Below are 227,127 nucleotides of genomic sequence, written 5' to 3'. Positions count from 1 at the left end.
TTTGCTGCAATGGATCAAGCGGCATGAATCCTGGTTGCATCCCACGTGTTGCAGTCGTCAGCGGTGGCACGACCGGGATCGGTCTTGCCACCGCGTTTCGCCTGCTGAAGGCGGGTCATCGGGTTGCCGTCTTCAGCCATGGTGAGGCAAGCGTCACGGCCGCGGGCGCCGCGCTTGCCGAGGCTTTTGGAACAGAGCGCTCGCTTGCGAGAAAGGTTGATCTCCGCGAACCGGCGGCAGTCGATTCCTTTTTCGGCGAAGTCGCCCGTGTCTTGGGCGCACCTGGGATCCTCGTCTGCAACGCGGGGATCTCGCCGAAAGGTCCCGATGGCCCTCTTCACGTCGCCGACCTTACCCTTGAAGAGTGGAACGAGGTGCTCGCCGTCAACCTGACAGGGACGATGTTGTGCTGCCGGGCCGTTCTGCCTGCCATGAAGGAAAGCGGCTATGGACGCGTCATATTCGTTGGGTCTCTTGCCGGTCGGACGAGACCGCGGATCGCCGGCGCGAGCTATGCGACGTCCAAAGCCGCACTGTCGGGATTATCCCGTGTGATGGTCTCTCAATATGGTCCCTATGGCATAACATCGAATGTCGTGGCGCCAGGTCGCATCCTGACGCCACTGATAGGCTCCCCGCAAAGCAAGACCAACATCGACGCGCTCGCTCGTATTCCGGGCGGTCGGCTCGGTGCTCCGGACGATGTCGCTGCCGTGATCGCGTTCTTGGCATCAGAGGATGCCGGGTTCGTCAATGGAGCCATCATAGATGTCAACGGCGGCGAGTTCACACCGAGTTGAGGCTTGCCGCCTCATCAAGCGACAAAGGGGCGGTCGACATGCCTCCGATCATTCTCATTTGCTCGCAGGACGCGGAGCTTTATCTACTCCTCGCGCACATTCTGCGTAGTGAAGGTTTTGAAGCTCGTCTTGCAGCAAGTGACGACGATGTGGCAGACGCCTGCGCATCAGCAGAGCTGTCTGCCGTGGTCTTGGATTGTGCAGGCTGGCCGAGTGATGTCGCGCCTCTATGCGCGCTCCTGAAGGGCTCAGGGCTTCCCGTGGGTGCACTCATCGGCGGCGATATGCGTGCAGAGCACTTGAAGTTAATCAAGGCGGGCCTCGACGAAGGCATCACGCGTCCTTTGTCGCCTTCAAAGCTTCTGGCCTTTCTCCATGGTATAAGCCCGCGGTCGGAGGTTTCGACTTTGAACTTTCCTGCCCCCACCGAGATTGTCTTCGGGCCGCACACCGTCGTGGTTTCAGGCAAGAGAATAGCGCTTGCGCCTATGGAGATGAGAATCTTCAGATTTCTATTGGAAAGGCAGGGGCAGATCAGTACCCGCGAGCAACTCATTGAGGCCGTTTGGCCCTATCCCCACGCTGTAGAAAGCCGGACGGTTGACGTGCATATCGGGCGGCTGCGCAAAGCGTTTGCAGGACTCCGCAACCTGAGGATTCGCACAGTGTACGGAGCAGGTTACGCTCTCGAATACCATGATCATTGCTGTCCGCATATCCTAGCCTCTAACGGGTTCACGGCGACGTAGGCGCCCGGATCTCCCCGGGCTAAACAGGCGCTCTCCTAAACGGGTCAGCTATAAAGGAAGTGCCGCCGGTGGCGTCCATATGGATGATCGGCATCAATCTCCATACTTGGCAGGTTGTCGTGCAGGAAAAAGCCGATGACAACCGAACGAGCTACACCACCTCTCGGGACATCATCGGCCGTGATGCTTGAGAAGTGGTGGCTCTGACGTGTAGTTCACGTTACCGCCTCGGGGCTGCAAACTCAGGAAAGCTACGAAACAGACGTAGGCTTATCTGTGTTCGGAGATGATTGAATTGAGGCCCTTGTGAATTCATCTGTGGGATCGAAATGCGGCTCGATAGCTCCGGGTCTTCAAATCATGCCCGGACGAGGTTAGATCAGCCTCTGTAAACCTTCGAACCGTGACTGCCATGATGCGCTTTCGCGGAAGCCAGGATATCAGCAAAGAGTTGCACCGACCTTGGAAAGCTTCGAAACCTGCCGGTGAACAGCACCGATATCAATTTCCCTTCCCTATCCTCCCAACCATCAGAAAACTTTCTCATGACCAATCCTATCAGCGTCTATTCGATGCCCGGAACGTGTTTTTTCGATCTCGCTCCTGCTGCGGGCGGCGAGCCCTATCGCATATTCCTTTCCATTCCGGCGGAGAAACCGCCGGCGAAAGGATGGCCGCTTCTCGTCATGACCGACGGCAACGCCACTTTCCCTTTCGCGGTCGCCAGCTTGGTCACGCAGGCACCTTATCCCACGGGAACAAATGTCGGTTGGGGGGTGATCGCGGCGATCGGCTACCCCTCCGACGAGCCCTATGATCCGCTCCGCCGCTCTTGGGACCTGGGGCCTCCGCCGGTCAAATCCTATCCGCCCTTCGTTGAGGGCGGTCCGCCGGTTGTCATCGGAGGGACCGGAAAACTGCTGGATTTCATCGAGAACGAGCTTATACCGCGGATTGCAGAGATGGTGATCCTGGATCCGATGCGCCGATCACTTTTCGGACATTCCTTCGGCGGCCTCTTTACTCTCTATGCCCTGTTCGAGCGCCCAGGTCTGTTTGCCAATTGGATTGCTGCCAGCCCAACCATCTATTGGGAGAACAGTGAAATCCTCAAGAATGAGGCGCAGCGTCAAGACGCATCGGGGAATGCACCTTTCCTGCATTTGTCCGCCGGAGAATACGAAGGCGATGAGTTGGCACCCTTCCAGTACCGGAACGAGGATGCCCCTGCACGCCTGGAGAAGAGGAAGACGGAACGGACCGTCCTCCTGGCGCGGGAGATGGCGGAGCGATTAAACGGCACTGCCGACGGATTGCGTACCGAATTCGAGCTTTATGCCGGTGAGACCCATATGTCCGTTCTTGCGGCGGCCGTGAATCGTGCGGTTGGCATCGCATTCGCCGTCCAGAGTTTGACCGACATGTGACGCTTTCTGCAAGGGCCTCATCGGTGAACAAATCCGGCGGTTAAACGATCGTCCTTGAGACGAACGTCCTCGTGCTTGCACTCGTCAAGGTCGGTGCCAGATGGGGCGTTCAGGATTACATCCTCTCTCCGTGTTGCCGCTAGACCTCATGGTCCCGACTAGGAGCAAATATGGTCACAAAAGCGTGATTATTAAGTTGACTCCAATTCTCCTGTTTTAGTAAACGGACTCGCTGCAGTGGCCGGAGGGGGCGGCCGTCACACTGCTCGATATTGGTCTGACAGGGGATAATATGACAGTAGGACTACAGGGAAAGTTGCGCGTGTTCACAAGCCGATTGATTGCGAGCAGCGCTTTGATGACAGTGTCGTTCGGATCGGTGGGCATCGGCTGGGCACAAGACAATTCGGCGGAAGAGGCGACGCAATTGGCCCCGATCGTCATAACCGGCAAGTCGGATCGTGTGGTTGGCCCTGACCGCACCATCGTTGCCAAGGATACCGCCACAGGCACCAAAACAGATACTCCGGTCGTCGATGTACCGGCGTCCGTGTCGGTGGTGACGCAAAAAGAGTTGGAAGAGCGTCATGTGGACAATCTTCAGCAGGCGGTCGCTTATACCGCCGGCGTCTTTTCGGATGAGTTCGGTAACGACGATCGCTACGATTATATAAGAATTCGCGGCTTTGATCAGACGGCGCTCGGCACCTACCGGGATGGACTGGCGGCGCGTATTCCCGCCTGGTTCACTGCCAGCCGCCTCGAACCCTATGGTCTTCAGCGCGTCGAGGTCCTGAAAGGATCGACGTCGACCCTCTTTGGCCTCAACGGCCCGGGAGGACTCGTCAATGCGATCTCTAAGCGTCCCTTGGACGAGAAGCATGGTGAAGTTTACACGTCTTATGGGGATGGTACCAAGGAAGTGGGTGCGGATTTCGGCGGCCCGATCGATGCCGATGGCGTGTGGACCTACCGGCTTACCGGACTTGCCAAGGACGGTGACCAAGGCTTGGATTATTCGAACGACGACCGCACCTACATTGCGCCGGCACTGACGATCAAGCCGGAAGAGGGCACCTCGCTCACCATTCTGACCGATTATTATAAACGCGATGGAACGGGCGCGCGGGGTGTTCCGACCGGCGCAAATATCGATATCGACACCTTCCTCGGCGAACCGGACTTCAATCGCTTCAATACGGAGCAGGTCGACATCGGATATCAGTTCGAGCACGAGATCAATGAAAACCTGACCCTCCGCTCGAATGCCCGCTATACGCATCTCGAGCTCGACTATGCCGAAGTCTATGGCGCATCGCTGGATCCGACGGCCAATCGAACGGCGTTCTCGGTTGACGGCATGTCCAACCGCTACGCCTTCGACAATCAGCTGCAGTACGATACCGGATGGGACGGGATCGACAGCAAGACGCTGGTCGGCGTCGATTACACCAGTGACAATACGCGCGAAAACATTCTGTTCGGCACGGCGGGGCCGATCGATATTGATAATCCGGTCCATTGCGGTCTTTCCTGCATTAACCTTGGCCCCTACGTAAACTGGCGCGTCAAGCAGCAGGCGCTCGGGATCTATGCTCAGGAGCAACTGACGTTCGACGATCGATGGATCGTTACCTTGGGCGGGCGATGGGACCAGGTTCACACGACTGCGGATTACCTGGATAGCGGGACAAGCGACGACGACACGGCGTCAGCTTTCACCAAGCGGGCCGGACTGACGTATAAATTTACGCCGAATCTCGCAGTCTATGCGAACTATTCGGAAAGCTTCCAGCCGCTCGTCGCGCAGACCGCAAACGGCTATGCTGTGACGGGATCGTTGAAACCACAGCTGGGTGAACAATACGAGGTTGGCCTCAAATATCAGCCGGATGGGTTTGATGGCCTCTTCACCTTGGCGCTGTTTGATCTCACCCAAACCAATGTGCCGAGCTATGTCAGCCCTCTGGTGCAGGAGCAGATCGGCAAGGTCGGTGTGCGCGGCATCGAACTTGAAGGGAAAGCCGCAATCAACGACAGGCTCAATCTGACGCTTGCTTATTCCTATTGGGATGCTGAAATCCGCGAAGACGGGACAGGCGGCAATGTCGGTAACCGGCCTTCCCGCGTGCCGCGACATCTGGCATCGGCCTGGCTCGATTACACGATTCCGGGAGATGGATGGCGCGGTGACCTGACGATCGGGGGAGGTGTCCGATATATCGGTCAAACCTACGGAGACGATGCAAATACGGTGTCGCTTGCCAGCTATACGCTGGTTGATGCCGCGGTCAGCTACAAGGTGACCGAAGACGTGACGCTGGCCGTCAACGCGACGAACCTCTTTGACCATAAGTATCTCGCCACCAGCTATTACGGAACTGAGTTCTACGGCGATCGGCGCAAGGTCGTCGGCACGCTGAAGTATTCCTGGTAAAGGTGGTGGACGCCGCCTTTGTCCGATCAAGGCGGCGTCCGCAATCTGAGCGTCGGAATTATGCAGTAATTCCGACTGTTTCAGCGTCGAGCCTCTGAAAAGACGCGCGGGGCTTTAGCCGGCGTCGTGGATGACCGTTTGTCTGCGGATCTTCGCTGACGGAGCAAAACGCTCCTATTGATGGCGGACTTTCATCGCCGCGATGACACCCACGGCCCTGCGCGCGCAACCCTCAGCTGGCACCGCGCTTTCGCATCATCAGCATCAAGAACGGTGCTCCGATGAGCGCGGAAACGAGACCGGCGGGGATCTGGTAGGGCGATACGATCGTGCGGCCGACGAAATCAGCAGCAACCATAAGCCCCCCTCCGATCAGAGCGGCGCCGACCATTTGCGGCAGCGCGCGCGCCAATCCCGCCTCGCGCGCAAGGTGAGGTCCCATGAGGCCGATGAATGACAATGGGCCAACCGTGAGCGTCGCGGCAGCCGTCAACAATCCTGCGAGGCCAAAAAGCGCAAATCGCGATTTCGCCAAGGGTATGCCGACCGCCGCCGAAGGCGAGGGCCCAAGCGGAAGTATGTCAAGCCAGCGGCGAGCGGCGAGCGAGACGGTAATCAGCACGGCGCCGAGCGCCGCCTCCATTGCGGCGGTCGACCCCTCGATAAGATAGGTGGACCCGCTCATCCACCGCATCAGCAGAACTGCTCTCGGATCTCCCGTCGAGCTCAACACCCCGACGACGGCATCGACCATCGCGCTTAAGGCAATGCCCGCCAGCAGGACTCGTTCAGGCGCGAACGCCGATCGACGGGAGCTGACGAAGATGACAACAAGAACGCTGATCGCACCAGCCACGGCAAATGCAAATTGCCCGGAAAATCCTGGAGCGACGGCAAACAGGGCAATCGCAACACCGAAGGTCGCGCCGGCACTGATTCCCAGAACTTCGGGACTTGCCATTTCGTTTCCGGTCAGCCTCTGAAGGATCGAGCCCGCGACCGCAAGCATCGCGCCCGATGCCAGGGCGGCGAGGATTTTAGGTATTCTGATCGCAAGGACATCGACCGAAAATTCGCCGGAAGCGAGAGCCCAGTCGCCATTGACGTCACGTCCGACAAAAACGCTGACCATCAACAGCACGAGCAGGCCGGCGGCTGCGATGATGACGGGTGCGCTTCCATCCCATCGACGTGACCGGCTGAACGCCGGCGATTGCTGTAGTCTATGACGGATCTTCAGCCGCGGCAGGAGCGCGAGAAGCAGCGGCGAACCGAAGATGGCTGTCACCGCCCCCGTCGGCAAGAAATCACCAAGTCCGCCGGCGACGAGTTGCAGGATGGAGTCGGCGAAGAACAGCAGTCCGGCGCCGATCAGCGGAGACCAGAGAATGAGCTGCGTGGGACGCCGTGCTCCGGACAATCGCGCAATCGTCGGCGCGACCAGCCCAATGAAACCAATGACCCCAACGGCGCTCGTGACAAATGCAGCAAGTGCTACGGCAAGGGCGACGACAACGAAACGCAGGCGGACCAATCTGACGCCGAGTGCCGTGGAACTGCTCTCGCCAAGATCGAGCAGCGAAAGCGGTCTCATCACGAAAGCGCAGCCGATGGCGACGACAGCCAACTTCCAAAGAAGCGACAGGGGAATGACCCAGCTTTGCTGTGCCAGCGAGCCGGCGCCCCAGATGAACAGGCTCGAGAGGTAGCGCTGGTTCAAATAGGTCAGGATGGCGGCGAGGCCGCCGCACCAAAGACTGAGAACCAGCCCCGACAGAACAAGCGAATAAGGCGAAAAACCGCGGCGCGCCCCCAGGCTGACGACGATCGCAGCAGCGGTCGCACTGCCGATCAGAGCGACAAGATCGCGGCCGGCGCCAAGCAAGTCGGGGAGAAACAGCGATGTTACCACCAGCGCCAGGTTTGCTCCGGCCGATACGCCAAGGGTGGTAGGATCGGCGAGCGGGTTTCGCAAAACTTGCTGAAACAGCGCACCGGACAAGGCAAGCGCGGCTCCGGCAATCAGCGCCGTCGCAAGACGGGGAAGCGTCGAATAGGTGAACACCATTCGCGTGACATCGTAATCCGGTCGAGCCATTTCCGACAGCGCAGGAGCGGCAAGAAACCACGATGCCACGCCTCCGCCGCACATCAGGAGGAGGAAGACAATTGCTGGCCCGATATTGTCGCGGCGGGATAACATCAAGCTTCCTTTTCCAGAAGATCTGTCAAAAGGCCCGCGAAGCGCATGGCCTCGTTCACCATCCCGAACATCAGGGCTGGCGGCAGAATCGACAGATGGCCTGGACGCGCAAACGAAAGCCTGTTCCACAGCGGGCTCTGAGCGAGCTTCGGAAGAACGTCCGGAGGAATGGGGTCAAATGCGATCAGACGCGCATCCGGATCGGTGACCTTGGAGAGATCTTCGATCCCGATCGTTTCAAAACCCCAGTAATTCGACTCTCTGGTCCAGGCATTCCGGACACCGATGCGCTCGAGCACATTGTGGAACAGTCCGGGACTCGAGTAGATGCGGGCATGGCGGGCATCCATGAAATTCACCAGGGCGACCGGCGGCAGGTTCTTGCCCACCAGGCGGCTGCGGCATTGCGCAAAGAAGACGTCGGCTCGCGCGAGGAACTGCTCTGCTTCATTCTCACGGCCGAGCTCAACGGCCAATTTGCGCGTCGCCGCGATGGCAGCGGGAAGAATAGGTCCAATGCCCGGCGTAAAGATTTCCAGCCGAACGACTTTCGCCACCGACTGCAGCTTGGGCAACAGCTCATCCAGGTAGGGTGTGGTCAAGATAATGTCGGGCTTCAGCGTGACGAGAATTTCAAAATTGACCTCGAACGAACTGCCGATATCGACGACGGATTTTGGCATCGGCGGCTCGACAACCCATCTGTCCCAATCGGCGAGGTCCGAAATCCCGACCGGAGGCAATCCGAGGGATAAAAGAGTGGACGCAAGACCGTAGTCGAGGCTGACGATCCTTGGGCCCATCGATTGTGCAAACAGCGGAGCTGGAATGAGCGAGGCCGCCGCGAAATGCAAAAAGGAGCGCCGCGAAACCCTCATTGAACGGCGGGCTTCAGCAAACATAGGCGAGCGGATAGGGCAGGTTGGGCGCTGAGATCACATCCATGTCGATCCCATAGATCTCTTGCAGCGTGTTCGGCGCGAGGATCGCGCTCGGTGTTCCGCTGGCAACCACGCGACCACGTTTCAATGCATGGATCCGATCGCAGAAGCGAGCGGCCATGTTGATGTCGTGGAGAACGATGATGACACTCCTTCCACCCTCATGCGCCAAGCGTCGCACAAGTGAGAGCACCTCGACCTGATGAGCAACGTCGAGTGCAGCAGTCGGTTCGTCGAGCAACAGGCAGCGAGCATCCTGAGCGATCAGCATCGCAATCCAGGCACGTTGCCGCTCGCCGCCCGATAGCGTTCCCATGATACGGTCGGCGAACGTCTCGATATGCGTGGCTCGAAGGGCGTCCTCGACTTTCTCTTCATCGTTCTTGGTGAAGCGGCCGAGCGCTCCGTGCCACGGATAACGACCGCATCCCACAAGCTCGCGGACCGTCATTTCCGATCCGGTCGTGACATCCTGGGGCAGATATGCGACCGAACGCGCAAAGGCGCGTTCGCTATACATCCTCAGATCCTGGTTCCCGTAAGAGATCGATCCAGTGCTCGGCGCAAGCTGGCGAGCTAACATTTTGAGAAGACTGGATTTGCCGGAACCGTTGTGGCCGACCAGCGCGACAACTTCTCCTGCCGGAAATTTAAGACTGACGTCGCAGAGAATTTCGTTCCGCTCTATCAGAAGACCGATGTTTTCGGCGACAAAAGTTTCAGCCGTTCGAGGGAGATCTTGCATCGGGAGTATAGCCACGTGACATCCTTTAACCGGGTGATAGGTCGGTACTAAAGATGAGAGCGGCAATCAACTATTTTCGTTATTCCTCCGCCTGGGTCCTCGTCGTCTCGCGCGGCGGCCTCGGCTTTCGGCCAGCAACGCCGGCTTCTGTACCACCTCGCGTTATATCGACCGAGGGAACAAGGAAAGCCTAGAATCCTCTCATGCGTGTATCCTTTTGAAGAAATTTTTGAGATTATCGTTATTTAGCAGTCGTTTGCTGGATTTCTCGCGACGAGCCATGGAAAGGTTAAGCAATTACAGATTGTGTAAAATGGCATAAGCTGAATTATGGAACCTCGGCTGGTTAAAACTAGATGCCGTAGTGCGGGTCGGCGCGAGTAGTGAGATTCCTGCCTACATGACCCCGATGCAACTGTGCTTATTCGTTCGGTTGGCGAGGCCTAAACAGGATCGCTGACCAGTCTTCATGTTGGAACAACAGTTACCAGCGTGAGTATCAATTGCACTGCCTCCAATTCGCAACTTGTCACCAATGATCTCTGGCGTCAGCAAGGTAAAACCGTCGGAACCGCCCGCTTAGGCGACAAAGAAGTCGCCACGATCGCTTCCTTATCCTTTGGGTCGGTCGCAATAGCGACAAATCGCCGTTTCTTGATGGCGGGGTCACAAAGGAACGCCGAGCAGTTCACGCTTGCAAGCGGACCGTTTCTGTTTCCCAGTCAGAGCGCCTTTTCCAATTCCGGCAGGGCGTCGAAGAGATCGGCGACCAGTCCATAGTCGGCGACCTGGAAGATCGGCGCCTCCTCGTCCTTGTTGATGGCGACGATCACCTTCGAATCCTTCATACCGGCCAGATGCTGGATGGCGCCTGAAATGCCGCAGGCAATGTAAAGCTGCGGCGCCACCACCTTGCCGGTCTGGCCGACCTGCCAGTCGTTCGGCGCATAACCGGCATCGACGGCAGCACGGGATGCACCGACGGCAGCCCCGAGCTTGTCGGCAAGCGGCAGGATGACTTCCCTGAACTTCTCGGCAGAGCCGAGTGCCCGGCCGCCGGAGATGATGATCTTCGCCGATGTCAGTTCCGGCCGGTCGGAGGCCGACAGCGCATCGCCGACGAAGGTCGAAAGCCCCGGATCGGAAACCGCCGGAATTGCCTCGATCGCTGCCGAACCGCCCTCCGGTGCGGAGGCAAAGGAAGCGGTGCGCACGGTAATGACCTTCTTGGCATCGCTCGCCTGCACCGTCTGAATGGCATTGCCGGCATAGATCGGCCGCTTGAAGGTGTCGGACGAGATCACCTCGATGATCTCCGAGACCTGGGCGACATCGAGAAGAGCGGCCACGCGCGGCAGCACATTCTTGCCGACCGAGGTGGCGGCAGACAGGATCGTGTCGTAGCTGGCGGAGAGCGAGACGATCAGGTCGGCCAGCGGCTCGGCCAGATTGTTGGCGAGTTCGTCGCTTTCGGCCAGCAGCACCTTGGAGACGCCGGCAAGCTTGGCGGCGGCATCGGCAGCAGGCTTGGCAGCCTTGCCGGCAACGAGCACATGAATATCGCCGCCGATCTTTGCGGCTGCCGTCAGCGCCTTGGCGGTCTGATCGGACAGGCTGGCATTGTCATGGTCAGCCAGAAGAAGAATGGTCATGATGATGGCTCCTGTTCCAGGCTGATTACAGCACGCCGGCTTCGTTTTTGAGCTTGTCGATCAGTTCAGCGACCGACTTGACCTTGACGCCGGCCTTGCGGCCGGACGGCTCCTCGGTCTTCAACACCTTGAGGCGCGGTGTGGTGGACACGCCGAAGTCTGCTGGGCTCTTCTTGTCGAGCGGCTTCTTCTTCGCCTTCATGATATTCGGCAGCGAGGCATAACGCGGCTCGTTCAAGCGCAGGTCGGTGGTCACAACAGCCGGCAGCTTGATCTCGATCGTCTGCAGGCCGCCATCGACTTCGCGGGTCACCTGAGCCTTGCCATCCCCGATCTCGATCTTCGAGGCAAAGGTCGCCTGGGCAATTCCCATCAGTGCTGCCAGCATCTGGCCGGTCTGGTTGCTGTCGTCATCGATCGCCTGCTTGCCGACGATGATCAGCCCCGGCTGTTCGGCGTCAGCCACAGCCCTCAGGATCTTGGCGACGGTGAGCGGCTCGATCTGATCGTCGGTCTCGACCAGGATCGCCCGGTCGGCGCCCATGGCGAGTGCCGTCCTCAGCGTCTCTTCGGCCTTGGCAGGACCGATCGAAACGACCACCACTTCCTCGCACTTGCCGGCTTCCTTCAGCCGTAGCGCCTCTTCCACCGAGATCTCGTCGAACGGGTTCATCGACATCTTCACATTGGCAAGCTCGACACCCGTGCCGTCCGGCTTCACCCGGATCTTCACGTTGTAGTCGACAACCCGTTTGACTGGGACGAGAATTTTCATGCGATTGTTCTCCTTTTCTATCGGGTAAGACCAGGCGTCTCGCCATGATAGTCGTAGACGTCATCAACACCGTGGCCAATGCCGAAGCGGAAACAGGTTCGGAGGGTGTGATGGTCGCAGTTGTGGTTATCCGGTGGCAGCCGGTGTCAGCGGCACACCCTGGCTAAGCAAAACCATGGCCTCCTTTTCGGAGAAGCCGGCGACCGGCCATTGGAAGAGCCGTCCCTGCGCAGCAATCGGTTTATCTGCCAATATCTCATCAAGAAGGCGCCACCCACGAGTCCGGAAGTATAACCTGAGGCGGGGCTGAACAGCGATATTGCCACTCTGGGCATTCGGTGGTAATAATTACTACCAACTGCTGATGGAGGTTACCTATGCCGAATGTTGAAAAGGTCAGCGTTTCGATGACACCCCAACACGCCGAGTTGTTGCGTGATGCCGTGAACAGTGGGGCTTATGCTAGCGGAAGCGAAGTTGTTCGCGAAGCCATGCGTGACTGGTCGGCCAAATGGATGCAGAAGCGCGAGGATATCGCCAAGCTGCGTGCGATGTGGGAAGAAGGCAAAGCTAGTGGTCCTGCTGTTGAAGTGGATTTTGATGCGGTGCTGGATGAAGCACGCCAGGAAATAGCGTCTGCCGCTCCTCATGCCCGTTAAGCTTCTCTGGACGCCGAAGGCGCGCACCGACGTTAAGAACATCTACATTGATATGGGTAAAGAGCAGCCACGCAGCGCGGAGCGGTACTTCGCCAATTTTCGCCGCAAGGCGGAATTGCTCATCGAGCACCCGCGTTTAGGCGAGCGTCACCCGGAAGTATTCGGAACCGCCCGGATGTTGGTCGAAGCGCCCTATGTCATCCTCTATGAGACAAGGCCCGACGCTGATGACGGTCCTATTCATACCGTCGAGATCGTGCGAGTGGTGGACGGACGGCGTGACCTTTCCGCGCTGTTTAAGAGCTGATGGGTTGGAGGTAAGGTATCGAACGCCTTGAACCGATTCGAACCTGAGACACACCAAATCCCGCGGCTCCATCGGAGGTGCGCTAAATTGAATCACTTGCCCAATCTTCATGCGTGGCGAATTCGTATTATAAAAATTGTCTCATCATCTTCGATCCGATAAACGATAGATGCGCTTTGAAGGGATGAATTTTACAGGCGGATCAATCTCATCCCGTTCGCGCGCGATGCGTGGATTGACAGTTATCAGATCAGATAATGCGAAAGTTCATCGTGGTATCGCCTTGCCTGGCCTGCCCCGAACATACGCACACCTTGCTCGACGATCGCAATAATGTCCTCTGCCGCTTCGGCAGAAAGCCTAAAACTCATGACTTGCTGGCACGAGCCATCGCCTCAGCAAAGAGTTCATCCTTGGATCGGATGCCGACACCACTTTGGAGCCCGGCCTCGACGAAGCTTTGCACGGCGGCGATCTTGTCGTATCGCGTCTGGTCGCGTCGGATCAGGTCGCGCACGTAGTCGCTAGCATTAGAATATCGCCCGGTCCTGGCCTGGGCCTCCACCCAATCCTTCATCGGGCCTGGAAGAGATACGTTCATCGTGACCATTGATACCTCCATTTGAAGGCAACATGACCGATTTTGGCAAATTTTGTCAAAGGCTGGAACGCCTTGATGAGATGCGGACCAGTTCATCTCGATAGCGTCAACTTCAATGACTTAGCGACGCCTTGAGGCATATGCCTTTCAGCCGAACTTCGACGGCAGATGGCCAGCTCTACTTAAGCACTGACGACTGCGTCACCACTTTTGCGGCCTTCCCAGAGGTGAAGGGCCCTCCCAGGCCCTTCGGATCAGTTTGAAGGTCGGCCGTTCAGCCCCACTTCATTTCTCCCTTGGCAACCTTGGAGCCGATGTCGAGCGCAACGCCCATGCCCAGGCCAGGGAAGCGGGCTTCCATGGCGGTCTTCAGCGCTGCGGAATCGGCGGCTCTGGCGAGTTCTTCCTCGAAAGCGAGCAGATAGCTCTTCGTGTGTTCGATGGCGGACAGATCGGCCGCCGCTTCCAGCGTCATATGGCCGGGAACGACGATCGTCGGCTTGCGAGCGCTGATATTATCGAGCGTGGCCACCCAAGCGGCGCGCTGTTCCGGAGCCTGGGTGTCGGCCGTCCATACGTGGACGCCGGAGAAAATCATGACGCCCCCGAAAACAGCGTTCAGCGATGGCACGAACAGGTACCGGCGATTGCTTAACCCTGCTTCGGCCGCGACAATCTCGACTGTTTCGCCATCAACTGTGAGACTTGGAGCGTCGAAGGCTTCCGGCATGACGATGTCTGCAAGGGTCTGCGGGCCGTTGTCCTTGAGCTGCGGCCCCCAAACGGCAAGCTTTTTCTCGACGTTGCCCTTGATCGCTGCAATCGTATCGGAAGCTGCCAGGACTTTTGTGCCGGGAAAGGCTTCGAGGACCGGCTTCAGGCTGAAGTAATAGTCCGGATCGGACTGGCTGACATAAATCGCGTTCAGCGTTTTTCCGGTGGCCTTGATGGCTTCCGCCAGCGCACGGCCGTCGGGATAGCTGAACCCGCCATCGATCAGCAACGCTTCGCTGGGGCCGGTCAGCAGCGCCGGAGCGCGAAAGAAGCCATTCTGACCGGCGGGGAAGTGCTTCCACGCCAGCTTTGATCCGGTCGCATTGCCGAGGCCGGCAGGCGCAAAAACGGCAACGGCGCCGGCTGCGAGCGTGGCTTTCATGATTTCTCTCCTTGAGTACATGGTTGTCTCCGATGATCTTCAGTTTCGATTTCTGCTGCGAGTGTTTGTCGGTAGGTTCATGGAATGGTCTGCTGAAAATGAACGATCACGCCGCCTGAAGCTCGGCAGCAAGTCGGTCAAAGCCGCCGAATAGGGCATCGCTGGGCAGCATGCGGCGCCTATCGCCCTCGCCAATAAAAAGTGCCGGGACGCCATCCATCCGGAATGCAGCCATGAGTTGGCGGGACTTCCCGATCCTTTTGCGATAGATATCGAGCAGAGCCTCGTCCGGAGCCCGGACACGAGCGGCGGCATCGGGAAACTCGGCCTGATCGAGAACGTCGGCCACGACAGCGATCTCCGAGGTATTGCGGCCGTCAACGTAGCGAGCGCTTTGAAGTGCCTTCAGGGCATCGCTTTCCCTGTCGAGTTGCGTCACCCCGACGGCTATCATCCCGAGCGTCGCAGGGGCGGAGTCGAACATACTGTCGGTGCCCCCGAGAACCTGATCGCGATAGAACTGGCTGAAGACCTGTCCCGTGAGCCGGTTGATCCGCTGGTCATTATGCCAAGCATAGGCTGCGAAACGTTCATCCAGCGGACGGGCGCCTTCGCCCGTGAAGAGGCCGCTCGGCGCAAGCTCTATGGTGAGATTGTCGAGCATGGCCAGTTTGTCGAGCGCGGGCGCCGCACCATAGCACCAGCCGCAAAGCGGATCGTAGAGATAGGTAAGATGCATGTCGGACCATCCTTGAAGCGATGGACAACAGATAGTGCACTTCTATTGAGTGATAAATATTGTTAAATGTGACAGAATGTATGTCAAAAACTTACAATCAAATGGAAGAAGGCTATGGAGGCTGTCAACCTCAATCGGCTGGCCTATTTTGCAGCCGTCGTCGATACCGGCTCGTTCACCAAAGCTGCCGAGCGCCTCGCGATCACGAAGACGGTCGTCAGCCAGCAGGTTGCGCGGCTGGAAGCTGAGTTGAAAACTAGCTTGCTTCTCCGGACAACACGACGCGTCGAGCCGACTGAGGCCGGCAAGCTTCTCTACGCACGCTGCGTCATGATCTTCCGCGAAGCCGGGGACGCTGTCGATGAAATCACCCGCGCAAATGCCGAGCCGACAGGCATGCTACGCATTGCCGCGCCCAATGATTATGGTGCGAGCACGATTGCTCCCATTGCTGCGGCCTTTATCCGGAAGTACCCCGCTTGCAGGGTCGAGCTTCTGCTCGCTGATACGAAGATGGATCTGCTCGCCAATCAGATCGACCTGTCTATCCGCGTTGGATGGCTCGATGACTCCAGTCACCAAGCGAGACGGATCGGTTCGTTCCGGCAGTTTCTTGTGGCGTCCCCCAGCTTCTTCGCCACGCTCAGTTTGAACAGTCCAGAGGATGCGGCGGGCCAGCCGTTTATCGCCAACCTGGCCCTCAAGGAGCCGGTGGTCTGGAGGTTTATTCAGGGCGATTTCGACCGGCGAACCGTGCGGATGCAACAGAGCCTCATGAGCAATTCGACGCCTGCGGTTCTCGCGGCCACGCTTGCGGGGGCAGGCATATCCGTCCTGCCGGATTTTCTGGCTGGAGAGCATATAGAGGCTGGCCGACTGATAAGATTGTTGCCGGACTGGACCCTGCCTGCCGGAGGAATTTATGTCGTCTATCCGGCAGCTCGGTTTCGTCCGCCCAAGGTCACGGCTTTTGTCGCAATGCTGACTGGTAGTTGCTAGCGTGGCTCAGACTGCGCCAACGCGCAGGTATACGGTGGCAGGAATTGGTATGTTGCCGCAGGGATTTGCAAAGGAAATTCCGACGCCATATTCTCTCTTTGACGATGACCCCTTCCCCAAGTTCCTTCAGGCGCTGTGGTGTAGGAAAGCAAGGGCGAGCATGGGACAAGAGACAAGCCACCTTCTGGAGCGGATGACGATTGTCGGTGATCTGGAGGCTGCCTCCTTTGTCCCCTGGATCCGGCGTCATGCCGCCAAGCTTGGGCTCTCGCACACCATATCTCATACGAGTTCCATGCGGATCGAACTTGAGGTTGCTGGGCCGGAGGAACTGATCGACATGATGGAGATGGGATGCTCTCTCGGGCCTATCGACGTATGGGTCGAGAGGATAGATCGCACGGCGATCAACGGCGAAAGGACCTAGTCCGGGCTCTGGCGTATTTCACCCGTGCATATTATTTACTCAATGTTGCCAATGCGAAATAATTATGCAAACCTGATAAGGTTGAGGCGGAATTGCCGCGACGCCGACGCGGGACTTGATCGGCAAGCATTTGGTTTTGTTTGGGAATTCTAGTCATGCCTTCCGATACGACGGGCTTTTGGACGCCAGTCGCCCTCTCCCGGGATTTGCCGGCCGGAACCGTCATGCCGGTGCGGACGGCAGCCGGATCGATTGCCCTGTGGCGCAGCGCTTCGGGGCGCATATCGGCATCGGCGGATCGCTGTCCGCATCGCGGCATGCGCCTGTCTCACGGCTTCGTGCGCGGTGAGACGCTCTCCTGCATCTATCACGGCTGGAGCTATGGCCAGGCCGGAAACTGTCTCCGCATCCCCGCCCATCCGGGGCTGACGCCACCGGAAACCATCCGCGTCGCCACCCATGATGTCGAGGAAGCGGGCGGCGTGATCTGGGTGGCCGTGGGCACGCCCGCAGCGAAGCCGCCGGGGCTCGAGGGCCTCATTCCCCTGCGCTCGCTGACGGCGTTCGCCGGCATCGCCGCGATCGAGGCGGCGGCCGGCGGCAAGGCGAGCCCTGATGGTCTTGTCGAGTTCGATGCATCCACCGGGACCTTCTGTCTGCTATTATCCGCCCAAGAAAACGGACAGACGCTGATCCATGTGCTGCTGAAGGGTGATACCGGCCTTGCTGCGGGCATCGGCGCTTCACGGGCCGCCGAAAGCCTGCGCCGCCGGGCTGAGGGTCTTCAGAAAAAGGAGATCGCGCAATGACCATGCAGGCGATGATCGATGAATGGTATCCGGTCGGGCTTTTTAGCCAGCTCGACAGCGCCGGCCGTAAGACGGCGCTGATGGGCGAGCCGATCGAAGTGGCACGCGATGCCGATGGCAATGCGCGGGTGACGGGCGGCGATGGGCGTGCTCTGCCGGTGCGCGTCCGTTACGGTCATGTCTGGTCCTCCCTCGGTGAGCCGAAGAAGGAACTTTTCCCCATTCCCGAGGCCGATCAGCCCGGCCGCCGCTTCGTCGATGTCGGCGTAGTGCGCGTGCGCTGCTCGCCGCTCCGCGCCGTCGAGAACTTCCTCGACATCGCTCATTTCCCCTTCGTCCACACCGATATTCTCGGCGCAGAGCCGCATACGGAGGTCCAGAACTACAAGGTCGAGATCCGCGAGGAAGAAGACGAGGTCTGGGCGACGCAGGTGAAATTCTACCAGCCGCAGGCCGCCAAGTCGGCAAGCGGCGGGATCACGACGGAATACATGTATCGCGTGCCGGCGCCTACCTGCTCCGTGCTTTACAAGACCTGCCCGCCGCGCCCGAGCGAATGGGATGTCATCACGCTCTTCGTGCAGCCGCTGGCCGAAGACCTCTGCGACGTCTGGCCATGGATGGCGCTCTTCGACGACGAAACCGCGATGACCGATCTCATCCATTTCCAGCAGACGATCTTTCTGCAGGACCGGTCGATCCTCGAAAACCAAATCCCGCGGCTGTTGCCGCTCGACCCCGGCATGGAAATCCCGACGCGGGCCGATCTGACATCGATCGCCTACCGACGCTGGCTGAAGCGTCATAACTATACCTACGGCGCACAGCTGGTGGCGCAATGAAGCTCTACGACTACATTCTCTCGCCCAGTTGCTACAAGGTGCGTCTGATGGCGGCGCTGACCGGCGTGAAGCTTGACCTGCGCCCGGTGGATTTCCATCCCGGCGCCGAGCATCGCGGCGCCGAGCTGCTTGCACTCAATCCGGCAGGCTCCATTCCGATCCTGGAGGATGGCGACCATATCCTGACGGAATCGTCGGCGATCCTCGTCTATCTCGCCACCAAGGCAGCACCCGAATGGCTCGACAACGGTACGGCCGAGGAAGCGGCGCGGGTGCAGCAATGGCTGTCGTTCTCCGGCCGGCTGACGGCAAGCCTCGGGGCAGCACGGCTCCATGAGATGCTGCTGCGGCCGGGCGATATCGGCGCGCTGCAGGCCCAGGGCATCGCCGCCCTTCGCGAGCTTGAAGCCGGGCTTGTCGAGCAAGGTCTTCGCGGCATGCATTTCCTCGCTGCCGGCCGGCCGACAATTGCCGACATCGCCTGCTTTCCCTATGTGGCGCTGGCGCCCGATGGCGGCGTCACGCTGGATGCTTATCCTGCGATCCGGCTCTGGTCCCGCGCGCTACGCGCCCTCGACAAATTTATCGAAATGCCTGGCATTCACCGACTGCACGAGTTGAAGCCCGAACCCCAGATCGAACCGGGCGAGGCGTGAGATGGCTGGTTATCTCCTGAAGAACTGCGCTGCCGTGATCGTCGACGAGGGCAAAGGGCCGGTCGTCCATCGCAATGTCGATCTCCTGACCAACGGTCCGGCGATTGTGGCGATCGGTGAAAATCTGGGGGCGGACGCGCTGCCTGCCGGCACGACCGTTCAGGATGCTGCCGGCTGGTTCGTCTATCCGGGCCTCGTCAACACCCATCATCACTTCTTCCAGTGCTTCGTGCGCAACCGTGCCGATCTCGACTGGACGAAGCTGTCGGTGATCGAGTGGCTGGACCGCATCTACCCGATCTTTTCGCAGCTCAACGAGGAATGCTTTTACCACGCCTCCGTCACGGCGATGGCCGAGATGATTAAGCATGGCTGCACCACGGCCTTGGATCACCAGTACAATTTCCCCCGGCATGCCGGGAAGCGGCTGATCGACCGCCAGTTCCAAGCAGCCGAACTGCTCGGCATGCGTTTCCATGCCGGCCGCGGCGGCAACACCCTGCCGAAGTCGGAAGGCTCGACCATTCCCGACGAGATGCTGGAAACGACCGACGAATTCATCGCCGACTGCGCCCGGCTGATCGACACCTACCACGATACCAGCCCCTTCAGCATGCGCCAGGTCGTGGTCGCCCCCTGTCAGCCGGTGAACTGCTACCGCGAGACTTTCTTGGAATCGGTGGCACTGGCGCGCGATCGCGGTGTCATGATGCATACCCATGTCGGCGAAGGCGAAAGCCCGGTCATTCAGGCGCGCCACGGCATGCGCACGGTCGACTATCTGGAAGAACTTGGCTTTGCCGGGCCTGATACCTTCTATGCCCATTGCTGGGAGCTCACTCACGACGAACTCAGGAAGATGGCCGCCCGCGGCACCGGCGTCGCGCATTGCCCGGAACCGGTCTATCTGGTCGGCGCTGAGGTCACCGACATTCCCGCCATGGCCGCCTTCGGCCTGCGTGTCGGCCTCGGCTGCGACGGCGCTGCCTCCAACGACAATTCCAACCTGATGCACTGCCTGCACTCCGCCTATATGCTGCAATGTCTCGCCTCCTCCAGCCGTGCCCATCCCGTGCCGCCGCCGGTCGATTTTCTCGGCTACGGCACGACCGGCGGTGCCAGCCTGCTCGGCCGGCGCGATATCGGCCGGCTCGCGCCGGGCATGGCTGCCGACCTGTTTGCGATCGACACGCGGCGCATGGATTATGTCGGCACGCGCCACGATCCGCTGAGCCTGATTGCCCGCGTCGGCATCGGCATGGCGACGGACATGACGATGATCAATGGCCGCATCGTCTGGGAGAAGGGCGAGTTTCCCGGGCTCGACGAAGCCAAGCTGGCTGCCGATGCCGAGGCCGCACTATCCACCGTGGAATTTTAAAAAAACCAAAAGAGGGAACTGAGAACATGACCAAACTGACCCGCAGAAACCTGATGACGGCCGCCGCCGCCACCGGCCTCGCCGGCGCGCTCGGCAGCCGGCTTGCTTTCGCCGCCGACGAGCCGCTTGGCATCACGCTGGTAATCCCCTCGCCCGTCGGCGACGTTGGCTGGGGGCATGCGCTTGCCGCCGGTCTCGAGCCGATCAAGGCCGCTTACGGTGACAAGGTGAAGGTCACCGTGCTCGAGAATATCGCCGAAGGCCCGGACGCCGACCGCATCATGAACAAGACGGTCGCCGACGGAAACAAGTTCCTGATCGCCGGCTCTTTCGGTTATCAGAACGGCGCGCTGCAGATCGCCCGCCGCGATCCGAGTGTGACCGTCCTGCACGCCTCCGGCTTCCAGGTCGCTCCGAACTTTTCGCCCTTCGCCGCCAAATATTTCCAGGGTACCTACCTGCTCGGCATGGCTGCGGCAGCGCTTTCCAAGACTGGCAAGCTCGGCTCTGTCTCCGCCTTTGCCATCCCCGAGCTCATTACCTCGATCAACGCTTTTACGCTCGGCGCCCAGGCCGTCAAACCCGATATCGAAGTCTCGGTCGTCTGGGTGAACTCATGGTTCGATCCGGCCAAGGAGCAAGAAGCTGCCAAGGCCCTGATCGCGCAGAAGTGCGACGTGATCTTCTCCAACGCCCAGGACACGCCGTCCGTCATCTCGGCCTGCGAGGAAGCCGGCGTCTACGCCTTCAACCTCAACTCCTCGATGAAGAAATATGCGCCGAAGACCTATCTCGGCTGCATCGCGACGGACTGGTCGCCGTTCTTCAAGGCATCGGTCGATGCCCATCTCGCCGGCACGTTCAAGGGGGCCAATGCGTTCCTCGGCGTTGCCGACAAGGTCGTCGAAGTGGTCGACTGGAATCCGGATATTCCGGCGGACGTGATGACCAAGATCAAGGAGATCGAGGCAAAGATTGCCGACGGCAGCTTCTCGCCCTTCACCGGGCCGATCGCCAAGGCTGACGGCAGCGAAGCTGTCGCATCGGGCGCGACCATGGCCGACCCCGAGATCATCGCCATGAACTGGCACGTCAAGGGCGTGTCCACGCCGCTGCCGAAATAAGTCATGACCACCCCGCTCCTGTCGCTGCGCGGCATTTCGAAGAGCTACGGCCAGATCCATGCCAATCGGGCCATCGATCTGGACGTGGCGCCGCAATCGATCCATGCGATCCTCGGCGAAAACGGGGCGGGAAAATCGACGCTGATGAAGCTAATCTACGGCGTCGAGCAACCGGACGACGGAGATGTCATCTGGGAAGGAAACCCTTTGCGCCTCGCCTCCCCTGCCGAGGCGAGGCGCAACGGCATCGGCATGGTCTTCCAGCACTTTTCGCTGTTCGAGACCCTGACCGTCCTGGAGAATATCCGGCTGGTTGTGCCGGGCCGCAAGGCTGAGCTCAAGGACCGCATTCGGACGCTTGGACGGGAGTTCGGGCTCGAAGTCGACCCGCTCGCCCATGTGCATGCGCTGTCCGTCGGCGAGCGGCAGCGGGTGGAGATCATCCGAAGCCTGATGACCAATCCGAAGTTGTTGATCCTCGACGAGCCCACCTCCGTCTTGCCGCCGCAACTGGTGGAGAAGCTCTTCGACACGCTACGACGGCTGCGCGACGGCGGCGTTTCCATCCTGCTGATCTCCCACAAGCTCGAGGAAATCCGGGCGATCTGCGATCGGGCGACCATCCTGCGCGGTGGACGCGTGACCGGGGATGTCGATCCGCGTGAGCATGATGCCCATGACCTTGCCCGCATGATGATCGGCCATGACATGCCGGCGCCGATGGCGGCGCTGCCGCTGTCTGGTGGCGAAAAGCGGTTGGAGATCATCGGTTTGGACTATCAGCCCGACGATCCCTTTGCGGTGCCGCTCTCCGGCATCAGCCTCGAGGTTCGTGCCAGCGAAATCCTCGGGATCGCCGGTATTTCGGGCAACGGTCAAAGCGAGCTTGCCGCGTTGATTTCAGGCGAGACGGTGCTGGGGCGCGACCAGCGCGATCGGATCTACATGATGGGGATGGATGTCGGCAGGCTCGATGCCGCCGCACGGCGGACGCTCGGATTTGCCTTCGTTCCGGAAGACCGGCTCGGACGCGGCGCCGTGCCCGAAATGTCGCTCGTCCTCAACAGCCTGCTGACGGCCCATCCGCTCAAGCTTTTGCGGCACGGTCTCGTCGACAGGGCGCGGGCGCTGGCATTCACCGATGATTGCATCCGTCAGTATGATGTGCGCACTCCCGGCCCGGATGCGGAAGCCGGCACCCTGTCCGGCGGCAATCTGCAGAAGTTCATCGTTGGCCGCGAAATCATGCTATCTCCCAAATTGCTTTTCCTGGCGCAGCCGACCTGGGGCGTCGATATCGGCGCCGCGTCCGCCATCCGCAGCCGTCTGGTCGCATTGCGCAATCAGGGCATGGCGATCCTCGTCATTTCCGAGGAGCTGGAAGAGCTGTTCGAGCTCTGCGATTCCATCCAGGTGCTGCATCACGGCCGGCTCAGCCCGCCGCTCGCAACGCGGGACACGAGGCCCGAGGAGATCGGCCGATACATGATCGGGGCACAAGCCTCGCCTGAGAAAGTCCATATATGAGCGGCGCCTGGTCCCTTGCTTTCGTTCCCACCCTGGTCCGCCGGGAGCGCGCCTCGCTTGCCGCGGCCCTGCGCGCACCTGTCATAGCGCTCGGGGGAGCGATCGCACTTAATCTCGGCCTCTATGTTTTGATGGGCCGCGACCCTGTCGCGGTTGTCTACGCGATGCTTTTCGAGCCCTTCCTTTCCTGGGCGTCATTTTCGGAAGTGCTCCTCAAGGCAGGACCGCTCCTTCTGATCGCGCAGGGGCTGGCGATCGGCTTTCGCGCCAAGGTCTTCAACATCGGCGCCGAAGGCCAGTTTATTCTTGGCGCGATCTTCGCCTCTGCCATTCCGGTCTGGTTTCCGCAAGCGACGGGCCAGTGGATCTGGCCGGCGATGCTGTTGCTCGGCGCCATCGGCGGCGCTCTCTGGGCTTCTCTCACCGCCTTCTGGCGCGTGCGCCTCAACGCCAACGAAATTCTCGTTTCTTTGATGCTGAGCCTCGTTGCGGCGCAGCTGCTGAACTATCTGCTGCTCGGCCCCTGGAAGGATCCGAATGGCTTCAACTTCCCCCAGTCGGTGATGTTTCAGTACGATGCGATGGTGCCGACCCTGATTGCCGGTACCCGCGTCAATGTCTCGTTCCTCATCACGCTCGCTTTGTCGGTTGCGGCCTGGGTCTTCATGCAGAGGAGCTTCATCGGCTACAAGCTGCAGGTCGGCGGTCTGGCGCCGCGGGCTGCTGGCTATGCCGGCTTTAAGGAAGGTTGGGCGATCTGGCTTTCGCTGCTGATCGGCGGTTTTGCCGCCGGTCTTGCCGGTGCCGCCGAAGTCGCCGGTCCGCTCGGTCAGCTGCAGCGTTCGGTCGCGAGCGGTTATGGCTATGCGGCCATCATCGTCGCCTATCTCGGCGGCCTGCATCCGATCGGCATCGTGATCTCGGCGCTGGTCATGGCGGTCATCTATATCGGTGGCGACAATGCCATGGTCTCGGCCAACCTGCCGATCGCCGCCGTCCGTGTCTTCCAGGGCAGTCTGCTGCTCGCCTACCTGATTGCCGTCGCCTTCGTGCGCTATCGCCTTGAATGGCGTCGCGCCGCTCACCGGAGCCCATCATGAACGCCATCGAGTTCATTCTTGCCGGCATGCTCGCGGCTGCGACGCCGTTTCTTCTGGCAGCCCTCGGCGAAATGGTGGCGGAGCGCGCCGGCGTCCTCAACCTCGGGGTCGAGGGATTGATGGCCTTCGGTGCCGTGCTCGCCTTCATTATCGTCTACCAGGGCGGCGGACATCTGCTGGGTTTCGTCGTCGCCGGGCTGGGCGGTGCTGTCCTTTCCCTGCTCTTTGCCTTTGTCACGCTGGGATTTCGGGCAAACCAGGTGGCGGCGGGCCTTGCCATCGGCATTCTCGGCCAGGGTCTTTCTGCGCTTTTCGGCAAGACCTATGAAAGCCTCACGGTCAGGGGACTTCCGAAGCTTGCCCTTCCCGGGTTTTCGGACCTGCCGGTTGTCGGTGGCCTTTTCGTCCAGGACATCGTCGTGTGGATTTCACTCGCCGCGACGCTGGCTTTGTGGGCGATATTTGCCTACACCAAGCTTGGCCTCATCGTCCGCGCCGTCGGCGAGAATCCCAAGGCTGCTCACGCCATCGGCTATTCGGTGATATCGGTCCGGATCCTTGCCATCGCCTTCGGCGGCGCGATGGCCGGCTTCGCAGGCGCCTATGCGTCGGTGGTCTACACACCACTTTGGGCCGACGGGATGATCGCCGGGCGCGGCTGGATTGCCATCGCCCTCGTCGTCTTCGGGACGTGGCTCACCGGCCGTATCTTTCTCGGCGCCTGCCTCTTCGGCGCGGTCTCGCTGATGGGCCTTGCAGCCCAGGCAACCGGCCTGGACGTTCCCTCGCAGCTGCTCTCGAGCCTGCCATATCTCGTCACGATCATCGTGCTCGGCATCATCTCCGCTGACCGTCGTCTGCTGAAACTGAACGGCGTGGCTTCGCTCGGCGAACCATTCGAGCGATAAAGACGCACAGCGCTGCAACGCCGACGAAAGAGCCCGTGGTCAGCCGCGATCGCGTTTCTTGCGGCCGTGTGCCTCAAATTGGACGAGCAGCGACTTGAGTTCTATCTCGCGAACGCGTCTTGCCGCTTCATCCGGGCTGACCCATTCGAGAATACGCAGACCCCGCTCCTTGAAATCGCTGCTGATGTCAGTGACTTCAATCTGAAACATGTCGACGATACAGGGCGCCACATCGCCATTGTCGAGTTCTTTCAGATATGTATAGCGGCCAACCGGCTTCTTCTTCACCACCCCGCGCACGCCTGCCTCCTCCCAGGCCTCGATTGCTGCTGCTTCGAAAGGCTTTTTCCCTTTGATCGGCCACCCTTTCGGGATGACCCAGCGCCCGCTCTCGCGCGATGTGATCACCAGGATTTCGACCTCGGATGCGGCATTGCCGTGGCGGAAGCAAAGTGCGCCGTATTGTTGACGGAATGCACCGGCGAACAGCGTTTCAGGAACAGCAGCGAGCTGCCGCAGCAGTGGTTGGGACTTGTCCGGTCGAGGCTTCCTGCTTTTTTTGCTCGGTGTCATAACGAATGAATTACCAAATTTGCTTGTTGCTTCAATTGCCTGGGCGTGTTTATGACAGATTTATGACAATCGGCCGCAGGAGGAAGGTTCCCAGGCATGATGAGCATTTTTCGCAAGCTGATGCCACGGGAAGACAGATTCTTTGAAATGTTTTCCAAGCACTCAAAGACTGTCGTTGCCGCCGCGCACGCCCTCGATCAACTCTTGCAGGGCAATGACGTTGAGAAAAACTGCGAACGTATCGTCACATTGGAAGACGAGGCCGATGACGTCACGCGCGAGGTTCTTCTTGCCGTTCGGCGAAGCTTCATCACGCCTTTCGACCGCGGCGACATCAAGGATCTCATCCAGTCGATGGATGATGCGATCGACATGATGCACAAGACAGTCAAGACGATCCGCTTGTTCGAGCAATCCAGCTTCGATCCGCTTATGCAGCAGATGGGCGGCGAAATCGTCAAGGCAGCAAACCTCATTGCGGAAGCGATACCTCTCCTCGACAGATTGGGAGCCAATGCGCAGCGTCTCACGGCCATCGCGGAGGAAGTCACCCGAGTGGAGGGACGTTCCGATGAGCTCTACGACCAGGGTTTGAAGGATCTGTTCTTGCGTCATGGCGCCAGCGGCAATGCGATGGCCTACATGATCGGAAGCGAAATCTACGGAGAGCTGGAGAAAGTCGTCGACCGCTTCGAGGATGTCGCCAATGAAATCAGCGGCATTCTCATCGAGAACGTCTGATGGATGCCTCCCTCGCTCTGCCGCTGCTGGTCGGCTTGGTCGTTGTCGCCCTGTTCTTCGACTTTCTCAACGGTCTGCATGACGCGGCCAATTCGATCGCCACGATCGTCTCGACCCGCGTTCTGCGGCCACAATATGCGGTCGCCTGGGCGGCGTTCTTCAATTTCATCGCATTCCTGTTCTTCGGTCTGCATGTGGCCGAAACATTGGGGACCGGCATCATCGATCCTGCGATCGTTTCGCCTCAAGTAATCTTCGCCGCACTGATGGGCGCGATCATCTGGAATATCCTTACCTGGATTTTCGGGATTCCATCGAGCTCGTCGCATGCGCTTGTCGGTGGACTGGTGGGGGCCGGTCTGGCAAAGGTGGGCTTCAGCTCGATCGTCTGGAACGGCCTTCTAAAGACGGTCGGCGCCATTTTCCTTTCGCCAGCCATCGGCTTCCTGCTTGCCCTGGTGCTGGTGCTCGCCGTCTCCTGGCTATTCGTCCGGCAAACGCCGTTTGCGGTGGATCGGACATTTCGCGTCATGCAATTCGTGTCCGCTTCGCTCTATTCGCTTGGCCATGGCGGGAACGATGCGCAGAAGACGATGGGCATTATCGCGGTGCTCTTGTTCAGCCAGGGATATCTCGGCCCGACATTCTACGTGCCTTTCTGGGTGGTCATTTCCTGCCAGTCGGCAATGGCTCTCGGTACGCTCTTTGGCGGGTGGCGGATCGTTCATACCATGGGGTCGAAGATCACCCGGCTCAACCCCATGCAAGGTTTCTGCGCCGAGACGGGCGGAGCGTTGACACTCTTCGGAGCGACATGGCTCGGTATTCCCGTTTCGACGACGCACACCATCACCGGAGCAATCGTCGGAGTGGGCGCGGCTCGTCGTGTCTCAGCCGTGCGCTGGGGATTGGCCGGCAACATCGTGATAGCCTGGATCGTCACGATGCCGGCTGCTGCTGCAATATCCGCAGCGTTCTATGGCCTCGTATCCTTACTGCAATGAAATGAGGTGATGGCGAGGCAATCGCCACGCATTGACCTTCCCTCCTCCTGAGCTTTCCCGGTCGCAATACCGACGAATAAGGCGGGCAGAATCCGTCTGCGGTCTGCGCGATCGCGACTTCCATATTGCGTGCACTGCACAAATAGAGCGCTCCCGCGACTGCGATTCCGTTAGCAATCGCACAAAACAGAAGCAGAAAATAGTAAAGCCTAAGAAATAGGCACCCATCAATTCTTCGCATTTCTCCTTTTGCTTCATGCCGTTATCAACGCCTATCGAATTTGGCACGATGCTTGCAGGTTCTGAGAAGCATCGGTCAATGGCGACCGGCGCAGATAGGCGCGGCATAAGCGCCTACAATAGACACCGACGTCGCAAGGTCTTTGCTCCGGGATTCTCCCATCCCCTGGACGCAATTTCCGGCGGCGTTTTTTTGTGTCCAAATTCAGCGAGCAGAGGGAACCTGCGCATGACAAAGAATTTGCAGACTGGGATTTCGACAATCGGCATTACCCGCCGCAGCATGCTCAAGACGACCGCAGCGGCTGCCCTCATCGGTGCCGTCAAGGCTGCCTTTCCGTCCGGCGCCTTCGCAGCCGGAGCAGGCCCTGAGGTGAAAGGCGCCAAGCTCGGCTTTATCGCGCTCACCGATTCCGCACCGCTGATCGTTGCCAAGGAAAAGGGCTTTTTCGACAAATATGGTCTGCCGGAAACGGATGTGGCCAAACAGGCATCCTGGGGTGCGACCCGCGACAATCTGGTGCTGGGCGGCGCAGCTAACGGCATCGACGGTGCCCATATCCTGTCGCCGCTCCCCTATCTCATGCATACCGGCAAGGTGACGCAGAACAATAAACCGGTGCCGATGGCTATCCTCGCCCGGCTCAACCTAGACAGCCAGGGTATTTCCGTCGCCAAGGAATATGCCGATACCGGCGTGCAGCTCGATTCCTCCAAGCTGAAGGCCGCATTCGAGAAAAAGAAGGCGGAGGGCAAGGAGATCAAGGCCGCCATGACCTTCCCGGGCGGCACCCACGACCTCTGGATCCGCTACTGGCTCGCCGCCGGCGGCATCGATCCGAACAAGGACGTTTCGACCATCGTCGTTCCGCCGCCGCAGATGGTTGCCAACATGAAGGTCGGCAACATGGACGTGTTCTGTGTGGGCGAACCGTGGAACGAGCAGCTCGTCAACCAGGGCATCGGCTTTACCGCAGCCACCACCGGCGAGCTCTGGAAGGGTCATCCCGAAAAGGCGCTCGGACTGCGCGCCGACTGGATCGAAAAGAATCCCAATGCTGCCAAGGCCCTGCTGATGGCCGTCATGGAGGCCCAGCAGTGGTGCGAAAGCATGGACAATAAGGCGGAGATGGCTGAGATTCTCGGCAAGCGCCAATGGTTCAACGTTCCGACGAAGGACGTGCTCGGCCGCCTCAAGGGCGACATCAATTATGGCAACGGCCGCGATGTCAAGGCCACCGACCTCTATATGAAGTTCTGGAAACACGGCGCCTCCTACCCGTTCAAGAGCCACGATAGCTGGTTCATGACGGAAAACATCCGCTGGGGGTATCTGCCGGCGAGTACGGACATCAAGGCGCTGGTCAACCAGGTGAATCGCGAAGACATCTGGCGCGAGGCCGCCAAGGATCTCGGCGTCGCGGCGGCCGATATTCCCGCATCGTCTTCGCGCGGCAAGGAGACTTTCTTCGACGGCAAGGTCTTCGACCCTGAAAATCCCTCCGCCTATCTCGACAGCCTTTCGATCAAGGCTGTCTCGTGACCCGCTCCGGCGCGCGACGGCGCGCCGGCCTTTCATTCACGTGAGGAGCACGTTGATGTCCGCCCTGGCAAATAAAGAAAATCCCTCCATGGCCGCCTCTGCCACGCCGGCGGCAAAGGTTCTGCCATTTTCCGGCAAACACGGATCGCGGATCGATTTTCGTCGAGCGGCACTGACCGCCCTTCGTAATGTCGTTCCGCCGGTCGTCGTGCTGGCACTCATCCTGCTCGTCTGGCAGGTGCTCTGTTCGTCGGCGGATGCGTCTTTGCCCTCGCCGCATCGGGTCTGGCAGGATAGTTATGACCTGATCGCCTATCCGTTTTTCAACTATGGCTCCCAGGATATCGGGCTCGGCTGGCGCGTGCTCATTTCGCTGCAGCGCGTTCTCTATGGCTTTGGGCTTGCCGCGGTCACAGGCGTCATCATCGGTGCGATCATCGGTCAGTCGGTCTGGGCGATGCGTGGCCTCGATCCGATCTTCCAGGTACTGCGCACGGTTCCGCCGCTCGCCTGGCTGCCGCTGTCGCTTGCGGCCTTCCAGGATTCCAACCCCTCGGCGATCTTCGTGATCTTCATCACGTCGATCTGGCCTGTCATCATCAACACCGCCGTCGGCGTCCGCAATATCCCGCAGGATTACCGCAACGTCGCGGAGGTGCTGCGCCTCAACCAGTTCGAGTTTTTCTGGAAGATCATGCTGCCTTCGGCAGCTCCTTACATCTTCACAGGCCTCAGGATCGGCGTTGGCCTCTCCTGGCTCGCCATCGTCGCGGCCGAAATGCTGACGGGCGGCGTCGGTATCGGCTTCTTCATCTGGGACGCATGGAACTCGTCGCGCCTTCCAGACATCATCGTCGCGCTCGCCTATATCGGCATCGTCGGCTTCGCCCTCGACAAGCTGGTGGCAGCACTTGGCAAACTCGTGACCCGCGGCGCTATGGCCAACTGAGGAACGCACTTATGAACGCCTATCTGAAGCTTGATCATATCGACAAACATTTCGATCGGGGCGGCGTGCGCGCCGAGGTCCTGAAGGACATCAACCTGACGATTTCCGCGGGCGAATTCGTCTCGATCATCGGCCATTCGGGCTGCGGCAAGTCCACCCTGCTCAACCTCATCGCCGGCCTGACCCCGGTATCCGCCGGCGCCGTGCTGCTTGAAAACCGTGAGGTCAACGGACCCGGCCCGGAGCGCGCCGTCGTCTTCCAGAACCACTCGCTGCTGCCCTGGCTGACGGTCTATGAGAACGTCAATCTCGCCGTCTCCAAACTCTTCAACCGAACGAAGACCAAGGCCGAGCGGCATGAGTGGGTGATGGCCAACCTCGACCTCGTGCAGATGGCGCATGCGAGGGATAAGCGGCCTTCGGAAATTTCAGGCGGCATGAAACAGCGCGTCGGCATTGCCCGTGCGCTGTCAATGGAGCCGAAGATCCTGTTACTCGACGAGCCCTTCGGCGCACTCGATGCATTGACCCGCGCCCATCTTCAGGATGCGGTGATGGATATCCACGCCCGGCTTGGCAACACGATGGTCATGATCACCCACGATGTCGATGAAGCGGTGCTGCTGTCCGATCGCATCGTCATGATGACCAACGGCCCGGCTGCCCGCATCGGCGAAGTGCTCGACGTGACCATGTCCCGTCCTCGCCATCGCATCGAACTCGCCTCCGATCGGACATATCTCAGATGCCGCGAAGCCGTGTTGAAGTTCCTCTACGAACGTCACCGCTTCATCGAAGCGGCGGAGTAGAGACCGGGACATAACCTCGGCGTTTGCCGGCCGTGGTTTTTTCGCCTTCGCAGCGGCGCCTGATTTCAGGCGTCGCGCCCTCTTTACTCCCCGGGCGTTGCAAATACCGCGCTGGCATCGCTGACAATTTCCACATGGGAATATGCCGCCTGCCCCGCGGCGGCTGCGTCCGCGCGCATGATCGCGGTGACGATCCGGCCGTGCTCCTCATAGGATTTTGCCAGACGCCCGGGCAGGCGGAACTGCGCCCGCCGAAAAGGCGCAAGCCGCGCCCGTGTCTGCGTCACCATCTCGAAGACATGATCATTATGCGCGCCGCGATAAAGCCGGGTATGGAATTCGGTATTGTGCGCCGAATATTCTTCTTCTGCGCCGGCATGCACGAGTCTCACCGATCCCCGATGCTCCAACTCCAGCGCGCGCCGCTCATCGACCGTCATACGCTCGGCCGAGAGCCTGGCGCAGATCGCTTCGAGCTCCGCCATCGCCTCGAACATCGAATGCAGATAGGCCTCAGTGACATTGGTCACGACGGCACTGCGGTTCGGCTCGCGCGCAATCAATCCCATGGCACCCAGCTCACGCAGAGCCTCGCGTACCGGCGTGCGCGAAACGTCGAAACGAGCCGCAAGCGACACCTCGTCCAGCTTCGCGCCCGGCAGGAGTTCACCCGTAACGATCATGTCGGCAATCGCCCGCACCATCTGTTCGACGGTGGTTCCGGTACGGATCACTTCTCTGCGCCTGGTCTGCTTCACGATACGAATCTGCTCACGTCAACACTCTGCATACAGATGCAGTTCGAGACTCGATAAGTCAAATCGGGCGGCGAAGATATTGTTAAATTTTCGCTTTCTGATGCCCGAAATACCTCGGGTAACTCGACTTTGTGCCAACTGCGCAGTCACAATGAACAAGAAATATCTATTGATTACTTTTTACGCAAGAATTCGATCAATCTGTATGCACTTTGCAACGTGCAAGTCTTGCGGTAACGAATAAACTATAAAAAACAATAGATTAATTTCTGGCACATGCATTGCATGCACTTTTCTGTACCCGTTCACAACCGGCCCAGCGCCGCAAGGAGCATTCCGATGACCAAACTCCTTTCCATGAACCGCCGCAATTTCCTCCAGGCTTCCGCTGCCGGTGCGCTTGCCGGCGCCATGCCGGGCCTGATCGCCTCCTCCGCCGCAGCCCAAGCCGCGCTGACCGTCGGCTTCATCTATGTCGGCCCCAAGGACGACTATGGTTACAACCAGGCGCATGCCGAAGGTGCCGCCATCATCAAGGCGCTGCCTGGCATCACCGTCGTCGAGGAAGAAAACGTGCCGGAGACCGTCGACGTCCAGAAGACGATGGAATCCATGATCAACCTCGATGGCGCGACCCTGCTCTTTCCGACCTCCTTCGGCTACTTCGACCCACACATGCTGGCCGTGGCCGCCAAACATCCCGACATCCAGTTCCGCCACTGCGGCGGCCTCTGGCAGGAAGGCAAGAACCCGGCCAACACGGGCTCCTACTTCGGCTACATCAACCAGGGCCAGTATCTCAACGGCATCACTGCTGGTTATGCGACGAAGAGCAAGAAGATCGGCTTCGTCGCCGCCAAGCCGATCCCGCAGGTTCTGCAGAATGTCAACGCCTTCCTGCTCGGCGCCCGCAGCGTCGATCCCTCTATCACCTGCCAGGTGATCTTCACCGGCGAATGGTCGCTCGCCGTCAAGGAGGCCGAAGCCACCAATGCGCTGGTCGACCAGGGCGCCGACGTCATCACCTGCCACGTCGACAGCCCCAAAGTGGTCGTTGAGACGGCTGCCGGCCGCGGCGCCTTCGTCTGCGGCTATCACGCCAACCAGAGCCCGCTTGCTCCCGAAAAATACCTCACCGGCGCCGAATGGGCCTGGGGCAACGTCTATAGCGACTTCGTCAAGAAGGCGCAGGCCGGCGAAAAGCTCGGCAACTTCGTGCGCGGCGGCCTGAAGGACGGCTTCGTGAAGATGAGTGCACTCGGCCCCGGTGTGTCCGCCGAGGGCCGCAAGGCCTTTGAAGCCACGCAGGCCGACATGATGAAGGGCGGCTTCTCGGTCTTCAAGGGACCGTTGAAGGACAACAAGGGCGACACCGTCGTCACCGCCGACAAGAGCTACGCCGAAGACGCGATCGAGCTCGAAAGCATGAATTATCTGGTCGAGGGCGTCGTCGGGTCCACGGCGTAAACCGCGAAGGGAGAAGCGCCATGACCATCGAGGCCAATGATCCCGCCATAGCCATCGCGGAAAAACCGGCTTCCCTGCGCCCCGTCCTCGAATGGATCGCGCGGCGGGCCGAGCCTGTTGCGATCGGCCTCGCGGCCATCCTGATCGGTCTTGCGCTCTTCTCCCTCTTCATCCTGGCGGTCGGCAAGTCGCCGGTCACCCTCTTCCAACTGATGTACACCGGTGGCTTCGGCAGCTGGTTTTCGGTGCAGAACAGCTTAAGTCGTGCCGCACCCCTTCTCCTGACGGCACTCTGCGTCGCCCTGCCCGCCCGTCTCGGCCTCGTCATCATCGGGGGGGAAGGAGCGGTCGTGCTGGGCGGCGTTGCCGCCGCAGCCATGGCTTTGCCGCTCGCCGGCACCGCGCCTGTCTTCCTCACCCTCATTCTGATGGCGATCGCTGCCATGGTGGTCGGCGGCATCTGGATCGGCCTTGCCGGTTTCCTGCGCCACTATCGCGGCGTTAACGAAACCATCTCGTCGCTGCTGCTCTCCTATATCGCCATTGCCCTGATGAACCAGTTCGTCGAAGGGCTGTTGCGCGACCCGGCCAGCCTCAACAAGCCGTCGACCAAGCCGCTGCCGGCGGAATATATGCTCGGCAATATTCCAGGCATGGACGTGCATTGGGGCCTGGTCATCGGCATCCTCGCCTGTGTGGTCTCCTGGATCGTCATCGAGGCGACGAGCTATGGTTTTGCCGCCCGCATCGCCGGCGGCAACGTGCGCGCCGCGCAGATCCAGGGGCTGCCGGTCGGCAAGCTGATCGCCGGATTTACCGCGCTTGCCGGCAGCTTTGCCGGTCTGGCGGGCATGATCGAAGTGGCGGCGGTACAGGGAAGTGCCAATGCCTCGCTTGCCGCCGGCTACGGTTATACCGGCATCCTCGTCGCCTTCCTTGCCAGGCACAATCCGCTGGCGATCATCCCGGTGGCGATCCTGCTCGGCGGCATCGACGCCTCGGGCGGCCTCATCCAGCGGCGCATGGGCCTGCCGGATGCGACGGTTCTGGTGCTGCAGGGCACGCTCTTCATCGTCATTCTGTTCTGCGAGACCTTCTACGGCCGCTTCAAGATCTTCAATCCCGACCTCTGGAAAAGGAGCCTCTGATGGAAGAGACAGGCATCGGCATCTGGGGCGTGCCGCTGGCGATCTTCGCAGGCGCCATCCGCGTTTCCACCCCCTTCATCTTCGTCAGCCTCGGCGAGACGATCACCGAACGTTCCGGCCGCATCAATCTCGGCCTGGAAGGCACGCTCGTTTTCGGCGCCATGACGGCCTATGCGGTGGCTGTCATGACCGGCTCGCCGACCCTCGGCGTGCTGGCCGCAATGGTTGCAGGCGCGATCTTCGGCCTCATCCACGGCTGGATCTGCAAATTTCCGAAAGTCAACGACATTGCCATCGGCATCGCCATGATGCAGTTCGGTCTCGGCATGGCGTTCTTCCTCGGCAAATCCTTCATTCAGCCGGTGGCGCCGAAACTGCCCTCGATCGCGCTCGGCGGCTGGTCGAGCACTCCGCAGATCCAGGCGGCGCTCAATATCAACGTGCTGTTCTTCATCGGCGCGGCCCTTGCCCTCTTCCTGTTCTGGGCCTTCAAGAACACCCGCATCGGCCTGATCCTGCGCGTCGTCGGCGACAGCACCGACGCGGCCCGGGCCATGGGCATCAACCCGGACCGGGTTCGCTTGCTGGCGACGGCAGTGGGCGGTTCGCTGGCGGCAATCGGCGGCGCCTATCTCTCGCTCTATTACCCGGGCTCATGGAACGAAGGCATCTCGTCGGGCCAGGGCCTGATGGCCGTGGCCCTCGTCATCTTCGCCCGCTGGAACCCGATCGGCTGCTTCCTCGCTGCCCTGCTTTTCGGCGGCGCCGGCGCGCTCGGCCCGGCGCTGCAATCGGTCGGCGTCACACAAGGCTACTACCTTTTTTACGCCGCGCCTTACGTGCTCACCCTCGTCATCCTGATCGCCACCTCCTCGCCCACCCGCTCGCTCGCCGGTGCGCCGGGCGCGCTGTCGCTCACGAAATAACGGAGCTTTCCGATGAACGGACTTGGTGGTCTCAACAAATCCGAACACGGCGTCGGCATCGGCCTCGTTCAGCTCCAGCTGCCGGTGACCGTCAGCAAAGCTGACTTGGCAAAACAGACGCAGGTGATCGTCGATCTGGTGGCCAAGGCGCGGCGCAACCAGCCGGGCATGGACCTCGTCGTCTTTCCCGAATACGCGCTGCACGGCCTCTCCATGGACATCAATCCGGAGATCATGTGCACGCTCGACGGGCCGGAGGTCGCGGCTTTCAAGCAGGCCTGCAGAGACAACCGGATCTGGGGCTGCTTCTCGATCATGGAGCTCAATCCCGGCGGCATGCCCTATAATTCCGGCATCGTCATCGACGACCAGGGCGAGCTGAAGCTCTATTATCGCAAGATGCATCCCTGGATCCCCGTCGAGCCCTGGGAGCCCGGCGATCTTGGCATCCCTGTTATCGAAGGCCCCCGAGGCGCCAAGCTCGCGCTGATCATCTGCCATGACGGCATGTTCCCGGAGATGGCGCGCGAATGCGCCTATAAGGGCGCCGAAATCATGATCCGCACGGCCGGCTACACGGCGCCGATCCGCGACGCTTGGCGCTTCACCAATCAGGCCAACGCCTTCTGCAACCTGATGGTTACCGCCAATGTCTGCATGTGCGGCTCGGACGGCACGTTCGATTCGATGGGCGAAGGCATGATCTGCAATTTCGACGGCACGATCATCGCCCACGGCACCTCCGGCCGGCCCAACGAGATCATCACCGCCGAGGTGCGTCCTGACCTGGTGCGCGAGGCCCGGCTCGGCTGGGGCGTGGAGAACAACATCTACCAGTTCTGCCATCGCGGCTATGTCGCCGTCGCCGACGGCGCGCAGGATGCGCCCTACACCTACATGCACGATCTTGTTGCCGGCAAATACCGCCTGCCATGGGAAGACGAGATAAAGGTCAAGGATGGCACGTCCTGCGGATTTGACAAGCCGACGCGCCGTTACGGCGAACCCCTCAAACCTGCTGCGGAATAGGAGAGAGAATGATGGACGCGATGGTCGAAACCGAAGGGCACTTTATCGACGCCGATCCGTATCCGTGGCCCTATAACGGGGCTCTGCGGCCTGATAACACCACCCTCATCATCATCGACATGCAGACCGATTTCTGCGGCAAGGGCGGTTATGTCGACCATATGGGCTACGACCTGTCGCTGGTGCAGGCGCCGATCGAACCGATCAAACGCGTGCTGGCCGCCATGCGGGCCAAGGGCTACCACATCATCCATACCCGCGAAGGCCATCGCCCCGACCTCGCCGACCTGCCGGCCAACAAACGCTGGCGCTCGCAGCGCATCGGCGCCGGCATCGGCGATCCCGGCCCCTGCGGCCGTATCCTGACGCGTGGCGAACCCGGCTGGGACATCATCCCCGAACTCTACCCGATCGAAGGCGAGACGATCATCGACAAGCCCGGCAAGGGTTCGTTCTGCGCTACCGACCTCGAACTCATCCTCAGCCAGAAGCGCATCGAAAACATTATCCTTACAGGCATCACCACCGATGTCTGCGTCTCGACGACGATGCGCGAGGCGAACGACCGCGGCTACGAATGCCTGCTTCTGGAGGACTGCTGTGGTGCGACCGACTATGGAAACCACCTCGCCGCCATCAAGATGGTGAAGATGCAGGGCGGCGTCTTCGGCTCGGTCTCCAATTCCGCGGCTCTAGTCGAGGCGCTACCCTGATGCCGTCATTGCGTGCCCATGTCTTTCGCGTGTCAGCCGACGGCCCCGATGACGTTGCCGGCGTCGAGGCGCTCTTTGCCAGCGGCCTTCAGGCGAACAACGTCGTCGCCGTTCTCGGCAAGACGGAAGGCAACGGCTGCGTCAATGATTTTACCCGCGGTTATGCCACCCGCAGCTTCGAGACATTGTTCAGTAGATATGGCGTCGACGGCGTCTCGATCATCATGTCCGGCGGCACCGAGGGTGCGCTCTCGCCGCATTGGACGGTTTTTGCGCGTGAAACCGTAGAAACCCCGGGCGAACGGGCGCTGGCCATTGGTGTGTCGCGTACCCCCGCGCTGCCCCCCGAACATCTTGGGCGCCGGGAACAGATCCTGCTCGTTGCCGAAGGCGTGAAGTCCGCGATGAGGGATGCCGGCATCGATGATCCCGCCGATGCCCATTTCGTGCAGATCAAGTGTCCGCTGCTCACCTCGCGCCGGATTGCCGAGGCCGAGGCAGCAGGCAGGACGGTCGCAACCCACGACACGCTGAAATCTATGGGCCTCTCGCGCGGCGCTTCGGCTCTCGGCGTCGCCGTGGCACTCGGCGAGATAGATGCGACATCGATCAACGATGCCGACATCTGCACACGTTTCGATCTCTTTTCCCGCTGCGCCTCATCCTCGTCAGGGGTCGAACTCACCGATCACGAAATCATCGTCCTCGGCATGAGCGCAAAATGGTCCGGTCCGCTGTCGATCGACCACGCGGTCATGCGGGATGCGATCGACGCGCATTCCGTCAGGAAAGCCCGCGAACGCCTGCCAGAAAACAGCCGGCTGGCGGCGGTTCTCGCCAAGGCCGAGCCGGACCCGTCCGGCAGGATCGGCGGCAGGCGCCACACGATGCTCGATGACTCGGATATTGCAGGCACCCGCCATGCCCGTGCCTTCGTCGGCGGCGTTCTCGCCGGCATCTTCGGCATTACCGATCTCTATGTGTCCGGCGGCGCCGAACACCAGGGTCCGCCCGGCGGCGGTCCCGTCGCCATCATCGTCGAAAAGGAGCAATGAAGTGAGCACAGTCCGCGACACGCCCCTTCCGCAAGCCGGCAAGGCCGTCGGCATCGAGACGCTCGATATGACCATGCGTTTCGGCAGCTTCACCGCGCTCGACAACGTCTCGATCGCCGTTCCGGCCGGGTCTTTTCACGCGCTTCTCGGCGAAAACGGCGCCGGCAAGTCGACACTCGTCAAATGCATCATGGGCTTCTATCACGCAACGTCAGGCTCGTTGTCGGTCGACGGCCGCGAGGTGGCGGTGGCCTCACCCAAGGATGCCGCGGCCTATGGGCTCGGCATGGTCTACCAGCATTTCACACTGGTTCCCTCTCTGACCGGCGCGGAAAACCTGGTCATCAGCCGTACCGAAGTACCCGCGGTGATCAACTGGGCCAGGGAACGCAAAGATCTGGCGGGTTTCATGGAACGCATGCCGTTCAAGATCCCGCTCGACAGGCCGGTCAGCGAACTCGCGGCCGGCGAAAAACAGAAACTCGAAATCGTCAAGCAGCTCTATCTCGGTCGCTCCTTCCTCGTGCTCGACGAGCCGACCTCGGTGCTGACGCCGGCCGAAGCCGATGAGATGCTCGGCATCGTCCGCGGGATGACCGAGCGCGGCGAGCTCACCGTGCTGATGATCTCCCACAAGTTCCACGAGGTGACGAAGTTCGCTGATGCCGTCTCGATCCTGCGGCGCGGCAAGCTGGTCGGTACCGGCAAGGTCGATGAGCTCTCCACCGCCGAGATGGCGGCGATGATGATCGGTGACGTCAAGCTCGCCGAGCTCGACAGCCGTCTGCCGGTGGCGGAAGCGGCCAAATCCGTGCTCACTGTAAGCCAGGTGAAAGCTCCGGATCGCTCCGGCCTGAAGACGATCGAGATCGACGCGCTGACGGTCCGCTCCGGCGAGATCGTCGGCATCGCCGGCATATCGGGTAACGGCCAGAAGGAGCTGACGGAAATTCTGGCCGGCCAACGCCCGACCGATAGCGGCGAGGTCATGGTCAATGGAGAGACTTACGGCGCCACCCGTGACGAGACCCGCAAGAACAGGGTGCGTTTCATCCCTGAAGAGCCGTTGCAGAATGCCTGTGCGCCCAAGATGACCGTGAGCGAGAACCTTGCGTTCCGCACCTTCGACTTGAAGCTGGACGGCAAGGACGCGATCTGGCTGAACAAGAGCAGTATGAAGAAGCGTGCCTCGGCGCTGATCTCCGACTTCAAGGTCAAGACGGCCTCTTCCTCCTCGCCGATCGCAGCGCTCTCGGGCGGCAACGTGCAGCGTGCCGTACTGGCCCGTGAACTGACCGGCGAGGTCGATCTGCTGATCGTCTCGAACCCCTGTTTCGGCCTCGATTTCTCGGCGGTTGCCGAAATCCGCGCCCGGATCATGAAGGCCCGCAATTTAGGTGCCGCGGTGCTGCTGCTCTCCGAAGACCTCGACGAACTGCTCGAGATGTCCGACCGCATCATGGTCATTTCAGAAGGCAAGCTGGTTTACGAGACACCGGCGCGCTCGGCCGATATCGGCGTGATCGGCGCCCACATGGCGGGACATCACTAATGATGGGGATCAAGGCAGAGCCTTTCGCCTTTCCGGTGAAGCACGATGAGCTCGCGCTCATCGTCATCGACATGCAGCGCGATTTCGCCGAGCCCGGCGGCTTCGGCGCCAGCCTCGGCAATGATGTCAGCCGCATCACCAGGATCGTGCCTGACGTCAAGCGCCTCATCCAGGGCTTCCGCAATGCCGGCCTGCCTGTGATCCATACGATGGAGTGCCACCGGCCTGATCTCTCCGACCTGCCGCCGGCCAAACGCGATCGCGGCAATCCTGCGCTCAGGATCGGCGACGAAGGCCCGATGGGCCGCATCCTGATCTCCGGCGAACCCGGCACGGCAATTCTTCCGGAACTCGCTCCGGTGAAGGGCGAAGTCGTCATCGAAAAACCCGGCAAGGGCGCCTTCTACGCGACCGACCTCGGCGCCGTGCTGCAGCAGAAGGGCATTCGTCAGCTCGTCTTTGCCGGTGTCACCACCGAAGTCTGTGTGCAGACGACGATGCGCGAAGCAAACGACCGCGGCTATGAATGCCTGCTCGCCGAGGAGGCGACGGAAAGCTATTTCCCCGAATTCAAATCTGCCGCCATCGCCATGATCCGCGCCCAGGGCGCGATCGTCGGCTGGACCGCCCATGTCGACGACATTCTGGAAAGCATTGCCCATGCCTGAAACGACCCGCGAACGCTTGACGTCAGGCGGCTGGAAGGAGCTGGAATTCGGCCCATTCCGCGATGCTGTCACCATTCACTGGATCCGCCCCTTCGAGGGCGACCAGCCGGGCGTGGCGCTGTTGAAATATGAGCCCGGCGCCTCGGTTCCCCGCCATCGCCATGAGGGGCTCGAAACCATCCTGGTGCTCGATGGCGTTCAATCCGACGAGACGGGCGATTACATCAGCGGCAGTTATATCGTCAATGCGCCGGGCAGCGAACATTCGGTCTGGAGCGAGAACGGCTGTGTCGTGCTCATCCAGTGGGACCGGCCCGTGAAAATATTCGAAGACGAAATTGCCTGAAGCCGACACCGGCCTTGGAGGTCTGCCCGACGATCGGGAAGGACATGAACGTCACAGCAGCATCGAGGCTCCGCGATCGATGTAGGTATCCAGGAATTGCTCGAGCCGGGGGTTTCTCGGTCGTTTGAAGACGTCTTGCGGCGGGCCGGTGAACAGCACCTTGCCGTGATCGAGAAAGACGATCTGCTGGCCGACCGTTGCTGCAAATCCGATCTCGTGGGAGACGACGACCATCGTCATGCCCTCGGTGGCGAGATCGCGCATGACGTTCAGCACTTCGCCGGTCAGCTCGGGATCGAGTGACGAGGTCGGCTCGTCAAAGAGCATGATCTTCGGGTTGAGGGCAAGCGCCCGGGCGATGGCAACGCGCTGCTGCTGCCCTCCCGAGAGCTGCGACGGATAATGCCCTGCCCGGCCTTCGAGGCCGACCTTGACGAGCTGGGCCATTGCCCGCTCTTCAGCATCCCTACGGCTCATCTTGTGAACGGTCTTCAGCGCTTCGCTGACATTGCCGAGCGCCGTCATATGCGGCCAGAGATTGAACTGCTGAAAAACCATGCCGATCTGCGATCGAATTTGTCGGTTCACAGCAGCTGGTACCCGCTCACGGACGCCCTTGGCGTTTCCCGCAAAGCCAAGCACCTCGCCGTTGACGGTAATCGTCCCTTTGGTCGATTCCTCGAGAAAGGCCATACAGCGCAGCAGCGTACTCTTGCCGGAACCCGACGGGCCGATGACGCAGGAAACCTGTCCCTGCACGATATCGAGATCGATGCCGTGCAGCACGGTGGAGCCGCCGAAGGTCTTGACGAGATTTTTGACTGCGATCGCAGGAACGCTCATATGTTGAAAAACCTGAATCTGGTGAGTTTCGTTTCGGCGAGATGACCGAGCCAACCGGTGATTTCGACCAAGGCCCAGTAGAACAGGGCGAGCACGAAGAGCGCCTCGACGAAAGCATATTGCTGCGAGCCGATGGCGCTCAATGTCGCCGTCAATTCCGGCACGGTGATGATCGACAGCACGGCCGTCTCCTTCATCAGGATGACCGTCATGTTGACCGAAGGCGGCAGCACCAGCATGGTCATCTCCGGCAATAATATGCGTCGGATGATCTGCCCTTGTGTCAGGCCAACGCATATCCCGGCCTCGATATGCCCCTTCGGGACGGCGGCAAAGCCCGAGCGGAAGATCTCACTGAAATAGGCCGCGCCATAGATGGAAAGGCCGATGACGCCTGCCGGGATCGGATCGAGAGACAATCCGACGAATGGCCCGCCGTAGTAGACGAGGAATATCTGAATCAGGAAGGGCGTGCCGCGGAGCACCGCGATGACGATGCCGAACGCCTTGTCCAGCATGACGCCGCCAAAACGTCTGGCGACGGCGATAAGGAAGCCGAGCACAGCAGCGGCCGGGGTGGTGATGATCCAGATGACGATGGTGACCCATGCACCGCTGAGGATATCCGGCAAGTTGCTGAAGATCACATTGATGTCGAAGGTCATCGCGGCACTCCCGGCAGGGAGCGTTCGACTAGGCCGCCCGCAAGAGCAACGATCCAATTGATGACGAGATAGATCAGCCCGGCGGAAGCGAAAATTTCGAGCGGCAGGAAGGTACTGCCGGCAAGATCCTGGGCCATGCGCGTCAACTCGATGACCCCGACGACCGAGACCAGCGAAGACGCCTTCAGGATAAGGATCGCTTCGTTGATGAGCGCCGGAAAGGTCAGGCGGAGGGCGATCGGCGCCTTGATACGGCGGAAGATCTGAACGGGTGTCATGCCGACCATTTCAGCCGACTCGACAAGGCCCGAGGGAACGCTGGAAAAACCGCCGCGCAGATTTTCAGCCTGATAGGCTGCCGTACACAGCGAAAGACCAATGATGGCTGCAACGATGCTCGGCACGTTGATGCCGATTGCCGGCAGCAGGTTATAGATCAGCAGCAGTTGCACCAGCAGCGGCACGCCACGAAAGAAACTGATAAAAATCCGCGCCTGCAACGCGAAGAACCGTTGCCGTGAAAGCAGCATGGCGGAAACGACGATGGCGATCGCAAAGCCGATCAGGATAGAAACCACGCTGATCGTCACCGTGTAGATCGCGGCTTGCAGAAGCAGTTCGAAAAGCTTGATGGACATGGGAGGTGTTTGCCTGGACGCTGCGGCCGCGAACTCTGATGCCACGGCAGATTGCGCCCCGACCGATGGCGGGGCGCGTTCGTTTCACCGGCAGCCAATCAGAATGCCGGGTCCTTGACAGCATCCGGCGTATCAAAAGATGCACCGAACCACTTCTTCTGCAGTTCAGCCATGCGCCCGTCTGCCTTGATCTTGAGCATCGCGGCATCGATCGCGTCCATCAGCGGCGCGTGATCGGCATCCTTGAGGCCGATGAAGCCGAAATAGGACTTCTTCCCGAATGGCGGCAGGACGACTTCGAACGTGTCCTTTCGCTGGCTGGCGACGAAGGCGATATTGGGCAGCGAATTGGCAACGCCGGCAATGCGGCCGGCTGCGAGATCGGCGTAGGATTCGGTAAAGGCCGGATATTCGCGCACATCGACCTTGGCCGGCAGCGTCTCGGAGAATTCCTTCAGCTGGTCGAGCTGGGCAGTTGCCTTGCCGACACCGATCGTCTTGCCGGCAATATCTTCCGGCTTGCTGATCGTCGTGTCGCCGGCCTTCTTCAGGATGGCAATCGTCGCTTCGGCGATCGGCGGCGTGAAGCGATAGCGCTCCAAGCGCTTCTTGGTGATCGTTGCAGGACCTGCGACGACATCGAACTTGCCGGCCTCAAGCGCCGGGAAGACGCCATCCCAGGGAAGCGCCACCCACTCGATCTTGACGCCGAGTTCCTTGCCGATTTCGGCAAAAAGGTCGACGTTCAAACCGGTGTGTTCACCGGCATCGATATAGTCGAACGGTGCGAAAGCGGTTTCGGTGCCAACCTTGAGGGTGCCGGCTGCCTTGACGGCTGCCAGCGTGTCGGCTGCATGGGCGGAAACGGCTGCTCCGATGAGGAGCGCAGCGCCGACCAGACCCTTCAGCAGTGAATGTGCCTTCATGATCATCTCTCCAGTTTTTATTCCCCCGGCGGAGGAGTTTTGGTTCCCGACTTCGATTTCCTCTGCGCGGATTTCTGTGTTCCGCTTTTGACTATACAAATAGATATAGGCTGGCCTAGAGTGTCAATGTAAAAGACGAGGAACGCAAAATTTGTGCCGGGTGGCAGCGATCTCGCCGGTATGACCGTTCAGCATTCATGATCGTTGACGCCTAATGAGGTGCGGGCTTGGTGTCGATTTATCAGCGGATTTTCATGGATATCGAGGCGAAGATCATCAGTGGCGCCTGGCGGCCTGGTGACCGTATTCCCGTCGAGCACGAACTGGTAGCGGAATATCGATGCTCGCGGATGACGGTCAGCAAGGCGCTGTCGGCGCTCGCCGAGCGAGGCATGATCGTCAGACGGCGCAAGACCGGTTCGTTCGTCGCATCGCCCCAGATCGACCGCACGGTGATGGATATCCAGGATATCAGCACCGAAGCGAAACTGGCCGGGCACGAGCACCGCTTCGAAATCCTCGCCCGCAAGATCGAGCGCCTTGGAGAGGCGGAGGCGCAGCAGCTGTCGGAGCCTGCCGACGCAGAGGTCCTCAGGCTTCAATGCCTGCATATCGTCGACGGCAGACCGAATGCCATCGAGCGACGGATCATCATGCTCGATGCCGTGCCAGGGGCGAGAGAAGAGAGCTTCGCCTCGATCCCGCCCGGCAAATGGCTGCTTGAGCAAGTGCCCTGGTCCAAGGCCAAACACGTCATTCGTGCCGTCTCGGCCGATACCGTGACGGCCCGGATCCTGCAGACGGAGAGGGGCGAGGCCTGCCTTAGCCTCATCCGCCAGACCTGGCAGAACGGCCGCACGGTGACATATGTCGAGTTTACCCATCCAGGCGACCGGTTCCAGTTTGCAGGGACGTTTCATCCGGCAGCAAATTGAGTTCGACGCCAATCACGAGAGGTTCTGCAAGTGACCGATGAGCGCTTCAAGACGATCCCGCTGAAGGGCTTGCAGGCCTTCGAGGCGGTGGGGCGCTGCGGCGGTGTGACGGCCGCGGCACTGGAACTCAACGTATCGCCGGGAGCCATCAGCCAGCAGGTTCACAAAATCGAAAGCTTCCTTGGCGTTTCGCTTCTGGAGCGTAGCGGACGAACCGTCGAGCTGACTGCCTGGGGTCGGCTCTACCACCAGGAGATATCGAAGGGATTTGAGCAATTTGCGCTCGCCGGGCAACTGCTGGAAAAGGCGCGCAACGAGACAGCATTGGTTCTCAGTGCGCTTTCCTCCGTCGTCAACAAATGGATCGGCAGGCGCATCTTCGACTGGCAGGCGCTTCATCCCGACGTGCAGGTGAGGATCATCGGACGCGACAGAGAGCCCCGCATCGGCTTCGACGATATCGATTTCCGCGTCAGCTACGGATCGGACGTGCTGCAGCACGAACATTATACCGAGCTGTTTCGCGATTGGGTCGTGCCAGCCTGCTCGCCGGCATTGATGCGCGATCGCGCACATGCGGCGCGCGACCTCTTTGAACAACCCCTCCTCCATGTCGAGTGGGAACGGCACTTCACCCCCTATCCCAGCTGGGCGGAGTTTGCCGCCAAGGCCGGCGTCTCCTTCGACGCGTCAACGCCGGGCCTTTCCTTCACCCTGTCGAGCAGTGCGATTGACGCCGCCGTCAACAAGCGCGGCGTCGTGCTCGCACAAATGTCGATGATATCAGATGAGCTCGAGGCGCAAACCCTCGTCATTCCCGTCGACCTGCGCATTGCACTGCGCGAAAGCTATTTTCTCGCCTGGGATCGGGCGGCCTTGCAGAAGCCCCACGGGCGCGAATTCCGCGATTGGCTCGTCGCTATTTCCCGTCAGCAGGCTTTGGCATCGGCTCCCAAGTCAACACTTTAGAAAAACTAAAACGGAACTCAGCTGCGCGATATTGATGAAAATTTGCGCCTGGCGATAATTTACGCAGTCGCCCTCCACCGTTGGCGGCGTGGCCGACATAGCAGGAGAGCTCGATGGCGCGAACTGACAAGATGAAACTCGGGACTTTCGTCTATACGTTCGGCTTTCATCCCGCCTCCTGGCTGCATCCGGCAAGCGACGTCAACGGCGCCAACGACTTCGCTCATCTGCTCGATGTCGCCAAACGATCCGAGGCAGCCAAGTTCGATTTCATGTTCATGGCGGATTCTCCTGCCGCTGCCGTCGGCGATCCCAGTGCGCTTGCCCGCATTCCGACCAAGATGAACCGTTTCGAACCCCTCTCGCTGCTTTCGGCTCTCGCGGTCACCACCAACGATCTCGGTCTTGTGGCGACGGTCTCGACGAGTTACTACGAGCCATACAATGTCGCGCGCCTGTTCGCCTCGATCGACCATCTGAGCAAGGGACGCGTCTGCTGGAACGTCGTCACGTCAGACCACGACGAAACCGGCTACAACTTCAATCGCGAGGGGCTGGACCCACATGCGCTGCGTTACGAGTGCGGCAACGAGTTCGTCGACGTCGTGTTCGGCCTCTGGGACAGCTTCGAGGAAGGCGCACTGCTTCTCGACCGTGAAAACGGTGTCTACTATGACAAGGACAAGCACCACACGCTCAATCACAAAGGCAAGCACTTCCAGGTTCGCGGACCCCTCAACATCGCGCGGACGCCCCAAGGCCGTCCCGTGATCGCCCAGGCGGGCGGCTCGGAACCCGGAATGGACATGGCGGCACGCACGGCCGAGATCGTCTTCAGCCTTGCATCGAATATCGACCGCAACCGGGCCTTCTACGAAAACGTCAAGCGCCGGATGCCGGCCTTTGGGCGCGATCCCGACGACCTGAAAATCATGCCGGGCATCGTGATCAACGTCGGTGAAACCGAAGCCGAGGCAAAGGCGAAGGTCGATTATCTGATCGACAAGATGCATCCCGATGTCGGCCGGCTGATGCTCTCCGAATTCCTCGAGGCGGACCTGCGCGATGTCGCTCTCGACAAGCCCTTCCCCATGGATCGGCTGCCGGCGGCGCCGAAGGGATCACGCGCCTTGTTCGACGAGCTGGTCGATTTCGTCAGAAGCGGCCGCACCGTCGGCGAACTCATCCGGCACTATGCCGAGAAGCATACCGGAAACGGCATCACAGGCACGCCGGCCCAGATCGCCGACTACATGGAGGAATGGTTCGAGACGCGTGCGGCCGACGGCTTCATCCTGATGTTCCCGACCTTGCCGTCCAGCCTCGACGACTTCGTGCGGCTTGTGCTGCCCGAGCTTCGGCGCCGCGGGCTGTTCCGCGAGGAATACGAGGGCAAGACCCTGCGCGAAAACCTCGGTCTTTCAATGCCTGTCAATCGCTTTGCCAAAACACAAGAGCCAGCCCGATGAGTGTCGAGGCTTTGATCAGCGAAGCGGACTTCAAGCTTTCGATGCGTCATCTAGCGGGTGCGGTCAGCGTGATTACGGTCGGCGATGGAAAAGACCGCACCGGCTTCACGGCAACGTCGGTCTCCTCGCTTTCGGCGGAGCTGCCGTCCGTCATCGTCAGCCTCAACCGAGCGTCTTCCTCATGGCCGGCGCTGCAGCGGTACGGCTGCTTCTGTGTCAACGTGCTCGCCGCCGACCAGCAGCAGGTGGCGCAATCCTTTGCCGGCCTTGACGGCCGAAAGGGCGCCGAACGCTACGTCGATGCGGGATGGTATCGCCTCAAGACCGGCGCGGCCGCCCTTGAAAATGCCCTGACGGTCGTGGACTGCAAGCTCGAAACCGCATTCCACTATCATTCCCATGCAATCTTGGTCGGGCATATCCGCGCGATCGAAATCCGGCAGGGCATAGGGCCGCTGCTTTACTGGCGCGGTGGCTACCATGAACTTCCGGCAGACGTCGATCGCCGCAACCTAGCGAAGGCGCTCCGACAATAGCCCGATCGAGGCGATATCCGCATTGGCAAAGGCAAGTCTGAGGTAACGCTCCTGGCCTTCGCCGAAATAGGCGCCGGGCAAACAGACGATGCCGGATTCCTTGGCGAGTTTTTCGGCAACTTGGGAAGACGTTCGATCGGCGTGGGGATGGCGGACAAAGGCGAAATAGGCGCCGATCGCGCCGATTTCCCAATCCGGCAGCCCAGAAAAGACCTGCCTCAACGCATCCGCCCGGCGGGCGATCTCGAGCCGGTTGCCAGCCCGCCAGTCGGCGAGCGCCGGGATCGACGAGGCAACGGCGATCTGAGGCGAGCGCGGTGCGCAGATCTGCATATTGTCCATCACCTTGGCGATCTCGGCGACAAGTTTGGGGCCTGCTGTGATTGCACCCAGCCGATGACCGGGGATGCAGAAGGATTTCGAAAAGCTGTAGAGAAGGACGAGCGTATCCTCCCAGTCCGGCTCCGAGAGAAGAGAGTGCGGCCGTCCGTAATTCTCGCCGAGGAAATCGCGATAGGTTTCATCGAGAACCAGCCAGGCGCCATATTTCCGGCAGAGAACGAAAAGCTCATGCAGTAGGCTCGGCGGATACACCGCCCCGGTGGGATTGTTGGGTGTCACGACGGCAAGCATCTTCGCGCCCGCCGCAAGGGCCGCCTCGGCCGAAGCCGGATCGGGAAGAAATCCATTGGCGGGATCGCAATCGACCAATCGCCGCCCGATTCCCAGCATCGACAGCGTCGTGTCGTAGTTGAAATAGAAGGGATTGGTCAGCGCCACCGTATCGCCCGCGCCCGCAAGCGCGATCGCCGTACACATGAACGCCTGATTGCAGCCGGCGGTAATGTGGATATTGCCGGCGGAAAGGTTGGCACCGTAAAGCTCGGCAAGATGAGCCGCGTAGGCCTTGCGCAACAGAGGTTCGCCTTCGATCGGCCCGTATCCCGTCATCGCCTGCTGCCCGGCCGCTTCGCCCAGAAGTCGAAGCATCTCCGGATGCGCGGGATAGCCGGGCACGGCTTGCGACAGATCGATGAGCGGCCCTTTTTCTCCTTTGTATTCGCGGCTCCAGGCGACGACGGAAGGAATGGGCGGGGCGGAGAGACGGGCAACGAGGGTATTGGGTTTTGCAGCGATCATGTCGATTTCTCTTTGATACCGATTGCTACAACGATACCAATTGCTTTCTCAACCTCTTTGTCTGACGAGACAGACCTGAAGCGGAGACACATGCGCATGGTGTGGGACAAAACGCGGCTCGAACAGCTGCGCGCAGAATTTGCAGACGCCAATGGCGGCGAGATATTCGATGAGAAGTTTCGGAGAGTGGCGGAGAAGATCATCTCCAAGAGCGGCACGAGACTGGCGCCCTATGCCGGAATACCGACTTTCCTCAGCGCACCCTACATGCAGATCGCGGCCGAGGATCCGGACTTCGGCAATCTCCAGGTTGCGATTACCGGGATCCCCATGGATCTTGGCGTCACCAATCGCCCGGGCTCGCGTTTCGGACCGAGAGCACTTCGCGCCATCGAAAGGATCGGCCCCTACAATCACGTTCTCGCCACAGCGCCGGTCTTCGATCTTCGGGTCGCCGATATCGGCGATGTCCAGTTCCAAAGCCGTTACCGGCTGGAACTCAGCCATGACGACATCGAAAAGCGCATCGGCCAGATCGTCGATGCCGGCGTTGCCCCGCTTTCCGTCGGCGGCGATCATTCCATCAGCCACCCGATTTTGAAGGCCATCGGCCGGCAGCAACCGGTCGGCCTCATTCATATTGATGCCCATTGCGATACAAGCGGCGCTTTCGATCAGACGAAGTTTCATCACGGCGGGCCGTTCCGCAATGCGGTGCTGGACGGCGTGCTTGATCCGACAAGGACGATCCAGATTGGCATCCGTGGTTCGGCGGAATATTTGTGGGAATTCTCCTATGCCTCGGGAATGACCGTGATCCACGCAGAGGACATCAGCGGGATGGGGATTCCTGCCGTCATTGCCAAGGCAAAATCCATCGTCGGCGACGGCCCCACCTATCTTTCCTTCGACGTCGACAGCCTCGATCCGAGCTTTGCGCCTGGCACGGGCACGCCCGAGGTCGGTGGATTGACCACGCGTGAAGTCCTTGAACTGATACGCGGGCTGAAAGGGATAAACCTGGTGGGCGGCGATGTCGTCGAAGTTGCCCCGCAATATGACGCAACGACCAACACAGCGCACGCCGCAGCACAAGTGCTCTTTGAGATTCTGAGCCTCATGGTGTTTAGTCCCTCGATCGGCAAACGTTAAGGCCAACCTCTCGGTCATCTCCATGTCATTCGTGGCGATGAGCAGTATTGCTGCGAAGGCTGTATCGCCACACGAGGCTCTAGCCAACCTCGCTCAAAAATTCTTCGGTCTCCATGAGTTCGAGCTGCACGGAAAACCGATCCTGCAGAAGTTCCAGCGACGCGTCATGCGTATCGTCGGCGCCGCTGCACACGGCGTCTCTCAGGACGATGACACGATAGCCGAGATCGATCGCGCCGAGCGTCGTGGCAAGCACGCAGATATCCGTTTCACCGCCCGTTATCACAAGCGTGTCGACCCGCTCCGACTGAAGGATCGGATGTAGGCGGCCGTCGATCCAAGGCGAATAGGTGCGTTTGTCGAAGTGCCTTGCCGGCGGAACCAGCGATGCCAGCGATGAAACGAGATCGATGAGGCCGCGCGGAAGATGTTCGCCCGTCATCATCCACCATTTCCGGTAATAATCCCGCCATTTCCCCGGCATGTCGTCCGCACGCTCGGGTGGCAGGAAGCGGGTAAAGATCGTTCGGGATGGATGCCGCCCGGCCAGCTCTTCGATCTGGGGAGAGACCCGTGCCATCCAGGGAACGTGCCACGGCGTGTCTTCGGCAAACATCCGCTGCATGTCGACGCAAAGGTGCCGCCACTCCCCGACCTCGCCCATCAGATCCTCCATCCGGTCTTCGGGCGTCAACCGCCGCGTGAGGCGAAAGTTCCTGGCGAAAGATCAAAAGCCTCTCAGGCAACGGCGCCTGGAGCGGTCGAAAGTAACCCGGCGCTTTCAGCTTTCTGGAAACTATCAAGGTCGCCAAGAGGAACCGGTTTGGAGAAGAAGTAACCTTGGAGGTCGGTACAGCCGAGGGCGGCCAGAAAGTCGCGTTGATATTCGGTTTCGACCCCTTCGGCCGTCGTCGAGATACCGAGGTTGCGGCTGAGCGCGACGATGGCGCCGATGATTGCCGCCCCGTTGGCTCTGGTGCCGAGCTGCGAGACGAACGAACGATCGATCTTGATGCGGTCGATATCGAAGCGCACCAGATGGCTGAGGCATGAAAAGCCGGTTCCGAAATCGTCGAGCGAAACCTGAACACCCCGGCTGCGCAGCAACTTCAGCACCGTATAGACATCCGAGTTGTCCTCGATGAGCGAGGACTCGGTGAGCTCGAGCTCAAGCCGGGACGGCTGCAGGCCACTCTCCTCAAGCACGGCGAAGACTTCCTCGGCGAAATTTGGTCTTCTCAACTGGGCGGGAGACACGTTGACCGCAACAAACGTGTCTTCCGGCCATTCGCGGGCGGCTCTGCAGGCTTCGCGCAAGACCCAGAAACCGAGAGCGTCGATGAGGCCGCCCTCCTCGGCGACAGGGATGAAGCTGGCCGGCGTCAAGAGGCCGCGCTGGCTGTGACGCCAACGCACCAGAGCCTCCGCGCCCGACGCCGCGTATCCTGCCTCAGCGCGATGTACCGTTTGGTAATAGACCTCAAGCGATCCGAAGTCCGATCTGTTTACAATCGGATCGGATTGCGGACCGTCGGCGGATGAGGCCGTGTCTTTGGCCAGAACTTCCCGCAATTCGTTCTTGAGAATGTCGCGCGCATTCCGCCCGCCGTCCATGGACGGTGAATAGAGACGCCACTGGCCTCTGCCTCCCACTTTTGCCTCGTATAGCGCGACGTCGGCGTAGCGCATGATGTCATCGGCATTCCGGCCGGCATCGGGCACGACGGTCACGCCGATCGAGCCGCCGACGCGCGCGACCGCCTCGCCCCTCAAAAGCGGGAAGGGCTTGCCAAGTTCGGCAACGATCGCTTCGCAGATTGCCGGCAAAACATGGTCATGATCTTTGATGTCCCGGAGAAGCAGGGCGAATTCGTCCCCTCCGAGCCGGGCAAGCGTGTCGCCCGGACGAAGCTGGGAGCGGATCCGCTCCGCAGCCATCCTGATGAGTTCATCGCCGGCGGCATGGCCGAACGTGTCGTTCACCGCTTTGAAGCGGTCGAGGTCGAGAAGCGCGACTGCCGAGCGCTCGGTCGAATTCTGCGTCTCGGCCAGGCACTCGTCGAACCTCATCGCGAACAAAGCGCGGTTGGGAAGATCGGTCAGTACATCATGCAAGGCAAGCTGCCTCGCATGCAGCTCGCTTTTTTTCAACTCGCCGAGACTGCTTCGCAGGCGAACCAGCAGGACCGAGAACAGGATCGCGATCACCAGGGCGGCAATCGAAAGCGCCGGCATCAATCGGCCGATCACCCTCGAACCTGGAAGATCCGGCCGCCATACGATGAAGCCGATCGGTTCGCCGTTTGCCGTGGCATCGATCTGGAACGCAACCTCGTTTTCGTCCGCATCGGCCGTGCGCGCGAATCGGGCGCCATTGAGGCCCTGTTGCCGGCTCAATTCATCCAGCGCCGCACCATCGATAAAGCGCACGACGATCAGGAATTGCCGCATCGGCTGCTGCTGCCTCTGAGTGGCCTCGTTGATGGCGACGACGCCAACGATCGTCGGTCGACCTTCCAGCCGCATCAGATTGGCCAGCGCCCGGTTGGAACGGGCGGCATTCGCAACGCGGCTTTCCATCGAGGACGGCGTTCGTTCGTTGGAAACCGTGCCGTGTCTCACCCCAAGGCGGGCATCCTGAAGGAGAGGCAAGAGGAGAGGCTTCATCCAGCGATAACGCTTTTCCGTTTTCGCATCCGCCAGCATGAGCAGTTGCGCCTTCTCGTCGACGACAAAGGCCTGATCGTAGCCGAAGGCGGACATTGCGGTCTGGCTGATCGCACTCCCGGCCGCCGCCGTCAGAACGGCATCGAGGCTGGAGGATCCTCCGGTCGACCGGGCCGCCGGATAAACACGTGTAAGGTAACCGTTGCCGAACTGGCCGATAACATGGGCGACTTGATCGACCTGTTCCCGCAGGCGGGCGTTCACAAGCTGACGCTGCCGATCAAGGGCGGCGGCGTCGCTCTCGGTTCCTGCCCAGAGCGCCGAAAGCACGACAAGTCCGATCGCTCCAAGCCCGCTGATGGCAATAAGAAACAGAATTCTTCCCGAAGCGATCCAGGATTGCTGAAACGTGTTGGAGCTGGAAGGAAGAACGATGTGCAAGCGTAGACCCCTGAACACCACGACTCGGGCGCATTCGTCGACGCTAACAAAGAAGCGTTCACGTAGAATTAAAAGCTGTGACCCACTATGGCGCGCGATCGACTATGCCCTAAGGAGCTCCCGACGATGTTGCGCATATCCATTCAGACTATATTGCGCGGAGCGCTGATGGCGGGCGGGATCGGCATCTTTTTAGCGGCCTCGCCGCTCGAGGTGGCTGCGCAAGATCGCACGCCGATGAGAATTGCCGTCGAAGGTGCATTTCCGCCCTTCAACTATCTCGATGCAAATAACAAGCTTCAGGGCTTCGATATCGATATTGCCAATGCGCTGTGCGAGGTTGGCAAGTTCGAATGCCAATTCATCATCGAGAAGTGGGACGACATCATTCCCAATCTCGTTGCCGACAAATATGACGTGATCATCTCATCCATGTCGATGAGCCTTGAGCGGCGTCAAAAGGTTGCCTTCACTGAAAAATACTACAACAGCCCGTCGGTGTTCATCGTTCGCAAGGACTCGTCGATCAACGACATCAGCCCCGCCGCCCTCAGCGACAAAAAACTTGGGGTGACGTCGTCGACAGCGCAGGAATCCTTTGCCAACCATCTCTATCCGGAGATGAAAAAGACGGTTTTTCGGTCTTCCCCCGAATTGTACAAGGGTCTGGCGGATGGGAGCGTCGACATTATCCTCGAGGATAAACTCGCCATCTATGACTGGATTGCCAACACCAAGGCAGGAAACTGCTGCGAGTTCAAAGGGCCGGATCTGGTCGACGTAACATACTTCGGTGAGGGTGCCGGTATCGCGCTGCGCCTGGATGATAAGGAGCGTCTGACGCGCCTGGACGAAGCGCTGAAGAGCATCAAGGCGGACGGAACCTACGACATGATCAATGCAAAATATTTCCCGTTCAGCATCCAGTAGTTCGTCAAGCAAATTGTCATGTGGTGAATGCTGAATGGCCGGTTTTCCGCCGGCCATTCCTATAAGGTAAAGTCCTCAGTCGTAATCGCTATGCGGCTTTCGCCACCTCTCCGTGCGGATCGAGGACATATTTCGTCGCCGCTCCCTGGTCGAAGCTCTCATAACCATTGGCGGCATCGTCAAGCGGGATGACCTTGGCGTTGACGATATCGGCAATTGGCAGCCGGTCGTGGAGGATCGCCTGCATGAGTTGACGATTATATTTGATCACTGGAGTCTGGCCGGTGTGGAAGGACTGTGCCTTGGCCCATCCGAGGCCGAAGCGGAGCGAAAGATTGCCGTGTTTGGCGGCGTTGTCGACGGCGCCCGGATCCTCGGTGACGTAGAGGCCGGGAATGCCGATCGAACCCGCGGCACGGGTAATCTCCATCATCTGATTGAGCACGATCGCCGGCTGTTCCCCGCCCGAGTGGCCGCGTGCCTCGAAGCCGACCGCATCGATGGCGCTGTCCACTTCGTTGCTGCCGACGACCTGCGCGATCATGTCGCCAAGACGGTCGCTCTTCGACAGGTCGATCGGCTCGAAACCAACCTTTGCCGCATGCGCCAGACGGTCTTTGTTGAAATCACCGATCATCACGACTGCAGCGCCGAGAATGCGAGCCGAAGCCGCAGCCGCAAGGCCGACCGGGCCGGCGCCGGCGATATAGACGGTCGAGCCGACCCCAACGCCTGCACGCACTGCGCCATGGAAGCCGGTGGGCAGTATGTCGGAGAGCATGGTCAGATCGCGGATCTTCGCCATTGCCTTGTCCCGATCGGGGATTTTCAGCAGGTTGAAATCTGCATAGGGGATAGTGACGTAGCGCGCCTGTCCGCCGATCCAGCCGCCCATGTCGACATAACCGTAAGCACCGCCGGCGCGGGCCGGGTTTACCGTCAAGCAGACACCGGTATCCTGAGACTTGCAGCAGCGGCAACGGCCGCAGGCGACATTGAAAGGCACCGAGACGATATCGCCGATGTCGAGCATCTCGACGTCGATGCCTTTCTCGATGATCTCGCCGGTGATTTCATGACCGAGGACCAGGCCAGGCATCGCCGTCGTGCGGCCGCGGACCATATGCTGATCGGATCCGCAGATATTGGTCGAGATCACCTTCAGGATGACGCCGTGTTCAATGCGGCGGCCGTCGGGCGCTTCCAGCTTCGGATCGTCGATGTCGCGGACTTCGACCTTGCCCGGCCGGAGATAAACGACGCCTCTATTTTTGCTCATGGATTCCTCCCACTTGTTTGAATGCCTCGATCTGCAACCGATGCAGTCGATGGCAACCTTCCCTCCGGCCTGCCTCCTCTGCAGCCCGGTGTCCACAACACAGGATATCGGTTCATTTCGCCAGTTTGCGAGATAGCGCCTTGAACACCACAAACAAACCATGCCTGACGGAAAACAGCGATCAAGAAAGCGACATGGGCGCAACCCAAAGACGACAGTCGGCAAAGTCGCAATAGCGCTGCGTAGCGGAAATAATTGATCCCGCGAATGCGGCGGTTTTCCGGATCGTCCGGGAAGATTTGATCGCCGCCTGAAAGGCTTTAGGCGCGATGCGGCCGGCGGCTGCGGTTGACGTCGATGGCCGTGTGCCAGAGCACGGCGCCGAGGATGATCGCGCCGCCGAAAAAGGTGGCGACGGGCGGTTGCTCGGAAAACAGCAGCCAGACCCAGAAGGGCGTGAGCACGATTTCCATCGTGCCGATCAGCGCCGCTTCCGCCGGCGGCATTCGTTTCGCCCCGGCAAGGAAGAGCACGAGCGCCAGGGAGAAATTGGTCGCACCGAAGGCGGCGAGAACGATCCAGTTGTGCAGGTCGAGCGAGCCGACCGAACCGAACGGGGCAAAGATGGCCAGCGTCAGGAAGGCGCTGACGACGGTCGGAGGCAGGCTCGGCACGCCGGGATTGATGCGCGGAATGATGATGACGAGCGCAAAGGACGCCGTCATGCCGAGCGCCAGCAGGTCGCCCCAACCGGTGCCGCCGCCGATCGACGAGGCGACGATCACCGCAACGCCGAAGAGCGAGATGCCGCCGGCAATCAGCGTCCGCCTGGAGACCCTCTCCCTGAGGATGACCCAGCCGAGCAGGGCTGCGATGAAAGGCGCGGTCGCATAGATCATCGTCACATTGGCGACGGTGGTCATGTAAAGCGCCCCGATGAAGCATACCTGACTGAAGGTCTGGCATGCGATCATGGCAAGTCCGGACGGATGGAAGACGGAACGCCATTGCTGCCGCGAGATGCCCCCTTCGAGGAAAAGGCAGGGGATCAGCAGGAACAAGCCGCCGAACAACGACCGCCAGGCGATCGCCGTCCATACGTCGGTGGTCAGCAGCCGCGAATAAACACCGCTCGCGCTCCAGGCAAGCGTCGCGGCAATGATGAGAAGCACACCCTTCTCGTGCTCGCTGCCTGCGAGGCGTCTGGCCGGATTTTCAATGGTCACGCAGATATTCTCAAAGAAGGAAGTCGAACGCGGCTCATTTGTGCGTGAAGAATTGACATCAGACAAACGAATAGTACAGATGACTGCCATCGATTTTTTCTATGGCTATTCCGATGCACGAGCCGATTGAAAGCGACCTGCTGAGAACCTTCCTGGTCGTTGCCGAAACCTCCAATTTCTCGGCCGCCGCCCAACGCATCGGGCGGACGCAATCGGCCGTCAGCAGCCAGATCAAGAGGCTTGAGGAGACGATCGGCGAAACGCTTTTCGAGCGGGGCGCCCGCGGCGTGCTGCTCACGCGCCCAGGCATACAGCTCGTGCCTTACGCCCGCCGGATCATCGATCTATTGAGCGAGGCCGCAGCGACGATCCGCAGCAAACCGCTGGATGGACCGGTGCGCATCGGAATTCCCGAGGAATACAGCCAGACGGTGCTGCCGGCAGCCCTTGCGGCTTTCGCCGTACGCCACCCGGCCGTCGAGGTTACCGTGTCCTGCGACTACACCGTCCGCAACCTCGCCGCCCTTGAGCGAGACGAACTCGATCTGGCCGTCGTTTTCGACTGGAGCGATGAGACCAAAGGCGAGGTCATCTGCATTGATCCCACAGTCTGGGTGACGTCGATGGTCCACCGGCTGCACGACATCGATCCCCTGCCGATTGCGACCTATCGCAACTCCACCTGGTCGCGCGATTTTGCGCTCCGGTCGCTGGAGCAGATCGGCCGCAACTACCGGATCGCCTTCATCGCCGATACCGGCTCGGGGCTGAAGAATGCCGTGATCGCCGGCCTTGCCGTCACCACGCTTTCCCGCAGTAACATACCGCCCGGCTGCCGGGAGCTGACCGCGGAAGACGGTTTCCCGCCGGTCGATTCCTCCAAGGTCGTGCTCCGCCGAAGCACCTACCGTTCCAGCGAAGCCGTCCGGGAACTTGCTGAAATGATAAGGGACGCGTTCCAGCCTATCCCAGCACCTGCGATGACGTGATGCGGCGGCGCAAGCGGCGCCGGGTCTCGGACGGGCTCTCGGAAAAACTCGCCCTATAGCTTCGCGCAAAGGCTGAGGCGGAGTTGAAGCCGGTTGCCGCCGCGATGTCGGCGAAGGAGGCTGTCGTCTCGATCACCTTGCGGCGCGCCGCATTCAGGCGCAGCGCCAGATAATGCACATGCGGCGGCGCGCCGATGCTCTGCTGGAAGAGATCCTGCAGATGCCGGGCGCTGATGCCCACCCGGCGGGCCAGCCGCGCCAGGACCAGAGGCTGCTCGATATGCTCCTCCATCAGCCGTACTGCCTGCGTCACGCGGGGATCGTGCACGCGCAACCCGGCTGAGGCTGCGGAAAGAGGCTCATCGGCATGGAAGGAAGGCTGCTCGTAACGGAACAGCCGGCTGACCTCGAGCGCCAGTGAATAGCCCTGCCGTTGCCGGATTACCTCCAGCATCAGGTCGACGGTCGGAAGCGAACCCGAAGTCGTCAGCCGCTTGCCGTCGATGACGAAACGATCCTTGACGGCCCGCACCTCGGGATAAGCCAGCGCAAAATCCTCGTAGTCCTCCCAGTGGACAGTCGCCGGCAGTCCGTCGAGCAGGCTGGCTTCGGCCAGCAGCCATGTGCCAGACTCGATGCCGGCAATCACCGTGCGATAGCGGGCGGCCTGGGAGAGCTGCATCTTCAGCGCCGGCGTCGCGCTGCGGCGCCAGTTGTAGCTGGCCAGCACGAACAGCGGTGCATCCTCGGTCGTCGCCTTGAAAGCGCCTTGCGCGGGCACGGCAATATTGCTGGTGGTCAGGACCGGCGCTCCGTCCGGCGTCAGCAGCCGCCAGCGATAGAGTTCGCTGCCGGAAATGCGGTTGGCACCGCGCAGCGGCTCGATGACCGAGGCGATCAGGATCAGGTTCGCATCCGGCAGGACGAGAAGGTCGATATCGAGCCGTTCCGTCGATCGCTGCAGCAAAGCCACCTCCCTCGAGTTCCGATAATGTATCGATTACTTCCGAAATTGCAACGCATCGCCATCCATCCTGTCGCGTAATGCGGACAAGACGAGGGAGAACAAAAACATGCCTCTTGCGATGAACCGCGATGTTTTCATCACCTGCGCCGTTACCGGCGCCGGCGACACGGTTTCCAGATCCAGCCACGTGCCGATCACTCCCAAGCAGATCGCCGATTCCGCCATCGACGCGGCAAAGGCCGGTGCTGCGGTCGTTCACTGCCATGTCCGCGATCCGGAAACGGGTGCTGCCAGCCGCCGCAATGACCTTTACAAGGAAGTCACCGACCGCATCCGCTCGGCCGATGTCGACGTCGTTCTCAATCTCACCGCCGGCATGGGCGGGGATCTGATTTTCGGGAATGTCGAGAGCCCCCTTCCCCTTAACCCCAAGGGGACTGACATGGCCGGCGCCACCGAGCGCGTCGGCCATGTCGCCGAATGTCTGCCCGAAATCTGCACGCTCGACTGCGGCACGATGAACTTCAATCTCGGCGACTATGTCATGACCAACACGCCGGCCATGTTGCGGGCGATGGCGAAGAAGATGACGGATCTCGGCGTGCGGCCGGAGATCGAGGCCTTCGACACCGGCCATCTCTGGTTTGCCAAGCAGCTTGCCGAGGAGGGCCTGATCGAAGACCCGGTGCTGATCCAGCTCTGCATCGGCATTCCATGGGGCGCGCCCGACGATCTCAACACTTTCATGGCGATGGTCAACAACGTGCCGAAGAGTTGGACCTTTTCCGCCTTTTCGATCGGCCGCAACGCCATGGCCTATCCGGCGGCGGCCGTTCTGGCCGGCGGCAACGTGCGCGTCGGCCTGGAGGACAACCTCTTTGTCGGCAAGGGCCAACTCGCCACCAATGCGCAGCTCGTCGAAAAGGCCGTGCAGGTGGTCGAGGGCATGGGTGCCCGGATCATCGGTCCGGAAGACGTTCGCAAGAAACTCAAACTGACGAAGCGCTGAGGACGGCATGACAGGGATCAACAAGGCGGCTTGTATCGGCGGCGGCGTCATTGGCGGCGGATGGATCGCGCGGTTTCTGCTGGCCGGCATTGACGTGAACGTGTTCGATCCGCATCCGGAGGCGAGCCGCATCGTCGGCGAAGTGCTCGCCAACGCCGAAAAAGCCTATGCCATGCTGACCGGAGCACCCCTGCCGCCGCGCGGCAGGCTGAGCTTCTGCACGACGCTGGAAGAGGCTGTTGCCGGCGCCGACTGGATTCAGGAAAGCGTGCCCGAAAGGCTCGACCTTAAGCGCGGTGTGCTAACGCAAATCGACGCCGCAGCACGGCCGGACGCCCTGATCGGCTCTTCCACTTCAGGCCTGCTGCCGACCGATCTGCAGCGCGACATGAAGCATCCCGAACGCCTCTTCGTCGCTCACCCCTATAATCCCGTCTATCTGCTGCCGCTCGTCGAAATCGTCGGCGGCGAAAAAACCTCGGCGGCGACCATCCGGGCGGCGATGGAAAGACTGGCGCCGATCGGCATGAAGGGCGTCCACATCGCCAAGGAGATCGAGGCCTTTGTCGGCGACCGGCTGCTCGAAGCGCTCTGGCGCGAGGCCTTGTGGTTGATCCACGACGATATCTGCACTGTCGAGACGCTTGATGATGTCATCCGCTACTCTTTTGGCCTGCGCTGGGCGCAGATGGGCCTGTTCCAGACCTATCGCATTGCCGGCGGCGAGGCCGGCATGCGCCACTTCCTCGCCCAGTTTGGTCCCTGCCTCGCCTGGCCCTGGACCAAGCTCACCGATGTCGTTGATCTCGACGATGCGCTGATCGAAAAGATCGGCCGGCAATCCGACGAACAGGCGGCCGGCCTGTCGATCCGCGAGCTCGAACGCATCCGCGACGAAAATCTCGTCGGCATCCTGCAGGCCCTCAAGGGCGGCGATGGCGGCAAGGGCTGGGGCGCCGGCAAGCTGCTGAAGGACTTCGAGCAATCGCTCTGGGCGCAAGGCGGAAGGGCGGCCACGTCTTTCGACCCGTCGAAGCCGCTGAGGCTCGTCGAGACGAAAGTCGGCCCTGCCTGGGTCGACTATAACGGCCATATGACCGAGCACCGCTATCTGCAGGTTTTCGGCGATACATCGGACGCATTGCTGCGCCTCATCGGCGTCGATCTCGCCTATGTCGAGGCGGGGCAGAGCTATTACACGGTGGAAACCCATATCCGCCATCTCGGCGAGGCGAAGCTCGGCCAGGCGATCCATTCGACCTGCCAGATCCTCTCCGTCGACGAGAAGCGGCTGCATGTCTTCCACACTCTGTACGACACGGAGACGGGCGAGGCTCTGGCAACCGCCGAGCACATGTTACTGCATGTCGACAGCAAGGCCGGCAAGGCCACACCGGCGCCGGCCGTCATTCTCGACAAGGTCAAGGCGATCGCCGAAGCGCATGCAAATTTGGTCGCGCCTGAAGGCGTCGGCCGTCACGTCGGCCAGAAACGGTAGGAGGATCGGCATGGATTTCGGACTGAGCGAAGAACAGGAAATGATCGTCGAGACGGTCCGCGCCTTCGTCGAAACCGAAATCTATCCGCATGAGAACGAGGTCGAGCGTAGCGGCATCGTCCCGGCGGAACTGGGGGACGAGATCCGGCGCAAATGCATCGATCTCGGCTTCTACGCCTGTAATTTCCCCGAAGAAGTCGGCGGCGCCGGCCTCGACCATCTCACCTTCACGCTGGTCGAGCGGGAGCTCGGGCGCGGTTCCCTGGGGCTGACGGTTTTCTTCGGCCGGCCCTCCGGCATCCTGATGGCCTGCGAGGGCGAGCAGCGAGAGCGCTACCTCCTGCCCGCAGTGCGCGGCGAGAAGATCGATGCGCTTGCCATCACTGAACCGGACGCCGGTTCCGATATGCGCGGCATGAAATGCGCCGCCCGCCGCGACGGCAGCGATTTCGTTCTCAACGGTACGAAACACTTCATTTCGCATGCCGATGTCGCCGATTTCGTCATCGTCTTTGCCGCAACGGGCGAGGAGGAAACGCCGAAGGGCATCAAGAAGAAGATCACCGCCTTCCTGGTTGATCGCGGCACGCCGGGCTTCGAAATCCTCAAGGGCTACGATTCCGTTTCTCATCGCGGCTACCACAACTCAACGCTCAGCTTCACCGATTGCCGGATTCCGGCAAGCCAGGTACTTGGCGAGATGCATCGAGGCTTCGAAATCGCCAATCAATGGCTCTATGGCACGCGGTTGACGGTGGCCGCCACCTGCGTCGGCCGGGCACGGCGCGTCTTCGACATGACGCTGCCTTATGCCGCCGAGCGCAAGCAGTTCGGTAAGCCGATCGGCGCCAATCAGGGCGTGTCGTTCAAGCTCGCCGATATGATCACCGAGATCGACGCGGCCGACTGGCTGACACTCGCCGCCGCCTGGCGGCTCGATGCCGGCCTCTCCGCAGACCGGCAGATCGCTTCGGCCAAGCTTTACTCTTCCGAAATGCTGGCCCGGGTCACCGATGAAGCGATCCAGATCTTTGGCGGCATGGGCCTGATGGACGACCTGCCGCTTGCCCGCTTCTGGCGCGATGCGCGCGTCGAGCGCATCTGGGACGGCACCTCCGAAATCCAGCGGCATATCATCAGCCGCGACCTGCTCAGACCCTTGGGAGCTTGAGCCGATGACGCCTCGCCCGCTCGACCGCCTGCTCAGACCGCAAACGATCGCCGTCTTCGGCGGCCGCGAGGCGCGCAGGGTGATCGAGCAGTGCGACCGCATGGGATTTGCCGGCGAGATCTGGCCGGTCCATCCGAAGCTCGACGAGGTTCTCGGGCGGTCCTGCTATCGTTCCGTCTCCGACCTGCCTTCGGCGCCGGATGCCGCCTTCGTCGGCGTCAACAGGACGCTGACCGTCGAGATCGTCCGCAGCCTTTCTGAGGTCGGTGCCGGCGGCGCGGTCTGTTATGCATCGGGATTCAGCGAGGCGACGGGTGAACTCGGCGACGGCGCCGAGCTGCAGCAGGCCCTTTTGGCGGCGGCTGGCGACATGCCGATCCTCGGGCCGAATTGCTACGGGCTGATCAACGGTCTCGACGGTGCGCTGCTCTGGCCCGATCAGCATGGCATGCAGCGTATCGAACGTGGCGTCGCCATCCTCACGCAGTCCTCCAATATCGCCATCAACCTGACCATGCAGACCCGCGGCGTGCCGATCGCCTATGTGGTCACGGCCGGCAACCAGGCGCAGACATCGCTTGCCGATGTCGCCTGCGCATTGATCGACGACCCGCGTGTGACGGCGCTCGGCCTTCATGTCGAAGGCTTCGGCGATCTCGCCGCACTCGAACGCCTGGCCGCCCTTGCCCGGCGGTCGAGAAAGCCGGTCGTCGTGCTGAAGGTCGGCAGGTCCGAGCAGGCAAAACGCGCGGCGGTGTCGCACACCGCCTCGCTCGCCGGCAGCGATGCCGTCGCCGATGCCGTGCTCGCCCGCCTTGGTCTTGGCCGTGTCCAGACCTTGCCGGCGCTCTTGGAAACCCTGAAGCTGCTGCATGTCGCCGGTCCGCTCGCAAGCCATTCGATCTCGTCGATGAGCTGTTCCGGTGGCGAGGCGTCGCTGATGGCGGATGCTGCCGTCGGTCGCAACGTGGAATTCCCTGCGCTGAAGCCGCAACAATTGCCACGGCTGCGGCGCGTTCTGGGCGAGATGGTGACGTTGTCCAATCCGCTCGATTACCACACCTTCGTATGGGGCGATCTCACACGCCAGACCGAAGCCTTCAGCGCCATGTTCGAGGGCGGCTATGCGCTTAATCTCGTCGTCCTCGATTTTCCGCGCGGTGACCGCTGCGATGCGTCCGAATGGGCGATGACGGCAGACGCGGTGATTGTGGCTGCCGCCGCAAGCGGTGCGCTGGCCGGCCTTCTGGCGACCCTTCCGGAAAACATGCCGGAGCCTATCGCCGATCGGCTGATGGCAAATGGCATTATTGCCTTCTGCGGTATCGACGAAGCCATCACGGCAGCGGAAATCGCCGCCGGCATCGGCCAGGCGTGGGATCGCCCGCCTCCCCTGCCGCTGCTCGATGTGTCCTCTATCGATGGCGAGATCGAGACGTTGACTGAAGCCGATGCGAAGGCTGAGCTTGCCGCCTTCGGCCTTCCAATTCCGCGAGGGCTGTTGGCCCCCACTCCCGGTCAAGCGGCCGAGCAGGCCGAGCGGCTCGGTTTTCCCGTCGTGCTGAAAGCGCTCGGCATTGCGCACAAGACCGAGGCTGGGGCCGTCGTACTCAACCTGAAGGATATTAAGGCCGTGTCGAATGCGGCGGCGACAATGCCGCCGAATGCCGGTTATCTCGTCGAGAAAATGATCGATCCACCGGTCGCCGAGCTCATTGTCGGCGCCATCCGCGACCCTGTCTTCGGATTGTCGCTCACCCTTGGAGCGGGCGGAATCTTCGTTGAATTGCTTGAAGATTCCATCATCTTGCCCCTTCCGGCGACGAAAACCGACATTCACGCGGCAATTTCGCGTCTCAAACTTGCAAAATTGATCTATGGCTATCGCGGGCGGCCAAAAGGCGATCTCGAAGCCGCTGTCGGTGCTGTCTCAGCAACGGCAGATTATGTCGTAAAGAACGCGGCATCCCTGGAGGAACTGGACATTAATCCATTGATGGTTCTTCCCGAAGGGCGTGGCGTTGCCGTAGTCGATGCCCTGATACGGCGGAGGAGGTAGTAAAGGTTGAGCGATCCCATTCGCACACGACATGACGGCGGAGTGCTCGAAGTCGTCATCGATCGGCCGAAGGCGAATGCCATCGACCTTACGACCAGCCGTGCCCTGGGGGTGATCTTCCGAGATTTCCGCGACGATCCGGCATTGCGTGTCGCTATCGTGTCGGGCGCCGGCGAGAAGTTTTTCTGTGCCGGATGGGATCTCAAGGCGGCGGCATCAGGCGATGCGGTCGACGGAGACTACGGTGTGGGCGGCTTCGGCGGGCTGCAGGAACTGCGCGACCTCAACAAGCCTGTCATCTCGGCGGTCAACGGTATCTGTTGCGGTGGCGGGCTGGAGATCGCGCTGTCGACCGACCTGATCCTCGCCGCCGAGCATGCGACCTTTGCTCTGCCGGAAATCCGCTCGGGCACGGTTGCCGACGCGGCTTCCATCAAGCTGCCGAAACGCATCCCATACCACATCGCCATGGACATGCTTTTGACCGGGCGCTGGCTCGACGTTCACGAGGCGCATCGCTGGGGTTTCGTCAACGAGGTCCTGCCGGCCGACAGGCTGATGGAGAGAGCATGGGAGCTTGCCCGGCTGCTCGAGAGCGGGCCGCCGCTCGTCTATGCGGCCATCAAGGAAATCGTGCGCGAAGCGGAGGGGGCGACGTTCCAGACTGCCATGAACAAGATCACCAAGCGGCAGTTTGCGACGGTCGACAGACTCTATTCGAGCGAGGACCAATTGGAAGGCGCACGGGCCTTCGCCGAGAAGCGAAGCCCCATTTGGAAAGGAAAATAACCAGGCGGCAGCAACCGCGCTGTTTTCCCGCATGATGCGGGCACCGGAGGTGGAGAGGAAACCGCCTGCGGACCTGCCCGGAAGTTCTGTCAACGCACCATAAAGAAGGAACTGGGGAATGAACGACTACACGAAATATCTCGCAAGCCGTGTCACCGCCGGCGGGCTCAGCCGCCGCGAATTCATGGGACGCGCCATGGCGGCGGGCATCACACTTGCCGTCGCCGACAAGCTCTTTACCGATAGCGCCGAAGCCGCCGAACCGAAGCGCGGCGGCCACCTGAAGCTCGGCCTTGAAGGCGGTGCGGCCACCGATTCCAAGGACCCGGCGAAATTCCTGTCGCAGGTCATGTTCTGCATTGGCCGCTGCTGGGGCGACATGCTGGTCGAATCCGATCCGCTGACGGGTGCGGCCGTGCCGTCGCTCGCCGAATCCTGGGAGCCGTCGAAGGACGCTGTCACCTGGACCTTCAAGATCCGCAAGGGAGTCAAGTTCCACGATGGCAAGGAACTGACGATCGACGACGTTGTTGCGACGCTGAAGCGCCACACCGATGCGAAGTCGGAATCCGGTGCGCTCGGTGTTCTCGGCTCGATCAAGGAGATCAAGGCCGACGGCGGCAATCTCGTGCTGACGCTCAGCGAAGGCAATGCCGACATGCCGCTGCTGCTGTCGGACTACCACCTGGTCATCCAGCCGAACGGCGGCGTCGATGATCCGCTGGCTTCGATCGGCACCGGCCCCTACAAGATGACGAGCTTCGAGCCCGGCGTCCGCGCCACCTTCGAAAGAAACAAGGACGACTGGCGCACCGACCGGGGTTATGTCGATTCGATTGAAATCATCGGTATGAACGATGCGACCGCCCGCATCGCGGCCCTGTCGTCCGGCCAAGTGCACTACATCAACCGCGTCGACCCGAAGACCGTCAATCTGCTGAAGCGCGCCCCCAACGTCGAGATCCTCTCGACTGCCGGCCGCGGCCACTACGTCTTCATCATGCACTGCGACACGGCGCCGTTCGACAACAACGACCTGCGCCTCGCCCTTAAATACGCCATGGACCGTGAGGCCATGGTGGAGAAGATCCTCGGGGGTTACGGCAAGGTCGGCAACGACTTCCCGATCAACAGCACCTATGCCCTCTTCCCCGAAGGCATCGAGCAGCGCGTTTACGATCCCGACAAGGCCGCCTTCCACTACAAGAAGTCGGGCCATAGTGGTTCGGTGCTCCTGCGTACCTCCGAAGTCGCCTTCCCCGGTGGCGTCGATGCGGCCGTCCTCTATCAGGAAAGCTGCAAGAAGGCCGGCATCGAGATTGAGGTCAAGCGCGAACCGGGTGACGGCTACTGGACCAACGTCTGGAACGTCCAGCCCTTCTCGACTTCCTACTGGGGTGGCCGCCCGACCCAGGACCAGATGTATTCTACCGCCTATCTCTCAACGGCGGTCTGGAATGACACCAAGTTCAAGCGTCCTGACTTCGACAAGCTGCTGCTGGAGGCCCGCTCCGAACTTGACGAAGCCAAGCGCAAGGACATGTATCGCACCATGGCGATGACGGTGCGCGACGAAGGTGGGGTAATCCTGCCGATGTTCAACGATTTCGTGAACGCCTCCACCAAGCAGGTGAAGGGTTATGTCCACGACGTCGGCAACGACATGTCGAACGGTTACGTCGCGACCCGCGTCTGGCTGGACGCCTGAGGACATGGGGGCGTTTGCCCCTCCGATCTCCAACGAAGCCTGGACCGTGGGATGAAAACCCGCGGTCCTCCCGACGTTTTAGCGCGAGGTCCTCGCCATGACCAATCCTGCCCCAAGCATCTTGCCCGGCCTCGGGTTCCGGCAGCGTTTTCCGCTGCTTGCCCTTATCCTCGAGCGCTTCGTGCTCAGTATCGTCCTGCTCTTTGCCGTTTCCATCGTGATCTTCGGCGGTCTGGAAGCCCTGCCCGGCGATTTTGCCACCACCTATCTCGGGCAGTCGGCGACACCGCAGGCCGTTGCCAATATTCGCCAGGATCTCGGGCTGAACCGCCCGATCACGACGCGCTACGTCGAGTGGCTCGGCAACGCCGTCCAGGGTGACTTCGGCACCTCCTGGGCCAGCAAGAATTCGGTGAGCGAACAGATCGGCAAGCGCCTTGGCAATTCGCTCTTCCTGGCGGGTTTCGCGGCCGTGATATCGGTGCCGCTCGCCGTTGGCCTCGGCATGCTGTCGGTGCATTTCCGCAATCGCCTGCCGGATAAGATCATCAACGTCATCTCGCTTGCGGCGATCTCGCTGCCGGAATTCTTCGTCGGCTACCTGCTGATCCTGTTCTTCGCAGTGAAATTCGGCGTGGCGACCTTTCCGGCGACGGTCTATGACAGCATGGGTTTCGTCGAGCGATTGAAAGCAATCGCGCTGCCGACGGCGACCCTCGTGCTCGTCGTACTCGCGCATATGATGCGCATGACGCGGGCGGCAATCCTCTCCGTCATGTCGTCGGCCTATATGGAGACCGCAGAGCTGAAAGGTCTTGGCGCCTTCCGCTCGATCGTCAAGCATGCCGCCCCCAATGCGCTCGCGCCGATCATCAACGTCATCGCATTGACGCTTGCCTATCTCGTGGTCGGCGTCGTCGTCGTCGAAGTGGTCTTCGTCTATCCCGGCATGGGGCAGTATATGGTCGATGCGGTCACCGTGCGCGACATGCCTGTCGTTCAGGCCTGCGGCCTGATCTTCGCGGCTGTCTACATCTTCCTCAACATGACGGCCGATATTCTGGCGATTATCGCCAATCCCAGGCTGAGGCATCCGCGATGAGATTGAGAGACATCCCCATCACCGCCTGGATCGGCATGGCCGGCATCGCCATCGCCTTCATCTTTGCTATCTTCGCCCCCTGGCTCGCCCCCTATGGCGAGACGCAGGTCGTCGGCGACGTCTGGCAGTTGCCGGATAATCAATATATCTTCGGTCTCGACAATCTCGGCCGCGACATCTTCTCGCGGCTGATCTACGGCGCACGCACGACGTTGCTGGTCGCGTCCGCCGCCACCGTCATCTCCTTCTCGCTCGGCATCATCCTCAGCTTCACCGCCGCCGTTTCGCGCGGCGTGGTCGACACCGTCCTCTCACGCTTCAACGATTTGATGATGTCGATCCCGACGCTGATCTTCGCACTCGTGGTCCTGGCGGTGCTGCCGCAAAACATGGTCGTGCTGATCCTTGTCATGGCGATCCTCGATTCCACCCGCGTCTATCGTCTCGGCCGTGCCGTGGCGCTTGATGTCGCGGTGATGGAATTCGTCGAGGCGGCGACGCTGCGCGGCGAAGGCAAGCTCTGGATTATCTTCCGCGAAATCCTGCCGAACACGCTGTCGCCTCTGCTGGCCGAATTCGGGCTGCGCTTCGCCTTCTCGATCCTGTTCCTCTCGACGCTTTCCTTCCTCGGCCTCGGCATTCAGCCGCCTGCGGCCGATTGGGGCGGCATGGTCAAGGACAACAAGGACGGCATCATCTTCGGCATCTCGGCAGCGCTGGTGCCGGGCACGGCGATCGCGACACTTGCCGTCTGCGTCAATCTTGTCGTCGACTGGCTCCTGAAACGCACATCCAGCCTCAAGGGAGGGCGCGGCGATGCCTGAGCTTCTTTCCGTTCGCAATCTGAAGATCGAAGCAACCAGCTATCCGCCGGGCGAACCGCCGAAGCGAGTGACGATCGTCGACGGGGTTTCCTTCGACCTGCAGAAGGGCAAGGTCCTCGGCCTGATCGGGGAATCGGGCGCCGGCAAGTCGACGATCGGCCTTTCCGCGCTCGCCTACGGCCGGGGTGGCGCCGAAATCACCGGCGGCGAGGTCCTGCTCGACGGCGTCGATATCCTGCCGCTCGGCAAGAACGGCATCCGTAAAATTCGCGGCGCGCGGGTCTGCTACGTCGCCCAATCGGCGGCGGCCGCCTTCAATCCGGCCCACAGACTCGGCGATCAGGTGATCGAAGCCTCGATCAAGCATGGTTTGATGAGCAAGGACGAGGCGCGAAAACGGGCGCTTTATCTGTTCGGGGTTCTCGGCCTGCCCAATCCCGAAACCTTCGGCGAGCGCTTTCCCCATCAGGTCTCCGGCGGCCAGCTGCAGCGGGCGATGACGGCGATGGCGCTCTGCTCCAATCCCGAACTGATCGTCTTCGACGAGCCGACGACAGCGCTTGACGTCACCACGCAGATCGACGTGCTGGCGGCGATCAAGCATGCCATCGAGGAAACGCACACGGCCGCCCTCTACATCACCCACGACCTTGCCGTCGTCGCCCAGATTTCGGACGACATCATGGTCCTGCGTTATGGCAAGCAGGTAGAATATGGCAGTGTCCAGCAGATCATCGAGGCGCCGCGGGAGGACTATACCCGCGCCCTCGTCAATGTCAGGCAGGCCTACCGCGAGGAAGCCGCCGACCAGTCCACGGCACTTCTCAAGGTGGAAAATATCAGTGCCGAATATTCCAACGGCTTCAAAGTGCTGCACGATGTCACGCTGCACGTGCCGAAGGGGCAGACACTCGCGGTCGTCGGCGAATCCGGTTCCGGCAAATCCACCCTGGCGCGCGTCATTACCGGCCTGTTGCCGCCGAGCAGCGGGCGCATCGTCTTTGACGGCAAGCCGCTGATGCCGGGCCTGAAGAGCCGGCCGAACGACGATCTGAGGCGCATCCAGTTGATTTACCAGATGGCCGACACGGCGATGAACCCACGCCAGACGGTACGCGACATCATCGGCCGCCCGCTGACCTTCTATTATGGCCTGAGAGGTGCCGAGAAGACCGCCCGGGTGAAGGAACTGCTCGATCAGATCGAGATGGGCAAGGGCTTCGTCGACCGCTACCCGGCCGAACTATCGGGCGGCCAGAAGCAGCGCGTGGCGATAGCAAGAGCGCTTGCCGCCAAGCCTGAACTCATCCTCTGCGACGAGCCGACCTCGGCGCTTGATCCGCTGGTGGCGGAGGGCATCCTCAAGCTGCTCCTGCGCCTGCAGGAAGAAGAGCAGCTGTCTTACGTCTTCATCACCCACGACATCGCGATCGTCCGGGCGATTGCCGACAGCGTGGCGGTGATGCATCGTGGCAAGCTGGTGCGGTTCGGCCCGAAATCGACGGCGCTGTCGCCGCCCTTTGACGACTACACCGATCTGCTGTTGAAATCCGTGCCGGAAATGGAAATCGGCTGGCTGGAACGCGTGCTCGCCACTCGACGCATGGAAAGCGCCGGCAACTGAATGTGCATCAAGGAATGAGCATGACCTCGCGCGGCTTCACCACCATCGAGAATGAATGGATTATACTGAAGGATGGGACGCGGCTTGCCGCGCGCATCTGGATGCCGGATGGCGCTAGCGAAGATCCCGTTCCCGCCGTTTTCGAATTCCTGCCCTATCGCAAGCGGGACGGAACCAGTCTGCGGGACGAGTCGACCTATCCGGTATTCGCGGCATCAGGCATTGCCGGCGTGCGTGTCGATATCCGCGGATCCGGAGAATCCGACGGCGTCATCGACGGCGAATATACCGAAAGCGAGCTTGCCAATGCCTGCGAGCTGATCGCCTGGATTGCCTCGCAGCCATGGTCGAACGGCGCGGTCGGCATGATGGGCATCTCCTGGGGCGGATTCAACAGCCTGCAGGTTGCAGCATTGCGCCCGCCGGCACTGAAGGCCGTCATCTCGATCGCCTCGACCGTCGACCGTTACAATGATGACATCCACTACAAGAACGGCTGCCATCTCTCCGCTCAGCTCTCATGGGCGGCGACGATGCTCGGCTACCAGTCGCGGCCGCCCGATCCCGCGCTTGTCGGCGAGCGCTGGAAGGAAATGTGGCTGGAACGCCTGGCAAGCGAACCCTTCTTCATGGAGGAGTGGCTGGCCCATCAGCGGCGCGACGATTTCTGGCGTCATGGTTCGATCTCAGAGGATTTTTCGAGCGTGGAAATCCCGACGCTGGTGATCGCCGGCTGGGCTGACGGCTACCGCAATACCCCTCTGATGGCGGTCGAAGGCCTGGGCGACAAGGCGAAGGCGCTGATCGGTCCCTGGGTCCATAAATATCCGCATTTCGCCTGGCCGAAGCCGCGGACCGATTTCCATGGCGAGGCGATTGCCTGGTGGAACAAATGGCTGCGGGACGAGCACAATGGGATCGACAGGCTGCCGCAGGCCCGGGCCTATATTCTCGATGCCATCCGCCCTGCCCCGCGCCGCGACAGCGATCCCGGTTTCTGGGTCGCCAAGGACGTCTGGTCGCCGCCGCGGATGCAATGCTTCTATGTCGAGCAGTTCGGCAAGCTGACGGAAGGCATGCCAATCCCGCACGCGCCCGAACATGCCGTCTATCTCCGCTCTCCGCTCGACACCGGGACGGCATCGGGTGAATATTTCACGCTGAAACCCGACGCCGAAATGGCGATCGATCAACGCTTGGACGATGCCGGCTCGCTGGTCTTCGATACGATGCCGCTTGCTGGCGATTACGACTATCTCGGCCGGCCCGTGCTCACGCTTGCGCTGCGCTCCCGGGCGGCAAGCGGAAATCTCTGTGCCCGGCTCGTCGATGTCCATCCGGATGGCACGGCAACGCGTGTCGCCTTCGGCGTCGTCAATCTTACCCACCGGGACGGCAATGCAGATCCCAAGCCGCTGACCCCGGGTGAGACGGTGCCGATCCGGCTGGTGCTCGACGCCTGCGGTTATCGCTTTCGTAAGGGGCACCGCATCCGTCTTTCGTTGTCCACCGCATATTGGCCGATGATCCTGCCGCCGCCTGATGACGAAGGCATCGACATCGATATCGCGGCACTCGGCCTGGGGCTGCCGATGCTCGGCGAGCACGGGAGGATCGACATCAAGGAACCGACCAATCCCGATCCGCTGCCGAAATACATTGAGCACGCGGGTGCCGTAACGAAGCGGCAGGTCGTCCGCGACCTCTCGGCCGCCCGGACGGACTATCACATCCACGAGGATACCGGGCTCACCGAACACCCTGAGACAGGTCTCTCGACCCGGCAATTGCGGGAAGAAGTCTGGTCGATTTCACCCGATAATCCGCTGTCGATGACCGGGGCCTCGACCTGGACCTGCGACATGCGCCGCCCCGGCTGGTTCGCCCGCACGGTGGCGACCGCGCGCATTGCCTGCACCGGGACCGATTGGGTCATCAGCGCTGTCGTCACCGCCTTCGAGGATGACGTGCAGATCTTCGAAAAGGTCTTTGCCGAAAAGCGGATCGCGCGCGACCTGATGTGATCGTTAGCTAAGCCGCTGCGAAACGCCTTATGGCCTCGCTGACGGCGCGGAAGCCGTCGCGTGCGCCATCGCTTATGTGGCGGGCGCGCAGCCAGGCATGCACCATCTGCGGCTCCTCCCGGAACCAGACTTCGACGCCCTCCTCGGCAAGCCGGGCTGCATAGTGCCGGCCGTCGTCTCGGAGGGGATCGAAATAGGCGACCGTGATGAAGGTCGGCGGCAGCCCGGCAAGCGAAGATGCCTGCAGCGGCCTGGCGATCTCATTGCCCGCCGGCGCCTGCAGCATCTCGCGATAATAGGCGACATCCGCCGTCGTCAGTCCTGGCGCCGCGGCCATTTCGACATAGGAGCCCGTATCGAGGTTCCCGCTGAGCGTCGGGTAGATCAGGACTTGGCCGACGACGCCGGACAGGCCCTCGTCGCGCGCGCGCAATGCAAGGCCCGCCGCCAGATTGCCGCCGGCGCTGTCGCCGATCAGCACGACCTTGCTGTTGGCGGAAAGCAGATGCTTCAACACGGTAAAGCCATCATCCGTCTGTGCCGGCCAGCGATATTCCGGGGCCAGCCGGTAATCGACGGAAACGAGTTCCGCACCGGCGAAATCGGCAATCTCGGCGCAGATGGCATGATGGCTCTCGAGCGAACCGACGACGAAGCCGCCGCCGTGAAGATAGAGCAGAATGGTCCGCGTGCTGATTTTGCGCGGACGGTAGCGCCGGATCGGTATGCGCTGGAGCATGCCGTCCGCAAAGATCATCTCCGGGGGCAGCGGGCGGTCGAAGCGCGCGCAAAGGGCGTTGTACCAATCTCGCTGCTGCTCGATCGATGCTTGAACGGCATCTGGCGGATAAAAGGCATCGCAAATCGCGAGAAACTGCAGAATGCCCTTTTCGGTGGGGACAGGCGGTTGAGCGGACATGGAGGTCCTTTCGCGATTTGGGACGATGTAGATCACGTCCTCGGCCGACTCTGTGCTCATCATGCGCCTTTGTGACGGGGACGATCTGTCTGCCCGCGACCCATAAATGTCGCGCCACTCAAAATTCTCGTTAATTTTTTCGCCATCGACCCAAGGAAAACCATCCGAGAAACGTCTCAATCTCGAAATAGCATCTTGCTTGGTAGCATGGGGTAGGTGCGGAATTGGATGAAGAGCTCATAGAACGAGCGCAAGGCGGCGACCGGGAGGCCTTTGGGCAACTGGTCTCGCGCCATTATGATTTCGTCCATGCGACGGCGTGGCGCTGGTCGGGCAGTTCCACCGACGCCGACGACATCGCCCAGGAGGTCTGCGTCAAGCTCGGCGCGGCGATCCGCAGCTTTCGCGGCGCCAGCCGGTTCAGGACATGGCTCTACACTCTGACGCTCAACGCCGCCCGCGACCATAGACGCAAGCTTGCACGAGAGGAGCAGACATTCCGTGCTTACGCCGCCGAACCGCAGCAGGATGCGCCGGCCGGAACTGACGACGAGCTATCGAGCGAATTGTGGGCCGCCGTGCGCGCCTTGCCGGAAAGGCAATGCGACGCGGTGCTGCTCGTTTACGGCGAAGGTCTCAGCCATTCGGCTGCCGCCGATGTCATGGGTTGCTCGGAAGCGACCGTGTCCTGGCAGGTCCATGAGGCGCGCAACAGGCTGAAGACCGTGCTCGGCAAGGAAGAGGTATGACCGTGGACAAGGAACTCGAAAAGCTCTCCCGCCTGACACCGCCGGCAGCGACGCCGGAGGCGCGTGCGCGTGCGCTTACTGCCGCGATGCAGGCCTTCGACACCGCAGAAAATAATGCGCCGGCAGCCCAAGGAAACGCGAGAGGCTGGCGTCAAAGCTCCATCATCAACTGGATATGGAGCCCTGCCATGAACAAGAAATTCCTCGCCGGTTCAGCGCTTGCGACGCTGCTGGTCATTCCGGCCGCCGGTTATCTCGCGATCGAGCTGACCCGCAACGGATTGCCGATCGTCGACCAGACCGAGATCGCCGGCAATCTTTCGAAAAGTGAGGCGCCAAAACCAATCGACGAATCGGCGCGCAGGCCGGCGCAACCCATTACGGTTGTGCCTCAGTTCCGGCCGGCACCCCCCGAAACGAGCGGACTTGCCGAGCAACCCGCTGCTGACAGCGCGCCAGCTTTGCAGAACAAGGAGCAGCAAGCCGCCGCGAAACCTCATGGGACGCGGATATCTGATTTCAATGCTGACGACATCGCCGGCCTCATAAATAAGCCGCGTGGTTCCGCCACGGCGCTTGGAGGCGCCAAACGCTCTGTGCCGGCTGCTCCCGGTATTGCTCCCCAGCAGCAGCTGGCCGAACCGATGGCCGCCATCGCCCCCTCGCCTGCGCCACCTGCGGCGGGGCGTGTCCAGATTCAGCTCGACCCCAATCGCGAGCGGTTTGCGAATGCCGCGGCAAATCCGATCAAGAGCGTCGCGACGGATCCGGTCTCGACCTTCTCCGCCGATGTCGACAGCGCGTCCTATGCCGTCGTCCGCCGGTCGTTGACGGGCGGGGCGATGCCCGATCCGCAATCGGTTCGCGTCGAGGAGATGATCAATTATTTCCCCTATGACTGGCCGGGTCCTGATAGTGCCGACCAGCCTTTCAAGGCGACCGTGACCGTGATGCCGACGCCGTGGAACCACGACACGGAATTGCTGCATGTGGCGATCAAGGGCTATGACATCGCGCCGGCGACCACGCCGCATGCCAATCTGGTCTTCCTCATCGACGTGTCGGGCTCGATGGACGAGCCGGACAAACTGCCGCTGCTGAAGAGCGCCTTCCGGCTTCTAGTCAACAGGCTGAAGGCCGACGATACCGTCTCGATCGTCACCTATGCCGGCAATGCCGGCACGGTGCTGACGCCGACACGCGTGGCGGAGAAATCGAAGATCCTGTCGGCGATCGACAGGCTGGAGGCTGGAGGCTCGACCGGTGGCGCCGAAGGCATCGAGGCGGCCTACGATCTTGCCAAGCAGGCCTTCGTCAAGGACGGCGTCAACCGGGTGATGCTGGCGACCGATGGCGACTTCAATGTCGGTCCGTCGAGCGACGAGGACTTGAAGCGCATCATCGAAGAGAGGCGCAAGGACGGCATCTTCCTCACCGTTCTCGGCTTCGGACGGGGCAATCTCAACGATTCCCTGATGCAGACGCTCGCCCAGAACGGCAATGGCAGCGCCGCCTATATCGATACCTTGGCCGAGGCGCAGAAGACGCTGGTCGAAGAGGCCGGATCGACGCTGTTTCCGATCGCCAGCGACGTCAAGTTCCAGGTCGAGTTCAACCCCGAACGGATCGCCGAATACCGCTTAATCGGCTACGAGACCCGGGCGCTGAACCGCGAAGATTTCAACAATGACCGTGTCGATGCCGGCGATATCGGCTCCGGCCACAGCGTCACGGCGATTTACGAGATTACGCCCAAGGGAAGTCCGGCAGTCATGAATGACGACCTGCGGTACGGCGCAGCCGATAAGGTGCCGGCCGAGGCCTCCGACAGCGCCCATCACGGCGAGCTTGCCTTCGTCAAGATGCGCTACAAGCGGCCGGGCGAGGACAAGAGCGCCCTCATCACCACGCCTGTCAACGACGGCAACGCGGTCGCCACCGTCGATGCAGCGCCGCAGGATGTCCGCTTCTCGGTGGCCGTCGCAGCCTTTGGCCAGAAACTCGGCCATGTCGCGGCCGTCGACGCCTATTCCTACCAGGCGATCGCCGATCTCACCGCGGCATCGCGAGGGGCGGATCCCTTCGGCTACAGGTCGGATTTCCTCGGTCTGGTTCGGCTGGCGGACGGTCTCGGTCAACGATGAGGCAAGAGGCACAGAACCGCGCTCAGCAGAGGCCGTCCCAAAAGGGCGGCCTCTGCTGAGTGATTATCCCAGTCTTGATCCGTTAGCGGTGAGATAAACAGCGTAGAGAGACGTGCTCGCGGTGATGAAGAGACGGTTCAGTTTCTCTCCGCCGAAAGTGACGTTGGAGACGCCCTCAGGAATATGGATCTTGCCGAGCAGTGTTCCATCCGGATCATAGGCGTGCACACCATCGCCGGCGCTCGTCCATATCCTGCCTTTGCGGTCGACGCGAAAACCATCGAACAGACCTGAAGTACATTCTGCGAAAACGCCGAGATCGGTCAGCCGCGCATCACTCGACACGGCGAGCTTTCTGATATGACGCGGACCGCCGGGCAGGTGCGTTGCCCCGGTATCGGCAATGTAGAGCATCGTCTCATCCGGGGAAAAGGCCAGTCCGTTCGGCTTGACGAAATCGGACGTCACCTGATCGGTCGTGCCTGTCGCCGGATCATGCCGGTAGACGTGGCATCCGCTGATTTCCTCTTCGCCATAGTCGCCCTCATAGTCGTGGAGGATGCCGTAGCTCGGGTCGGTGAACCAGACCGTCCCATCGGACTTGACGGTGACGTCGTTTGGAGAATTGAACCGCTTGCCTGCAATTCGATCGGCCAGAACGGCGATCCTGCCGTCGAAATCCGTGCGCGTGACACGGCGCGTCAGATGCTCGCAGGTAATCAGCCGGCCCTGATTGTCGACGGTGTTGCCATTCGAATTGTTGCTGGGCGAGCGGAATACCGATGTATGCCCGCTGGTATCGTCGTAGCGCATCATCCGGTTGTTGGGGATATCCGAAAAAACCAGATATCGCCCGGCGGCAAACCAGGCCGGTCCCTCCAGCCAGCGGCCGCCGGTCCAAAGCCGCTCGACGCGGGCGTGACCGACGAAGCAGCTTTCGAAACGCGGGTCGAGAACCTCAAACCCCGTACCGTCAATTTGCCCGAACATGGTGCTCCTCCATTTCCCTAAAATTGTTATCGATATCATCTAGTCGTGTTCTAATGGCTTCGTACAGATACCGATCTGCCGACCTTTGCGAAAATGCCTCAGGAATCTTGGTTTTTGAACTTCGGAATGGCGCATTCCTGCAATAATATCGATTGTACGATGATAGCGATAACTTTATCCTGTCGTGAACGACCCAACTCGGAAGCTTGTTTGAAAGCGGAGACCAGTGAAAAACGAGGATGAGCCGAAAGACAAGCGTCTCAAGCCGGGAGACGTTCAAAAGCTGACGATGGCGGAGGTCGCCAAATATGTCGGCGTATCTGCCATGACGGTTTCGCGTGCCTTTCGTCAGGATGCGAGCGTTTCCGAGGAGACCCGAAAGCGGATCATGGAGGCCGTCGACGCGCTCGGTTATGTGCTCGATCTGTCGGCCGGCAGTCTTTCGTCAAGGCGGAGCGGCTTCATCGCCGCCCTGGTGCCCTCGATCAACAATTCGAATTTTTCCGACACGGCGCGGGGCATGACCGATGCGCTGCAGAATACCGGCCTTCAGCTCCTTCTCGGCTATACCGACTATTCGGCGGAGAAGGAAGAAGAGCTGATCGAGGCGATGCTGCGCCGCCGCCCTGAAGGCATCATCCTGACCGGTGGCTCGCACACGGCGCGCGCGCGGCGGATGCTCGTAAAAGCCGGCATTCCCGTTGTCGAGACCTGGGAACTTCCGGAAGATCCGATCAATCAGGTCGTCGGCTTTTCCAACAGTGAGGCGATGTCCCTGCTGGTGCGGACACTTGCCGGTCAAGGATATCGGAAGTTCGGTTATATCGGCGGAACGACGGCGCGCGATACGCGCGGCAGCCAGCGGCGAAGCGGTTTCCAGAAAACTGTCGAAGAACTGGGCCTCGGACCGGGACGGATGATTTCCTTCGGCGTCCCGCCCATCACGATGGAACAGGGAGGCCAGGCGATCGTCAGCCTGCTGGAGCGCTGGCCGGACACGGAAGTGGTTCTCTGCGTCTCCGACCTTTCCGCCTTCGGCGCCATCATGGAATGCACGCGCAGGGGAATGAAGGTTCCGCGGGACATCGCCGTTGCCGGTTTCGGCGATTATGAGATCTCGTCCATCTGTCATCCGCGCATTACCACCATCAATGTGGATTGTTATGGCATCGGTCGCCAGGCCGCCGCCCGCCTGCTGGATACCCTCCATACCGGCGAGGCGACCGGCGATGAGATCACATTGACAGGCTATAAGGTCGTCTTGCGCGAAAGCACGGACCGGAACGGCGCGCCGACCGCTTGAGACCAAAGCGCCGCGCGTCTTTTCAGATGCGCGGCGCTGTAACACTTTGAATGGCTGCAGGGATCATACAGTCGGTCAGAAGGCGATCTGCACTTTCATGGACTTGCTGCGGTCGCCCGCCAGCTCGAAGGCGGCAACGGCCTCTTCGATCCCGAAAACACCTGTCAACAGCGGCTTCAGATCGACGCGACGCGCGTTGATCAGTTCGACGGCGAGCGCAAATTCCTCGTGAAAACGGAATGTGCCGCGCATCTCGATTTCCTTCGCCACGATCATGTTCTGCGGGATAGAGACATCGCCGCCAAGGCCGAGCTGCACGAGAACGGCGCGGGGCTTAAGCGTCTCCAGGCCTGCGCGCACGGCCCTCTCATTGCCCGACGCTTCGAACATGACATCGAAATACCCCTTGTCGGCGCTGTAAGCCGCAAGGTCGGCAGAATGCGTGGCAACATTGATCGTTCGATCGCCGCCGCTGGTGCGGGCGATTGCCAGAACGCTGTCCGTCACGTCGGTCGCGACGATCTCACGGGCGCCGAGAACGCGCGCCGCGACGATCGCCAACATCCCAATGGGGCCGCAACCGGTGACCAGCACCCGTTTGCCCAATAGCGACCCGGCGCGGTTTGCCGCATGCAGCGTCACCGCAAAGGGTTCGGCAAAGGCGGCCTCGTGAATGGAAATGCCGTCCGCGACCTTGTGGCACTGCCAACGCTCTGCCACCAGCCGCTGGCGAAAACCGCCCTGAATATGCGGCATCGGCATGGCGCTGCCGTAAAACCGCATGTTGAGGCAGTGGTTCTGCTGCCCTTTCAGGCAATATTGGCAATGGTTGCACGGCCGGCTTGGGGAAACCGCGACACGGTCTCCGACGGCAAGGTCGGTGACGCCGGAGCCAAGCGCCTTGACCGTTCCGGCGATCTCATGGCCGAGGATCATCGGTTCGCGCAGGCGAACGGTGCCGAAACCGCCATGATTGTAATAATGCAGGTCGGAACCGCAGATGCCGCCGGCTTCGATGGCAATCTCCACCTGCCCGGCGCCCGCAACCTCCGGCTCGCGCTCTTCGATCCTCAGATCCTTGGCAGCATGAATGACGATGGCTTTCATATCGGGACCCTCACACGACAGGAGTTGGAAGCGGGCTACCGGCAAAATGCGCAGCGAGATTGTCTCTGACCAGTTGGCCCATGGCCTTGCGGGTTTCGACAGTGCCGGAGCCATGATGCGGCTGCAACACGACGTTTTGCAACGTCAGGAAACGGGCATCGATCTTGGGTTCGTTGAGGAAGACATCAAGGCCCGCAGCCTGGATGGTGCGGTCTTGAAGGGCTGCGATCAGCGCCTCTTCGTCGACGGTCGTCCCGCGGGAGACGTTGATCAAGATGCCGTTAGGGCCGAGCGCTTTAAGCACCTCAGCATTGATGATCTTCATGGTCGCCTCCCCGCCGGGGACGATGACGATCAGAAAATCGGCCCAATCGGCAAGCGCGATCAGGTCGGGCTCGTAGGTATAGGCAACATCCGTGTGGTCATGGCGAGCGAAATAGGAGATGTCGCAGCCGAACGCAGCAGCCCTTCTGGCGATTGCCTTGCCGATCCGCCCCATGCCGGCGATCCCCACTTTCTTGCCCGAGACGCGGGTCACCAGCGGCATGGCGACACTGCCCCACTGGCCGGAGCGGACGAGGACATCGGCCTGAGGGACCTGCCTCGCCGTGGCAAGCAGCAGTCCGATGGCGATATCGGCGACATCTTCGGTCAGCACATCGGGGGTATTCGTGACGCGAATGCCGTTGGCGCGGGCATAGGACAAGTCGATTGCGTCGGTGCCGACGCCGTAACAGGAGACGATTTCCAGTTTCGGCAATTGCGCCATCAGTTCTGCGGACGCTCCGAGTTCGCCGCGGGTCGCTATGGCGCGGATATCCTTGCCGACCCTGGAGATCAGCTCCTGCCGGTCTGTCGCTTCCCAGAGGCGATGGATGCGGTAGTTCGCCTCCAGATCCACCATGTCCCATTCCGGATAAGCTCCGGCCATCAAGATTTCTACCTCAGGCATTCCGTTTCCATCCCGCATTTTGACAGTTGATTATGTTATCGATAACATATAATTCGGAAAAGGGATGTCAAGTGAGTTTCACCGTCAGCGGCAGCGTAAGCCGTTGCCCGCGGAGAGACCGGAGGAGTGATTTGCATGAAGAACTTGTTTGATCTTACCGGACGGCGCGCCCTGATCACCGGCTCGAGCCAGGGGATCGGCTACGCCCTGGCCGAAGGCCTGGCGCAGCATGGCGCCGAGGTGATCATCAATGGCCGCACGCCCGAAAGCGTCAAACGTGCGGTCGAGAGCCTCAAGGATCAAGGCCTGTCTGCCCATGCGGCGATCTTCGATGTGACCAGCAAGGGCGCTGCCAAAGAAGGTATAGACGCGATCGAAACCGATATCGGGCCGCTCGACATCCTGATCAACAATGCCGGCATGCAGTTTCGCACGCCGCTGGAAGATTTTCCGGCGGACAAATGGGAGCTGCTGCTGACCACCAATATTTCGAGCGTATTCTACGTCGGCCAGGCAGCGGCCAAACCCATGATCGCCCGCGGAAAGGGCAAGATCATCAACATCGCCTCCGTTCAAAGCGAACTGGCGCGCCCCGGCATTGCTCCCTACACCGCGACCAAGGGCGCGGTGCGCAATCTGACCCGCGGCATGTGCGCCGACTGGGCCAAGTACGGTCTGCAGATCAACGCGATTGCGCCGGGCTATTTCAAGACGCCGCTCAACCAGGCGCTCGTCGACAACCCCGAGTTCTCGTCCTGGCTCGAGAAGCGGACGCCGGCCGGACGCTGGGGCAATGTCGAGGAACTGGTGGGTGCCGCCGTTTTCCTGTCGGGCCGCGGCTCGTCGTTTATCAACGGGCACACGCTTTATGTCGACGGCGGCATCACGACCTGCCTCTGATAGAGACGAGACCATGGGCTTCGAGCAAAAGGCATCGCCTCTGGCCATTGTCGTCATGGGCGTCAGCGGCTGCGGCAAATCCTCGGTTGGAGAGCGTATCGCCGCTGAAAACGGCATGCCGTTTCTGGAAGGTGACCAACTCCATCCTGCCGGAAATGTCGAGAAGATGGCGCAGGGCATACCGCTGACTGACGACGACCGCCTGCCCTGGCTCGACCGGATCGGCGAGGAAATAAGGACCGTGCAAGAAGCATCGCAAGGGCTGGTGATTTCCTGTTCGGCGCTGAAGAGAAGCTATCGGGACAGGTTGAGGCAGGCGGCGGACGGGCATCTCGCCTTTGTTTTCCTGGAAGGGTCCCGCGATCTGCTGCTGTCGCGCATGCAGGCCCGTCAGGGCCATTTCATGCCCGCGACTTTGCTCGGCAGCCAGCTGCAAACGCTGGAGCCGCCAACCGGTGAAGCGAATGTCGTGACGGTAGCGATCGATAATGCGTTGGATGATATCGTGGCACTGGCTTGCAAGGGACTGAGCGGCATGGCCGTCAAGGGAGGAGATTAACATGCAGGATGACTACAGAGCAGATGTCGCCGTCATCGGTGCCGGCATCATGGGGACGGCGATCGTCACGCGATTGATCGAGACTGGGCAGAAGGTATCGGTCTTCGACCTGGATGCCGAAAAAGTTGCGGCCTTGGAAGCCAAGGGTGCGCGCCCGGCCGGCTCTGTGGAGGAAGCGGTCTCACGGTCGGCGTTTTGTGTGCTCAGCCTCAATCACGCAAATATTGTCCGCGCTGTCGTCTTCGGTGAAAAGGGCGTTGCGGCGGCTGCAAATGCCGACAAGGTGCTGATCGACATGTCCTCGATCGACCCGGCCGAGACGGCTGACATGGCGACGCGGCTCCGTCGGGAAACGGGCATGGCATGGGTGGATTGCCCGCTCTCCGGCGGCGTGCCGGGTGCGCTGAGCGGACGCCTGACAATCATGGCCGGCGGCAGCGTTGAGGATTTCGAACGGGCGCGCGTGGTGATGCGGCATCTTGCCGCCAATTACACGCTGATGGGTGCATCCGGCGCCGGGCAGACGACGAAGCTGATCAATCAGCTATTTTGCGCCGTGCTGTTTCAGGCCGTCGCCGAGGCGGTCAAGCTCGCTGAAGCCGGCGGTGTCGATCCGGCCGCCATTCCGGCAGCCCTTGCCGGCGGCAGGGCAGACAACCGGATAATGCAGGAATTCATGGCAAAATTCGCTGCCCGGGATTTCTCGCCGACAGGCAGAATCGACAACATGTTGAAGGACCTGGATTCGCTTCAGGCCTTCGCGCTGAAAACCAAGACGCCATTGCCGATGACCGGCTCCGTGGTCGAAATTCATCGCCTGCTCTGCGCTGCCGGCCTCGGGCCGAAGGACTCCGCCGAGATGATGCGTCTTCTCGACGGATTTCAGCCCGGCTGACGTCAATTTCCCGGGAAATTCGAGATCGTCATCTTTCCGCTTGACCATCCATAAATGTTATCGATAACATACAGCCAATGACAGCCGCAGCTTTGGGAGGAGCCACAGTGGAAGCCAAGAGACTGCTGGAGTTCCAGTCGATCACCAAGAGCTTCGGCGGCACGCAAGCGCTGCGCGACGTCTCGATCGATCTGCGTGAGGGGGAAATCCTCGCGCTGCTGGGGGAAAACGGCGCCGGCAAATCGACGCTCATCAAGACGCTTGCCGGCATCTACAAGCCCGATACCGGCGACATCCTTTTTCGCGGTCAGAGCTACCATCATCGTCCCCCCAAGCCGAACGAGCGGCAGCCGGTTGCCTTCATCCACCAGGATCTCGGTTTGATCGAGTGGATGACGGTCGGCGAGAACATGGGCCTGTCGCAGGGCTTCTCGATGCGTCGCGGCCTGATCGATTGGAACAGGACGCAGGCGCGTGCCAAGGAAGCCTTGAAATTGGTCGGTTGCGACTTTGATCCCACCACGCGGGTCTCGGCGCTGTCGCGTACCGAGAAATCGCTTGTCGCCATTGCCCGTGCCCTTGCCGTCGAAGCCGACGTTCTGGTGCTAGACGAGCCGACGGCGAGCCTTCCCGCCGATGAAGTCGACCGGCTGTTCAATGCGATCCGCCCCTTAAAGGATCGCGGCGTCGGGATGATCTACGTCTCCCACAGGCTGGACGAGATTTTCCGGATTGCCGATCGGGTCGCCGTTCTGCGCGACGGATGCATGGTGGGACAGAAACCCGTCAGCGAGACCACCCCCGACGAGCTGGTGACAATGATCATCGGCCGCAGCGGCGACAGCCTCTTTTCCAAGACGGCGATTACGCCCGGCAAGGCGATCGTCAAAGTTCGCGATCTCGTTTGCGCCGGCACAGGCGCAATATCGTTCGATATCCGCGAGGGCGAGCTTCTGGGCCTGGCTGGATTGCGTGGCGCCGGTCAGGAACGGATCGGCCGCGCCCTGTTCGGTTGCGAGCCCTTCCACGGCTCGGTTCTGCTGCATGACGAGGCCCCCGACCTTTCCAGCCCGCGGCGCGCCATGGCGTCTGGCATCGGCTTGATCGCCCGTGACCGGACGGAGGAGTCCGTGGCGCTCTCACTTTCCATTCGGGAAAATACCTACCTCAATCCGGGCGCCGTCGGACGTGGGCTCTTGTCCTTCCTGTCGCCGCGCGGCGAAGCTGATCTTGCCCATAAGATCGGTCATTCCGTCGGCCTGCGGCCGAACGACCCGGATCTGCCGGTGGAGGCCTTGTCGGGCGGCAATCAGCAAAAAGTCGTCGTCGGCCGTTGGCTGGCGACCGGCCGCAAGTTGCTGGTCGCGGAAGATCCGACAGCCGGCGTCGATATCGGCGCGCGTGCGGAGATCTACCGTCTGATCACCCAGGCGCTCGAGGCCGGCCTCGCGGTTGTCGTGGTGTCGACGGATTTCGAGGAAATCGCCCATATCTGCCACCGCGCGCTGGTTTTCTCGCGCGGGAAAATCGTCAGCGAACTGACTGGAAGCGCTCTGACGACGGAGGCGGTCATCACGGCCGCCTCCGCATCGGAAGCCGCTTAAGCTATCGGGAGAACAGCCATGCAATCCATTGAATCCACGGCGCTGGAGCCGACCAAGAGCGAAATGGCCGGCCTGTCCACGGGACAGAAGATCGGACGTCTGATCCCGGTTTATGGACTGGTGATCCTGACCGTCGGCCTGATCGTGATCTTCTCGATCCTTCTGCCCGATACTTTCCCGACCGTGTTGAACGTCCGCTCGATCGTGTCCGACAAGGCTATCATCGCGCTTCTATCGCTGGCTGCGATGATCCCGATGGCATCGGGTCGCATCGATCTGACCGTCGGCTATGGCATCGTGCTCTGGCACATTCTCGCCATCAGCCTGCAGACGGCCTACGGCCTGCCCTGGCCGGTCGCGGTCGTCATCGTGCTCGCGCTCGGCATCCTCACCGGCTTCATCAACGGCCTGCTGGTCGAGGTCGCGAAGATCGACAGCTTCATCGCAACGCTCGGCACCGGAACGGTCCTATACGCGCTCGCCCTCTGGCACACCGGCGGGCGGCAGGTGGTCGGCGTCCTGCCTGATGGTTTCTATGCGCTGAACGGCACCATGCTGTTTGGCCTGCCAATCACCGGCTTCTACGTGCTCCTGATCGCCATCTGCATGTGGATCGTGCTCGAATACCTGCCGATCGGCCGCTATCTCTACGCCATCGGCGCCAATCCGAAGGCGGCGGCACTCAATGGCATTCCGGTCCGCAAATTCGTGATCGGCGCATTCGTCACCTCGGGGCTGCTTGCGGCTCTGACCGGGGTCCTTCTCGCCTCGAAGCTGCGCATCGGCCAGGCGAGCGTCGGCCTCGAATATCTCCTGCCGGCGCTTGTCGGCGCGTTCCTCGGATCGACGACGATCAAGCCGGGCCGGGTGAACGTCTGGGGTACCTTGATCGGCGTCATCATCCTGGCGGTCGGAATTTCAGGAATTCAGCAATTCGGCGGGTCGTTCTTCGTCGAACCGCTGTTCAACGGCGTGACGCTGCTGATTGCCATCGGCATAGCAGGCTACGCCCAGCGCAAGCGCGGAGCTGTGAGGAGGATCACACCCGCATCCAAATGAGGATGCCGGCTCATCCCGGCATTTCACAACAAACAAAATGGAGGAGTGAACATGAAGCGCAGAACGTTATTGCAGGCAACGGTCGCAACCGTCGCCGTTATGCTCAGCATGCCGGCATTGGCCGATTCGATGGCCGACGCCAAAGCCATAGTCGAAAAGTATGCTTCCAAGGTGAGCGCCTGGGATGGCCCGACGAGCGGCCCCAAGGGCGCTGCCGGAAAGAACATCGTCATTCTTGCCGGTGATATGAAAAACGGCGGCATCCTCGGCGTGGTCAATGGCGTTCAGGAAGCGGCAGGCGCGCTCGGCTGGACGGTGAAGGCACTTGACGGCGCCGGTTCGATCGGCGGCCGGACCGCGGCGTTCGGCCAGGCCATGGCGCTGAAGCCGGATGGCATCATCATCAACGGCTTTGACGCGGTCGAGCAGAAGCCGGCGATGGAAGCGGCCAAGGCTGCCGGCATTCCGATGGTTTCCTGGCACGCTGCCTCGGCGGTCGGTCCGGTTCCCGAAGTCGGCGTCTTCGCAAACGTGACCACGGACGCGATGGAAGTGTCGAAGTCCGCGGCGGACTGGGCCTTTGCCGATGCCGCCGGCAAGCCGGGCGTCATCATCTTCACCGACTCCACCTATGCGATCGCGATTGCCAAGGCCGATCGCATGAAGAAGGAGATCGAGGATCTCGGCGGTACGGTGCTCGAATATGTCGACACGCCGATCGCCGAAACCTCCCAACGCATGCCGCAGCTCACCACATCGCTTCTGCAGAAGTATGGCGCGAAGTGGACGCATTCGCTGGCGATCAACGACCTCTATTACGACTTCATGGGACCTTCGCTCGCCTCGGCCGGCATTGCAGGCGATGGAAAACCGGTGAACGTTGCAGCCGGTGACGGTTCGGAGAGCGCCTATCAGCGTATCCGCGCCAAACAGTTCCAGGCCGTCACGGTCGCCGAGCCGCTCAACCTCCAGGGCTGGCAGCTTGTCGATGAACTGAACCGCGCCTTTGCGGGTGCTCCGTGGTCGGGCTATGTGTCGCCGCTCCATGTGGTGACCAGTGAGAACGTCGAGTTTGACGGTGGGCCGAAGAACAGCTTCGATCCGGACAACGGCTATCGCGATCAATACAAGAAAATCTGGGGCAAATAGCCCTCCCAATCGGGGCGTATCGACCGATACGCCCTGATCCTACGACAGCCCGCCACCATCGATCCAGCTCCGGCGAGTTTTGGAAAAGAGAACCTATGATCATTCGTTATGCTTTGTTTGAAGGCGAAATCCATCCGGGTAAAGAAGCGGAATTCCGCCAATTCGTGCGGCAGCGGCTCGTCCCTCTCTGGACGAAATTTCCGGGCGCCGAGGAAATCCGGGTGCTGGATGGAATGGAGCGCGACGAAGGCGCCCCGATCTATGCCATGGCGCTCGCCATTCGTTATCCCGATATGGAGGCGGTGAACGCGGCACTTCTCTCCGACGTGCGCTCTGAAAGCCGCGAAGTCACCGGTGAACTTCTGCAGCTCTTTACCGGCAAGGTGCATCATCACGTATTCGCGGCCAACGAATATGCACCGCATATTGCCTGACATCAGGTAAGCCCGACGTTTTCGACGGCCCGGGCGACTGCTCCGGTCCGCTGCCCGGCCATAAACAAAAGTCAAGGCTTGAACAAAACCGGCAAAGCGCCTGCGGACGAGCGTCCCGGGCGGCTTTTCGCGCCTGGATGTTCCGGCCATCTTCGGCAGCCCAGGCAGGGGCTCCCCCTCCTTCCCAAGGTGCCGCTAGGCACGGTGCTGACATCGGCGATCCGGTCACTCAGAAAGCTCTCGAAGTGTCCGGTCTCGGCAAGGTGCTCAGGTTCGAAGTCAAATGGGCCAATATCAGCGGCGGCCCGCAGACTTCAGAAGCTTTCCGCGCCCATGCCCTCGATGTCGGGTCGGTGGCCGAGATCCCCTCCATCTCCGCCAACTGGATATCCTGCCCGTCCGCAACATTGCCTATCGCGAACGCCGTGACCCGATCGCCAATCCCACCTACCGCTCGGCATCGCACCAGGCGCGACCGTCAAGACGCTCGCCGATTTCCGCGGCCGTGATGTTCGCCGCGGTGTTCTCGAACTTCTCCGAGATGCGGAAGAACCGATTCTCGCAGGCGATCTGTCAAAACAGTTTGCCGAACGCGAAGGCTTCGGAGCCGAGATTGACGGGATCGGCACTAACCTGGCTGGAAGGTTTTCTGGCCTGCTCGAACGCATGGAGCAGACAGGGCTGGTTCGCTGCTCAGGTGCTCCCGACGGTCGTCGTAGAATGTGGGAGATCGCCAGCGAATCCCAGGATTAAACCGGGCCGCCCACTCAGGCTAACTGTCTTTGAATGACCAAAATATCGAGAGAGGGAGCGCAAACATGTTTTCGCCGAAACTGAGTACGCGCTCTCCCATATAGATGACGATGCCGACGAAGGGACGGTTCCTACCTGGGCCCTCATGTAGAAACCATCGCAGATGTTGAAAATCTTTTGCTTCAGCCGCAGTCGATGTCTTCATCTCGAAGCCGACTATCGTTCTGTCTGACTCAGCAAGGATGTCTATCTCGCGTCCTCGTTGATGCCTCCAATGATAAAGTCGCCACTGACGCATCTGATGAGGGAGGGATTTCCACATTTCATTGTAAACGAAATTTTCGAACAGGCCGCCAAGCGCTGTGGGATTCGCGCCAATATTGAAGCTCTGGGCGTTCATACTCCTCAAAGCCGCGACGATCCCAGTATCCACAAGATGGATTTTTGGTTGGCGTATGTCGCGACCGGACTCTCCAGAGGTCCACGCAGGCAATCGCCGCAATAGAGAGAGCTTCGTTAGAATATCGAGGTAGGTCTCGGTGGTGTTCCTTTGTAAACTGATGTTTGAACATAGTTCGTTTATATTTAGCTCGTTTCCGACGCGCGTAGCTAGTTGATCGATCATCCGCCTCATGGCGTCAGATTTTCTTATCTTTAAGATGTACGCAACGTCGCGATCCACAACACTGTCAACGTAGTCTGTGTATCTATTTTGCCTCCAGCGCTCTTCCAGAGTTCGTATCTCGGGGAAACCGCCTGCGACTATCAAGTCGATGTATTGTGCCCGGGACAACGTTTCTGCTTTAGGCAGGTCTAGCGGATCGGGACGGTCATTCGTCGATGCCCAGTCGAGTATTTTCGCGGGCCCCATGCGATTTGCTTCGGCGACACTTAACGGAAGCATCGTCATTGTATGGACCCGGCCTGCCAACGAGTCCGCCACGTGCGCGGAAGTGAAAACGTTGGATGAACCTGTCAGGACGAATTGACCCATCGCTCGGTTTTCGTCCACGATTCTCTTCAATGCCAAAGCTAATTTCGTTGATCTTTGGGCTTCGTCGATAATGAGGGGGCCTGCTTTCGTCTCAGCCAGCAGGGCATCCAGCTGTCCTTTTGGATCAGCCTCAATAGCTGCAAGCACACCCTCGTCATCTAAGGTGATGAATTTTCCAACGCTCAATAGATCGCGTACCAGTGTCGTCTTCCCGACCTGGCGCGGTCCAATAATGTTAACCACTCGCGCTGATGTAAGTGCAGCCTTTAGTTGGGGCTGCAGATGGCGCGGGAGGAGACTCTCGTCGATGATGGTCACTTCATTTTCTCAGCAAAGCGATATGGGGAAAGTTGTAATAGAGTGGTGGGGAAAGTGTCAATATGATATCGGTGAAACTGTTAATAGAGTTCCGGTGAAACTGTCAGTAGACGTCGGAGAATTGACGAAGCCCAAATCGGTCACCGCAGGTATCGTTGCTTCTATCACCGCTGTCTTCTCGGTCCAGACCGGGTCCTCGATACGCTCCGCCGCACTCTGCCAATACCCGAAAAGGCTCTTCGACGTCGTTCGGTAAGTGACCGGGCGCGGTACGTCGGCGAGCTGCCAACGCAGCCCCATTTAACGGGTGTCCTCCTTCCACGCGACCATCGCCATGTACCCAGTGAGGTATTTTAACGAGAATCGATGGTGAATGCCGACGTACGAGTGCTCGGCGCGGGCAAAGAAGCTCTCGATCCGGTTCGTGTCGGTCCCGTCCGTATGCCAGGACCAACGAGTTCATGCGGCTGGTCCGAAGATTATGGACCGAAGACAGCGTCACATCCGCGGGCGAGAACTTTCGGGTCGCCGACTCCACCGTCGTGCCGCGCGTCCGTCCGCGACCGAGGCCGATGTCCAGCTCTTCTGGGGCGAGCCGCTCGACGTGTCCGGGAGCAGATCGAACGGCTCAAGGCTGAGCCGGGAACTGGGCCGCGATCTCCCGCCGCTGGAATTCGGCCTGCGGATAATGACGCTGCTCAGGGACACCAGCGCGCTGGCTGTTGGCCAGCAGCGGCTGCTCGAGCTGCATGAGCGCGGCGACGTCCTCGACGACAACCTCTATACCGCTCCGGGCAAGTTCGGCGGCGGCGGAGCCGGCACCACCTGGCTGGTCGGGTCGGCGGAAGACGTCGCCCGCTCGCTGCGCAAATACAAGGATCTCGGCGTCACTCACTTCGTGCTGTCCGACACGCCCTATCTTTCCGAAATCAAGCGACAGGGCGATCAGCTTCTTCCGCTGCTGCGCGTCTGAAGTCGGAGCAGCGGCGCTCCGGTACAGCAGCTGCAATTCATGCCGATTAGCGAGACCGTTCAGAGCGTCGCGCAATTCGCGGGCAAGCCGCAGAACCCTGCTATGCGGGGGAGGTTGCTGATTTCGCAACCATCGGGAGAGCGCTCGTCAAATTGTCCATCCGAAAAGCGCAAATGCTATCCAAATAGAGCGCTATAGCTTGCTCCGTCGGCTCCGTTTACACTCTCTAAAATATATTACTCTAATTTTTTTTAGATATCGGGGCGACGTTCTTTAGGACTGTCACCTCCGCCATGATGGCGGGTCAGGTACCCGAATTTCGCATGAAAATCGGCTTTTATTGCTTTGACGGATGTCCCGTATCTTAAGCGCGATTCCGGGCGCAGGGTGCCCGTCGGATGCACTCGGAGACACACCGAGGCTCTGCATTCGGACGAGATATGACAAGCAATCCTGGCTGCCGAGACATCCTTGCAACAAAGCTCACCGCGGGGGAGAGTGCATATGAAGAATATCATGAGTTTCGGGGTTGTGGCCCGCCTGGCGCTTGGTTTCAGCGTTCTCCTCTTGCTGATGGTCGGCTTGACCATCTATTCGACGCAAGAAGTTGCGCAGATCAACGATAAGCTTGAAACCATCAACGACGTCAACAGCGTGAAGCAGCGGTTTGCCATCAACTATCGCGGCAGCGTGCATGATCGGGCAATCGCCATTCGCGACGTCACGCTGGTGACGTCTCCCGATGAACGGAAGACCGCCGAGGCATTGATCGAAAAGCTGGCGGCCTCCTACGCCGAGAATGAAAAGCGCATGGCGGATATGGTTGCATCTCCGGCCGGTGCGACGGAACAGGAAAAGACCATCCTCAGCGAGATTGCAGACATCCAGGCGAAGACCAATCCATTGGTCGCCCAGATCATTGCGCTGCAGGAGAAGGGCGACGGCGAGGCCGCCCGCAAGATTCTGCTCGAACAGGCGCGGCCGGCTTTCGTTGCCTGGCTCGGCGCCATCAACAAATTCATCGACTATCAGGAAGCGCTGAACAAATCGATCGGCGGCGAGGTTCGCAGCTCGGCAAGCGGCTTCAAGCCATTCGCACTGACCGCGCTTGGCATTGCGGCCGTTCTTTCGCTGGTTGCCGCGGCCGTGACCGCACGCACGATCGTCGGCCCACTGGCAAAACTTCAGCTTTCGCTGAAAGCGATGGCCGATGGCAATCTTGATGGCGATCGCCGCCTCGAAGCGCGCGGCGATGAGATCGGCAAGCTCGCACGGGCGGTGGCCGGGCTGCGCGACGCAATTTCGGCAAAGGCGGAACGGGAAGCTGACGCCGAGGCGAAGCGAGCCGTGTCGGAGCGGCATCGGCTGGAACAGGATGCAGATGAACGCCGCACCCTTGCCGAGCAGACGGACCAGGCTGTCGGTCAGCTTGGCGATGCATTGCAGGCGCTGGCTGACGGCGACCTGACACAGCAGATCGGCACTCCGTTCATTCCGTCCTTGGAAAAGCTGAGAGCCGACTTCAATTCTGCGGTCGAAAAGCTCCGTGCCGCCATGCAGAAGGTTGCGCAGAACGCCAGCGCCATCGCCGCCGGTGCACAGGAGATCCGCTCCGCCTCGGACGATCTCGCCAAGCGGACCGAACAGCAGGCAGCTTCCGTCGAGGAAACTGCCGCTGCTCTGGAAGAGATTACGACCACCGTTGCCGACTCGAGCAACAAGGCTCAGGAAGCCGGCCAGCTCGTTCGCAAGACGAAGGATAGTGCCGAGCGGTCGGGCAGCGTCGTTCGGGATGCGGTCGACGCCATGGGCAAGATCGAATCCTCCGCCACCGAAATCGGCAGCATCATCGGCGTCATCGATGAAATCGCGTTCCAGACCAATCTACTGGCGTTGAATGCCGGCGTCGAAGCTGCCCGTGCCGGTGAGGCAGGTAAGGGCTTTGCCGTCGTCGCTCAGGAAGTGCGCGAGCTGGCGCAACGTTCCGCCAAGGCGGCAAAAGAAATCAAGGAACTGATCAACGCTTCGAACGGCCACGTCAAAAGCGGTGTGGCCCTGGTTGGCGAGACCGGAAAGGCGCTGAAAGAGATTGCCGAGCAGGTGCAGCAGGTCGACGGCAATGTGGGGGCCATCGTAGGCGCTTCGCAAGAGCAGGCGACGGGACTGAAAGAAATCAATACTGCCGTCAACAGGATGGATCAGGGCACGCAGCAGAACGCCGCCATGGTGGAAGAAGCCACAGCGGCCTCTCATAACCTCGCCAAGGAAGCCGACGCGCTGTTCCAGCTTCTGGGCCAGTTCAACATTGGCGGAGCGGTGGCAGCGAAGCGCGCATCGCAGCCCGCAGCCGCAGCGTCGCATGCTCAACCGGCGCCCTCGCCTGCGCGCCAGATGATTGCCAAAGTGGGTAAGTCGTTCCAGACGAATGGGAATGCGGCATTGGCCGGCGATTGGGAAGAGTTTTAAGTCACCCTGATTTTCCTCCAGCTTATGCTGGAACGCCAAAGCGGCATAATTTTGCGAAGGGCAGCGTTTGCTGCCCTTCGCATTTTCGGCTCAAAGAAGGTGAGCATGATGTTGTCCGAAAACCGCTCACACTTTTCGGCATCATGCGCTAGTCCAGGGGCACGAACAGGCCGAGCTTGACGTCCCGCAGCACCACATTCGTGTGCATGCGGCGGATCTGCGGATTGTCAGCCATGATCAGTGCGGCGATATCGTCATAATGCTCGACGTCGCGGGCGGTGACGATCGCGATCAGATCGACCGCACCAGTGACATAATAGACCTGCTGGATATGATCCTGCTTTTCCGCCCAGAGGCGGAACTTCGCCAGCGCGTCGTAATTATCCCGCTCGATCTCCATGCCAACGATGAACACCATCGCTGTGCCCGTCGCCTTGCGGTCGACGACGGCGACCTCCGCCTTGATGATCCCTTCCTCGCGCAGCCGCTTCAACCGCCTCTGCACGGCCGAGACCGACAGTCCGATCCGTTCGGCGATCGTTTCGGCTTTCAGCTGGCAATGGCGCTGAACGATATCGAGAATGTCACGGTCAAAACGATCGAGTTGTTCCATTGTCCAATCCTAGTTCTCGCCGCAGCAACTCGCGCATTCTGCCGTACTTGCCGCGCGAAGAAGATTATTTTGCATAAAATATGCATAATAGATGAAAACTGCGCGAAAAAACCGCGTTATTTTATCATTATCCTTCGCAAGCTCAAATCACCCGGAACCATGCATGCCAGATCAACCCTTTCCTGCTCTTCGCGTCGATGATCTCCATAAAAGCTTCGGCTCGCAACAGGTTCTCAAGGGTATCTCGACGCAGGCCGAGAAGTCCGATGTGATTTCTATCATCGGCTCGTCGGGCTCCGGCAAGAGCACTTTTCTCAGATGCATCAATTTCCTGGAAACGCCTGATCGTGGCCGCATTGCCGTAAACGGCGAGGAGATCGCGCTGAAGATGGGGCGGGGCGGCCGGCTGCAGCCGCGCAGTTGGCGGCAGATCGAACGGATACGGACCGGACTGGGGATGGTCTTCCAGAGTTTCAATCTCTGGGCTCATCGGACGGTCCTGGAAAACGTCATCGAGGCGCCGGTGCACGTCATGGGCATTTCACGGCGCGAGGCCATCGAAAAGGCCGAGGCCCTGCTCCACAAGGTCGGGCTCTTCGATAAACGCGACGCCTACCCCGCTTTCCTCTCCGGCGGCCAGCAGCAACGCGCGGCGATTGCGAGAGCGCTGTGCGTCGATCCTGCCGTCATGCTGTTCGACGAACCGACATCGGCGCTCGATCCGGAGCTGGTCGGCGAGGTCCTGAAGGTCATCCGCGATCTCGCGGAAGAAGGCCGGACCATGCTGATCGTCACGCATGAAATGCGCTTCGCCCGGGATGTCTCGAGCCGTGTTCTCTTCCTGCATCAGGGACGGATCGAGGAAGAAGGCCCGCCGGAGCAGATATTCGGGGCGCCGGTCAGCGCCCGCTGCCGGGAATTCACCGGTCTCAGCGCCCACTGATGCACTTCGAGCTCTCATCGACAACACAAACCAGGAGAATCCTGCGAATGAAACTGCTCCCCACACTGTTCGCCGGCGCGGCACTCGTGCTTTCCGCCGTCACCGCACAGGCCGAAGTTCGCTTCGGTGTCATGAACGAATCCTATCCGCCCTTCTTCGCCAAGGACGCCTCCGGCCAATGGCAGGGATGGGAAATCGACCTGATGAACGCTGTGTGCGAGGAGATGAAGGAGAAATGCTCGATCGTCGAGATTTCCTGGGATGGTCTCATTCCGGCTCTCCAGAGCAAGAAGTTCGACGTGATCTGGTCGTCGATGTCGAACACCGCGGAACGCTCGAAGGTGATCGACTTCACCGACAAATATTACAACACGCCGAGCACCTTGATCGGTCCCAAGGACCAGAAGCCGGGCGCCACCGCCGAGGACGTGAAGGGCAAGACCATCGGCATCCAGGTGTCGACGATCCAGTCGGAATATTACAAGAAGTATTTCGCCGCCGCTGCCGAGGAAAAGACCTACCAGACGCTCGATGAGGCTTTTCAGGATCTCGCCTCCGGCCGTATCGACTATGTCTTCGGCGATTCACTGGCGCTTGACGCGTTCCTCAAAAGCGATGGTGGCAAGGATTGCTGCGCCAAGATGGGCGACGTCGCCGACGACAAGGAAATTCTCGGCGCCGGCGTTTCGGGCGGCCTGCGCAAGGAAGACATTGAGCTGAAGGCCAAGCTGAATACGGCGATCGCCGCTGTCCGCGCCAGTGGCCAGTATGACGCCATCAACAAGAAATACTTCGATTTCGACATCTACGGCGCAAAGTAAGCAGCCGGAACGATGGCGACCACGCAACAAGGTATTCTGGACCTGCTGTCTCCCTATCCTCCGGGATGGGGCGGCGTCCTTCTGGCAGGTGCGGTCTCCACGGTCGCCATCTCGGCTTGCGCCTTCGCGATCGGGCTGCTGCTCGGCACGGGCGGCGCGCTTGGAAAGCTCTCGGGCAATCGCATGCTGCGCCTGCTGCTCGATCTCTATACCACGCTGATCCGCGCCGTCCCCGAGCTGATCCTGATCGTCGGGCTCTATTATGCCGGCACCGATGGCCTCAACCGGCTGCTCGCCGCGTTGGAGCTGCCGCCGGTCAATGTGAACGGCTTCGTCGCGGCCGTTGCGGTGCTGGGTTTCGTCCAGGGTGCCTACATGACGGAGGTGCTGCGCGGCGCGATCCTCGCCATTCCCGTCGGCCAGATCGAGGCCGCCAAGGCCTTCGGCATGGGACCGGTGCTGAGGTTCCGCCGGGTCCTGCTGCCAGCGCTCCTGCCAAACGCGCTGCCGGGTCTTGCCAATCTGTGGATGTCCGTGACCAAGGACAGCGCGCTGGTGGCGGTCGTCGGCTACCAGGAACTGGCGCTCGCCACCCGTCTTGCCGGGGCAAGCACCAAGCATTACTTCGTCTTTTTCCTTGCTTCGGCCCTTCTCTATCTCGCCATCACGCTTGTTTCCAACCTCGTCTTCAAACTGATCGAGGGACGGGTACGGCGGGGACAGCCGCGTCTTGCCTGAAGAAAGCGCCCCATGAATTTCACCTGGATCTCTTCCTATTGGCCGCTGCTTCTGACCGGCGCATGGCAGACCGTTTGCCTGCTGGTGATCTCCGTGGTGTTCGGCTTCGTCATCGCCATAGGCCTCGCCTTTGCGCAGGTCAGCGGCGGCAGGCTGACGCGGCTCCTGGCGCGCAGCTACTGCACCTTCTTTCGCGGCACGCCCCTGCTGATACAGCTATGGCTTCTCTACTACGGGGTGGGCTCGCTGCTGCCCATGGTCCCCGGCATTCGCCAGAGCCTGTTCTGGCCGATCCTGCGCGAGGGCTTCTTCTTCGCCGCCGTCAGTTTTACCCTGAACTATGCAGCCTATGAGGCAGAGGTGTTGCGTGGCGCGCTGCTTGCCGTTCCCAAGGGCGAGCTCGAAGCCGGCCGGGCCTTCGGCCTGTCGCCCTGGATGCTGATCCGCCGCATCTGGCTGCCGCGCGCCATTCGAATCGCCCTGCCGACGATTGCAGGAGAGATCGTCATGCAGCTCAAGGCGACGCCGCTCGCCTTTACGGTGACCGTGATGGATCTCTACGCCGTGGCAAACAAGGTTCGGCAGGACACGCTGCTCGTCTATGAACCGCTGCTGGTCGTCACCTTCTTCTATCTCGCCCTGACCGCTGTGATCGCCCGCGTCTTTCGAGGTCTCGAAGCGCAGGTGCCGGTTCGCCGCTAGGCCGACGGAAAAGGATTGGCCCATGAACTCCCTCGCGCACAAACCACGTGCACCCCGCCCACTTTACGATGAAAAGCCCGCCGCCGCTGACGGCGCGACAGCCTGAATGGAGACCTCTTCATGAGCACGATGCGAATTCTCGATGGCGGCATGAGCCGCGAACTGTTGCGGCTGGGCGCCGAGCTGAAACAACCGGAATGGTCGGCATTGGCGCTGATCAATGCGCCGGATATCGTCCGTAGGGTACACCAGGAATTCATCACCGCCGGCTCTGAGGTCGTTACGACAAACAGCTATGCGCTCGTGCCCTTTCATATCGGTGAGGACCGGTTCTGGAAGGAGGGAGCGGCGCTGATCCGTCTCGCCGGTCGCTTGGCGCGCGAGGCGGCGGATGCCGTCACGGATCGGAAGGTGCTGGTTGCCGGGTCGCTGCCGCCGATCTTCGGCTCATACGAGCCGCAGAATTTTCAGCCTTCGCAGGTGCAGGACTATCTCGAGGTGCTTGTCGAAAACCTTTCTCCCTTCGTCGATATATGGCTCGGCGAGACGTTGAGCCTGATCGTGGAGGCAGAGGCTGTCCGCAAGGCGGTGGCGACGTCAGGCAAGCCGTTCTGGATTTCGTTTACATTGGCGGATGACCAGGCAGCGATCAGGGGCGGCGAACCGAAGCTTCGTTCCGAGGAAAGGGTCGAGGACGCGGCATCCTGGGCGGTTTCATCGGGCGCTGAAGCCCTCTTGTTCAATTGCAGCAAGCCTGAGGTCATGCAGGCGGCCGTGGAGACGGCGGCGCGGGTGATCCGGAAGATGGACGCTCATATCGAAATCGGCGTTTATGCCAATGCCTTCGAAGGGGAGCAAGGCGAGGCAGCCGCCAATGAAGGCCTGCATGAGACCCGCAGCGATCTGAATGACGATGCCTATTCGCGCTATGCCTGCTCCTGGGCCGAGGCCGGCGCGACGATCATCGGCGGCTGCTGCGGTATCGGCGCTGCCCATATCCATCGCCTGAGGACGACGCTTTTGCGCTGAATAGCCGAGAGTGAGGCTGCTGCCGGCAATCGCAGTTCTCGGACTTTATTGATCCTCTTGGTGAAGTCACCTCGCGAGCGCTTTCGTCCGCCCTTCGGCGCCATCACCTTGATTTCTGAGAGATGCAGGGCATCAGCCTCGTTTTGGCCGGGTCGGGGCATGGTCGAGACCGGCGGCGGCCTTCTTCAGGCAGTCGAGGTAGCGGTCCCGGTTGGCGATGCCATCGTCGCGCGGCGTGACGAGGCAGAGCGTCGCGGCTGCATGACCTTCCTCGCCCCGCACCGGTACGGCAAAACAATGGGTGAAGCTGTCGACGATGCTGTTGAAGGTGAAGAGACCTTCACGCTCGGCCTGGCGCACCTCGGCGATGAAGGTTTGCGGCTCGAGCCATTCGCCGTTCGGCAGGCGAAAATCCTGCGGCGGAATGAAGTTCAGGATTTCTTGATCCGACAGGTGTGCGACGAGTAGACGGCCCGACGCCGTCCACGGGATCGGCACCGACTGTCCGACATCCGTCGAAATGCGGAAGGGGCGCGCGCCTTCGCGCATGCGGACGACGGTGTATCTGTTTCCATCCAGCATGCAGAACTGCGCCGTTTCCCGCGTCTCGTCGGCAAGCTGTTCCAGCGTCGCCTCGCATTCGCGGGTGAAGTCGAAATGGTTCTCATAGGCTGCGCCGAGGAAATACAGCTTGCGGCCAAGATAGACACGCCCCTCGCCGCCGGTGAATTCCAGGATGCCATTCTGCAGCAGCAGGTTGACGAGCTCGTAAACCGATGAGCGCGGCGCGCCGATCTGCGCGGCGATTTCATTCGGCTTCAAGGCCTGCCGTTTCTGGCGCAGGAAATCGAGGATCTCGAAGGCGCGGTCGAGCCCTCGGGCGCGTTTGCCGGCTGCTTCGTCCTGAACTGCATCCATTGCTATCGATCCCTTTTTGTCCGGCCAAGCTTTTCAAGCCGTCTGCCGCATCTGTCAATCGATCCCGTCATTACCAGCGAATGAAATTTTCCCGCCCCTCTTGCGAGGTAAAAAAATCGGCATAAGATCGCTTCGTCCGGTATATAGATCACATGTACGCTATATTGGACACAGATGGCAAGCCGTCAACGCTGCCGCACACAAAAAAGGGGATCGACATGAAGAATCTTGAAAACGGCATTTCCGCTTCGCTACGCCGCCGCCTTCTTGCGGGTGCTGCCGCCGCTGCGGCACTTCTCGTCTTTTCGGCCGGCACGGCCTCGGCCGCCGCCAATTGCATCAAGGGTGACAGGAAAGCGCCCTATACGATCGGCTGGGCAAACATCTACTCGGTGCCGACCTGGATGAAGCAGACCGAAGGCACTATCACGGCTGAAGTGGAGGAGCTGAAGAAGGCGGGCCTCGTGAAGGACCTGATGATCACGGACGCGCAGGGCAACGCCCAGACGCAGATCCAGCATATCCAGTCGATGATCGACGCCAATGTCGACGCCATCGTCGTGATCGCCGGTTCCTCCAACGCCCTCGACCGCGTCATATCAGATGCCTGCGACAAGGGCATCGCCGTCGTGAATTTCGACAGCCTTGTCAACACCGACAAGGTGACGGCGAAGATCAACACCGATTCCAACGAATGGGGCGCGACCGCTGCCAAGTGGATGGTCAGCCAGCTCGGCGGCAAGGGCAAGATCATCATCATGAACGGCCCGGCCGGCATTTCGGTGAGCGACGACCGCCGCAAGGGCGCCCAGCCGGTCCTCGACGCCAATCCCGGTCTCCAGGTGATCACCGAGACGAACACGGAATATAACGTCGCCCCGGCACAGGAAGCGATGACCAGCCTGCTCTTCGCCAATCCCGAAATCGACGGCGTGCTGTCGCTCGGCGGCGCGCTATCGGCCGGCTCCGTCCTCGCCTTCGAGCGCCAGGGCCGCGACCAGGTGCCGACAACAGGCGAAAACGCCAGGCAGTTCCTGGAACTCTGGAAGGAGAAGGGATTGAAGGGCTGGGCCACCATGCAGCCCAACTGGCTCGGCGCGCTTTCCGTTTACACCGCCGTGCAGGCGCTGGAAGGCAAGGACGTTCCGGCCTTCGTCAAGGTGCCGCTGCCTGTCATCGACGACAGCACGATCGGCAGCTACCTCGCCCGGGCCGACAAGTTCCCGGCTGACGGCTATATCTACTCGGACTACGACAAGGCGCTCTTCGACAAGCTGCTTGCCACCAAGTAATCCGCCCAAGTAACTCGGGTTGAGGAAAGCCGTCATGACGGAAGAAAGACCCCTGCTGGAAGCCCGGCAGGTGTTCAGAGGATTTTTCGGAAATCCCGTTTTGAAGGGCGTCGATATCGCCCTTCTGCCGGGCAGGGTTCACGCCCTGCTCGGCGAAAACGGCGCCGGCAAGTCCACGCTGATCAACCTCCTGTCCGGTGCTCTGCAGCCGGATAGCGGCTCCATCCTCGTCGACGGCAAGCCGGTCGGGCGCTTCAACCCGGCGGCTGCGCGCGCGGCCGGTATTGCCGTCGTTCAGCAGGAGCTGAGCCTGACGGCCAGTCTCTCGATTGCCGAAAACATCGGGCTCGGCGCCTTTCCGCGCCGGTTCGGTCTCATCGACTACAAAGCGCTTCATCGCGGCGTGTCAGACGTCTGCGATATGGTGGGGCTCACCGAGCCGCTCGACATGCCAGTCGCCGATCTGGCACTTGGCCGCCGTCAGATGGTGGAGATCGCCAAGGCACTGTTCCGCAAGCCGCGTGTGCTCATTCTGGACGAGCCGACCTCATCGCTCTCCGCGCACGAAGCCGGCATCCTTGCCCGCCTGATCGAGACGCTGAGGGACCGCGGCACCGCACTTCTCTATATTTCCCACCGCCTCAACGAGGTGCAGGCGCTGTGTTCGCATGTCACAGTGCTGAAGGACGGCTTGGTCACCGCCGACCAGTCGCTGTCCGGCATCGACGGCGAAGGCCTGGTGCGCCTGATGGTCGGTCGCGAGACCGGCGACCTGTTCCCGCCGCGCCTGGCCGCAGCACCTGGTGCGATGCGCATCAGCGTCGAAGGTTTTTCCGCCGGCATGGTACGTGACGTCGGCTTCTCCGCCCGCGCCGGCGAGATCGTCGGCATTGGCGGGCTCGTGGGACAAGGGCAGGAAGACCTGCTGCTCGGTCTCTACGGCGCGATTCCGGCCTCGGCCGATCGGGCGGAAGTATCCGGCAAGCCCGCCCTGCCCGCCAATGTGGGCGAGGCGAATGCCGCCGGCATCGTCTATGTTCCGGCCGACCGCAAGCATGAGGGGCTGGTGCTGCCGCATTCCATTGCCTCCAATCTCATCCTGCCCTCGCTAGGACGGCTCGCCCGCAAGGGCTTACGCGACCGACCGGCGGAAAACGGCCTGGTCGCCGATCTGGCGCGCCGGCTGACGATCAAGGGCGATACGGCCCGCCCGGTGCAGGCGCTTTCCGGCGGCAACCAGCAGAAGGTGGCGCTCGCCAAATGGCTGCCGCTCGATCCCTCCGTTCTGCTCCTCAACGATCCGACGCGCGGCGTCGACATCGAGACCAAGCGGGAAATCTACCTCATGCTCCGCGCCTTCGCCGCCGAGGGGCGGCTCGTCATTCTGGCCAGTTCCGATACGCCGGAGCTGGTGCATCTCTGCGACCGTGTCGTGGTTCTGCGCGAGGGCCGCGTCGCCGCGGTGCTGTCGCAAGATCACATCAGCGAAGGAGCGATCGTCGGCGCAGCCATGGGCATCACGGCCACGACGCAGGGAGAGGCAGCATGAGCACGAGTTCGTCATCCCGGCTCTACGGCTCGATCCAGCTCCGCCGCAACCGCGGCCTTGCCGGCCTCTATCTGGTCGTCGCCGCCTTTCTCATCCTCTATGGGGTGCTCTTTCCCGGCATCCTTTCGATCGGCGGCTTCTCCAAGTTCACGCAGAACTGGTTCCCGCTGGCGCTCGTCACCATGGCGCAGGCGCTGCTCATGCTGAACGGGGGCATCACGCTGGCGATCGGCCCGCTCGTCAGTCTTGGAGCGGTGATTGCCGCGACGACGATGGAAGGCGCGCTCGGCGTGCCGGGCGGCATTCTTGCGGTCTCGCTTGCCGGTCTTTCGATCGGCGCCGCCATCGGCGCCATCGTTACCTATCTGAGGCTGCCTGCAATCATCGTCACGCTCGCCGGCTCCTTCATCATCGGCGGTGTCGCGCTCATCCTGCTGCCGCGGCCGGGCGGGTTCATTCCCGATTGGCTGTCGACGGTACTGGCCGGCCACACGCCCGTCGCCTTCCTGCTGCTCGTCGTGATCCTGGTACTGTGGAAGGCCTTTCTTGCAACGCCGCTCGGCCTCGGCATCTACGCGGCCGGCGACAATCCGGTCGGTGCGTTCCGCTCCGGCGTCCCGGTTGAACGGGTGAAGGTCGCAGCCTTCGCGCTGTCCGGTCTTCTCGCCGCCCTGACCGGTCTCTTCGTGGCTGCGCAGACCGGCTCGGGTGATCCTGTTATCGGCACGCCCTTCACGCTGAACTCGATTGCCGCTGCCGTGCTCGGCGGCGTGGGCTTCCTCGGCGGCAAGGGCACGATGCGCGGCGCGATCTGCGGCAGCCTGCTGCTCTCGGTGATGATCAACGTCATGTTCTTCCTGGGCTTCCCGCCGGTCGCACAATATGTCGCGCAAGGTCTGATCATCGTCGGCGCGGTCGCCGTGCCGGAACTTCTTGGGGCTTGGAGGGCAAGGCGATGAATATCATCAGGTCCGCGTTCCGCAATCCGCCGCTGCTGACCTTCCTTCTGGTCGCGCTCGTCTGGATCGTCGCAAGCTTTACGTTGCGTGGTTTCGGCGCCTATGGCCACCTGCGCTACCTGCTCGAACTCGCCGCGGTGATCGGCATTGCCGCCGCCGGCCAGACGCTCGTCATCCTGATGGGCGGCATTGATCTCTCCGTCGGCGCGGTCATAACAGTCACGGCGATCCTGCTGCCGCTGATCTCGCCAGCCTGGGACCCGACCGGCCTCGCCGGCATCGCGGCGGCCCTTGCCATCGCCACCGGCATCGGCCTGATGAACGGCGCCGGTGCTGCCTATCTTCGCGTGCCGCCGATCATCATGACGCTGGCCATGGCGACCTTCCTCCAGGGTTTGCTCGTCATCGTCGCCGGCGGCAGCGCGGTCACCGTCAGCAATCCGGCGGTCATCCTGCTCGGGCAGGCGCGGCCGCTCGGCATTCCCTCGGGCATCGTTCTGTGGCTCGTCGTCTCGATCGTCGTCCTGCTGCTCGTTCACCGCATGCCGATCGGCGCGCGTTTCCTGGCGCTCGGGGCGAACCCGCTGGCGGCCCGGCTTTCCGGCGTCAGCGTCACGCGCAACACGCTGATCGTCCACACTCTGTCGGGCTTTTTCGCAGGGCTTGCCGGCATTCTCGTGCTCGGCATGAACCGGCAAGGTTATGTCGGCATCGGCGACCCCTATCTGCTGACCTCGATCGCCGCCGTCGTGCTCGGCGGCACCTCCATCCTCGGCGGCCGCGGCACCTATGCCGGGACCATTCCGGGGGCAATCCTGCTCGTCACGACGACGGCGCTGATCACCGTCGTCAACGCCTCGCCCGGCTGGCGCTCGATCATGTTCGGCGCGCTGATCCTTGCCCTTCTGCTCGTTTCCGGCCGTGAGGCGCGCCGATGACGGAACTCTATGACGGGCCGGTGATCGACCCGCATCACCACCTCTGGGGCCTCAGTCTGCAACGCCATCCCTGGCTGCAGAAGGCGCGGGCATCAGGCGAAGAGATGGTTTTCGGAAGCCTCGCACCGATCCTGCGCGACTATGGCATCGACGATTATCGCGCCGATGCTGCCCGCCAGAACGTGATTGCAACCGTGCATGTGGAGGCGGGCTGGTCCGTTGCCTACCCGCTGGAAGAGAGCCGCTGGCTGGATGGCCTCGACCGCAGCTCCGGTGTGGCGCATCGTTATATCGCGCGCGTGCCCCTCGACGGGCCGGACGCCATGTGCCTGCTCGAGGCGGAAGCGGCGAACCCGAATGTCGTCGGCATCCGTGATATTTTGAGCTGGCATCCGGACGCGGCGAAGAGTTTTGCTTCGCGCCCGAACCGCATGGACGATCCCGCCTGGCGGGCGGGGCTTGCCCATGCCACGCGGCTCGGGCTGGTCTTCGACTTGATGCTCTATCCCTGGCAGATGAGCGAGGCGCTCGAACTGGTGCGTGCTTTTCCGGAAACGCTTTTCGTGCTCAACCATGGCGGAAGCCCGGCAGACCGGACGGAGGACGGCATGGCGCTCTGGCGCCGTGGTCTGCGGGCGCTCGGCAGTGAGCCGAATCTGCGCCTGAAGATCTCCGACCTCGTCGCCTACGACAATAAGTGGACGCTCGAAAGCCTGCGGCCGGTGATCGAGCATTGCCTCGATTGTTTCGGTCCGGCGCGCGCGATGTTCGCGAGCGACTTTCCAGTCGCGGGCTTGCACGCCTCTTTCGACGAGGTCTATCAGGTTTTCCGCACGGTGGCCTCGCAGCTCTCTTACGACGAGCAACGTGCCCTGTTCTTTGCCAGCGCCAACGACACCTATCGCCTCGGCATCGCCGACCCGGCCGAGATCAGGAGTGGCTGCCATGTCTGACCTCCATACCGCGACGGAAAACGTGCTGATTGACGAGCGGGTGCGCGGCTTTCCGCCCGGCAATCCGCCGCTTGCGCTTGCTGCAATCGGCAAGCAGGGATGGAAACCCTATGACGGCAGGATGGCTCTGCCGCTGATCTCGCTCGACCGGCAGGCTTTCTCCGGCAATGTCAAACTGATGATGGCCTATGTGAAGAGCCACGGCGCCGAGATCGCGCCGCATGCCAAGACGCCGATGTCGACGGCGCTGGCGGAGGCACTTCTGGCGGCAGGCGCCTGGGGCACGACGGTCGCCGATATCCGCCAGGCCGCTGTCCTGCTCAAGGCGGGACAACGCCGGCTGATCCTCGCCAACGAGATCGGCGGGGTGGCCGCTGCCCGCCGGCTCGCGGCCCTGCTTGCCCATTATCCCGATGCGGAACTCCACATCTTCGTGGATTCGACAGCGCTCGTCGATGCTCTCCGTACCGCATGGCAGGAGCGTGCCGATCTACCGCCCCTCGGCCTGCTGGTGGAGTTCGGCGCCGGCCGCGCCGGTGCCCGCGGCGTCGACGCCGCCGAGGCAATTCTGGAGGCGATCCTTGCCGCGGAGACGCCGGCCTTCCGGCTGACCGGCATCGCCGCCTATGAGGGTGCGGCGGCGACCGCCGATGCGGAAGAGACGATGCGTCGCATCGACGCGCTGATGGCGGTGACATCCGATTTCCTGCCGAAGGTGCGCGCCCGCATCGGTGACGAGCGGCCGCTCCTGGTCACGGCTGGCGGCTCGGTGTTTTTCGATGTGGTGATTGCCAGGCTTTCCGCCGCCGTCGCAGCCGATCCCGTGTGCCGGCTGGTGTTGCGCAGCGGCGCGATCTTCTTCCACGATCACGGCATCTACGAGCGCGGCCTTGCCGGCCTCGATGCACGCGGCGGTTTCCGCATCGGCAGCGAGATGGTTTCGGCGGCCACAGCTTTCCGTCCGGCGCTGCGGGTCTGGGCCGAAGTCCTCTCCCGGCCGGAGCCGCGGCTGGCGATCTGCGGCATGGGCATGCGCGACGTGGCAATTGACCAAGGCCTGCCGCGGCCGTTGGCGCTCTATCGCAATGGGGCGTATCTCGCCGATCTCGGAGACGCCGAGGTGTTTCGCCTCAACGATCAGCACGCCTTCGTGGCCCTTGCCGACGGCAGCGACGTCGCGGTCGGCGACGTTATCGAGTGCGGCATCTCGCATCCCTGCACCTGCCTTGACCGGCATGCCATCCTCTACGGCCTCGATCCGGACCATTCGGTGACCGCGGCCTATCTGACCAGCTTCGGCTGAACTCTCCCTCCAAAAGCAAGAAAAGGAAAACCCGCAAATGATCCAGCGTTATCAGAAAGGTTCGCGTATGAGCCAAGCCGTCAGCTACGGCGGTCTCGTCTATATTGCCGGCCAGGTCGCGGAAAATCGCAAGGCTGATATCAAGGATCAGACCCGCGACGTGCTCGGCAAGATCGACGCCCTTTTGCGAGAAGCCGGTATCGATCGCTCGCGCCTCATCGCCGTCAATGTCTTCCTGCCGGCGATCGTCGATTTCGAGGCGATGAACAGCGTCTATGACAGCTGGATCGACATCGAAAACCCGCCGGCCCGCGCCTGCACCGAAGCTCGTCTCGCCGATCCTGATCTGCGCGTCGAAATGACCGCGATCGCTGCGCTCTAGCGGAAAGCACGACGCGTAGGTTGAAAATGTTACAGCGTCTTTTGGCGTCTCAAAAAAGACGTGTGGCGCTGTAACGGCATCGCAACCGCCCGCACTGGAGACATCATGCATAGCGGTCTCGTCAATCCGATCGACTTTTCGCGCGAGGGCCGGCAGGCCGGCCATCTCGCCATTCCCTATTCGATCGACCGTTCGCCCTATTATCAGATCCGCATTCCGGTCCTTCGCCTAAAAAATGGCGAGGGGCGGTCTTTGCTGCTGATGGCCGGCAATCATGGCGACGAGTATGAGGGCGAGCTCCAGCTCGGCCGGCTGATGCGGCTGCTGGATGTCGCGGAAATCCGCGGCGTCGTCACCATCCTGCCGATGGCGAACCTGCCGGCGGTAATGGCGGCCAAGCGCTGCTCGCCCTTCGACGGCGGCAACCTCAATCGGGCGTTTCCCGGAGATCCCAGCGGCTCACCGACGGCGCGGATGGCGCATTTCCTCGAACATGAACTTTTTCCGCGCCATGACGTCGTGCTCGACCTGCATTCGGGCGGCACCTCCATGGCCCACCTGCCCTGCACGCTGATCGAGCGGCAGGCCGATACCGCTCGCTTCGAGCGGTCCGTTTCGCTGATGCGCGCCATGGGTGCGGCGCATGCCTTCATCGCCGATAATGGGCCGACCGCACCGACATCGATGGGTGCTGCGGCAAGGGCCGGAACCATCGGTCTTTCCGGCGAGTTCGGCGGCGGCGGTACCGTGACGCCTGAGACAATGGCTTTCACGGCGGCGGCGATCGACCGGCTGCTCGTCACACTCGGCATCGTGAAGCATCCGGTCCTGTCGCGCGTGCCGCTCGCCGAGCCGGGACCGTTGCAGCTGCTTTCATTATCTAGACATAGCCAGGGCATCTATGCGAACCGCAGAGGCTGGTTCGAGCCGGCCGCAGCCCTCGGCGCCACCGTTTCCGCCGGCGACCTTGCCGGGTGGTATCATGACCTCGAAAGCCTGGAGCAACTGGAGGAAGAGCTGCGCTTTGCCGAGAGCGGCATTGTCATTTCCCACAGGCTGCATTGCGACAGCCAGGCCGGCGACTGCCTGATCCAGGTCGCCGAACCGATCGCATCCTGAGGAGTGCTGATCTGCTCAAGCGACTGCGTCGACCGCTGCCTTGACCCAGTCGAGACGCTTTGCCGGTATCAGGCCGTAATTGTAGAAGTTCACGCCGTCAGCGCCGGCATCGACGGCGGCCTTGGCGCGTGCGGCCAGGATCTCGGGCCCGCTGACCTCGGGATAGAAGACGCGCAGGCCCACCCCGAGGAACTTTCCCGGTCCGATTGCCGCCCGGCCGGTCCGGATGACATCGCCGACGGCATCCGGCTGCATGTCGTAGCAGCAGAGGATCGCCCCGTCGCAGAGCTTGCCGGCGGCTGCGAGATCGACACCGCCGAGCCAGCCGTCCTTCAGGTCGATGAGCACGATGCGTGTCGCCGGATCGGCGGCCGCCTTGATCTCGCCGATCAGGCTAGACACCGGTTCGCTGCGCCAGGTGAGATAGGCGTGCAGATCAGGATGTTCGCGAAAGGCATCGATGCCGACGGCCGGAAAATCCGGGAATTGCCGTTCCGGGACAGCCCTTTCGCAGACTTCCGCGATGAAGCGCGCGACCGACCGGCGCGCACCTTCGACTGGCACGCCGGCCTTTTCGGCACGCGCCGTGCAATGGTCGCAGAAGCAAAGCGACAGCAGGAAATCGTCTTCGGCATTCAGGCCGACGCCGTCCTTCTCGTGATGGTATTCATGCGCGAATCCCATGAAGTTCGGGCTCTCGAGTTCCACCATATCGGGCCGGTAGTTGGTCGTGATGTCGCGAACAAGGGTGACGGCATAGGCCCGCGCCGCCGGGCTGGAGGGGCAAAGATTGTAATAGTTGGGATTGCCGAAGGCGTTCCGCGTCACATGATCGGGATGCAGCATGCCGAGACGGCTATTGTGCAGGCAGACCGTCCAGCAGGAGACCTTGAGACCCGTCGCCTCGCGCCCCTTGGTGAGCGCTTCCAGCATGTCGCCGCGCTCAGTGACATTCCCAGCCGTCAGCGGCCGGATCAGCTTGTCCTGCCACAGGCTTTCATCCGGCCGGAAGTAGACCGTCCCATCCTCGGGGAAATAGGCCTTCTGCCGCGGGCTCCGCGGCTGCAGGAACCGGCCGGCGTGATAGGAGGTCGCCAGGCTGACCGTCGTCAGGCCCGCACGGCCGCGAAGCTCGGCGGCAAAGGCGTCGAGCCCTTGGTCCTGAATGTCCCAGGGGTAGGTCCACATGGAAAGATGCATGGCGTGCTCCCGCAAAATCTGTCCACTTTATAGAACACGTGTCCATAATAGTGTCCACACTGATCTTGAGGCGGACGCCTGCTGGGTAGCGGGTTTTGCATAGGGCGGCCGGAAAGGCCAGCCGCCCTATAAAGTGGCAGGGCTGATCGCTATTGCGGTGTCGCGTCAGATGTCGACGACGAGGCCCTTGGCTTTCAGCACCGGTTCGAGATTGCTGACCTCGATAACCGATTTGCCCTGCTTATATGCCGCGATATAGCCGGCCTCGGCATCTTCGCGGGCCTGTGACAGCCTGGCGACTTCCTGCGCTTCCTGGCGGCGCACGATCACCAGGCCGTCGGCATCGCCGGCGATGATGTCGCCGGGATGGATGATTTCGCCGCCGACGATGATCGTGTCGTTCACCGCCGCAATGGTTTCCTTCACCGTCCCCTTGATGCAGACGCTGAGCGAGAAGACCGGGAAACCGAGTTCTCTCAGTTGAAGCGTGTCGCGCACGCCGGTGTCGGTCACGAGACCGGCGATGCCCTTTGCCAGGCAGGCATTGGCAAGCACATCGCCAAACGATCCGGCCTCTTCATATTCGCCCGCCGATACGACGATGATATCGCCCGGCTTTGCGTAGTTGATAGCGAGCTGCAGCATGATGTTGTCACGCGGCGCGCACTTCACCGTAAAAGCCGGACCGCAGAGTTTCATGCGGTAGTCGACGGGCTTGAGGCGGGAGGAAAGGGCACCGCGGCGCCCTTGAGCCTCGTGGATCGTCGCGGGCGAAAATTTGGAAACGGCGTCGATATCGGCTTTGCTTGGCCGTTCGGCGATATCTTTAATATGGATCACGGATGCCTCCCATTTTTGGCCGACGGCGGGCATGTCCCGCCGTCCGATTTCGTTTGGATATCGTCATTGGAAGACGCCGAGGTCTTAAGGGATCGGGTCGAACTTCAGTTCCGAGAGCGATACGACCTTGTCGGTGCGCGTCATCTTGTATTCGGTATCCGGGCCGAGCCATTTGTCCCAGATCTTGTTGATCTCACCCGATGTGTCGAGCTTGCGAAGGATCTCGTTGATCTTGGCGGTCAGCGCCGGCTGATCCTTGGCCATGCCGATGCCGATCGGCTGGTACAGCATCGGCTCCTCGATCATCCGCATTGCTTTGCCCTTGCTCTTCGATTCATTGACGAACTTGGTCGTCGTCATGGTGTTGGCCACCATGCCGCGCGCCTTGCCCTGCTGGACGGCCAGATAGGCCGAGGCAGTATCCTGGAAGGTCAGCGGGTCGGACTTGTTGAGCTTGATCGACATCTCGGAGGTCGAACCCTTGGTCGAAGCGATGCGCTGGCCCGCGTAATCGGCCTTCGTCTTGCCGGCATCGTCGGCCGGCACGATCAGCATTTCCTTGGCGAGATAGTAGGGATCGCTGAACTGGATCTGCTCGGCGCGGCTCAGAGTATAGGCGAGGTTGGCAACGGTGATGTCGACGCGGCCGAGCTTGACCTCGGGCACGCGCGCCTCGACCGAAACCGGCTTGATCTCAGCCTTGACGCCCAGTTCCTTGGCGATGGCGCCGCAGAGATCGACGTCGAAACCGGCCATTTCGCGGGTCTTCAGATCGGGCGAAGCGAAGGGAGGAACGTCGGCGAAAGTTGCGCAGCGCAGGGTTTTCGCCGACATGATGTTGTCGAGCTGATCGGCTTGTGCGGGCAAGGCGGCCGCCATGCCGGCAAATGCGGCGGTGAGAGTTAGGCATTTCCAGTTCATTGCTGTTCTCCTTTGTTTTTGGTGGTTGTTATCAATGCCTGAGATCAGCGAGGAAACGCTGAGCCCGGGGATGGCGTGGATTGTTGAAGAATTCCTCGGGGGTCGCCATTTCGAGGATCTGGCCGGCATCGATGAACCAGACCCGATCCGCGACGTCGCGCGCGAAACCCATTTCGTGGGTGACGCAGAGCATGGTCATGCCTTCCGACGCCAGGCTCTTCATGACGGCCAGCACTTCGCCGACCATTTCAGGATCGAGCGCGCTGGTCGGCTCGTCGAACAGCATCACCGGCGGTTCCATGGCAAGGGCGCGGGCGATTGCCACCCGCTGCTGCTGGCCGCCCGAGAGTTGACCGGGATAGGCCCGCGCCTTGTCGGCAAGGCCGACCCGATCGAGAAGCTTGAGGGCCTTGTCCTCAGCAACATCCGGCGCCACGCCTTTCACTCGGATCGGCGACATCGAGACGTTTTCGACCACCGAAAGATGCGGAAACAGGTTGAAGTTCTGAAATACGAAGCCGATCCGGCTGCGCAGCGCATTGAGTTCCTTTGCCCGCATGGCGGCGTGGATGTTTTGCCCGTCGAGCGTGATCGATCCGCTGTTGATCTCCTCGAGGCGATTGATCGTGCGGATCAGCGTCGATTTTCCCGAACCGGACGGCCCGCAGATGACCACGACTTCGCCGCGCGAGACCTGCGCATCGATATCCTTCAGGACCGGATAGTCGCCGTAGCTCTTGCAGACTTGCGAAAGCCGGATCGTCTGCAATTCCTGGGCTGAAACTGAGATGGTCATAGCTGCTCCGATATGATTTTCGATGGCGCGACCAAGGCGGCGGCAGGAAGGTTGGAAAGTCCCGCACGTCGCCGCGTGATGCTCCGCTCGAGGCGATTTGCGAAGTAGGTGAGCGTCCAGCAGATGGCGAAGTAGACGATCGCCAGAATGAGGAAGACCTGGAAAGGCTGCGTCAGGAGTTGGTTGTTGACCTGGCTTGCGGCAAAGGTCAGGTCCGGCACGTTGATCACGTAGCCGAGCGTCGTGTCCTTGATCGTCGAGACGAAGGTGGAGATGATGCTCGGGATCATGTTGTAGAGCGCCTGCGGCAGGATGATGAAGCGCATCGCACCGATATAGCTGTGGCCAAGCGCACGCCCCGCATCCATCTGACCCGGTCCGAGCGCGACGATGCCGGCACGCACGACTTCGCTCAGGAACGCACTTTGATAGACCACGAGCGTCGTCAGCATCGTCACGAAGCTCGGCACATCGGCGCCGGTCAGCAGCGGAACGAGGAAATAGCTCCACAGGATGAGCATCAAGAGCGGCACGCCCCTGGTGAAATAGACAAGTGCCGTGACCGGCCAGCGCAGCAGCGGCGACCTGGAGAGCCGCGCCAATGCGAAGAGGATACTGACCGGAAAGGCGAGAGCGATGCTGAGTGCAGAAAGGATCAGCGTATTGGCGAGCCCGCCAAGCGGCCCGTTCGGATATTGGCCGATCAGCAGCAGCAGCCAGTAGTCTTGGACGATGGCGATCATGTCGTGGATCATGCGCGCGCGCTCCTGGCAGGATCAGCGCGCATCGACAGATAGGCGCCAATGCTCATGATCACGAGCGAGAAGAAAAGGTAGAGAACCGTGCCGATCAGGTAGATCTCGAAGGTCCGGAAGCTGAGGTTCTCGATTTCCTTGACGGCATGCGTCAGTTCCGAGGCTCCGATGACGACGGCGAGACTGCTGTTCTTGAACAGGGAAACGCTGTGATTGATGAGCGGCGGCAGCGCGTTGCGCACGCCTTGCGGCATGATGACGAAACGCATCGCCGAGACATAGCCGTGGCCAAGTGCACGGGCTGCCTGCATTTGGCCGGGACTGACCGAGCGCACGCCCGAACGAAGATCTTCGCTGAAATAGGCAGCCTGGCAGAGACCGAGCCCGATCACCGCGAAGATGGCCTCGGCATTATGGACGGCCAGCCATTCGGCTACTCCGCTTGGCATCAGGGTGAAAATCCCGAAATACCACAGCATCAGCTGAACCAGGGTGGGGACGTTCCGATGGTAAGAGACGTAAGCGGCGACTAACGGATCGCCGAAGCGAAAGGGCGACAAGCGCAAAGCCAGCAGCAGAAGTGCCAGCGCCATCGCCATAGACCAGGAGCCGGCATAGATGATGAAGGTCATCTCGATGCCATGCAGCAGCATGGCGGTATATTCCGGATTTCCGAGAATTGCCGAAAGGTCGAAACCGCTCACGGGTTTGGCTCCCCGGATTGATCCGGCTTTGCCGAAGGTTGGGGCTTTGCCGTCTGCAGCCCGCCCATGACCTGCAGCGTCGGCGTAATCTCCATGTGCCCGATGTTGACGGCGACGGCGGCTGCTATGGCGAAGGCAATCGCGTCGGCGATATCGGCTGGCTGCGGCAGTTCGAAGCCGTCGATGAATCGTTCCCGGATGCTGGGATCATCGCCGTGGACGTGATTGAAAATGTCCGTGGCGACCCGGCCGGGGCAGATTTCCGTGACCCGTACCCGCTTGCCGAAAGCGTCGATGCGCAGCTGGTTGGACAGCATGCTCACCCCTGCTTTGGTGGCGTGATAGGATGAATTTCCGCCGAAATTGTAGGCGCCGGCGATCGACGAGATGTTGATGACGTGCCCGCGGTCGCGCGCCACCATGCCGGGCACGACCATGCGGCAGATGTGTAGGACCGCCCGGAGATTGACGTCGACGATGAGATCGATATCGCCGTCCTCGGCTTCCAGGAACTTCTTCGGTCGGTCGACACCGGCATTGTTGACGAGAATATCGAACTCCACCCGACGTGTGAGCTCTGCCATGGCCTGACGGTCGGTCACATCGATGACGTGGGCGATGCAGCCGGTCCGCGCAGCCAGCTGCTGCAGCGCTTCGGCACTGCGGGCAACTGCATGGACCTCGATGTTCTCCCGGCGGAGCCGCTCAACCACGGCTGCGCCGATACCGGAAGATGCGCCGGTCACCAGTGCGGTCTTGTAGTCGGAGAATGGCATTGTCGTTCCCTTGTTGTTGATTGAGACAGTAGCGAAGCTTAAACCCCTTGCCTAAGACCGATTATCTCTGGAGCAATAAGCAACGGTTATGGAGCCGGCGCAGGCTGCTGAAGAAGAGAAAGAGCTGATGCCGGGCATCAGCTTGCGGCGTCCGGGCCTGAGGAAAGCAGCGACGGCGTCGCGTTGCAAAAGCAATGCGTGTCTGCAAACATGTAAGCCGCGCACATCAGAACGGTACCCCGATCCTCATGGACATCAGACGCCTCAAATCTTTCATCGTGATCGTCGATAGCGGCAGCATCACGCGAGCGGCGGACCTTTTGCATATCGCCCAGCCAGCGCTCAGCCAGCAGCTTGCCGCACTGGAGGAGCATTTCGGCCAGAAGCTGCTGATCCGCAGCCAGCAGGGCGTCAGCATGACCGATGCGGGACATGCGGTGTATCGTCATGCGCAGATTATCCTTCGGCAGATGGAGCAGGCGCAAGCGGATGCGTCGGCAGCCGGCAATTCGCTTGCCGGGCGTGTGTCCGTCGGCCTCGTGCCCTTCAGCAGTGCGGCTACGCTGTCGGTCGACCTCCTGGCGGAGACCCGGAAACGGCATCCCGGTATTCTGCTGCACCTGACCGAAAGCGTCGGCCAGACCTATAGCCAGATGATCATGAACGGCCGGCTGGAGATGGCGCTTCTCCATGGAACCGGACCGATCAAGGGTGTCCGGTTCGAGCCGCTCCTGAGCGAGGAGTTTTTCCTTGTCGCGCATCGGGACTTTGCGATCGAAGCGGATGTGAAACCCGTTCCGGTCAACACTCTCGACGGAATACCGCTGCTGTTGCCGCCGGTCTATAATTTCGTCCGCCGCGCGGTCGATACCGCCTTCACGCGCACCCGCACCAATTTGAAAGTCGTGGCGGAAGTCGAAATCGTTCGCACGCTGGCCCGTGCGGTGGGCAGCGGCCTCGGCGCGACGATCATGCCGAAAGCCATCGCCGACCGCATCGTATCGGAATCGAGCGAGCCGCTGATCTGCCGGCTCGTCTCGCCGCGGATCGAAGAAACCCTGTCGCTATGCGTTTCCGACCAGAATCCCCTATCGGAACCGGCCCTTGCCGTCCGGGACATCCTTCTCGAGTTGACCGCGCGCTTGAAAAACTAATCGGGCGCTTTGCGGACACCCGCGAAATTGCGGACGTTGTTGCATTTCTGGCAAGCCCCGACGCCAATATAATCGCCGGCACCATCATTCGGTAGACGGCGGCGCAAATGCTTAAGCCAGGCGTCCGTTAATCCTGCTGTCGTGGACGAGATGCAATCAGCGTCATCCAAGCGCTCGATCAGCGTCTCAGTCCGCGTTCCCCGAACTGTAACACAGTGTGGCTCTTAACGACACTAGCGTGTCTGAGATCGGGATGACAGTGTTGCTGCAGGCAGCGCCACTGTGCCCGCCACCAGAAGTCAGCCCCATCCAACAACGTTAAGCGACCATCAGCCTTTTCTCATAAATCATGGTTGCACCTTTAAAGTGAATTCGAGGTCTTATGAACTTGCACGCGCAGTGTCAGCCGACGGGTCGACTGCAATTGCGATCTTGCCCCGGACACCGTTGTTCGGGGTTTCCAGCAGCGCATGGGCGAGAGAGAGATCAGCGAGCGAATAAACAGCGCCAACGTGCGGCCGGAGCTGACCACGTTCAACCAACGTGGCAAGTTCGTCGAGCTTGCCCTGGTTCTGCCGGGTGAACACGAAGTGATAACTTGCATTCTTGCCCCAAGCCTCGATGAGGTTTTGTGGTTGGGCGATGTCCACGATCGAGACGACACGGCCAAGCTGGGCGAGCACGTTTGGGCTGCGGCTCAATGTATCGCCACCGAGCGTATCGAACACGACATCGACCCCGCGGCCATCCGTATCCCGCATAATGGCATCGATGTAGTCTTCCTTCCTGTAGTCGATGACCACATCCGCCCCAACGCTTCGTGCAAAGTCGAAGTTGTCTTCGCGTACGGTGGTGAATACCTTCGCACCTATGGCTTTCGCGACCTGGATAGCCACATGACCGACCCCTCCCGCGCCGCCGTGGATCAGAATGCTTTCCCCGACTCTTAAAGCTGCACGCGCGACGAGGGCCTCCCACGCCGTCCCGCCAACCAGGCTCAGGCTTGCTGCTTCGAGATGGCTTAGCGAGGAGGGTTTCCTTCCGATGATGTTTTCGTTCGCAACGTGGTATTCGGCATAACTTCCCGGCCCGTCAAATATTTGCGGAGTGTACCAGACTTCGTCTCCTGGAGAGAATGTCGTCACGCCTGGTCCGACTGCTTCGACAACCCCGGATACGTCATGACCGGTAATGGCCGGCAATGGTACCAAGTCGCGATAGTCGCCGCGCCGAACCTGGTAATCCAATGGGTTGATCGACGTAGCATGCACACGCACCAGGACTTGTCCCGCGTGCGGGACAGGCTTTGGTACTTCGCAAAGCTCGAACGATTCCGGGCCACCAAAGGAGTTAAGTGTCATCGCTTTCATTGCGGATCCTCGCTTCCGTAAAAAGGAATATAGGGAATTGTCGATATATCACGATAAATGATCACAGGTCTTTCCCTATGATCTCTGCAAGAGCACTGATGGTCGCCTCGTTCCGTTTGTAGTAAGTCCATTGACCGATGCGTCTGACTTCCACCAGGCCAGCCCGTTGCAACGTTGCAAGATAATCGGACACTGTCGACTGCGACAGTCCGACACCTTCCTGTATACTACTCACGCAGACCCCCACCGTATGAACGTCACCTTCATCCTGCGGAGGGAAGTTTTTCACGGGATTCTTCAAACCCTGCACGATTTCAAGACGTGTCCGATTTGAGAGGGCTTTGAATATTTCGAGCAATTCCATGCCCTAAGAATATCGAGATTTACCGATATGTCAATGCAATAACGACGGCCATGTCTGCGGCTTCGGTGAAGGGAAGCTGGATGGCAGCGCAGCGAAGGGCCGGCGTATCTGTAGTCCCCTATGACCTGGCGTCCGGCTGCCATCGGCCGGAAGGCAACGAAAGGCCCATCAACCTCCGCAGCGGTCGCGCTCTAATGCCTCAACCGCTTCACGAAGACGGCGTTTTTCGAAAACAGTGCGCATTGCTTCGCGGCTTCCTCGATCAAATCTGCCACGACCTCCGGTCTCGAGATCATACGATCGTGCGCTTGGAGCCCGCTCGTTCGGCCATGAACCCAAGCGCCTTGGCTGGGATATTCTTGTCGCCGTCACCATACACGAGATACGACGGCAGCGATTTCCAAGCCGGTTCTCCGGTCTTTTCCGTCAAGACCTTTTCAGTAATGGGTCGTTGGCCAGCCGCCATCAACGCAGCCGCTTCGGCCGGAACGTCGTGAACGAACTGGCCGCGGAACTTCGCCTGATCGATGTAGAGGTCAACACCACCGTCAACGAGCTTGACCGACGGAGCAAAGCGCCCTCGTTTTTTTGGCTGCGCTTAATTTGCAGAGTTTGAGCCTGGGAGCTAGCGATTTGGCGTTCCACTATCCGCGACGACGTTTTGCAGTTCGCGCGACTATCCAGCTCATATTCGCAACGCTACCAACAGCGGTTGGGGAAAATCGATGGCGATGGACCTGCAGGTGGCTTTCATCCGACTGAACCAAGGTCAAACTCCCATGCGAATTGCGGGTTGCCTGTGAAATGCGTCGCGACATGAGTAACAGGCGACCGTTATCGACCAAGCCTCGGTCGCTTAAGCGTATGAGATTGGGAAGGCGAAGGAATGGCTGAAGCAAGCTTGGGACAAACGATCGGACCTGCGATCGTTCTGATGGGGGCGGCTGTTGCCGCAGTACCTCTATTTCGGTGGCTCGGACTGGGATCTGTCCTGGGCTACTTTGCTGCCGGTGCGCTTGTCGGTCCATCGGTGCTCGGACTGTTCACTGACGCCCTGTCCATATTACATTTCTCGGAACTTGGGGTGGTGATGTTCCTGTTCGTGATCGGACTGGAACTGCGCCCGCACAAGCTTTGGGCCATGCGTGGCCAGATCTTCGGATTGGGGCTCGTGCAGGTGGCGGCGGCAATCGGGGTCCTTGCGCTGACAGGCACGCTTGTCTTCGGCCTGTCCGGTCCGGTGGCCTTCATCGCCGGGGCAGGTTTCGTCCTCTCCTCGACCGCCGTCATAATGTCGGTCCTTCAGGATCGCGGAGATCTCTCGAGCGTCGAGGGGCAGAAATCGGTCTCGATCCTCCTCTTCGAGGATCTCATGATTGTCCCGCTTCTGGCGGTGGTCGCATTCCTGTCGCCTCTGTCCCAGGGACAGTCGGGATGGACGGACATCCTGCTGGCATTTGGCGCGCTGCTCGTGCTTCTGGGCGTATCAAGATGGTGGCTGAACCCGTTCTTCGCCCTGCTGGCGCGCGCGCGAACGCGCGAAGTTATGACGGCTGGCGCGCTGCTTGTGGTTCTTGGAGCTGCGCTGCTGATGGACGTGGCTGGCCTCTCCATGGCAATGGGCGCATTCCTTGCCGGGGTGATGCTATCGACTTCAAGCTACCGCCACCAGATCGAGAGCGACATCGAGCCGTTTCGCGGCCTACTCATGGGCCTGTTCTTTCTGGCAGTTGGCATGTCGCTCGACCTTTCCGTTGTTGCCGCGGAATGGTGGCTTTTGTTGTTGATGCTGGCTGCATTCATCATCGCAAAAGGTGTCGTGGTCTATGCGGTCGCGCGCGTGTTCGGCAGTTCCAATCATCAAGCATTGCGCCGCACCTCGATGTTCCTGCAGGGCGGCGAATTCGCGTTCGTGCTCTTTGCTGCTGCGACCACAGGCGGAGTGATTGATGCGCGCGACAATGCGCTGTTTACCACCGTGGTGATCTTTTCCATGGCCCTCACGCCGCTTCTCATGATCGCGGCAGACCGGCGGCTGCGAAGCGAAGCGTCGATGGATGGCGTCGAGGCAGCACGCGATCTGACTGGAAAGGTGCTTCTTATCGGTTTCGGTCGCTTTGGTCAGATCGCTTCGCAGTTGCTGCTCGCCAAGGGGGTCAGCCTCCCCGTGATCGACATGAACACTGATCGAATCCGTGATGCGGGACGGTTCGGGTTCAAGGTCTTTTTCGGCGACGGTACCAGGCTCGATACCCTGCGCCATTCCGGCGCAGGGTCCGCCGATGCGCTCATGATCTGCGTCAACGACCCGAAAGCCGCAATGCACATGGTAGAATTGGCACAGCATGAATTTCCGCAGGCCAGGATTCTTGTGCGAAGCTATGATCGCGGACACGCGGTCGAGCTGATCCGTGCCGGGGTGGACTATCAAATCCGCGAGACGGTTGAATCCGCATACCTGATGGGAACCGAAGGCTTGCGAGCGTTGGGATACGCCGAGTTGGATATCGAGGAAGCCGCTGAAGACGTCCGAGCGTCTATCGGAGCAAGTGCAAGGCGACGCTATGTCAGGCCGCGACAGGCTGCACATCCAACCCATTCCGGAACCCTTGAGGAAAGTATCGGCGCCAAGCTTCTTCTCGTAGCCAAGGAAAGCACATGAAAGCCGCAGTGTATCACGCCCGCGATCCTCCGACAGTCTTGCGATATGCCGATGTGCCTAATCCCGTCTGTGGGCCGGATGACGTCATGTTCTCTGACAGGCGACGCGGGCTGGCGGAGCTGGCGCGCGTGACCCGAGGCGTCGCGTCAGCTATTATGGCCGCCGACTTTGCCTGTCGAGGCCGTCGGCGGACCGCAGCTCCATCAATGAGGTTTATGCTTAGTCGGACGATGCGCGGTCGCGCGGTGGGATCTGGGCGGCGCTGTGTTCCGTTTATTGCGACACAGCTCACCGCGCCGCGCAACTAGTCGTGACAGCGGCCACCCATTAGTGGTCTCGCTCGAGATCCGTCGGGACATGCAGTGGCTCCTGCGCACTATGCGGGTCCCGGATCGCAAGCACACAGGAGTGGTAAACACGCATGAGCTGGAACCCCGCAATTGAACCAGGTTGTCCCGATGAAGTTGGCTTCGACGCGATCGAAACCCTGATAGTGCCGAGGTCGCGCGACATTGGCGGTTTCGAGGTTCGGCGCGCTTTACCCGCACCAAAGCGGCAGATGGTCGGGCCGTTCATCTTCTTCGACCAAGCTGGGCCGGCCGAACTGTTGACTGGGCAGGGCATCGACGTTCGGCCTCACCCGCATATCGGCCTCGGCACGGTCACCTACCTTTATCGCGGTGACTTTCACCATCGCGACAGCACCGGGGCCGACCAGATCATCCGTCCCGGCGAGCTGAACTGGATGGTAGCTGGCCGCGGCGTGTCACATTCGGAGCGCACGACGGCAGCGGCCCGAACCGGGCCTAACAGCTTGTTCGGGATCCAGACCTGGCTCGCTCTGCCCGAAAGCCACGAAGACATGGATCCCACCTTTGAGCACTACGGCAAAGAGGTATTGCCGGTCATTGAGGACCAGGGCGCTTCTGTCCGCCTCATCCTCGGAAACGCCTACGGCGAGATCGCGCCCGCCACCATGTTCTCCGAGACATTTTACGCCGACGTAACCTTGGAACCAGGAAGTCGCCTGCCGTTGCCGGACAATCACGAGGACAGAGGCATCTACATCGTCGAAGGTTCGATCTCGATCGCCGGCCGGGACTACGAGGCACCGCAGATGATGGTGTTCCGCCCCGGCGACAAGATCACAGTCGCAGCGGGTAGCCGAGGCGCGCGTCTCATGATCCTCGGCGGTGCAACGCTTGCAGGGCCACGATACATCTGGTGGAACTTCGTAGCCTCTTCGAAGGAGCGTATCGAAGAAGCCAAAGAGGAATGGCGTGCGCAGAATTGGGGCAAGGGACGCTTTGACCTCCCGATCAACGACCGGGATGAGCACATTCCTCTTCCGGAGTGACAGCGCGGTCCCGCATTCGCTCAAGCGAACTTGATTGATCCAGTGCGGCAAGCACAGCCTCGCATTTTAAGTTCAACTAGATGGAGAAAGCGAATGAACAACGAATGGCCACGCCTCGATTATCTTAGCTGGCGCGAAACCTGTTCCGCCCTGCATCTTTACCTGCAAGTTGTCGGCAAGTATCGGCTGGCTCATACGCCGTGGCTCAATCATTCCTGGAACGCGACCTTTTACGTGACGCCTTCCGGCCTGATATCGTCCCCGATTCCCGACGGCCCTGGCATCGAGATCCTGTTCGACTTTCATGATCATGCGGTCGTGGGTATGAGCGGCGACGGGCGCCGGACCTCTTTTGCGCTGGGGACATCCACGGTCGCGGAGTTCCATACCGATTTCGCTCAGCTGATCTCCAAGCTCGGCGGCACCCCGGACTTCCACGGCCAACCCAATGAGGTGCCAGATCCTGTTCCGTTCGATGAGGACCATCGTGACCGCCCCTATGACCGTGATGCCGTTCGACGTTTTCATCAGGCGTGGATGGCAGTGGACGCGGTTTTCAAGACATTTCGGACGTCCTTTCTCGGGAAATCCAGCCCCGTGCACCTTTTCTGGGGCAGTCTCGATCTGGCGGTCACACGATTTTCTGGAAAGCGCGCTCCCATCCATCCCGGCGGCATTCCGGCATTGCCGGATAGCGTGACGCAGGAAGCCTATGACCGAGAGGTTTCCTCGGCGGGCTTCTGGCCCGGCGGCGGTGGCATCGATTATCCCGCATTCTACGCCTATGCCTATCCGGCACCAAACGGCTTTCGGGCTGCGTCCGTCCAGCCCGATGCTGCTTTCTGGCATGAAGGCATGTCGGAGTTCATCCTGCCCTATGATGCAGTTCAATCTGCCGCCGATCCTGATGCAGCCTTGATGTCCTTTCTCGTTTCGACCTACGAAGCTGCCGCCAATCTGGGAGGGTGGGACCGCGAATTGCTTGAGTGCACGCATGGACAGCGCGGCAAGGTTCGATTGCCGGACGCTGAGCGTCCGCAGAAGGCTGCCCCATCGGCCAGCGAGACGGTTGAACGGGAGGATGGGCCATCGAAGGGGCGATACCGCATCGTCATCGATGGCGTCGAAGCGGAGATGACCTACAGTCGCGCTGGTAAAGAACTGATCATTATCGACCATACCGACGTTCCTGCCGCTTTGCGTGGCCGGAAGGTCGGTGAACGCCTTGTACGGCAAGCGGTCGAGGATGCCCGGAGCGAAGGGGTTGCGATCATTCCCCTCTGCCCATTTGCCAAAGCCCAGATCGAGCGTCATCCAGAGTGGCAGGATGTTCTTCGCAAGTGATCAACCTGCCGAGCAGCGGCTGCACCAGCATTTGAGGATAGCATGCAGAAAGAAACCTATCGATTTCAGGAGGCAGATGACGCCCTGTTGGCCGCTGTCGATGAAGCAATTGAGCGCGCCGTTGAGGCTGCAGGGCATGAACTTCAGTCGCCCGGTGTCGGCAGATCACCATATGATTACTTTGCGGACGCCGCACTCCGTCACCTGTTCCTGCGTCTGTGCGGCGCCAATCCAAAAACCAATACGGGAGGAGATCCCGAAATAGCATGGAAAATTCTCTATGCAGGGCGCAATGCCGCGCGTCATTGGGAGAGGGAGCGCGGCGGTCAACCGGCGCTTCGGAAGAAAAAGGAACGCCGGGAGGATGCCGAGAAAGATGCGAGTGAACGCCAGCAACTGGCACTCTCCGCACAGAACTTCGCGTTGAGAACTGTTATTCGCGCATTAGTCGACCACGCGCGCGCCTCAGATCCACAGATCAACGACCGCCTACACGCGGCGATCGACGCTCGCCATGCGGGGCTTGGGAACGTATCCGACACCGACCGCGAGTTCACGCAGAAAGCAAAAAACTATCTGTCGCTTCTCACCTCCCCGCCAGAGTAAACGCAGTGACTGCACAACCGGACACCTTCAAAGATTACGGAGTTAGTAGTGACAGAATATTGCCCTGTTCTTACACCGGCTGAAAGCCAAATCGCCGACGTCATCAGGCGTGCGGACAGGACATTGGCTGCCGCGGTATCGTTAGCTTTGGAAGAGGCGGCCAAACAGGCTGCCGAGGGCATGCGAACAATCGGCCAGGAGGACGCCACGCCGGCCCTGCAATATTTTGCAAGCGTCGTTCATCAGCATATGTATTGTCTGATGTGTGGTGCGGACCCGGACACTCTTGAAGGAGGCAATCCGGATATCGCCTACCATGTCCTCCGCAACAGTCAGAACATCGCCAAGCACTACTGGTCTGCGGATATCGAGCCCTACCCACCCAGGTAGTAGTGGGCTGTCTCGTGTCAACCCCGCGCAGGCTGTTCAAGGGGCGCTAGTCTAGTTCTGGATGAGCAAGGCGGGCAATGATGAGCGAGGGACAAGTTGAGCACCGAACTGCCGACGGAATAGCGCTGATGCTTTGAGCTCAAGTTTCATAAGTAGGCGTTATGCCTCGAGGTCCGATTTATCAAGCATTTGACTGACCTGAGTAAGGCGTCGCCGGTTCAGATCCTTTCTAAAAAGCTCGCTGCCGATCAGCGCATTTCCTTACAAAACTGAGCTATGCGCGCGCATCCTTCGCCGAGTTTCTCCATGCTGGTCGCGTAGGAAATACGAAAGAACGGGCTCATTCCGTAAGCCGCTCCTTGCACGGTCGCGACATGGTGCTCTTCGACGAGCGCCATAACGAAATCGACGTCGGTCTCGATCTTTCGCCCGCCCTTGCTGGTCTTGCCGATCAGCCCCGAGATATTCGGGTAGATGTAGAAGGCGCCTTCGGGCCTATGGCAGCGCAGCCCGTCCACTTCCGACAATCTGTCGAGGACGAAGTCGCGTCTTTCCTTGTAGATCGCGGCACGCTCCTTCAAGAGATCCTGAGGTCCATCGAGCGCCGCGGTCGCCGCAGCCTGGGTCAGCGTCGCGATGCCGCCGCCATTCTGGCCGTTGACGTTGCTGACGGCAGAGATCAGCTCTTTCGGCCCGGCGCAAAAGCCGAGCCGCCAGCCTGTCATTGCATAAGCCTTGGAGACGCCGTTCATCGTCAGGACGCGCTCATAGAGCCCGGGCTCGACTTCGGCGATCGTGCAGAACTGGAAGTCGTCATAGACCAGGTGTTCGTAGATATCGTCGGTCATGATCCAGACATCGGGATGACGCAGCATGACCTCGGCGATGGCAGCCATCTCCGCCCGGGAGCAGGCGGCTCCGGTCGGATTGTTCGGGGAATTCAGGAAGAGCCACTTGGTGCGCGGCGTGATCGCCGCCTCCAGATCCTCGGGACGCAGCTTGAATCCGTTCTGCTCGTGGCAGGGGACGGCGACCGGGACGCCGCCGGCGAATTTGACGATATCCGCATAGCTGACCCAGGAGGGCGTGGGAATGACGACCTCGTCGCCCGGATTGCAGGTCGCCAGCATGACATTGAAGATCACCTGCTTACCGCCGCCCGAGACGACGATCTGGCTGGCATCATAGTCGAGATTGTTGTCCCGTTTGAACTTCCGGATGATGGCGGATTTGAGCGCCGGCGTTCCGTCCATCGGAGGATATTTCGTATCGCCCGCAAGAGCTGCCGCATGAGCCGCCTCGATCGCGTGCGCCGGAGTGGGGAAATCCGGCTCGCCAGACGAGAGGCTGACGACCTTGATGCCTTTGGCGGCCAGTTCCCTGGCGCGCTGGGTCATGGCGGCGGATGCGGATATGGAGACGTTTTTCAGGCGGTCAGCGATGACGGACATCGACATGGTCCTTCGATGAGAGATGGGAACGGGAAACCGCCCGCGGGCGATCGGGATTGCGTCAGTCGGCGAGTTCGGCGGCAGGCGCTAGCGCAGCACCCGTGGCTTCGATTTCGCCGCGTACGATGCCGGCAAGCTCGAGGGCGCCGGGTGTGTCGCTATGGACGAGAATGGAGCGGGCCGGCATCGCGATCACGGCTCCGTCGATTGTATCGACGATTCCTTCGAGCAGGAATTGTCGCACACGCGCACGCACCGCGGCTTCGTCCTTGATGACGGCGCCAGCGAGCCCGCGCGCGACGAGTTTTCCGCCGGCGTCATAGGCCCGGTCCGCAAGGAAAAGCGCCAGGGTCTTCAAGTGCGCGCGTCTGGCCGCCTGCTGAATCTCGCTGCCATGGGTCACGAAGACGACGAGACCAGCATCGACCGTGGCGATCGCATCCATCATCAGATCGGCCAGCACAGGATCGCGGTTGACCATATTGCCCATGGCCGCGTGGAAGCTGATATGGGAGACAGTGACACCCTCGGCTTTGGCGATCGCCATCAGGGCGCCGAGCTGATAGAGCATCTGCTGGCGAAGCTCGTCTGCCGAAAACGCTATTTCGCGCCGGCCGAACCCCAGCCGATCGGGCAAGCCCGGATGCGCGCCGATGCCGACGCCGTTCAGTTTCGCAAGCCGGACCATACGCCCCATCGTATCGGGGTCGCCGCCATGGAAACCGCAGGCGATGTTGGCCGACGAGACGAGTTTCATCATCGCTTCGTCGTCGCACAGCCGGTAGGGGCCAAAACCTTCGCCCATGTCGGAATTCAGATCGATCTTCATCGGTTCCTCCCTTTGACGGCTGGTATGTCTTTGTGTTCCCGCATGCCGCCCACATCAGGCCATCGCCTTCAGGGCGCGCTTGACCATCCGGGACGTTTGCCTGACGTCGTCGACATAGCGGGCGACGGCCTGCTCCACCGCACGCGCCTCGGCATGCGTCGAGCGAACGAAGCTCAGGCGGGCGCCGATACGGGCTTGCCCGAGCCGCCACAGGTCGCACTCGATCACGCCGGCGATCTTCGGATAGCCGCCGGCGGTGTTGGCATCGCTCATCTGCACGATCGGCTCGCCGCCGGGCGGGACCTGGATCACGCCGGGCACGACGCCGTGGGAGCGCATCTCGATGGATGCCGTCGGCTTGATCGGCTCGCCTGACAATCGGTAGCCCGTCCGGTCGCTTCGCGAGGAAATCCTCCAGGTCTGGCTCCAGAAGGCTTCGCCATCTCCGGCGAAAAGATCGTGCTCGCCGGCCGGCAGGGCACGGATCGGCAGCGTGCCGTCGACAGCAGCCGGGAAGACATCGCGCAGTGCCACGGCCGGTTCGACGACGGCAAGACCCGAGGCCGGCAGCATGGCGATCTCTGCGTCCTCGCCGACCGCGATCCGATCGCCCTTCGCCAGAGGCCGGCCGGCATTGCCGCCAAAGCCGCCGCGCAGCGACGTGCTTCGCGAGCCCATGATAACGGGGATATCCAGCCCACCTCCGACCGAGATATAGGAGCGCGCCAGCCGTGGAGGCTGTTTCAGTTCGAGAACCTGTCCGGGCTCCGCGATGTAAGCGCACCAGGCAAGCATTTCCGATCCGTTGAGATGAGGATTGCCGTCGGCGCCGGTCACCGCAAAGACCACGCGCTGCTCGAAACGCAGGCTGAACGGGAAGGTCTGCACCTCTAACGCGGCGGCATTTTCATCATTGCCAACGAGGATGTTGCCGATCCGGACCGCAAGCGGATCCATCGCGCCGCTGGCCGATACGCCGATGTCGCGATAGCCGGGGCGGCCAAGATCCTGCACCGTGTTGAACGGGCCGCTTTCGATGATCTCGATCATAGCTCAATCCCTGCTGGCAGGAACCGCACCGTATCTCCCGGCGCCATCATGGCGGGGGTCGGCGACGTGGGGTCGAACATCTCAAGCGTCGCATAGCCGATGGAATTCCAGCCGTTGGGGCCTGTGAGCATGGCGACGCCGGTCTGCATGCCGCCGATGGTCACGCAGCCCTTCGGCATCTTCAGCGAGGGCACGGTCTTTCGCGGCATGTAGATGCGCGGATCGAGGCCATGCAGATAGCCGAAACCGGGAGCGCTGCCCAAGGCGAAGACACGGTAGGTCGCTTCATGATGGATGCGGACGACTTCGCGATCGCTCAAACCCGAGAGATCGCAAAGGGCCGGCAGATCAATCGCATATTCGCCGCCATAATGGACGGGAATCTCGATGGTCTTGCCCTTGAGGTCGATGCTGCGGGCATTCTCCCATGCCTCCAGCAGCCGGGCGACCACCGCATCAGGATCCTCGGGCGTCTCCTTGAAGATCACCAGCAGGTTGGTCATGCCGGGAATGTTTTCCGCAAGGTCTGCCCAACCTTTCACGGTCTGGGACAGAGCCCAGATCCGCCGCTGCGCGATGAGATCGAAGTCGCCCGGCGCCTCGAGTAGGAAGGATCTGGCGCCGATCGAGGAAACCCGCGCCCGGCTTTTGGTGGCCGGAACGATCTCGCGTTGCGATGCATGTCTGTTCGTCGTGGCGATCATGATGGGAGCTCGATTTCGAACAGAGGATCACCAAAGCCGACCAGCGCTCCGGGCTCGGCGAGCAGCCTGGTCAAAACACCGGAGTGTCCGGCGCGAAGGGGATGCAGGATGTGCCCTACCCCGACAAAGCCAACGATATCCGCATCGGATACGGAGCGCGGCAGATTTTGCGGCGCGGCGTAGGTGGCCGGGTGCTCGACACAGAAGCGGCCGGCCATCGGCGCCTTCACGACGGCCGACGCGGAGCCGGGAGCGCGTGGCGTCGCTCCGGTCGAGCTGATCCGGGCGCCGTCTTTTCCGGCGATGACGATGCGAAGCTGTCCGCCGGGCCGGGAGATTTCGAGACCGTCCACGCCGGCGACCGTCAACGCCTCGGTGAGCAATGCGATGGTCGCCGGATCGCTGAAATCGATCGCGCTCATGCCGCCCTCCGCAGCTTCAGCCATTGTTCGAGATAATGAATGTCCGTCTCGCCCTGCGCGAATGGACCGTCCTCGAACAGAGCGCGCAGGAAAGGGATATTGGTGGAAATTCCCTCGACTTCAGTGCCGGCAAGCGCTTCGCGCATTCTTGCCATTGCTTCCGCCCGCGTCGGAGCATGAACGATCAGCTTGGCGATCAGCGAATCGTAATAGGGCGAGACCTTGTAGCCGGCATGAATATGCGTATCGACGCGGATGCCTGGTCCCGCCGGCAACGCCAGATGGGTGACGACACCCGCCGAGGGCAGGAAGCTATCCGAATCTTCGGCGTTGATACGGCATTCGAAGGAATGGCCTTCGCAGGTCACGTCGCCTTGGGTGAGATCCAGAACGTGACCCTGAGCCACCCCTATCTGCGCCCGGACGATATCGACACCGCTCGTCATCTCGGTCACGGGATGTTCGACCTGAAGCCGCGTGTTCATCTCGATGAAATAGAAAGCGCCGTCCTCATAGAGGAATTCGAAGGTCCCGACGCCCCGGTAGCCGATCTGAAGGCAGGCCTGCACGCAAGCCAGGCCGACCGGCTGGATGATGTCGGGCGCAATTCCCGCAGCCGGTGCCTCCTCAACCACTTTCTGATGGCGGCGCTGCATCGAGCAATCCCGATGGCCCAGCCACACGGCATTGCCGTGATCGTCGCAAATGACCTGGATCTCGATGTGGCGCGGATGCTCTAAGAATTTCTCCATGTAGAGCGAGGGTGAGCCGAAGGCCTTGCGAGCCTCTTCCCGCGTCAGCGCGATTGCTTCATGGAGCAAATCGGCCTTTGGCACGACGCGCATGCCGCGTCCGCCGCCGCCGCCGGCTGCCTTGATGATGACGGGATATCCGATTTCCAGCGCTATGCGCTCGATCGTGGCGGGGTCATCGGGCAGCGCGGTATCCGGACCGGGAACGCAGGGGACGCCGGCTGCCATCATCGCCCGTTTTGCCGAAATCTTGTCGCCCATGATGGCAATCGATGAAGCGGTCGGACCGATGAAGATCAGGCCGGCCTTTTCGACGGCGTCGGCAAAGGCGGCATTTTCCGACAGAAAACCGTAACCCGGATGGATGGCACCTGCACCGGCCAGACGCGCCGCCAGAAGGATGGCATCCTGATTGAGGTAGCTCTTGGCAGCACTCGACGGACCGATGCACAGAAAGCTGTCGGCGGTGCTGCCGTAGGGCGCTTCCCTGTCTGCCTCGGAGCAGATGGCGACAGTCTTCAGACCGAGCTCGCGGCAGGCGCGCTGAATCCGGACTGCGATCTCGCCGCGATTGGCGATCACAACGGTGTCGAAGCGGTGCCCGGCAGCAGCGGAATGTTCGGACGTTTCCGGCATCAGGCAATCTCCGCCAGCAGATCGCCGGTCTCGACCTCGCCGTGGTCGATTTCGGTGAGATGCGTGATGCGCCCCGATCGCGGCGCAACGATCGTGTTGAAGACCTTCATCGCCTCGATGATGAAAAGGGTCTGCCCCTCTTCCACCTCGTCACCGATTGCGACGAATGGTGGTTCCCCAGGCGCCGGGGTCCGGTGCAGAACGCCGAAGACCGGCGCCTTCACCGCATAGATTTTCTCAGGCCTCGAAGGCCTATCGGCGCAGGCATCCTGGGCAGGGCTTGTCGTCGATCCTGCCTCTTGCTCGCGCTCGGCAACAGCCTCCTGACCCGGCGACGTGCGAAAGATCCGAACCGTCACGTCCTTTTCCGTCACGGTCAGCTCGGTAATGTTCGATCGTCCGACAAAGTCGATCAGCGTCTTGATCTTCGAGAGGTCCATATGCGTGCTCGGAATTTCAAAATTCGACCGCGCGGACCCGAAGTTTCAAGTCGCTCGGTGTTATGATTTTTCGTAGCACGACGCGTCGACTGATGGGGTCAGACGAAGTTTTGATGGAGCGCAATCCGAGACCTGTGGGGCATATCGCCGAACGCTTGCGAATTTCCCTCAACCACAGCCGACGGCAACCGGAAGCCCTAGCGAGAAGAGATTGCTCGGCGATGTTGGCCTTGATAGGATTCGAACCACGACCGCGCTCGTTTCTCGCTCGGGCTCTTCCGTAAATCCCTTATAATTTGCCGACGAGATGAAATGGAATCCATTGATTAGCAAAGCGCTTTTGAAAGCGTCCGTCCGTCCGAGATAATTCACACTTTATAGCACCCGTCGGCCGCGGCGGCACGACCGACTGGGATACTTAGAGACGCGGCGCAAGAGGCGGTGGATGGCGAAATCTCAGACCGTCAACCCGAATTAACGTGATCTCTCGGGAATCAGATTACTATGAATCCTTGATAGGCGTTCTCAAATTGGTCGTTCCGTTTTATGGCAACCCACAGGGGCTTTTTGGAGTCGGTCGGATCAACGCCAAGCGCCGGCTTGGCAACCGCTGGCCACACCTTATCCGTGCTTGTAGCAGAATCGTCACGAACTACTTCGACGTCAACTTTATCGCTACCGTCCGAATTCTTCGATATATATACAACCATATCCTGACTGAAGCCAATGCCTATGAGCTTAAAATGCTTATGATTGCCTCTTGGAGCCTCCACAGGATCCTCATCGTCCAGACGCCTTATTTCAGCCTTAAGTTGAATATTGGATTTTGCAGACATATTAACCTCCCTTGCTCGTCCTCCGTAAAATCAATCACTATCGCCTGGTCTACGAGGGATGAACCCGCCTGACCTTGACATCACACCGCCGGAGCGGGATAGGGCGCCACCTGATCGGGACATTCCGCCACTCGCCATTCCTCGGGGATCCATCGAGACCTCGGCCGAGAGCAGGATTTGCTCAAAGGTCCCTGCCTGGGCATCGAGTCTCATCGAGAGATCGCTCCGGTCGTAGATCCAGACCTTCATATCCTTGGCGAGAGCTCCAATTTGGGAGCCGAGGCCCGTTCGCGCACTCGAACCCGGGGACCGATACAATCTATCGTATTCGATATCACCATCGATGTTCCTCGGAGGGGGATCGTCGGGGTTCGAGCCGCCGCCGTGGACAAGGAAGATTGCCGGCCGACTCAGTTCAATGAAAGTTCCCTCGAATGAGAAAGCGTAGATACGCGCCAGGGTAGGATCTTTCGCACTAAACTGGCCCCTCAGGAAATTATTCGCTCCTGCTGGAGATCCGATCAGAGACTGGTAGTCGCCGCCTTTGAGAACTACGTCAGTAAGCTCGCGCCCGAACAGATATATCGCTGATATGCCGAGCAAGGTTTCATTGTCTGCCACTTCCCCCTCCATCTAGTTGAATTATTGACCGCTCATTGATCTCGACAGCAGAACTTTCTCGCGATATTTCATCTTCGGAAGCTCTAGATAATCTATCGGCAGTAACGTCCGTGCGGAGAGGACATGGCTGCGATGCTCGCCGCCTTTAACGTGCGCGCCGGCGTGCAACTCGCCGATCGCCCGCTGCCTGAAGTTCCTACTGGTGATTCTTACGAATTGGCCGCCACTTTCATTCCGATCAACCGCAAGCATCGTCCTTGCGACGTCGCCGTAGTCCAGAAAGTCGGGAGCAAGAGCCCACAAGGTTTCCGCCAGATACGTCCCGACGATATCGCGTGCGTCGAGCAGTGCTTCGACAAAGCCATCTGGGTTGCCCGCAAAAGCGCGGTCGAAAGCATGCTGCACGGGGGCCTCGGCAGCCGGATCGAACTCGGCAATATCTGCGAGATCCTCAACGGCATGCGAGATGAAGCCGCGCGCCACCAGGCTTTCATGAAAGATGTCGACGAGAATGTCGAATATCGCACCGGTGAGTGGTTGCGAGAGCTCGTGCTCGTCCTTCCACCCACGAGCGAACTCGGCCATCGTTCTTTTGTTGTTTGCCGACCGTATCTGCCGATGTGGCGAGAATTCCGAAAAGCGCGCAAGGCGATTTGCGCGGTAGAGGTTACCGCGCGTCTCCGCGAGAACATTGTCGATCACGGACGGAAAATGCATGGCCGCGATTAGCGACACGCAGTCGGAAAAAGCCTCCTGGAAGCCAAGATATTCGGGGTACTCGGTCCCCGGGCGCGGCACGCCCAATACGCTGAAGATGATCGCATGCCCCACCTCATGAGCGATGACGTCGAAATCCAGGCTGAAGGGAAGAACGTGCCCGTCATTCTCGAACTGGCTCCCAACTTCGAGGAAACCATAGCCGTACTGAGCGTTGTCCCATCGCGGCAGGATCGAGATTTCCAGACGGTCATAATGATCGCGAAAATGCCAGGTGAGCGGCTGGCCGAGATAGCGCTCCCACACGTCCAGGGTGAATCGCACGCAACCAAAAACATGCGCGGCTTCGAAGCCAGCCATCGAAGGTCGGAGATAGTCGAAATTACCGCACTCGTCGGGGGTGGCCGGTTCGAGGATTTTGCCGGTCCAAGGCGGCAGATACATGTACGGCGTTCCAAGCGGCCCGCGGTTCACACCGTAAGGACCGGTCTTGCCGACCGGCTCCACAACGAACATGCGATTGTCGGCCGGACCAGCTGTCAGGCTACCCAGCGGAGACGATACTTCAACAATCTCAGGATTAGACCGAGCATCAAATGGAGGCTGTACAAAAAGTCTGAACCGGGTGCCCATCCGCTCTCCCCTCAAAAGACTTTTGTGATGCCATTTTAAGTTGACATTCGGCGCTCACAAGAATTTTAGCAAGTAATAAAATAGAATTAGAAAGAGCCTGACAGATGTACTTGGCGTTATTCAGGCAGCTCAACCAATCTCGAATAGCGCGGGTGACTGCGAATGGAATCGAGATCGGAATCGTTCTTGAACCACAGCCGCATCTCGATGCCGACTTGAGGCATCCAGACCTCAAGCAAATCGATCGCTCTGTCGATTTCGCCAAGCAGTGCATAGGTGCAGGCGGCATTGTACTGGATGTTTATGTCGTTGGGATCCGTCGCCAGCGCGCGCGCCAACCATTCCAGCGCCATGTCGCGGACCCCGAGAAAGGCCAGCGCCGTCGCTCCCAAGCAGGCAACATTGGCATTTTCCGGATGGAGCCGCAGTTCCTCCTCCGCCCTTTTCAACGCGATCCGCGCATAGCTGCTGGCCTTGTCTATTTGCCCGAGCGAACGAAAGACGTTCACGAGCATGATCGGCGCACCATAATCGGCAGGCTTGATTTCCATTGCGCGCTGAAAGTGCGTAGCCGCCAGTTCGAATTGACCGTCGGTGACGCAAAATTCGGCATAGTACCGATTCGCCTCGTGGCAATCGGCGTCGAGCGACAAAGCCTCTTCGAATGCGGAAACCGCCTCAGTGCGATTGCCGGCGACGGCCAACGCAAACCCCCTGGCCGCGTGTGCCTCTGCCAGGTTGGGATCGATAGCGAGTGCCATCGCCGTGTTCGCGAGAATGTCCTCCACCGGAATCTCCGTGCCGAATTGAGACCGCAGACGTGAATCGCAAACCGCGATGCCGGCATAGGCTCGGGCATAGCCGGGATCCAATTCGATGGCTCTGGCGAAGCTCTGCCTAGCCATCAGATGGTTTGAGCGCGAGGCAATATGGTAGTATTCGCGCCCCCTGAGGTAGTGCGTATAAGCTTCCACGCTCTCTGTCGGCGCCTGCTCGATTGCCTTCTTTTCCTCCGGGAGCAACTTGACCTTTAGTTGCTCGACGATCGCCTTGGTGATCTCGTCCTGCACTTCGAAGATGTCGGTGAGGTCGCGGTCGTAACGCGCGGCCCACATGTGGCCGTCGCTCGCTGCGTCGATCAATTCAGCATTGATCCTCATATGGTTGCCGGCCTTGCGGACGCTGCCCTCTACGACATAGGCAACCCCGAGTTCCCTGGCGATGCGCTGCAGGTTCTCGCTGCGGCCTTTCCATGTGAAGACAGTGTTGCGGCTTAGTACAAACAGGCCTGAAACATTCGATAGGTCAGTGATGATGTCCTCGGTGATGCCGTCGCTGAAAAACTCCTGGGCGGGATCGTTGCTGATGTTGGCAAATGGCAGGATGGCAACCGATGGCTTGTTGAAGGGTGCCTGCGTGTGGCCGCTTGCGGTAAGCGGCACCTCCTCGCCGGAGGCGACATTGCCCCAATCGGCAAAATAGACATGGACCGGACGGGAAATGTTCTTGACGGTCTTGGCACCCTGGTCTGCGAAATTGAGATCGAGCTTGTTTCCGACTTCGTGGCGCACAGCCGCCGAACAGGCAATGCCGCCAGGGTCTGCAAGGGCTTGTAGCCGGACCGCCACATTAATGCCGTCCCCATGAAAGTCATCCGCATCGAAGATGATATCGCCGAGGTTCAAGCCTATTCGAAACGCAAAGTGCCTGTCGGCTGGAATCCCTATGTTGCGCTCCAGCATGCCGCGCTGGATTTCGACTGCGCATCGTGCAGCACTAAGCACGCTGCCGAACTCGACCAGGAAACCGTCGCCCATCACCTTGATTATGCGCCCGCCGTGGCTCGCGACAGCGGGATCGAAGAGCTCGCGACGATGCTGACGAAGGGCACTAAGCGTCTCCTCTTCGTTTGCCTCCAGGAGACGGCTGTAGCCCACCACATCGGCAGCCAGGATAGCCGCCAATCGGCGCTCGACAAGCTCTGCGCACATGCCCGTCTCCCCAACGTGCTGGTGGCAATATTACTCAATTCTAGAAGCTGGCCGATCATGTTGCCGGACGATTGTATTACTGACAACTAAAATATGTACCTGTCGCCGAACCGACAGTTATATCTTCCAGGTTTGGCCCTCTGGCATCGGCGTCTTCGACGACTGGGACCCCCGGCATTCGCCGCGGCCGGCTCCGTCAGCTCTTCGGAGCGGCGATGCTCTCCCTCGGGATAAGGCTGCTGCGGATGACGGTGCGAACCGCCGCCGTAGTCTGCCTATGGCCAATGGCGTCGAGCAGGAGATCCACCGCCGCGCGCCCCATCTCTTCCACCGGCTGCTTGATCGTCGAGAGCGGCGGCGAGCAGAATTCGCAGACGGGGGAGCCGTCGAAGGAGACGACGGACATGTCACCGGGAATGCTTAGGCCCGTTCGCTGGATACGGCTGACAAAAGAAATGGCCATGTCGTCGCTGGTCGCGATGACGGCCGTCGGTTTCTCTGTCAACTCGGCGAAGTCATCCGCCGCCTGGACACCAATGTCGAAGCCGTGCTGATAATCGAGATGACCACCCGAGCGATGCACCGAGTCCTCGGACAATCCTGCTGCCTCGAGCGCCTCGAGCACGCCGCCATAACGCTCGACATCGTGATAATTGCCTTCAGGCCCTGCCAGATAGAAGAACCGTCGGTGACCCAATCGGATTAGCTCGGCCGTGACGTCGCGCACGGCTTCGCGGTCGTTGGTCACGACGCTCTGCAGGCCGGCATCGCTCATGTCGAGCAGCATTGAGACGATCGGCAGGCCGGAATTGGCCAGCGAGCGCCCGTCGACCTCCGGAAGCTTCGACGACAGGATGATGGCTCCGCGCACGCTGCCACCGAAGGCGAGGTCAAGAATGTGCCGTTCGGAAACTTCGTCGCGATCGAGGTTGGCGATCATCAGGTTGTAGCCGCCCTGGATCAGCGATTTATTGATACTCTGCAGCACCTGCGGAATGATCTGGGAAGCGCCGTAGTAGAGCGATCCCGGCAGGATGATCATGATGATGTTGGATTTGCCGACCCTGAGGCCGCGCGCCATGGCGTTCGGCGTGTAGCCCAGTTGCCTGGCTGCAGCATTGATCTTGGCGCGCGTCTTCTCGTTGACCCGTCCGGGATTGGCAAGCGCTCGGCTGACTGTGGATATCGCGACGCCGGCGAGCCGCGCGACATCGGCCATCAATGCACCCGATGGCTCCTCCCCCACCACATCCTTGTTTTTGTTCATGTTTACTTCGGTCTCCCGGATGCTTCGATTTGCAACTCTAAGGCAGGCGGCGATTTATAGCAAACGTTTGCCAAAAACCGCTTGCTTAAAAAACCAGCTTGGCTATTATCTAGACATGGCAAACGATTGCCATTTCTTAATGCGTTGAAAATCCATGGCTTATTGGATGCGGAACGGCTGTTCCGCACGCGGGTAGGTCATGCCTCGAGAAATGGACAGGTTATGGCTACTGGCGACAGGCTGCGCTTCGGCGTCGATCTCGTGACATTCTTTCATCCCGGCTTCTGGGGCGTCGACAGCCATGATGCGATCGTGGGTTATGCCCGCGCCGAACCGCGTGCCTTCTGGGACAAGATTCTCGACAGCGTCCAGGCCTCGGGCGTCACCGGCGTCGAGCTGACCTTCTCTCCCTTCAACTGGCAGGACGCCATCAAGACCTACGGTTCCGTAAACGCCTTCGCAGCCGAACTGGCAAGACGCGGCCTGACGCTATGCAGCGGCTTCTTCGCGGAACTGGAGGCGGCCGGCGATTTCGCTGAGCCCGAGGCCCAGCGCGCGCTGATCGACAAGGCGGAACGATATGCCGATTTCCTGAAAGCCTGCGGCAGCGACATCATGGTGATCGGCGCCCCCTTACGCCAGACGCTCGGCGCCCAGCCGGTGCAGTTCTACGATTTCGACCGCGCCAAGGTGATCGCCGATTTCCTGAACCGGCTCGGTGCAACACTCCATGCCAGGGGCGTGCGGCTCGCGCTGCACACCGAGGCGCACTCGATCTTTGCCGCCGCGCGCGATGTCGATCTGATGATGCTGCTCACCGATCCGGCCTATGTGCACATGTGCCCGGACACGGCCCATATCATCGTTGCCGGCTCCGATCCAATCCAGCTCGTCGATCGCCATCACGAGCGCATGATCATCGCCCACTGGAAGGATGCGATCGGTCCCATGCCCGCCGACACGCCGATCGACAAACATATCCATGAACGCCACCAGCCCTATTTCTGCAGCTTCGGCCTCGGACAGGTCGATTGGCCGGCCTGGATCCGGCTGCTGCGCGACCGGGCCTATGAAGGCTGGGCGATCCTCGAACTCGATGCCGCGCCCGATCCCGTCCGCGACATCGCCAACGGGCTCACGCTCGTCCGGCAGGCGCTCCTGCCGATCTATCGCTGACAGTCATTCCTAAGACAACAAAACGCCCCGCAAAGAGGGCATTTTCAAGAGGTGGAACAATGAAGACCATGATGAAGCTTTTTCTTGCCGGCGCAGCAATCGTCGGCCTCTTCGCCTCGGCGCATGCCGAGGACAAGCCGACGATCGAGATCATGTCGTCCTGGACGTCGGGCGGCGAAGCGGCAGCCCTCAACGTTATCAAGACCGAGTTCGAAAAGCGTGGCGGCGTTTGGAAGGATTCCTCGATCGCCGGTTTCGGCGCGGCCGATGCCGCCTTCCAGAACCGTATCGTCGCCGGTGACGCGCCGGGCGCCAAGCAGGGCGTCATCGGTCTCGCTGCCGCAGATTTCATCAACCAGGGCCTGTTCAATCCGATCGACGACGTGGCGGCCGCCGGCAAATGGGCCGATGCTCTGCCGAAATCGATCCATGATCTCATCACCTATGACGGCAAGGTCTATCTCTCGCCGACCGGGGCCCATGGTGAAAGCTGGATCTTCTATTCGAAGGAAGCCTTCAAGAAGGCCGGCATTTCGCAAGAGCCCAAGACCTGGGACGAGCTCTTTGCCGATCTCGACATGATGAAGGCTGCCGGCATCGTTCCGGTCGCCTGGGGCGGCCAGCCCTGGCAGCAGTCCAAGGTCTTCAATATGATCCTGCTCTCGCAGGTTGGGATCGACGGCTTCCTGAAGATCTATGTCGACAAGGACAAGAGCCAGGCATCCGTCGAGGGTGTGAAGAAGACCCTTGAAATCCTCGGCAAGCTGCGCGGTTATGTCGATGCGGGTGCTGCCGGGCGCAACTGGAACGACGCGACCGCCATGTTGATCACTGCCAAGGCCGGCGTGCAGTTCATGGGCGATTGGGCCAAGGGCGAATTCACCGTTGCCGGCAAGCAGCCGGGCAAGGATTATGGCTGCATGATCGTGCCGGAGTCGAAGGGCATGGTTTACATCGCCGACTCCCTCTGGTTCCCCAAGACCGGCAATGCCGAGACCGACAAGGCGCAGAAACTTCTCGCCGAAGTCGTCATGGACCCGGCCGTCCAGGTCGAATTCGCCCTCAAGAAGGGTTCGGTTCCGATGCGTTCCGACGTCGACAAGTCGAAACTGGACGTCTGCGCCCAGAAGGGTGTCGAGCTGATGGCCGCGGGTGCGATCGTACCGGATCAGGCGATCGTGCTGACGCCGCAGCAGGTTGGCGCGCTCGACGACTTCGTCGACGAATATTGGAGCGGCGGCTCGGACGATACGGCCTCCGCGGCCGAGAATTTCTTCGCCATCTTCGAGTAGGATGTGGCGTCGGCCTGATGTCGACGCCATGGCTGCCAGCCGCCGCCTCGCGCGGCGGTGCGAGCCCTGCTTTCCACCCGTCAACGAGCTGGCCGATGTCCATCAAACGCAAGCCCAATATTTCCGCGACTATCGCCCTTTTGCCGACATGGTTCGTCGCCGTCGTGGTCTTCATCGGCACCATGGCCTGGTCGATCCGCCTGTCCTTCACCAATTCGACGCTTTTTCCGTCCTCGACCTATGTCGGCTTGGCGCAGTATTCGAAGCTCTTCTCTTCCGCCAAATGGCTGGCATCGCTGCAAAACGTGTTGATCTTCGGTGTCCTTTACGTCGCAGGCTGTTTGCTGCTCGGCTTTCTGCTCGCCGCGGCGCTGGACCGCAAGATCCGCTTCGAAAGCGCCTTCAGGACCATATTCCTCTATCCCTACGCCATGTCCTTCGTGGTGACTGGGCTGATCTGGCAATGGATGCTCAATCCGACGCTCGGCATCCAGGCAAGCGTGCGTTCGCTCGGTTGGGAAAGCTTCGTCCTCGACTGGGTGGTCAATCGCGACATGGCGATCTATGCGCTGGTGCTTGCCGGCGTGTGGCAGGGTGCGGGCCTCGTCATGGTCATTGCGCTTGCCGGCATGCGTGGCATCGAAGGCGAGCAATGGAAGGCGGCGCGGATCGACGGTATTCCCGTCTGGCGGATCTATGTCTCGATCATCCTGCCCCAGCTCGGGCCGGCGTTGGCCGCGGCCGGCATGCTGCTCGCCATGGGCGTGATCAAGACCTATGACATCGTCGTCGCCATGACCAATGGCGGCCCCGGCAGTGCGACGGAGGTGCCGGCGAAATTCATCATGGACAATCTGTTCGGGCGCCAGAACCTCGGCCTCGCCACCGCAGGCGCGACGGTGCTTGTCCTCGGCGTGATCATCGCAGTCGCCCCGTTCCGCTACATCATGCACATGCGTGACAAAGCAAAGGGGGCTGCGTGATGGCCCGTCCTCATCCGAACGGCCCGAAGCCGGCACAGATCACCGCCGGGCGCATCGGCCTCTATGCCTTCCTTGTCGTCGCCGCGCTTTTCTTCCTTCTGCCGCTCTACACCATGGTCGTCACCTCGTTGAAGTCCATGGACGAAATCCGGCTCGGGCAGATCTTTGCCCTGCCGGCCACGCTCGATTTCTCCGCCTGGGTGACCGCCTGGTCGGGCGCCTGCATGGGAACCGTCTGCGTCGGCATTCGCAGCGGCTTCTGGAATTCGGTGGCGATCACCCTCCCCTCGGTCGCGCTCTCCGTCTTCATCGGCGCCGTCAACGGCTATGCGCTGTCGCTCTGGCGGCCGCGCGGGGCAAACCTGCTCTTCGGCCTGCTGATGGCCGGCGGCCTCATCCCCTACCAGATCTTCCTCTATCCGATGGTCCGGGCGATGGCGAATATCGATCTCTATAATTCGCTCGCCGGTATCGTTCTCGTGCATGTCATCTTCGGCCTGCCGCTGGTGACGCTGCTCTTCCGCAATTATTTCGTCAGCGTGCCGGAGGAGCTCTGCAAGGCGGCGCGCGTCGACGGCGCGGGCTTCTGGCGCATCTTTTTCGAGATCATGCTGCCGATTGCCGTGCCGATGGTCGTGGTGGTCTCCATGCTGCAGTTCACCGGCATCTGGAACGACTTCCTGCTCGGTCTTGTCTTTGCCGGGCGCGACAACCTGCCGATGACCGTGCAGCTCAACAATATCGTCAACACCACGATGGGCGAGCGAACCTACAACGTGAACATGGCGGCGACGATCCTCACCGCCATCGTTCCGCTTGCCATCTATTTCCTGTCCGGCCGCTGGTTCGTGCGCGGCATCGCGGCCGGCGCAGTCAAGGGGTAATGCTTCCATGCAATCTGCCGTCTCCGTCAAGGACCTGAAGATCGCCTATGGCGATCACACGGTGATCGAGAAGATGTCGATCGATATCGCGCCGCGGGAGTTCCTGGTGCTGCTCGGCCCTTCCGGCTGCGGCAAGTCCACGCTTCTGAATGCCATTGCCGGCCTTCAGGACATCACATCAGGCGAGGTCTGGATCTCAGGCAAGAACGTCAGCTGGGAGGAGCCGAAGGACCGTGGCATCGGCATGGTTTTCCAGTCCTACGCGCTCTATCCGCGTATGTCGGTCCGCAAGAACCTCTCCTTCGGCCTTCGCGTCGCACGCCTGCCGAAGGCCGAGATCGAGGCCCGTGTCGCCCGCACCGCCGCCCTCCTCCAGCTCGACAAGCTGCTCGACCGGCGTCCTGCCGAGTTGTCCGGCGGCCAGCGCCAGCGCGTCGCCATCGGCCGGGCGCTGGTACGCGAAGTGGATGTCTTCCTGTTCGACGAACCACTGTCGAACCTCGACGCCAAGCTGCGTAATGAATTGCGCGTCGAAATCAAGAAACTGCACCAGCGCCTCGGCAATACCATGATCTACGTCACCCACGACCAGGTCGAGGCACTGACGCTGGCCGACCGCATCGCCATCATGCGGGACGGCGTGATCCAGCAGCTCGCCTCGCCGTCCGAGATCTACCGCCGTCCGGCCAATCTCTTCGTCGCCGGCTTCATCGGCGCTCCGGCGATGAACTTCACCGAGGGCCGGATCGAGCGCGGCAACGGCGCGCCGGTCTTCCGGAGCAAGGAGCTCACTGTCGATCTCTCTGGTTATTCCTTTCGAGCGGACGCAGCGGAAGGACCGGCAACACTCGGCTTTCGCCCGGAACACCTCGTGCTCGATGGCGCCACGAGCGGCCTGCCCACCATTCCGGGTCGGGTTTCCGTCGTCGAGCCGATGGGTTCGGACGCGGTTGTCTGGTTCGACTGGGCGGACCAGAGCCTTTCGCTCCGGCTCATGGGGGATGTCACCCTGCAGCCTGGGGATGCCGTGGCTCCCGGTCTCGATATCGCCAAGGCGTCCCTCTTCGGCGCTGACGGATCGCGGCTGTGAGGCGCCATCCCTTTGTTTTCCCGCAATTCCGGACGCGCTTCGCGCCGTTTTGAGGATTGCTCCAGGACAGGATTTGAAAAGACATGTCTGAGATCGTCTATGATGCGCTGGTGATCGGCTCCGGCGCGGCGGGTTCCTTTGCGGTAAAGGAACTGACGGCACAGGGACTACAGGTGCTGCTGCTCGAGGCCGGCCCCGCCGTCGGACCGAAGGATTTCGATCCCGCGCGCAAGAAGGCGCCGGCAAGCAGCATCAATATCTGGGAGCGCGCGCGGGCCACTCTCAAGGGCCAGCCGATCCAGGCGCGCGCAGCCTTTTTCACCGAGCGCTTCAGCCACTTCTTCGTCAATGACCGCAAAAACCCCTATACGACGCCGAGGGGCGAACCCTTCCTCTGGATCCGCGGCCGCCAGGGCGGCGGGCGCCTCCACAGTTTCGGCCGGGTGCTGCTGCGCTGGACCGACGACGATTTCAAGATCCGCTCACGCGCCGGAAAGGGCGTGGACTGGCCGATCTCCTATGACGAGCTGGTGCCTTTTTACGACGAAGTCGAGGCCTATCTCGGGCTCTACGGCAACAAGGACAACGTGGCCACCTTGCCGGACGGCATCTATGCGAAGCCGGCAAGCCTGACGCCCGCCGAACAGATTTTCAAGCAGACGGTTGAAAGCCGCTGGCCGGAAAGGCATGTCGTCTCCTGGCGCTATATTGCGCCTGACGCCGACCGGATGCCGCGACCGCTGCGAGAAGCAAAGGCGACCAGTGAGCTGACCATCCGCTACGACGCCGTCGTTCGCCGCATCACCACGGATGAGAAGACCGGCCGCGCCACCGGCGCGGAATACATCGATCGCAACACGGGAGCGGTATCGACGGCCCGTGCCGCGACAGTGGTGCTTTCGGCCTCGCCGATAGAGAGCGTGCGGCTGCTGTTGAATTCGGCTTCGGCGAAACATCCGGATGGGCTCGGCAACAGCTCGGGCGCTCTCGGTCGCTATTTCATGGACCAGCTGCCGTGCCTCGCCTTCGGCTCCTTTTCCAAGGCGAAGGGTTGGGCGCCCGACGAATCCGCGCCGACCGACCCCTTCTACAATCCGTCGGGCGGGATCTTCATTCCCCGCTTCGGCGAGGGTGACGCCGCCCGCGGCGATTTCGACTACCAGGGAAGCGTCGGCCGCGCGCCGGTCTCCGGGGATAGAGATGCACGTCTCGCCTTCTTCGGCTTCGGCCGCATGCTGCCCTATGCCGACAACCGCATCACGCTCGATGTCAGGCGCAAGGATGCCTGGAACATTCCCGTGCCGCATATCCGCTGCGTCATGCAGGAGGAGGAGCAGGCGCTGCTCAGAAGGCAGGAGGAGACGTTGATCGCCATGATCAACGAGATTGGCGGCGACCTCGAATTCATCGGCTCGCCCACCGGCCTCAAGGAAATGGGCAAGGGCGCCTTTCCCGAAGCCGATGCCTTCAGCCGCTTCATGTTCCGCAAATGGTTCCGCAAGACCATGTGCATGGGCGCCGCAATCCATGAGACGGGCGGCGCACGCATGGGCGAAACTCCTGAGGCTTCGGTGCTCAACCCCTACAACCAGGTCTGGGATGCCCCGAACCTCATCGTCACCGACGCCAGCGCCTTCCCCGGCAGCGGCATCGCCGGGACCACGCTCACCGTCATGGCCCTGACGATCCGCGCCTGCCGGAATCTTGTCGACCAATTCAGGACGGGACAGCTATAGGCGCGCTTGGAACGAGGGACCCGGGTAAACCGTTCAGCGTTCGATCAGTGGCCGTCATATAAACTTCGCACTGACATGCTCCTGTCAACAAAAGCAGGAAGGGAAACCCATGTCGCGAACACATCAGGACCAGCTCAGCCGTATAAAGGCCGAAATCGCCGACAGCTTCGATGAAGAGCTGGAAATGCAGATGGAGGAAGACCGGCTCGACGATCTGGTCGCCGAAGGAATGTCGGAACCGGCGGAGCAGACGCTCGAGCGAAAGATCTACTTCCGGGAGCTTTTCCGGCTGCAGCACGAACTGGTGCGGCTGCAGGATTGGGTTCAGCATAAGAAGCTGAAGGTGGTGGTGCTTTTCGAAGGGCGGGATTCGGCCGGCAAGGGAGGCGCCATCAAGCGCGTGACCCAGCGGCTCAATCCGCGCGTCTGCCGGACGGTCGCGCTGCCCGCCCCGACCGAGCGGGAACGCCATCAATGGTATTTTCAGCGTTATGTCCCGCATCTTCCGACTGGTGGCGAGATCGTGCTCTTCGACCGAAGCTGGTACAATCGCGCCGGTGTCGAGCGCGTGATGGGGTTCTGCACCCCCGATGAACTCGAGGAGTTCTTCCGCTCGGTGCCCGAATTCGAACGGATGCTGGTCCGCTCCGGAATCGTGCTGATCAAATACTGGTTTTCGATCACCGACGAGGAGCAGGAATTCCGCTTCAATATGCGTATCCACGATCCGCTGAAGCAATGGAAGCTGTCACCGATGGATATGGAAAGCCGTGTCCATTGGGAGGAATACACCAAAGCCAAGGAAGAAATGCTGGCGCGTACCCACACGGAGGATGCACCCTGGTGGGTGGTTCAGGCCGTGGACAAGAAACGGGCGCGGTTGAACTGCATCGCCCATCTTCTCGAGCAGATCCCTTACGAGGATGTTCCCAAACCGGAGATCCAGCTGCCGGACCGCATCCGTAACGCCGATTACAACAGGGCCCCGGTTCCGCCTGAAATGTATGTGCCGGAGCGCTATTGAAAGCATAGCCCCAACGGTCGGCGGCGTTGAGGAAATAGCGGGAGCCGTATTGCTTCGCTACGCCATGCGAGAGCGTGGCGTAGCGATCGGATGCCGTCAGGCGGCGACATCAGCCATGCGGTTCAATTCCGAGACAGCGTCATTCGGCAGCACGAGCGCGGCGGCGGCGAGGTTCTCCCTGAGATGGCCGACGGACGAGGTGCCGGGGATCAGCAGGATGTTTTCCGCGCGACGCAGCAGCCAGGCGAGCGCCACCTGCATAGGCGTCGCGTTGAGGCGTGCTGCGACATCGGACAGGGTGGAAGACTGCAGCGGGCTGAATCCGCCGAGCGGGAAGAACGGCACATAGGCAATGCCGTCGCGCGCGAGATCGTCGATCAGGGCATCGTCGGCCCGATGCGCCAGATTGTACTGGTTCTGCACGCAGACGATCTCGGTGATCCCACGCCCTTCGGCGATTTGCCTCGATGTGACGTTGCTCAGCCCGACGTGACGCACCAGGCCTTGCCGCTGGAGATCGGCAAGCACCGTCAGCGGCGCTTCGATCGACCCTTCGGCCGGGCCGTGCACGTCGAACATGATCCTGAGATTGACGACATCGAGCACATCGAGGCCGAGATTGCGGAGGTTGTCGTGTACTCCCTTTGTCAGCTCTTCGCGCGAGAAGGCCGGAATCCACGATCCATCGGCGCCGCGCCGTGCGCCGATCTTGGTGACGATGGTGAGATCGTCGCGATAGGGATGCAGCGCTTCGCGGATGATCTGGTTGGTAACATGCGGGCCGTAGAAGTCGCTGGTGTCGATGTGGTTTACGCCGCTCGCGACCGCCTCCCGTAGCACGGTCAAGGCCGCACCATGATCTTTGGGCGGGCCAAATACGCCAGGCCCGGCAAGCTGCATGGCGCCATAGCCGAGCCGCTTCACGCTGTCGCCGCCGAGGTTGAACGCGCCGGACTGATCGATAGTGGACATGATCTAACTCCTTTCAAGAGATGACGCCAAGATTGGCCCAAGATAAGCATTGTCGGGGCGCGTGAAAATTGGCTACAATCCGCACGGGCTGTGCGGAGTGGCGAACAGTGAAAGCAGATCTGGGTGATCTCAATGCCTTCGTTGCCGTGGCCCGTGCCGGCGGTTTTCGCGAAGGCGCGCGCGTCAGCGGCAGCAGCGCCTCCTTCCTCAGCGAAGCGGTGCGTCGCCTGGAGAGCCAGCTCGGCGTCAGGCTGCTCAACCGGACGACACGCAGCGTCGTCCCGACCGAAGCGGGCAAGGGCTTGCTGGAGCGGCTCGGCCCGGCTTTGATCGAGGTGGAGTCTGCCCTCGACGTCGTCAACGGATTTCGCGACAGGCCGGCCGGTGCCCTACGCCTCAATGTGCCGGTCAGCGCGGCGCGGCTGGTACTGCCCGCCATCGTTCCGCCGTTTCTCGCCGCCTATCCCGATATTCGGCTGGAGGTGGTCACCGACGAGAGCTTTGTCGACGTGATCGCGGCCGGCTGCGACGCCGGCATCCGCTATGACGAACGGTTGGAGCAGGATATGATCGCGATACCGATCGGGCCACGCGTCCAGCGCTTTGCCATCGCAGCCTCCCCCGACTACCTCGATCGCCGTGGCCGGCCGCAACATCCGAGCGAGCTGCTCGGCCATGCCTGTCTGTTGGGTCGCTTTGCCAGCGGCGCGATGACAGCGCCGTGGGAGTTCGAGCGCGATGGCGAGATAGTGCGGGTCGATCCGACGGGGCCGCTGATCGTGCGGGTCGGCGGAGCGACCAATCTGGCCGTCGATGCAGCGATATCAGGAACGGGGATCGTCTGCCTCTTCGAGGACTGGCTGCGCCCGCATATCGACAGTGGCGCGCTCGAGCCCATCCTCGAACCGTGGTGGCAACGCTTCTCCGGGCCGTTCCTCTACTATCCCGGACGACGGCTGGTGCCTGCGCCGCTCAGGGCGTTCATCGATTTCGTCAAGGCATCGGCTACCGCATAATTCCTTAAGCCGGAATCAATCCAAGGATAAAATAATGCAGCAATTCGGGGTTACAGCATCCTTTGCGCGTCTAAAAGATGCGGCGCTGTAAGGGGGGTAGTGGCCGACGATGCGCTAAAGCTTGACCTCGGCATTGTCGCCCATATCAGGTTTGGTGTTCGAGACCGCTGCGGCCGCCATCTTGATATAGCTGATGATCGTGCCCGGACTGTCCCAATATTCGGCCGAAGCCGGCGTCATTTTGAGGATGCGGATGGAAGGATCGTCGGGATTGTCCCACCACGCCTTTGCCGGCGTCGCCCATAATTCCCTGATTCTCTCCCGGTCGTTTTGCACCTCGGCCGTCCCCGATACGGAAACATATTTCTGTCCCTTGGTGTCGGCAAAGGCGAGGCACACGTTTGGCCAGCGAGTGATTTCATCGTCCTTGTGACTGCTGACATCCGTCAGAAAGTAGATCGCATTCTCGAGCTGCGCGGTATAGGCGGACATCGGGCGGGCTCGCAGATCGTCGCCGCTGCGGGTCGTCAGCATGCAAAATCCGATCTTGTCGATCAATTCCCATACCCGTGTCGCATCGTCTTGATTGCCCATCGTCATCTCCATCTGTGCAAGAGACGAAGTAACCATCTGCCGCGGCCGATGTTCCCAGCGGCGAGCCCTAATGAGCCCATTCTTAAGGTGATCGAGGCACGCAGTCGATCAATGGACGCTTGGGGTTTTCATGACCATTGCAAAGTCTTCGGCGACCAGTTCGCTGACGGCGATGAGAACTTCCTCCCGGGAAAACCCCGATGTCAGAGCGCGTTGAATCAGATCCTGCAGATCCGGCTCCACGACATCGCGGCAATCCTCGAGGCGTTCTTCCGAAACGGTGAGACTATTGAGTTCGTCCATTGTCTGTCCTTTCAGGGGAATGTAACCACCAAAGCCCAGGAAGGCTGGTGAGGATAAAGCCTTTAACGGGCGGCCACCGCCCGCTTCGGACCGGGCAGCAGGCCCTCACGCTGCATCTGCTTGCGTGCAGCCTTGCGATGTCGGCTGATCGCCTGCGCCTTTTCCCTGACGCGCCGTTCGGACGGCTTCTCATAGGCGCGCCGTTCCTTCATTTCGCGGAACAGCCCTTCGCGCTGCATTTTCTTTTTCAAGACTCTGAGCGCTTGATCGACATTGTTGTCTCTGACGAGTACTTGCATTTCGAGTTCTCCTTGTCTGGGATGGTGGCCCGATCGCCGCTCAGCCGAGCTGCTTGGCGATCAGAGCCTGCAATTCGCGGCGGGTGAGAAGGCAGGGAAACGGCTTCCAGCTCCTGGGAACATTGACGGCCTCGTCATCCTCACGCGGATTCGCCGCCGCAACCGCGGTGGCTGTATGTGTGTTGTTCAAAAAGAAATCCTTTGCCGGCCTTGGCCGACGTTATCGATTGTTTGTGGGATTGCCCATCACGCAGCCTTAAGGCGCGCGCCGATGCATAAGCGTCTCAATCAGCAGCCGGCAACGGCTTGGATTTCCGCTTGGATCGGGTACATCCAGCAACATAGGGCTCGGCGAGCAGAATTGCAACGGATAGCCCGGATGGCCTGGCATGGGCACCGCCAATCGCCTTCAGATATACTCGGTGCCATTTTATTCAAGTTAGCCGGGTATAGTTTTTGTCGAATTTTCTTCAATTTTGCACGAGAGCGACATTATTTCGCCAGAATGGAAGCAACGCGAAGATCGCCATCGAAATTAACCTTCTGTTAAATAGGCCATTGACTTGTAGTATTAATAGGTTGTTAAAGGAGCCGCTCGCTGAGGTCGAAATTGACCCGCTAATAAACAATTTGAGGAGAGAGCAATGGCTTCGCCGATACATGCAACTGATGATAGTGCAACATTTCAAGAAACTGATGTTATTTCCGGAAACCTGCTTTCCAACGATTCTTCCGACAACGGCCACCTGTTCCTGCGCGCATTCGATGGCGCAAGTGTTGGCGCCAAGAGCGGCAACAGCCAGGTTACTGAAATCCAGGGCGATTACGGCACCTTCTTCGTCAAGCCGGACGGCAGCTACACCTATGTCCTGAGCGACGCTGCCAAGATCGGTTTCGCCAACGGCGAATCGTTCCAGGAAAAGGTTTCCTACAAGATCTCCGACGGCAGCGGTCACACCGACGTCGGCCTGTTCACCCTGAACATCCAAGGCGTAACCCAGGTAAAGCCGATCGCTGTTGACGATACCTACAGCTTCACCGAAGGCAACGCCATCGGCGGTAACGTTCTGGATAACGACATTGCCGGCGACAACGGCAAGATGTTCCTGCGTCAGTTCCTGACTGAGCAGGTAGACGGCAAGGATGGCGCCGTTACCGACGTTGCCGGCACCTACGGCATGTTCCACGTCAAGGCGGATGGCACATTCACCTATGAACTGACCTCCGATCTGGATGCAGGTCAGACCTACACGGAAGTTCTCCGTTACTACAAGATCTCCGATGGCGAAGGCCACACGGACACTGCCAAGGTGACGCTCAACATCACCGGCACGGATGCTCATCCCGATATCGCTTAATCGGCGGCAAGTAGATTTAGTGAGACATGACGCCCGCCGCGCAATCGGCGGGCGTCTTGGTATCCGCCTGATTGACGCAAGTCCGCCGAGAGCCAATGGTCGGCAAAGCGGTATAATTCTTTTTAGCTAGTTCTTATAAACGCCGGGGTGGCGTAGTCTTGATGTTCGGAGGACACGCCGTGACCGAACACATCGAACCCAGGCAAGTCGAAACAGACGATCTGACGAAAGTCTGGTCCGTGACGGAGTTCTGCGCTCGTCACCGCATAGATGCCGAGGAACAAGCGCTGCTGCTCAAACTCTTCGGGCCGTTCGCGACCGCCTCCGAATTGCTTCACAATGCCAAGCGCGCGCCAAGGTTCAGATGAGGCCTCCTCCATTTCTTCAACGATCTTCTCATAAATCCCGGCAAGTCATTCGGTGAACGAGACGGCCCAAGATATCGCCTGATCGGGTGACGCTCGCTATCTTGCCTCTCCTTAGACATTTGGGCAGTAATCGAAATGGTGCGATCGTTGCATTTGGCGGAACCATCATCGTGAAAATGAGCGGCGCTGATATGGATCATGTCGATATCGTTGATGCTGTCTAGCAGGCGCCCGATGGCCGCGGCAGCTTTCTGATCCCCGGCCGCATGCGGGAAGATTTGAATGCGCTCTATCTTCAGCATTACACGAGCAACCCCTATGCCCGTGCATTCGAGAAGGTAAAGCCGGGCGAGATTGCAGTCGGCAATAGCTTGATCGATGCAGAGGCCGTAAGGCATTCCGCGTTTTACGCCGATATCTGCGAGCCATCCCCTGCGACCCGCAATTTGTCTTCGAGGCCCACTCCACGATCATTCAGATACGCAGGAGGGAGAGAAATTCCCTCCTCCGACCAAGCGGCCGCGAGCCACCCTCCCCCAATCTCGTATTCGCGTCTCACCGCGTCGTATAACCGCCGTCGATAACCAGCACTTCGCCGGTGACATAACTTGCCGCCGCCGAGCAGAGGAACAGGGCAGCGGCGGCCACCTCCTCCGGCTGCCCGACGCGCCCCATCGGGGTCATGCTGCGCCAGATCGGGAACCAGTCGGGATTGTCGATGCCGCCGCGCGACAGGTCGGTCTCGATATAGCCGGGGGCGATGGCGTTGACGCGGATATTCTCGGCGGCAACCTCGCTGGCAAGGCTCTTGGTCATCATGTGGACCGCCGCCTTCGAGGTATTATAGGCGACCTGGTTCTGCGGAATGTTGGACACGATGCCGGATATCGAGCCGATATTGAGTATGGCGCCGCCGCCCTGACGCCGCATCGGTGCGAGGGCGGCGCGGCAGGCGCGAAAGACGGCGTCAACATTGACGGTCATGATCTCGCGCCAGATGGCATCCGAGAATTCGCCGCTGTCGCCATGAATGGCGATGCCGGCATTGTTGACGAGGATGTCGAGCCGTCCCGCCCGTGAGAGGGTTTCAGTGACGAGTTCGTCGGCAGCGCTTTCCTTCATCAGGTCGGCGACGATGAAATCGCAATCGACGCCGGCCCTGGAGAGCCGGTCTTCCGCTGCTGCATTGCGGGTTCGGCCCGTGATGATGACTTTGGCGCCCGCTTCGCCGAGCGCCTCGGCGATCGCAAGCCCGATGCCGCGCGTGCCGCCGGTCACCAGTGCCACCTGTCCGTTCAGGCGAAATCTGTCGAAGATCATGGCCGTTTCCTCTTGAGTGGGGTTTCGCGAGTGTTGAAGGCGGATGCACTTTCGTCAGATGTCGGCGCTCTGCGGCAGGATAACGAGATCACGGATCGTAATGTTGCGTGGGCGCGTCAGCATGAAAAGCACGGCTTCGGCCACTTCGTTCGCCTCCATCAGGCCGCCCGCAGCGAGCGCCTCATCGAGCTTCTCCTGCGGCCAGTCGCTGAGAAGGGCTGTGACCACGGGGCCTGGAGCGACGGCGCCGACGCGCAAGCCATACTTGGCCACCTGCCGCCTCAACGTATGGACGAATGCCTGGACCGCGTGTTTGGAGGCCGTGTAGATCGGCTCCCAGACGACAGGGATCATGCCGGCAACGGAACTCGTCAGGATGATATCTCCGGTCTTGCGCTCGACCATATGCGGCAGAACGGCATGCACCGAGCGGAAGGCGGCGTTGACATTCAGATTGAGCATTCGGTCCCAGGCGTCGGGGTCGCCGCCCAGCACCTCGCCGCCGATATAGGAGCCGGCATTGGCGTGGAAGATGTCCAGCTGGCCGGCTTTTTCCAGAATCTCAGGCATCATTCGTTCGACGCTTTTCGGATCGGTGAGATCGATGACCAAGGGAATGGCGTTGGCGTCGAGTTTCGAGCAGATTTCCTTCAAGGCGTCTTCATTTCGGTCGACCAGCACGACCCGAGCGCCCGCGGCAAGCATGGTCTTGGCGCATTCAAGGCCGATACCCGACGCCGCTCCGGTGACGGCCGCGACTTTTCCAGACAGATCCTGTCCCATTTTCTTCCTCTGTTTTCCTGGTTGCTCTAAGCCCGGCCGTGCGAAATTCGCGATCGGCGTGCCAGCGAGTCGACGATGACGGCGACGGCAAGGACGGCGCCCGTGATCATGTATCGAAGCGACGATGACAGATCGAGAAGCGTCAGCCCGCTGGCAATCGACTGAATGACGATGATGCCGAGAAGGGCTGAATAGGCACTGCCTCGCCCCCCGAACAGGCTCGTGCCGCCGATGACCGCCGCAGCGATGGCGTTGAGATTGACGTCGCCGGTGCCGGCCTGTTGACTTGCAGTCGCCAGCCGGGCGGCAGAGAGAACGCCGCCGGTTGCCGCCAGCAGAGCGCACATGACGAAGGCGCTCGTGTAGATGCGCGAGACATTGATGCCGGAACGACGGGCAGCTTCCCTGTTTCCGCCGACGGCATGCATCGAGCGTCCCCATTTGGTGCGCGTCAGCGCATAATTCATGGCGGCGGTGAGCCCGACGAAAAGGCCGAACATCCATGGAATGCCGCGCGACTGGTTGAGATAGAACGCGACAGCTTCAAGGGCGAGTGTGATGATGACGGCGCGCAGAAGCAGCCCGCGGGCCGATTTCGCCGACAGTCCGGCCGCCCGCCGACGCGCCGAGGTGCGGTAGCTGGAGAAGAAGAAGGCAATGCCGGCAAGCGCCACCAGCAGATAGGCGACCGGGTCCGGCATGACCATGATCTGGCCGAAACTCACGAGCCAGGAACCATAGGGAAGATTTATCGAACCGGTTGCTCCGAGGATATAGAGCTGCAGGCCAAGAACCGCGAGCAACCCCGACAGCGTCGATACGAAGCTCGGCATGCCGAAGCGGTTGAAGAGAAACGCGTAGAGCGAGCCGATCAGGGCGCCGACGACCATGGCGGCGAGGATCGCCAGAACCACCGGCCAGCCCTGGTTGACCCAGAAGACGCCGACCAGCGCCGAGGCGAAGCCGCTGACGGAGCCGACGGAAAGGTCGATCTCACCCACCATCAGGATGCAGACGATGCCCAGCGAGATGACGCCAACCGTCGAGCAGTCGAACAGCATGTTGACCAGGTTGCTGCTCGAGAGAAACACCGGATTGAGCGCCTGGAATACGGTCCAGATGATCGCCAGGCCGACAATGACCGGCAGTGAACCGAGATCGCCGGAGCGGATGCGATCCCCAAAGGCGCGGATCGAGCCGGCAAGGCTGTCGTCGTGGTGCACTCTTTCGTCACGTCGGTCGAGGAGCGCAGGTGCTGCCGGTTCATTCTGGATGGTCTTCATCATGGCCTGCCCTCCTCGTTTTGTTGGCTTTGCGCCTTGCGGCGCATCGCGCGACGGGAGACGGAATTGTTGGATGCGCCGGTGATGGCGCTGACGAGCTGTTCGTTGGATGCGTCGGGCAGCATGGTGCCGTTGTTGCGACCGAGCCGAAGGACGACAATACGGTCCGCGACGGCGCGAACATCCTCCATATTGTGGCTGATCATGATGACGGCGAGGCCGCGCTCCCGCACGCGCTCGATGAGGTCAAGCACCTCGGCGGTCTGGGCGACGCCCAGTGCAGCTGTGGGTTCGTCGAGCATGATCAGTTTCGGCTGGAGCAGCAGCGATCGGGCGATCGCTACCGTCTGGCGCTGTCCGCCGGAGAGCGAGGCGACGGGTTCGCGCACGCTCGGAATGCGGGCCGAAAGCTCGTTCAAGAGCTTCCAGGCGGCGATCTCCATCGCGACTTCATCGAGCTGATAGGGGCTGAGCTCCTTGCCGAGAAAGATATTGGCGACGACGTCCAGATTTTCGCAAAGCGCCAAATCCTGGAAGACGGTTGCGATGCCGAGGTCGAGCGCAGCACTTGGGCTCGACAGGTTGACCGGCTTGTCCTCGAAGATGATCGTGCCCGAGCTTGGCTGGTGCACGCCGGCCAGGATCTTGACCAGCGTCGATTTGCCAGCGCCGTTATCGCCCACGAGCGCCACGACCTCGCCGGCATATACATCGAGTTCGATATCGGTGAGCGCCGACACTGCTCCGAAGTTCTTCGATATTCCACGCAGACTGAGGACAGGCTGACGGGAAGGGTCAGGAGTATGAGAGGTTTCAGACATTGCCTGGCCTTTCGAAAAAGCGAAAATCGGAAGCGCGACCGGTGGCCCAGCCGCGCTTTCCCTTGGCTCGATTACTTGGTGATGCCGAGCTTCTTGCAGCCGTCGGCATAGCGGCCGGTGCACAGTTCCTCGGCGGTGTTGATCTTCTTGTCGATGATCTCGGCCTTGAGGTTTTCGGCGGTAACGACAGCCGGTACGAAGAGCTGTGCGGGCGTGTCGTAGAGCGTCATTTCGGCCTTGATCGTTTCTCCGGCCAGGAGCTTCACGGCGACGTTGGCAGCGGCAGCGGCGACGATTTCGCTCGGCTTGGAGATCGTATTGTACTGATCCCCTGATATGATCAGCTGCAGCGCAGCGATCGTCGCATCATTGCCGGTCACCGGCGGCACCGGATCGACGCCAGCAGCCTTGAAGGCTGCAATGGCGCCGCCGCCGGTGCCGTCATTGGCAGCGACCACGCCGACGATCTGCTTGCCGAAGCGGGTGATCTGACCGCCTGCCCATTGCTGGGCGTTCGCGGGCTGCCAGTTCGGTGTATCGAATTCGGCAAGCGTCTTGTATCCGCCGCTCGCCAGGCCCTCATGAATGCCGTCCTTGATCAGCCCGGCCGCCGCATCGGTCGGCGAACCGTTGATCTGCAGAATGCCGCCGCCATCGGTCGGCACCTTCTGCGCCTTCAGATGCTGGACGAGCGATTCCGCAATCGCCTTGCCGATCGCCTTGTTGTCGAAGGAGACGTAGAAATCGGCCTTGCCCTTCGGAATGGGACGGTCATAGGCAATGACCTTGACACCCTGGCTCTGTGCGAGCTGGACGAGCGATGCGGCGGCCGCCGAATCCACCGGGTCGAGCACGATGACTTTGGCGCCCTGGGTGATCGCCGAATTGAACTGCTGCTGCTGTTTTGCGATATCGGCATCGGCGTTCTGATAGAGAACCTTGCACGAGGCGCAAAGCTTCTTCATTTCCGCGACGAAGCCCGGGTGGTCGTGCTCCTCGTAGCGGGTCGAGCCCTGGTCGGGCATGAGGAATGCCACTGTTGCATCCGAAACGGCCGTTTGCGCAAAGGCGGAAGTACCGCCGAGCAGGGACAGGACAAATACCGCGGCGCCTGCCGCCTGTGTTGAGAATTTCATCATTTCCATCTCCTCCCGTTGAAAAAATTATGTAGGTTCGTGATTGCACTGCCTGCTGTGGCCGTTCGGCTGAAGGAACGGTCGCGCCTGTCCCGGCGGTTTGACGTTTTTGAGGACAAGCGTATCTGATCACGAGCCGCTCATCGCGTGCCCCGCGTTCAAGTCAGTGTCAGTTTTCGTTCCTCCTCCTCGTCCTCCCTCGTCCCCTGGACGTGCTCGTTCGGCTCCTCTAGGCCGCCTTTGCCACGTTGATATTGTCACCCAACAACCGTCGGAAACGGGAAGGCGTCATGCCTTTTTCCGCGAGAAACTGCCGGTTGAAGTTAGACAGATTGTTGAAGCCGACCTCGAAGCAGATATCGGTGATCGATGCGTGGTCATCGCTCATCAGGATCTGGCAGGCGAGATTAATACGCAGGCGTTTCACATACTGTACCAGCGACATGCCGGTATGGCGTCGGAATGCGCGCGAAAAGGCGCCGGTCGACTGTTCGGCGATCGCCGCGAGATCAGCTTCGTCGAAGGATTTCGTCAGGTTCTCCCTGATATAGGCGAGCGCCTTGTTGATGCCGGCCGACATGTAGCCCGATGGATCGGGCAGATAGTTCGGGCTGGCGAGAAGCTGGGAATCCTGCGCCCGGCTGAGCAGGCCGATGATCATCATGAAGAGTTCGATACGACGCACGCCGTGTGCCTGCTGCACCTCGTTCATCAGGGGAGCAACCTGCCGGCTGGTATCGGCGCCGAAGAGCACGCCGCGCCGCGAGGCTTCGAGAACAGGATCGAAGGGACCGAGTTCGGCAAGCACCTTCATCGTGCCGCTGATGAAATTCTCGCTGAACTGGATGAGCTGGCATCGTAGCGGAATGCTCGATCCTTTCGGGACATCGCTGATCCAGTTATGGGGAAGATTAGGCCCGGCAAGCACAAGGTTTCCCGGTTCGAATTCGCCGATGAAGTCGCCGACGAAATAGCGTCCCGTTGTCGCCACGACGAGATGAAGTTCATATTCTGGGTGAAAATGCCAACGAACCGTATGATAGGGATAGCCGTGCGCCTTCGTTGCGAAAGATTCGCCGGGCCGGATCTGAATGACTTCCAAGTCAGGTTCCATTGTCTCCTCCTCCAAGGACGGTTCCAGGCCCGCCAGCCAAATTGCCTTTTTGGCTTTATTGTTGAAGGGGAGTGTAATGGGCTCATGTCACGCCCGCCACCACGATTCCCGGCTAAAACCGATACTTTTTTGACAATTGACGCCGCGCAGCCGGTGTAAAGACGACAGCAATTCGCATGCACATCGTCCAACGGTGTGCCTCAGGCCGCCAAGGCGGCAATCACGTTTCTGACCAGCGCAGAAGAGGATAGCCGGCTCGTGGCGCAGCTCGGAGCGCCGATCGCGCCGACGCGCACGGAAACGCCACCACGCGCATTGGCGATCGCAAACATCGACTCGTCGGTCAGATCATCGCCGATGGTAATCGGGGAGCGGTTCTTGAACGGGTCGGACTGGAAGAACCGCTCCAGCGCATCGCCCTTGCTCGACCGGGCCGGACGCAGCTCGAACACCATCTTGCCAAGCTGCAATGCCCAGTTCGGCCCGGCGAGCTCCGCATAGTGGTGCATGCGCTCTTCGAGCACCTTTTCATATTCGGGCGCCAGCCGGTAATGGGCGGCAACGGCCGCGCCCTTGTCCTCGATCAAGACGCCAGGATAGTGCTCGGCTTCTTCGGTCAGCGCATGCTTCAGCGCCTGAAATTCAGGTGTCGCCTCGATCGTCTGCATTCCAGCGGCGTTCCTGATTTCCGCGCCGTGCAGGCCGGCTGTCGGAAATGCAAAGGGCTTGAACAGCGCGTCTGCATAAGCAAGCGACCGTCCAGTGACGAGGGCCAAGGCGCCGCCGAGCTTGTTCGACAGGCGATGAAGTTGTCCGGGAAGCGCCTCCGGGACCTCGATCGCATCCGGTGTGGGCGCAAGATTGAGCAGCGTCCCGTCGATATCGAGAAACATCGCCCAGCGGTCCGGCTCCTCCAAGACCATTGAAAGCATTTCCTGAGTAGCGTCGTCGTCCTGCACGGCATTCTCCAAACTCTGCAATCATTGAAGCTAGGTCGCCAGTCGGCGAGGGCAAGGTGATTTTCAGAGTCCGGAACATCCAGAGGATAGTTCGCGTTGTATCTCGCCGCCCGTTTGAGCACTCGCGCCGTAGAAGGTACATTGATGGCCAAAAGCAGTTCCGATCCCCGTGATGAGGTCAATGCCCCGCTGGCACATGGCGCTTTAAACCTGCCACTGGTGACGATTGATGATTACAACAACGAACTGCGTGACAAGGATGGTTTCGTTGGCGACAACGCAAACAAGAAGACGTTCCAACAGAAGCTCGACGACTGGAGAAAACGCATCCGCAAGGTCGGAGACGACCCAATCGGCAAGACCGCGACGGAGAGACTCTCCAAGAAAAAAATCGACGCTATTTTGAAGGGCGATGATTTGGCGGCGGCGGCGTTGGTCATGGGGGCAGTGGAGGATTTTGCGCAAGACTTTGCCGATGTGATAGGCAAGTTTCTGAAGGACAAACGCTGGGGAAAGACAGAACGTATCGTCGTTGGCGGCGGCTTCCGTCGGAGCCACTTTGGCGAATTAACAATCGCCAGGACCATGGTCATTCTCAAAGCGGCCGGCGTCGACGTCGAAGTTGTGCCGATCGTTCACCACCCCGATGAGGCCGGACTGATCGGTGCGATCCACCTGATGCCGCGCTGGATGTTCAAAGGCCACGAGGCGATCCTCGCCGTCGATATCGGAGGCACGAACGTTCGCGCCGGCGTCGTTAATTTCGGAAAGGACGACGTGCCGAATTTTGCGGATGCAAGCGTCTGGGAATCCGCCATCTGGCGTCATGCCGACGATGAGCCAAGCCGCACCGCCACCATCGAGAAGTTGGCCGCAATGTTGCGGGATCTGATCGGCAAGGCCGAGAAGGCCAATCTCAAGCCGGCGCCGATCATCGCGATCGCATGCCCCGGCATCATCAAAGCCGATGGCTCCATCGAACGCGGCGGACAGAACCTGCCGGGCGGAAACTGGGAGAGCGACAGCTTCAACCTTCCCGCCGCACTGATGAAAGCCATTCCTGAGATCGGCGACGACAGCACATTCGTGATGATGCACAACGATGCCGTCGTGCAGGGATTGTCGCAGATTCCTTTTATGAACGACGTGTCGAGATGGGCGGTGCTGACCATCGGCACGGGGTTGGGCAATGCGCATTTTACCAATCGCGAGGGAACGAAGGCGCGGTAGTGGATTGCCTGCCTCGCGCAACTCTGCAGGCAAGGAACGCGGGATCGACCGCGATGCGGGCTCGGCCGCCGCCATGCCGCATTATGGTAAATAGCAGGTAAACAAGAAGGAATTTCGTAGACGGAAGCGAAATCGCCAATAGGTTCCGCTAGGAAGATGGCCGCTTTGCCGAACAGGAGTGAGATCTGGTTGATCAGGCTAGGGTCAAAACGTCTGCGATACCAACGTATGATCCCGACTGGCACTATCAATCTTACCCGCCACGACCTGATTCGCCTAGCATACGCTGTTGTGATCTTCGCGGGGGATGACACCGCCGAGATGTCGGAAACCTATTCGCGCACCACTGCCGGCATCTGATCGGACTGGTGTCATCGGCCCGGCCCGGTGATCGATCGGATCTCGGGACAAACGCCCCCCCACCTTTCAACGCCCCCTGCCCTCAGTATTCTGCCGACTTAGACGGGCAAGAAAATCCAGGCCACACCTCCCCTCCCCCGATAGCACGCAGCAACAACGCTCCGTGGAGTGAGCCTCACACCAGCATCTCAGAATTCCGGCGATGCCGCATGATCGGAGACAGCGCCGGTTCGCGGCAAAGATTCACCTTCGCATGTCAGGCCGCACCTGCGCGGCACTCTTCGATCTCCGCGGGTAGAAGCGATCCGAGACGGCGAGCGTCGCTGCCGAAGGCGCATTTCAGAGCGGCGCTTGAAGATGGAGGTCTCCCCTCCCCTTTCCAGCGCGGCATCGGAAAAGATGGTGATAACGCCGGCGGGCGGTTCTCGGCAGGTTCAAATTGCGCTTATTTCTACGGCTTCACGCAATCGATGCGCAGACGAAAGATGGATCATGAACTTCAAGGGAATAAGCGCTCCGCTCAATGCCGGCCGTCTCGAACAAATGCTGAGCCTTGCTCAGCCACGCCGCGTCGCCGAAACCCAAGACGCAAATGACAAAGCCTCCGGCAGCGAATCCGTCCGCGGGCTGGAGGTCGAAAGCCTGTGCCGTTCGTCTGCCTATAAATGAGAAACGGATTGCCTGATCCGGTATGCCCAAGCGGCGGATGTTGTCTTCCAATGAGTCGGTAATGGCGTTCTGCCGTGTTAAAATATGCTGAGATGCGCTAAGGGTGGCCGTCGATGGAGGCGGACATGGCGCCATTGTCAGCTGACAATGACGCTAAGATTCCGGAATTCCACATGATTTTTTCGTCGAATCCGGTTTGTTATCCATTGGCTAACCAAGAAATCGCTTGACGGAATCGGCAGACTCACGATCATTTGCGCAAAATGACCCGATTTATCAGGATTTGCGTGAATGCCGACCAAGGCCGCGATTGTTGAGAAAACCAAGAGAGCGAGTCGAGTCTCGATCGACGAGACGATCGCGCGGGACTCGACGATGCTCAGCAGCCAATTGCAGGTGCTGTTCGAGCGGTTGTTTTCGCCCGACGCCCGCAAATCGCTAAGGCGGTTCAGCAGCACCGAGACTGCCAAGCTGCTCGGCGTCACCGACAGCTATGTTCGCCACCTCGCCGCCCAGGTGGAAAGCATCAATCCCGAAAAGACGGCAGCCGGTCGACGGGTGTTCTCGCTTGAGGAAATTCATGCGATGCGCCACCATCTTGGGCGCACCAAACCCTCCTATCTGCCGATGCGCCGGCCGGGCGATCATCTCCAGGTGATCGCCGTCACCAATTTCAAAGGTGGCTCCGGCAAGACGACGACATCCATCCACCTGGCGCAGTTCCTGGCTCTTCGCGGCTACCGCGTGCTCGCCGTCGATCTCGATCCGCAGGCATCGATGTCGGCGATGCTCGGATATCAGCCCGAATTCGACGTCGGCGAAAACGAGACGCTTTACGGTGCCATCAAGTATGACGAAACGCGCCGCGACGTAGCCGACATCGTTCGCCAGACCTATTTTCCGGGGCTCGATCTCATTCCCGGCAATCTCGAACTGCACGAGTTCGAACACGATACTCCAAAGGCGCTCGCCGACACCAACCGCGACGACAAGGACATGTTCTTCATGCGGGTCGGCAATGCGCTGCATTCGCTGGAGCAGAGCTACGACGTGGTCATCATCGATTGCCCGCCGACCCTCGGCTTCCTGACACTGTCTGCCCTCTGCGCCGCCACCTCCGTCCTCATCACCGTCCATCCGCAGATGCTCGACGTCGCGTCGATGAACCAGTTCCTGACGATGACCTCCGACCTTCTGGCCGTGGTCAAGCAGGCAGGCGGCAATCTCGATTATGATTGGATGCGTTATCTGATCACCCGCTATGAGGCGAATGATGGACCGCAGGCGCAGATCGTCGCCTTCCTGCGCAGTCTGTTCGGCGAGCGCGTGCTGACCTCGATGATGGTCAAGTCGACAGCGGTCTCGGATGCGGGCCTGTCCAAGCAGACAATCTACGAGGCGGGACGCGAGACGATGCATCGCCAGACCTATGACCGCGGGGTGGAATCCGTCGACAGCGTCAATGCCGAGGTCGAGCAACTCATTCGCAGTGCATGGAGCAGGACATGAGCCCAAAAGGACGAGACATTCTGAAAAGCATGGTCGGCGGCGTCGAGCCGACACGGCCGGAGGTGCCGAGCGTGCAACAGCCGCATCGGCCATCGGGAGCGGTCAAGGCGATGAACCTGTCGCTTGGACGGCTGGGAGAGGAAGCAGCCGCCGCCAAGGCGCTGCGCGAATCGCTGGCCTCCGGCGACAAGGTACTGGAGATCGATCCGGCTACCGTCGAAATGTCTTTCATCCGCGATCGTATCCCGGTCGACAAGGATGCCGAGTTCGAGCGATTGAAGCAGTCCATCCAGGAAAGCGGACAGCAGGTTCCGATCCTGGTGCGGCCGGACCCGGCAAGGGCCGGGCACTACCAGGCCGCCTATGGCCACAGGCGCCTGCGGGCGGCAGCGGAGATCGGTGTTCCTGTTAAGGCCGTCGTGCGAAAGCTCACGGATGAAGAGCTGATCCTTGCACAGGGTCAGGAAAATGGCCCCCGTGTCGACTTGAGTTTTATCGAGCGGGCACTGTTTGCACGTCGCATGGATGAACATGGCTTCAGCCGCGACATGATTGCCAAGGCGCTGGCGACAGACAAGCCGGAAACGTCAAGGCTGCTGCAGGTGGCTCAGACGATCGACCCCGAGATCATTCTCGCCATCGGGCCGGCCCCCAAGGTCGGCCGTCCACGCTGGTTGGCGTTTGCCGAAAAATTCAGGGAGACAGGCGGACAGAAAAAGGCGCGGGCCGCCATCAGTGCCGCCGGTTTCGACGCGTTGGAGACCAACAGCCGCTTCGATGTCATCTGGAAGGCACTGGAGGAGAAGAGCGCACCGCAGCGGGCCGAGCAGACGCTCCGGACCCAAGGGGGCGCGCCGCTTGCTTTGGTGGCCCGCTCCGGCAAAACCTTTCGCATCACCGTCAGATCGGCGGCGTTTTCGGAATTCCTGGCTCAGCGGTTGGTAGGCCTCGCCGCCGAGTTCGAAGAGGAAAATGAGGGAAAATGAGGCAGTTAGACCGGTTGTCAGCTGACAATCCGGATAGGAGATAACGCGCAAAAGAAAAAAGCCCCCGAACGTCACCGTCACGGAAGCTTTCCTCGTAGTCTTGAACACCTCCGAGAATCGCACTTCCGAGAATCGCTGTCAAGAGTTTTTGGCGCCGTTTTGGTGAGCGGATTTCTTTTGCCTCGTTGAGGTGGAAGATATGGAAACCGGAAGTGTGACGACGCCCTTTGGGCGGCGGTCGATGACGCTCGGCATGCTCGCAAGCCAGGTCATGGCCGGAGAAATCAAACCGGATCAGTCGGTCGATAAGTGGAAATTGTTTCGCGCGCTGTGCGAAGCAAAGCCGCTGCTCGGCATCGGCGATCGGGCGCTTGCCGTGCTCAACGCTCTTTTGAGCTTCTATCCGAAGAATGAGCTGGCCCAGGGAAACGGCTTGATCGTCTTCCCGTCGAATATCCAGCTTTCGCTCAGAACGCATGGCATGGCCGAACAGACTGTGCGGCGTCATCTCGCCGCGCTCGTCGAGGCGGGTCTTCTGGTACGCAAGGATAGCCCCAACGGCAAGCGTTACGTCCGCAGGGACAGGGCAGGGGAGGTCGATGAGGCGTTCGGCTTCTCGCTGGCGCCACTGCTTGCCCGTGCCGAGGAGATCGAACAGCTCGCGGCCGAGGTTATGGCTGAGCGGCTGCATGTCCAGCGTCTGCGTGAACGCATCACCCTTTGCCGCCGTGACATTGCAAAACTGATCGAAGCGGCCGTTGAAGAAGAGATCCCTGGGGATTGGCAAGACCTATACCGCGAATTCCGGGACCTGATCGAAAGCCTGCCGCGATCGCCGACGACAGCGCAGCTTGAACTGTTGCTCGACGAATTGACGGCCCTGCGCACAGATATTCTTAACCGGCTGGAAAGTCGGGTTAAATCAGCAAAACAGCGCGGCAATGCCGATTATATCGAGCGTCACATACAGAATTCAAATCCCGAATCTAAATCTGAACTTGAACCAAGCTTCGAAACGAAGCAGGGCGCGATAGCTGAGCCAGACAACGACCGAGGGGCCGTGACGGCAGAGAAGGGAAGGGGTAAGGCAACCCATCCCTTCCATCAGATGGAGGAAGAGCAAAGTCGACGGCCGGGGGGCCGCAACGATGGTGGCGGACTGAAATCCTTCCCACTTGGCCTGGTTCTGCAGGCCTGCCCGGAAATCCTTGCCTATGGGCCGGATGGCGCAATCCGCAACTGGCGCGATCTGATGGCCGCAGCCGTCATCGTTCGATCGATGCTGGGCGTCAGTCCATCGGCCTACGAAGAGGCCGCCAATGTGATGGGTCCGGAAAACGCCGCGACCGTAATGGCATGCATCCTGGAGCGAGGCGGCCACATTAATTCGGCCGGTGGCTATCTTCGTGGCCTGACGCGGCGAAGCGAAAAGGGCGAATTCGCGATCGGCCCAATGCTGATGGCGCTTCTGCGGGCAAATGCGCCGGCCGGGCGGAAAGTTGGATAGGCCTTCGGCTCCGTGCGGGCGGCGCCGATAGATAGCTAAGCTCGGGCAAAACTCTGCAGGCTGCTACGAGATTATCCATCACGACGATGTCGCCGGGTTTGAGCACTGGTACGAGTTGCTGCTCGACATAGGCGCGAAAGCACTCACCGTTGATCGAGTCCATCGAAGACACAGGGTGCGGTGAGCCGATCGCAGCGCAACGCGCCGAGGAAAGTCAGGGTGCGCCAATGTCCGTGCGGGGCGAAGCTGCGCAGGCGTTTGCCCTTCGGCCCCCACCCTCGAAGCGGCGCCATGTTGGTCTTAATCCAGGTTTTATCGATGAAGACCAGCCGTCTTGGATCGAGGCCAGCCTGCCAGGATCGCCAGCGCTGTCGCCGTCGCGCGACGTCAGCGCGCGCCTGCTCAAGGGCGAACAGTGTTTTTTTTGAACCGCAATCCCTCACGCCGCAGGAACTGCCACACCGTATCGTGGGATAGCTTCACCCGTGACATCGATCGGGGCAGCGGAAAATCTTCTCGTGCCAAAAAGAGGCCGAAGAGGGTGCCATCCACCAAGCCGGCTGCGCCGGACGCAACAACGGGCGAAAAGCCATCGCGGCAGCGGCAGGGGAGGGGCTCATTCGCAGGCGGTAGGGCCTCAACTTCTGACTGCAGTCTCTCTTCCGCCATGATCACGCCGCCCGGACATCGGTTTGAGCGAAATCGTTGCCCTTGAACAGCAGCGGCTCGCCGGACGCTTTCGCCAGAGCATAGGCAAAGCAGTCGCCAAAGTTGAGACCGGCCTTGTGACGACCTTTTCCGAAATCGAGAAACGCCTGCCTTGCCAATTCGCCATGCTCGAGCGTGACAGGCTCGATGATGATGCCGGCGCGCCGGAAGAAGGCCTCGGCCTGGCGCATGCCGTCGGGGCCGAGCTGACCCTCGACCACCATCGACAACTCGACGTAATTGGCGACGCTGATCCGCGTGAGCTCCGCGTCATGGATGATCTTAACGAAACTCGCCGCCTCGGGCTCACGGTAGAGGATTGCGACCAGCGCCGAGGTATCGATGATCATTTCGGCAGGCCGTTCTCGTCGTAAAGGAACTCGGCATGGTCGACATAGGGGCGTTTGACGTGCGCTGCGGCGCGATCGGCGATCGCCAGGAGCTCCTCGACGCTGGCACGCCCCTTTCGCCGTTCGATCTTCGCGAACCGCTCGCGCAGCGCCTCGGTGACAACGCGGGTCATGCTTTCTCCCGTGGCGTGGGAGATCGCCTGCGCCAAGCGATGGGCTTCCGGATCCTTGATGCTGAGGCTCATTCCGATAACTTCTGTCTAGAAAAATAGCGTTCTTTCTAGATTTCTACGCGCAATCTTCTTCATTTTCAAGCCTGTCGAATAATGTCCGATAAATTACCGGACATTTAGATGGAGCCACCTAGAGCATTCGAGCAGCGCGACCGCTTCGCCGCGTAGCGTTGTTATAGTAGCTGGATGCCTGCTGCACAGAGCGGTGGCGCGATTGCTCCATGGCTTCAGGAAGCGGGATGCCGCGGTTCGCAGCCTCCGTCAGATAGCCCGACCGAAGGCCATGCGCCGAAAACTCCCCAGGCTCCAACCCAGCTGCTGCCACCCGCCGCTTGACGATATCGTTGACCGCTTTTGGGTCGAGCGCCCGTCGGGATACATTGCCCCAGCGATCGATCGCTCGAAACACGCTGCCGCCATCGACTTTTGCAGCCGTCAGCCAGGCGTTCAGCGCGTCCACCGGCCGGCCGGTCAGATAGACGACCTCGTCCTGGCTGGCACCGGAATTCTTGGTGCGGCCAAGATGGATGGCGAGCGAGGGGAGGGCGATGTCGTCCTCACCGGTGACCGGCGCCTCGACCGTCAGTTGCTCCCGGCGCAGACCCGCGACTTCGCTGCGACGACGACCGCCGGAGGCGAAGGCGACCATTAGGATCGCCCGATCGCGAACGTCGCGCAAACTGTCACTCCTGCAGGTCGCGAGCAGCCTGGCCAGCACCTCGCCGGTGACCGCCTTGGCGCTCTTGCGAAGACGTTGTCTTGGCGCGGCTCGGACCGCCAGCCGAATGGCTGATTTGAGGGCAGGGGAGGTGAAGGCGCCGTCGAGGCCGCGCCATTTGGTCAGCGTCGACCAGTTGGCGAGGCGCCGACGCACCGTGTCGGGTGCGTGTGGCCCCAGAGACCTCAGGAAGCCGCCATCGCGCAAGACGTCTTCGACATCGGCCGGCATGCCGTGCTCGGGGTCGTTTTCGCGCCGTTGCGGATCCCACAGATGGTGGGCGACAAATTTAAGCAGCAGCGCCTCCGCCGCTGGCCAGGGCAGGGCGCTACCCGTCGCCGCAAGCGACCAGGCTTCGAGATAGGCGAGGTCGGAGGTCAGTGCCCGCAGCGTGTTGTCGCCCATACCGGTATTGACGAGATGCCGCAGCGTCTCGACATCCTGGTCGGTCAACAGCTCGGCGAGCTTGTCACGGCGGTCGCTCGGCAGCACGGCTGCGATGGTGTCCAGGGCCTCGGCGCGGCTGGTGACGGATGCAGAATGTGTGACACTCATCGCGGCGCGCCGTCTGCGTCGTAGAAGTCATCGTGCGCGGACGTCAGATCCACGCCTTTCGGCCTGCCTGTCGCGGCAATAGCCCAGACATCATCGAGCGAAGAAGGTCTTCCGGCCTCGGCGATCCTGCTGGCTGAAGCGGCCGCTACCCCGTCGCCAAGGCTCTTCGTAGGCTGGTCAGATCCGAGAACAGGGCTCGAAGAAAACGCGGTGAGCCTTGCAACAGGTCGTCCGTCCCGGCACACATAGACCTCGTCCTGACAGGCCAATTCGATGAGCTCCTCCAAGCGTTCCGCGGCTTCCTCGACATCAGCGAATATCATCATCACCAACCTCCCTACCATACCCGTTCGTGCAGCACCGCATCGAAGGCGATGTCGAGCGACGCGAAGGTGCAATGTTCCAGTCGCGTCTGGGCGGCGAGAATGCGGTCCCCGGGATCACCGTGATCCCAGTCGAAGCTTGCCGCCAGTTCGGCGTGCAGATCGGTGACGGCAAGCGTCTGCAAGCCACTGGCCGCGATGGCAGCGCGCAGTTCCTGCGGCTTCAAGTCGAGCTTCTTCAGGCGTATCTTGTTGTCGAGTTCGTAGAAGGAGACGGCGCTGACGAGGACGGTGTTGGCCTTGTCCTCGATCAGCGATCGGGCCGTCGCCGAAAGCCGTTCACTGCCGATTGTCCACCAGTAGACAGCGTGGCTGTCGAGCAGAATCTTCATGGCTGGGACTGGCGGTCGAATGGACCACCCTGCCAGACGCCGACATCATCGTTCCAGTCGCCGGCGTCGATTGCCGCCTGCTCGGCATCGACCTCGTCGAACAGGTCGTCGGGCAGGCCGCGCTGGCGCAGCAAGCCGAAGGGGCGCTTGCCGCCATCGGCTGGGCCGATGCGGGCATAGATCTCGCTGCCTCGCATGATAATGATTTCTTCGCCCCGGTTGGCGCGCTCGAGCACCTCGGCGAAATTTTTCCGCGCTTCGCTGATCTTGTAGCTGGTCTGGGACATCGTGCGCTCCGATTTTGCCTCTCGCGCTGCACGATAGCACCGTAAACCCCTGCGTACAATCCATCTGTACGTATCACTTCCGATAATTGGTACTTATCGGAAGTGAGGCACAGCCTTGAGCAGACTATTCAGTAACGGATGCTAACTCTGAGATAGCGTCCGTTTAACAAATCATTTACCATGAATTCAATGTGTTATGATTTGTCTAACCTGCCCATCACTAGCCTGCTGCGGGTAAGTGGGGCAGATTTGTTGGCGGTGCCGGTTTGTCAGGCAATTGTGTCGCTGACCAGCTTCTATCATAATCCGCTTCGTCCTTGAAGAAGACTCCGTTTTGGGGTGGAGCCGTGCCATGACCGACATCGATATCGACGCGCTCAATGAGACCGAACTGCTGGCGTTGAACGAGCGTATCGTCGAACGGCTTCATCTTCTGCATCGGCAAAAGACAGATCAGGCATTGCAGCAGATCAAGATTGGCAGTGCCGTGATGTTCGACGCGCCCGACGGCAGAAAGATTACGGGTGTCGTCATCCGTCGCAATCGTAAAACCGTCACGATCCATACCGACGACGAGAGGCACTGGAACGTCTCACCGACGCTTGTCAGGCTGACCGGTCGGCATGCTCTGGATGAGGTGGCGTCCAAGGACGGGCGCGTGGTGCCATTTACGAAGCCCGGCAGCCGATAGCAGCGCTTAGGCTCTCGCCGCGATAAGGCCTGCCAATTGTGGAATGGCCTCGCCACCAATGCCGAGCCGGTCGCCAAGATAGTCGTAAAAGGAGATGCCGAGCTTCCGGCAAGTCTGCATCAGACCGAGCATGGTATCGCGTGCAATGCGACCGTCTCGGCTCATCGTGCCGCCAGAGATCTTTCGTTTGGTAACAAACGTCCGCAAAGCGCTCTCCGATGCGTTGGTGTGCAGCGGAATGTAGGGATAGTCGAGCACCTTCAGTAGCTCGTTCTTCCTTCGATGCAGCCGCTCGAGAAGCTTGTCGAGGGCCTCATAGCCGGTGCGCAGGGTGAAGATCCGATCGAACCGTCGTCGGAATGCGGGAGCGGACGCTGGGATAGGGTTCTGCTTGTAGGCTTTCAATGCCTTGTAGTATCGCCAGATAAGATCGCGAACGACTGTGGCCCATCGCTCCTCCTTTGCGATGGCCGGCATCAACTTTTGCACCAGACGTTCCGCATGGACCCAACACAGGGCGTGATTGCCGACGCGGAACTGGCCGGCATCGTCGGACACGATGACCATGTCACCCACCAGACCATGATGGCGGATGGCACCCCAGAGCCCGGCTTCGGCAAGCAGGCCAACGGCTTGCGTATCAAAGATGTCGACGCCCTTGCCAGCCAGATGTGTCATGAACGGAACCTGGTTGCAGAAGTGTTGCGGTTCAAAACTCCTCAGTCCGGCAGTCAACGGTGGGGCGCCATGGCGTGCTTCCAGATAGTCGAAGGCCGCGTCGTTCAGCACGTAGTCTTGGTAGTTGCCGCGTAGCAGCGACAGGAAATTCAGACGTGATTTCGATTTCGTGGTGCGGAAGACGCTAAAGTTCGGGTGCCGCCGATGTGTGTGGCGTAACCATTATTATGGGAATGCCGAGCGCCAGTGTCGTCAACCGTCACATAAGATGACGACACAAGACCGGCATGCAACACCGCCGCATCCTCGGCGGCAAAGCCATCCAGTTCCTTCGTCAAAAGCCGCACCACCTGACGTTTCGAGATATCGAGACCGATGTCGTTCAGCAAGGTTGTCAGCCGTCCAGTCGTTACCTGCCCTTGTGCATGGAGCATCAGGCAAAGCCGCCTGAGGTTGACGCCGTAACCACCGATGATCCCCTCCGGCAAGGGTGCGAGCACCGTCTTTCCATCCGGGGTCACCCAGCATTCGCGACGGTAATGAACAAGCTCCGCCCTCACCACCAGTTCGCGAACATAGACGCTTCGGTATCCCTTGAAGCGCGACCCGGCTGGAGCATCGACGCGCAGGACTTCCTGCCGGCTCACCTGCTTCACATCCATCTTTGGGCCACGCCGCTTTTTCTTCGATACCGAAATGTCGCCGGGCTTGATGTCGGTTGCCTTTTCCATGCCGGAGGAGCGAAACGGTGGCCGAGGTGGCAGGTTCTTCAGCCGGGCGATCTCGTCGCGCAGCAGCTGGTTCTCGACCTTCAGGCGCGTGTTCTCCAGCCGAAGGGCGGCGTTTTCTTCGCGCAGTTGGGCGGTCTCGGCCTCAAGCTTCTCAAGTCGGGCTTCCGCCTGCTGCGACCTATCCAGCAAACCCGTCACCAGACTGCGCAACGCATTCAGTGAAAGCGTGTCGGCATGCTCGGGGGAGGGGAGCCGTCTCTTCATGGCAGAATCGAATCATGATTTGCCCCAGCGAGAGAATCCCTCAGCTGACAATCAACTCTCAAAGCGCAGAGTTATGCACACTTCTATGCCCGCTCAGCAAAACGCTGCCACCGATTTTGCCCCACGTACCTGCTGCGGCCGATTTCCGACGTCGCATCCATTTTGGTGCGCCTGGGTGAGCGCATTATTCGCTCGCCGGTCGGCGCCGGATGGATCGAGCGCATGCATTTTGGCGACGCCTGCGCCTCGCTGTGGATCGACGGTGAGCTCGTGCATCTCGAGGACCTGGTGCTGCACGACGCCCACGCGGATATCCGCATGCCCAGCCACGAGCTGACGATTGCGCGCGACGTGCTCAGGACACGTCGCCGGATCGCCGCCCATCCCCCCGGATGGGCGCTCAGTCCGGCGGGGCTGCAAAGCCTGCGCAGGCAGGAGGCGGACATCGCCGCGGACGGTGGCAAATCCGATGGCGTTGTCTCGACGGTTCGGAGCACAGCTTTGTTGGAAACTGCCGGGGGAGGGGAAGTGCATTCTTCCACGGCCGAGCACGATGATCCGCCGTCCGTGCAGCTCGCGGATATCGACGCCTTGCTGGCGCACTCGGAAGCGGTGATCGCCGAAGCCAAGGCGCCCGGCCGAAACGGCGAAGGAGAAAACGAGGAACTTGACCACGACCGCAGACCCGAAACATACCTAACAGGCGGGTCAATTCTCGGTGGAAACGCCGGGTCAGTTCTCAGTGGCAATCAACACCATGTTGGTCTTGTGAGCCCCGGTAGCGCCTCTGCATGCAAGCGCCCGGGGCATTGCTATTCCAGCCCAGACCCACTACTGTCGTGCATATGGCACCTTGATGTCGCCAGATGTCGTGCTGGTGTCGCCTCCATTTCATGGTAGTGTCGCCTTCATGACGTCGGCGCAATTTAGAAAGGCATCCATGATCTCACCATCAATGAAACGGAGGCCGAACATGGCGCTTGATGGTGAAAAGGTGAGGCAGCTGCGGCTGGCCAAAGGTATATCGCAGGAACGCCTGGCCCTGCTATGTAATGTCAACAAGCGTACTGTTCAACGGGCCGAGACAGGTGCTTCGGTTGCGTTGGAAACGGCGGCCTTTATCGCCGAGGCCTTGAGTGTACCCGCCCTTTCGCTTCGCGCGCTGCAGCAGATCCAGACCAATCCCGAACAGAGGGCGGCGGGTGAGGTCATTCTCGTTCCGGTCAATTCGGGGCGCAGGATCGTCGATGCGATCAGATTGAGCTTTGAAACGAAGCTGACGTTTGAAGTCGAGCCGACCAGGGACAACGTCAATCTCCTCGGGAAGATTGCGGAGCTGCTCGAGCCCATGGTTCCGAACATATGGGCTGATCCTCATGACGAATATAACCCGACCTACGCGGAAGTCATTCAGAAGCAAGCGGACGTCAACGAGATCCTTCCCACGCTCGCTGCGATCGGTATCAACGTATTTCTGGGAGCCTACACCGCCTCACGCCAGCATCCGCGCTATGATATGGATGAAGGCCACAAGTATGTGACCGACCGGACGCCGTTCGAACCTGCTGAAATTGTCCTGGTGGTCATCAGCGACACCACGGCAAGCCATCTGGTGCGCCGGCCGGCTGACATGGTGGACGACATACCCTTTTAAAAAGCCAAAAGCCGCTTCGGATTGCTCCTCTGCGGCTCTTGGACTAACAGCATAGCTGCTAGTGGTCTCAGTCACTATATGGGACAGAACACCAATCCTGTCAAAGGTTGCCCCCTCTCCCGGACCCTCTCCATTCGAGCACAGGGGAGCACGTACTAGCACTCAGGGATAACAGGATAACACGGGAGCACAGGAAATTTCCTGTAACCGACTGGAAAACCTTGCTTTCCCTTCCTATCTCAACGTCTCAATACCTCTGACTTGACGATATATCGGCAAAAGATTATCCATGAATGGGCGATATATGCGGAATCAAAAACGCTGAGACGATAACTAAGTACTTGAAATTACTACATAAAATAATTATATCTAGGCTGCGAAATTTATTGAAAGGAATATCATATGGCGCCCGCCGTTAAGAAGAAGATCGAAGAGAAGCAGGCCGAGCTGCGCCAGCAGGTGTTCGGTACGGTCGACCCGACCGATGTCTGGAACCGGAAGACCGCCAAGGGCTTCACGACCATCCCCCGCACCATGCCGCTCCTCGGATCCATCATGGATGCCCTCTCGGGGAAGGGCAAGCCTGTTTCGTCGACTTACCTCGAGCTGTGGTGCCGGAGCAACGACGACGGCTTCGTGACACTCAGCAAGCAGCAGGAAATCGCGTTTGCCTCGGGGTTCTCGGGGCTGCGCGGCGTCTCGACCTGGAAGGAACGCGTGCGCAAGCTCGAGGAACTTGGTTTCATCGCGACCAAGCCCGGTGTGTCGGGAAGCCTTCACTATGTGCAGATCTGGAACCCCTATCTCGTTGTCAGCCAGCACAAGACCAACGGCACGGAAGGTTTTCCGGCAGACCGTTTTCACGCCCTCTACGAGCGGATGTTGGAGATCGGCGCAACGGATCTGGAGATCTGACCGTGCGCGCCATCTTCTATATCGACGGATTCAACTTCTACCACGCGCGCCTCCGCAAGAACCGCCAGTTCCGTTGGCTGAACGTTCATGCGTTGGCACAGGCACTTGCCACGGCCGACGATCCGAACACCACCATTGACTTGGTCAACTTCTATACCGCTTACGTGTCGGGCAAGATCGATCCGGCTGCTGTGGGCAAGCAGCAAGCCTATCTGGCTGCGCTGAAGTCGACGGGCGCCATTGCGATCCATTCGGGGAATTTCACCATCAGCAATAGGTGGGTCAAGCTCGTCCACCCGCCGATGGCAAAGCCTGACGGCTACGTTTGGCCTCAACCCTATCCGGAATTCGTGTATGTCGCCACGCCGCAGGAGAAGGGAACGGACGTCAAGCTGGGTGTCCACCTGGTGCGGGACGCGTTCCAGAACGCCTTTGATGTGGCTTATGTGCTCACCAACGATACAGACCTGGTCGAACCGATCCGGATCGCGACTGAAGAGCTGGGCAAGACGGTCGTGGTCGTCGCTCCGGTGCTGCCGCAGCAGGCCAATCGTCCGGTGCCGGCGCCGTCGTTGACAAAGGTGGCTTCTAGGATTGCCTACATCACCGACGCTGACCTCGCGGCAGCGCAGTTCGCCGATCCTCTGCCGCGCGACAAGATGAAGCCTCTTACCAAGCCGGCGGACTGGGTTTAGGCGGGGTCTACGGGAATAGCTCGCGGACCGATATGCACACATGGCCCGTCTCTACAGCATGACGGGCCTTGCGCGAGATCACCTGATCGAGCGCCAGCCCACGGCTCAATGTCTCGTGGAGATCATAACCGTTCATGCAGATCAGGCTTGTTTTTCCGCGACTAAACGCATCCAGCCCGTCCGGACTGAAGCCGGTGTAGCTGATAAAAAGCCCGCGCGACCAAGTCGGACGGCTGCTGAGTTTGCCATTCAGGATATGAAGATCCGCCGCCGGCGTCAGTCCATTATGCCACTTCGCCTCGAGTAAGTAGGTATCGGCGCCGAGTTCAAAGCTCCCGTCGATCTGTTCGCCAGTTCGGGGCTTGAACGACGCGCGTGACATCAGGCCATAAGCGTCAAAGAGGGCATGGAGGAATTTCTCAAACGCATATCCGCGCTCCTGCGGCTGCAGGGCGGCAAGGTCGCGCAACTGGCCGGCAAGCTCTGCCAACTTGGCGGGGTCGGCGGCATGGGGTTGGTTCCGTGGAGACGGGGTAGGGGTGGCGGGTGAACCTGTCAGCGTGGCGAGGAAGGCAGGATCCAGCAGATCCGGGATCTTGAATCCTACGCCGGGCAATAAGGTGTTGAGCTGATCGATCTCGGCCCGTGTCAAGGGCTCGCGCCGGCCGCGCCACGTCATCGACTGGGTGACGATCTCGAGGATGAGGGGGCAAAATAGATTACGGTGATGTTCCAAGGTCAGCGTAAGCAGGCGTGTGAGTGCCGGCGATTTGCTGCCCGGCTGCCAGAATTCGCCTACGCCGACCTTTTGCGCGGCCAATGGGAACGCGGTCGCATTGTTGCCGCTTCCGGGCAGAAACTCATAAAGCAGCTGCGCGAGTGAGGCGACGGTACTGGCCTCCTTGAGATTTAGCTTCATCGGGGCTTCATGACCTTGTTCCAGTCGATGGAGTGACCGGCGGCTTCAAGCTCGCGGGCCAAACTTGCCCTCCAACCGCCATTGTCGTCCATAGGCTCCCATACGACGCCGGCGAAGTCGCTGGGGATCTCGACTTGCCCCCGTTTCAGCGCACACACATTTTCACGTCCAAGATGCGCCATAAAGTACCCCAGCTCGAGCAGTACGTTCTGCCGGGCACGGGGCTCCGGTGTACCGCCTTTGACGCATCCTTCATCGTCGGGGGTCAGCAGGATCACGGCGAAGCTCACGTCGTGATTGGCTTCAATCTTCTCGATGATGGTCCGGCTGCGGTTGGCCTGTTCGTGAAGAATGACGGGATCGAAACCGATCTTTTCGAGGAACCGGGCGACGGCCTCGCGGGCCTCGCCGTCGTGGCCATGAACCACAAACACCCGATTGGTGAGAGGACGGACGATTTTGGCCATGGTTTGTCCCTGAGAGAGAACATATGTCTTATAGTCACGGTTGAACGGAACGATGACCTGACGGGTCACAGCGTGGACGTTCTTCATGATGCTGCTGCCGGCGTAGAAATAGGTATGTCCAAAATCGGCCATCTCATGCGCATTCTCCGCGAAGCGGAAAATCAACAGCAGCGTCAGACCAAGCACCTTTTCATGCTCGTCGGGCCATGTGACGCTGTCGCTACCCATCATGGAGCCGCTGCGCTCTTGGCCGGCAAGGAATGCCTCGAGATCCAGACCTTCCATCAATTGGGCATTGGCCTGTTCAAGATCGGGGCTGCGAAGCAGACGCGCCAATGTCTTGAGAGGCCGATCGTAGCTTTGAAGCTGGGCATTCTGCAGATCAAGGACGGCGTTGTTGATCTCGGCAAACAGGTCACTGTAATTCGGCATTATGCGTTATCACGTGCTGCGCGTGCTTCAGCCGCCTTGTCGAGAATAGCCTGTCGATAGGTGTCCTTCATCTGCTCGATGATTGAGGCGGCCATAGAATTTGAGGCATAGTGGCCGGCCTTCTGATCGATCATATTCTCGACGTCACTGATTGCACTCTCAATGCTTGCCGGATCACTCGGATCGAATTTGACCTGGCCAATTTCGCCGTCCAGCCCGCCGATCACCCGCTGCAGCTGGTCTAGCTCCTTCGTGATTTTGTCTAACCCGGTGATTTTAAACATGGTTTTCCTCCTGGCCGTCGCCCGATACTACATTACATAGTAGTGGCCTTCAAAGACCTTCGCGCAATGTCCCCATGTTGCTTAGGAAATTTCCCGCAGACTTAGATCAAGATCCGTTCGACTTCATCGAGGCTCACCTCGTCACTGCGGCGATCGTAGAGCTGGGTGGTACGAGTCGACGAATGATTAGCGATGTTGGCAGCTTTCTCGAGCGTGCCGCCGTTCTTGAGATAGGCAGTGATACCGGTGGCCCTGAATGTGTGATTGCACACGGCTGTACTGATTCCGGACGCCGTCGCCCGGCGCCGGATCATCATGTAAGCGTTGGCCTGGGGGAGGGCATTGCCAGACAGCTGGTCGGTGCCCCGCTTGAACGTCTGGAACAATGGCGCTCGCGGCGTGTCCTTCAGACCCGCCGCCGCAATATAGTCGTCGAGGTAGCTTTCCAGCGTATGGTGGCAGGGCAGTTCGACCTGCTTGCCGCCCTTTTCATGCAGCCGCACCCAAAGACGGCAGCTCTGCGGGTAGACGTCCTGCACCTCCATGCTCGAGGCGGCGCCGATCCGCGCAAAGGTGTAGGTCATCAGCCCGATAAAGCCCGATCACGCTTGCCGATCAGGGTATCGGCCGGGATGCTGTCGAGCAGCTGGCGGGCCTCTTCCGGCGCCAGCACCGGCGTCTTGCCGCGTTTGCGCGAATGTTTCGGGCCGCGGACGGAATGGGCCGGGTTGGACTGCATGACATGGCCGATCACCAGCCAGTCGAACTGGTGCCGCACGGCGGCCAGGCGCTGCTTGGCCGTCGGCGCGGCGTGGCTCCTGGTCAGCTCCTCGACCCAGCCGGCGACGTGGATGGGCGTGATGGCGTCCAGCAATCGGGCGCCGCTCTGTTCGCACCAGCGCAGGAATTCCACCGCCGCCTTCGTATAGGAGCGGCGGGTGTTGGCATTGCGGATCTGCGCGGCGAAGAATTCCAAAAACTTCAGCCGGCTGGATTCCGGCAAGGCCTCCACTATGGCGGGAAGCGGGCCCCCTTGGGAAAGACGAGCTGATTCATAGTGGGTCGTCCGGATCTGTTGGCTGATTGACCCATTCCGGCTCGAACGCCGGCGCCGGGCAGTTTCCCTGGCAGAGGATCTCGAGCTTGGGGGTCCTTATGCGGAAAAACGTTGCGTCATCTCCCAGATGCGGAATGAATCGGCGACGAAAATTGCCCTCGACCGGCGTGATGTCGACGAGCTCTCCATGCGGATCGCGCAAAACGGAATGTGCAGTGTAGCCGCGAAGATCTCCGCAGCCGATATGGGCCAGCCATCCGCGCACCACGGCATAGCCCTCATGATGGGCGACCCAGTAATCCACATTGGCGTGACACTCGGCCACCTTCGGCGTCCAGTCTCCGATCGACGCGTCGGGCTCGTATCGGACTTCGACCGCCGACCCGCTGCGAGCGCAAATATCGCGTTCGTAGTCATCCCGCTCCATGATGGCAGGCAAACCTGGAGAACACACAGCTGGCTCGCTCATGGCTGACCCCGAAAGTTCAAGACCGATGCCCGGACGTATTGCGGGATGTTGAGGTAGGCCACCCAAGCTTGCTTGCCTTTGTGGCCGCGCAGTTTCACCTCGCTGGTCAGCGGGTTTTCCGCCGGGTTGCCGCAGTCGGGAACAATGTGGATCGCGTGGACGATCTTGTTGCAGGCTTCCCGGAAGCTGAGTTTTTGCGAGCCTTTGTCCTCGAGCACGTCCGGCTGCAGCTCGCCGCATGCGGCATCGGCAATTTTACGCGCTTCGTCCGCGGCGCCCGTATGCTCCAGCTGGATCCGGTTGGCGATCGCCGTGCCGATCAGCAGATGGATGATCTCGTCGACGAACAGGTCGTTGCGCATCAGCCGGAGCGGATCCTTCCGGTCGGCGCCGGCCAGGTCGAAAATCCGCTCGTCGCCGGCGAACAGCAAAAACAGCCGGTAGACGTCTCTCAAGGCGATCGCGGCGTTCAGTTCGAAATTGTTGCGGCCGTTCGGAACCATACCCTCTCTTCCTATCTATGATTGGGATTGCGGATCTGCACCGTGAAGAATTCCATAAACCTTAGTCGCGCAGGTTCGCTCGCAACAAGGGCGAAGGGCAAGACGGCCCGCGTGACCAAGTCCACGCTCATGAGCCTTTCGTAAGAAATCCTGCCGCCACGGCAGCTTTTTCCAACTGATCGCCAATATCCAGAAGCTCTTTTAGGGCTTGAAGGTGATTGTCGGAAATCACCTTGTCCAGCTCGCTATTGCTGACCCCATAGATGGCGCGGAGCGCAGCACGATCAGACATCTGGTCTGCAATCCGCTGCAGTCGTTCGCCAGCGGCTGCGCTTCTGGCGAGAAGGTCTTCAATCTGGCTCAAATGATCCTCCCTCTATCAATGATAAAGGACATTATCACAGATAATCAGTGCGTTGGGACCAATTACCCATCCGGGTCTTCGGTTCGAATCCGTTCAAGCTGCACAGGTCCCCAGGTATGCTCGGTGGGGCGCGTGAAGATCATCGTCGGAAAAAAGTCAAAGACCTCCCTGTCTCCGTAGAGGTGGCTCAGATATTGCACATTGCTTTCGATCAGATCAGGCAGACCGTGATCGAGCGGCCTTGGATAGATGCGCGACAGCACCGAAATTGGAATCCTGATCTTGTTTGAATGCTCGAACGCCCGCAGCCTGTCCTGATAGGCCGCAACGCGCATATCGGCGATCTCGGCGCGCGCTTAAAAGCTCGGCGGCCGATGCCGGGAGGCGCCCCGAGGGCCGCTTAACCTCGTCCAGTTCCTCTGCTGACAATCCGGTGGCGGCTTCGAGCCGCTCGGCGGAGCTGCGCGTCGTAGCTTCCTGCTTCCATCTCCAAGGCAACCATCGCGTCCCGGTCGGCATCGCTTCCGCTTCTCGCAAAGGCGCGTCTGGCAGAGGCAATCTTCGGAGCAGCGGATCCGTCGTCGCTCGCACCTGGTCGATCTCTGCCAGCACCCCTCAAAAATTCCTCCCGCATATTGAATTCTGCTCCAATTCTTATGATGAAATGCCGGTTGGGCCTGCCGCATGAAGCAGCGCGAACCCGATATAAATCATGAAAATCAGCACATGCCGTCTCGCCGCGCAGTCGGCCCATCCCCTGCCGGGTATGTAGTCGAGATGCGCCAGTGCCAGAGATAGATAGAAAAGAGCCGTCATTGCAAACTCCATTTGCCGGTTGCAATATCAAGGGCGCCAGAACGACGGATTTCGTGAAAGAGAGAAAAATAATTAGGAGCGCCCGCAAAAAACGCTGCAGCGGTCCTTACTCTGTGACCGCAGCCGACGAGTGAGCGCTAATGGGAAAACGTTTCGATTTTCATGAGAAGGTGAAGGCGCTGGACCGCGGCCAGATCCTCCTGACGACCAAGCGCTGGCAACTCTGGATGCAGAAGATCGTACGCCACAGCCGGACCGCCAAGATGGTCGATGCGCGCGACGTGATTTCCTCGACCTATGTCAGGCTTCTTGAAGAGGATTTGGCCTCGCCGCCGGCAGAGGATTACGATCTCGACGAGCGCTTCCGCAAAGCAGCGATGACGGTATTCCGCTCCAGGTGCCGGCAGAACCGGCGCGAGGTCGGGCGGGAAACCAGCGAGGACGTCCTTCTTTTCATGGAAGGCGCAATCTCCGAGGGCCTGCCCGATCTTCTGCCTCGCGATTTTCAAAAGATCTATCCGGTCGTCCGAGCCCAGCTCGATGAGATCACCAGGCGTTACGGCGACCTTTTTCTCGAAGCTCTGGCCCTCGGTCTGTCGACGATCAATATCGCCGAGATGCTCGGCGTGGCATCGCACGATATCTATTCGGCCCGCCAGAAACTGTCCCGGCGGCTGAGGCTCGAATTGCAGGAGATTGCCAATGACCGATAAGAGGAAGACGTCCCCGTCGGCACATTTCCGCTTGCCGACAGACGCCGAAATGGAAGACATCTGGTCTGCGGTCAAGGACCTCTCGACACGGGAAGTCGATGCCGGCCTCCTCGACTTCGGCTATTCGCCGTCCGAGCTTGAGGCATGGCCTGCCGAGCTTCTTGCCTATCCCGGCAGAACGAGGCCGGGCTTGGCCGGTGCCCGCCCCCTTCGTGCTCTCTTCGTCGCCGACGATGGCCCCGCTTCGGGTGCGATCGGACTGATGCTCAAGATCGAGGGCCTTCACCTCTTCACCGCCGATCGCGGCGAGGATGGCATCGATCTCGGCAAATTATACGACTACGACATCATCCTTCTCGATCTGGACATTTCCGACATGTCCGGAATTGACGTCTTGCGGGTGCTGCGGCTTGCCGGGGTCAGGACGCCGGTTCTCATCCTTTCCGATCGCGAAGTCACGGAGGACGAGGTCCGCGGCCTGGATTTCGGTGCCGACGATTTCATGCTCAAGCCATTCCACAAGGACGAACTTGTCGCCCGCGTCCACGCCATCATCCGCCGTTCGCTCGGCCCGTCTCGATCGATCGTGACCGGCAGGCTCACCGTCAATCTCGGTACCGGGACAGCGGACGTCGGCGGCCGGCCCGTCCATCTGACCCGAAAGGAGTTTCAGCTCCTGGAGCTGCTTTCGCTACACAAGGGTCGCGCGCTGACGAGAGAGATGTTCCTGCATCATCTCTATCGCGGCAAGGACGAACCTGAGCCGGAAATCATCGACGTCTTCATCTCCAAGCTGCGTAAGAAGCTCGCAAGTGCGGATAGCGGCGGCGGCAATTATATCGCCACGGTCATCGGTGAAGGCTATACGCTTGTCGAGCCGGGCCATGGGGATGCGATCTACAAGATCGCCTGAGGGGCAAGCGAAACTGCCGGCGCGAACGGCCATGGAAGCGTCCGCCGGACAATGTTCCTGTGAATAAGCTGAGCAGTGCCTGCTCAGGGCGCAGTGCGATCGTCTATGCTTTTTTCGATGTCAGCCGAGTCTTACATTGACCGTACCCTGCTGCTTGATGGTCGGCCGATCACCGAGACCGACCTGCTTGACCTGAACGCGACCATCATCGTTCTTGCCGAGCCCGGCGCCGGCAAGACCGAGCTACTGAAAAGCCTCGCACGGCAGACGGGGACCCGCCGGTATCGCGCCTCTCTCCTCTCGTTGAGACACGACCTGCCGGCTGGCGACACGATCATCCTCGATGGTCTCGACGAAGTCGCCAGGGGCGGAGCGCTGGCGACTGATCAGCTCATCCAGCGTGCGGCCGAGACAGGGGCAAAGCGGGCGATCTTCGCAAGCCGGTCCGGGGAATGGGAGGCGTCCAGCACGCGCTCCGTCAAGGAGTGTTTCGGCGATGACGTCAAGACCGTCAGGCTTTGTCCCTTTGAGGAGCCCGAACAACGGCTGATTTTCGAGAAACATCTGCCGGGGGAGAGCTTTGCCGCGTTCCACCGGGAGGTCGCTCGCTTCGAGCTGACGCCGCTGATGGGTAATCCGGAATTCATCAAGCTTTTTGCCGACGCCTATATTGAGAACGGCCGGCGCTTCGAGACGAAACGCAAGATCTTCTTTGACGCGGTCCGACGGCTGGCCTCCGAAAGCAATCTCGATATTGCGAGCAGGGATCGGCCGCCGATCGATAAGATCATCGCGCTTGCCGGCGAGCTGTTTGCCAAGCTGCTTCTATCGGGCGCGATCGGGGTTTCTGTTGCGGAAAATATCGGCGACGCGACAATCTTCCCGCATCTCGCTTCGATGCTGGCGGCCGAGGCCCGCACGCTGGCCTATCTCGTCGATACACGGCTTTTCAAACCCGACGAAAGTGAGGGGCTGCATGAACCCGTCCATCGCATCGTCGCAGAATTCTGCGCCGCCAACTACCTCGTAAAGCGCATCGAGGGCTCGCAGGACGGATTGTCGTTGAAGCGCTGCCTCGCCGTGCTTGCCCCGAACTCGGTGGTTCGCACCGAACTGCGTGGGCTGCTCGGGTGGATGGCATCGCTCGGAGGGCCAGCAATCCAGGCGGCCGCCATCGCGCTCGACCCCTATGCGGTTCTCGCCAACGGCGATCCCTCGCAGCTGTCTGCCATATCGAAGCCGCTGCTTGTCGAGACGCTCGACCGGCTTGCAAAGACCGATCCCTTTTTCCGCCAGTCCGATTTCGGGCGCTCGTTCAGCATGGCCGGCTTCTTCAACGCCGACACGGTCGATCTTGTGAGAAGCATCTTGGGCACCCCCGACGACGGGTCGCATCTCCACAGCCTGATGCTCGAGCTTCTCGCGGGCTCATCCGCCGCAATGCTAGTAGCCGAGTTGCGGCACATGATGCTGACAGCCTCGACGGAGCGCGACCATAGGACGCTTGCCTATCGCGCGCTTGCCTCCATCAGCCACTACGATCCGATCGAGGATTTTTCACTCCTTGTGTCGGAAGCCGAAGCTGCCGCGCTCGATATTGCTGTGGAAATGGTGCTGGTCCATGGCGTCGCAACATTAGGACGCGACCGCGTGCTCGCGCTGCTCAGAAGCCTGGCCGTGTACAGAAACCGGCCAAGCCGTCGGCGGGACTTCGATGCGATGTGGCTCTATCGGGAGCTGTTTGGCTCTTTCAGGGCTGGCGAGGCAAGCTGGTATCTCGACAATCTCACCCATGACATGCGCTGTGTTTGCGGCGACGATGGGCGGCAATTCTGCCGCTGCAGGATTGGTCTCAGCAAGGTCTGCGGCCAGCTTATTGATCGCTATTTCGAGACTTCATCTGAACCGCACGACGCGACCCGACTCTGGGGCTGGATATCGCCGCTGTTTTTCGAGAACGCCCGCTCGGGCAGGGATAGCGCGGCGATCCTACATCTCAAGGCCAATGACGCCCTGCGGCAGGATCTGCAGAAAATCGCGATCGGCACGCTCCGGACGCCCGACGAGATTATGGAGATACACCACACCGTTCTGGGCCAGCACGTCCATGCCGGCCTGATTATGCTGCCAGCCGACTATCCAGCCATGGCCAACCACGCGGTAGCAACGAAAAATATCGCGCTTTGGTCTACCCTTTTGCCATGGCCGACAACGGGGCACGAACATTCATGGCGCTGGGAATTGCGGGCAGAGATGCGCCGCCAGGCTGCTGTCGATCCTGCCCTGCTTCGTTCCTGGTTTGACGAGCGTCGGCGGTGGCAACGATGGCGCAATGTCGAAAAGCGCGGCCTGAAACGACGGCGCGAGAAAAAGCAAGAAGGAGTCATCGAGGCGAACCGCGCCTTCAGCAGAAGGAATGCGGAGGCGATCGTCGCCGGTCAATTCCCCTACCACCTTTTCACGCTCGCCGATTATTATCTTCGTTATCCAGACGATATGGCGGAACTTGCCGCAGAGCCCGATCTTGCTCAGCGTGCTCTTCGCGCCTTCGTCGCAAGGTGCGATGCCGCACCGACGCTCGCCGATCTCGTGGCCGGAGAAAATCTGAGGCTTGCCCGCATTTGCACCGCTGCGACACTGCTTTGGTTTCGCGAGCATGGCCAGCTCGATGGCTTGGAGCGTGACCTGCTCAAGGCCGTCAAGATCGACCTCACGAACTACACCTATCCGGAGGGCGAGTCCGAGGCTTTCGAACAGGAGATCGATCGCCAGCTTTTCAGCTGCGATAGCCAGATCGAGCAGTTCCTGAGGGACTTCATCGAGCCCCAGTTTCAGCGGGCCGAATTCGACCACACCAATGTCAACTGGCTGGAATATAAGCCCGCCTTCCGCCGGCTGCGGGGAAAGCTTTCGCTCGACTGGTTGAGACGTTTTCCGGTAATGCCATTCGCCGCACGCCATGCCCTGTTTCAGATCGCCGTCAAATACGGCGACCTGCGCGAGCTGCGTGATCTCATTGCTTCGCGAAGCGGGCCGCTTCTCGACATGGCGGCGGCGGGAACGCTCGATCCGCAGTCCGGGGAGGCGCAGTTCTGGCTGATCCGCCATCTGTTTTTCCTCGGTAACGCCTGCGATCGCGTCATCGCGGCTTTCGGCGCCAGTCCAGATGGCCTGCTGACGATCGAGGCGAGGGCCGGTCGACTTAACCGCGACGAGGCGGTCGGCTGGCCGCGCCTTGGAGCACGCAAGACCGCCCTCATCCTCGACAGATATATCGACGACTGGCCGAAAGTCGATCTGCCAGGTTCCTACGGCAATTCCTCGCCACCCGGCGAAACCGCCTATCGCTTCCTGTGCGACCTCATCTGGTCAATCGGCAACGACGATCCGGGCGAGGCAATTCCTGTTTTGGAGGAGCTGCTTGATGACATCAGGTTCAGCGACTTCACACAGACATTGAAGCACCTGTCCTCGACCTCGGCCCGCCGCCGCAGTCTGGAGAGCTTTGCTGTTCCAACGCCACGCTCGCTCGTCGATCTCCTCGATCGCAACCAGATCGCAACGGTCGAGGACCTGCGCAGCTTGATGCTCGACATGCTCGGCGACCTTCAGGGCTGGGTGCGCCATGCGCCGACGAATCCGATCAGGACCTTCTATCGCGAGGGGCGCCACGTCGAAGAAAATCACGCCACCGAACGCATCGTCGACCGGCTAGAGGGCGAGCTGAACAGGCGCGGCATCACCGCCGTGCTCGAGCACAGGATGGCGGACGAGAACCGGTGCGATTTCACGGCATCCTGCGTTATTGCCGGTGATCCAAGATTGCTGGTGGTCGAGGTCAAGGGCCAGTGGAACTCGGAGCTCTATACTGCGGCGGCCGAACAGCTCTCGATCCGTTATGCTTCCCATCCGCATGCGGCCTGGCAGGGGATCTATCTGGTGCTCTGGTACGGATCGTCGGTCGAAGTCGCAAGGCGGCAGAACCCATTCCGGACGCCTGACGAACTCCACGAGGCGCTCGTCAATCATATGCCAGAAGCACTTCGACCGCTGATCGACGTGTTCATCCTCGATCTTTCGCGGTAATCGTCCGAACCGCCGATCATTCGCGTGTGCCTGTCCAAGCGTTAGGTTCATGCCGTTGGAACGATTTTCCGCAGATCCACTCAAGCGATCGGCCAGTATCCGGAACTATCGTCGTCCAGAAAGGACCAGAAAGAGGATAATCGCCTCTGCGGGACACCTATATTTCCATGGCGGCTTCGCCATCGCAGAGAAAAAACGGTGAATAACCGCCTTACTCACTCCTGCGGTCAACCGATACGTGCATATTCAATAATGGCGGGAGATATACTTTGGGAGGAAATCCATGTTTTTCAGATATTCCTTGGCACTCTTTGTTTTCGCTTTTCTTTCCGGATGTTCTGCGATTGACTCCTACAGCCCAGACACGAAGTCCAAGGAGCAGCCTTCGCAAGTCGCCGCCACCTATTATCTTGCAAAGCAGCTGGTGCAGGTGGTGATCACCACCAACAAGATCTATTCAGGCGCCTCTGTGCTGTCGACCGATCGGAAGATGGAGACATCCGTCATCACGGTTCCCGACGAGCACTCGCCGATGCAGCTCGCTTTTCAACTCTCGGCTTTTGCCGACGACAATATCAAGGTCGACTACGAAAACGGTCTTCTCAAGCAGATCTCCTCCGTCAATATCGACCGCAGCGGCGACATCGCGATCGCCCTTGCCCAGGATCTTGCCCTTCTTCGCGAAGGGCCGGTGACGACGACCGATAGCCGCACCTTCACCTTCGATCCTTACGACGCGGATGATGCAAGGCGTCAGAACAAGCTGATGCAGGATACTTTCGGTCGCGATACCTGCGTCGAGGTCGAGATCAAACCGGGTGTCTGGAGCCCCGGCTGCCCGAAAACCCTCAGATATGGGGGCAGCGAGGCGACCGGGCAGGACGTCTCGCCGGGCCCCTCTTTCGCGCTCGGCGAGGCGGAGAAGATACCCGGCATCTGGTACCGACGAGCCATGCCGCGGCGCGTGCATGGCGTCCTGCAGGGAAATCAATATTCCGTCGCGCAGCTGCTGTTTGCCAATGCAGGTCCCATCTACCGCGTCGATATCGACAGGACGGCCTTCGTAACCCGGGAAACGCAGATTTCCTTCGCGAATGGCGAGCCGACCTCCGTTTCTGTGAAGAAGGAATCGGAAGCGCTGGCGGTCGCCAAGCTTCCGGTCGCGATCGTCAGCGCCTATGTCGGCAGCCTGGTCGACGCGTTCACCCGCCGTGAAAACGTCCAGAAGGCTCGCGCGAGCTACTACAACGCCTATGCCTCGCGGCTCAATGCTGATGTCGCGCTGCTGAAAGCGAAGTCGGAGCATGGCGAGGCCTTTGCCGGCGGGGCCGGGCTGAGGAGCGGATCATCCGATCCGGCCTGCCAGCTCGCATTCCCGCTGGAGCCAGAACGATGCCCGTGATCCCGTGGCCGTCGTTGCGGCGGGTCCTGCTGCTCGCCCCCGTGATCTGCGCAGGCATCGCCAGCGGTGCTGCAGCCGCCGACCCCGTGGCAATCGAGACCTGGCCGTCAAACGTGCCCTTCCCGGCGATAAACCGGGAGCCGACGCTTTTCATTGCGGACGGAGCGCCTTCGGACGACAGGCGCGTGGTTGCGATCACCTTCCTCGACGACCAGGTCCGACCCCGGCTCTGCAGCGGGCTCTATATCGATGCCCTTCACGTACTGACGGCCAAGCATTGCACCTGCCACAAGAACGGCTATGGCGTCACCAATGACGGTGACGTGCTCGACCCGAAGAGCGTCTGGACCGGCGCCCGGCTTGAACCGGGCAATCAGGGCGGCGCCCCCTGTACAAGGCTTGCCGACTTCAATATGGCCGAAGGCAATGACATCGCATTGCTGACCCTTGAGCGTCCCTTAAGTGATGGTGACAAAGGCAGGACCTGCGCCGGCTATTCGCTCCTTCAAAATGTTCGCCTCTTCGATATCTGGCGCCGCTGGGGCCTCGGGATCGCGATGATCTCCGGTTATGGGCGCGATCCGGTCAATGGTGGCCCGCAGACGATCCGGCGCAGGGCCAAGGTAAAGATCAATTCGCCCGATTGCAGGGTGGCTGCCGCAAAAGCGCTCGGCTGCGTTCCCTATCGCGAGATGATCCTCGGCCTGTCGCTCTCGCCGCGCGACAGGACCGATTCCTGTATCGGCGACAGCGGCGGGACTGCCTATCTCGACTATCAGGGAACGATGGTGCCGATCGGCATCGTGTCTCGCGCCGTGCGTGGCTCATCGCGTCAATGCGGGGCCGGCGGCGTCTACACGATGCTTGGACGCGCCGATGTCACGGCATGGCTGAACAGGAGATTGCGGCCCTCGGCGGACCCGACCTGCGGTCATCGGACCCGCTGACCGGTAATCCCTTGGATTGCCCGGCAGTTCATTTCGGACGGAACTGGATGACGAGGCCACCATAAACACCGTTCAGATAGAGACACTATCCTTTACATTCTGGACCGCACAGGCGTTTATATCAGTTGGGCGAGCAAGGAATTCATGGCAATGACCGATTATGGCATGATCGGGCGACTGGCCTGTGGAAGGAAGGGATTTGCTCGCGCATGTACTCGGCCGCCAAGCGGTGATGATCGGCGCCGTCGCTGAAGTTTTCGTCTGAGACCACCGCCCGGACCTATTGGAGCTTTTCGACCAGCTGTATCGGCTGGTTCGAACGGTTGATGTCTTCGATGAGAACAAGCAGCGGCGCAGAAGGACTGGCAAGCCGCGTGGGCATGTCGGCCAGTGCGAGCTTCGTCGCATTTGCGCAAGCGTCAGCATGATGGCGCTATCGATCGAGAACGCCTGCTCGATCACGCCGTGGGGTATGATCAGCGCTGGGCCGTCTCGTTCGGCATGCGTCTGCAGCGCCTTCAGGCAGGCGATGGTTTTACCCAACCCTATGCCCCGACCACAAATGTAATCGGCGTCGATGCATATCCGACCTGATTATCGATTTCCCGATCCACGCGGTCACCGGGGTTGTCTCCAGCCGAAAACGACCTGACGCTCTCCCTCCCGAGTTCCACAAGCAGGTCGAGAGACAGAAGCTCCTCGTCAATGTTGAGCAACTTCTTGCGGACGAACTGTCCTCGCGCGTCGACATCGAGCACGTCGGCGATGCGCGACCGGCTCCAGATGTCGATCTCAACGCCGTCCCGACCGGCAAGGAAGGCCGCCTGTTGAACAAGGGTTCGGTCCGGTTCCTGGTTCGTCATCAAGACGATTGTTGCCGCCAATCCCGGCCTTTCCAGACGCGCTTGCAAATGAGGTCGAGACATTTGAGCACGTCTCCTGGCGGCGTTGGACCGGACGCACGCTTCTTCGTCTTTGCTACAACGGTTGAGGTGTCATGAAGCCATTTGCACTCGAGGCCGTCGGCTGCGGTTATCGTGTGGTTGACGTAGATGAGGCGTCCGCCGCCCTCGCCAAGAACGAACACACCGTCGACAGGCGCCTTTCGTGTCTTCCCATCGGGATTTATTCCGGTATGGACGATCCCGACATAAGGCGATGCCAGGCGAAGGCAGACGTTGCAATCCTTTCGAAAAGGCCACCGTCAGTGATGGCATGCAGGGCGCTGGCAGTTCTTGATACCATCACTTCGAGCTATCAGATCCCTGTGGACGATTCGACCATTGCCGATGAAAAAATGCAAACTCCGGTGTGAACAAGAGTAAATCAGATCAGCCACTAGTTGCGCTACCAGAAACCGAAAACGCGCGCCTATTGATCGCAACTTCGATCGCGGTTCGTGATTATGAAGCTTCGCCGTCCAGAAAACCGGATGACCATGAAAATTACAGAACGTGCAATCGACAAACTGGCGAATGGGATGCGAATTTACGCAGAGGCCCACGCAAACTTTGAAACGCTTAGACGCGTCGATCTGGAGGAAGCGATCGATGATCTGGACCGCTCGTTCGAAGCGGAGCTGGAAGCTTTTCACAGCCTCTATGATGTCGACAAAGCGGCTTTCGACTATTTCGAACATGCCGATACGGCGCTGATCCTGTTGTTGCGCAACGCCATCCATCATAAGGACCACGAGCTCTTTTCCAGCTGGAATGCGACGATGGCGCAAGACGGAGGGCCGTTGAGATTTGCAGGAGCGGCATTTCTTTTGGTGAGCCACAGCGTTGTCGGCGATGCACATGTCGCCAATCAGCTCTACAAGGCCGAAGACTTCCTGCTCCGTCTCGACCCTTCATTGGGATCCCCGGCCCTTGAAGCCAAGATGAAGCCACGCAACCGCGACAAGCTGTTGCAGCAGTTGAAATCTGATCTCGGGTTCGACCAGATATTCGCGAAGGCTGGCGCAGAACATTATCCGTCCAAGCAGGTCTACCTGAATGTCATCCCCATATTCGTCTCTGCTATTTGCCGCGTATTCAAAAGCCTGAGAGAACGCGGGGCTTCGTTCAACGGGTTCGATGCCAGGATTTATGCAAGCCATTTTACCGACGCGCTGCGGGTCGACCTGTCGGCGCTTCGCTATAAGACCATTCGCATAGAGTAAAAGCGCCCGGTCAATCATCTCGTCACGTTGTGGGACAAATCGATGGACGTTGAGCATACGGGCGATCTGATGTTTTTGACCTTCCCAAGCCCGGTATTCGTGGATCCGGCCTGGGACAGATCGACAAACTACTCGATTGCTCTTGCTGACTGCTCGGTACTGGTTTCGCCCTTCCGTCGATCCAGACCGATTGGCTGGATCTCGCGTCCAACGATTGCCCGCGAGAATGTCGCAGCGTTCGATCCCAATCCGGCCAAGTTTGAAATCTTTGTCTCCAGCCTGGCGATGCTGGCGGGAGTAGACGGCCACGGGCGTGTGCTGATGTTCCTCGACGACGAGGCGAACTTCGATAGGCTTGGGCAGTTTTCGGCGGATACACTGTGCGTCCGGGTCGTGGGAGACCCGCCTGATGGCGACCGGGAGCAATTCTCCGAACGACTGCTGGAAGACCTCATGCGGCATATCCGCATCGAGACGGGCCAGTGGTGGGCTGGCCGCAGGGAGGTACCGGCCACCCCCGCAATCCAGACGACCTTCGAGATGGCGAGAGAGGATTTCTACAACGGCAGGATCCATTCAGGATCGCCCGGCATATTCATTCATGATCCCGTGGTCAAAGCCGTGAACCATGAAATCTTCCTGAAGGGGCTGTCGGCGTTCAAGAACGCGAAAGCGCCTGACCCGGACAAGGCCGCACTCTCGGACGTTATCTTCTATTACGCGCAAGGCGATTTCCTACTTTGTCTTCTTCTCGCCTGCAATGCAGTCGAGCGGCTGCGTGATGATATCTACGCCGCGATCGGTGCAAGAGCGAAAGACACCGACCTCCTGAAGCATCTGTCGAGCCGACTGGAGACAATCGCCGGCCGAAACCTCAAGACGGAGCGGCCGGACCTTTTCACCTTTGCAGAAGATTTGTGGACCGCTCGGGGCAACATGGCCCACGGCCTGCCTTTCATGTGGAAGTCGGACAGGTCCCTGACACGGCCGCCTGAAAATTTCACGTTGATGTTCCAGCACCTGCTGGAGTGGCTAGGATCGATCATGCTTCCCGATCGAAGCTTCCTTGAATAAGCGTACCAGTTTGCGGAACCGAGACGAGTGCCTCCTGGTCAAGAACGACGAAAATATCGCCGTTTTTGCTCGGGGAATAACAGGGCCGTTGGTTCGTATCCTTTCAAGGCGTGCATCGCTGGTTTTGGCAATGGCGGCTGAAACAATGCCGAACGAAGGCTCTGATCCTCATTGAGCCGTGACATCACTCTCGCCTTGCCTGAAAGCTGTGATCGGCTGACCAAGCCATGCCGGTAAGTGGAACGAGCGGACAATTGCGGTAAGATGTTTCGTTTCCGGGTTCTTGAGGTCCAATGTCTGAAGTCGATTGGTTAAGCCATCTCCTGCAAATCGTCACGGTAACCGGTCAGCTCGAGGTGCGCTGTGCCTATGGTGCGCCGTGGCGTCTGACGTGGAGCCGGGCGGCGGCGAACGAAATTCCCTACCACGTCATCGTCAAGGGCCGGGCCATCTTCGAGGATCCGGAGACGCGAACGGCGAGGGAGCTGGTGAGTGGGGATATCGTGCTGCTTCCTCACGGTGCGGCGCACGTGCTTCACGACGGTAGCGGAAAAACGCCAATCCCCACCCAGCAGCGCAAGGGCTCTGCCGGATGGATGTTGAGCGAGAACGACAGTCACGGCGAGCAACTCGATTTGTTGTGTGGGCGATTTTTCATTGCACCGCCCCACGATCGGCTGATCCGCAATTACCTACCTACGAACCTTGTGGCGCGAACGGGAAACGACGTCGGAAAAGACGGTATTGGATCGGCTGCCGATCAACTGGCCAGCCTGGTGGGACTGATGCGGATGGAGTCTGCCGGCGACCGCGCAGGAGGGCGCGCAGTTCTCAACGCCCTTTCTTCGGCCCTGTTCACGCTGGTGCTGCGAGCGGCGAGCGAATCCGACAAAGCTCCCGAAGGCTTGTTAGCCCTGGCCGGCCACCCGCGATTGGCTCCGGCAATTGCCGCCATGCTCGCCGATCCGGCCCAGCCATGGAAACTGCCCGATCTGGCGGACTTGTGTGGCATGTCACGCGCCACATTCATGCGGCACTTTCAGGACAGGTTGGGTTGCTCCGCGCTCGACCTGTTGACCGATCTCCGCATGAGTTTGGCCGCCAACGAGCTAAAGAAGCCAGCAATCAGCACTGAGGCTGTGGCCGAAACGGTCGGTTATCAGTCTGTCTCGGCATTCCGTCGTGTATTTACTGAGAGAATGGGAATGACCCCCGGGGAATGGCGCCGACAAGCGCAGGCCGGGCGGGTGCGTTCCGAGGATTGATCCTTTCGCGCATTATATTGAGGTAATCCAGTCTAGATATTCTCACTGACGACCGTAAATTGGGCTCCGTAATCACTTGATGAGGGAGCCACCCAATGAACTACATCAGCAACGCAGCCAACGAACTGACGCCGACGAACGCCGTCATCGAAACCATCCTGAGCCGTAGTGCTGCCAAGTACTATGACCGCGCCGCCACCCTGAGCGACGATGAGATCCGCGACCTGGTGCGGATCGGCACGGCCGCACCGACATCGTTCCACCTGCAGAACTGGCGGTTTATCGCCGTCCGTACGCCTGACGCCAAGGCACTGCTCCATCCGATCGCCTGGAAGCAGCCCGCGATCCTCGACGCCGCCGTTACTTTCATCATCGTCGGCCAGTTGGCCGATGCCAGCACGGTCCCCGCGCGCCTGGCGCCGGTCGTGGAAGCCGGCATCATGCCGGCCCATCTGGTGCCGGAATGGGAAATCCCCGCCCGCGGGCTGTATGACGACCAGCCGCAGCGCCAGCGCGACGAGGCGGTGCGCTCCGCTACCTTCGGCAGCGCCGCAATCATCTATGCCGCCTGTTCGCTCGGCCTGGGTTCGACACCGATGATCGGCTTCGACGCAGAGGCCGTGCATCGCGAATTCGGCTTGGCCGAAGACGAAATCCCGGTGATGCTGCTGACCGTCGGGCCGGAGCGGGCCGGCAACTGGCCGCAGAAGCCGCGCATGCCGGTGGCCGACGTCCTCGACTTCGCCTGATTACCAATCCAATCAAGAAATAGGAGATTACAATGTCCAGAACCGTTGTTCTGACGCCGGAACAGGTGCCGGCTGAATCGAAACAGACGCTCGACACGTTCACCAGGAGCATCGGGTTCACGCCCAACATGATGGCGGCCTTCGCGCAGAGCCCCATTGCGTTCAACGCCTGGGCCACCCTGCTCGGCTCCCTGAGCAAGGCGCTCGACGTAAAGACACGCGACAGCATCGGCCTTGCCGTCTCGGAGATGAACGGGTGTAATTACTGCCTGACTGTTCACAGCTTCACCGCTGAACATATGGCTAAACTGCCGGCCGATGACATCATTCTCGCGCGCAAGGGTCATGCTACCGACCCGAAGCGGGACGCCGCCGTCCAGTTTGCACGCAAGGTCGTCGAGACCCGCGGGCAAGTCAGCGACGCCGACCTGAAAGCCGTCCGCGATGCTGGCTATACCGATGCGAACATCATCGAGATCGTCGCGCTTGTGGCCATGTATTCCCTGACGAACTTCTTCAACAACGTGTTCGACCCGGAGAAGGACTTTCCCGCCGTAACACCAGCCGGCTCGATCTAAGCTTTCGCCTGCCGCAACCTTTTGAAGCTATTGGGATCATTGACATGAATATTCTCCATATCGATAGCAGTCCGCGTCAGGAATCGCATAGCCGTGCGCTATCGGCTGCGATCGTCGAAAGGCTTCTCGAGGTTGCGAACGGAGCAACCATCACCCGGCGTGACCTGGGGGCTGATCCCCTGCCGCAAACCGAAGCCCTTTACGCCGCCGCGTTGGCGTCGCCGGCAACGTTGGCCGCCCCGCCGATGGGTTCTCTGGATCTTTCCGAAGTGCTTATTCGGGAAGTCGAAGCGGCCGATGTGATTGTCATCGGAACGCCGATGCACAATCTGACGATTCCCTCGGTCCTCAAGGCGTGGATCGACCAGATCCTGCGCGTCGGCCGCACGATGAAGTCGACGCCATCAGGCAAGGTCGGAATGCTCCAGGACCGCCCGGTGTTTATCGGCGCGGCTTCTGGTGGCTTCTTCACCGGTGAGCGAGCCAACCAGCCGGATTTTCTCACACCCTATCTGTCGCTGGCACTCAGCTCCATTGGGCTGCGGACGCAACAATTTCTCCCGCTTCAAGGCACTGCCTTCCTGGATTGGAGCCAGGCGCCGTTAGCGAGGGACAAGGCGCTCACTGCTCTCGACCTTACTGTCGTGGGACAGCTCCGAGGCGTCGCCGGTCGCCCTGCAGCGCTCTCGAGCATTGGTCGGCCGTATCGCGATGCGCCTTTGCTTTCGAGAGCGTCGCCGGGAGCTTTTTGAGGGCGTGCCATGGTGCACCCGCATCTTAACCTCCGACCTCCGCCGAACCATGAACATGAGGCCTTCACATGATTTTACCTACCAATACACTTCCCCAAATCGGCGACAGGATCGCCGACAAATCAGCACCGCCCGATGACAGCGCCGTCCGCGAATGGATCGGAGCAGAGGCACTCGAGCATTGGGCCAAACTGCGGAACTGGATCGACGAATTCTACCCAGGAGTTTTCGCGCCGGACTGGCTCTACGGTGGCAAGAACCGCGGTTGGTCCTTGCGCTATAAGAAAACGAAGGCGTTTACCACCCTGGTGCCGGAATACCGTCGGTTTTCGGCTGTCGTGGTGATGGGTGGAGCAGAGCGAGAGAAGTTCGAGGAGCGGCGTTATGTCTGGCGCCCGCAACTGGTCAAGCTTTACGATGAAGCCAAAACATACATCGACGGAAAATGGCTGACGCTTGCCATCTCGTCGGCAGACGATCTGCATGATGTGACGGAACTTTTGGCGATGAAGCGCTCGCCACCGCCGCGCAGTTGAAGGCGTCAAGCCGATCACATGTCGCGCGAGAGATCGAAAAGACCTTCCACGCCTGCAATTATCCAACCAACAAATATCTGAGGAGACAATTCCCATGAAAGCGATCGTAGTGACCGACCAGGCTGCGGGAACAGCCGGAATGAAGCTGGTGGAACGACCCAGGCCACAGGCAGCGATCAACGACGTCGTCGTTGAGGTCCATGCAGCGGGCTTCGTCAACACCGAACTGGATTGGCCTTCGACCTGGACCGATCGAACCTTTCGTGACCGGACGCCATCGATCCTCGGCCATGAGCTGGCCGGTGTGATCACCGCGCTGGGCTATGGCACCACGGGGCTGTCGATCGGTCAGCGGGTGTTCGGCCTGACTGACTGGTATCGCGACGGCACACTCGCTGAGTACGTCGCTGTGGAGGCTCGCAATCTCGCGCCGCTGCCCGGCAGCGTCGACTTCACGGTGGGCGCAAGCCTGCCGATATCTGGCCTGACCGCATGGCAGGGACTGTTTCAGCATGGCCGCCTTCAGGCGGGGCAGAGCGTCCTCGCACACGGCGCCGCCGGCGCCGTCGGCTCGATCGTGACGCAGCTTGCGCGGGAAGCCGGCGCCTATGTCATCGGCACCGGACGCGCCGCTGACCGCCAGAAGGCCCTTGACTTCGGTGCAAATGAATTCGTCGATCTTGGAAACGACACCCTGGAAGACGTCGGCGGCGTCGATCTGGTATTCGACGTTATCGGCGGCGATGTTCAGAAACGGTCAGCAACGCTGATCCGGGCGGGAGGAACGCTTGTGACAGCCGTCGGACCGACGGATATTCGACCTGTGGATGGCCTCACGGTTGACTTCGTCGTCGAGGCCGACCGTGCCCAGCTATCTGAGATCGTTGAGCGCGTCCGGGACGGAAGACTGCGGACGAACATCGGCAAGGTTTCAAGTCTGGACGATGCGGTCGCCACCTTCAATTCCACGGAGCGGCGCGCGGGAAAGACGGTCATCTCCGTTCTCCCTTGAGCACGACACGCGCACTCCTTGGAAGGAATCCCCCAGGGGTGCGCATTGCACGGGCAGTGTTGGCGGTTTCCTAAGCCTGCCGTTCGTCATCGCTTCGGCGGATGACCCGATCGGGTGGAAATTTCGACTGGCGGCAAGCGGGGATCGGTAGTGTCTTATTTCACTGCCGAAAAGGCGGTCGGCGACAACAGCTGGTTAGAGATATTGGAGAGGATCTGCCCGTCGCGCTCGGACTCGTCGCGGGCCTTGAGCCATGCAGGATCAGTGGTGAACGCTTTCCATTTCACCTCGCGATCGGCTAGCGATTCCCAGGCGATGAGATAGGTGAGACGGTGGCTGCTTTCGCCCACGATTGTGGTGAAGAAACCTGCCTGTTTAATGCCGTGCTTGTCCCATATTGCCAGCGTATGTTCGGCAAAGCGGTTGAGTAGCGCGGGCAATCGGCCGGGCACGCAGTCGTAAATTCTAAGCTCATAGATCACAGTCTTGCTTCCTTATGTCCCTTCAGAACGACATGTGTTCGGCACTTGCTCCCCGCGTCCACAATGTCCTCAGAACTTGCAGCAACGTCATTTCCGCTATTAGAAAAGACCCTGCAGGTATCTCCGAGCCGCTAATCTTCTGTCAAGCTGATCGCCCGTGTTTAGGCGCCGATTGGCAATGATGTTACGTCGAGCACGGGGGCCGTGTTGGCAGCTAATCGTGAGAACGCGCCGGTTAGAGCAGCTCTTGGCAATTAATTTGAGACGGTCGGCACAAGTTCCGCACTGGCCAATCTCCGACAGCAATCTCTGCCGGCTTGTGCAGCCTTCGAGGTTCACTATCTCTAGTGTATCCCAACACTGGAGCATCGCATGGATCGAAGCGCGGCCGATGTCCTGTCGAACGTCTGTATCGAAATTCTTCCCCCGGACCGCGATGAAGAGTGTGCACCGGATGCAACGACGTGTCCGTGCTGTCGCAGGTTACGTCCGGCCTCAAGCATGGATGACGATGGCTGCGGGATCTGCGACGAATGCCTCGCACCATGACGGCCAACGGCAAAACACCTCCAACAATTCAGGCGACGTTCGAAGACGCGCTTGCGAAATTGCCGGACGGCTATGTCGACGGATATTTTGGTAATCGATCATGGGGCGTGACCGTCAAGCGGTCGCAGGATGGCAAACGGACCTGGCTTTATGGCGAGGAGCTTGGCGGAACAGATATCGTCAGCTTCAACCTCTATCGATTCGCTGGGCGGGGATCGGCACTGAACCCCTGCGAAATGTCCTCTGCCAAGGTGATCGAATTCGTTCTCGGTTTCGAGCCCAGCACAGAGAAAGCGGCGTCTCGACCATAATGGCCGAAAAATGAGCACAGGAGTTATATTGCGTTGCAACAAACGCATGGCTGCACTGCGATCTGAGCGCTGGCGGTCGGGACAGCCTCTGATATCTTCGGATCAACGAAGCAATGCACCTCCTCCCGCAGAGCTTCGTGTTTCAGGCGACCCATTCCTCCTCCCAGGGGAGCCTGACGGAACAACGGCCCTCCTCCTCCCAGCCGTGGTTCAATTCTTTCGAAAAGCCTGCCGCACCTCCTCCCGCGGCAGGCTTTTTCGTTTTCCGATACATTCAAGCTCTGAGCCCAGGCGTCAAAGGAGACTGCCCTGTTCCACCAGCTCTCCGGATTTCGAAACGATCGTGGATCCGTACGGTTCGCGGGAGGAGATGATCAGCGCGTCATTCGGTAATGGGCGGGCCAGTTCCTTGGCCTCATCCCACTGCGCCCGCATCCAGATGTCGGTCTCTTCCTTCGTCCGCAACAGGACCGGCATCGCCTTTTCATGGATCGCCTTCACCAGGTCGTTGGGATCCGTGGTTAAAAACCCATAGAGGTCGTTAGTGGTCAGGCCGTCCCTGACCTTTCGGACACTCTGCCATTGCGGCACATGGAGACCGGCAAAGAACATCAGCGACTTCTCCTCGTCGCGGGCGAACCAGGCATTGGGCACGTTCCCGCCATCCTCCTGGCTGGCCGGATCCGGTTCCGCGAAACTGGTGACCGGGACGAGGCATCTGTTTTCGACACCAAACCATCGTTTCCAGTGCGGAAAACCGAGCTTGCGCACATTGGTCGTGCCGCGGTCGGCCTCCATCCGGATCAGTTCCTCGAGATCGAATGGCTTGCCTTTCGCCGCAAGTTTCTCGGCCTTGATTTTGGCCGCCTTCTCAAGGGCAAAGCGCGGCGAGGGCAGTCCCCAGCGCGCATGGACCAGCTGCTTCTTTCCGTCGGCGGTGTTGCGGACGATCGGCCCCATCTGATCCGGGTTCATCTGGTAGGCCGGCATCAGGTTGATCAGGCTTTCAGCGTCCTGGGCCCATTTTGCGACCCAGTCCCTGTCTTCCATGCGATACAGGTTGCACATGCTAGATATCTACTCCGCCGAGCTCGAATGGAGGACAATCTAGCGTATGGCGCCGGTTTCGCTAGTCGAGCCGGAAAACGTCGGCATTGTCCTGGCGTTCGCGCAGGCCCTTGTAGGATGGATGACGTAGTTTCCCGTCAGTCGACCAGGCGCGAAACTCGATCTCGGCGATCAGTGTCGGCTCGACCCAGACAATGTCGGCACTTCCGGAATAGGGCAGGGGCGGTTGCTTTCGCTTCCATCGCAGCGTGTCCAGCATCTTCCGTAACCTGTTGGCCTCGGCTTCCTTGAAGCCTGTTCCGACGCTTCCCACATGAACGAGATCGGCATCGCGGTAGGCGGCAAGCACTAATGAGCCGAAGCCGGCAGGGGACGCCGCCGACCTCTCATAACCGACGATGAAGAACGCTTCGCTCTGGATGCATTTGACTTTCACCCAATCTCCGGTCCGGCCAGAGCGATAGGGCCGGTCGAGACGCTTGCCGACGATGCCTTCCAAGCCGAGGCGGCAGACGTGCTGCAGCAGGACGGCTGGTTCGCCATCGAGTGTTTCCGATAGCCTGACGGCGCCGACTTGATCATTCTTTAGGCCGTTTAACGTGTCCTCGAGAAGGTGTCGGCGCGATCGGTATTCGACACCGCGCAAATCGTGGCCATCAAGGTAGATAAGATCGAACGCGTAGAGGACCGCGTTAGAGGCCCGGTTGCCAGCTTGTTTGTCGGATGCGCCCAGCGATTGCTGCAACAGCCCAAAATCCGGCCGCCCCTCATCGTCGAGCACGACGGCTTCGCCATCGATGATCATCGTCGCCGGCCCGAGCGCTCGGGCGGCCTGCTCTATCGCCGGAAACCGGTGCGTCCAGTCATGGCCGCCACGCGTGAGGATCCTAATCCCTTGCGGCTCGACATGAACGGCAAGGCGATAGCCATCCCATTTCAGCTCCCAACTCCACTCGTTTCCCTTTGGAGGATGGGCCTTCAGTTGCGCCAGCGCAGGCTCGACGCGCTCGGGCATGGGATCGAACAGCAGCTGTGGTTGGGCGGGATTGCGCTTGCCTCGCGGCCGGGAACGGATCGGGGCCTCGGTGTCGCGAAGGAGGGGTTTTGATCTCGGAGGCTTCGGCATGCCGACAGTTCAGCAGAAAAATCTTAAAGACACTGTGACGATGCCGACTTGTCCCCGCAATTCACACAAAGGGATTAGCGCCCGTAAACGCTCGGAAAAAATCCGCGGGCCGCTATTGGGCTGATTCTCATGGGTATTCTGCTGATTTCTAATGTTCAGGATAATATTCCCATCCTTCCGGTTGCTTGACTCTTTTATTGGGTCGGAACAGAAAGAGAACATCCGCATTTGATCGACATGATGTCGGCCGCCAACACGACCTTGAAGGGAGCCGTGAACGATGACTGCTGCCCGTGAACGGGTGATTTCCGATTTGCGCGAGCGCATCGCCTCGCTGGAGGGCGTGTCAGCCAGAAAGGCCGGCTGTCTGTCCTTCGGCGTGCCGGAAATCGATGCGGTCCTGCCGGGAGGTGGTCTGGCCTATGGCGCCCTGCACGAATTTGCCGGCGGCGGATCGGGCACGGTGGATGGTGCGGCGGCGGCGCTCTGTGCGGCGGCCATCGCGGCCCGCACCAAAGGCCCGATCGTCTGGTGCCTGACGCGCCCCGATCTGTTTTTTCCTGCGCTCGCCCAGGTCGGCCTCCATCCCGACCGGGTGATCTTTGTCGAATCCGACAGGGAAGAAGACGTCCTGGCAAACATGGAGGAAGGGCTGTCCTTCGGCGGGCTCGGCGCAGTCGTTGGTGAACTCGTTCGCCTGCCGATGGTCAGCTCGCGCCGGCTGCAGCTGGCGGCTGAGCGAACGGGCACGATGGCGCTTGCCGTGCGACGCTGGCGGCGACAGACGGAGGCCAATGATTTCGGGCAGCCGACGGCATCGACCACCCGATGGCGGGTCAGCGTCATGCCGTCGGAGGAATTGCCAGTGCCGGGTGTGGGGAGGGCCCAATGGTTGCTGGAATTGATGCGCGTGAAAGCGGGTGAATGTGCAGAGTTTCTCGTGAGGGCGTGCGATGACAAGGGTTGTCTCGATCTATCTTCCGGATCTGCCGACGGATCGCATTCGTCGCGCCGATCCGTCTATTCCGCCTGAACAGGCGATCGCCGTGATCGCCAGGAGCGGCTCGAAACGCTGGGTGTCGGCCGCCGACGCGGCCGCCAGGAAAGCCGGCGTCCATGTCGGCATGCCGGCGGCCAAAGCACAGGCGCTGTTCCGCGGCCTGATGCTGGTCGATGCGGATCCTGCAAAGGATGCTGCAGCACTCGAACGCATTACCCTTTGGGCGCTGACGCTCTATTCTCCGATTGTTGCGGTCGATGGGATCGATGGGATCGTCATGGACACCGAGGGTGCCGATCACCTGCAGGGCGGCGAGCTCGCCATGGTGACGAAGATCGCCAATCAGTTCCTGGCAAAAAAACTCACGCCCCGTGTCGCGATCGCCGACACCTGGGGTGGAGCTCACGCCTGCGCCCGCGCCATCAGCCGCGACACGGTCATCGTGCCTTCAGGTGAGACCGTCCGCGCCGTCGAAAAGCTGCCGATATCGTTGCTGCGCCTTCCCGGGAAAGTCGTCAGCGATCTGCGCACGCTTGGCTTCCAGACCATCGGCGAATTGGGCAACACGCCGCGCGCGCCGCTGACGCTTCGTTTTGGTCCGGAGATCGCTCGGCGGCTCGACCAGATGTTCGGACGCATCTGCGAACCGATCGATCCGATCCGCACCGCCGAGCTCGTCGAGGTGAGCAGCGCCTTTGCCGAGCCGATCGGTGCTGCCGAAACCATCAACAAATATGTTGGCCGGCTGGTCGTGCAACTGATCGAGGAGCTGCAAAGGCGCGGCCTTGGTGTTCGGCGCGCCGACCTGATCGTCGAAAAGGTTGACGGTACGCGGAAGGCAATCCGCGCCGGCACGGTGAAGCCGGTGCGCGACGTCGCCTGGCTGACGAAGCTGTTTCGCGACCGGACGGAAAAGATTGAGCCCGGCTTCGGGATCGAGAAGCTCACCCTGGCCGCCGTCATGGCCGAGCCGCTGGAGGAGCGCCAGAAATCCTCCTCGCTGGTCGAGGAGGAAGTGAAGGACGTGACGCCGCTGATCGATATCTACGGCAATCGTGGCCAGCGCGTGTATCGCGTGGCACCCGTTGCCTCCGACGTGCCCGAGCGCTCCGTCCAGCGCATCAGTCCTGCTGCCGATCCGGTCGAGGTCACCTGGGTCAGCCATTGGCGACGGCCGGTCCGGCTGCTGGCGCGTCCGGAACTGATTGAGGCCATCGCCTTGCTGCCGGACCGCCCGCCGGTCTCGATCACCTGGCGCGGCAAGCGCCGGAAGATCAAGCGGGCCGATGGGCCTGAGCGGATTTTTGGCGAGTGGTGGCAGCGCGACGCCGAGATGGAGGCGGTGCGGGACTACTTCGTCATCGAAGACGAGGCCGGCGAGCGCCTCTGGGTCTTTCGCTCCGGCGATGGCATCGATCCTGAAACCGGAAGCCACCGCTGGTTCATCCACGGGATCTTCGCATGAGCTATGCCGAGCTGCAGGTCACGACCCATTTTTCCTTCCTGCGCGGAGCGAGCTCGGCGCAGGAACTGTTCGAGACCGCCAAGGCTCTCGGCATCGAAGCCCTCGGCGTTGTCGATCGCAATTCGCTTGCCGGGATCGTCCGGGCGCTTGAAGCATCGCGCGCCACGGGATTACGCCTCATTGTCGGTTGCCGGCTCGATCTGGCCGACGGCATGTCGTTGCTGGTCTACCCGACCGACCGGGCTGCCTATTCCCGGCTGACCCGCCTCGTCACGCTCGGCAAGTCGCGCGGCGGCAAGAACAACTGCATTCTCCACTGGGACGATGTCATTGCCTACGCCGACGGCATGATCGGCATCCTGGTGCCGGACCTGCCGGATGATGTCTGCGCGATCCAGCTGCGCAAGATGGCCGAGCTGTTTGGGGATCGGGCCTATGTATCGCTTTGTCTGCGGCGCCGGCAGAACGACCAGCTGCGGCTGCATGAGATCTCAAATCTCGCAACACGATTTAAGGTGCGAACGGTCGTCACCAATGACGTCCTCTTCCATGAGCCAGGCCGTCGGCAGTTGCAGGACATTGTCACCTGCATCCGCACCCGCACGACGATCGACGAAGTCGGCTTCGAGCGCGAGCGACACGCTGATCGTTATCTGAAGCCGCCCGAAGAAATGGAGCGGCTGTTTCCGCGATACCGGCAAGCCCTCGCGCGAACGATGGAGATCGTCCGTCGGTGCACTTTCTCGCTCGAGGAACTTACCTACCAATATCCGGAGGAGGCGATCGTACCGGGCAAGGATGCCCAGGCTTCGCTGGAGCATTATGTCTGGCAATGCGTGCCCGATCGCTATCCCGAAGGTCTGCCGCCCGATGTGTTGAAGGTCGTGCGGCACGAGCTCGACCTCATCCGCACCATGAAATACGCGCCCTATTTTCTGACCGTCTTCTCGATCGTGCGCTATGCGCGGTCTCAAGGCATTCTTTGCCAGGGGAGGGGTTCTGCAGCCAACAGCGCCGTCTGCTACATTCTCGGCATTACCAGTATCGATCCCTCGACAAACGATCTTCTGTTCGAGCGTTTTGTATCCCAGGAGCGCGACGAGCCGCCGGATATCGATGTGGATTTCGAGCACGAGCGGCGCGAAGAGGTGATCCAGTGGATCTATCGCACCTATTCCAGAGAAAAGGCAGCGCTCTGCGCCACCGTGACCCGCTATCGCGCCCGCGGCGCGATCCGCGATGTCGGCAAGGCGCTCGGCCTGCCGGAGGATGTGATTAAGGCCTTGTCGTCGGGCATGTGGGCCTGGTCGGAGGAGGTTTGCGATCGCAATGTCCGCGAGCTCAATCTCAATCCAGACGACCGGCGCCTTGTCCTCACCTTGAAGCTCGCACAGCAGCTGATGGGTGCCCCGCGGCATCTCGGCCAGCATCCCGGCGGGTTTGTCCTCACCCATGATCGGCTCGACGATCTCGTGCCGATCGAACCGGCCACGATGAAGGACCGTCAGATCATCGAATGGGACAAGGACGACGTCGAAGCCCTGAAATTCATGAAGGTGGACATCCTGGCCCTCGGGATGCTGACCTGCATGGTCAAGGCCTTTGATCTGATCCGCGAGCACAAGGACCGCGATCTCGACCTGTCGAAGATCGAGCAGGAGGATCCTGCGACCTATGTGATGATCCGCAAGGCCGATACGCTCGGCACGTTTCAGATCGAAAGCCGCGCGCAGATGGCGATGCTGCCGCGGCTGAAACCCCGAACCTTCTACGACCTCGTGGTGCAGGTCGCCATTGTCCGGCCCGGTCCGATCCAGGGGGACATGGTGCATCCCTATCTGCGCCGGCGCGAAGGCAAGGAGGCCGTCGAATATCCGACGGCCGAGCTTGAGGCGGTCCTGGGCAAGACGCTCGGCGTACCGCTGTTTCAAGAATCGGCGATGCGGGTGGCGATGGTCTGCGCCGGCTTTACCGGTGGCGAGGCCGACCAGCTGCGCAAGTCGATGGCGACCTTCAAGTTCACCGGCGGCGTCTCGCGGTTCAAGGACAAGCTCGTGTCCGGCATGGTGAGGAACGGCTACACGCCGGAATTCGCCGAAAAGACCTTCTCTCAGCTCGAAGGCTTTGGCTCCTATGGTTTTCCGGAGAGCCATGCGGCCTCGTTCGCGCTCATTGCCTACGCCTCCAGCTATGTGAAATGCCATTATGCCGACGCGTTCTGCGCGGCCTTGATCAATAGCCAACCCATGGGTTTCTACGCGGTCGCCCAGATCGTCGGGGATGCGCGCAACCACGGTGTGGAGATCCGGCCGGTCTGTATCAACCGTTCTCGCTGGGACTGCACGCTCGAGCAGGTCAAGGGAGACGAGGGCCATCATGCCGTCCGCCTGGGGATGCGTCTGGTGCGTGGACTGGCCGCAGTCGATGCGGCTCGCATCGTGGCCGCCCGTGTCGATCAGCCCTTCGACAGCGTCGATGACATGTGGCGGCGCTCCGGCGTACCAGCGGCGTCGCTGGTCGAACTGGCGGAGGCCGATGCTTTCCTGCCATCGCTCGAACTTCAGCGACGAGACGCGCTGTGGGCGATCAAAGCGTTGCGCGATGAGCCACTGCCACTCTTTGCTGCTGCGGCCGAGCGCGAGATGAAGACGATAGCCGAGCAGCAGGAGCCTGACGTCAAACTCCGGCAGATGACAGATGGGCACAACGTCATCCAGGACTACAGCCATACTGGTCTGACCCTGCGCGAGCACCCGATCGCGTTCTTGCGCAAGGACCTTGCCGCTCGGAGCATCGTCCCCTGCGGGGAGGCCATGTCGGCCGGCGATGGCCGTTGGTTGATGACCGCGGGCCTCGTTCTCGTCCGTCAGATGCCGGGTTCGGCCAAGGGTGTGATGTTCCTGACGATCGAGGACGAGACCGGTCCGGCAAACATCGTTGTGTGGCCAAAGCTCTTCGAGCGGCGCCGGCGCGTTGTGCTCGGATCGAGCATGATGGCAATCAATGGCCGTATCCAGCGGGAGGGGGACGTCGTGCACCTCATCGCCCAGCAACTGTTCGATCTCTCGGGCGACCTATCCGCCTTGGCCGATCGTGATGGGGAGTTCAAACTGCCGACGGGTCGCGGTGACGAGTTCGCCCATGGATCGCCGGGCAGCCCGGATTCGCGGGATCGAGCGCCGGTGGTCAAGCCGCGGGACATTTTCGTCCCCGATTTGCATATTGATACGTTGAAGGTGAAGGCTAGGAATTTTCACTGAGGAATTCAGTTTCTTCGATGGAGAATGCGACGGTTCGATTCCGGTCAGCTAGGTCAATGGAAGAAAACGCCCCCATTGATGTCCATCATCGATCCTGACATGTAGCTGCCGCCGCTCCCCAAGAGGAACACAACTGCAGCTGCGATTTCCTCCGGCTCCGCGAAGCGTCGCAACGGCAAGCTCTCGGAATTGTAGCCCTTGCCTTGGATCATGCCTGTGTCAGTCGCGCCCGGTGCGACACCGTTGACGAGGACGTTGTGAGGCGCGCCGCGCCTTGACAGCCAACGAACGAAAGCATGAATGCCACCCTTGGTGAACGCATAGTCCGGTCCCGACAATATCCCGCCCATCCAGCCTGCTACGGAACCGCAGAGCACGATGCGACCTTCCTCTCGCTCCACCATGCCGGGGAAAAAGGCTCTAGTGACATTGATCGGCCCCTTGATATTGACCGCGAGAGTGCGGTCCAGCACATCGTCTCAGCCCGGCTCAAGCCAATCTCCCGGGGGACATAGAGCGGCGGTATCCACCACGCCGTAAACTGGTCCGGTCTCCTGCGCGATCCGTTCGACCTCCGAACGATCGGTGCTGTCCACCTGATATATAACCGCATGCGAGGCTAACGCTCCAAGACACGAAGCAACCATCTCCGGTGTCGCAATGTCCATGAGGATCAGTCGCGCTCCCGCTTCATGACACAGTCTGGCCGTAGCCCCTCCTATTCCTCCCGCCGCGCCAGTTATCACGATGAGCTTGTCGGCGAGTTCACGCGTTGATGCCATTAATTTCTTCCTTCGCGTCTTATGAGTGTATATCTCAATGCCACAATTATCAGAAGAAAGTGTGATATCATATTTGTGATTGACTCCAAATAGGTTTCGTTGGATGTTGTCCCGGCGGAGAAGGGAGTCTCCACAGCGTATCGCGGGAGGCGAATATTCATGAAACTGAACAACGTTCCAATGACGACGCAGATGCGCGAGCTCGCCGTCGAGGACACGGACTGGGAGTTGTTCAGTGCCGCGGATGCCAAGCGTCTCGTGATGTTGACGCTCGCCTGCCGCAGGTTCGAGGAAACCATCCTTCAGCTTGACAAACTCGGCCTGGTGCATGGGCCGGCGCATTCCAGCATTGGACAAGAGGGAGCCGCGGCAGGTTGCTTGGCAGCCCTGCCCAATGGGACCAAGATCAACGGAACGCATCGCTCCCATCATAACTGTATGAGCAAACTGTTGAGCGCGCTCTACCATGAGGGTTTCGACCCGGTCGCCGTCAACCGCATGCCGGAAGACATGCGCAGGGAAGTCTTCGCAATGATGAGCGAGGTCCTGGGCCTTCGGACAGGATGGAACGGCGGCCGCGGCGGCTCCATGCACATGCGCAAGGACGAACTCGGGATCATGGGAACCGACGCGATCGTCGCCGGCGGAATGCCACTCGCCGTGGGCGTCGCCTTCGCCGACAGGGTGCGCAAGTACGACACGATCACGGTGACGTTTTTCGGTGACGGCGCGATCCATCAAGGTACCGCCCACGAGGCTATGAACCTTGCGGCGCTTTATTCGCTGCCTATGATTTTCTTCCTTGAGAACAATCATTACGCCGTTTCGATGAGTGTCGAGCAATCGACGCGGGAGACGATGTTGCTGACGCGCCCCGTCGCTCATGGCATAGCCGCTGTCCGGGTCGATGGAATGAACCCGTTTGCGGTCTGGCTGGCAACGCGATGGGCGGAGGAGCACATCAAGGAAAACGGCGGCCCGGCATTCATCGAGGCCGACGTTTACCGATACTACCATCAGAGCCGGCCGTTCCCGGGAAGCGCCTTCGGCTATCGTACCAAGGACGAAGAATCCGAATGGCGCGCCAGGGACCCGATCGATTTCCTGAGGCGCGAGCTTCCCGCACGCGGCATCCTGAGCGCTGCGGACATCGACAGCATCGACGCCATGGTCAGGGAAGCGATGGAGTCGGCCAACGCCGAGATCGTCGAAGGGCTAGGGTCATCGACCCGCATTCGAGAGGAACTCTGGCCCGACACCAGCGATCCCGATGCCGGGTTGGTCGGCGACCTCAGCGAGTTCGACGGCGTCAATTTCACGGAAGTCGAAGATCATCGGTCTGAAGACATGGTCGAGATGTCGCTGATCGAAGCCATGCCCAGGGTCATGGGCGCAAACATGGCAAAGGACGACACCATCTACGTGTTTGGCGAAGACGTCGCCAACATGAACGGCGGCACTGTCGGCGCGACGCGTGGATTGGTGGCACAGTTTCCCGACCGCATCATCAACACGCCGATCACGGAAAACGGCTTCTGCGGTCTTGCGAACGGTGCGGCGACGTCTGGGCTGAAGCCCGTCATCGAACTCATGTACAGCGACTTCGCGCTCGTCGCTGCGGATCAACTGTTCAATCACTCGGCGAAAATTCGCCACTTGTTCAATGGAAAGCATTCAGTCCCGCTCGTTCTGAGATGCCGGATTCCTGGCACCGAGGGATACGGTTCTCAACATTCAATGGACCCAGCAGGCATCTTTGCGCTCTATCCTGGCTGGCGTGTCGTGGCCGCGTCCAACGCGTTCGACTATGTAGGGCTGATGAATACAGCGTTGCGCTGCACCGATCCGGTTCTCGTAATCGAGCATCAGGGTCTTTACAATCGAAAGGGCCCAGTGCCCAAGAACTTCGACCACTTCATACCGATCGGAAAAGCAAAACGGGTCGCAGAGGGCAACCAGATCACGTTGCTCACCACGCTTGCCCTGGTCGAACCTTGCATTGAGGTGGCGCGGGAGATGGGGTGCTCCGCCGACATTATCGACTTGCGCACCCTTTCGCTCCGGGACATCGATTATGAGACGATCGGCGCGTCCATCCGCAAGACGGGCAATGTCGCTATTGTCGAGCAGACTACCCGCGGCACCAGCCTGGGCTCCCACATCGCCGATGAAATCCAGCGCCGTTTCTTCGACTATCTGGACCAGCCGGTGAAACGTGTGACAGGAGGCTGGGCCGCGCCGACCGTCTCGAAAGTGCTGGAACGGGCGGCGCTTGCCGGACCCGAGGACATCCGTGATGTGATCGCGTCGTTGTTGCGCGATAGCGGTCAGCCGCTCCTCGACAAGATCGCGTGAGGGGAGCGAAGATGTCCATCTCAATTCTCCTTCCCTCGCTTTCGCCCTCCATGGAAACGGGCAACATCGTCCGCTGGCTCAAGAAGGAAGGCGACGAGGTCAAGATCGGCGACGTGATCGCCGAGATCGAGACGGACAAGGCGACAATGGAAATCGAAGCTTTCGACGAAGGCACGCTGTCCAGGATCATGCGGCCGGAGGGTTCTCTTGATGTGCCCGTCAATGAGGTAATCGGAATGCTGACGGCTCTCGGTGGAACAATTTCGGACAGAGGCGGTGTGTCGGACGCAGCTCTTTCCATTGCCACTGCTGAAATCGAGCCCAAGATGACCGGTGCGATACAAACGGGTGCAACGACCGATCGCGTCTTCGCGTCTCCGCTTGCAAAGCGAATTGCAAGCGAGGAGCACGTCGATCTAAGTGGGCTGGTCGGTAGTGGTCCGCGCGGCCGGATCGTGCGACGCGATGTCGAGGCGAGTGTTTCCGGCAGGCCGTCTGCACATCAAACCGCTGTTGACGAAGTGCTCCCGGAGCCGGCTCGAACCACATTCGGGAACGCCGAACAGGTTATCCGGATGTACGAACCTGGTTCGTACGATGAGATCAGCCTGGATGGAATGCGGAGAACGATCGCCTCCAAGGTGGTCGAGGCGAAACGCACCGTTCCGCATTTTTACTTGTCGATCGATTGCGACGCCGACGCATTGTTAAAGCTTAGGGGCGAATTGAACGCGACACAGATGCGGGCTGATGCGCAGGCGATGAAGCTGACGGCCAACGACTTCATCGTCAAGGCTCTCGCGATCTCCATGCAGGAATGTCCCGAAGCCAACGTCGTTTGGGCGGAGGATCGCGTTCTCCGGTTCAAACATTCCGACATCGCCGTCGCGGTCGCCGTCGACGGCGGCCTCTATATTCCCGTCGTGCGGCGCGCTGAAACGAAAAGCCTTTCGTCCATTTCATCCGAAATCAAGATGCTGGCGGAGCGCGCCAGGGCGGGCAAACTCGCGCCTGAAGACTACAGAGGTGGTTCCGCCTCGATATCGAATCTCGGAATGTATGGGGTCTCGAACTTCCAGCCGATCATCAACCCGCCACACGCATTCATCCTTGGCATTGGAGCCGTCGAGGAACGCTTGGTGTCGAGGAATGGACAACCAACTTCAATTCGTGCTTTCACGGTGACGATGTCCTGTGACCACCGGGCGATGGACGGCGCATTGGCCGCCCGCTTGCTCGCGACGTTCAAGGCTGCAGTTCAGAACCCCATGAGGATATTGGTTTGACCAAGAGCTATTCAGTCGCGGACAATCTTCCGCGTGTCGAGCGCAACACGCTCGCCGACGTCGTCTATTCGGAGATCAAGGAATTGATCCTGTCCGGACTGATCGCGCCTGGTGAACGCCTGACGCTCAGGAGGCTCGCGGCAGCCGTCGGAACGAGCCCCATGCCCGTCCGAGACGCCGTGAGCCGACTTGTCGCCGAGAAGGCGCTGGAAATGCTTCCTAACCGTTCAATCCAGGTGTCGTGGCCGTCCCGGGAGAGGTTTGAAGAGATAATCGCGATCCGTTGCACGGTGGAGGGCCTCGCCGCGGAAGCGGCCTGTCGTAGACGCACCGAGGTCGAACTTGCGGAGATCAAGCGCGAAGCCGAAATGTTCGAGACTTTCGCTCATGGCGCGACGCCCGACCCCATGGAGGCGATGCGCGCCAATCGAAGGATGCATTTCGCGATCTATCGTGCGGCTGGCATGCCGACCCTACTTCAAATCATCGAGGCGCTCTGGCTACAGGTCGGACCGGTATTCTGGGCATCGGTCGGAGGCGAGATCAAGGCACACGCGGCGGGGAAATCACCCTCTCACACCAGCGAGATGCTCGACACCACTTATCGGTCGCACGCGGCGCTCGTCGAAGCGATCGAGGCGAGGGACGGACAGCGCGCCCGGCAGGCGGTCGTTGATGACGTCGAAAAGGCCGCGGTCATGATCGTGCGCTCCGGCCGGCTGAATGACGCCGAGGGATGGGTGCTCAGATGAAAGTGCCTTTCGACAAGCATTGGAGCGAAGCTATCGCGATATCAAGTGTGATCACAAATATCATATCGTCCACGTATCCCTGCGCGCGGTTTTCTGGGAGTGGAGGAGTTCAGCATGACTTTGGTCGGTAAACTCGCTGTTGTAACGGGCGGTGCGAGCGGCATCGGGGCCGCCTGCTGCCGCGAATTCGTTCGCCAAGGCGCACGCGTCGTCGTATTGGACCGCGCTGAGGACCAGGCACGTGCGGTCGCCGCAGAGTTGAATGGTGTCGCCAAAGCTCTGGATGTCGGTAGTCCGGAACACATCGAAGCCGTTGCAAAGGAAATAGAGGCCGAACTCGGCATACCCGATGTCGTCGTCAACAGCGCGGGCATAATTCAGCTCCCTCTGCCTCCGGAAGACCTGTCTCTCGAATTGTGGGACGACGTCATACGGATAAACCAGCGCGGCACCTATCTCACCTGCCTTGCATTCGGCAGACGAATGGTGACCGCCCGGAAGGGAAGTATCGTCAATATCGCGTCCATCGCGGGCATGCGTTCGATGCCGCTGCATGCCTATTCGCCAGCCAAGGCGGCCGTTATCGCGATGACCGAGAACCTCGCGGCGGAATGGGGTCGTTCGCAGGTGCGGGTCAACGCGGTTTCACCTGGATACACACTGACCCCTGCGATCAAGGGAGCGATCGATCGGGGTGAGCGTGATCCAAGCAGATTGTCGGAAAACTCGGCCCTTGGTCGGATGGTGGAGCCGGAAGAAATCGCTGCTGTCGTCGTCTTTCTGGCGGGTCCCGCGGCTTCAGCGGTGACCGGTGCGAACATACCCGTCGACTGCGGCGCGACCGTCGCGATGTCATGGAATCCATATGGTGGGGTGGGTAGAAAGCCGCCGAATGATTGATAGGAGCTCGCTATCACTGACATTCAATCCATTCGATTGTGTGAAGATTTCGGTGCGGTAGTCGTAAACACGGAGTGAAGGGACCGCGGATTTCGGGAGAGTATCCGCGCATCACGGGAGGTAGGAATGTCGAGCAGTGCCCGGACAAGACGCAAGCCTTTGGCGGTGACGCAGGAAGCGATCGTCTTCCTTATTTTCGTCGTCGCCTTCGCTTGCTTCTCAATCTTTCTCAGGGGTTTTTTCACCTTCGACAATATCGGATCGTTGCTCCAGAACGTTGCGATCCTGGGAATTCTGGGCTTGGCGATGGGCCTCGTGGTGATCGGACGCGGCATCGATCTCGCCATCGTGGCGATCATGGCGATCACGATGGCCTGGTCGCTCAATCTCATGAATATGGGCTATTTGCCGGTTGTTGCGCTTGCGGCCGGTTTGGCGCTGGCTCTGATAATCGGTGCGATCCAAGGTTTCCTCATTGCTTACGTGGAAATTCCAGCGATCTTCGCGACGCTTGCGATGGGAACCGTCGTGTATGGTTTCGGACGCGTCGCGCTCGTCGATCAGGACATCATCTATCTGTCCGGCGACGCAGGGCCGCTTCAAAAGATCGGAGGTGGAACGATCCTCGATATCCCCGTGCCCGTGTGGTTGATGTGTGCGCTCGCGCTGCTGATCTTCGTCGTGCTCAAGTACACGAAGCTGGGTGTTTTCATCAGGAGCATGGGCGACAATCCTCTCAGGGCACGTATCGCCGGAATGCCAGTGAGGCCGCTAATCATCCTGCAATATGTGATTTCCGCGGCGATCGGTTTTCTCGCCGGACTAATCATGGCGATGGTCGTCGGGAGCATGAACACCCGCATCGTCGTGTCGACAATGGTTTACGACGTCGTCCTCGTCGTCGTCCTGGGCGGTATCGGCTTGAGCGGCGGCAAAGGCGGCGTGCGCAACGTCATCGTCGGTACCTTGCTTATCGGAACGTTGCTGAACGGAATGACCATTTTGGACGTGCCCTACACCGTCCAGAACATCGTCAAGGGGTTGATCCTGCTCGTCGCCATCACGGCGGACAGCATCGTCAATCCACGTGACGAACAGACATCGCAACAAGGCGATATTTGAAGGCTGACTTCAACCTAGGAGGAGGAGAAGGAAATGAAGGCATTCGTAAAACTCATTGCGGGGGTGGCGGTCGCCGCGTTCAGCTGGAACATCTCACTCGCAGATGTCCTCGATGATGGACAGAACGTGCAGTATTATCAGGACATGAAGGGCAAGAAGGTTGTCTTCGTGCCCCAGGCCGCTGGCATCGACAACGTCGAGGGCTACATCACCGCCATGCGCAAGCAGGCCGAGGCACTCGGATATACGATCGATATCCGCGACCCGAACTGGAATACGGATCTCGGTGCTCAGGCGATCAGTGCGGCTATTAATGAAAAGCCGGACGTTCTCGTCGTCATGAATCAGGACGTTCAGTCCTACGCGCGTCTGCTGAAGCAGGCGATGGCCGCTGGCATCCCGGTTATCCAGGTTCAGGTGAAATCGGTGACCACGACCGATGGCTACGCCGGACCTGAATGGTACGACGTCGGCTACCGCAACATCAAGGCGGCGATGGAAACGTGCAGCCCCACGAAGGGTAAGAGCGGCAAGATCGCCATCATCCAGGGCACGCCCACCAACCCTGCCAACGCATATGGCATGGCGGCGTTGGAAACGCTGACGGCCGAGAATCCCGACATCAAGGTCGTTTCGACACAGGCAGGCGACTGGGACGCTACGAAAGCACATGGTGTCGCCTCTACAGTGATCAAGCAGAATCCCGACCTCTGCGCCTATATCGGCTTCTGGGATGGCCAGGACATCGGCGTGGCGGCCGCGATCAAGGAGGCCGGACTGACAGGCAAGGTGCTTTTGTTCAGTTCGGGTGGTGGCAATCAATCGTCATGCGACCAGGTCAAGAACGGCGGCTTCGACTACTATCTCAGCTACGACGCCGCGGGACAGGCTCGCGATCTGAACGATGCGATCAAGGTCGTGTTCCAGCAAAAGAACGCTCCGGGAGAAAAGCCTTTCGTCTTCTACTCCAACGTCAAGATCGTCACCAAGGAAACCCTTACGCCGACATCTTGCTGGTCGAAGAAAGACTTCTAAATCGTCGTGGCGGTGGCGGCGGAAGCGCCCGCCACCGCATCTCTAATTTTCAGAGCGGGTAAGTTGATGCAGAACGGTGATGTCCTGTCGCGTTTGCGATACCGATTGTTCCCCGACCATGTCGTGGGCGAAATCCTTTCCAAGAGCTGGATCGACACCGCTATCCCGGCGATATTCCTCGTGCTCGTCCTTTCGGTGTATTCCGTCATCCTGCCGGGCTTCATGTCGACGGGGAACCTCCTCGACATCTCCCGCCAGCTTGGTGAGATCAGTTTCATCGTTTTCGGCCTCATGATCGTCATGATGGCTGGCGGCATCGACCTGAGCGTTGGCTCGACGATGGCGCTGACGAACTTCGTGGCGCTCGCGCTCATGAACATGTTCCATTGGCCGCTCTACGCCGTGATTCCCACGGTCATGTTCGTGGGTTGCCTGGTGGGACTGATCAACGGTGTGCTGATCGGCTATCTGCGTCTGCGCGCGTTTCTGACGACTCTAGCCATGCTCATTATCATACGGGCAATCGTTGACACTCTCGGTCTTGCCTACGGGCGAAAGATCGGGCTGGCGTTCGCCGACTCCGCCGCATGGGACTTCATGGGCATCGGTTTCCTAGTGGGAATCCCGGTCAATTTCGCCGCGGCGCTCGTTTTTGCCCTCGTAGTGCACATCGTGATGACGCGCATGCGGTTCGGATGGCATGTTCTTTCAGTCGGCGGCTCCAGGCGTTCAGCTCACAATGCCGGCATTTCAGTCCGGCGAACAGTCTGTATGACCTATGTCATCTCTGGTTTCATGACGAGCATCGCGGGCCTCTTCTATGCCTCCCGCCTCACGAGCGTCGGTTCTGACGTGGGGGTGGGCACTGAGATCACGGCGCTGACTGCTGCGGTGCTGGGTGGCATCAGCCTTGGCGGAGGCCGGGGTTCCGTTGCCAAAGCCTTGCTCGGCACTATTGTTGTCGTGCTTCTGACCAACGGCCTGCTCCGCCTTCAACTGCCGACAGGATCGAACTCCTTGATGCTGGGCGCTGTCATGCTGCTGGCGGTCGGCATTGACGTGAAGTGGGTCAAGAACCGCTATAAGCTCCTTTCCCGTGTTTACGTCTCGCCGACCTACGGCATCCTGCCGCCTATGGAATACAAGGTGCCAGGACCGGACTCGCCCTATCAGGTCAACGACACGCTCTACAAGTCGGAGCCTATTGGACTGGACGTCGTCGATGGCGCTGAGGATATCGCGTTCGACGAGGACGATAATCTCTATACCGGGTCACGCCACGGAGACATTCTCAGGTTCTTCGCACCCGACTACCAGCGCCACGAGATCTATGTTCACATCGGTGGCCAGCCTCTTGCAGTCCACATGAGCGGCGATGGCGAGCTGCACAGCTGCGTCGGCGGAATGGGCCTCTACAAGGTCACTAAGAACAGAGAAGTCGTGAAGTTGTCCGACGAGACCAACCGCAGCTGGTTCTCCATTATCGACGACAGCCGTATGCGCCTGGCCGACGACATGGACTTCGCGCCAGACGGTAAAATCTACTTCAGCGAGGCGACGATCCGTTACGACATGCATGATTGGACGGTCGACGCGCTCGAAATGCGCGGAAACGGGCGCCTGATCTGTTACGATCCCAAGGACGGCTCCTCGCGAACGGTGTTGCCCAAACGCGGATTCCCGAACGGCGTCTGCATGACCGGGGATGGGGAGTCGCTGCTATTCGCCGAGTCGTGGCTTTGCCGCATCAACCGCTACTGGTTCGCCGGGCCCAGGAAAGGCACGGTAGAGATCGTGACGGACACGCTTCCGGGCTATCCGGACAATATCAGGCGTTCGTCGGATGGTTGTTTCTGGATCGCGCTCGTCGGAATGCGGACGCCCGCTCTCGATCTTGCCTGCCGCATGCCGGGTTTTCGCAAGCGCATGGCACAGCGCATTCCGTTCGACGAATGGCTCCACCCGAACATCAACACGGGATGTGTGGTCAAGATCGATCTCGATGGAACCGTCAAGGGTGCCCTCTGGGACACGACGGGCGAAAAGCATCCGATGATCACTTCGATGCGCGAACACAAGGGGCATCTTTATCTCGGTGGCATCTACAACAACCGCCTGGGCCGAATACCGCTTCCGAACGCCAATTCGAACTTCGTCGACCGCGACTTCTACAAGGCGGGCCACCAATGATCTCCATTCGCAAATGGATCGATAGCTTCCGCGGCTCGGGCGAGGCGGCAGTTACAGTGCCTTCGATGGACGGTGCTTTGAAACCGAACAACCTGCTGAACGGCGCTCCAGTCATATGGGATGGAGGCGATAAGCCAGTTGGCAATTTGGCCTCCGATGGCCGCCGGGTCTTTTTCAGCCGGGGCGCAGAACTGGTCGTTCTCTATCCGAATTCCGAGCCCCGGCACATCCGCGATTGTGGTGGCCCGATATCGGCGATCGCCGCTCATGAATCGGGAACGGTGGCTGTCGGGGTGGCGGGCAAGGGAATTCTGCTTGGCACGGCAAACGGCGAATTCAAGGAGCTTGTCTCAAGTCAATTGCCGGTGAACTGCCCGGCGGCGATCTCTTTCGAGAGCGCCGACACCCTGGTCGTGGCGAACGGCTCTGCTACCAACGGCCCTGAAAAGTGGTGCCGCGATCTGATGGAGAAGAACCGCTCAGGCAGTGTGTGGCGTGTCGATCTCCGGAGCGGAGAGGCCAAGTGCATAGCGGGCGATCTCGGCTTTCCGGCGGGAGTGGTCGTCACCGCGACAGGCGATATTGTGATTGCGGAAAGCTGGCGGCACCAGCTTTTGCGGTTGACCCCTGGAGCGAACGCCACGGTGGTTCTCGACGATCTTCCCGGCTATCCTGGGGAGATCGTCCGAAGCTGCCAAGGTGGCTATTGGATTTCGATTTTCGCACCCCGGCGCCAGTTGATCGAGTTCGTGCTCCGGGAGGAAGGCTACCGGAAGGCGATGCTTGAATCCCTCGACGAACAGTATTGGGTCGCGCCTTCCCTCAGGACAGGCGTGAACTACTTCGAGCCGGTCCAAAGCGGAAGCGTCCGTCACCTCGGTATCGTCAAACCCTGGGCCCCGACCCGGTCTTATGGGCTGCTGGTGCGGCTCGACGAGAACTTCAATCCGAACGCCAGTTATCACAGCCGCGCAGACGCCAATCGGCACGGCATAACGAGCGCCGTCGAACAAGCTGGCAATGTGGTGGTCTCTTGCGCGGCAACGAACCAGTTGCTGGCTCTGGACCCAACAATCACGGAAGACTGAAGATGAAAAATCTTGTGGAACTGCACGGCGTCACGAAGGCCTACCGCGGCATCGCCGCCATCAGCGACATCGACTTTACCATCAGGGCGGGCGAGGTCCACGCGCTTCTCGGCGAGAACGGCGCGGGAAAGAGCACCATGACCAAGGTCATCGCCGGCGTGACGCCGTTGACAAGCGGCACCATGCTGCTCGATGGTCAGGCAGTCAGCTTCTCGACCCCAGCCGAGGCGCTCTCCAGGGGCATCGCCATGGTGTTTCAGGAGACCAGCCTCGTTCCATCGATGACAGTCGCCCAGAACCTCTATCTTGGCGACGAGAAGTTGTTCAACAGACTTCGAGGTCTTTACATCTCCGCGCAGCAGTTTCTGCAGTCTCTCAATTTCAACGTCGATCCGTGGGCCATGGTATCCACACTTGGGGCGGCGAAAAAGCAGATGGTCGAGATCGCGAGAGCCGTCCGTCAAAACGCTCGTATCATCATCTTCGACGAGCCGACGGCTACACTTACACCCGAGGAGAAGCATCATTTCTTCGCCCTTATCGAACGCCTCAAGGGGCGGGGTGTGTCGGTCGTCTTCATCAGCCATGCTCTTGAAGAGGCGCTCGAGATTTCCGACCGGATCACGATCCTGCGTGACGGACGCCTCGTCGTCACCGACGACACCAAGAATTTCGACCGGGACAAGATCATACGGGCAATGGTCGGCCGCGACCTCAGCAGCGCTTTGTATGATCACGAAGCCCGCAAAGTTCGCCCACCGGGTCGCAAGGTCCTCAGCGTGCAGAACCTGTCCTGGGGCAGCTTCGTTCGCAACAACTCTTTCTCGGTTTACCAAGGCCAGGTCACAGGCATGTTCGGTCTCATCGGCTCCGGACGAACGGAGACGGCCAAGATCGTCGCGGGTGTTCAAAAGCGCAACTTCTTTCACGGTGGTGAAATCAAACTGGGCGGAAAGACGGTCGGCTACCGCATTCCCCGCCCTGCGGTGAGAGACGGGATAGTCTATGTGACGGAAGACCGGAAAATCGAGGGTTTCTTCGAGACGATGGGCATCGCGGACAATATTTATGCCAGCCTTCTCGGAGCGGATTTGAACAAGAGCTCGATCGTGAAGATGAGCGAAGTGCGGTCCGTCGCCCAGAACTGGATCAGGCGGCTGAACATCAAGGCGATCGACGGCAATGCCAGGGTCATTGAGTTGTCCGGTGGCAATCAGCAGAAGGTCGTGATCGCGGAAGCGCTTGTGCAACAACCCAAACTCATCATCTTCGACGAGCCTACGCGCGGCGTGGATGTTGGGGCGATCGCCGAGATACACCAATTAATAAATGAACTTGCGGATAGCGGACTGGCTGTCCTGGTCATCTCATCTTACCTGCCAGAGGTGATGAACCTCTCTGATCGAATCTTGGTTTCGAGACTGGGGCGTATCGTCGAGGAGTTTGCACCCACGACGGCGACGGAGGAAAAGATCATGTATGCGGCAGTTCACTGACAGCCCACCGGCCGGATCGAGCGGTGCTTTGCAACGAACGCGAACTTCATATCACGTCCATGGCAAAGTAGGCTCCGGCCATTTTTTGGATGTCACGCTCCGCCTTGAGCTTTGTGACCTCGCGTCGCAGATGCCCGATCTCAAGCTGCTCCGGCTTTATCCGCCCATTGCCGGTAAACGATCGAACCGGATCGGCCCCGAATTCTCGCACCCACTTGCGAAGCACGTTCTCATGGTCATCAAGATCACGAGCGGCATGCGCCACGCTGACACCGTGATCCTGGATCAGCTTCACTGCTTCAAGCTTGTATTCCCGACTGAATTGTCGTCGTTGCATTCATACTCCCCGGCTTCATGCGGAACACCCTAACTCAGTGCCCATGAAACCGGCAGCAGGCCATACTGCACATCCTTGCATTAGATCACTATGCCGCTTAAATCATCGATACACGGAATAGGATTGGCTTCCATATGTCGAAATCGGTATTGGCGTCCACAGCCATCAAAAGCACTGCTCCCGCCCTCTCCCGAGGCCTAAAGCTTCTAGAATTTATCGCGCGCAGCGACGAGCGCCAGACATTGACGACAATTGCGAAAGAGCTCGATATCGCCATGAGCTCGGCTCATTCTCTCTGCAAAACGCTGCAGACAGATGGCTATATCGAACGCTTTTCAGATGGAACCTTCGATCTCACTCTGAAGGTGCTCGATCTCGCGAGCTCCAAAATCAATAAGTATGATATCGTGCAGCACTTCTATGACGCCTGCGACGATATTCCCATTATCCGAGAAAATGCGGCTGTCATCTCTGTGTTGGACGGCAGCGACGTCTTCTACATTGGATCACGGACGTCGCCACAGCCGCTGGGCGTGACTTTCAAAGTGGGAATGCGGCTGCCGGCTTGTTGTACGGCAAGCGGGCGAGCGCTGCTCGCGGCGATGACCGATGAAGAGGTGAAGGCGCTCTATCCCGACGACAAGCTGCCCCAGGTGACCAAGGCCAGTACCGAGACTCGTACCGAGCTGCTAGCGATTCTGGCAGAAGCGCGCCGCAACGGTTATGCGGTGGAAAAAGGCGGAACGCGGCCACATATGTATTCCTACGGCGCGCGCGTCGCCAGCTCAGTCGGGCGCTCGACTGCAGGTGTCGCGGTGATGCTCTACGAGGGCGACGCGACAGCCGAGGTCGAATCCAAGGTCGTCATCGCCGTCCAGGAGCTCGCTAGCCGCCTATCCCGATTCGGACAGATTCTCGCCTGATACCCATCGACTCGCTAGCCGCGGAATTGTCCGTCCATGCTTGACGGCTCCGCGGTTTTTCTGTATCGAAAGAGTAATTCAGCATATGGAATATGTTTCCATATGCTGAATGACAAAGCGACAAGGATGAAGAGGAGGCGAACATGACAAAGTTTCGAGCCGCAGTCGTTCAGGCAGCACCGGTTTCAGGCGACACAAGCGCGACGGTCGACAAGGCGATCGGGTTGGTCCGGGAGGCCGCAGCTCTCGGGGCAAATGTTGCCGTGTTCCCGGAGGCCTTTATTGGCGGTTATCCGAAGGGCGCCAATTTCAACATCTACATTGGCGCACGAACACCTGAAGGCCGACAAGAATTCGCCGACTATCACGCGGGTGCAATCGTTGTGCCTGGGCCAGAAACGGCCGAACTCGCCGATGCGGTGCGCGAGGCAGGGCTCTTCCTGACAATCGGGGTGATCGAGCGCGACGGCGGCACGCTCTACTGCACCGCGCTCCATTTCACGCCCGAGGGCCTTGCGGGAAAGCACCGCAAGCTCATGCCAACCGGAGCAGAGCGGCTTTGCTGGGGTTTCGGCGACGGCTCAACGCTCGACACGGTCGCAACCCCTTGGGGGCCGATGGGCGCAGTCATCTGCTGGGAAAACTACATGCCACTGATGCGCACGGCCATGTATGGCAAGGGAATCGCACTCTACTGCGCGCCCACTGCTGATGATCGCGACAGTTGGGCGGCGACCATGCGCCATATCGCGCTCGAAGGCCGCTGCTTCGTGCTCTCTGCTTGTCAATATCTAACGCGCAAGGATTTCCCACAGAACATGGGCAACCGCATCACCGACGATCCGGAGGTCGTGCTAATGCGCGGTGGCGCCATCATCGTTGATCCGCTCGGCCGTGTGTTGGCCGGGCCGGATTATTCCGGGGAGACGATCCTCACGGCTGATCTCGACACCGATGACATCGTGCGCGCCCAGTTCGATTTCGACGTTGTCGGCCACTATGCCCGACCTGATGTGTTCCGACTGATGGTGGACGAAGAACCGAAAACTGCGGTCGTGACACGAGCCTAGCGATCGAAAGACGAATCCTACCCAGAGGTTCTGGGGAACAAGGGTGCTGCGGAGAGGATAAGACCTTCTCCGCCAGCGCCCTCATGTCGCTTTATAACTATCTGAACATATTCATCTATTTGTCATTTTTCGGATTGACATTATTTTCGTTTTGGCGTTTCAATATGCGGAATATAATTCACTATGCAGAATTATATTCCGCGATTTCTGAGCGGGCTTGGCCCTGACGAAGTCGCGGGAGATCTGGGTTCTTGCGCCGGCGAACGCTCGTGCCGCAAGACCGGCTGGAGGATGACGGGAATGGTGTTTCATATCGAATATGAGCGGACGATCCAGGCTCGCCGGCCCGACGGTCACCAGCCGGCGGCGCCACGCCACGCCCTTCGATGGACAAAGCCGATCGCCGCAATCGTCTCTGATTATTTTGCGATCCAGGGCCGCGATCTCGACTGGGAAGCGCAGGAGGCCTTTTTTCGCGATGCCGGTCACAGCTTTGCCGACCCGGACGGCCCCGAATCCTTCGAAATTATGCGGACCACGGATGAAGCAGGATATGTCAACGCGGTGATCGTTGGCTACTGGACAGATCCGGTTGCCCATGGGCGGTTCTCCCTCTCTTCTCCGCTGGTCGCCTGGCTTGCCGATGGCGCCCGGCTGGCCGGTCCGGTCGGAGCCTGGAGAGAAACGATCTCTGTTCCCTATGACCGGCATGAAACCATCTATTCGGAGAATTGGTATCGCATCGGCATCGGTCGGACAGACGACAGTGTCATCGTCCCGATCACCACCAACGGCTTCTTCGGCGCGGCCCGCGATCGGATTCCACTGTCGGCAATCGACCCGCTGGACTCTCCGCATGACTCGATCGTGCCCAAGGCTCGAGAGGTCCGCGGCGAGGGCCAACGGCTCTATGTGCAGGCGCCGATCAACATGGTAACGCTGCGCTCCGGGCAATATTGGGCGCACGCTGAGACCGAGCAGCTGACGGACTACTTGGAAAACATGCGCCCGCGGCTGATGACCGGCATGAACTATCTCCTCGAGAACAAGGAGAAGACGGGTACGCTTGCGCTGCGTGTGCTGACCAATCTGGACGAGGACGGGGCCGAGCGCCGTGAAACTTCGGTCGTCGCGCATTTCCTATCGCTTGCCCACCTCGAAGAATGGGCCGCATCGCACAAAACGCACCTCGACATCTATAGTCATGCCATCGCGATGAACCGGAAGCACAAGGAGGAAAGACAGTTCGTCTCATGGCACGAATTGTTTGTCAGCCAGACTGCGACTTTCGAGTACGTCAACTGCCACCCAGGAACGGGCTTGCTGCCCTATTTCGACGCGATCGCCGCCTGTTGACGCCGGAAGTGTATGGTCGCCGGCTTCCTCCAAGAGGACGGCTGCCGCCCTTGACAGGCCTGTTGAACAAACTTTAACTTCGTCATCATGAATTGCATTCAGCATATAGAATAATTGGGGAACCAAGATGACTGTTTGCCGCCCAACCCTCGGACAGCTCAAATCCGTCGCGGAGAGCCTGTCGTTCAATCTGTCAGATGAAGATCTCCGCTTCTTCATGGAAGAGATGCAGCCCGCGCTCGATCTCTATGACCTCGTCGAGGCACTGCCGGACCACTTGCCCGCGGTCAAATATCCCCGAGCACCGGGGATCCGGCCAACGGCGGGCGAGGACCCGCTAAACGCCTGGTATGTGAAGACCGAAATCAAGGGCGCCAGCGGCGGCAAGCTTGCCGGCAAGACCGTTGCCATCAAGGACAATGTCGCGGTCGCAGGTGTGCAGATGATGAATGGTGCCTCGACGCTCGAAGGCTATGTGCCCGACGTCGATGCAACCGTAGTGGTCCGTCTGCTCGATGCCGGTGCGACCATCGCCGGCAAGGCTCAATGTGAATATTTCTGTCTCTCCGGCGGCTCGCATACCGGTGCGCAAGGACCGGTGCGCAATCCGCACAACGCCGAACACTCGACCGCCGGCTCTTCCTCTGGCTGCGCCGCACTCGTTGCCAAAGGCGAGGTGGACATGGCGATCGGCGGTGATCAGGGCGGCTCGATCCGTACCCCTGCTTCCTATTGCGGTATTGTCGGCCTCAAGCCCACCTGGGGCCTCGTGCCCTATACCGGCGCGATGCCGATCGAACTTACCCTCGATCATCTGGGGCCGATGACCCGCACCGTGGCCGACAACGCCTTGATGCTGGAAGTGATCGCCGGACCCGACGGGCTCGACCCGCGCCAGTCCGTGCTGGTCAAGCCGCAGCGATATACGGATGCACTGGGAAAGGGCGTGGCCGGGTTGAGGATCGGTATCCTGAAGGAAGGTTTCGGGCATCCGGAATCGGAAGCGGACGTGGACGATGCAGTGCGTACGGCCGCATTGCGGTTCCGCGAACTCGGCGCGGAGGTCGAGGACGTTTCCGTTCCGATGCACCGGCAGGGGCCAGCGATCTGGTTGATCGTCGCCTTCGAGGGCGCAACTGAGCAGCTGATGAAGGGCAACGGCCACGGTTTCAATTGGAAAGGCCTCTATATCACCAGCATGGTGGCCGCGCATTCGGCCTGGCGCCAACGTGCCGATGAACTGCCGGACTCGGTCAAGCAGACCATGCTGATCGGGGAAAGCATGATCCAGGCCGGCCACGGCCGCTACTATGCCAAGGCACAGAACCTCGCTCGCAAGCTGAGAGCCGAATATGACGCGGCTCTTGCTCGCTATGACATTCTTCTAATGCCGACGACGCCGATGAAAGCGCCGCCATTGCCTGGCCAGGAAACCTCGCGTTCGCTGGCACTGCGCCGTGCGACCGAGAACATGGCCAACACGTTTCCGTTCGACCTGACGAGCCATCCCGCCATCAGCATTCCCTGTGGTTTCAGCGACGGCTTGCCGTTGGGGATGATGCTGGTCGGCCGGCATTTCGACGAGATGACACTCTATCGCGCTGCCCACGCCTTTGAACAATCTGCGGGGTAAACCGATCGACCCGCCTGGATCCGGACGATTTTAAGCCCGATCGGCTCAAAATCTCAATCCTGATCTGCATCAAAAAGTTAGAGCGGGATGCCGAAAAACGCCTCCCATTTTTCGGCATCCCGCTCTGGCAGACCAAAAACCTATAACCACAAAAAAGGGGAATATCATGAGTATTTCAAGACGAGACTTCCTGAAAACGGCGGCAACCTCCTCGGCCGTGCTGGCCGTCGGACCGGCACTTCTGAACTCCAAGGCATTCGCCGCGGACGACATTCTGGTCGGCGGCATTCACGACCTGTCGGGCGGCCTTGATCTCTACGGCAAGCCGATGGCAGACGCGCTTATCCTTGCTGCGGAGGAGATCAACGAAGGCGGTGGCCTGCTCGGCCGCCAGATCAAGCTGATCACCCAGGACCCGCAGTCCAACATGCAGCAATATACCCAGATCGCCCAGAAGATGGCGCTGGGCGACAAGGTCGCCGTGGTCCAGGGCGGCATGACGTCGTCCTCGCGTGAGGTCATCCGTCCGGTTCTCCACAAGGCCGGGACACTCTATTTCTACAACACCCAGTATGAGGGTGGTGTCTGCGACCGCAACACCTTCTGCACCGGCGCGACACCGGCCCAGAACCTCGCCTCGGCCGTTCCGGAGGCAATTACGCGCTTCGGCAAGACCATCTATGTGGTCGCCGCAGACTACAACTATGGCCAGATCATTTCCGAATGGGTGAAGAAATACGCGAAGGAGCACGGCGGCGAGGTGGTCGCGGTCGAGTTCTTCCCGCTCGACGTGTCGGAGTTCGGCCCGACCATCCAGAAGATCCAGGCGGCGGCGCCGAACATGGTTTTTTCGGCGCTGGTCGGAGGCGCACACGTCTCGTTCTACCGGCAATGGGCCGGAGCCGGGCTCAACAAGAAGATCCCGCTCGTCTCCAGTACGTTCAGTCACGGCCAGGAACAGAAAGTTCTCACTGCCGAGGAAGGAAATGGAATTGTGACCTTCGCCAGTTATTTCGAGACGATCGACACACCCGCCAACAAGGCCTTCCTCGCGCGTTGGCACAAGCGGTTCGGCGACGACTATCCTGTCGTCACCGAGTTTGCCTCCAATACCTATCAGGGTATGCATCTCTGGGCCAAGGCAGTTACCCAGGCAGGTACGACGGATCGCATGAAGGTCATCGAAGCACTGGAGACTGGCCTCTCGTTCGACGGCCCGAGCGGCAAGGTGACGATCGATCCGCAGACGCATCACGTGAAGGTCGATGCCCGCATGGCCGAAACTGAGAACCAGACCTTCAAGATTCTGAAGCAGTGGGACCAACAGGCCTCCACTGACACGCAGGCAGTCTGCAATCTCATCGACAATCCGGACACCAATGAGCAGTTCGTGATCAAGCCGTAAGTCGGCTCCTCCCAGGACTGTCCGGCCGCTGACGGTGGCCGGACAGTCTGGAGTCATGAAAGATCAATCGTTGCCGCGTCGCCTCTCTGCTTTTGAACAGCGCAAGAGAAGCACTGGCCTTTTCGTTAGGGACGCAAGCCGTGACCTTCGTACTCACAGCCGGGCTGGAAGTCCTGGCAGGCATTTCGAGCCTCGTGCTCATCGCCCTTGGCCTCGCCATCGTCTTCGGTATGATGCGCGTCATCAATCTCGCCCATGGCGAGTTCCTGATGCTTGGCGCCTACACCGCCATCACGGCCGTCAATCACGGGGTGAATTTCTATATCGCCATTCTGTTCATCGCACCGCTGACGGTCGGTCTGATAGGATTGATCGTGGAGCGATTGGTCATCCGGCATCTCTACGGTCGCATTGTCGACACGATGCTTGCGACCTGGGGCCTGTCGCTTCTGTTTGTCGGCCTGACAACCACCGTTTTCGGCAATACGACGACCGGGATTTCCTCCCCGATCGGCGCCGTCACCATCGGCAACGCTAATGTCAGCGGCTACAAATTCTTTATCATCGGGGTCGCCGTGGTGACCATCGTTCTCGTGATGCTTCTCCTTAGGAAGACCGAATTCGGGTTAATCGCCCGCGCAACCATGCAGAATCCCACTATGGCCGCGGCTGTGGGCGTCGATCCGAAGCGCACTTATGCCGTGACCTTCGCGCTCGGTGCGGCCCTTGCCGGCCTTGCCGGCGGCGTCATGGCGCCGATCACCGGCATCGTGCCGGGCATCGGCACGACCTTCGTCGCGAAAGCCTTTATCACCGTGATTGGCGGTGGCGCCTCGGTCATGGTCGGCACGCTGACAGCTTCCACCATTTTCGGGACGGTCAATCAGGTGGCCAGTTTCCTGACGACCCCCGTTCTCGGCGAGGTTGCGATGCTGCTCACCGCCGTCCTCCTTGTCCGCCTTATGCCGCAGGGCATCACCGGCCGCTTTTTCCGAGGGAGCATTTGATGACCTTAGAACTCAATAACTGGGCCGCTGCCCTCGTCGCGGGCGCTGGAGCATTGCTGGCCATCTTTCTCATTCCCGCGATCTTCAATGAATATGAAGTCCTCCAGATGATGATCTACGTCATCCTGGCGATACTCGCCCTTTCCCTGGCCTTCATCTGGGGGATCGGCGGCATCCTTTCTTTTGGCCACGCCGTGTTCTTCGGGCTTGGGGCCTATTCCTATGCCATCGCCGCAATCAATTTCGGTGAGACGACTTCGGCCTTCTTCGTGGCGATCATCGTCCCGAGCCTGTTTGCGGCGGTTCTTGGCTACTTCATGTTCTACGGGCGGATCAGCGACGTTTATCTCGGTGCGATCACACTCACCGTATCGCTGGTCTTCTTCAAGGTCGCCAATTCCACCTCCGGTCCCTCCTATAGGATCGGCAAAGCGCCACTGGGCGGTTTCAACGGCATTCCCTCTGTGCCCCGGCTGACAGTTCCTGGCTTTCCGGAGTGGGAACTGGGCACGATTGAACTTTTCTCACTTTCAGTCGTCCTGCTCGCGCTCACCTATGTCGGACTGCGTTTTCTGATTTCGAGCGATTTTGGCCGCATTGTGCTCTCGGTCAAGGAAAACGAAAGGCGTTCGGAATTGCTCGGTTACGACGTGCGTCGCTACAAGCTGCTGACGTTCATTATCGGCGCGGCGATTGCTGGCATTGCCGGCTGTCTCTATGCCAACTGGGGCAACTATACCGATCCAAGCGTCTTCGCCCTGTCCCAATCGGTTCAGGTCATCATCTGGGTCGTGGTTGGAGGCGTGGGCACGTTGATTGGGCCTATCGTCGGCTGCTTCCTTCTTCAATGGCTGACCACATGGCTCACCACGATTGATACCATCAACAAGGACGTTATCCTGGGCGGCATTCTCACCATCGTGGTTCTGCTCCTTCCGCAGGGGCTTGTTCCGACGATCCGCAATCTCGCCCGGACCGTTGCCAATAGGGCGGCCCGACATGAGGAAAAAGCGGTATGATGAGCGCAGCCAAACTCGTTGAAACCAAGGATCTCGGCATCCATTTCGGAGGCCTGCAGGCGGTGCAAGGCGTCAATTTCTCGCTCAATCAGGGAGAGCTTCGATGCCTGATCGGCCCGAACGGCGCGGGAAAGACCACCTTCTTCCGCCTTCTGACGGGAGTACATAAGCCTTCTGTCGGAAGCGTCACAATCAACGGCACGCCGATCAAGGGCCTTCAGACGTATCAGATCGCCAATCTCGGCGTCGGCATCAAGACGCAGATCCCGAGCCTCTTCGATAATCTGACCGTTCGGGAAAACCTCTGGCTTTCGGCCCGCAAGCGAAACACACGCGCCGAAGCGGACCGGATCGCTGATGATGTGCTGGAAACGATCAGGCTGGCGCACGCAGCCAAAACCGAGGTCGCTAAGCTGGCCCATGGCCAGCGGCAGTGGGTGGAACTCGGCGTCGTCATTGCCGGCCATCCGAAGCTCATCCTCCTCGACGAGCCGGCGGCCGGGATGACGGGCCACGAACGCGAGCGGACCGCCGAACTTATCCGCGACATCAACCGCACCTGCGCGATGATCGTCGTCGAGCACGACATGGAATTCATCAAGATGATCGCCAAGACCGTCACCGTATTCAACAGGGGCGAGGTGCTGATGGAGGATGCAGTCGACAAGGTGCTCTCCGACCAGCGCGTCAAGGATGTCTATCTCGGCAAGCAGACGGGAGGAGTGACGCTATGATTCTTAACGTTGCAGATCTCGCCTCGGGCTACGGCCGCATCCCGATCCTGAACGGCATCAGCTTCGACGTAGCCGAGGGGGAATGTGTCGGAATCTGGGGACACAACGGCATGGGCAAAACCACGCTTCTGACCACGCTCCTCGGCTATCAACCGGCAACGCGCGGGAGCATCACGTTTGCAGGCGATGATGTGACGCGGCTTGCGACCCATAGCCGCGCGCGCCGGGGCATGGGCCTCGTACCGCAGGGTCGGCAGATATTCCCGGCGCTGACAGTCGCGGAAAATCTGCGCATGGGCAGCGTCGTTTCCGGCGGGCACAGGCAAGGGGTGATCGAGGAGATACTTGAGCTTTTCCCCCGGCTGAAACCGCTTCTGTCGCGCACCGGGGGACTTCTTTCCGGTGGCGAACAGCAACTTCTGGCTCTCGCTCGCTGCCTCTGCGGGAAACCAAAAATTTTGATGCTGGACGAACCGACCGAAGGCATCCAGCCGTCGATCAACGAGGAGATCGTCGAAACGCTCATCGAGCTGCGCAAGCGGACGCGCCTTACGCTGATTGTCGTTGAGCAACGGCGAGAATTTATCGCCGCTCTCTCGGATCGCGTTCTTCTCATGCAGAAGGGTGAGATCTCGGCCGAGGTTCGGCCAGACGAACTGCTTAAGATGGACGAACTTCACTGACCGGCTTTCAGCCGGTCAGCCGCCATTGATGAATTTCGGGGATGCACAATGCAGCCATCGCTACGCATGAAACTGATCGGCATACAGGTTCTCCTGCTTCTGCTCGGGGTCGCCTCCGGCTTTGTCGGGCTTTCAGGAAGCGCAAGACAACTCTCTGCGAGCGACACGATCGTCAATGACCGAATACCGAGCATGACCGCGTCGAACCAGCTCCAGGCTGCGCTGCTCGAGCTGCGCTTTGCCTACGTTAGGCAACTCGTCGCGATGGATGCGGAAAGTCGTGCTGCCGCGTTTGATGGCGTGGCAAAGGCGGACGAGGCTTTCCGATCGGCGCTCGCCGCCTGTGAGGCCGCAATCGATTCAGACGAGAAGCGCGCGGGCCTTACAGCAATCGCCCACGACTACGACAGCTATGCCAAACTTGGTGCTGAGTTCATCGCCATGGTCAATCAGGGCATGCAATCGGGGCCCTCCAAACTCTTCGCGGAAAAGATGGAACCGCTCAGCGAGGAGATTCGCGGGGTCGTAACCCGCATCGTTGCGCTTGATGCCGCCGGGGCGAATCAGTCTGCCCTGGAGGCCGCCGGAGCAGCAGACGATTCAAATATGGCGCTCTACACGACGATTGCCGTGACGGTAATGATTGCACTGCTCGCGACCGTGGCGGCAATCTTCGACATTTCCAATCCACTGCTGATCGTTACCGCCGCGATGCGGCGTCTGGCGGAGGGTGATACTGAAGCCGAAGTTCCCTTCACCGCGCGGCGTGACGAAATAGGGCTTATGGCACAGTCGGTCGAGATATTCCGCAAGGCAGCGATCCATTCAAGAGTGCTGGAGCGGGAAGCGGTGGAACATCGCGCGCGATCCGAGGCGGACCGGATTGCCGCGCAGGAGGCAGCCGAGGCAGCCGCATCAGAGCGGCTTTCCGAGGCGACCTCCGGGCTTGCTGCGGCGCTGAACCGTTTGGCGCTTGGCGATCTTGCATTTTCGCTCGACGAGCCCTTCTCGCCTGAATTCGAGGCACTCAGAAGGGATTTCAACACCTCCATTCGGCAACTCGAGGAAGCGCTGCGCATCATCGCAGGCAGCGCGGTCGCTGTCGACGGATGTGGACGAGAGATGTCGTCGGCCTCCATTGACCTTTCCAGACGGACCGAGAAGCAGGCAGCCAGCCTGGAGGAGTCGGCCGCCGCTCTCACCCAAATTGTCTCGGCGGTCAAGGGTTCTGTCAGGAGGGTCGAGGACGCAAGATCATTGACGCATCAGGCGAAGGGCAATGCCGCCGCCACGGCTCTTGTGGCCGAGGACATGGAGGCCGCGATGCGGCGCATCGAAAATTGTTCTCGCGAGATTTCCACAATATTGGGCGTGATCAATGAGATCGCCTTTCAGACAAATCTCCTGGCGCTGAACGCAGGCGTCGAGGCGGCACGAGCGGGTGACTCCGGCAAGGGTTTTGCCGTGGTTGCCCATGAGGTACGCGAGCTCGCACAGCGTTCGGCTCGTGCAGCCGAAGAAATAAAGTTCCTGATCGACAAATCGACATCCGAAATTACCGCTGGCGTCACACTCGCTGATGACGTCAGAACAGCCTTGTCGTCAATCTCTGTTTCGGCTGCAAACATAGATCTTCATATGGATGCCGTAGCGCAATCGTCAGGCGACCAACTCGCCGGATTGAGCGAGGTGAGCACCGCGATGAACGAAGTGGAAAGGTCGACACAACAGAACGCGGCGATCGCCGAGGAAGCGGCTGCTGTCTCTTCGAACCTCGTGTTGATCACTGGCGAGTTGAATAACGCGCTAAGCCGGTTCCAACTCGCAAACCGAACCGAGGTCAACCCTCGCAACGGCACCTCTGGCCGGAATGCTGCGTCGCTCGCGCGACATGGCTGATATGTCAGAGACAGATAGGCAGGCGGCCGGAGCCGCCCTCAATTTTGCGAGGTACTACTTATGAAGCGATTGCGAGATCCAATCATAATCATGACTGTGCTTGGAGCGGGCGCAATCGTCTTGGCGCTGCTGAATGTGCAACATTACGGAATGGCCCCTCCGATGTGATTGGGCAGGATCTCTATTGGTAGCCCGAAAATGGTGTGCTGCTTTCCTCAGCTTCGTGTACCGTGGGCGCGGTGGCCTCCTCTCGGCTCCTGATCGACGAACCTGGGTTGGGCGTCGTGACCATGTTTTGATGCTGACAGCCGTGCAGACAGGGATGCGCCTCTCCGAACTCGTGGGCCTTGATCGAAGTGCCGTCACCATCGGCACAGGGGCGCACATCCGGTGTTTCGGGAAGGGACGCAAGGAACGCACTACGCCGATAACCAGAATGCTCACTGTTGCGCTTAGGGCCTGGTTGAACGAGCCACCGGTTGGAAACGGCAATGCTCTTTTCCCGACCGTTCACGGTGGGCGGATGAGCCCTGATGCCGTTCAGTATCTTCTGGCAAAATACGTGTCGACGGCGTCGAAGGGCTGCTCGTCATTAGATCAAAGCGGATATCACCCCATGTCCTTCGACACAGTGCCGCGATGGAGTTGCTGGATGCCGGTGTCGACAGCACGGTGATCTCATTGTGGCTCGGCCATGAGTCCACGCGGTCCACACAGCCATACTTGCATGCCCACCTGGCAATCAAGGAGGCCGCTCTACAGCCCGCTTCTCCGTTTAATAAAGCCCACAGAGCATATCAGGTTTTTTCTGTCCCGTGGTCGGGCCTTATGGGTTCATGTATGGAAGGCCGACATCGTGCTATCGCAAGAGCTGACACGGCTCCGACCCGTACCCCTTGCTGCCGCCCGAGAAACTCCATTCAAGCGGAGACCCTGTGTTTCCTGTTACATCGGAGAGGCGGTTTCATTTCAACGCGCATCGCGACAAGCTGAGCCCACGATGATCTGAGCGGGGCCATGTGCGTCGTCCTATCTCCGGGGTATCGCCCAGGGTATGGACCGTCAGCGCAATTGCCGTTATTTGCAGGACATGTTGCGATGTTGAAAACGTCGCCGAAACATCACCGCAGATACCCAAGGCTTTAA

General features: G+C 60.3%; 218 protein-coding genes and 10 pseudogenes (1 of these 228 only partly in view). 140 read left to right on the top strand and 88 right to left on the bottom strand.

Annotated elements, in window-relative coordinates:
• From OLZ32_RS23000 to OLZ32_RS22980, 5 genes are all read left to right on the top strand, one after another.
• Window positions 1-27, top strand: the end of a protein-coding gene (locus OLZ32_RS23000) for an acetolactate synthase catalytic subunit (protein WP_264422817.1). Its footprint begins 1,683 nt before the window's first position; 27 of the gene's 1,710 nt are visible here — the last part of the coding sequence; its start codon lies beyond the left edge, outside the window; it ends in the stop codon at window positions 25-27.
• Entirely contained in the window at window positions 24-800 is a 777-nt protein-coding gene (gene fabG / locus OLZ32_RS22995; protein ID WP_264422815.1) for a 3-oxoacyl-ACP reductase FabG, read from the top strand. The genes OLZ32_RS23000 and fabG overlap by 4 nt, the downstream gene beginning before the upstream one ends.
• Before the next feature lie 38 nt (window positions 801-838).
• Window positions 839-1,549: a winged helix-turn-helix transcriptional regulator gene (locus OLZ32_RS22990; RefSeq protein WP_264398100.1), complete on the top strand. Its 711-nt coding sequence runs from the start codon at window positions 839-841 to the stop codon at window positions 1,547-1,549.
• A 545-nt stretch (window positions 1,550-2,094) separates the two neighbouring features.
• Window positions 2,095-2,976 carry an alpha/beta hydrolase gene (locus tag OLZ32_RS22985; protein ID WP_264398259.1) on the top strand — a complete coding sequence of 294 codons (882 nt, stop codon included), beginning with the start codon at window positions 2,095-2,097 and terminating at the stop codon, window positions 2,974-2,976.
• 292 nt (window positions 2,977-3,268) lie between these two features.
• On the top strand, window positions 3,269-5,413 hold the full coding sequence (locus OLZ32_RS22980; RefSeq protein ID WP_264422813.1) for a TonB-dependent siderophore receptor: 2,145 nt from the start codon (window positions 3,269-3,271) through the stop codon (window positions 5,411-5,413).
• 232 nt (window positions 5,414-5,645) lie between these two features.
• Here OLZ32_RS22980 and fhuB read toward each other — a convergent pair whose 3' ends face one another.
• The 5 genes from fhuB to OLZ32_RS22955 all read right to left on the bottom strand — a co-directional run bounded on the left by fhuB (window position 5,646) and on the right by OLZ32_RS22955 (window position 11,729).
• On the bottom strand, window positions 5,646-7,616 hold the full coding sequence (gene fhuB, locus OLZ32_RS22975) for a Fe(3+)-hydroxamate ABC transporter permease FhuB (RefSeq protein ID WP_264422811.1): 1,971 nt from the start codon (window positions 7,614-7,616) through the stop codon (window positions 5,646-5,648).
• The gene (locus tag OLZ32_RS22970) at window positions 7,616-8,494 is read right to left on the bottom strand and encodes an iron-siderophore ABC transporter substrate-binding protein (protein WP_264422855.1); all 879 of its coding nucleotides are present in this window, start codon (window positions 8,492-8,494) and stop codon (window positions 7,616-7,618) included. Before OLZ32_RS22970 ends, fhuB begins: the two co-directional genes overlap by 1 nt.
• Before the next feature lie 13 nt (window positions 8,495-8,507).
• Window positions 8,508-9,302 carry an ABC transporter ATP-binding protein gene (locus tag OLZ32_RS22965; RefSeq protein ID WP_020486897.1) on the bottom strand — a complete coding sequence of 265 codons (795 nt, stop codon included), beginning with the start codon at window positions 9,300-9,302 and terminating at the stop codon, window positions 8,508-8,510.
• A 722-nt stretch (window positions 9,303-10,024) separates the two neighbouring features.
• The gene (locus tag OLZ32_RS22960) at window positions 10,025-10,954 is read right to left on the bottom strand and encodes an electron transfer flavoprotein subunit alpha/FixB family protein (protein WP_264422809.1); all 930 of its coding nucleotides are present in this window, start codon (window positions 10,952-10,954) and stop codon (window positions 10,025-10,027) included.
• Between the two features lie 25 nt (window positions 10,955-10,979).
• Window positions 10,980-11,729, bottom strand: coding sequence for an electron transfer flavoprotein subunit beta/FixA family protein (locus OLZ32_RS22955; protein ID WP_264422807.1), 750 nt, complete (start codon window positions 11,727-11,729; stop codon window positions 10,980-10,982).
• Window positions 11,730-12,106: 377 nt separating this feature from the next.
• On the opposite strand from OLZ32_RS22955, the gene OLZ32_RS22950 reads away from it, so the two are divergent.
• Both OLZ32_RS22950 and OLZ32_RS22945 read left to right on the top strand, forming a co-directional pair.
• Complete coding sequence (locus OLZ32_RS22950; protein WP_017992600.1) at window positions 12,107-12,388, top strand: ribbon-helix-helix domain-containing protein; 282 nt, start codon at window positions 12,107-12,109, stop codon at window positions 12,386-12,388.
• A complete protein-coding gene (locus tag OLZ32_RS22945; protein WP_017992599.1) occupies window positions 12,378-12,695 on the top strand; it encodes a type II toxin-antitoxin system RelE/ParE family toxin in 318 nt (105 codons plus the stop codon). The genes OLZ32_RS22950 and OLZ32_RS22945 overlap by 11 nt, the downstream gene beginning before the upstream one ends.
• An 82-nt stretch (window positions 12,696-12,777) precedes the next feature.
• On the opposite strand, the pseudogene OLZ32_RS22940 reads toward OLZ32_RS22945, so the two are convergent.
• The 4 genes and pseudogenes from OLZ32_RS22940 to OLZ32_RS22925 form a co-directional block, all read right to left on the bottom strand.
• Window positions 12,778-13,066 (bottom strand): annotated as a pseudogene (locus tag OLZ32_RS22940) (type II toxin-antitoxin system RelE/ParE family toxin).
• The gene (locus OLZ32_RS22935; RefSeq protein WP_017992597.1) at window positions 13,063-13,305 is read right to left on the bottom strand and encodes a type II toxin-antitoxin system ParD family antitoxin; all 243 of its coding nucleotides are present in this window, start codon (window positions 13,303-13,305) and stop codon (window positions 13,063-13,065) included. The pseudogene OLZ32_RS22940 and the gene OLZ32_RS22935 overlap by 4 nt, the downstream one beginning before the upstream one ends.
• Window positions 13,306-13,570: 265 nt before the next feature.
• Complete coding sequence (locus tag OLZ32_RS22930) at window positions 13,571-14,473, bottom strand: MBL fold metallo-hydrolase (RefSeq protein ID WP_264422803.1); 903 nt, start codon at window positions 14,471-14,473, stop codon at window positions 13,571-13,573.
• An 85-nt stretch (window positions 14,474-14,558) separates the two neighbouring features.
• The gene (locus tag OLZ32_RS22925; protein ID WP_264422801.1) at window positions 14,559-15,191 is read right to left on the bottom strand and encodes a DsbA family protein; all 633 of its coding nucleotides are present in this window, start codon (window positions 15,189-15,191) and stop codon (window positions 14,559-14,561) included.
• 114 nt (window positions 15,192-15,305) lie between these two features.
• Here OLZ32_RS22925 and OLZ32_RS22920 point away from each other — a divergent pair, with 114 nt between their 5' ends.
• The 10 genes from OLZ32_RS22920 to OLZ32_RS22875 all read left to right on the top strand — a co-directional run bounded on the left by OLZ32_RS22920 (window position 15,306) and on the right by OLZ32_RS22875 (window position 24,964).
• Complete coding sequence (locus OLZ32_RS22920; protein ID WP_003538580.1) at window positions 15,306-16,190, top strand: LysR family transcriptional regulator; 885 nt, start codon at window positions 15,306-15,308, stop codon at window positions 16,188-16,190.
• A gap of 160 nt (window positions 16,191-16,350) precedes the next feature.
• Window positions 16,351-16,617 (top strand): acylphosphatase, encoded by a 267-nt coding sequence (locus OLZ32_RS22915; protein WP_032987219.1) that lies wholly within the window; start codon window positions 16,351-16,353, stop codon window positions 16,615-16,617.
• A 155-nt stretch (window positions 16,618-16,772) separates the two neighbouring features.
• Complete coding sequence (locus OLZ32_RS22910) at window positions 16,773-17,426, top strand: Rieske (2Fe-2S) protein (RefSeq protein WP_264422798.1); 654 nt, start codon at window positions 16,773-16,775, stop codon at window positions 17,424-17,426.
• Window positions 17,423-18,268, top strand: coding sequence for an aromatic ring-hydroxylating oxygenase subunit alpha (locus OLZ32_RS22905; RefSeq protein ID WP_003538574.1), 846 nt, complete (start codon window positions 17,423-17,425; stop codon window positions 18,266-18,268). Before OLZ32_RS22910 ends, OLZ32_RS22905 begins: the two co-directional genes overlap by 4 nt.
• Window positions 18,265-18,924 carry a glutathione S-transferase family protein gene (locus tag OLZ32_RS22900; RefSeq protein WP_003538572.1) on the top strand — a complete coding sequence of 220 codons (660 nt, stop codon included), beginning with the start codon at window positions 18,265-18,267 and terminating at the stop codon, window positions 18,922-18,924. Before OLZ32_RS22905 ends, OLZ32_RS22900 begins: the two co-directional genes overlap by 4 nt.
• 1 nt (window position 18,925) lies before the next feature.
• Window positions 18,926-20,305 (top strand): amidohydrolase, encoded by a 1,380-nt coding sequence (locus OLZ32_RS22895; RefSeq protein ID WP_264422796.1) that lies wholly within the window; start codon window positions 18,926-18,928, stop codon window positions 20,303-20,305.
• A 26-nt stretch (window positions 20,306-20,331) separates the two neighbouring features.
• Window positions 20,332-21,429 carry a BMP family ABC transporter substrate-binding protein gene (locus OLZ32_RS22890; protein ID WP_221959776.1) on the top strand — a complete coding sequence of 366 codons (1,098 nt, stop codon included), beginning with the start codon at window positions 20,332-20,334 and terminating at the stop codon, window positions 21,427-21,429.
• Window positions 21,430-21,432: 3 nt separating this feature from the next.
• Window positions 21,433-22,956: an ABC transporter ATP-binding protein gene (locus OLZ32_RS22885; protein ID WP_264422790.1), complete on the top strand. Its 1,524-nt coding sequence runs from the start codon at window positions 21,433-21,435 to the stop codon at window positions 22,954-22,956.
• Complete coding sequence (locus OLZ32_RS22880) at window positions 22,953-24,056, top strand: ABC transporter permease (protein ID WP_264422787.1); 1,104 nt, start codon at window positions 22,953-22,955, stop codon at window positions 24,054-24,056. The genes OLZ32_RS22885 and OLZ32_RS22880 overlap by 4 nt, the downstream gene beginning before the upstream one ends.
• Window positions 24,053-24,964: an ABC transporter permease gene (locus OLZ32_RS22875; protein ID WP_264422785.1), complete on the top strand. Its 912-nt coding sequence runs from the start codon at window positions 24,053-24,055 to the stop codon at window positions 24,962-24,964. Before OLZ32_RS22880 ends, OLZ32_RS22875 begins: the two co-directional genes overlap by 4 nt.
• Before the next feature lie 39 nt (window positions 24,965-25,003).
• On the opposite strand, the gene OLZ32_RS22870 is transcribed toward OLZ32_RS22875, so the two are convergent.
• Window positions 25,004-25,537, bottom strand: coding sequence for an NUDIX hydrolase (locus OLZ32_RS22870; RefSeq protein WP_264422783.1), 534 nt, complete (start codon window positions 25,535-25,537; stop codon window positions 25,004-25,006).
• A 96-nt stretch (window positions 25,538-25,633) separates the two neighbouring features.
• Between OLZ32_RS22870 and OLZ32_RS22865 the strand changes: the two genes are divergently transcribed.
• The 5 genes from OLZ32_RS22865 (at window position 25,634) to OLZ32_RS22845 (ending at window position 30,823) form a co-directional block, all read left to right on the top strand.
• Window positions 25,634-26,278 carry a DUF47 domain-containing protein gene (locus OLZ32_RS22865; protein WP_003538559.1) on the top strand — a complete coding sequence of 215 codons (645 nt, stop codon included), beginning with the start codon at window positions 25,634-25,636 and terminating at the stop codon, window positions 26,276-26,278.
• Window positions 26,278-27,282 (top strand): inorganic phosphate transporter, encoded by a 1,005-nt coding sequence (locus OLZ32_RS22860; protein WP_033184194.1) that lies wholly within the window; start codon window positions 26,278-26,280, stop codon window positions 27,280-27,282. The genes OLZ32_RS22865 and OLZ32_RS22860 overlap by 1 nt, the downstream gene beginning before the upstream one ends.
• Before the next feature lie 469 nt (window positions 27,283-27,751).
• Window positions 27,752-29,065, top strand: coding sequence for a CmpA/NrtA family ABC transporter substrate-binding protein (locus tag OLZ32_RS22855; protein ID WP_264398129.1), 1,314 nt, complete (start codon window positions 27,752-27,754; stop codon window positions 29,063-29,065).
• 55 nt (window positions 29,066-29,120) lie between these two features.
• Window positions 29,121-30,014: a nitrate ABC transporter permease gene (ntrB, locus tag OLZ32_RS22850; RefSeq protein ID WP_003538553.1), complete on the top strand. Its 894-nt coding sequence runs from the start codon at window positions 29,121-29,123 to the stop codon at window positions 30,012-30,014.
• Window positions 30,015-30,025: 11 nt separating this feature from the next.
• Window positions 30,026-30,823 (top strand): ABC transporter ATP-binding protein, encoded by a 798-nt coding sequence (locus OLZ32_RS22845; RefSeq protein ID WP_264422778.1) that lies wholly within the window; start codon window positions 30,026-30,028, stop codon window positions 30,821-30,823.
• Window positions 30,824-30,906: 83 nt separating this feature from the next.
• Here the strand turns inward: OLZ32_RS22845 and OLZ32_RS22840 are convergent, their stop codons facing one another.
• On the bottom strand, window positions 30,907-31,581 hold the full coding sequence (locus OLZ32_RS22840) for a GntR family transcriptional regulator (RefSeq protein ID WP_032987207.1): 675 nt from the start codon (window positions 31,579-31,581) through the stop codon (window positions 30,907-30,909).
• Window positions 31,582-31,920: 339 nt separating this feature from the next.
• Here OLZ32_RS22840 and OLZ32_RS22835 point away from each other — a divergent pair, with 339 nt between their 5' ends.
• From OLZ32_RS22835 to OLZ32_RS22795, 9 genes are read left to right on the top strand one after another with little or no spacing between them, the layout of a single operon-like run.
• Window positions 31,921-33,048, top strand: a complete 1,128-nt coding sequence (locus tag OLZ32_RS22835) for a BMP family ABC transporter substrate-binding protein (protein WP_003538548.1) — start codon at window positions 31,921-31,923, stop codon at window positions 33,046-33,048.
• Window positions 33,049-33,068: 20 nt separating this feature from the next.
• A complete protein-coding gene (locus OLZ32_RS22830; protein ID WP_003538546.1) occupies window positions 33,069-34,196 on the top strand; it encodes an ABC transporter permease in 1,128 nt (375 codons plus the stop codon).
• Window positions 34,196-35,122: an ABC transporter permease gene (locus OLZ32_RS22825; protein WP_011654377.1), complete on the top strand. Its 927-nt coding sequence runs from the start codon at window positions 34,196-34,198 to the stop codon at window positions 35,120-35,122. The genes OLZ32_RS22830 and OLZ32_RS22825 overlap by 1 nt, the downstream gene beginning before the upstream one ends.
• Window positions 35,123-35,134: 12 nt before the next feature.
• A complete protein-coding gene (locus tag OLZ32_RS22820; protein WP_264422776.1) occupies window positions 35,135-36,151 on the top strand; it encodes a formamidase in 1,017 nt (338 codons plus the stop codon).
• A gap of 11 nt (window positions 36,152-36,162) precedes the next feature.
• Complete coding sequence (gene biuH / locus OLZ32_RS22815) at window positions 36,163-36,864, top strand: biuret amidohydrolase (RefSeq protein ID WP_264422853.1); 702 nt, start codon at window positions 36,163-36,165, stop codon at window positions 36,862-36,864.
• Window positions 36,864-37,919 carry a cyanuric acid amidohydrolase gene (gene atzD, locus OLZ32_RS22810; protein ID WP_264422775.1) on the top strand — a complete coding sequence of 352 codons (1,056 nt, stop codon included), beginning with the start codon at window positions 36,864-36,866 and terminating at the stop codon, window positions 37,917-37,919. Before biuH ends, atzD begins: the two co-directional genes overlap by 1 nt.
• Window position 37,920: 1 nt before the next feature.
• Entirely contained in the window at window positions 37,921-39,471 is a 1,551-nt protein-coding gene (locus OLZ32_RS22805; RefSeq protein ID WP_264422773.1) for an ABC transporter ATP-binding protein, read from the top strand.
• Window positions 39,471-40,139 (top strand): cysteine hydrolase family protein, encoded by a 669-nt coding sequence (locus OLZ32_RS22800; RefSeq protein ID WP_264422771.1) that lies wholly within the window; start codon window positions 39,471-39,473, stop codon window positions 40,137-40,139. Before OLZ32_RS22805 ends, OLZ32_RS22800 begins: the two co-directional genes overlap by 1 nt.
• Window positions 40,132-40,485: a cupin domain-containing protein gene (locus OLZ32_RS22795; protein WP_264422769.1), complete on the top strand. Its 354-nt coding sequence runs from the start codon at window positions 40,132-40,134 to the stop codon at window positions 40,483-40,485. Before OLZ32_RS22800 ends, OLZ32_RS22795 begins: the two co-directional genes overlap by 8 nt.
• A 51-nt stretch (window positions 40,486-40,536) precedes the next feature.
• Here the strand turns inward: OLZ32_RS22795 and OLZ32_RS22790 are convergent, their stop codons facing one another.
• The 4 genes from OLZ32_RS22790 to OLZ32_RS22775 all read right to left on the bottom strand — a co-directional run bounded on the left by OLZ32_RS22790 (window position 40,537) and on the right by OLZ32_RS22775 (window position 43,557).
• Window positions 40,537-41,328: an amino acid ABC transporter ATP-binding protein gene (locus tag OLZ32_RS22790; RefSeq protein ID WP_264422766.1), complete on the bottom strand. Its 792-nt coding sequence runs from the start codon at window positions 41,326-41,328 to the stop codon at window positions 40,537-40,539.
• A complete protein-coding gene (locus tag OLZ32_RS22785; protein ID WP_264422765.1) occupies window positions 41,325-41,993 on the bottom strand; it encodes an amino acid ABC transporter permease in 669 nt (222 codons plus the stop codon). Before OLZ32_RS22785 ends, OLZ32_RS22790 begins: the two co-directional genes overlap by 4 nt.
• Window positions 41,990-42,631 (bottom strand): amino acid ABC transporter permease, encoded by a 642-nt coding sequence (locus OLZ32_RS22780; protein ID WP_264422764.1) that lies wholly within the window; start codon window positions 42,629-42,631, stop codon window positions 41,990-41,992. Before OLZ32_RS22780 ends, OLZ32_RS22785 begins: the two co-directional genes overlap by 4 nt.
• 98 nt (window positions 42,632-42,729) lie before the next feature.
• The gene (locus tag OLZ32_RS22775) at window positions 42,730-43,557 is read right to left on the bottom strand and encodes a transporter substrate-binding domain-containing protein (protein WP_264422762.1); all 828 of its coding nucleotides are present in this window, start codon (window positions 43,555-43,557) and stop codon (window positions 42,730-42,732) included.
• Window positions 43,558-43,784: 227 nt separating this feature from the next.
• Between OLZ32_RS22775 and hutC the strand changes: the two genes are divergently transcribed.
• The 4 genes from hutC (at window position 43,785) to OLZ32_RS22755 (ending at window position 47,466) form a co-directional block, all read left to right on the top strand.
• Entirely contained in the window at window positions 43,785-44,492 is a 708-nt protein-coding gene (gene hutC, locus OLZ32_RS22770) for a histidine utilization repressor (RefSeq protein ID WP_264422760.1), read from the top strand.
• A 30-nt stretch (window positions 44,493-44,522) separates the two neighbouring features.
• Window positions 44,523-45,461, top strand: coding sequence for a LysR substrate-binding domain-containing protein (locus OLZ32_RS22765; protein ID WP_264422758.1), 939 nt, complete (start codon window positions 44,523-44,525; stop codon window positions 45,459-45,461).
• 113 nt (window positions 45,462-45,574) lie between these two features.
• On the top strand, window positions 45,575-46,930 hold the full coding sequence (locus OLZ32_RS22760) for an LLM class flavin-dependent oxidoreductase (protein WP_264422756.1): 1,356 nt from the start codon (window positions 45,575-45,577) through the stop codon (window positions 46,928-46,930).
• Window positions 46,927-47,466: a flavin reductase family protein gene (locus OLZ32_RS22755; protein WP_264422754.1), complete on the top strand. Its 540-nt coding sequence runs from the start codon at window positions 46,927-46,929 to the stop codon at window positions 47,464-47,466. The genes OLZ32_RS22760 and OLZ32_RS22755 overlap by 4 nt, the downstream gene beginning before the upstream one ends.
• Here OLZ32_RS22755 and OLZ32_RS22750 read toward each other — a convergent pair.
• On the bottom strand, window positions 47,443-48,606 hold the full coding sequence (locus tag OLZ32_RS22750; RefSeq protein ID WP_264422752.1) for an aminotransferase: 1,164 nt from the start codon (window positions 48,604-48,606) through the stop codon (window positions 47,443-47,445). The genes OLZ32_RS22755 and OLZ32_RS22750 overlap by 24 nt on opposite strands.
• 96 nt (window positions 48,607-48,702) lie before the next feature.
• Between OLZ32_RS22750 and speB the strand changes: the two genes are divergently transcribed.
• Window positions 48,703-49,758: an agmatinase gene (gene speB, locus OLZ32_RS22745; RefSeq protein ID WP_264422749.1), complete on the top strand. Its 1,056-nt coding sequence runs from the start codon at window positions 48,703-48,705 to the stop codon at window positions 49,756-49,758.
• 79 nt (window positions 49,759-49,837) lie between these two features.
• Here speB and OLZ32_RS22740 read toward each other — a convergent pair whose 3' ends face one another.
• Both OLZ32_RS22740 and OLZ32_RS22735 read right to left on the bottom strand, forming a co-directional pair.
• Window positions 49,838-50,422: a cysteine hydrolase family protein gene (locus OLZ32_RS22740; protein ID WP_264422747.1), complete on the bottom strand. Its 585-nt coding sequence runs from the start codon at window positions 50,420-50,422 to the stop codon at window positions 49,838-49,840.
• A 74-nt stretch (window positions 50,423-50,496) separates the two neighbouring features.
• Window positions 50,497-52,887: a putative bifunctional diguanylate cyclase/phosphodiesterase gene (locus OLZ32_RS22735; RefSeq protein ID WP_264422745.1), complete on the bottom strand. Its 2,391-nt coding sequence runs from the start codon at window positions 52,885-52,887 to the stop codon at window positions 50,497-50,499.
• A gap of 105 nt (window positions 52,888-52,992) precedes the next feature.
• Here OLZ32_RS22735 and OLZ32_RS22730 point away from each other — a divergent pair, with 105 nt between their 5' ends.
• The gene (locus tag OLZ32_RS22730) at window positions 52,993-53,796 is read left to right on the top strand and encodes a transporter substrate-binding domain-containing protein (protein ID WP_264398170.1); all 804 of its coding nucleotides are present in this window, start codon (window positions 52,993-52,995) and stop codon (window positions 53,794-53,796) included.
• Window positions 53,797-53,884: 88 nt separating this feature from the next.
• Here OLZ32_RS22730 and fdhA read toward each other — a convergent pair whose 3' ends face one another.
• Both fdhA and OLZ32_RS22720 read right to left on the bottom strand, forming a co-directional pair.
• On the bottom strand, window positions 53,885-55,075 hold the full coding sequence (fdhA, locus tag OLZ32_RS22725; protein WP_017992560.1) for a formaldehyde dehydrogenase, glutathione-independent: 1,191 nt from the start codon (window positions 55,073-55,075) through the stop codon (window positions 53,885-53,887).
• A 320-nt stretch (window positions 55,076-55,395) separates the two neighbouring features.
• Window positions 55,396-56,301 carry a DMT family transporter gene (locus tag OLZ32_RS22720; protein ID WP_264422743.1) on the bottom strand — a complete coding sequence of 302 codons (906 nt, stop codon included), beginning with the start codon at window positions 56,299-56,301 and terminating at the stop codon, window positions 55,396-55,398.
• A 113-nt stretch (window positions 56,302-56,414) separates the two neighbouring features.
• Between OLZ32_RS22720 and OLZ32_RS22715 the strand changes: the two genes are divergently transcribed.
• A complete protein-coding gene (locus OLZ32_RS22715; protein WP_026160386.1) occupies window positions 56,415-57,290 on the top strand; it encodes a LysR substrate-binding domain-containing protein in 876 nt (291 codons plus the stop codon).
• Here the strand turns inward: OLZ32_RS22715 and OLZ32_RS22710 are convergent.
• Complete coding sequence (locus OLZ32_RS22710; protein ID WP_264422740.1) at window positions 57,265-58,263, bottom strand: GlxA family transcriptional regulator; 999 nt, start codon at window positions 58,261-58,263, stop codon at window positions 57,265-57,267. The genes OLZ32_RS22715 and OLZ32_RS22710 overlap by 26 nt on opposite strands.
• 100 nt (window positions 58,264-58,363) lie before the next feature.
• Between OLZ32_RS22710 and OLZ32_RS22705 the strand changes: the two genes are divergently transcribed.
• The 10 genes from OLZ32_RS22705 to OLZ32_RS22660 all read left to right on the top strand — a co-directional run bounded on the left by OLZ32_RS22705 (window position 58,364) and on the right by OLZ32_RS22660 (window position 72,065).
• Entirely contained in the window at window positions 58,364-59,266 is a 903-nt protein-coding gene (locus OLZ32_RS22705; protein ID WP_264422738.1) for a BKACE family enzyme, read from the top strand.
• A gap of 7 nt (window positions 59,267-59,273) precedes the next feature.
• On the top strand, window positions 59,274-60,764 hold the full coding sequence (locus OLZ32_RS22700; RefSeq protein WP_264422736.1) for a carnitine 3-dehydrogenase: 1,491 nt from the start codon (window positions 59,274-59,276) through the stop codon (window positions 60,762-60,764).
• A 10-nt stretch (window positions 60,765-60,774) separates the two neighbouring features.
• Entirely contained in the window at window positions 60,775-61,935 is a 1,161-nt protein-coding gene (locus tag OLZ32_RS22695; protein WP_264422734.1) for an acyl-CoA dehydrogenase family protein, read from the top strand.
• Between the two features lie 4 nt (window positions 61,936-61,939).
• Complete coding sequence (locus tag OLZ32_RS22690; RefSeq protein ID WP_264422732.1) at window positions 61,940-63,994, top strand: acetate--CoA ligase family protein; 2,055 nt, start codon at window positions 61,940-61,942, stop codon at window positions 63,992-63,994.
• A 6-nt stretch (window positions 63,995-64,000) separates the two neighbouring features.
• Window positions 64,001-64,783, top strand: a complete 783-nt coding sequence (locus OLZ32_RS22685; RefSeq protein ID WP_264422730.1) for a carnitinyl-CoA dehydratase — start codon at window positions 64,001-64,003, stop codon at window positions 64,781-64,783.
• 118 nt (window positions 64,784-64,901) lie between these two features.
• Window positions 64,902-66,491: an ABC transporter substrate-binding protein gene (locus tag OLZ32_RS22680; RefSeq protein WP_264422728.1), complete on the top strand. Its 1,590-nt coding sequence runs from the start codon at window positions 64,902-64,904 to the stop codon at window positions 66,489-66,491.
• A 97-nt stretch (window positions 66,492-66,588) separates the two neighbouring features.
• Window positions 66,589-67,593: an ABC transporter permease gene (locus OLZ32_RS22675; RefSeq protein WP_164069680.1), complete on the top strand. Its 1,005-nt coding sequence runs from the start codon at window positions 66,589-66,591 to the stop codon at window positions 67,591-67,593.
• Window positions 67,590-68,417: an ABC transporter permease gene (locus tag OLZ32_RS22670; RefSeq protein ID WP_003538488.1), complete on the top strand. Its 828-nt coding sequence runs from the start codon at window positions 67,590-67,592 to the stop codon at window positions 68,415-68,417. The genes OLZ32_RS22675 and OLZ32_RS22670 overlap by 4 nt, the downstream gene beginning before the upstream one ends.
• Window positions 68,410-70,041 carry an ABC transporter ATP-binding protein gene (locus OLZ32_RS22665; RefSeq protein ID WP_264422724.1) on the top strand — a complete coding sequence of 544 codons (1,632 nt, stop codon included), beginning with the start codon at window positions 68,410-68,412 and terminating at the stop codon, window positions 70,039-70,041. The genes OLZ32_RS22670 and OLZ32_RS22665 overlap by 8 nt, the downstream gene beginning before the upstream one ends.
• Before the next feature lie 20 nt (window positions 70,042-70,061).
• Window positions 70,062-72,065 carry a CocE/NonD family hydrolase gene (locus OLZ32_RS22660; RefSeq protein WP_264422722.1) on the top strand — a complete coding sequence of 668 codons (2,004 nt, stop codon included), beginning with the start codon at window positions 70,062-70,064 and terminating at the stop codon, window positions 72,063-72,065.
• 7 nt (window positions 72,066-72,072) lie between these two features.
• Here OLZ32_RS22660 and OLZ32_RS22655 read toward each other — a convergent pair whose 3' ends face one another.
• On the bottom strand, window positions 72,073-72,984 hold the full coding sequence (locus OLZ32_RS22655; protein ID WP_264422851.1) for an alpha/beta hydrolase: 912 nt from the start codon (window positions 72,982-72,984) through the stop codon (window positions 72,073-72,075).
• 224 nt (window positions 72,985-73,208) lie between these two features.
• Between OLZ32_RS22655 and OLZ32_RS22650 the strand changes: the two genes are divergently transcribed.
• Window positions 73,209-73,733, top strand: coding sequence for an RNA polymerase sigma factor (locus OLZ32_RS22650; protein ID WP_264422720.1), 525 nt, complete (start codon window positions 73,209-73,211; stop codon window positions 73,731-73,733).
• Window positions 73,730-75,877 carry a vWA domain-containing protein gene (locus tag OLZ32_RS22645; RefSeq protein ID WP_264422718.1) on the top strand — a complete coding sequence of 716 codons (2,148 nt, stop codon included), beginning with the start codon at window positions 73,730-73,732 and terminating at the stop codon, window positions 75,875-75,877. The genes OLZ32_RS22650 and OLZ32_RS22645 overlap by 4 nt, the downstream gene beginning before the upstream one ends.
• 63 nt (window positions 75,878-75,940) lie before the next feature.
• On the opposite strand, the gene OLZ32_RS22640 is transcribed toward OLZ32_RS22645, so the two are convergent.
• Window positions 75,941-76,867 (bottom strand): SMP-30/gluconolactonase/LRE family protein, encoded by a 927-nt coding sequence (locus OLZ32_RS22640; RefSeq protein ID WP_264422716.1) that lies wholly within the window; start codon window positions 76,865-76,867, stop codon window positions 75,941-75,943.
• Between the two features lie 226 nt (window positions 76,868-77,093).
• Between OLZ32_RS22640 and OLZ32_RS22635 the strand changes: the two genes are divergently transcribed.
• Window positions 77,094-78,170, top strand: coding sequence for a LacI family DNA-binding transcriptional regulator (locus OLZ32_RS22635; RefSeq protein WP_003538476.1), 1,077 nt, complete (start codon window positions 77,094-77,096; stop codon window positions 78,168-78,170).
• 75 nt (window positions 78,171-78,245) lie between these two features.
• On the opposite strand, the gene OLZ32_RS22630 is transcribed toward OLZ32_RS22635, so the two are convergent.
• Window positions 78,246-79,277: an L-idonate 5-dehydrogenase gene (locus tag OLZ32_RS22630; protein WP_264422694.1), complete on the bottom strand. Its 1,032-nt coding sequence runs from the start codon at window positions 79,275-79,277 to the stop codon at window positions 78,246-78,248.
• 10 nt (window positions 79,278-79,287) lie between these two features.
• Window positions 79,288-80,229, bottom strand: a complete 942-nt coding sequence (locus OLZ32_RS22625; protein ID WP_017992551.1) for a 2-hydroxyacid dehydrogenase — start codon at window positions 80,227-80,229, stop codon at window positions 79,288-79,290.
• Between the two features lie 135 nt (window positions 80,230-80,364).
• On the opposite strand from OLZ32_RS22625, the gene OLZ32_RS22620 reads away from it, so the two are divergent.
• From OLZ32_RS22620 to OLZ32_RS22585, 8 genes and pseudogenes are all read left to right on the top strand, one after another.
• Complete coding sequence (locus OLZ32_RS22620) at window positions 80,365-81,129, top strand: SDR family oxidoreductase (RefSeq protein ID WP_003538472.1); 765 nt, start codon at window positions 80,365-80,367, stop codon at window positions 81,127-81,129.
• A 13-nt stretch (window positions 81,130-81,142) separates the two neighbouring features.
• Complete coding sequence (locus OLZ32_RS22615; protein ID WP_264422692.1) at window positions 81,143-81,688, top strand: gluconokinase; 546 nt, start codon at window positions 81,143-81,145, stop codon at window positions 81,686-81,688.
• 1 nt (window position 81,689) lies between these two features.
• Window positions 81,690-82,583: an NAD(P)-dependent oxidoreductase gene (locus tag OLZ32_RS22610; protein WP_003538470.1), complete on the top strand. Its 894-nt coding sequence runs from the start codon at window positions 81,690-81,692 to the stop codon at window positions 82,581-82,583.
• A 107-nt stretch (window positions 82,584-82,690) separates the two neighbouring features.
• Entirely contained in the window at window positions 82,691-84,187 is a 1,497-nt protein-coding gene (locus OLZ32_RS22605; RefSeq protein ID WP_003538469.1) for a sugar ABC transporter ATP-binding protein, read from the top strand.
• Window positions 84,188-84,205: 18 nt separating this feature from the next.
• Window positions 84,206-85,246 (top strand): ABC transporter permease, encoded by a 1,041-nt coding sequence (locus OLZ32_RS22600; protein WP_003538468.1) that lies wholly within the window; start codon window positions 84,206-84,208, stop codon window positions 85,244-85,246.
• A 51-nt stretch (window positions 85,247-85,297) separates the two neighbouring features.
• The gene (locus tag OLZ32_RS22595) at window positions 85,298-86,395 is read left to right on the top strand and encodes an ABC transporter substrate-binding protein (protein ID WP_264422689.1); all 1,098 of its coding nucleotides are present in this window, start codon (window positions 85,298-85,300) and stop codon (window positions 86,393-86,395) included.
• Between the two features lie 95 nt (window positions 86,396-86,490).
• Window positions 86,491-86,829 (top strand): hypothetical protein, encoded by a 339-nt coding sequence (locus tag OLZ32_RS22590; protein ID WP_264422687.1) that lies wholly within the window; start codon window positions 86,491-86,493, stop codon window positions 86,827-86,829.
• A gap of 171 nt (window positions 86,830-87,000) precedes the next feature.
• Window positions 87,001-87,342: pseudogene (locus OLZ32_RS22585) on the top strand (ABC transporter substrate-binding protein); the annotation flags it as partial.
• Between the two features lie 259 nt (window positions 87,343-87,601).
• Here the strand turns inward: OLZ32_RS22585 and OLZ32_RS22580 are convergent.
• Together OLZ32_RS22580 and OLZ32_RS39445 are read right to left on the bottom strand one after the other, a co-directional pair.
• Entirely contained in the window at window positions 87,602-88,894 is a 1,293-nt protein-coding gene (locus OLZ32_RS22580) for an ATP-binding protein (RefSeq protein ID WP_264422685.1), read from the bottom strand.
• Window positions 88,895-89,194: 300 nt separating this feature from the next.
• Entirely contained in the window at window positions 89,195-89,311 is a 117-nt protein-coding gene (locus OLZ32_RS39445; protein WP_406648798.1) for a transposase, read from the bottom strand.
• Window positions 89,312-89,334: 23 nt separating this feature from the next.
• Between OLZ32_RS39445 and OLZ32_RS22575 the strand changes: the two are divergent.
• Window positions 89,335-89,867: pseudogene (locus tag OLZ32_RS22575) on the top strand (LLM class flavin-dependent oxidoreductase); the annotation flags it as partial.
• Between the two features lie 504 nt (window positions 89,868-90,371).
• Complete coding sequence (locus tag OLZ32_RS22570) at window positions 90,372-92,333, top strand: HAMP domain-containing methyl-accepting chemotaxis protein (protein WP_264422683.1); 1,962 nt, start codon at window positions 90,372-90,374, stop codon at window positions 92,331-92,333.
• A gap of 148 nt (window positions 92,334-92,481) precedes the next feature.
• On the opposite strand, the gene OLZ32_RS22565 is transcribed toward OLZ32_RS22570, so the two are convergent.
• Window positions 92,482-92,946, bottom strand: a complete 465-nt coding sequence (locus OLZ32_RS22565) for an Lrp/AsnC family transcriptional regulator (protein ID WP_264422681.1) — start codon at window positions 92,944-92,946, stop codon at window positions 92,482-92,484.
• Between the two features lie 163 nt (window positions 92,947-93,109).
• Between OLZ32_RS22565 and OLZ32_RS22560 the strand changes: the two genes are divergently transcribed.
• From OLZ32_RS22560 to OLZ32_RS22540, 5 genes are all read left to right on the top strand, one after another.
• Window positions 93,110-93,889, top strand: a complete 780-nt coding sequence (locus OLZ32_RS22560) for an ABC transporter ATP-binding protein (protein ID WP_003538445.1) — start codon at window positions 93,110-93,112, stop codon at window positions 93,887-93,889.
• A 47-nt stretch (window positions 93,890-93,936) separates the two neighbouring features.
• Entirely contained in the window at window positions 93,937-94,710 is a 774-nt protein-coding gene (locus OLZ32_RS22555; RefSeq protein ID WP_003538444.1) for a transporter substrate-binding domain-containing protein, read from the top strand.
• 12 nt (window positions 94,711-94,722) lie between these two features.
• Window positions 94,723-95,448 (top strand): ABC transporter permease, encoded by a 726-nt coding sequence (locus tag OLZ32_RS22550; RefSeq protein WP_264422678.1) that lies wholly within the window; start codon window positions 94,723-94,725, stop codon window positions 95,446-95,448.
• 12 nt (window positions 95,449-95,460) lie between these two features.
• A complete protein-coding gene (locus OLZ32_RS22545) occupies window positions 95,461-96,150 on the top strand; it encodes an ABC transporter permease (protein WP_003538440.1) in 690 nt (229 codons plus the stop codon).
• Between the two features lie 120 nt (window positions 96,151-96,270).
• On the top strand, window positions 96,271-97,179 hold the full coding sequence (locus OLZ32_RS22540) for a homocysteine S-methyltransferase family protein (protein ID WP_264398234.1): 909 nt from the start codon (window positions 96,271-96,273) through the stop codon (window positions 97,177-97,179).
• Window positions 97,180-97,311: 132 nt separating this feature from the next.
• Here OLZ32_RS22540 and OLZ32_RS22535 read toward each other — a convergent pair whose 3' ends face one another.
• On the bottom strand, window positions 97,312-98,097 hold the full coding sequence (locus tag OLZ32_RS22535; protein ID WP_131706410.1) for an IclR family transcriptional regulator: 786 nt from the start codon (window positions 98,095-98,097) through the stop codon (window positions 97,312-97,314).
• A gap of 218 nt (window positions 98,098-98,315) precedes the next feature.
• Between OLZ32_RS22535 and OLZ32_RS22530 the strand changes: the two genes are divergently transcribed.
• The 8 genes from OLZ32_RS22530 (at window position 98,316) to OLZ32_RS22495 (ending at window position 106,592) form a co-directional block, all read left to right on the top strand.
• Window positions 98,316-99,389, top strand: coding sequence for an ABC transporter substrate-binding protein (locus OLZ32_RS22530; RefSeq protein WP_032999069.1), 1,074 nt, complete (start codon window positions 98,316-98,318; stop codon window positions 99,387-99,389).
• 34 nt (window positions 99,390-99,423) lie between these two features.
• Window positions 99,424-100,938, top strand: coding sequence for a sugar ABC transporter ATP-binding protein (locus OLZ32_RS22525; protein ID WP_003538431.1), 1,515 nt, complete (start codon window positions 99,424-99,426; stop codon window positions 100,936-100,938).
• Window positions 100,935-101,897 (top strand): ABC transporter permease, encoded by a 963-nt coding sequence (locus OLZ32_RS22520; RefSeq protein WP_003538429.1) that lies wholly within the window; start codon window positions 100,935-100,937, stop codon window positions 101,895-101,897. Before OLZ32_RS22525 ends, OLZ32_RS22520 begins: the two co-directional genes overlap by 4 nt.
• The gene (locus OLZ32_RS22515) at window positions 101,894-102,835 is read left to right on the top strand and encodes an ABC transporter permease (RefSeq protein WP_017992547.1); all 942 of its coding nucleotides are present in this window, start codon (window positions 101,894-101,896) and stop codon (window positions 102,833-102,835) included. The genes OLZ32_RS22520 and OLZ32_RS22515 overlap by 4 nt, the downstream gene beginning before the upstream one ends.
• A complete protein-coding gene (locus tag OLZ32_RS22510) occupies window positions 102,832-103,788 on the top strand; it encodes an amidohydrolase family protein (protein ID WP_264422672.1) in 957 nt (318 codons plus the stop codon). The genes OLZ32_RS22515 and OLZ32_RS22510 overlap by 4 nt, the downstream gene beginning before the upstream one ends.
• Window positions 103,781-105,091 (top strand): alanine racemase, encoded by a 1,311-nt coding sequence (locus OLZ32_RS22505; protein ID WP_264422670.1) that lies wholly within the window; start codon window positions 103,781-103,783, stop codon window positions 105,089-105,091. Before OLZ32_RS22510 ends, OLZ32_RS22505 begins: the two co-directional genes overlap by 8 nt.
• Window positions 105,092-105,128: 37 nt before the next feature.
• Entirely contained in the window at window positions 105,129-105,473 is a 345-nt protein-coding gene (locus OLZ32_RS22500; RefSeq protein ID WP_003538420.1) for a RidA family protein, read from the top strand.
• 105 nt (window positions 105,474-105,578) lie between these two features.
• Window positions 105,579-106,592: a succinylglutamate desuccinylase/aspartoacylase family protein gene (locus OLZ32_RS22495; RefSeq protein WP_264422668.1), complete on the top strand. Its 1,014-nt coding sequence runs from the start codon at window positions 105,579-105,581 to the stop codon at window positions 106,590-106,592.
• Window positions 106,593-106,607: 15 nt separating this feature from the next.
• Here the strand turns inward: OLZ32_RS22495 and OLZ32_RS22490 are convergent, their stop codons facing one another.
• From OLZ32_RS22490 to OLZ32_RS22460, 7 genes are all read right to left on the bottom strand, one after another.
• On the bottom strand, window positions 106,608-107,792 hold the full coding sequence (locus OLZ32_RS22490) for a hypothetical protein (RefSeq protein ID WP_264422666.1): 1,185 nt from the start codon (window positions 107,790-107,792) through the stop codon (window positions 106,608-106,610).
• Window positions 107,793-107,957: 165 nt separating this feature from the next.
• Window positions 107,958-108,632, bottom strand: a complete 675-nt coding sequence (locus OLZ32_RS22485) for a 4-carboxy-4-hydroxy-2-oxoadipate aldolase/oxaloacetate decarboxylase (protein WP_264422663.1) — start codon at window positions 108,630-108,632, stop codon at window positions 107,958-107,960.
• Between the two features lie 84 nt (window positions 108,633-108,716).
• Window positions 108,717-109,553, bottom strand: coding sequence for an ABC transporter substrate-binding protein (locus tag OLZ32_RS22480; protein WP_020047826.1), 837 nt, complete (start codon window positions 109,551-109,553; stop codon window positions 108,717-108,719).
• A 31-nt stretch (window positions 109,554-109,584) separates the two neighbouring features.
• The gene (locus OLZ32_RS22475; RefSeq protein WP_264398242.1) at window positions 109,585-110,349 is read right to left on the bottom strand and encodes an amino acid ABC transporter ATP-binding protein; all 765 of its coding nucleotides are present in this window, start codon (window positions 110,347-110,349) and stop codon (window positions 109,585-109,587) included.
• Complete coding sequence (locus OLZ32_RS22470; RefSeq protein WP_003538412.1) at window positions 110,346-111,104, bottom strand: amino acid ABC transporter permease; 759 nt, start codon at window positions 111,102-111,104, stop codon at window positions 110,346-110,348. Before OLZ32_RS22470 ends, OLZ32_RS22475 begins: the two co-directional genes overlap by 4 nt.
• Entirely contained in the window at window positions 111,101-111,808 is a 708-nt protein-coding gene (locus OLZ32_RS22465; RefSeq protein WP_003538411.1) for an amino acid ABC transporter permease, read from the bottom strand. The genes OLZ32_RS22470 and OLZ32_RS22465 overlap by 4 nt, the downstream gene beginning before the upstream one ends.
• Entirely contained in the window at window positions 111,805-112,584 is a 780-nt protein-coding gene (locus OLZ32_RS22460) for an SDR family oxidoreductase (RefSeq protein WP_264422656.1), read from the bottom strand. The genes OLZ32_RS22465 and OLZ32_RS22460 overlap by 4 nt, the downstream gene beginning before the upstream one ends.
• A 194-nt stretch (window positions 112,585-112,778) precedes the next feature.
• On the opposite strand from OLZ32_RS22460, the gene nac reads away from it, so the two are divergent.
• Entirely contained in the window at window positions 112,779-113,738 is a 960-nt protein-coding gene (gene nac / locus OLZ32_RS22455) for a nitrogen assimilation transcriptional regulator NAC (protein WP_264422654.1), read from the top strand.
• 380 nt (window positions 113,739-114,118) lie between these two features.
• On the opposite strand, the gene OLZ32_RS22450 is transcribed toward nac, so the two are convergent.
• The 3 genes and pseudogenes from OLZ32_RS22450 to OLZ32_RS22440 all read right to left on the bottom strand — a co-directional run.
• Window positions 114,119-115,108 carry a zinc-dependent alcohol dehydrogenase family protein gene (locus tag OLZ32_RS22450; protein ID WP_264422651.1) on the bottom strand — a complete coding sequence of 330 codons (990 nt, stop codon included), beginning with the start codon at window positions 115,106-115,108 and terminating at the stop codon, window positions 114,119-114,121.
• A gap of 61 nt (window positions 115,109-115,169) precedes the next feature.
• On the bottom strand, window positions 115,170-115,472 hold the full coding sequence (locus OLZ32_RS22445; RefSeq protein ID WP_264422649.1) for an ArsR/SmtB family transcription factor: 303 nt from the start codon (window positions 115,470-115,472) through the stop codon (window positions 115,170-115,172).
• Between the two features lie 191 nt (window positions 115,473-115,663).
• Window positions 115,664-116,052 (bottom strand): annotated as a pseudogene (locus tag OLZ32_RS22440) (hypothetical protein); the annotation flags it as partial.
• A gap of 306 nt (window positions 116,053-116,358) precedes the next feature.
• On the opposite strand from OLZ32_RS22440, the pseudogene OLZ32_RS22435 reads away from it, so the two are divergent.
• The 5 genes and pseudogenes from OLZ32_RS22435 (at window position 116,359) to OLZ32_RS22415 (ending at window position 121,831) form a co-directional block, all read left to right on the top strand.
• A pseudogene (locus tag OLZ32_RS22435) lies at window positions 116,359-118,117 on the top strand (monovalent cation:proton antiporter-2 (CPA2) family protein).
• Window positions 118,118-118,555: 438 nt separating this feature from the next.
• The gene (locus OLZ32_RS22430; RefSeq protein WP_264422647.1) at window positions 118,556-119,491 is read left to right on the top strand and encodes a pirin family protein; all 936 of its coding nucleotides are present in this window, start codon (window positions 118,556-118,558) and stop codon (window positions 119,489-119,491) included.
• Between the two features lie 93 nt (window positions 119,492-119,584).
• On the top strand, window positions 119,585-120,835 hold the full coding sequence (locus OLZ32_RS22425; protein ID WP_264422849.1) for an N-acetyltransferase: 1,251 nt from the start codon (window positions 119,585-119,587) through the stop codon (window positions 120,833-120,835).
• A gap of 42 nt (window positions 120,836-120,877) precedes the next feature.
• Entirely contained in the window at window positions 120,878-121,441 is a 564-nt protein-coding gene (locus OLZ32_RS22420; RefSeq protein WP_264422645.1) for a hypothetical protein, read from the top strand.
• A 48-nt stretch (window positions 121,442-121,489) separates the two neighbouring features.
• On the top strand, window positions 121,490-121,831 hold the full coding sequence (locus OLZ32_RS22415) for a hypothetical protein (RefSeq protein ID WP_264422643.1): 342 nt from the start codon (window positions 121,490-121,492) through the stop codon (window positions 121,829-121,831).
• Window positions 121,832-122,079: 248 nt separating this feature from the next.
• On the opposite strand, the gene OLZ32_RS22410 is transcribed toward OLZ32_RS22415, so the two are convergent.
• From OLZ32_RS22410 to OLZ32_RS22355, 12 genes are all read right to left on the bottom strand, one after another.
• Window positions 122,080-123,282 carry a pyridoxal phosphate-dependent aminotransferase gene (locus tag OLZ32_RS22410; protein ID WP_264422641.1) on the bottom strand — a complete coding sequence of 401 codons (1,203 nt, stop codon included), beginning with the start codon at window positions 123,280-123,282 and terminating at the stop codon, window positions 122,080-122,082.
• A 61-nt stretch (window positions 123,283-123,343) separates the two neighbouring features.
• A complete protein-coding gene (locus OLZ32_RS22405) occupies window positions 123,344-124,111 on the bottom strand; it encodes a 5-oxoprolinase subunit PxpA (RefSeq protein WP_264422639.1) in 768 nt (255 codons plus the stop codon).
• Between the two features lie 54 nt (window positions 124,112-124,165).
• A complete protein-coding gene (locus OLZ32_RS22400) occupies window positions 124,166-125,161 on the bottom strand; it encodes a 5-oxoprolinase subunit C family protein (RefSeq protein WP_264422637.1) in 996 nt (331 codons plus the stop codon).
• Window positions 125,158-125,865 carry a 5-oxoprolinase subunit PxpB gene (gene pxpB, locus OLZ32_RS22395; protein WP_264422635.1) on the bottom strand — a complete coding sequence of 236 codons (708 nt, stop codon included), beginning with the start codon at window positions 125,863-125,865 and terminating at the stop codon, window positions 125,158-125,160. The genes OLZ32_RS22400 and pxpB overlap by 4 nt, the downstream gene beginning before the upstream one ends.
• Window positions 125,862-126,287 (bottom strand): acetyl-CoA carboxylase biotin carboxyl carrier protein, encoded by a 426-nt coding sequence (locus OLZ32_RS22390; RefSeq protein WP_264422633.1) that lies wholly within the window; start codon window positions 126,285-126,287, stop codon window positions 125,862-125,864. The genes pxpB and OLZ32_RS22390 overlap by 4 nt, the downstream gene beginning before the upstream one ends.
• Window positions 126,284-127,675 (bottom strand): acetyl-CoA carboxylase biotin carboxylase subunit, encoded by a 1,392-nt coding sequence (locus tag OLZ32_RS22385; RefSeq protein WP_264422631.1) that lies wholly within the window; start codon window positions 127,673-127,675, stop codon window positions 126,284-126,286. Before OLZ32_RS22385 ends, OLZ32_RS22390 begins: the two co-directional genes overlap by 4 nt.
• Window positions 127,675-128,115, bottom strand: coding sequence for an acetyl-CoA carboxylase biotin carboxyl carrier protein (locus OLZ32_RS22380; RefSeq protein WP_264422629.1), 441 nt, complete (start codon window positions 128,113-128,115; stop codon window positions 127,675-127,677). The genes OLZ32_RS22385 and OLZ32_RS22380 overlap by 1 nt, the downstream gene beginning before the upstream one ends.
• 494 nt (window positions 128,116-128,609) lie before the next feature.
• Window positions 128,610-128,951 carry a hypothetical protein gene (locus OLZ32_RS22375; RefSeq protein WP_264422627.1) on the bottom strand — a complete coding sequence of 114 codons (342 nt, stop codon included), beginning with the start codon at window positions 128,949-128,951 and terminating at the stop codon, window positions 128,610-128,612.
• A gap of 30 nt (window positions 128,952-128,981) precedes the next feature.
• On the bottom strand, window positions 128,982-129,584 hold the full coding sequence (locus OLZ32_RS22370) for a hypothetical protein (protein WP_264422626.1): 603 nt from the start codon (window positions 129,582-129,584) through the stop codon (window positions 128,982-128,984).
• Window positions 129,585-129,593: 9 nt separating this feature from the next.
• Window positions 129,594-130,922 (bottom strand): gluzincin family metallopeptidase, encoded by a 1,329-nt coding sequence (locus OLZ32_RS22365; protein WP_264422624.1) that lies wholly within the window; start codon window positions 130,920-130,922, stop codon window positions 129,594-129,596.
• 116 nt (window positions 130,923-131,038) lie between these two features.
• The gene (locus OLZ32_RS22360; protein ID WP_264422622.1) at window positions 131,039-132,913 is read right to left on the bottom strand and encodes an adenylate/guanylate cyclase domain-containing protein; all 1,875 of its coding nucleotides are present in this window, start codon (window positions 132,911-132,913) and stop codon (window positions 131,039-131,041) included.
• A 196-nt stretch (window positions 132,914-133,109) separates the two neighbouring features.
• Window positions 133,110-134,180 carry a LacI family DNA-binding transcriptional regulator gene (locus tag OLZ32_RS22355; protein WP_264422620.1) on the bottom strand — a complete coding sequence of 357 codons (1,071 nt, stop codon included), beginning with the start codon at window positions 134,178-134,180 and terminating at the stop codon, window positions 133,110-133,112.
• Window positions 134,181-134,402: 222 nt separating this feature from the next.
• Here OLZ32_RS22355 and OLZ32_RS22350 point away from each other — a divergent pair, with 222 nt between their 5' ends.
• The 7 genes from OLZ32_RS22350 (at window position 134,403) to ppk2 (ending at window position 142,365) form a co-directional block, all read left to right on the top strand.
• Complete coding sequence (locus OLZ32_RS22350) at window positions 134,403-135,356, top strand: sugar phosphate isomerase/epimerase family protein (protein ID WP_264422617.1); 954 nt, start codon at window positions 134,403-134,405, stop codon at window positions 135,354-135,356.
• Between the two features lie 59 nt (window positions 135,357-135,415).
• On the top strand, window positions 135,416-136,648 hold the full coding sequence (locus tag OLZ32_RS22345) for an ABC transporter substrate-binding protein (protein ID WP_264422614.1): 1,233 nt from the start codon (window positions 135,416-135,418) through the stop codon (window positions 136,646-136,648).
• A gap of 95 nt (window positions 136,649-136,743) precedes the next feature.
• The gene (locus tag OLZ32_RS22340) at window positions 136,744-137,631 is read left to right on the top strand and encodes a carbohydrate ABC transporter permease (RefSeq protein WP_003538369.1); all 888 of its coding nucleotides are present in this window, start codon (window positions 136,744-136,746) and stop codon (window positions 137,629-137,631) included.
• Complete coding sequence (locus tag OLZ32_RS22335; RefSeq protein WP_264422611.1) at window positions 137,631-138,515, top strand: carbohydrate ABC transporter permease; 885 nt, start codon at window positions 137,631-137,633, stop codon at window positions 138,513-138,515. Before OLZ32_RS22340 ends, OLZ32_RS22335 begins: the two co-directional genes overlap by 1 nt.
• 7 nt (window positions 138,516-138,522) lie before the next feature.
• Window positions 138,523-139,605: an ABC transporter ATP-binding protein gene (locus OLZ32_RS22330; RefSeq protein WP_003538361.1), complete on the top strand. Its 1,083-nt coding sequence runs from the start codon at window positions 138,523-138,525 to the stop codon at window positions 139,603-139,605.
• Window positions 139,606-139,688: 83 nt separating this feature from the next.
• Window positions 139,689-141,341 carry a GMC oxidoreductase gene (locus tag OLZ32_RS22325; RefSeq protein ID WP_003538358.1) on the top strand — a complete coding sequence of 551 codons (1,653 nt, stop codon included), beginning with the start codon at window positions 139,689-139,691 and terminating at the stop codon, window positions 141,339-141,341.
• Window positions 141,342-141,450: 109 nt separating this feature from the next.
• Window positions 141,451-142,365 (top strand): polyphosphate kinase 2, encoded by a 915-nt coding sequence (gene ppk2 / locus OLZ32_RS22320; protein ID WP_003538356.1) that lies wholly within the window; start codon window positions 141,451-141,453, stop codon window positions 142,363-142,365.
• Window positions 142,366-142,461: 96 nt separating this feature from the next.
• On the opposite strand, the gene OLZ32_RS22315 is transcribed toward ppk2, so the two are convergent.
• Entirely contained in the window at window positions 142,462-143,337 is an 876-nt protein-coding gene (locus tag OLZ32_RS22315; protein ID WP_003538354.1) for an aldo/keto reductase family oxidoreductase, read from the bottom strand.
• A 107-nt stretch (window positions 143,338-143,444) separates the two neighbouring features.
• Here OLZ32_RS22315 and OLZ32_RS22310 point away from each other — a divergent pair, with 107 nt between their 5' ends.
• Complete coding sequence (locus OLZ32_RS22310; RefSeq protein WP_264422609.1) at window positions 143,445-144,353, top strand: LysR family transcriptional regulator; 909 nt, start codon at window positions 143,445-143,447, stop codon at window positions 144,351-144,353.
• Window positions 144,354-144,467: 114 nt separating this feature from the next.
• Here the strand turns inward: OLZ32_RS22310 and OLZ32_RS22305 are convergent, their stop codons facing one another.
• From OLZ32_RS22305 to OLZ32_RS22290, 4 genes are all read right to left on the bottom strand, one after another.
• Window positions 144,468-144,947, bottom strand: a complete 480-nt coding sequence (locus tag OLZ32_RS22305; RefSeq protein ID WP_003538350.1) for a pyridoxamine 5'-phosphate oxidase family protein — start codon at window positions 144,945-144,947, stop codon at window positions 144,468-144,470.
• Between the two features lie 108 nt (window positions 144,948-145,055).
• Window positions 145,056-145,250, bottom strand: coding sequence for a hypothetical protein (locus tag OLZ32_RS22300; RefSeq protein WP_003538349.1), 195 nt, complete (start codon window positions 145,248-145,250; stop codon window positions 145,056-145,058).
• Window positions 145,251-145,312: 62 nt separating this feature from the next.
• Window positions 145,313-145,549 carry a 30S ribosomal protein S21 gene (gene rpsU, locus OLZ32_RS22295; RefSeq protein ID WP_003538346.1) on the bottom strand — a complete coding sequence of 79 codons (237 nt, stop codon included), beginning with the start codon at window positions 145,547-145,549 and terminating at the stop codon, window positions 145,313-145,315.
• A gap of 40 nt (window positions 145,550-145,589) precedes the next feature.
• Window positions 145,590-145,739, bottom strand: a complete 150-nt coding sequence (locus OLZ32_RS22290) for a hypothetical protein (RefSeq protein ID WP_017992539.1) — start codon at window positions 145,737-145,739, stop codon at window positions 145,590-145,592.
• A gap of 454 nt (window positions 145,740-146,193) precedes the next feature.
• Here OLZ32_RS22290 and OLZ32_RS22285 point away from each other — a divergent pair, with 454 nt between their 5' ends.
• The 3 genes and pseudogenes from OLZ32_RS22285 to OLZ32_RS22275 all read left to right on the top strand — a co-directional run.
• The gene (locus OLZ32_RS22285) at window positions 146,194-146,907 is read left to right on the top strand and encodes an Ig-like domain-containing protein (RefSeq protein WP_003538344.1); all 714 of its coding nucleotides are present in this window, start codon (window positions 146,194-146,196) and stop codon (window positions 146,905-146,907) included.
• A 179-nt stretch (window positions 146,908-147,086) separates the two neighbouring features.
• Complete coding sequence (locus OLZ32_RS22280; protein ID WP_003555203.1) at window positions 147,087-147,275, top strand: hypothetical protein; 189 nt, start codon at window positions 147,087-147,089, stop codon at window positions 147,273-147,275.
• Between the two features lie 86 nt (window positions 147,276-147,361).
• A pseudogene (locus OLZ32_RS22275) lies at window positions 147,362-147,703 on the top strand (helix-turn-helix transcriptional regulator); the annotation flags it as partial.
• A gap of 127 nt (window positions 147,704-147,830) precedes the next feature.
• Here the strand turns inward: OLZ32_RS22275 and OLZ32_RS22270 are convergent.
• From OLZ32_RS22270 to otsB, 7 genes are all read right to left on the bottom strand, one after another.
• Window positions 147,831-148,595, bottom strand: coding sequence for an SDR family NAD(P)-dependent oxidoreductase (locus tag OLZ32_RS22270; protein ID WP_003538341.1), 765 nt, complete (start codon window positions 148,593-148,595; stop codon window positions 147,831-147,833).
• A 54-nt stretch (window positions 148,596-148,649) separates the two neighbouring features.
• On the bottom strand, window positions 148,650-149,378 hold the full coding sequence (locus OLZ32_RS22265; RefSeq protein ID WP_003538339.1) for an SDR family oxidoreductase: 729 nt from the start codon (window positions 149,376-149,378) through the stop codon (window positions 148,650-148,652).
• A 26-nt stretch (window positions 149,379-149,404) separates the two neighbouring features.
• The gene (locus OLZ32_RS22260) at window positions 149,405-150,664 is read right to left on the bottom strand and encodes a sugar ABC transporter permease (protein WP_003538336.1); all 1,260 of its coding nucleotides are present in this window, start codon (window positions 150,662-150,664) and stop codon (window positions 149,405-149,407) included.
• Window positions 150,661-151,482: an ATP-binding cassette domain-containing protein gene (locus OLZ32_RS22255; protein ID WP_003538334.1), complete on the bottom strand. Its 822-nt coding sequence runs from the start codon at window positions 151,480-151,482 to the stop codon at window positions 150,661-150,663. The genes OLZ32_RS22260 and OLZ32_RS22255 overlap by 4 nt, the downstream gene beginning before the upstream one ends.
• 71 nt (window positions 151,483-151,553) lie before the next feature.
• Entirely contained in the window at window positions 151,554-152,627 is a 1,074-nt protein-coding gene (locus tag OLZ32_RS22250; protein WP_017992536.1) for an ABC transporter substrate-binding protein, read from the bottom strand.
• 220 nt (window positions 152,628-152,847) lie between these two features.
• The gene (locus OLZ32_RS22245; protein WP_264422604.1) at window positions 152,848-153,732 is read right to left on the bottom strand and encodes an AraC family transcriptional regulator; all 885 of its coding nucleotides are present in this window, start codon (window positions 153,730-153,732) and stop codon (window positions 152,848-152,850) included.
• A gap of 200 nt (window positions 153,733-153,932) precedes the next feature.
• Window positions 153,933-154,712, bottom strand: a complete 780-nt coding sequence (otsB, locus tag OLZ32_RS22240; RefSeq protein WP_264422602.1) for a trehalose-phosphatase — start codon at window positions 154,710-154,712, stop codon at window positions 153,933-153,935.
• Window positions 154,713-154,835: 123 nt separating this feature from the next.
• On the opposite strand from otsB, the gene OLZ32_RS22235 reads away from it, so the two are divergent.
• From OLZ32_RS22235 to repC, 5 genes are all read left to right on the top strand, one after another.
• Window positions 154,836-155,921, top strand: a complete 1,086-nt coding sequence (locus tag OLZ32_RS22235; RefSeq protein WP_264422600.1) for an ROK family protein — start codon at window positions 154,836-154,838, stop codon at window positions 155,919-155,921.
• 711 nt (window positions 155,922-156,632) lie between these two features.
• Entirely contained in the window at window positions 156,633-156,950 is a 318-nt protein-coding gene (locus OLZ32_RS22230; protein WP_264422861.1) for a hypothetical protein, read from the top strand.
• 291 nt (window positions 156,951-157,241) lie between these two features.
• Window positions 157,242-158,459, top strand: coding sequence for a plasmid partitioning protein RepA (gene repA / locus OLZ32_RS22225; protein WP_264422598.1), 1,218 nt, complete (start codon window positions 157,242-157,244; stop codon window positions 158,457-158,459).
• On the top strand, window positions 158,456-159,445 hold the full coding sequence (gene repB, locus OLZ32_RS22220) for a plasmid partitioning protein RepB (protein WP_264422595.1): 990 nt from the start codon (window positions 158,456-158,458) through the stop codon (window positions 159,443-159,445). Before repA ends, repB begins: the two co-directional genes overlap by 4 nt.
• 199 nt (window positions 159,446-159,644) lie before the next feature.
• Window positions 159,645-160,952, top strand: a complete 1,308-nt coding sequence (repC, locus tag OLZ32_RS22215) for a plasmid replication protein RepC (RefSeq protein WP_264422593.1) — start codon at window positions 159,645-159,647, stop codon at window positions 160,950-160,952.
• A 67-nt stretch (window positions 160,953-161,019) separates the two neighbouring features.
• On the opposite strand, the pseudogene OLZ32_RS22210 reads toward repC, so the two are convergent.
• The 7 genes and pseudogenes from OLZ32_RS22210 to OLZ32_RS22180 form a co-directional block, all read right to left on the bottom strand.
• Window positions 161,020-161,426 (bottom strand): annotated as a pseudogene (locus OLZ32_RS22210) (transposase); the annotation flags it as partial.
• Between the two features lie 197 nt (window positions 161,427-161,623).
• Window positions 161,624-162,010, bottom strand: coding sequence for a type II toxin-antitoxin system VapC family toxin (locus OLZ32_RS22205; RefSeq protein ID WP_003555238.1), 387 nt, complete (start codon window positions 162,008-162,010; stop codon window positions 161,624-161,626).
• Complete coding sequence (locus OLZ32_RS22200; protein WP_003555240.1) at window positions 162,007-162,255, bottom strand: type II toxin-antitoxin system VapB family antitoxin; 249 nt, start codon at window positions 162,253-162,255, stop codon at window positions 162,007-162,009. Before OLZ32_RS22200 ends, OLZ32_RS22205 begins: the two co-directional genes overlap by 4 nt.
• Window positions 162,256-162,373: 118 nt before the next feature.
• The gene (locus tag OLZ32_RS22195; protein WP_264422590.1) at window positions 162,374-163,516 is read right to left on the bottom strand and encodes a site-specific integrase; all 1,143 of its coding nucleotides are present in this window, start codon (window positions 163,514-163,516) and stop codon (window positions 162,374-162,376) included.
• Window positions 163,513-163,842: a hypothetical protein gene (locus OLZ32_RS22190; protein ID WP_264422588.1), complete on the bottom strand. Its 330-nt coding sequence runs from the start codon at window positions 163,840-163,842 to the stop codon at window positions 163,513-163,515. Before OLZ32_RS22190 ends, OLZ32_RS22195 begins: the two co-directional genes overlap by 4 nt.
• 11 nt (window positions 163,843-163,853) lie before the next feature.
• On the bottom strand, window positions 163,854-164,231 hold the full coding sequence (locus OLZ32_RS22185; protein ID WP_264422586.1) for a type II toxin-antitoxin system VapC family toxin: 378 nt from the start codon (window positions 164,229-164,231) through the stop codon (window positions 163,854-163,856).
• Window positions 164,228-164,518, bottom strand: coding sequence for a type II toxin-antitoxin system Phd/YefM family antitoxin (locus tag OLZ32_RS22180; protein WP_264422584.1), 291 nt, complete (start codon window positions 164,516-164,518; stop codon window positions 164,228-164,230). Before OLZ32_RS22180 ends, OLZ32_RS22185 begins: the two co-directional genes overlap by 4 nt.
• A 352-nt stretch (window positions 164,519-164,870) precedes the next feature.
• Between OLZ32_RS22180 and OLZ32_RS22175 the strand changes: the two genes are divergently transcribed.
• Window positions 164,871-165,209 (top strand): hypothetical protein, encoded by a 339-nt coding sequence (locus tag OLZ32_RS22175; RefSeq protein WP_264422582.1) that lies wholly within the window; start codon window positions 164,871-164,873, stop codon window positions 165,207-165,209.
• Window positions 165,210-165,215: 6 nt separating this feature from the next.
• Here the strand turns inward: OLZ32_RS22175 and OLZ32_RS39580 are convergent.
• Window positions 165,216-166,882 (bottom strand): annotated as a pseudogene (locus OLZ32_RS39580) (IS66 family transposase).
• Between the two features lie 222 nt (window positions 166,883-167,104).
• Between OLZ32_RS39580 and OLZ32_RS39260 the strand changes: the two are divergent.
• The 4 genes from OLZ32_RS39260 (at window position 167,105) to OLZ32_RS22145 (ending at window position 170,146) form a co-directional block, all read left to right on the top strand.
• Window positions 167,105-167,782 (top strand): hypothetical protein, encoded by a 678-nt coding sequence (locus OLZ32_RS39260; RefSeq protein ID WP_319641132.1) that lies wholly within the window; start codon window positions 167,105-167,107, stop codon window positions 167,780-167,782.
• 73 nt (window positions 167,783-167,855) lie between these two features.
• Complete coding sequence (locus OLZ32_RS22155; RefSeq protein WP_264422576.1) at window positions 167,856-168,536, top strand: helix-turn-helix domain-containing protein; 681 nt, start codon at window positions 167,856-167,858, stop codon at window positions 168,534-168,536.
• 402 nt (window positions 168,537-168,938) lie between these two features.
• The gene (locus OLZ32_RS22150; RefSeq protein ID WP_077994549.1) at window positions 168,939-169,451 is read left to right on the top strand and encodes a hypothetical protein; all 513 of its coding nucleotides are present in this window, start codon (window positions 168,939-168,941) and stop codon (window positions 169,449-169,451) included.
• Window positions 169,452-169,453: 2 nt separating this feature from the next.
• Window positions 169,454-170,146 (top strand): NYN domain-containing protein, encoded by a 693-nt coding sequence (locus OLZ32_RS22145; protein ID WP_264422572.1) that lies wholly within the window; start codon window positions 169,454-169,456, stop codon window positions 170,144-170,146.
• Between the two features lie 7 nt (window positions 170,147-170,153).
• Here the strand turns inward: OLZ32_RS22145 and OLZ32_RS22140 are convergent, their stop codons facing one another.
• From OLZ32_RS22140 to OLZ32_RS22095, 10 genes are all read right to left on the bottom strand, one after another.
• Window positions 170,154-171,065: a restriction endonuclease gene (locus OLZ32_RS22140; RefSeq protein WP_264422570.1), complete on the bottom strand. Its 912-nt coding sequence runs from the start codon at window positions 171,063-171,065 to the stop codon at window positions 170,154-170,156.
• On the bottom strand, window positions 171,062-171,964 hold the full coding sequence (locus OLZ32_RS22135) for a nucleotide-binding protein (protein ID WP_264422568.1): 903 nt from the start codon (window positions 171,962-171,964) through the stop codon (window positions 171,062-171,064). Before OLZ32_RS22135 ends, OLZ32_RS22140 begins: the two co-directional genes overlap by 4 nt.
• Entirely contained in the window at window positions 171,964-172,248 is a 285-nt protein-coding gene (locus OLZ32_RS22130) for a hypothetical protein (protein WP_264422566.1), read from the bottom strand. The genes OLZ32_RS22135 and OLZ32_RS22130 overlap by 1 nt, the downstream gene beginning before the upstream one ends.
• A gap of 101 nt (window positions 172,249-172,349) precedes the next feature.
• Complete coding sequence (locus OLZ32_RS22125; RefSeq protein WP_264422563.1) at window positions 172,350-172,832, bottom strand: tyrosine-type recombinase/integrase; 483 nt, start codon at window positions 172,830-172,832, stop codon at window positions 172,350-172,352.
• Window positions 172,832-173,251, bottom strand: coding sequence for a tyrosine-type recombinase/integrase (locus tag OLZ32_RS22120; protein WP_264422561.1), 420 nt, complete (start codon window positions 173,249-173,251; stop codon window positions 172,832-172,834). Before OLZ32_RS22120 ends, OLZ32_RS22125 begins: the two co-directional genes overlap by 1 nt.
• A gap of 49 nt (window positions 173,252-173,300) precedes the next feature.
• Window positions 173,301-173,774 (bottom strand): hypothetical protein, encoded by a 474-nt coding sequence (locus OLZ32_RS22115; protein WP_264422559.1) that lies wholly within the window; start codon window positions 173,772-173,774, stop codon window positions 173,301-173,303.
• Entirely contained in the window at window positions 173,771-174,277 is a 507-nt protein-coding gene (locus tag OLZ32_RS22110) for a hypothetical protein (protein ID WP_264422557.1), read from the bottom strand. The genes OLZ32_RS22115 and OLZ32_RS22110 overlap by 4 nt, the downstream gene beginning before the upstream one ends.
• A gap of 127 nt (window positions 174,278-174,404) precedes the next feature.
• Window positions 174,405-174,641, bottom strand: coding sequence for a hypothetical protein (locus OLZ32_RS22105; RefSeq protein ID WP_264422555.1), 237 nt, complete (start codon window positions 174,639-174,641; stop codon window positions 174,405-174,407).
• A gap of 62 nt (window positions 174,642-174,703) precedes the next feature.
• A complete protein-coding gene (locus OLZ32_RS22100; protein WP_264422553.1) occupies window positions 174,704-174,976 on the bottom strand; it encodes a hypothetical protein in 273 nt (90 codons plus the stop codon).
• Between the two features lie 319 nt (window positions 174,977-175,295).
• Complete coding sequence (locus OLZ32_RS22095; protein ID WP_264422551.1) at window positions 175,296-175,457, bottom strand: hypothetical protein; 162 nt, start codon at window positions 175,455-175,457, stop codon at window positions 175,296-175,298.
• 140 nt (window positions 175,458-175,597) lie between these two features.
• Between OLZ32_RS22095 and OLZ32_RS22090 the strand changes: the two genes are divergently transcribed.
• The 5 genes from OLZ32_RS22090 to OLZ32_RS22070 all read left to right on the top strand — a co-directional run bounded on the left by OLZ32_RS22090 (window position 175,598) and on the right by OLZ32_RS22070 (window position 183,518).
• Window positions 175,598-176,170: a sigma-70 RNA polymerase sigma factor region 4 domain-containing protein gene (locus OLZ32_RS22090; protein WP_264422549.1), complete on the top strand. Its 573-nt coding sequence runs from the start codon at window positions 175,598-175,600 to the stop codon at window positions 176,168-176,170.
• A gap of 190 nt (window positions 176,171-176,360) precedes the next feature.
• Complete coding sequence (locus tag OLZ32_RS22085; RefSeq protein ID WP_264422847.1) at window positions 176,361-177,083, top strand: response regulator transcription factor; 723 nt, start codon at window positions 176,361-176,363, stop codon at window positions 177,081-177,083.
• Between the two features lie 117 nt (window positions 177,084-177,200).
• Complete coding sequence (locus tag OLZ32_RS22080; protein WP_264422547.1) at window positions 177,201-181,169, top strand: NACHT domain-containing protein; 3,969 nt, start codon at window positions 177,201-177,203, stop codon at window positions 181,167-181,169.
• 283 nt (window positions 181,170-181,452) lie between these two features.
• Complete coding sequence (locus OLZ32_RS22075; RefSeq protein ID WP_264422545.1) at window positions 181,453-182,571, top strand: hypothetical protein; 1,119 nt, start codon at window positions 181,453-181,455, stop codon at window positions 182,569-182,571.
• Window positions 182,562-183,518, top strand: coding sequence for a S1 family peptidase (locus OLZ32_RS22070; RefSeq protein ID WP_264422543.1), 957 nt, complete (start codon window positions 182,562-182,564; stop codon window positions 183,516-183,518). The genes OLZ32_RS22075 and OLZ32_RS22070 overlap by 10 nt, the downstream gene beginning before the upstream one ends.
• Window positions 183,519-184,063: 545 nt before the next feature.
• Here OLZ32_RS22070 and OLZ32_RS22065 read toward each other — a convergent pair.
• On the bottom strand, window positions 184,064-184,444 hold the full coding sequence (locus tag OLZ32_RS22065) for a hypothetical protein (protein ID WP_264422541.1): 381 nt from the start codon (window positions 184,442-184,444) through the stop codon (window positions 184,064-184,066).
• Window positions 184,445-184,515: 71 nt separating this feature from the next.
• Between OLZ32_RS22065 and OLZ32_RS22060 the strand changes: the two genes are divergently transcribed.
• From OLZ32_RS22060 to OLZ32_RS22020, 9 genes are all read left to right on the top strand, one after another.
• Window positions 184,516-184,833, top strand: coding sequence for a hypothetical protein (locus tag OLZ32_RS22060; RefSeq protein ID WP_264422539.1), 318 nt, complete (start codon window positions 184,516-184,518; stop codon window positions 184,831-184,833).
• A 117-nt stretch (window positions 184,834-184,950) separates the two neighbouring features.
• Window positions 184,951-185,682 (top strand): hypothetical protein, encoded by a 732-nt coding sequence (locus OLZ32_RS22055; RefSeq protein WP_264422537.1) that lies wholly within the window; start codon window positions 184,951-184,953, stop codon window positions 185,680-185,682.
• A 42-nt stretch (window positions 185,683-185,724) separates the two neighbouring features.
• The gene (locus OLZ32_RS22050) at window positions 185,725-186,756 is read left to right on the top strand and encodes a hypothetical protein (RefSeq protein WP_264422535.1); all 1,032 of its coding nucleotides are present in this window, start codon (window positions 185,725-185,727) and stop codon (window positions 186,754-186,756) included.
• A gap of 293 nt (window positions 186,757-187,049) precedes the next feature.
• Window positions 187,050-188,021, top strand: coding sequence for an AraC family transcriptional regulator (locus tag OLZ32_RS22045; protein ID WP_264422533.1), 972 nt, complete (start codon window positions 187,050-187,052; stop codon window positions 188,019-188,021).
• 95 nt (window positions 188,022-188,116) lie between these two features.
• A complete protein-coding gene (locus tag OLZ32_RS22040; RefSeq protein WP_264422531.1) occupies window positions 188,117-188,770 on the top strand; it encodes a nitroreductase family protein in 654 nt (217 codons plus the stop codon).
• A gap of 32 nt (window positions 188,771-188,802) precedes the next feature.
• The gene (locus OLZ32_RS22035; protein ID WP_264422528.1) at window positions 188,803-189,348 is read left to right on the top strand and encodes a carboxymuconolactone decarboxylase family protein; all 546 of its coding nucleotides are present in this window, start codon (window positions 188,803-188,805) and stop codon (window positions 189,346-189,348) included.
• 44 nt (window positions 189,349-189,392) lie between these two features.
• Window positions 189,393-190,100 carry an FMN-dependent NADH-azoreductase gene (locus OLZ32_RS22030; RefSeq protein WP_264422526.1) on the top strand — a complete coding sequence of 236 codons (708 nt, stop codon included), beginning with the start codon at window positions 189,393-189,395 and terminating at the stop codon, window positions 190,098-190,100.
• Window positions 190,101-190,168: 68 nt separating this feature from the next.
• The gene (locus OLZ32_RS22025) at window positions 190,169-190,636 is read left to right on the top strand and encodes a DUF3788 domain-containing protein (RefSeq protein WP_264422524.1); all 468 of its coding nucleotides are present in this window, start codon (window positions 190,169-190,171) and stop codon (window positions 190,634-190,636) included.
• Window positions 190,637-190,730: 94 nt separating this feature from the next.
• Window positions 190,731-191,648: an NADP-dependent oxidoreductase gene (locus OLZ32_RS22020; RefSeq protein ID WP_264422522.1), complete on the top strand. Its 918-nt coding sequence runs from the start codon at window positions 190,731-190,733 to the stop codon at window positions 191,646-191,648.
• Window positions 191,649-191,803: 155 nt separating this feature from the next.
• Here OLZ32_RS22020 and OLZ32_RS22015 read toward each other — a convergent pair whose 3' ends face one another.
• Window positions 191,804-192,130 (bottom strand): NIPSNAP family protein, encoded by a 327-nt coding sequence (locus OLZ32_RS22015; RefSeq protein ID WP_221994911.1) that lies wholly within the window; start codon window positions 192,128-192,130, stop codon window positions 191,804-191,806.
• Window positions 192,131-192,663: 533 nt separating this feature from the next.
• Between OLZ32_RS22015 and OLZ32_RS22010 the strand changes: the two genes are divergently transcribed.
• A complete protein-coding gene (locus OLZ32_RS22010; RefSeq protein WP_264422517.1) occupies window positions 192,664-192,990 on the top strand; it encodes a hypothetical protein in 327 nt (108 codons plus the stop codon).
• 294 nt (window positions 192,991-193,284) lie between these two features.
• On the opposite strand, the gene OLZ32_RS22005 is transcribed toward OLZ32_RS22010, so the two are convergent.
• Together OLZ32_RS22005 and ligD are read right to left on the bottom strand one after the other, a co-directional pair.
• Window positions 193,285-194,058 (bottom strand): SOS response-associated peptidase, encoded by a 774-nt coding sequence (locus OLZ32_RS22005; protein WP_264422515.1) that lies wholly within the window; start codon window positions 194,056-194,058, stop codon window positions 193,285-193,287.
• A gap of 61 nt (window positions 194,059-194,119) precedes the next feature.
• Complete coding sequence (gene ligD / locus OLZ32_RS22000; protein WP_264422513.1) at window positions 194,120-195,184, bottom strand: non-homologous end-joining DNA ligase; 1,065 nt, start codon at window positions 195,182-195,184, stop codon at window positions 194,120-194,122.
• A 280-nt stretch (window positions 195,185-195,464) separates the two neighbouring features.
• On the opposite strand from ligD, the gene OLZ32_RS21995 reads away from it, so the two are divergent.
• The 3 genes from OLZ32_RS21995 to OLZ32_RS21985 are packed head-to-tail and all read left to right on the top strand — an operon-like array spanning window position 195,465 to window position 200,909.
• Entirely contained in the window at window positions 195,465-196,217 is a 753-nt protein-coding gene (locus OLZ32_RS21995) for an ImuA family protein (protein WP_264422511.1), read from the top strand.
• A complete protein-coding gene (locus OLZ32_RS21990) occupies window positions 196,138-197,649 on the top strand; it encodes a Y-family DNA polymerase (RefSeq protein ID WP_264422509.1) in 1,512 nt (503 codons plus the stop codon). Before OLZ32_RS21995 ends, OLZ32_RS21990 begins: the two co-directional genes overlap by 80 nt.
• On the top strand, window positions 197,646-200,909 hold the full coding sequence (locus tag OLZ32_RS21985; RefSeq protein ID WP_264422507.1) for an error-prone DNA polymerase: 3,264 nt from the start codon (window positions 197,646-197,648) through the stop codon (window positions 200,907-200,909). The genes OLZ32_RS21990 and OLZ32_RS21985 overlap by 4 nt, the downstream gene beginning before the upstream one ends.
• Before the next feature lie 53 nt (window positions 200,910-200,962).
• Here the strand turns inward: OLZ32_RS21985 and OLZ32_RS21980 are convergent.
• Window positions 200,963-201,691, bottom strand: a pseudogene (locus tag OLZ32_RS21980) (SDR family NAD(P)-dependent oxidoreductase).
• Between the two features lie 159 nt (window positions 201,692-201,850).
• Between OLZ32_RS21980 and OLZ32_RS21975 the strand changes: the two are divergent.
• The 9 genes from OLZ32_RS21975 to OLZ32_RS21935 all read left to right on the top strand — a co-directional run bounded on the left by OLZ32_RS21975 (window position 201,851) and on the right by OLZ32_RS21935 (window position 213,915).
• Complete coding sequence (locus OLZ32_RS21975) at window positions 201,851-204,046, top strand: dehydrogenase E1 component subunit alpha/beta (RefSeq protein WP_264422505.1); 2,196 nt, start codon at window positions 201,851-201,853, stop codon at window positions 204,044-204,046.
• Window positions 204,047-204,057: 11 nt separating this feature from the next.
• Window positions 204,058-205,332: a 2-oxo acid dehydrogenase subunit E2 gene (locus tag OLZ32_RS21970; RefSeq protein ID WP_264422503.1), complete on the top strand. Its 1,275-nt coding sequence runs from the start codon at window positions 204,058-204,060 to the stop codon at window positions 205,330-205,332.
• A complete protein-coding gene (locus tag OLZ32_RS21965; RefSeq protein WP_264422501.1) occupies window positions 205,329-206,084 on the top strand; it encodes a GntR family transcriptional regulator in 756 nt (251 codons plus the stop codon). Before OLZ32_RS21970 ends, OLZ32_RS21965 begins: the two co-directional genes overlap by 4 nt.
• 114 nt (window positions 206,085-206,198) lie before the next feature.
• Complete coding sequence (locus OLZ32_RS21960) at window positions 206,199-206,984, top strand: SDR family NAD(P)-dependent oxidoreductase (protein WP_264422499.1); 786 nt, start codon at window positions 206,199-206,201, stop codon at window positions 206,982-206,984.
• A gap of 126 nt (window positions 206,985-207,110) precedes the next feature.
• Window positions 207,111-208,106: an ABC transporter permease gene (locus OLZ32_RS21955; protein WP_264422497.1), complete on the top strand. Its 996-nt coding sequence runs from the start codon at window positions 207,111-207,113 to the stop codon at window positions 208,104-208,106.
• A gap of 33 nt (window positions 208,107-208,139) precedes the next feature.
• On the top strand, window positions 208,140-209,141 hold the full coding sequence (locus OLZ32_RS21950; RefSeq protein ID WP_264422494.1) for a sugar ABC transporter substrate-binding protein: 1,002 nt from the start codon (window positions 208,140-208,142) through the stop codon (window positions 209,139-209,141).
• Between the two features lie 6 nt (window positions 209,142-209,147).
• The gene (locus OLZ32_RS21945) at window positions 209,148-211,331 is read left to right on the top strand and encodes an ABC transporter permease (protein WP_319641133.1); all 2,184 of its coding nucleotides are present in this window, start codon (window positions 209,148-209,150) and stop codon (window positions 211,329-211,331) included.
• Window positions 211,328-212,419 carry an SMP-30/gluconolactonase/LRE family protein gene (locus OLZ32_RS21940; protein WP_264422492.1) on the top strand — a complete coding sequence of 364 codons (1,092 nt, stop codon included), beginning with the start codon at window positions 211,328-211,330 and terminating at the stop codon, window positions 212,417-212,419. Before OLZ32_RS21945 ends, OLZ32_RS21940 begins: the two co-directional genes overlap by 4 nt.
• A gap of 2 nt (window positions 212,420-212,421) precedes the next feature.
• The gene (locus OLZ32_RS21935; RefSeq protein ID WP_264422490.1) at window positions 212,422-213,915 is read left to right on the top strand and encodes a sugar ABC transporter ATP-binding protein; all 1,494 of its coding nucleotides are present in this window, start codon (window positions 212,422-212,424) and stop codon (window positions 213,913-213,915) included.
• A gap of 5 nt (window positions 213,916-213,920) precedes the next feature.
• Here the strand turns inward: OLZ32_RS21935 and OLZ32_RS21930 are convergent.
• Window positions 213,921-214,252: pseudogene (locus OLZ32_RS21930) on the bottom strand (transposase); the annotation flags it as partial.
• Between the two features lie 134 nt (window positions 214,253-214,386).
• Here OLZ32_RS21930 and OLZ32_RS21925 point away from each other — a divergent pair.
• The 12 genes from OLZ32_RS21925 (at window position 214,387) to OLZ32_RS39440 (ending at window position 226,974) form a co-directional block, all read left to right on the top strand.
• Complete coding sequence (locus OLZ32_RS21925; RefSeq protein WP_245484704.1) at window positions 214,387-215,175, top strand: IclR family transcriptional regulator; 789 nt, start codon at window positions 214,387-214,389, stop codon at window positions 215,173-215,175.
• Window positions 215,176-215,318: 143 nt separating this feature from the next.
• A complete protein-coding gene (locus OLZ32_RS21920; protein WP_264422487.1) occupies window positions 215,319-216,245 on the top strand; it encodes a nitrilase-related carbon-nitrogen hydrolase in 927 nt (308 codons plus the stop codon).
• A 300-nt stretch (window positions 216,246-216,545) separates the two neighbouring features.
• Entirely contained in the window at window positions 216,546-217,601 is a 1,056-nt protein-coding gene (locus OLZ32_RS21915) for a phenylacetaldoxime dehydratase family protein (RefSeq protein ID WP_264422485.1), read from the top strand.
• Between the two features lie 127 nt (window positions 217,602-217,728).
• Entirely contained in the window at window positions 217,729-219,234 is a 1,506-nt protein-coding gene (locus tag OLZ32_RS21910) for an amidase (protein ID WP_264422483.1), read from the top strand.
• Window positions 219,235-219,400: 166 nt separating this feature from the next.
• Window positions 219,401-220,639: an urea ABC transporter substrate-binding protein gene (locus OLZ32_RS21905; protein ID WP_264422481.1), complete on the top strand. Its 1,239-nt coding sequence runs from the start codon at window positions 219,401-219,403 to the stop codon at window positions 220,637-220,639.
• Window positions 220,640-220,779: 140 nt separating this feature from the next.
• On the top strand, window positions 220,780-221,646 hold the full coding sequence (locus tag OLZ32_RS21900) for an ABC transporter permease subunit (RefSeq protein ID WP_130671931.1): 867 nt from the start codon (window positions 220,780-220,782) through the stop codon (window positions 221,644-221,646).
• A complete protein-coding gene (locus OLZ32_RS21895; protein ID WP_264422478.1) occupies window positions 221,646-222,665 on the top strand; it encodes an ABC transporter permease subunit in 1,020 nt (339 codons plus the stop codon). The genes OLZ32_RS21900 and OLZ32_RS21895 overlap by 1 nt, the downstream gene beginning before the upstream one ends.
• Window positions 222,662-223,399, top strand: coding sequence for an ATP-binding cassette domain-containing protein (locus tag OLZ32_RS21890; RefSeq protein ID WP_264422476.1), 738 nt, complete (start codon window positions 222,662-222,664; stop codon window positions 223,397-223,399). The genes OLZ32_RS21895 and OLZ32_RS21890 overlap by 4 nt, the downstream gene beginning before the upstream one ends.
• Window positions 223,396-224,082 carry an ABC transporter ATP-binding protein gene (locus OLZ32_RS21885; protein WP_264422474.1) on the top strand — a complete coding sequence of 229 codons (687 nt, stop codon included), beginning with the start codon at window positions 223,396-223,398 and terminating at the stop codon, window positions 224,080-224,082. The genes OLZ32_RS21890 and OLZ32_RS21885 overlap by 4 nt, the downstream gene beginning before the upstream one ends.
• A gap of 48 nt (window positions 224,083-224,130) precedes the next feature.
• Window positions 224,131-225,981 carry a HAMP domain-containing methyl-accepting chemotaxis protein gene (locus tag OLZ32_RS21880; protein WP_264422472.1) on the top strand — a complete coding sequence of 617 codons (1,851 nt, stop codon included), beginning with the start codon at window positions 224,131-224,133 and terminating at the stop codon, window positions 225,979-225,981.
• Window positions 225,982-226,114: 133 nt separating this feature from the next.
• Window positions 226,115-226,657, top strand: a complete 543-nt coding sequence (locus tag OLZ32_RS21875; protein WP_406650342.1) for a tyrosine-type recombinase/integrase — start codon at window positions 226,115-226,117, stop codon at window positions 226,655-226,657.
• The gene (locus tag OLZ32_RS39440; RefSeq protein WP_264422470.1) at window positions 226,621-226,974 is read left to right on the top strand and encodes a site-specific integrase; all 354 of its coding nucleotides are present in this window, start codon (window positions 226,621-226,623) and stop codon (window positions 226,972-226,974) included. Before OLZ32_RS21875 ends, OLZ32_RS39440 begins: the two co-directional genes overlap by 37 nt.
• On the opposite strand, the gene OLZ32_RS21865 is transcribed toward OLZ32_RS39440, so the two are convergent.
• Window positions 226,946-227,127: hypothetical protein (locus OLZ32_RS21865; RefSeq protein WP_264422859.1), on the bottom strand; the 182-nt coding region annotated here is incomplete at its 5' end. The genes OLZ32_RS39440 and OLZ32_RS21865 overlap by 29 nt on opposite strands.

The organism is Rhizobium acaciae (assembly GCF_025941625.1).
GTDB classification, from domain to species: domain Bacteria; phylum Pseudomonadota; class Alphaproteobacteria; order Rhizobiales; family Rhizobiaceae; genus Rhizobium; species Rhizobium acaciae.
The sequence above is the reverse complement of the archived record's forward strand: the minus strand, read 5'-3'. Positions and strand labels throughout refer to the sequence as shown.

Excerpts from the sequence above, each read along its gene's own strand:
- OLZ32_RS22520 (WP_003538429.1), top strand. The coding sequence starts at position 100,935 with ATGAGCACGAGTTCGTCATCCCGGCTCTACGGCTCGATCCAGCTCCGC.
- OLZ32_RS22130 (WP_264422566.1), bottom strand. The coding sequence starts at position 172,248 with ATGTTTAAAATCACCGGGTTAGACAAAATCACGAAGGAGCTAGACCAG.
- OLZ32_RS22645 (WP_264422718.1), top strand. The coding sequence starts at position 73,730 with ATGACCGTGGACAAGGAACTCGAAAAGCTCTCCCGCCTGACACCGCCG.
- OLZ32_RS22530 (WP_032999069.1), top strand. The coding sequence starts at position 98,316 with ATGAAGAATCTTGAAAACGGCATTTCCGCTTCGCTACGCCGCCGCCTT.
- OLZ32_RS22300 (WP_003538349.1), bottom strand. The coding sequence starts at position 145,250 with ATGGACGAACTCAATAGTCTCACCGTTTCGGAAGAACGCCTCGAGGAT.
- OLZ32_RS22285 (WP_003538344.1), top strand. The coding sequence starts at position 146,194 with ATGGCTTCGCCGATACATGCAACTGATGATAGTGCAACATTTCAAGAA.
- OLZ32_RS22065 (WP_264422541.1), bottom strand. The coding sequence starts at position 184,444 with ATGTCTCGACCTCATTTGCAAGCGCGTCTGGAAAGGCCGGGATTGGCG.
- OLZ32_RS22890 (WP_221959776.1), top strand. The coding sequence starts at position 20,332 with ATGACCAAACTGACCCGCAGAAACCTGATGACGGCCGCCGCCGCCACC.
- OLZ32_RS22680 (WP_264422728.1), top strand. The coding sequence starts at position 64,902 with ATGAACGACTACACGAAATATCTCGCAAGCCGTGTCACCGCCGGCGGG.
- OLZ32_RS22545 (WP_003538440.1), top strand. The coding sequence starts at position 95,461 with ATGAATTTCACCTGGATCTCTTCCTATTGGCCGCTGCTTCTGACCGGC.
- OLZ32_RS21920 (WP_264422487.1), top strand. The coding sequence starts at position 215,319 with ATGACAAAGTTTCGAGCCGCAGTCGTTCAGGCAGCACCGGTTTCAGGC.
- OLZ32_RS21890 (WP_264422476.1), top strand. The coding sequence starts at position 222,662 with ATGATGAGCGCAGCCAAACTCGTTGAAACCAAGGATCTCGGCATCCAT.
- OLZ32_RS21885 (WP_264422474.1), top strand. The coding sequence starts at position 223,396 with ATGATTCTTAACGTTGCAGATCTCGCCTCGGGCTACGGCCGCATCCCG.
- OLZ32_RS21905 (WP_264422481.1), top strand. The coding sequence starts at position 219,401 with ATGAGTATTTCAAGACGAGACTTCCTGAAAACGGCGGCAACCTCCTCG.
- OLZ32_RS21950 (WP_264422494.1), top strand. The coding sequence starts at position 208,140 with ATGAAGGCATTCGTAAAACTCATTGCGGGGGTGGCGGTCGCCGCGTTC.
- OLZ32_RS22525 (WP_003538431.1), top strand. The coding sequence starts at position 99,424 with ATGACGGAAGAAAGACCCCTGCTGGAAGCCCGGCAGGTGTTCAGAGGA.
- OLZ32_RS22430 (WP_264422647.1), top strand. The coding sequence starts at position 118,556 with ATGAGCTGGAACCCCGCAATTGAACCAGGTTGTCCCGATGAAGTTGGC.
- OLZ32_RS22390 (WP_264422633.1), bottom strand. The coding sequence starts at position 126,287 with ATGAGCGCGATCGATTTCAGCGATCCGGCGACCATCGCATTGCTCACC.
- OLZ32_RS22865 (WP_003538559.1), top strand. The coding sequence starts at position 25,634 with ATGATGAGCATTTTTCGCAAGCTGATGCCACGGGAAGACAGATTCTTT.
- OLZ32_RS22855 (WP_264398129.1), top strand. The coding sequence starts at position 27,752 with ATGACAAAGAATTTGCAGACTGGGATTTCGACAATCGGCATTACCCGC.
- OLZ32_RS22570 (WP_264422683.1), top strand. The coding sequence starts at position 90,372 with ATGAAGAATATCATGAGTTTCGGGGTTGTGGCCCGCCTGGCGCTTGGT.
- OLZ32_RS21985 (WP_264422507.1), top strand. The coding sequence starts at position 197,646 with ATGAGCTATGCCGAGCTGCAGGTCACGACCCATTTTTCCTTCCTGCGC.
- OLZ32_RS22825 (WP_011654377.1), top strand. The coding sequence starts at position 34,196 with ATGGAAGAGACAGGCATCGGCATCTGGGGCGTGCCGCTGGCGATCTTC.
- fabG (WP_264422815.1), top strand. The coding sequence starts at position 24 with ATGAATCCTGGTTGCATCCCACGTGTTGCAGTCGTCAGCGGTGGCACG.
- OLZ32_RS22020 (WP_264422522.1), top strand. The coding sequence starts at position 190,731 with ATGAAAGCGATCGTAGTGACCGACCAGGCTGCGGGAACAGCCGGAATG.
- OLZ32_RS22135 (WP_264422568.1), bottom strand. The coding sequence starts at position 171,964 with ATGCCGAATTACAGTGACCTGTTTGCCGAGATCAACAACGCCGTCCTT.
- OLZ32_RS22255 (WP_003538334.1), bottom strand. The coding sequence starts at position 151,482 with ATGTCTGAAACCTCTCATACTCCTGACCCTTCCCGTCAGCCTGTCCTC.
- OLZ32_RS22620 (WP_003538472.1), top strand. The coding sequence starts at position 80,365 with ATGAAGAACTTGTTTGATCTTACCGGACGGCGCGCCCTGATCACCGGC.
- OLZ32_RS22360 (WP_264422622.1), bottom strand. The coding sequence starts at position 132,913 with ATGTGCGCAGAGCTTGTCGAGCGCCGATTGGCGGCTATCCTGGCTGCC.
- OLZ32_RS22980 (WP_264422813.1), top strand. The coding sequence starts at position 3,269 with ATGACAGTAGGACTACAGGGAAAGTTGCGCGTGTTCACAAGCCGATTG.
- OLZ32_RS22410 (WP_264422641.1), bottom strand. The coding sequence starts at position 123,282 with ATGTCCGTCATCGCTGACCGCCTGAAAAACGTCTCCATATCCGCATCC.
- OLZ32_RS22990 (WP_264398100.1), top strand. The coding sequence starts at position 839 with ATGCCTCCGATCATTCTCATTTGCTCGCAGGACGCGGAGCTTTATCTA.
- OLZ32_RS21910 (WP_264422483.1), top strand. The coding sequence starts at position 217,729 with ATGACTGTTTGCCGCCCAACCCTCGGACAGCTCAAATCCGTCGCGGAG.
- OLZ32_RS22350 (WP_264422617.1), top strand. The coding sequence starts at position 134,403 with ATGGCTACTGGCGACAGGCTGCGCTTCGGCGTCGATCTCGTGACATTC.
- OLZ32_RS22375 (WP_264422627.1), bottom strand. The coding sequence starts at position 128,951 with ATGTCTGCAAAATCCAATATTCAACTTAAGGCTGAAATAAGGCGTCTG.
- OLZ32_RS22075 (WP_264422545.1), top strand. The coding sequence starts at position 181,453 with ATGTTTTTCAGATATTCCTTGGCACTCTTTGTTTTCGCTTTTCTTTCC.
- OLZ32_RS22565 (WP_264422681.1), bottom strand. The coding sequence starts at position 92,946 with ATGGAACAACTCGATCGTTTTGACCGTGACATTCTCGATATCGTTCAG.
- OLZ32_RS22195 (WP_264422590.1), bottom strand. The coding sequence starts at position 163,516 with ATGAGTGTCACACATTCTGCATCCGTCACCAGCCGCGCCGAGGCCCTG.
- OLZ32_RS22900 (WP_003538572.1), top strand. The coding sequence starts at position 18,265 with ATGAAGCTCTACGACTACATTCTCTCGCCCAGTTGCTACAAGGTGCGT.
- OLZ32_RS22460 (WP_264422656.1), bottom strand. The coding sequence starts at position 112,584 with ATGCCATTCTCCGACTACAAGACCGCACTGGTGACCGGCGCATCTTCC.
- OLZ32_RS22790 (WP_264422766.1), bottom strand. The coding sequence starts at position 41,328 with ATGAGCGTTCCTGCGATCGCAGTCAAAAATCTCGTCAAGACCTTCGGC.
- pxpB (WP_264422635.1), bottom strand. The coding sequence starts at position 125,865 with ATGATCGCCACGACGAACAGACATGCATCGCAACGCGAGATCGTTCCG.
- OLZ32_RS21960 (WP_264422499.1), top strand. The coding sequence starts at position 206,199 with ATGACTTTGGTCGGTAAACTCGCTGTTGTAACGGGCGGTGCGAGCGGC.
- OLZ32_RS22045 (WP_264422533.1), top strand. The coding sequence starts at position 187,050 with ATGTCTGAAGTCGATTGGTTAAGCCATCTCCTGCAAATCGTCACGGTA.
- OLZ32_RS22035 (WP_264422528.1), top strand. The coding sequence starts at position 188,803 with ATGTCCAGAACCGTTGTTCTGACGCCGGAACAGGTGCCGGCTGAATCG.
- OLZ32_RS22080 (WP_264422547.1), top strand. The coding sequence starts at position 177,201 with ATGTCAGCCGAGTCTTACATTGACCGTACCCTGCTGCTTGATGGTCGG.
- OLZ32_RS22785 (WP_264422765.1), bottom strand. The coding sequence starts at position 41,993 with ATGACCTTCGACATCAATGTGATCTTCAGCAACTTGCCGGATATCCTC.
- fhuB (WP_264422811.1), bottom strand. The coding sequence starts at position 7,616 with ATGTTATCCCGCCGCGACAATATCGGGCCAGCAATTGTCTTCCTCCTC.
- OLZ32_RS22925 (WP_264422801.1), bottom strand. The coding sequence starts at position 15,191 with ATGCATCTTACCTATCTCTACGATCCGCTTTGCGGCTGGTGCTATGGT.
- OLZ32_RS22345 (WP_264422614.1), top strand. The coding sequence starts at position 135,416 with ATGAAGACCATGATGAAGCTTTTTCTTGCCGGCGCAGCAATCGTCGGC.
- OLZ32_RS22335 (WP_264422611.1), top strand. The coding sequence starts at position 137,631 with ATGGCCCGTCCTCATCCGAACGGCCCGAAGCCGGCACAGATCACCGCC.
- OLZ32_RS22475 (WP_264398242.1), bottom strand. The coding sequence starts at position 110,349 with ATGACCATCTCAGTTTCAGCCCAGGAATTGCAGACGATCCGGCTTTCG.
- OLZ32_RS22950 (WP_017992600.1), top strand. The coding sequence starts at position 12,107 with ATGCCGAATGTTGAAAAGGTCAGCGTTTCGATGACACCCCAACACGCC.
- OLZ32_RS22885 (WP_264422790.1), top strand. The coding sequence starts at position 21,433 with ATGACCACCCCGCTCCTGTCGCTGCGCGGCATTTCGAAGAGCTACGGC.
- OLZ32_RS22535 (WP_131706410.1), bottom strand. The coding sequence starts at position 98,097 with ATGGATGCAGTTCAGGACGAAGCAGCCGGCAAACGCGCCCGAGGGCTC.
- ligD (WP_264422513.1), bottom strand. The coding sequence starts at position 195,184 with ATGCCGAAGCCTCCGAGATCAAAACCCCTCCTTCGCGACACCGAGGCC.
- OLZ32_RS22235 (WP_264422600.1), top strand. The coding sequence starts at position 154,836 with ATGGCCAAAAGCAGTTCCGATCCCCGTGATGAGGTCAATGCCCCGCTG.
- OLZ32_RS22800 (WP_264422771.1), top strand. The coding sequence starts at position 39,471 with ATGATGGGGATCAAGGCAGAGCCTTTCGCCTTTCCGGTGAAGCACGAT.
- OLZ32_RS22965 (WP_020486897.1), bottom strand. The coding sequence starts at position 9,302 with ATGCAAGATCTCCCTCGAACGGCTGAAACTTTTGTCGCCGAAAACATC.
- OLZ32_RS22845 (WP_264422778.1), top strand. The coding sequence starts at position 30,026 with ATGAACGCCTATCTGAAGCTTGATCATATCGACAAACATTTCGATCGG.
- OLZ32_RS22730 (WP_264398170.1), top strand. The coding sequence starts at position 52,993 with ATGTTGCGCATATCCATTCAGACTATATTGCGCGGAGCGCTGATGGCG.
- OLZ32_RS22740 (WP_264422747.1), bottom strand. The coding sequence starts at position 50,422 with ATGGGCGAGGTCGGGGAGTGGCGGCACCTTTGCGTCGACATGCAGCGG.
- OLZ32_RS22560 (WP_003538445.1), top strand. The coding sequence starts at position 93,110 with ATGCCAGATCAACCCTTTCCTGCTCTTCGCGTCGATGATCTCCATAAA.
- OLZ32_RS21880 (WP_264422472.1), top strand. The coding sequence starts at position 224,131 with ATGCAGCCATCGCTACGCATGAAACTGATCGGCATACAGGTTCTCCTG.
- OLZ32_RS22470 (WP_003538412.1), bottom strand. The coding sequence starts at position 111,104 with ATGATCCACGACATGATCGCCATCGTCCAAGACTACTGGCTGCTGCTG.
- OLZ32_RS22835 (WP_003538548.1), top strand. The coding sequence starts at position 31,921 with ATGACCAAACTCCTTTCCATGAACCGCCGCAATTTCCTCCAGGCTTCC.
- OLZ32_RS22655 (WP_264422851.1), bottom strand. The coding sequence starts at position 72,984 with ATGTCCGCTCAACCGCCTGTCCCCACCGAAAAGGGCATTCTGCAGTTT.
- OLZ32_RS22180 (WP_264422584.1), bottom strand. The coding sequence starts at position 164,518 with ATGTCCCAGACCAGCTACAAGATCAGCGAAGCGCGGAAAAATTTCGCC.
- OLZ32_RS22365 (WP_264422624.1), bottom strand. The coding sequence starts at position 130,922 with ATGGGCACCCGGTTCAGACTTTTTGTACAGCCTCCATTTGATGCTCGG.
- atzD (WP_264422775.1), top strand. The coding sequence starts at position 36,864 with ATGCCGTCATTGCGTGCCCATGTCTTTCGCGTGTCAGCCGACGGCCCC.
- OLZ32_RS22895 (WP_264422796.1), top strand. The coding sequence starts at position 18,926 with ATGGCTGGTTATCTCCTGAAGAACTGCGCTGCCGTGATCGTCGACGAG.
- repA (WP_264422598.1), top strand. The coding sequence starts at position 157,242 with ATGCCGACCAAGGCCGCGATTGTTGAGAAAACCAAGAGAGCGAGTCGA.
- OLZ32_RS22150 (WP_077994549.1), top strand. The coding sequence starts at position 168,939 with ATGGCGCCCGCCGTTAAGAAGAAGATCGAAGAGAAGCAGGCCGAGCTG.
- OLZ32_RS39260 (WP_319641132.1), top strand. The coding sequence starts at position 167,105 with ATGCATTTTGGCGACGCCTGCGCCTCGCTGTGGATCGACGGTGAGCTC.
- rpsU (WP_003538346.1), bottom strand. The coding sequence starts at position 145,549 with ATGCAAGTACTCGTCAGAGACAACAATGTCGATCAAGCGCTCAGAGTC.
- OLZ32_RS22715 (WP_026160386.1), top strand. The coding sequence starts at position 56,415 with ATGCACGAGCCGATTGAAAGCGACCTGCTGAGAACCTTCCTGGTCGTT.
- OLZ32_RS22820 (WP_264422776.1), top strand. The coding sequence starts at position 35,135 with ATGAACGGACTTGGTGGTCTCAACAAATCCGAACACGGCGTCGGCATC.
- ppk2 (WP_003538356.1), top strand. The coding sequence starts at position 141,451 with ATGTCGCGAACACATCAGGACCAGCTCAGCCGTATAAAGGCCGAAATC.
- OLZ32_RS22960 (WP_264422809.1), bottom strand. The coding sequence starts at position 10,954 with ATGACCATTCTTCTTCTGGCTGACCATGACAATGCCAGCCTGTCCGAT.
- OLZ32_RS22450 (WP_264422651.1), bottom strand. The coding sequence starts at position 115,108 with ATGAAAGCGATGACACTTAACTCCTTTGGTGGCCCGGAATCGTTCGAG.
- OLZ32_RS22875 (WP_264422785.1), top strand. The coding sequence starts at position 24,053 with ATGAACGCCATCGAGTTCATTCTTGCCGGCATGCTCGCGGCTGCGACG.
- OLZ32_RS22115 (WP_264422559.1), bottom strand. The coding sequence starts at position 173,774 with ATGAGCGAGCCAGCTGTGTGTTCTCCAGGTTTGCCTGCCATCATGGAG.
- OLZ32_RS22910 (WP_264422798.1), top strand. The coding sequence starts at position 16,773 with ATGCCTTCCGATACGACGGGCTTTTGGACGCCAGTCGCCCTCTCCCGG.
- OLZ32_RS22510 (WP_264422672.1), top strand. The coding sequence starts at position 102,832 with ATGACGGAACTCTATGACGGGCCGGTGATCGACCCGCATCACCACCTC.
- OLZ32_RS22250 (WP_017992536.1), bottom strand. The coding sequence starts at position 152,627 with ATGGAAATGATGAAATTCTCAACACAGGCGGCAGGCGCCGCGGTATTT.
- OLZ32_RS22040 (WP_264422531.1), top strand. The coding sequence starts at position 188,117 with ATGAACTACATCAGCAACGCAGCCAACGAACTGACGCCGACGAACGCC.
- biuH (WP_264422853.1), top strand. The coding sequence starts at position 36,163 with ATGGACGCGATGGTCGAAACCGAAGGGCACTTTATCGACGCCGATCCG.
- OLZ32_RS22095 (WP_264422551.1), bottom strand. The coding sequence starts at position 175,457 with ATGACGGCTCTTTTCTATCTATCTCTGGCACTGGCGCATCTCGACTAC.
- OLZ32_RS22830 (WP_003538546.1), top strand. The coding sequence starts at position 33,069 with ATGACCATCGAGGCCAATGATCCCGCCATAGCCATCGCGGAAAAACCG.
- OLZ32_RS22515 (WP_017992547.1), top strand. The coding sequence starts at position 101,894 with ATGAATATCATCAGGTCCGCGTTCCGCAATCCGCCGCTGCTGACCTTC.
- OLZ32_RS22185 (WP_264422586.1), bottom strand. The coding sequence starts at position 164,231 with ATGAAGATTCTGCTCGACAGCCACGCTGTCTACTGGTGGACAATCGGC.
- OLZ32_RS22905 (WP_003538574.1), top strand. The coding sequence starts at position 17,423 with ATGACCATGCAGGCGATGATCGATGAATGGTATCCGGTCGGGCTTTTT.
- OLZ32_RS22070 (WP_264422543.1), top strand. The coding sequence starts at position 182,562 with ATGCCCGTGATCCCGTGGCCGTCGTTGCGGCGGGTCCTGCTGCTCGCC.
- OLZ32_RS22260 (WP_003538336.1), bottom strand. The coding sequence starts at position 150,664 with ATGATGAAGACCATCCAGAATGAACCGGCAGCACCTGCGCTCCTCGAC.
- OLZ32_RS22025 (WP_264422524.1), top strand. The coding sequence starts at position 190,169 with ATGATTTTACCTACCAATACACTTCCCCAAATCGGCGACAGGATCGCC.
- OLZ32_RS22690 (WP_264422732.1), top strand. The coding sequence starts at position 61,940 with ATGACGCCTCGCCCGCTCGACCGCCTGCTCAGACCGCAAACGATCGCC.
- OLZ32_RS22935 (WP_017992597.1), bottom strand. The coding sequence starts at position 13,305 with ATGGTCACGATGAACGTATCTCTTCCAGGCCCGATGAAGGATTGGGTG.
- OLZ32_RS22860 (WP_033184194.1), top strand. The coding sequence starts at position 26,278 with ATGGATGCCTCCCTCGCTCTGCCGCTGCTGGTCGGCTTGGTCGTTGTC.
- OLZ32_RS22055 (WP_264422537.1), top strand. The coding sequence starts at position 184,951 with ATGACCATGAAAATTACAGAACGTGCAATCGACAAACTGGCGAATGGG.
- OLZ32_RS22610 (WP_003538470.1), top strand. The coding sequence starts at position 81,690 with ATGCAGGATGACTACAGAGCAGATGTCGCCGTCATCGGTGCCGGCATC.
- OLZ32_RS22030 (WP_264422526.1), top strand. The coding sequence starts at position 189,393 with ATGAATATTCTCCATATCGATAGCAGTCCGCGTCAGGAATCGCATAGC.
- OLZ32_RS22090 (WP_264422549.1), top strand. The coding sequence starts at position 175,598 with ATGGGAAAACGTTTCGATTTTCATGAGAAGGTGAAGGCGCTGGACCGC.
- OLZ32_RS22140 (WP_264422570.1), bottom strand. The coding sequence starts at position 171,065 with ATGAAGCTAAATCTCAAGGAGGCCAGTACCGTCGCCTCACTCGCGCAG.
- OLZ32_RS22705 (WP_264422738.1), top strand. The coding sequence starts at position 58,364 with ATGCCTCTTGCGATGAACCGCGATGTTTTCATCACCTGCGCCGTTACC.
- OLZ32_RS22330 (WP_003538361.1), top strand. The coding sequence starts at position 138,523 with ATGCAATCTGCCGTCTCCGTCAAGGACCTGAAGATCGCCTATGGCGAT.
- OLZ32_RS22175 (WP_264422582.1), top strand. The coding sequence starts at position 164,871 with ATGACCGACATCGATATCGACGCGCTCAATGAGACCGAACTGCTGGCG.
- OLZ32_RS22955 (WP_264422807.1), bottom strand. The coding sequence starts at position 11,729 with ATGAAAATTCTCGTCCCAGTCAAACGGGTTGTCGACTACAACGTGAAG.
- OLZ32_RS21925 (WP_245484704.1), top strand. The coding sequence starts at position 214,387 with ATGTCGAAATCGGTATTGGCGTCCACAGCCATCAAAAGCACTGCTCCC.
- OLZ32_RS22500 (WP_003538420.1), top strand. The coding sequence starts at position 105,129 with ATGATCCAGCGTTATCAGAAAGGTTCGCGTATGAGCCAAGCCGTCAGC.
- ntrB (WP_003538553.1), top strand. The coding sequence starts at position 29,121 with ATGTCCGCCCTGGCAAATAAAGAAAATCCCTCCATGGCCGCCTCTGCC.
- OLZ32_RS22400 (WP_264422637.1), bottom strand. The coding sequence starts at position 125,161 with ATGATCGAGATCATCGAAAGCGGCCCGTTCAACACGGTGCAGGATCTT.
- OLZ32_RS22425 (WP_264422849.1), top strand. The coding sequence starts at position 119,585 with ATGAACAACGAATGGCCACGCCTCGATTATCTTAGCTGGCGCGAAACC.
- OLZ32_RS22985 (WP_264398259.1), top strand. The coding sequence starts at position 2,095 with ATGACCAATCCTATCAGCGTCTATTCGATGCCCGGAACGTGTTTTTTC.
- OLZ32_RS21895 (WP_264422478.1), top strand. The coding sequence starts at position 221,646 with ATGACCTTAGAACTCAATAACTGGGCCGCTGCCCTCGTCGCGGGCGCT.
- OLZ32_RS22155 (WP_264422576.1), top strand. The coding sequence starts at position 167,856 with ATGGCGCTTGATGGTGAAAAGGTGAGGCAGCTGCGGCTGGCCAAAGGT.
- OLZ32_RS21915 (WP_264422485.1), top strand. The coding sequence starts at position 216,546 with ATGGTGTTTCATATCGAATATGAGCGGACGATCCAGGCTCGCCGGCCC.
- OLZ32_RS22555 (WP_003538444.1), top strand. The coding sequence starts at position 93,937 with ATGAAACTGCTCCCCACACTGTTCGCCGGCGCGGCACTCGTGCTTTCC.
- OLZ32_RS22755 (WP_264422754.1), top strand. The coding sequence starts at position 46,927 with ATGAGTGTCGAGGCTTTGATCAGCGAAGCGGACTTCAAGCTTTCGATG.
- OLZ32_RS22540 (WP_264398234.1), top strand. The coding sequence starts at position 96,271 with ATGAGCACGATGCGAATTCTCGATGGCGGCATGAGCCGCGAACTGTTG.
- OLZ32_RS22100 (WP_264422553.1), bottom strand. The coding sequence starts at position 174,976 with ATGCGCGTTGCGGCCTATCAGGACAGGCTGCGGGCGTTCGAGCATTCA.
- OLZ32_RS22915 (WP_032987219.1), top strand. The coding sequence starts at position 16,351 with ATGGGACAAGAGACAAGCCACCTTCTGGAGCGGATGACGATTGTCGGT.
- OLZ32_RS22480 (WP_020047826.1), bottom strand. The coding sequence starts at position 109,553 with ATGAACTGGAAATGCCTAACTCTCACCGCCGCATTTGCCGGCATGGCG.
- OLZ32_RS22880 (WP_264422787.1), top strand. The coding sequence starts at position 22,953 with ATGAGCGGCGCCTGGTCCCTTGCTTTCGTTCCCACCCTGGTCCGCCGG.
- OLZ32_RS22695 (WP_264422734.1), top strand. The coding sequence starts at position 60,775 with ATGGATTTCGGACTGAGCGAAGAACAGGAAATGATCGTCGAGACGGTC.
- OLZ32_RS21995 (WP_264422511.1), top strand. The coding sequence starts at position 195,465 with ATGACTGCTGCCCGTGAACGGGTGATTTCCGATTTGCGCGAGCGCATC.
- OLZ32_RS22640 (WP_264422716.1), bottom strand. The coding sequence starts at position 76,867 with ATGTTCGGGCAAATTGACGGTACGGGGTTTGAGGTTCTCGACCCGCGT.
- OLZ32_RS22670 (WP_003538488.1), top strand. The coding sequence starts at position 67,590 with ATGAGATTGAGAGACATCCCCATCACCGCCTGGATCGGCATGGCCGGC.
- OLZ32_RS22380 (WP_264422629.1), bottom strand. The coding sequence starts at position 128,115 with ATGGACCTCTCGAAGATCAAGACGCTGATCGACTTTGTCGGACGATCG.
- OLZ32_RS39440 (WP_264422470.1), top strand. The coding sequence starts at position 226,621 with ATGGAGTTGCTGGATGCCGGTGTCGACAGCACGGTGATCTCATTGTGG.
- OLZ32_RS22270 (WP_003538341.1), bottom strand. The coding sequence starts at position 148,595 with ATGATCTTCGACAGATTTCGCCTGAACGGACAGGTGGCACTGGTGACC.
- OLZ32_RS22200 (WP_003555240.1), bottom strand. The coding sequence starts at position 162,255 with ATGAGCCTCAGCATCAAGGATCCGGAAGCCCATCGCTTGGCGCAGGCG.
- OLZ32_RS21975 (WP_264422505.1), top strand. The coding sequence starts at position 201,851 with ATGAAACTGAACAACGTTCCAATGACGACGCAGATGCGCGAGCTCGCC.
- OLZ32_RS22600 (WP_003538468.1), top strand. The coding sequence starts at position 84,206 with ATGCAATCCATTGAATCCACGGCGCTGGAGCCGACCAAGAGCGAAATG.
- OLZ32_RS22775 (WP_264422762.1), bottom strand. The coding sequence starts at position 43,557 with ATGAAGGCACATTCACTGCTGAAGGGTCTGGTCGGCGCTGCGCTCCTC.
- OLZ32_RS22245 (WP_264422604.1), bottom strand. The coding sequence starts at position 153,732 with ATGGAACCTGACTTGGAAGTCATTCAGATCCGGCCCGGCGAATCTTTC.
- OLZ32_RS22340 (WP_003538369.1), top strand. The coding sequence starts at position 136,744 with ATGTCCATCAAACGCAAGCCCAATATTTCCGCGACTATCGCCCTTTTG.
- OLZ32_RS21990 (WP_264422509.1), top strand. The coding sequence starts at position 196,138 with ATGACAAGGGTTGTCTCGATCTATCTTCCGGATCTGCCGACGGATCGC.
- OLZ32_RS22110 (WP_264422557.1), bottom strand. The coding sequence starts at position 174,277 with ATGGTTCCGAACGGCCGCAACAATTTCGAACTGAACGCCGCGATCGCC.
- fdhA (WP_017992560.1), bottom strand. The coding sequence starts at position 55,075 with ATGAGCAAAAATAGAGGCGTCGTTTATCTCCGGCCGGGCAAGGTCGAA.
- OLZ32_RS22495 (WP_264422668.1), top strand. The coding sequence starts at position 105,579 with ATGCATAGCGGTCTCGTCAATCCGATCGACTTTTCGCGCGAGGGCCGG.
- nac (WP_264422654.1), top strand. The coding sequence starts at position 112,779 with ATGCGTGTCTGCAAACATGTAAGCCGCGCACATCAGAACGGTACCCCG.
- OLZ32_RS22325 (WP_003538358.1), top strand. The coding sequence starts at position 139,689 with ATGTCTGAGATCGTCTATGATGCGCTGGTGATCGGCTCCGGCGCGGCG.
- OLZ32_RS22550 (WP_264422678.1), top strand. The coding sequence starts at position 94,723 with ATGGCGACCACGCAACAAGGTATTCTGGACCTGCTGTCTCCCTATCCT.
- OLZ32_RS22010 (WP_264422517.1), top strand. The coding sequence starts at position 192,664 with ATGCCTCGCACCATGACGGCCAACGGCAAAACACCTCCAACAATTCAG.
- OLZ32_RS22505 (WP_264422670.1), top strand. The coding sequence starts at position 103,781 with ATGTCTGACCTCCATACCGCGACGGAAAACGTGCTGATTGACGAGCGG.
- OLZ32_RS22630 (WP_264422694.1), bottom strand. The coding sequence starts at position 79,277 with ATGAAAGCCATCGTCATTCATGCTGCCAAGGATCTGAGGATCGAAGAG.
- OLZ32_RS21935 (WP_264422490.1), top strand. The coding sequence starts at position 212,422 with ATGAAAAATCTTGTGGAACTGCACGGCGTCACGAAGGCCTACCGCGGC.
- OLZ32_RS22945 (WP_017992599.1), top strand. The coding sequence starts at position 12,378 with ATGCCCGTTAAGCTTCTCTGGACGCCGAAGGCGCGCACCGACGTTAAG.
- repC (WP_264422593.1), top strand. The coding sequence starts at position 159,645 with ATGGAAACCGGAAGTGTGACGACGCCCTTTGGGCGGCGGTCGATGACG.
- OLZ32_RS22315 (WP_003538354.1), bottom strand. The coding sequence starts at position 143,337 with ATGTCCACTATCGATCAGTCCGGCGCGTTCAACCTCGGCGGCGACAGC.
- OLZ32_RS22265 (WP_003538339.1), bottom strand. The coding sequence starts at position 149,378 with ATGGGACAGGATCTGTCTGGAAAAGTCGCGGCCGTCACCGGAGCGGCG.
- OLZ32_RS22760 (WP_264422756.1), top strand. The coding sequence starts at position 45,575 with ATGGCGCGAACTGACAAGATGAAACTCGGGACTTTCGTCTATACGTTC.
- speB (WP_264422749.1), top strand. The coding sequence starts at position 48,703 with ATGGTGTGGGACAAAACGCGGCTCGAACAGCTGCGCGCAGAATTTGCA.
- OLZ32_RS22615 (WP_264422692.1), top strand. The coding sequence starts at position 81,143 with ATGGGCTTCGAGCAAAAGGCATCGCCTCTGGCCATTGTCGTCATGGGC.
- OLZ32_RS22780 (WP_264422764.1), bottom strand. The coding sequence starts at position 42,631 with ATGTCCATCAAGCTTTTCGAACTGCTTCTGCAAGCCGCGATCTACACG.
- OLZ32_RS22370 (WP_264422626.1), bottom strand. The coding sequence starts at position 129,584 with ATGGAGGGGGAAGTGGCAGACAATGAAACCTTGCTCGGCATATCAGCG.
- OLZ32_RS22675 (WP_164069680.1), top strand. The coding sequence starts at position 66,589 with ATGACCAATCCTGCCCCAAGCATCTTGCCCGGCCTCGGGTTCCGGCAG.
- OLZ32_RS22305 (WP_003538350.1), bottom strand. The coding sequence starts at position 144,947 with ATGGGCAATCAAGACGATGCGACACGGGTATGGGAATTGATCGACAAG.
- OLZ32_RS22660 (WP_264422722.1), top strand. The coding sequence starts at position 70,062 with ATGACCTCGCGCGGCTTCACCACCATCGAGAATGAATGGATTATACTG.
- OLZ32_RS22970 (WP_264422855.1), bottom strand. The coding sequence starts at position 8,494 with ATGAGGGTTTCGCGGCGCTCCTTTTTGCATTTCGCGGCGGCCTCGCTC.
- OLZ32_RS22590 (WP_264422687.1), top strand. The coding sequence starts at position 86,491 with ATGATCATTCGTTATGCTTTGTTTGAAGGCGAAATCCATCCGGGTAAA.
- OLZ32_RS22205 (WP_003555238.1), bottom strand. The coding sequence starts at position 162,010 with ATGATCATCGATACCTCGGCGCTGGTCGCAATCCTCTACCGTGAGCCC.
- OLZ32_RS21875 (WP_406650342.1), top strand. The coding sequence starts at position 226,115 with ATGTGCAACATTACGGAATGGCCCCTCCGATGTGATTGGGCAGGATCT.
- OLZ32_RS22385 (WP_264422631.1), bottom strand. The coding sequence starts at position 127,675 with ATGCCGGAAACGTCCGAACATTCCGCTGCTGCCGGGCACCGCTTCGAC.
- OLZ32_RS22355 (WP_264422620.1), bottom strand. The coding sequence starts at position 134,180 with ATGAACAAAAACAAGGATGTGGTGGGGGAGGAGCCATCGGGTGCATTG.
- OLZ32_RS22490 (WP_264422666.1), bottom strand. The coding sequence starts at position 107,792 with ATGCATCTTTCCATGTGGACCTACCCCTGGGACATTCAGGACCAAGGG.
- OLZ32_RS22595 (WP_264422689.1), top strand. The coding sequence starts at position 85,298 with ATGAAGCGCAGAACGTTATTGCAGGCAACGGTCGCAACCGTCGCCGTT.
- OLZ32_RS22700 (WP_264422736.1), top strand. The coding sequence starts at position 59,274 with ATGACAGGGATCAACAAGGCGGCTTGTATCGGCGGCGGCGTCATTGGC.
- OLZ32_RS22190 (WP_264422588.1), bottom strand. The coding sequence starts at position 163,842 with ATGATGATATTCGCTGATGTCGAGGAAGCCGCGGAACGCTTGGAGGAG.
- OLZ32_RS22870 (WP_264422783.1), bottom strand. The coding sequence starts at position 25,537 with ATGACACCGAGCAAAAAAAGCAGGAAGCCTCGACCGGACAAGTCCCAA.
- OLZ32_RS21955 (WP_264422497.1), top strand. The coding sequence starts at position 207,111 with ATGTCGAGCAGTGCCCGGACAAGACGCAAGCCTTTGGCGGTGACGCAG.
- OLZ32_RS21940 (WP_264422492.1), top strand. The coding sequence starts at position 211,328 with ATGATCTCCATTCGCAAATGGATCGATAGCTTCCGCGGCTCGGGCGAG.
- OLZ32_RS22005 (WP_264422515.1), bottom strand. The coding sequence starts at position 194,058 with ATGTGCAACCTGTATCGCATGGAAGACAGGGACTGGGTCGCAAAATGG.
- OLZ32_RS21970 (WP_264422503.1), top strand. The coding sequence starts at position 204,058 with ATGTCCATCTCAATTCTCCTTCCCTCGCTTTCGCCCTCCATGGAAACG.
- OLZ32_RS22750 (WP_264422752.1), bottom strand. The coding sequence starts at position 48,606 with ATGATCGCTGCAAAACCCAATACCCTCGTTGCCCGTCTCTCCGCCCCG.
- OLZ32_RS22930 (WP_264422803.1), bottom strand. The coding sequence starts at position 14,473 with ATGTACTCAAGGAGAGAAATCATGAAAGCCACGCTCGCAGCCGGCGCC.
- OLZ32_RS22625 (WP_017992551.1), bottom strand. The coding sequence starts at position 80,229 with ATGCCTGAGGTAGAAATCTTGATGGCCGGAGCTTATCCGGAATGGGAC.
- repB (WP_264422595.1), top strand. The coding sequence starts at position 158,456 with ATGAGCCCAAAAGGACGAGACATTCTGAAAAGCATGGTCGGCGGCGTC.
- OLZ32_RS22405 (WP_264422639.1), bottom strand. The coding sequence starts at position 124,111 with ATGAAGATCGATCTGAATTCCGACATGGGCGAAGGTTTTGGCCCCTAC.
- OLZ32_RS22920 (WP_003538580.1), top strand. The coding sequence starts at position 15,306 with ATGGAGGCTGTCAACCTCAATCGGCTGGCCTATTTTGCAGCCGTCGTC.
- OLZ32_RS22445 (WP_264422649.1), bottom strand. The coding sequence starts at position 115,472 with ATGGAATTGCTCGAAATATTCAAAGCCCTCTCAAATCGGACACGTCTT.
- OLZ32_RS22665 (WP_264422724.1), top strand. The coding sequence starts at position 68,410 with ATGCCTGAGCTTCTTTCCGTTCGCAATCTGAAGATCGAAGCAACCAGC.
- OLZ32_RS22060 (WP_264422539.1), top strand. The coding sequence starts at position 184,516 with ATGAAGCCATTTGCACTCGAGGCCGTCGGCTGCGGTTATCGTGTGGTT.
- OLZ32_RS22050 (WP_264422535.1), top strand. The coding sequence starts at position 185,725 with ATGGACGTTGAGCATACGGGCGATCTGATGTTTTTGACCTTCCCAAGC.
- OLZ32_RS22420 (WP_264422645.1), top strand. The coding sequence starts at position 120,878 with ATGCAGAAAGAAACCTATCGATTTCAGGAGGCAGATGACGCCCTGTTG.
- OLZ32_RS22795 (WP_264422769.1), top strand. The coding sequence starts at position 40,132 with ATGCCTGAAACGACCCGCGAACGCTTGACGTCAGGCGGCTGGAAGGAG.
- OLZ32_RS22125 (WP_264422563.1), bottom strand. The coding sequence starts at position 172,832 with ATGACCTACACCTTTGCGCGGATCGGCGCCGCCTCGAGCATGGAGGTG.